This window comes from Flavobacterium sp. LC2016-23 (genome assembly GCF_009674775.1).
Lineage (GTDB): Bacteria > Bacteroidota > Bacteroidia > Flavobacteriales > Flavobacteriaceae > Flavobacterium.
On the sequence record NZ_WKKE01000008.1, the window covers coordinates 1 to 202707 of the forward strand.

Genomic DNA, 202707 nt, shown 5'->3' on the forward strand with positions numbered 1-202707 from the left:
CTTTACCAAAATTTGATTTTATACCTGCAATGGCTTCCCGCATCAGATCATGACCCCACTTTTTATCGCGATAATTGGCATCTACGACCACTCTCCCGATTGACGCATGATCGAAAGTGATACCGGCATCAAACAAACGTGAATACGCAACAATTTTACCGTCAAATTCACCGATCAGGTGTAATGCAAGTTTGTCTTTGCCGTCAAGATCCAAATAAACACAATTTTGCTCTACGACAAAGATCTCACTTCTGACTTTGAGCAAATCATATAACTCATGTACGGTTAAGGCCTCAAAAGACTTTATTTTCCATTTTAATTCCATTTAGCTTTTGTTTGTTGTTTTGGGTTTATTGTTTTGTTGTCTTAATTTGCTTAAAGCAAAATTACACTAAATATTATCAAATAGAAATCCCGATTGCAGTTTGCAACCGGGATTTATTATGAAGCTTGAAAAAAAAATTATCCTACCACTCTTCCTAAAGTAAATTTACAACTTTCAGGATATGCACTTCCATTATCCATCCAGAGCTTAAATTGCATATTGTTGAATAAATCACATGGCGTAATTGTAAAATCTTTGATTTCAATTTCTCGATTTAAAACTTTAGGAACTATCTCATTAATAAACCAAGAGTTATGAGTTATCAAAAGCGATTTTTCTAAACCAGTGACAGCCAGTGGTGACAAAAGCAATTCCATAAGCTCTTTGTCATCTTGATAATTTTCAGCAAATTCCTTAAAATTATATTGAGATGCTCCCGAATTGTCGATACAATTTACAAAGTCAGACAATGTTGGAATAAACCTATTGAGATAATCCGGTAAAATATGATCTTGCTCGCAAAGGTCTTTTACATTTACCACTTTATTATCACTGTTGATTATTGTATGGCCAAAAATGGGGACAATTACTCTTTTAATTCCCCACATCGTATGCAAAATTCTATGTCTGTTATCGCTGCACAGTTCTTTAGTGCTATCCATTAAGTCATGGATTTTAAGATAATCATCGATCACACCACCGCGTTTTCGAACTGATATTTGAGAATGTATAACTGAATTCATCTTTAAAATTCTCCTAATTCTGATTCTTCCAAATTAAAATCATCCGGATTCAATACAACATCATCTTGGTACTCTACAATATCATGAAATGTTATATTTAAAATTTCATAAATCTTTTTAGCTTGTTCGGCTGAAATAACATCAGGAAAATCAAAATAATACTTGTCTTCGATCTTTATATTGAATTCGGAACTAAAAAAGTCTTCAAACTTCTGATATACTTCATCATAATTGTCATTATAAAAAAAGAAATCTACTACGTTCATTCCTCCAAAATTTTGAATTGAAAGAATATCCTGTTTTACTTTTTCATTTTTTGCTTCATCCAAATTATTAAAAGAACCTACTATACTTCCTATTTCCCCTTCTGCTGATTCAAAAGCTTCATCAGTGTAAAAAAAACCTTTTTTATGAATTACAAATTTTGCCATCTCTATTGAACATTTAATATATTATTTTATGTATTTTCCTTATCTGCATTACACCGTAAGGTTTTCTTTTAGAAATACAAAAATAGTAAAAAAGCTACAAATATTAAAAAAAGTAAGAAATTTAGAAAAAATATCGATATCAAGTTGCAACCGGGATTTTTATCAGATCTTAAAAATTATCTTATTTTTTCTTCATGACAATTTCCATGCTTTTTATATGCTAACCCTATCTTTTCTCCACTTTAACCGATTTGATTATCGCTTCCAGTTCTAACATCAGATCCCGTTCCTGGTAGGACGGGGAATAACAGAATCCTTCAATGACCAGAATTCGATTGTAAGCCTCATCAATAATGGCATAATTAATAAAGGGGCCAGTCATAAAATCATTTCTTAATTCCCAGGTTCCCTTGGTTTCGAATGTCTTTTTACCGTCAAGTTCGGTAATTGAAAAATAAGGCGCATACGCTTCTCCGGTAATCATTTGTGTGTTGGGTTCACGGCCTTTTATATAGCGCCCTACAGAATCCCTCATCTGAACGATACTTTCCACCACATTAGATCCCTGTTTTAGCTTTTGCAGCGGTATCTGATAAATAAGCAGACTTGTATTGCCACTGATAATCTCTTTTTTGAGCCAGATAAAGTTCTTTTTATGAAGCATGTATTCATACCCCGACGGAATCTGTAAATTGATATGAAATTTGTTCTTAATGACTGCCGGATTCAGTAATGATTTTCCATTGTCCTGTTGGATTTTCTGAATTTCGGAGTCGCGAATTACCTTAATAATCTGAGCGGAATTAAATTCGATACTGCAGATAATATCATCGATTGATTTGGCATAAATTCGAAATGTATTGTGAGGCAGTGATTTAGAATTGTGTTTGATTTCAAACTTGTCCGCTGCTGTTTTTTTGACCACAATGATACTGCGGCTGTCGGTCACAAATCCCTCCAGGAGTTTGGCGGGATACTGGTTGATGGTAAACAAAGGTTCTTCCTGTGTAAGTCCGAGAACCGGAGAGGCAAATTTATTTCGAATACTGTCGCCTACTTCGCCATACCATAACTGGTCGTCTATGATAATCGATATGGTATTTGTTTTGCCGGATACGGGCTGTTCCTGTTTTTCGCCTTTAAAACAAGAAACAAACAGACACGAAAGTATAAGGCATAAAAAATGGGTTTTATTCATTTTTATAATTTATGAAATAAAACCCAAATTTAGTTAAGATTTTTTATTATCCGTTTATTTTAAGTTTCATTCCCGGTTTTAAATCATCATCTTTAATACCATTCCACTTTTTAATATCTGAAATCGTAACTCCAGGGTATTTTTTGGAAATGCTGTATAATGAATCTCCTTTTTTCACATAATAATCTTCACCAAGCTTTTTAGCTGATACTCCTTTTTTCTTAAATGAATCTATTGAATTTGAAGCAATAGCTGTCGTTTCGGTTGTTGTTTCTTCAACAACAGGAGCGTTTTTAGAAACTATCAATGTTTTTCCTAAACCAATATTGTTTGAAGTCAGATTATTTAACTCTTTCAGGTCAGCAATAGTCGTACCGAATTTTTTAGCAATACTTCCTAAATTATCTCCGGATGCAACCGTATATTCCTGAGAAGGTGCAGCAGTTTTTTCTTTGTTGTCCGCAACTGCAATGGCTTCTTCAGCTGATTTTTTATCGATTAACGGTGCTTTAAGCTCTTTCGGGCCTTTAACAATCGAATCGTTAGACTTAATTTTCAATGTTTTACCAAGAGCAAGTGAGTTGGTTTTAAGATTGTTCCATTTCTTTAAGTCCAGAATAGAAACATCGTACTTATCTGCTATAGTTCCTAAGTTATCCCCTTTACGAACTTTGTAAAACTGAATGTCTTCGGCACTTTTCTCAAGTTTTGCTTTTGCTTTAGGTGAAACCTTCAAAGCCAGTTGTTTAGGAAGTCCTTTAAATTCAGACTGATGTTTTACGTAAGCGTAAATTTTATCTTCATTGGAAACAAATGTGGCGATTTTATCTTTCGGTAAACGCAGGTAGTGTTCTTCGTTTTGATAAAACGGAATTACGTTTAGTTTGTATGAAGGATTTAAAAGTTGAATTTGTGATTGTGGCATGTCTAACAAATCAGCAATTTGTTTGAATGACATTTGAGATTTAACCTGAACAGTGTCGGTCTCGAAATTCTTAAGAACTGCTCTTTCCGGATTGATTCCGTGTTCTTTATGATATTCAAAAAGATACATTGTGGCTAAAAAAGCAGGAACATACCCCTGAGTTTCTTTTGGAAGATGGTTTCGAATGTCCCAGTATTTTGTTTTTCCTCCTGAACGGCGAATGGCTTTGCTTACATTTCCCGGACCTGAGTTATAAGAGGCTAAAACAAGTTCCCAATCTCCAAAAATATTGAACATTTTGGTCATGTATTGTGAACAGGCTGCTGTAGCTTTGAGCGGATCGCTGCGTTCGTCAATGTATGAATCGATTTTAAGAGCGTATTGTTTTCCGGTTCCGTACATAAACTGCCAGAGACCGGTGGCGCCCATTTTAGAAACTGCTTTAGGGTTTAAAGCAGATTCTACAACGGCTAGATATTTAATTTCAAGAGGAACATTCTGTTTTGCAAAAGCATCCTCAAAAATTGGAAAATAATATTCTGATAAAGACATTAAGCGTGAGAACGACTTTTTTCGATTCTTAAGAAACGATTTTATAATGTTCTCAAGGCCCTGATTGTATTCAATTTCAAAAGGTGATTTCTCATTCATGGCCTGAAGTCGCTGTTTGAGCAACTCGGTTGGCAGTTCTTCATCTACAGAAACATCTGAATTGATGGTTTGAATGTCTTTGGTCAAATCATCGTAGATGTCAAGGCTTACGAGTTCGTTCATCCAGAGACTGTCTACACAGGTAGCCATATTGTCTTTTTTGAAAGAATTCTTTACCGAATCCAGGTACGATAGTTTTACTTCAGGTTTAATTTGAACCTCTGAACTTGACACATCTTGTGCAAACGCAGCGATCGAAAAAAAAACGGAAACCACTAAGGAAATTTTTCTTACAATCATATAACATTTTATTAAAATCCTATAATTCAAACAATTACAAGGATTGTATTTTTACAAACTTAAGACCTTTGTGGAAGAAAAATATCAAAAAAAATGTTAATTGTGATATTTAGTCTAAAATCGCAGCGATTCCAGGCAGTACTTTTCCTTCCAGCATTTCAAGCATAGCACCTCCACCTGTGGACACATAACTCATTTTATGTTCGAAGCCAAATTGCTTCACAGCAGCAACAGAATCACCACCACCCACTAATGAGAAAGCCCCGTTTTGTGTGGCCTCAGCGATATAATCACCAAGAGCAATTGTTCCTTTGGCGAAGGACTCCATTTCGAAAACTCCTAATGGACCATTCCATAAAATCGTTTTAGATTCCAAGATTACTTTCTTGAAATTTTCCAAAGATTTAGGACCTGCGTCAAGACCTTGCCATCCGTCAGGAATTTCTCTCACATCAACAATTTTGGTATTGGCTGTATTTGAAAAATCATCTGCTGCCACTACATCAACAGGAATGTGAACCTGTACTCCTTTTTCTTTGGCTAATCTTAAAATTTCAAGTGCCAGTTCCTGTTTATCATCTTCACAGATTGATTCACCAATTTTACCACCCTGTGCTTTAATGAATGTAAAAGTCATACCGCCACCGATGATCATGTGATCTACTTTGTCAAGAATATTTTCGATAACCGTGATTTTAGAAGATACTTTAGATCCTCCTAGAACTGCTGTAACCGGTTTTTCGCTATTTTTAAGTACTTTATTTAAACTTTCTATTTCTTTTGCCAACAAGGTTCCAAAACATTTTTCAGTTGGGAAAAATTGAGCAATAATAGTAGTTGAAGCATGCGCTCTGTGTGCCGTTCCGAAAGCGTCGTTTACGTAGATGTCTCCAAGTGAAGCCAATTCTTTTGCAAAAGCAACATCTCCGGCTTCTTCTTCAGCATGAAAACGTAAATTTTCCAATAATAAAACTTCTCCCGGTTTAAGCTCTTTTGCCGCAGTCTGAGCTGGTTCTCCCACACAATCAGCAGCAAATTTAACTTCTGCTCCTAAAATTTCTGAAGCTGTTTTTAAAATATGTTTTAATGAATATTTTTCTTCAACCCCTTTTGGTCTTCCTAAATGCGACATTAAAATCACGCTTCCTCCTTGTGCCAGAATAGCATCAATAGTCGGTTTAGCGGCTTCGATACGCGTAGCATCCGTTACCTTAAAATTTTCATCCAGCGGTACATTAAAGTCAACACGGATAATTGCTTTTTTATTTTTAAAATCGAAATCGTTTAAAGTTTTCATTTGATAAATTTTTAATTTTTTTGAAAGAATAACAAATATAGAACTTTTAGAGTAGTATTAAATTTGAAAAAAGCAAAAATAACGGATCAATAACAACGAAAACGTTGTAAATTAGGAAAAAAAACAAATTAATGGCAAAAATTGAAAAGGCTTTTGCTCTTTAATAATAAAAGCTTACTGTATCAATCAACCGTAAGCTTTTATTATAAAGGTATTATTAATCATGAACCGGACTTTGCGTACAAGGACAGTTACTGATTGAACCTAAGAAATCGAAACCAATAGTAATTGAGTGTGTACCGGTATTGTAGCTTCCAAGATCGTTGAACATTACCTGATATGAATAGGCGAAGTAAAATTTAGACTTCATAAAACCAAGCATTGGCCCAAGCGATAATGGTTTTGGAAACTGATCATTTAAGAAACGGTAAGAAACACCGACCCAGTAGTAATCTTCGTAACGGTTAAAGCGTCTGTACTTAAAGTTGAAATCGGTTGTAGAACGCTGATCACTTGCAAAATACTGGTAGAATACAGATGGTTCGTATTCGATACGGCTATTTTCACCATCTTTAAAAACATATCCGGTATATACCTGATAATTAGAAAGTAACTCCGGTTCTATTCCTTTAAATTTGTCCACGTTTTTCTTTAAAACGTTATTCGCATTAAAACTGATATAAAAGCTTCTGTTACGATACAATCCACTAATATCGAAGTTATTGTTTGAATTGTTACGATCCCCCAACAAAGCCGGGTTAAGAGTCACAGGCTCATTTGAATTATTCGTGAAATTCTCTGTTAAGATTCGAAACGTATTAAAGTTATACGAAATACCTAATGAAAGATATTGTTTTGAAGTATAATCTAAAATAAGGTGGTGCGCAAAGGAAACTTTAGCACCGGTTTGTCTTGTATTACCATTACTATCGTTGTACAATGATATACCCACACCAGAACGATCCAGCACGCGAAAATCGGCGTACACAGACTGGTTATCAGGAGCATCTTTTATTCCAACCCACTGCGTTAGACCATTGGCTCTAATTCGGAGATTATCACCAATACCAGCATAAGCAGGTGAGAGTATAAAAGGATTATCGGCCAAATATTGTGTAAACACCGGTAGGTTTAGCTCTTGGCTGTAACTTGTTGTTACAGCCATGAGTACTAAGGATAAAATAATTTTTTTCATTGTAATAATTTTTTTAGATAACATCATCGGGGCTATAATTTTGTTATCTGTATAAAGTGAAATGTCCAACAAACTCTCTTGCATCTTTCTCGTCATTTAGTTTAAGAACATACCAGTAATCACCTGTTGGTAATTCGGCACCGTTGTATCTACCATCCCATTTCTGACCTACATGATATTTGGCAATTACTCTTCCATATCTGTCGAAAATATCGAAAGTCAGGTTTTTGTATGCCAGTGCACCACAATCAGGACCAATCTGATCATTACGTCCGTCACCATCCGGTGTAAAGTAATTCGGCAGACAGAAGTCGTAGAATGTACCATGTACTATAGTTCTGTACTCACAACCATTCTGATCTCTTACCACTACGCTATAGTCACCTGTTTTGTAGATTCTGTAAGTATCTGATGATGTAAATCCTTCGTCATTGAAATTGTATTCGTAAGCCGGTACACCACCAGAAGCTTTCACCTGGATAATATTCAGGTCTTTATTAACTGTTGCCGTAACGTCTATTAAATTCAATGGAGCAACAGCATCAATACGAACGGTATTCGTCATTCTTGTACAACCTTCCAGAACTACTTCTACGCTATAATTACCAGTAGGAAGGTTTCTAAATATCGGGTTACCGGTTTGGGTAATTCCTTTAGATACTCCATCTTCGAATAAAGTATAAACGATAGTCGCTTTTCTGGTATCATCGATACTTGAATCAACTTCAACCGTAATGTTATTTACCGGGAGATCATTCTCACAATCGTAATTTGCCTGCGCGATCGGATTTAATTTAACCGGATCCGGTAATTTAAGGAATACCTCATTGGTACATTCGTTAAGATCTTTGACTATTACATGATATTCAATTCCACCAGAAAGACCTTGGAAACTAAATGTATTGGCATCAACATCGGGTGCTCTGAAATCTATTGTAACACCATCTCCAGTTATACTGGCCATATAAGGTCCTACACCACCTGTAACTTCCACAAATGCAACTCCGTCTTTATCGCCGAAACAATATTCCGGAATTTGTGAACTTACAATTTCAGCAACTTCTAATGCGTCCGGTTGCTTCACTTCATCTTCGTAATCACGGAAACATCCGTTTGCATCCTGAACTCTTATGGTATAAATACCAGGTTTTAAGTTATCGAAAACATTTGAATCAAAGAACTGTTCAAGGTTTGGATGCAATGCATATACATATCTGCCTGTTCCTCCTGTTGCATTAACTGTAATTTTACCATTACTGAATCCGTTACACTTGACATTTTCTACAGCTAATGTTGCAGACAATTCAGTATCCGGTTGTGTAATTTCGATTATCTCGAAAGGCTGCTCACAATCCAGGCTTTTTACTGTCACACGGTATTTACCTACAGCAAGTTCTGTAAATTCACCCGGTGTCAATTGTGTCGGAGCCGGAGTAATTGCATTACCATTCACATCTGTTAAAATGTAAACATAATTACCTAAACCTCCTTTTGCAATAGCCGTAATAGATCCGGATACAGATCCTCTACATTGAATATCCTGATGTTCGTATACTTCCAATGTAATTGCAGGAACTGGTGAGAATTCAACAGTAACTTCAGCTGCAGTTTTACAATCATTTGAATCTTTTACAAAATACTTGTACGTTACATTTGCCGTCGTTTTTGGTAAATCAATCTGCACTTGTGATACAAATGATGTTGGGTTATAAGTAGTTCCATCCGTACTATAGAAATAAGGACCTGTTCCACCTGTAGCTTTAAGGATAATTCTTGGCGTAATGGCACAAGTTTCTGTTCTGTCTATAGCTATAGTTGCTTCCACTTCATTCGGTTGGTCAACTTTAACCGTGTTAGAGGTACCCACACACGTCCAGTCATCAGAAACAGTAACAAAATAAGTTCCTGCGCCTAAATCTGCAAATACTTTATCCGGTTGGGCATCTCTGGTCATTACTGTACCGTTTGCCAAAGTTCCGTGTAAGGTATAGGTGTAGTTTCCTGATCCGCCTGTAATTGTGTTTACCGTTAACGTAGCATCTGTGTCATCATAACAAAGCAGTTTTGTTTTATCTAAACCAACTGTTACATCAATTGGTTTTGGAGCATCTAACTGAATTGGTGCTGACACCTCACAACCGTTAATGTCTTTCACAAATACCACATAGGATCCAACTGCTAAATTTTCGAAAACATTTACAGTAGAATATGGTACAGTCTTATCTCCTTCTAATTTATATTGGTATTCACCTGGCCATCCACCGGTTGCTGATACAGAAATAATACCATCATTTCCGCCGTTTGCACAAGTAATTTGTTTTACACTTGGTTCAATTACCAATTGCGTTGTCGGACCTTCAATACTAAATTCAGTCGTAACGGTACAGAATGGTGACTTAATGAGCGTAGCTACTACCGTGTACTTACCTCTAATCAGATTAGAAAGTTTTAGTTCCGGTGATACTGTAGTACCACTTTGTTGTGCACCTGATTCATGCGTGATAACATAACTGAAGATATCTGCTTCATCTGCTGGTACAATTTCATCTACCAATGTTAAAGTAGCGCTTCCGTCTGTATCACTGTAGCAAACAAGATTTTTAACCTCTGAAGCTATAATTCTGAATGTATTAGGCTCATTAACGATATGGAATTTTTCGATGCTACATCCTGTTATAGGATTAGTTACTACAATTTTGTACTGACCTACTTTTAATCCTGTAAACAATCCTGTAGAACTAGCTGTAACCGGATATATTGATCCGTCAGCCAATACGCCTTCAATCGTGTACGTCAAAGTTGGTAAAGAACCTGTTGTGCCAATTGCAGTAACCTGAATGGACTCGTCGTCTTTACAAGTTATTTTAGTAACATCAATTTTTAAATCCTTAATATCTGCATATGGATTAATAATCACACTGTTAGACTGACCCTGACAGCTGTTACTGTCATAAACCGTTACAGTATAGGTTCCGCCTAAATAATCAAATTCAGTATACGTATTTCTATCGTCTTTCTGAACAGATTTACCATCTCTGAAAAATTCATAGATTAAGTAATTCCCTGAACCTCCTGTAACAGAACCCGGAGCAACGGTGATCGTTGCATTGATTGAAGCATTGCTACCTGTATTACAAACATATTGTGTAACATTCGGTAAACCTACCGCTATTACAGCTGGCTCTGCAACAGTAATTGTTGCTGTATCTGAACAACCTCTTCCTGATAATACAGTTACGGTATAAAGTCCGTAAGGTAAATCATAGAAAACAGGTGTGTCCTGAGCTGGTCTCGGCGTAAATCCTGCCGGTCCTGTTAAACTATATTTGTAAACAGGGTTATTGTTTGATGTTGCAATGGCTACAGTGATTGTACCATTAGAACCACCGTTACAAGAAACAGCTGTAGGAGTTAAAATAATTCCGGTTACATCTGTTGGTTTTTCGATTTCGATATCAAACTCTTTTTCACATAATGTAACGACATCTCTTACCTTAAATTTGTATGCAGCCGGAGCAAGGTTTTTAAACACAGGAGTAACCTGGCTTGTAGCCCAATTGTCTTTTGTATATACATAACTGTTAGCTGGTAAAACCGTACCCCCTGCAGCATGTAAAGTAATTTCTCCTGTTGCTGTGTTACAATTTGACATTACCGTTATTTCTCCACTTAATGTAAGCGGTTCTAAAACAGTAACCGGTGCAGCAGCTGTTGTCGTACATTGATTTGCATCTTGTACTGTAACGGTATATTGTCCCGGAGAGTAAACGATAAAGAAATTATCTGTTGTAAACGGTCCGTTGTCTAAACTATATTGTAAAGTTCCAACTCCGGTTGCCGTAACATCAATTCTATATCCTAAAGCGCTGGCACATTGGCTCGCTACTTTTACATCCGTAATGGTTGGTTTAGGATCTAGTGAAACATTTACTGTTACATGATCGTAACAACCGTTCGCATCTTTCACATACACATCCCAGGCATCGAATAATGGGAACACTTGTGTAGTGACAATTGTTTTTGTCGGAGATGGTGTATACACTAAAAGTGCTGTACTTGTTCCCGCAGGAGCAAATGCATACGTATATCCAGGAGTACCACCAACAATTGTTGAAGGATCTACCGTCAATACTGCACCGTCATTGTTACAGTTTTGGTTTACATTGTCCACTTTTAAACCTGCCAGGCTTAATACTGGTGGTTGTGTAATATCGACAGGGTTTGAATCAACTGTACATTCAGGGTAAGCTGTCTGTGTAATTCTAACTGTATAATTACTTCCAAAAGGAAGTCCCGCAATTGTAAACGGATTACCTGTTGTAGCATTTCCTGTTCCAGAAGCACCCGCTACTGCATTGTTTGCAGCATCGTAAACCTGATACGTAAATGCACCCGCGTAATTGGTAATGCTCACTGTGATTTCTGCATCGCTGAAACCATTACAGCTTACCATTTGAGAGGCTGTTGCAATCACTTTCATTGTATTGAATAACGGAACGTTATATACATTAGAAAGGATGAAACAATCTGTCGTTTTATCAGTTACTTTAAACTGATAGAAATGACCTGCATCCGGTGCTGTATAGTTAAATGTATTTCCTGTTACCGGAATAGCTGAAGCGAACAGAATACCATCTTTATAAACATCGTATTCAAAGTTAGCCGGAACAGATCCGCCTGCGATAACGACGTTAATAATTTCTCCTGCATTCTTACAATCTGCTTTAGTATCTAAAGTAGCTGTAGCAGAAATCAATTTAGGGAATGGGTTGATCGGAACCTGAACAGAAGCGATACAGCCATTACCATCTTTAACATAGTAGACTGGATTTTGAACTGATCCGTTATCTATCACATTAAATGTATTTGTGGTTTGCCAGTTTGTTCCGTTGTCACTATAGGTATAATCTGTAACCAGGTTAGTTCCTTTTCCACCTGTACCTGTAACCGTAACAACAGTTGCATTTAGGGTGTTTGTTCCTGAACAAGTATATGGCGAAGCTAAAGCTGCAGCCACAACCGGAGTTGGAGGGTTAATAATAACGGTATCCGTAGCAGGACAATCTCTTCCTGATTTTACAGTAACGGTATACGTACCTGCAATTAAATCTTTGAATAGAGGATTGTTCACCTGACTAACCGGTAATCCGCCAGCCGGAATTGTGCGCTGAATCGTAAAGGTGTAATCCGGATTGTTGTTAGACGCTGGTAAATTAAATAAAATAGAACCATCGCCTATAGTTCCCTGAGTTCCTGAACAACTTGGTGAAGTTGGTGTCGCAGTAAACACAACCGGAGTTGGATCTACCATTACTACAGCAGGAATCGGATATGCACAACCTCTTGAATCGTATACTGTAAATACATAACTACCTGCAGCTGTTACGGTGTAATCAGAGAAAGCAGGGTTGGTAAATGCTACTGGTGCAGAAGCTCCGCCTCCATTTATATTTACTGTATAAGTGTAAGCAGGATATCCGCCAACAGCACTTATTCTAATTGTTCCGTCTGGAGTTGCACCGGCACAATAAAGGTCTTTTTTGTTTTCTGCAGAAGCAAAAAGCTGACCATTGATTTTAGTTGTTATAGCATCTGTACAACCAAATTTATCTCTAACCGTAATGGTATAATCACCAGGTTTCAGATTTGTAAATGAACCTCCAAGCTGCCAGTTTGTACCATCAATACTAAATTCGTATGGTGTTACAGGATGTGGCGTACCTACAGAAGTAGCACTTACATTGATTGTTGTTGTATTATCATTTACATAACAGTAGTTAGAAGCGTCGATTGCGATTGTTGGTTTAACCGGAGCCGTCAAATTAAACGAATCTGTTACTTCACAACCATTACTGTCTTTTACAGAAATGTTGTAGGTACCTACTACAGTAAGACCAGCAAAAATTCCATCTGTATTTGTTTTAACCGTTGCGCCCTGAGTTAAAGTGTACGTATAATCACCCCAACCGTCATGACCCACAACTGTTACCTCTCCAAAAGTAGTACAACCTAGTGGTGTAACCACTTTTGTAACAGATAGTGGTGCAGGTGGTGCAGTAATGTCAAATCCTAATGGCAATGCCATAGAACAGCCTGTTACGTCATCATATACCGTAAGCGTATGGTTACCGCTTGACAATCCTGTTAAATTGATTGTTGACGCTGTTAAATTATTTACAGCTGGATTTGCATCTAATATATAGTGGTATGTTCCCGGAGCAGCTGAGCCAAAACCTGACACGAAGAAAGTAGCTTTCCCGTCTGTAGCCGTAGCACAAGTTATTCCTGTTGTGGATTGCTCCACTACATTGATTTTGATTACATCTTTTATGGTATAAGGTGCCTGATCTTTACAGTTTCTAGAATCCGTTACTTCAAAAATATAGTCACCAGCAGGCAAAGCTGTGAAAAGACCAGAGCTTAAACCTGATATATTTCCTGCCTGTGCAACCGGTGAAATGATTTTATAAGTAGAAGTTCCAATACCCTTGGTACTTACCACCTGAACATCACTTGTCGTTGCCACACATGTAATAGTAGTTTGCGTAAATGCTGGTTCATTAAATACCGGCGGATCTAATTTAAGAATATCCACAGTACCTGATTTAGAACAGCCATTTGCATCTCTCACACTGAATGGAATATTCAGCTGATCGCTTCCTGTATCTATAACATTGTACGTCGTCTTAGTACTGAAATCACTACCATTAAAACTATATTCGATGGTTCCTGTACCTCCACTTGCAGATAAAACAACCTGAGCGTCTACTCCTACATTACCAGGACCACAAGTTAGTGGTGTAATAACCGGAGCAATAAAATTAACCTCTGTTGGTTCCCCTAAAGTTACCGTACTGGATACTTCGCAACCTAAATTATCTTTTACAATAAACGGATAAGCTGTTGCACTTGCAGTAGCTGTATACGTATCATTTGTAGAGAATCCCAGATTATTGAAATTATAAGTATAAGGTCCTTGTCCTCCTGTTGCCGATAATACAATAGTACCTGTACCACCAAAACATAATGGTTGTATCGTTTTTGCATCTGGTACAATTGGTACAATAGGATCAATTGTTACAGGGTTTGTACTAATAGGACAACCGTTTACATCAGTAATTCTGAAGATATAAGTATCTGCAGCTCCCGAAGGCACTGTATAATCGAAAGATGTTACTCCGGCAACAACAGTTGTCGCAGGCGTAAATGTAACGAAACCGGCAATTCCTTTTTTAACTTCATACGTGTAAGCAGGTGTACCGTCTTTAACTTCAACATGAATGACAGCATCTTCCACTACAGTTCCCGTAACCGAACAAGCTAGTACTTTTCCAATAGATGCTATTGCAGATGGCGTTGCATTTATGTTTAGATTAGTCGGAAGTGCCTGAGAACAGTTGTTTTTGTCTATCACTACAAAAGTATGTGGTCCTGAATTAAGACCGGAAGCAGTATAAGTTAGTCCAGTAACCGGAACCGGAGTACCGTTATCAACACTTATTTTATATGGACCCATTGTAGGTACTGGATCTGTGATATCAACAGTAACTTCAAATGCGCCTTCTCCTGCACAAAAAGTAGTAAAGTCTACGTTAAATACCGGAAGAGGATCCTGAATAACTTTAACGGTTGCACTTGTAATACAGTTGTTTGCATCTTTAACCCATACCAAATAATCTCCTGAATTAACAAAGAATGTATTGGTACTATGGATCGGTAAGAATGATGCAGCTGTTGGTTTTGGATCATCAGCGTCACCAATTGCTCCTGTATCTGTAATTATTTGGTATAAATATGAACCTGCACCACCTTTACCCTGAGCGGTAACAATACCGGCGTTTGGATTACAATTGGCATTTCCAAGTGATGATGCCAATAAGGTTAATGGTGTTGTGGATTCTTTTATTTCGAACATTGTTGAAGCAGACTGACATCCGTCAATAGTTCCGCCTCTTTCTGTGAATACAATATAATATCTTCCCGGTACTAAAGTTCCAGGATACGTTATAGTAAATGGCGCCGCTACCGGTGCATTCAATAATGGACTCATCACAGCATTATCCTGATCTCTGAAAATCTGATAATCTACAGAAGTTGTCGTGGCGTGTTGTCCTGTAATAGTAAAGGTTACTTTACCATCACCAAGTCCTTTACAAGTAACATTCTGAGGCGCTGGAGTACCTACCAGCGTAGAAGCTGATGGAATTGGTCCGGCTGCAGATTTTAAGAAGTAACAGTTTGTAGTTAAATCATGTACCACAAATGTATACGTAACACCAGGAATCAGAGGGTTAAATGTTTTAACATTTCCACCTACTACATCCGGTCCTGTATAATTATTTGAATAGGGTGGTGTATTAAATTCTAATATACCAAATTCATAGTTTCCACTACCTACCGATGCAACAGCCGTAACAGTTGCAGTTCCGCCTGTTGTACAGGTAGAAGGCGTAGTTGTAACATCAATCACCAGGTCATTTGGCGGAGAAGCCATAACCTCTTTCTTTTCTACAGAACAGCTATTAACATCCCTAACTTCTACAGTATAGATACCAAAATCAATAATATCAAACTTATGATCTTCTCTTGCAGTTGTTGTATAAGAAGCTGTATAGCCAAAATTATTACTAATATGGTACGTGTATTGTCCTGTTCCACCATTAGCATTTACCACTGTGATTGAACCTAAAGTTGAACCCGGAGGTGTTGAAGACGGATCACATTCAATATTAGCCACAACCGTACCGAAAGTAATAGGATCCGGTGCGATAACAAAAGCCTGAGCAGTTCCTGTTCCTATACAACCTTTCGCATCACGAACCTGATAAGTATATCCTAAACCAGCTCCCGGTGCTCCCGGTAAATCTGTAAAATAACCGGAATCATTGCTCGTTACCCAATTATCAATAGTATACGTAAACGGACCAACTCCACCTGAAGTTACCGTCACTTTTATAGTTCCTTCTTTAGATAAGGTACATAATGTTCCTGTTGCTACAGCACTTACCACTGGTGGTATTGGTGCAGTAACTGTAACCGGAACTGTACTTTCTGCAGAACATCCGTCAGAAGTAACCTGGAAATAATAATTTCCGGCTCCTGCAGCTGACATATTGAATACATTACCCGGTAAGGCAACGTAAGTTCCTCCTGTACCTAATTTATACCAGTAAGTATATGCAGTACCTCCGCCTACGGCTGATAAGGTAACTTGTGCATCTGTAGTGGTAAATGGCGGAACGGCTGTACAGGTAACATCTTTTTCAGATTTCACTGTAAGCTTTAATTGATTGTTAATAGTTAAAGGGAAAACGGCAGATATACATCCGTTGGCATCTTTAACCGTTAAATTATAAATACCCGGACCGGAAATAGTTTTAGTTGGGTTTGAAGAGTAAACTCCATTCACACCATAAGCTATTGTTGAACCTGTGAAAACAGTTCCTGACATCACGATGGTAAGAGAACCTCCTTTGTAACACGTTACCGGTATTGGGTCAACGGTTGGTACTGCATCTCTCACTACTGTAAATGATGTCGTGGCAGGACAACCTTTTGCGTCTCTTACAAATACATTGAAAGTTTCTCCGTCTACAAGAGTATTTCTTGAGAAAACTCCTGTTGTGTTATAATCTGCCGGGTAAACCGGTGCCGGAGTTCCTGCTTTTGCAGAAACAACAGCATAATATAAGGTACCTGTACCACCTGTAGCAGTTACAGTAATCGCTGTATTTGGTTTGTCACAATACACTTTTGTACCTGATGCCGCAGTAATGGTAACTGCACTTGGGTTGGCAAGGTCTACAAAAGCGGTATTATTACATTTTGTTGTTGGGTTTGTAACCGTAATGGTATACGTTGTTCCTCCAGGTAGATTAGTGAACGTAACCACATTACCTGCCTGAGATCCGCCTGTAATAGTGGTTCCAGCTGTATTTTTCAGCACATATGTAAATCCTGCTGAGTTACCTCCAACATTGAATTTAATAGATCCGTCTGAAGCATTATTACAAGATACTGCAGAAACCAAACTACCGCTTACGGTAATTGGAACTACATTATCAATGGTATAATCTCCATCTCTTATACAACCGTTATCATCTGTAATTCTAAAGAAGTACTTCCCTGGAGCTAAATTGGTAAAGGTATAATCCTGAGCATTAATACCTGTTACAACTGGAGTTGCCGGAGCAATTGCAGCCGTTGTACTCGTGATTTCAAATTTAAATGGCGCTACACCGTTAGTAACGGTAACTTTTAAATCTGTATCCAGTTGAGTAGCGTCACAGCTAATAACATTTGCCTGTGCAAAAGCTAAAGCCGTTGGCGGGTTTAATGTATTTATTGTAGCAGATGCTGGTGCCGTACAGCCATTTTTATCTATTACTGTAATACTTACAAGACCCGGAGTGCTTGTTGTAAATGTATTTGAATCTACATAACCGTTCCCGTCTCCGTAATCATATTTATATTTTCCTCCTGTAAACGGAGTTCCATTAATTGCTGTTACTGTAATAGTAGCCGCTTGTGGAGCATTTCCAGTTCCACATTTTACTTTTGTTGCTAAAGCTGAAGCTGTCAATGCAATAGCAGGCTCTGTAATGGTAACCGATACCGGTGCAGAAGTACAACTTTTAGCATCTGTAACTGTAACAGAATAAGTTCCGGCTTTGATACCTGTAAATACATTATTCGTTTGTGTAATTACAGCCCCTGTTGTTGGCGCAGTTGGCGTTAATACATAGGTATACGTTCCTGCAGTCGGGTTTGTTGTTACCGTAACAGTACCTGTAGCATCTCCTTTACATTTTACATGAGCCGGAGTGGCAGCAGTTACTACTGGTTTTACAATAGCATTTATTTTTTGACTTACAACGGTAGTACAATTTTTACTGTCTGTAATTTCAAAATAATAAGTAGCAGCACTAGGAGCCGGATATGTAAACGAAGTCTGTCCGGCTGCAAGTGTTGTATAACCGCCTGTAAATGGCGCACCTGTCGTATTTACTCTGTATTTATAGTCCGGATAACCCGCTGTAATATTATAAACCCTGATGGTCGCACCTGGCGTAGCAAGAGAACAATCTAAATCTTTGTCTAAAGTAATGCTTGCTGCTATTGGCGAAGCAATAGTTGTTGCAGGTAAATTAATAAAACAACCTGTAGAAGTATCTGTAACTTTAATAATATAACTTCCCGGGATTAATCCTGTGAATGTTCCGTTATTCTGGGTTACACTTCCAAGTGTATAAGTATAATTAGGCGCTGCATTAGGCGTTACCTTTATAGTAGCTCCTGAAGCACTTGAACAAAAATCTGATGTAACAGTATCTATACTGGCCACCGGATTAACTTTAGGATTAATCGTGAAATTTTGGGTTTTAGTACAGCCATTTAAGTCTGTTACTACCACTTTATAATCTCCCGCTGCTAATCCAGTAAAAGTATTAGTCGTTTGATTCACAACAGCTCCTGCCGGAGTTACCGGAGTCAATTCGTAATTTTTATATGGTTTCCAGCCACCTACTGCATTTATGACAGCCTGACCTAAACCGTTACAAGTAACATGAGTTAATGTAGGAGCGTTTAAAGCTAAAGCTGCAGCCGGAGCCAAAATCGTTACGGTCTGTTGTGCAGAACACGTAGTAGAAGTATTCGTTACTGTAATCGTGTGTAAACCAGGACTCAATGCTGATACCGGAATATCAAAAGAAGTTCCTGCTGCAGGAGATGTTCCTGTTACAGCCGTTCTTGTATCAACTACATAAGAATAATTAGTACCATTACCCAATCCTGTAACTGTAAATATCGCACTACCGTTGGTATCACCAAAACATACGATATCAATTTGAGATTTAAATGTTACTGCAATAGTTGGTAATGCAGGTATAAATATAGTTTCTTCGAATTTACAATTGTTCGCGTCTTTTACTTCAAATTTATAAGAAACGCCAGCCGCTAAACCTGTAAACGTAGTAGTAGTCTGGTAAGCACCAACCGTTGGTAAAAGCATTCTGTACTGTAAGCCTGCCGTTGGTAAAAGTACACCAGCTGCATTCTTCACATCTGAAATGGTTACAGTAGCCGTATTACTTGGACAGGTTACTTTCGAAGGAGTAAGCGTCATTGCTGCCGGTGGGTTCAATTTAGTAATTGTTCCCGCTGGTATTGTAACAGAACAACTTTTCGAATCTGTAATTGTAACCGTGTAAACACCTTCTGTACTTAAATTATTAAATACAAGTGTTCCTTGTGGTCCGGCATATTTAACACCGTCTTTCAATAAAGTATACTGGTAAGAACCATTTCCTCCACTAACTCCTGAAACTGTAATTGTTGCAGGATTATCACAATTGTATAAAGGCGCCATGGTAGCAGTACCTTTAATTACATCCGGTTGGAAAACTTTAAACGAATAGGATTGCTCACACTTTTGTGCATCCTGAACAATATAAGTATAAGTCGTTCCTGCAATAGAACCGGCTAATGATCCGTAAGTAGTGGTAGAGGTAAAAGCACCTGCACCATTAAACTGATATTTAAACGGAGCTACTCCTGTTAATGGTGTAATCGTAACGGTTCCGTCAGCGGCACCATTACAAGATACATTGGTAACTTGTTCTTTTGCAGTTACGGCAATTTTAGAATTAACGATTGCGTCAACCTTAAATGGACAATTTTTTACATCTGTAATTTCAAAAGTATAGGTTCCTGCAGTGCTTGTTGAATAGGTAAATTTAGGACCTGCAATACTGCCACTGGTAAATAATGTCGTGGCACCTTTTTTAACCACATATTTATATGGCGCATAACCTCCTGAAATAGAAACTTCTATAACTGCATTTGGCGAAGTGGTATCGCAACTTAATGGAGTAGTCGTTAGTGCATTTGCTGTTAATTTACCTTCAATTTTCTGGCTTACAGCTGTAGCATCACATTTGTTGCTGGTATCTGTAATCAAAAAGTCATAGGTTCCTGTTGCAGTTGCCGTATACGTAAATGTAGTTGCTGTAAAAGTAACACTTGGATTACTATATCCGGCTCCGTTTACATTTACCTGATAATAGAATGGACCGGTACCTTTAGTAATATTAACTGTAATCAGAGCACTGGTATCGTCAAAACATAAACCTGTATTAGAAACAATCGTTGCTTCCGGTTTAACAGGGTTATCAATAACTAAATCTATATTTTTGGTACTTGGACATCCATTACCATCAGTTCCTGAAACCGTATAACTTCCTGGTGCAATACCTGTTATCGTTCCACCATTAACAGGGAACGTTTGGGTAAACGGTGAATTTTTGTCCTTAAGTATTAATGTATATGGTCCGGCACCTCCCTGTGCACTTGCTGTAACTGTTGCCGCAGCACCACTTGGTGTACATAAAGCCACACTTGCATTTGCTTGTAAGACAAAAGCAGTAGGTTCTGTAATTTTTGTCGGAATAGGAATAATACATGGAGTTCCTGGTGCTGGTGCAGCCGGATTATCGTATCGAACATTAACATTATAATTCCCCGCTTTGTTTGAAATTGTCACTGGCGAAACTTTTGAGTTTAACCAGTTAGCACCTCCATCTATAGAATAATAGAATCCATTATTAGTATCAAAGTTTTTAACAACAATATCAAAAGAACCGTTACCACCATTACAATTTGCCTGAACAGATTTTTCAACCGTTGCAGAAAAAGCGTTACCAAGTGGCACTGTAAAATCAACGAATATATCTTTCGCACATGTTTTTGGTAATTGATAAACAGTAATATCATCAATAGCCACATCGTTTCCACTTGTTTCTTTTACGTTTGAACGGACAATAAATTTTAAATTAGTATTAGCTCCCGGATCAAGAGTCATAACCGTTTTAGGATAAACTTCCCATTTTTCAGATTTAGGTATTGAACCTGTATTAAACCCTGAAATCTCAACGCCCGCTGCGTTAACCAATGCAACCCTAAGATTTGGGTCCGCTTGGTTATTGTTTTTATTTAGCAGGTTCATTGCAAAAAACTCGAAATTAATCGGCTGGTTCGGAATAATATCCTTAATGTCTTTTTGGTATAAAATCGCCGTCACCGGAATTTGATCTCCAATATTAACCACTAAACATCTTCCCTTAGCAGTCGCCGGAACAGTTGGAGGTGTATGATCACCCGGTTGTATCCATGCTCCGAAAGGCTGTACAATCTTTGCCGTAACAGAATAATCACCGTCATTGATTTCTATAGCTCCTCTACATTGAGTTGCTGCTACTTGTCTTTCAAAACAATAATAGGTACTATTAATTCCGGGAGACTGAACATCATCACCATAACCAAAATCTTCTTTTAATAAAATACTGTATGTAGGAACATTTGTAAGTTTATACTCTACCCTAACTTTATGAGGTCCCGCAGATACATTAGGGAAAACATTTGTAGGATTATTGGTATTTGCAACGGTACTTGGCAATAAATAATAGTTGAAGCTATAATTGGCTGCGCCCGGATTTTTAACCGTTACCGTACTTGTTGCAGACCCGTCACAATTAAATGTTACAGGATTATCAACATCAATAACGGGTGCTACCGGTTGAGGATCCAAAACAATACCTGTCATTGGATAAATACAATCAACAGCATCTTTTATATAAAAAGTATAAGGTGTTACTCTCGGATTTACGTAAGCAAAATTATCTTTAATCCAGGTGGTGCCTCCATCAAAACTGTATCTGTATAAGTCTGGAGCGGCAAAAGGAGTTCCTCCCTGGGGGTTTGTAATTCTAACCAATCCCTGGTTTTCAAAACCAGTAGGTCCACAACCGGACAAAGCTGCAACTCCCGCTGAAGCACTCAATCGGGATTCCGGTCCGGTAATTTCTACTATTTTAACGGCATCGAAACAATCTTCAGTACCATATGTATATTTTACGATTACATTATATTTAGCCGGAGCTAAATTGGTAGTTGGTAACGTTGTATACGCCCCACCATTCACATTATAAGAAACGCTGTAACCTGAATCTGCTGGCGTAACTGTCATCGAAATTTCACCTTTCTCACCATAACATTTACCATTTTTCGGGGTTATTGTTACTGTTGGTCTCGGTGTGTCAACAACTGTTATTGTTGGTATTGTAAATTTACAACCTGCATAATCTGTTACTATAATATCATATTTACCACCATTAGTTAGTGGTCTGACTACAGTAATTACAGGATTAGATCCTGTATCAACTCCATTTACATTATAATTATATTTGGCAGGACTGGAGTTAGGAATTGGAGTTCCACCCGAAGCAGTAATGGTAATTTCACCATTTCCACAAGCTAATGATTTCGTAACTTGTGCGGTAGCCTTTAATGTTTTATCGAATACCTCGACTGTTTTCATTGCGAAACATCCATTATTCGCAGGAAGTACTAAACTATTATTAGCATACACTTCAACATCATATTTTCCGGGAGCTACTGCAAAATCTTTATAATTAGGAGAGGTGATTTTTCCTGAATTTGCTACAATTGTATTTGTTCCGGCATTTTTTATTATAAACTGATAATCTCCGGGAACACCAGCTGCACTAGCTCTGATAGAACCACCAACTGATCCACAAATAGCGTCGGTAGCGACTACCTCAGGATTGAATGTAGCTTGCAAAATTGTTACTTTAATAGTAAAAGGACATGAAGCAGTTTCTGTGGTGGGCGCGGTTTGTTTTACAGTAATTACGTAATCACCAGGATTCAGATTATCAAATACATTTGAAGTTTGAAAATTAGTTCCGTCTTTACTATAGGTATAACCTGTATTGGGTAACGGGTTTGTAACCGTTATTTTTCCGGGTGTTGAACAAATTGCGTCGTCTTTTTTAACCTTTACTTCTAAAGGATTCTGGAAAACACTAAAATAAAACGTGTTCACACAGTTGTTACCATAACTCACAATCACTCTAAAGGCCCCGGATTTATTTGCCGTAAAATTTGGTCCGTCAGGTGCTGCCTGTGCCCAGTTTACAGCATCTTCATACGCACAACTTGCAGGAAACCCTGAAGGAGGTACGTCTGTAGAAACCTGCCATTTAATACTGGTTGCTCCGGCAATATTAGTCTGGATTTCTTTGGTGTCATTTAAACCACATAAGAAAATCTTTGGAAATTCCTTATTATCGTTGGCACATAGATAAGGTCTCTTTGTTGCGGGATCGATATTACTCGCATAAGGACTAACCGGATTATCATTGGCACCTTTTGCGTAATCTTCAACAGTATACGTCTGAAGAATACCTTTACAATCCGGATTACCTCCGGTTTGTACCGTGTAAATTCCTGCTTTTGTAACTGTAATTTGTTGTGTCGTTCCAACTACTTTTCCAGACTCATCTTTCCACTCGTAAGTAGTATACCCATTGGCAGCTTTTAGTATCGCGCTACCACAAAGTGATACTTTTCTTTGAAACAAACAATCATCTATACCAACCAAAAAGTTTGTTGAAGTAGGATCACCAACAATACAACCTGTATTAAAGGAATAACTTCCATCACCATATGGCTGCCCATTGTTTGTTGGATTTTGATCTCCAAAATATTGTGAGGTTGCCGTATTTTTTATTAAATTAGAACAAGCATCAACCAACTCATTACAATCAGAAACTACTCTGACTCTGAATTTTAATGTATATGTTGAACCTGATTTCTTAACTAAATCATCATCAACTTTAAATATAATTGTTCTTGTTGCCGGTGTATAAGAAACAAATGTAATACCAGCATCTTTATAAAGTATATCTGCTGCCGAATTAAAAATTACATTTTGAGGTAATACATCTGTAATAGTAAAATTCTTAGCATTGTCATTTCCCTGATTTCTGAAACCAATTTCATAACGTAATTCCTGACCTAAACTTACTGGTGCGGCTGAAGCATCATATTCTGTTACACCATCAGCGCGCAGCGCTTTTACAACTTTTGTTAATACAATTTTCGGTTCAATAATATCAACCGCAAAAGTCGTCACAAATGCACCATAACCATCGTCGGAAGTTGTTAGTTGAAGAGTAGCCCCGGTCTCGTTATTTGGAATAACAGCATTCTTGTCGTTTTTAACAATAACATTGTCAATATCGAATCCCATTGTGTTCTTACTTTTAGGATTTCGATCCAGAAAATGGGCATCATTATTTGAAATTGTAGCGTTAAAGAAATTTCCAACAGGATTAATATCGTCCCATATTGTTGTAAATCCTGCTACACTATTAGACTTAATTTGAAAATTATCGCCTGTCAACTGATTGTCCCCTTCTAAGGCACCAACCCCAATTTTAGCATTTACCTGAAAACCTACAGGCAATGTCTTAAAACCATTTACAGCATATGAAACTACTTTTAAACCACCCGGATCAACTCCTGCGTAACCATCAAAAACAGAAATAAATTTACTTGGTAAACTTGGACTTTCATAAATTACAACAAGTGTCCATCCACCAGCTCCACCACCGTTACGTTTACCTCTGGCAGCTCTTACATTTGCTACGGTATATTCACCATCGGCATCCAATTGTCCAGCGGTATTTTTTACCCCCTGTAAAAGTGTAGTTACGTCTTTAAAACAAACGTAAGGAGAGTCTTTAAAAGAATCAGAAACGTTTGGTCCATTCTTTTTATAACCATTAAAAATTACTTCTTTTACATCCGTTTTACTTGCTGTTAGCTTCTGATAAGTTCCATTAGGGACTTTAAATAGTACCGTATTCCAATCTTCATATCGAAGAGATCCATCATATTTTGTACCTGTATTAGTACTTCTCTCATACGGATAAATCGCAGACCAATACAATCCGGCAAAAACAATGCTCTTACAGGAATTATTAATAAGCAATTTGGCTGAGGTAGAATTATAAGTATCCGGATCAGAATCTATGTCGGTATATTCTACGTAATAATTATTATTATTACCCGGAGCATCAAAATCTTTATTGGCTTCAGTTGTTAAAGCTGGTAAATTAGTTACATCACCTGTATACAAAACACCATTAACTGGTTTTGCCGGACTAAAATCTGCAGGATTTTCATCTTTTCCAGGCGGAAAAGGTTTTATACGATCATTTACTTTGTTAATAACCGTATTACCAATTAAAATAATATCACCTTTAACTTTTACGCTTCCATTGGCAAGCCTGGATGAAAATGGCGTTCCAATCTGTGCATTGACAGAACCAAAACAGCACAACAATAAGAAAATAAACATGTTCTTATTGTGAATTGCTCTTACAAATAAAGGCTGCAATTGTGCATCAAAAAGTGAAGCATTACGCTTTTCAAACTGATTTTGAATATCAGAAACGATGTTTTTAATAAAAGTAAAAACAGTTTTTACTGATTTAAAAGTAGTAGGTTTTTCCATAGTCATCTTTTTGTTTACTTACACTTCATTGTCTAAGGGGCATTAGAAAATAAAATTATTAGTATTCTAAAATATTTATTATTATGTCCTTCTTAAAAATTAAGAAGGACGAAACTCTTTAATCTTAATTATATTAATTTTCCACTTTTACGATAGCCATTTTTCCGTTGTATGGCTTTTTACCTTTAGCTCCTAATGCTTCCTGAGCCTCAGATAATCCATCAAACTTATCGTAATAGATGTAATACTTACTTGTTGTTACATTATAGAAGAAATTAATATTCGTAACACCCGCAGCAACTGCTTTGGTTAAGAATTCATCTCTCTTTTCAACACTGCTGTGTACAGCAACAATCATATAGTACCCACTTTCAGAATTTTTAATATTCTTGATAATCTGCATATTTGACTGGTCTTCACCAAAATCAAAATCACTTGCTGTTAAAGGCGTGCTGCTCGGTTTGGTAGTTTCCTTAATACGTTTAAGAGCAGCTATATCCTGTGCATATCTTCCCTGATCATTTTCGTATGCCGCCTGCTTGATTCTACGTTTCTTCTCTATTTCAGTTTCTGCTTTAATACGTTCTAAATTGGCAAGTAAAGCTGCACCGTCTTCTTCCATTTTAAGCTGGGCCGCTTTCAACTGATTTATTTTTTCCAGATAAGCCTTGTTTAAAGCATCATTTTTATTTGGTACTTTTTTAAGTCTTTCGTTATATAAATTTGTCAGCTTCGCAATCTCATCTTTTTGAATTTTATTTGCCTCAGCCATCTGCAATTTTAAAGCTTCTATCTGACTGTTTTCAGCAGCTACACTCTTGAACGGTTTTGGTTCTTTGTAAATACCTTTATCACTTAAGTCATTCTCTTCTTTTAAATCATCCAGGTCTTTTTGTTTGTTTGCCACTGTTGCTTTAAACTGTGCCAACAAATCATTTTGAGCTTTAGCTGATGCATCTAATGATTGTGCTAAATTATCGATTGCTTTTGCTGTATCATCTTTAGCTAACGAAGCGGTTTTTGCAAGAGCGTCTGCATCAGCTTTTGCTTTGGCATCGGCTAATAATTTTGCTTCACGTGCTTCTTCTGCTAATCGTAATTGTTCTGTTTCCTGTTCCGCTTTTAATCTTTCATTCGCTTCTGCATCTGCTTTGGCTTTCGCATCAGCCAGTAATTTAGCCTGCTCTGCTTCCATATCTGCTTTGGCTTTGGCATCAGCTGCTAACTTCGCTTGCAACGCTTCTGCGTCGGCTTTTGCTTTGGCATCAGCTGATAATTTTGCTTGTAACGCTTCCGCATCGGCTTTCGCTTTGGCATCAGCTGCTAATTTTGCTTGTAATGCTTCCGCATCGGCTTTCGCTTTGGCATCAGCTGCTAATTTTGCTTGTAATGCTTCTGCGTCAGCTTTCGCTTTGGCATCCGCCGCTAATTTCGCTTGTAACGCTTCTGCATCTGCTTTCGCTTTGGCATCAGCAGCTAATTTTGCTTGTAACGCTTCTGCGTCAGCTTTTGCTTTAGCATCGGCTGCTAGTTTTGCTTGTAAAGCTTCCGCATCTGCTTTCGCTTTGGCATCCGCTGCTAACTTCGCTTGTAATGCTTCTGCATCGGCTTTCGCTTTGGCATCGGCTGCTAGTTTTGCTTGTAAAGCTTCTGCGTCTGCTTTTGCTTTCGCATCCGCTGCTAACTTAGCTTGTAATGCTTCTTCGTCAGCTTTCGCTTTGGCATCGGCGGCTAACTTAGCTTGTAACGCTTCTGCATCTGCTTTCGCTTTGGCATCCGCTGCTAACTTCGCTTGTAACGCCTCTGCGTCAGCTTTCGCTTTGGCATCTGCCGCTAATTTTGCCTGACGCTCTTCCTCCGCTGCCTGTAATTTTTGAGCTTCCGCTTCAGCTTGTCTTCTTGCAGTGGCTTCTGCATCCGCTTTTACTTTTGCATCCGCAAGTAATTTTGCTTGTAGCGCTTCCATATCTGCTTTCGCTTTGGCATCAGCTGCTAACTTCGCTTGTAACGCTTCTGCATCTGCTTTCGCTTTGGCATCCGCTGCTAACTTCGCTTGTAACACCTCTGCGTCAGCTTTCGCTTTGGCATCAGCAGCTAGTTTTGCTTGTAAAGCTTCCGCATCTGCTTTTGCTTTGGCATCAGCAGCTAGTTTTGCTTGTAAAGCTTCCGCATCTGCTTTCGCTTTGGCATCCGCTGCTAACTTCGCTTGTATTGCTTCTGCATCAGCTTTTGCTTTGGCATCCGCCGCTAATTTCGCTTGTAACGCTTCCGCATCAGCTTTTGCTTTAGCATCAGCAGCTAGTTTTGCTTGTAACGCTTCGGCGTCAGCTTTCGCTTTGGCATCCGCCGCTAACTTAGCTTGTACGGCTTCTGCATCAGCTTTTGCTTTGGCATCAGCTGCTAGTTTTGCTTGTAACGCTTCCGCGTCGGCTTTTGCCTTAGCATCAGCGGCTAGTTTTATTTTCAGTGCTTCCGCATCCGCTTTGGCTTTGGCATCTGCTGCAAGCCTTGCTTGTCTTGCTTCTGCGTCTGCTTTAATTTTTGCATCTGCTGCCAGTTTTTCTTTTAGGGCTGCATCTTCTGCAGCTTTCGCTTTCGCATCTGCAGCAAGTTTTGCTTTATTTGCGGCATCAATACTTGTTTTTGTTTTTGTAGCAGCTGCAGCTTTTGCTTTTGCTTCAGCAGCAATTCTCGCCTGAAGCGCATCTGAATCGGCTTTGGCTTTGGCATCTGCAGCTAAAATCGATTGTAAATCTGCTTCTTCTGCTTTCGCTTTTGCATCGGCTTTACGTTTCGCTTCTGCAGCATCGGCTTTCACTTTAGCGTCGGCTGCCAGTTTTATTCTTAGGGCTTCTGCATCCGCTTTGGCTTTATCTGCAGCTAATTGTGCCGGTGTTTTTTGTGGTTCAGCAGTTGTTGCTGTTTTTGGTTTTGCTGTACCTTCTGCATCCGCTTTTGCTTTGGCAGCAGCCAGTCTTGCTCTTGCTGCAGCTTCGGCATCCGCTTTGGCTTTATCTGCAGCTAATTGCGCCGGTGTTTTTTGTGGTTCAGCGGTTGTTGCTGTTTTTGGTTTTGCTGTACCTTCTGCATCCGCTTTTGCTTTGGCAGCAGCCAGTCTTGCTTTTGCAGCAGCTTCGGCATCCGCTTTGGCTTTATCTGCAGCTAATTGCGCCGGTGTTTTTTGAGTTGTTGCAGGTTTGGCTGTCGTTTTGTTTTCGGCCACTTTGGCTCTCGCGGCAGCCTGAGCATCCGCTTTCGCTTTTGCATCTGCAGCCAGTCTTATTTTTAAAGCTTCCGCATCGGCTTTCGCTTTTGTATCTGCCGCTAATCTTGCTCTCGCTGCAGCTTCGGCATCAGCCTTCACTTTTTCAGCAGCTGCAAGTCTTGCCTGTTGTGCTTCTGCATCGGCTTTTGCCTTAGCATCAGCAGCTAACTTTGCTTTTTCAGCTCCACTGACTCTCGTAACCGGAGCAGCAGCTGTAGTTTTTTTTGCTATTACCGGTTTTGCTTTAGCAGGATCCATAAGAGAACCTTCTTCGTCATCTCCATAATAGTAATTTCTATTCTTGAATTTATAAGCAATTGCGAATTCGTGAGAACCTCCTAAATTGGAGAAATTACCCATTCCTCTTTCATAGTTGTATTCGATAGCAATACTTGGTGAGATATTAACACCAAGACCCGCTGAAACTCCGTATAAGGTATTGTATCCTGCCTGTGCCCAAACTCCTTTTGGAATAGCCACCATAGCCAAGCCCGAAATAACGGTTTTGTCTTGTTTGATTTCTGTTTTAACGATTCCGGAGAATTTACTTCTGTCGAAAAAACCGTAAGAATCTATGTATCCAGTGTACATTGCATGCAATTCGATCGCTCTTTCAGGATCTTCTTTTACAACTCCCGAACCGAAATTATAAAGGATTAAATTATTTACAGACAATCCGAAATCAAGGAAAGCAGTACCATAGTTAATACCGGGATTCACGGTAAGTAAAGTGCTTCCGGGATAATCTACAATTAAACTTGTATCATCAGATATGATTTTACCTTTATCCAGACTGCTTTTATAGGCACCTACGTTCAGACCAAAAGTCAAATTACTGTCTTCCTGTAAAACGATATTGTGAGCAAAATTGGCTACTCCTCCAAACACAGTCATTAAACCGTAGTTCTGTTGAAATAGTCCAAAGGCAAAAGCTTCATTTTCTCTGAAACGCCCAGAATAACCAAATAAATAGCTGTTTGGTGCATTTTCAAACTGAGTCCATTGTCTTTTATTATAAAAACTTATGTAAGCATTTTGTTCGCGTACGAAACTAAATGTTGGATTGATTAAATATCTATTAAACTTTAATGAATTTCTGATAGGTAACGAAAACGAAACAACTCCATCCTCAGGAGCTTCCTGCGAATAGAGTACATTTGAAAAACCGTAAAATAAAGTTATGAATAGTAAAATTTTCTTCATATTATTTTATCACAGTGATTGATCCTTTTTTTTCACCTGTGTCAGATTGAATGACATAGTAATATACCGGATTAACATTTTTAAAATCTTTTATAAACGTATTAAGTTCAGGATCGTAATTACTTCCAACATCGTCAAACATCACTTCTCCGTTTGAACTTAATATGATAACTTTTGTACTTGCCGTTTTGTAAATATCCGGGATATTCCAATACGGATTTCTGAGACTTACTATGTTTGGAATTACTGTCGTAACAGCATCCAGCACAGAAGTAATTCTAAATGAAAACTCTTTGGTAGAGGTACAACCCGAAGACACAGAAACTTTTGCTCTGTAGCTTCCTCTTACTGCTACCAGGTAAGTTGCTGATGTCGCACCCTGAATAAGATTGTTATTTAAATACCATTCGTATGTCGGGTTGGTCGCATCTGTTGTAATCGAAACACTCAAGGTTTCGCCTTCTTTAAGTTCATATTGATCTGCAACGTCAATACTAGCCGTAAAACTGGTACTTTGTAAATCTATACTTCCTGTAGCTATACACCCGCCAAAGTCTACAGCAACAGTATAAACTCCGGATTCGTTTGCATTAATACTGCGGGTTGTCGCACCAGGGATAACGACATTATCCTTTTTCCAAACATAACTATTTCCAGCCGTAGCAGTCAATACAGTACCAACTCCATCAGCACAAAAAGGATTGCCTAAACTCGAAGTTACCGTAACAGAAGAACCTGCACCGGAAGAAGTCAGCACAACTCTATTTGAATAAGAAAGAGAAGTACAGCTGCCGTAATTCGTTTCTACATAATAAGTACCTGCTGCAGTAGCTGTATAATTAGGACCCGAATTGCCCGCCATAAGCGTTGGTGGTACTGTAGCACCATTATCCTTATACCAATTATAAGATAATGAAGGATATTTTAAGGGCGAATCATTCTCCGGATTTGTAGAATCAGGATCTATAGACAATACGTAACTACCTCCTGCACAAAAAGTAGCAGAACCATTAAAATTATTAATGGTGTATTGCTTATCGTGGATCTTATAATAAATAGGAAATAACTTTTTTGCTGTTGAAGAGAAAAATGTAGGACTTACATATCCACCTGAACTTTTAACTCTTAACGCATAGGTATCCGATCCCACAATGTTTGGGGGAATCGAAAAAGTGATGGTCTGTTTATCCGGTGCATCATCTACAGCTGTTCCTGTAACAGGAGTTGGTGTCGAAAAACTTCCTGTTTTATCTGAAAGTTCAACCACAAATGTAGTACCTGCGGGGAAGCTGCTATAGGTAAATGTCGCCTTGTACGTCTGACTGGTAATACCTGCACAAATTCTGTCAAAAGCAAGAATTTCAGGTGTTACCTTTTGGGCGTACAAACTAGATCCAGCAAATAAAAAAATGCCAAATAAAAGAATAAATTTGGTAAAAGTTAAAGTAGTTTTTTGAATCATATAGTACGTTTTCGGGCTAAGTCTATATTTTCAAAAAACAAAATATCAATAAATGTCTCTGAAAAATCGTATTTATAGTTCTCAATTATATCTTTTGCAAGAACTGAATAAGAAGCTGTAATTGCAGATTCCTCACATTTAGAAGTGTTCTCACAAGTCAGATCAGTTGCCATAGTAAGGCTATCCTTGGGGATGGATAGCCCTGCTATAAACTGATTAGAATTATCTAATTTGCTGATACGGTCATCAGCTATATCATTCTTTTGGTTAGGGGCACAGGAAGTCGATTTACAAGAAGTTGTAACAGAAAAAACAGGCTTTTCTATTGTACTTTGTGCATATAGACTTAATGTTACCGGCGAAGCCAAAAATATTATACAAATAAAATATTTTTTTATCGTTGGTGTCATTCTGTTTTGATCTTTATTTGTCCGGTTTAAGACGAATACATAAATTGTGTCTGGGGACTTTGTTAATAAAATTTACGCTCTGAAATAAAAATCTAAATCTATCTATCTGTTTCCGCTAGAAGCTGTAATTTTTCCTAATTGTAATCTGAAATCTGGTTTTTTAGGATTGAAAATATCAATGAATGTTTCTTTGTTATCACTTTGAGAATAAACGTTAAAGAAAACGCTATTTCCATACCAGCTCTCTAAATCTTCATTGTTAGAATTGTACTCTGTAAAGATGTTTCCGTTACATAGGTTAAAATACATTTCCTCAAATTTGATTTTTTTAAGGTTGGCATCATTGATTTCTGTTTTGCTGTCCAATAATACAGCAGGATTGAAACCAGAGATAACGCTTCGTTTCATTTCAAGTGAAGCAGTTTCTGCAACGTAAATAGCTTCTTTTACCAAACCTGACTGAATATCAGCTTTAATGTTTTCGCTATCGTTAAGCATTGTAATATTTGAAGCAACAACTAAAGTAGTTTTTTTAGTAAAGTCTGTTTCGTTTTTCTTTTCGTATGTTTTTACTTCCAGACAACGAGATCCGTCTTTGTTACTTGACAAGTAAGAAGATCTTACAGCCAACGAGTTGTATAAACGGCATTGAACTCCCTGAGTAAATTTAAAGTCATCATTGATAGATTTATAAGATACTAATTTAGTAGCATTTAAATCTCCGCCAAAGAAAGCAAATGAGTCACCTCCGGAATAGCTAACCATTACGTTTTCTAATATTGTTTTGTTTCCAACACCAGCAACAGTTAATCCGTTGAAAGAATCCATTCCTTTTACTTTTTTACCAGCAAATTCAATTCTCACGAATCTTAGGATTCCTGAGTTACCGGCAACATTATCACCACCATAAGTAGTTAGTGTAGGATCAAGATCAAGGTTGTAAGAACCAACGTTTCCAAATTTATTGATTGGAGCATCACCAAGAATTACAATTCCTCCCCAGTCTCCAGCTTTTTTCTGGCTGCGGTTTGAAGTGAATACAATCGGGTCAGTCTCTAAACCGTCTGCAACAATTTGTGCACCTTTTGTAACTACCAATGTTCCTTTAGTTTCGAAATCACCAATGATTAGTGTTCCAGGCTCAATTGTTAAAACGGCATTGTTTGTAACATAAACGTTTCCTTGCAAAACATAGATATTCCTTTTCATCAATTTAGTATTAACAGAAATATTCCCTGCTAATATTTGATTGGCTTCTCCATAGTCTACTTTATTAGGCTTAAATTCGGTCCAGTTATTTAACCAATTGTTGTAGCCCATAATTCCTTTCTCTTGTTGAGCACTCATACTGGTTACTGTCAAAAGGATGCAGATGATTTGAGTAATTTTTTTCATGATAAGGTGTTATTAGGTTAATAATAAATTTGGGATGCGTATGCGTAATATTATAAAAACTCATCCCGAATTTTCTGATAGTATTTCAGAACCTTCGAGAACGAGTTGTTATTTTTAGTCTTTTCTAGAATCAAATACACTTACGTAAAGAGTTCAGAAAAGGTTTTAAAATATTTGTTTTAAAATTACATTTCGTTCAATTCGTTGAACTCGTGTAATGATTTCAATGTGCTTTCGTAAAATAAAATAGCTGCGATCAAGTTTCCTTTATCGGAATATGGCATCATTTTTCTTTGGAATTCTACTGTAGTATCCAAAAATGCAGATGTTCCAACTGCCTGAGCATCTAACACTTTTTTGTGCTCACTGTCGTCCGGAATACCTAAATCTGCCATAGTAACGCCTGGTTTAGTCACCAAAGCGATGTAAGGGAGAGTTTTAACTAATACTTTAATACGCTCAATGTACAATTCCAAAAGTTCACCTTTCTGCATACCGCTCAATTCTTTTTGATCGTGGTATTTACGAATAAGTGCTGTTGTACTAATAATACTTCTTGGAGCGTTTTTAGCCTGTGCAGAAGCTGCTGCAGTTGTCAAGATAAAAAATAAACTAAAAAAAATAATTTTCCCTTTCATAAATTCTATTTTAAAAATTGGTTGTTGATGAAAACAAAAATATATAAATTATGTTAAATCGCAACTTTAATGTTTTTTTTTTTGAAAAATAGAGCTTCACATTGTCGTAAAAAAAGGTCGTATATCGAGAAAATATGCCTTTTGCCGAGTTTTTTGTTAATTTTGTTAAAATTTTTTCTTGTAAGAAACGGACTAATTTAACAAGATCTTTACGCATTATTGTAGACAAAAAAAAGACATGTTTTCAATAATTTTGTAAAAACTATTAACAAAAAAGTCTTAATATCTCACCAAAAGGTACTCAGTATTAACTAAACATGACAGAAAAAAAATAAACATTTTGTGAAAAATTTAGTTTTTTGAAATAAAAAATAAGGTCATAATTAATCTTTATTCCGAAAATTTTTGACTATATCATTTTCTTCTATCTTTGCTCCATGCAATTTTCTCAAATTTTAGGTCAGGATTACATCAAAAGTCACTTGATAAAAAGTGCATCTTCCGGAAGGATTCCGCACGCGCAGTTATTTGTCGGACCCGAAGGAAGTGGTACATTATCGACCGCTATAGCCTACGCGCAATATATTTTGTGTAACAATACTGGCGATGAAAACTCAAACGGAAATGATTCCTGTAATATCAAATTCCAAAACATTTCACATCCTGATCTTCATTTTATCTATCCTACGGTAACCACCGAAGATGTTAAAACAAAACCGAAAAGTCTCGATTTTATTCAGGACTGGAGAACATTTATTCAGGAAATGCCTTACGGAGGTTTATTTGACTGGTATAAAGTACTGGGCGTTCAAAACAAACAAGGAGAAATCAGGGTCGAAGACGCGCAGGAAGTTTTAAAATCACTTTCGTTAAAATCATACGAAGGCGGTTACAAAATTATGATTATCTGGATGGCCGATAAAATGAACATTGCCGCATCCAATAAATTATTAAAACTTTTAGAAGAACCTTCAGACAAAACCATTTTTATTCTGATCTCTGAAAATGAAGAAGATATCATTCAGACCATACGTTCGCGCTGCCAGGTGATTCATTTTAATGGCTTACCTGAAAAAGTAATTGCAGGAGCTTTGGTAGCCCAGGAGAATATTGATCAGAACGCCGCTTTAAAGATTGCACATCAGGCGCAGGGAAATTTTAACAAAGCACTTTCTTTATTAAAAGAAGATGATTCCGAATATCCTTTTGAACAATGGTTTGTCAATTGGGTCCGTGCTGCATTTCGCGCCAAAGGCAATGCCGCTGCCATTCAGGATTTAATTTCCTGGAGCGAAGAAATTGCCTCACTTGGCCGCGAAAGCCAGAAAAAATTTATTCAGTTTTGTATTGAAATGTTCCGACAGGCACTTTTATTAAATTACCAGGCACCGGATCTCGTTTACATTGAACCCAAAGTAGATAAATTCAAACTCGAAAATTTTGCGCCGTTTGTAAACGGAAATAACATACACGACATTTTTAAGGAACTATCCGATGCCATGTATCATATTGAAAGAAACGGAAATGCGAAAATAATTTTGACCGATTTATCCATAAAACTCACACGTTTAATTCATAAAAAATAATTAGTAATGAATAATGTTGCTTCAATTTTACTGTTGCTTTTTTTGGCCCTGACTTTTTTACAATCCGGCTATGAGAAAATATTTTACTGGAAAGACAATGTTTCCTGGCTGAAAGAACATTTTGCCAAAACAGCATTAAAAAATCAGGTTCCGCTTGCACTTCTGCATCTTTTAATTTTAGAATTAATTTCGGGAATATTATGTGTTGTTGGTGCTATACAACTGCTTACCGACAGCGGTCGTGAATTTGGCTTTTACGGCGCAATTTTCTCATGTATTTCTTTGTTAATGATGCTTTTCGGTCAGCGATTGGCTAAAGATTATGATGGAGCGAGAACCATTGTTATCTATTTTATCCCGGCCGTAATGGCGGTTTACTGGCTGAATTAAAATAATACGCCACAGATTTCACACATGAAAATGATTAAAAAATCTATTCGAATCTTTGACCCGAGCGATAGCGAATTGGCGAAGCAAATCTGTGGCGGGGAAAAAGTTCGCTCTAGCGAATAGCAAAAAATAAATTTTATATTAAGAAAATGAATCCAAAACATCCTGCAGAGTCCCTTACTATTTTAACAGATTTAGTTTTACCGAGCGAAACAAATCCATTGAATAATCTTTTTGGTGGTGAATTATTAGCAAGAATGGATCGCGCAGCAAGTATCGCGGCCAGAAGACATTCGCGCAGAATTGTAGTGACGGCTTCTGTGAATCACGTAGCTTTCAACAGAGCCATTTCTTTGGGAAGTGTTGTCACCGTTGAAGCAAAAGTATCACGATCTTTCAAAAGTTCTATGGAAGTTTTTATAGATGTCTGGGTAGAAGACCGTGAATCCGGAAACAGAACCAAAGCCAACGAGGCTATTTATACCTTTGTTGCCGTGGATGATACCGGAAGACCTGTTGAAGTTCCCGCAATCGAACCGGAAACGGAACTGGAAAAACAACGTTTTGATGCCGCTTTACGTCGTAAACAACTGAGCTTATTGCTTGCCGGAAAAATAAAACCTTCTGAAGCCACAGAATTAAAGGCTTTGTTTCTATAGCAAAATTGTGACAATTTGGAACAATTTGAGAGAATCAAACTTCAAAAAAAAGAAGTAATTTTACACCATTACATGCCCATACAAATCTAAATCAGGAAGTTATTTGTTTTCCGATTTATATTTAGAAGAGAAAAAGAAAAAATTTTAGATGAAAGAAAAAGAAAAAAAAGAGATGAGTTCAGAGAAAGAGGCCAAATTAAAAGCGTTACAACTTACGCTTGACAAACTAGATAAGACGTACGGAAAAGGAACCGTAATGAAAATGGGAGATAAAGCCATCGTAGAAGTTGAAACAATTTCTTCAGGTTCTCTTGGTGTTGATTTAGCGCTTGGAGTAAATGGTTACCCAAGAGGAAGAATCATTGAAATCTACGGACCTGAATCCTCTGGTAAAACTACCCTGACATTACATGCAATTGCCGAAGCTCAAAAAGCAGGCGGAATTGCTGCTTTTATAGATGCTGAACATGCCTTTGACAGAAATTATGCTGAAAAATTAGGCGTAGACATCGAAAACCTGATCATTTCTCAACCCGATAACGGTGAGCAGGCTTTGGAAATTGCCGAAAACTTAATCCGTTCAGGAGCAATTGATATTGTGGTTATTGACTCGGTAGCAGCCTTAACGCCAAAAAGTGAAATTGAAGGTGAAATGGGAGATTCTAAAATGGGTCTTCACGCACGTTTAATGTCCCAGGCTTTAAGAAAACTGACCGGAACGATCAGTAAAACAAATTGTACCGTTTTCTTCATCAACCAGTTGAGAGAGAAAATCGGTGTGATGTTCGGAAATCCTGAAACAACAACCGGTGGTAACGCTTTAAAATTCTACGCTTCTGTACGTTTAGATATCCGTCGTTCTTCTCAAATTAAAGACGGGGAAAACGTAATTGGAAACAGAACTAAAGTAAAAGTCGTTAAAAATAAAGTTGCTCCGCCTTTTAAAACAGCCGAATTCGACATCATGTACGGAGAAGGAGTTTCTAAAACAGGCGAAATTTTAGATTTAGCTGTTGAATTTGAAATTGTTAAGAAAGCAGGATCCTGGTTCAGCTACGGAGATACCAAATTAGGACAGGGCCGTGATGCCGTAAAAGCTTTAATTAAAGATAATCCGGAATTAGCTGATGAATTAGAAGTTAAAATTAAAGCGTACATCAAAGAATTAGCTAACGCTTAAAAAATAGTATAAATCTGTTTGTTACAGGTTTTATGTTACCAGCCCGACAGGTTTTAAAATCTGTCGGGTTTTTTTATTGCTTAAAATTTAAAAAAACTTTTAAGATTGACGCAACCTTTTTTGGTTTATGCTCTCTATATAAATGTGATGTTGACATTACAACGATCAAAAATCTAAAATATCAATCGTAAATAGTTTTATTACGAAACAAAAAAATAGAATTGTTGTGGCTTAAAAATCGTCAAATAACCAGAAAAAACTACTACGCTTTATAGCAGTTAAAATAATTCATCGTTAGATTTTGAATATAAAAGGGGTTTTAAATTCAAAAGAAAACCCGGCACGATTCATACTCCGTGCCGGGTTTAATATTTATGGCATGTCCTAAATCTTATCTTTCTTTTTAAATTCAAGTAATCCTTTATAAATCAATTGTCTGACCTGATCCCTGAGATCTTTTCTGCTTTCGCTTGTAAGTCCTTTTGTCTCTACAAAAGGTAGTATTTTGCCTCTCATTTTTCCGGGGCTTCCGCTCAAAAAAGTATACGAAAAGCGTTCTTTATTATCCGCAAAAACAATGGGAACAATCGGAATCTGATGGTCAATGGCAAGCCTGAAAGCACCGTCCTTAAATTCATCTAACAAAATTGTTTCATCATCCGGAACTCCTCCTTCCGGAAAAATACAAATACTTAACCCCTGATTCAGACGATTTTGTGCTCTTTTGAACACTTCATTTTTACTTCTGGAGGAATTTCGGTCTACGAGAATACAGGTTCTTTTATAGAAAAAACCAAACAACGGAATCTTTGAAAGCTCCTTTTTGCCAACAAAAACAAACGGATTTTTGATTACTGCAAGCATCAGCATAATGTCTGTCATTGAAGTATGGTTGGCTACAATCATATAACTTTTATGCTTTTCGAGTTTTTGTTCCCGCTTAATTTTATAATAAAATCCCATTCCGAAAAGAATGAATTTTGCCCAAATGCGGGCCATTTTAAAAAAATAGGGATAACCACTTTCGGTTATAATTGATATCAGCAAAAATGGCAGCATTATCAATATCGGAATGGCCATTAAAATATAAAACCAAATACGCCAAATAATCCAAAAAACAATTTTTATTCCTTTCATGGTTTCAAAAGTAAGAAAACAGAAATGAATTTAGAATTTTAGACCATTAGATTTTCAGAATATTCATTTTTCTTATAAACCAGTCGCTAATTTCTAAGCAATTTTTAAAAACTTTATAATATTTACAAAGAAAAAAATAAACCTTGCGAACTTTGCGAAAAACTTTGCGAACTTTGCGGTTAAAGAATACGAAAAAAACTAGAATGGCAAAAATACTTACTGGTGTTCAGAGTACTGGAACGCCACACTTAGGCAACTTATTGGGAGCAATTATTCCTGCAATCGAATTATCAAACAATCCGGCAAACGAATCCTTTTTGTTTATCGCTGATTTACATTCCATTACACAAATAAAAGATGGCCAGACATTAAGAGAAAACACCAACAGTACAGCTGCTGCGTGGCTTGCCTGTGGTTTAAATCCGGAGAAAGTCACTTTTTACAGACAGTCTGATGTCACTCAAACAGCAGAATTAACTTGGTACCTAAGCTGTTTTTTTCCATTTCAGCGTTTGACTTTAGCGCATTCTTTCAAAGATAAGGCAGATCGTCTGGACGATGTTAATGCCGGACTTTTCACTTACCCGATGTTAATGGCTGCTGATATTTTGTTGTATGATGCTGAATTTGTACCGGTTGGAAAAGACCAGTTGCAGCATTTGGAAATTACGCGTGACGTTGCTTCCCGCTTCAACCACCAGATGGGAGAAACATTTGTAATTCCTGAAGCTAAAATTCAGGAAGACAGTATGCTGATTCCCGGAACAAACGGTGGAAAAATGAGTAAATCTGCCAACAATATCATCAATATTTTTCTGGATGACAAAACGCTTCGCAAGCAGGTGATGAGTATTGAAACAGACAGCACCCCTCTTGAAGAACCTAAAAATCCGGATACCTGCAATGCCTTTGCAATTTATTCTTTATTGGCAACAGCAGATCAGATTGCCGAAATGCGAGCCAATTATTTAGGCGGAAATTACGGTTATGGTCACGCCAAACAAGCTTTGTTTGAACTGATCACAGAAAAATTCAAAACGGAAAGAGAAAAATACAATTACTACATCAACAACCTGGATGAAGTAGACGCCTTATTGAAAAAAGGAGCCGAAAAAGCAGCCAGTGTAGCCAATCCTGTTTTACAGAAAGTTCGTGAAAAACTGGGATTTGGGAAATAAAAAAACTAAAATCTAAGCAATAACTAAAAAGCTATAAAAATATTTATAGCTTTTTTCTTTCATAATACTGTATCTTTGTCTTAATTTATTATAAGCAATATGGAGTTAGTAAAAGGATTTAAAACGCATATTACCCGAGATAGTGTATTAAGTCCGGATATATATTACGGTAATGATTCAACCGGAATTTATTTTCAAACCGATGATGATCAATTTGGCAGAATAAAGTTCTACAATATGGACGCTATAAAAATATGCCGTGGAGAAATGATTCCTTATGAATATGATTGGTCACGCGATGAACAGCGTTACTGGGTTTTCCAGATAGAAAATTCAAAATGGCTAGCAGAACGATATAATTACGAAAAGGAAAATTACGGATATTCATATGAATTTGGAGGAAATGTAGATGACATGCTTACAGATTTTAATCATTATTTGTTCTCATTTCACGATCAGTTTGTTGAGGTTATAGCAAAAGGAATTTGGTTTGAAAAAGATAGTAACTCCCTATTAAATAAACCATTACAAGTAGATCATCCCTTTTTAAATATACCGGAGAATGAAATCAAAAAATTCTCTGCTTATGACTTAACCTGCCAAGTAAGAAAAAATTCTAAAACAAGAGAAGAACTTATAGCCGATGCCTTTTATTGTCCCCAAAAACTCCTGCAATTTGCATTAGAAATTGAAGATAGTGTCTTTATAACTAACACCTTAGATTTACAATATCGAAATAAAAAGCTAATCAGTCGTTTCGGCGGGTATTTTGGTAAACAGGTAATTGAATTTCCCGGCATAGCAACATTACAGGATGTTAAACCATACATTGAAAAATATATGAAGGACGTTTATAATAGTAGAAAAGAAATGGGTAAATAATTTTAAATCATGACAATCGAAGAAGCAATAGAAGAATTAATGTACCAAAGCGGTCACCACGAAGATATTAAAAATGATCGTTGGCAAAAGGGTTTTCTAGGTCATTTGCGCCCGTTTCATGGCCAATTGCACTAAGAAAATTATCATTTGATAATGAAGGCTTTGCAAGTACTTGTACCGGAAATAGAAAAAGACTTTGTAGACAAAAGAATAATAAGTTCTGTTTGGGGAATTTGCCATTTAGGAAGAATGTGGGCGCTTTATCCTGAAGGAATGCTGCAAAGAAATAACTTACTTGATGAGCAACAAATAGCTCAAATTGATGACTGGATAACTGATATATCATATGCTGCTTTATGAATTCTGGATGGTAGTGTGCAGAGGAGGCTTTTTGGAGCTATAATGATCAATATCGAAAGGATCTCTAAAACTTCTTTTTAACAAAAATTCATAAAATACTTATAAAAGCGTGTTCTAAACCTAACAGGTTGTAAAAAAACCTGTATAGGATGCTCAACATGTTTATCAGATTGCTTCAAACAGCTTCCCGGGCAATGGCCGCACTACTCCTTTCAACTCCATGTTTATTAAGATTCCTGAAATTTTATAAATTGGAAAATCACAACTGAGTGCAATAGTATCGAGTAATTCCCTACCGTTTTTTAGGAGAAAATCGTAAATTTTTTGTTCTTCAGCTTCCAGTTCTACAAATAACTGTTTCTGAACTGATTTTCCTGTGCTTTGAATATCCCAGTTGAGCATATAAACCAAATCGGCAGCACTGGTCAGCATGTGTGCTTTTTGACTTTTAATCAGGTTATTACAACCTATACTGTAGACATCTGAACTTCGTCCCGGAACGGCAAAAACATCCCGATTATAATCATTCGCTATGTTTGCTGTAATTAGCGAGCCTCCTCTGTCAGCAGATTCAATAACGATTGTCGCTTCAGAAATTCCGGCAACAATACGATTTCTGCGCACAAAATTTTCCCTGTCCGGATTAGAAGAACTCCAAAACTCCGTAATAAAACCGCCATTTTCTTCCATTCTGGCAATATATTTTTTATGTGTTTTAGGATAAATCTGATTTAAGCCGTGCGCTAAGACTCCAATGGTCTGCAGGTTATTTTCCATAGCCAGCTGATGTGCGACAATATCAACACCGTAAGCAAAACCACTCACAATTATGGGATCCAATGGTGCCAAATCTTCAATAAAGGACCTGCAAAATTCTGTTCCGTACGAAGTAATCTGGCGCGTGCCGACAATGCTGATTATTTTCCTGTTCTTTAAATTAATATTTCCGGCAGAAAAAATCAAAACCGGTGCATCAAAACAATGTTTTAGCCGATCCGGATAATCAGCATCCTGGAAAAAAGAAACATTTACAGAACTCATCTTTATGAATTCCAGTTCTTTATTCGCTTTTTCAAAGACTGATTTATCTTTCATGTTCCTCAATAATGCTGAACCTACTCCGTCAACAGCAGCAATCTGATTTATTTTGGTTTTGAAAATCGTCTCCGCATTTCCAAAGTGTATCAATAGTTTTTTAGCCATTACATCTCCAATTCCATCGACTTTAAGTAAGGCTAAAAGGTAAAATAATTCCTGATCTGACATTGTTTAAAAATATTATGTAAAATAGAGCGGGATAAAAATCCGATTCGAAAGCACAAATATCATTAAAATAAAGTAATTTCTTAATAAAAAAAGAGCTTAATCCTCTAAATATACTATTTCATAACAACTACACGCATTTAACTATTTGAAAATTAATTGTCTATAAAATTAAGCGGATTGTTAATAAAAATTGTGAATAAAATTTTGATAACTATATGCATTACCTAACTTTGTTACCATGAAAATCGAAACTTACATCTCGCAATTATTATATCGTTACCAATGCGTAACGGTTCCAGGGTTTGGAGCATTTTTAACCGAAATTCACTCGGCCAGGCTTAATGAAAGCACCAATTCGTTTTTTCCCCCAAAGAAAACTATCGCGTTCAACAGTCTGTTAAAAAACAACGACGGTTTGTTGGCCAATCATATTGCACAGTCAGAAAACACCTCTTATGGTTTTGCTGTAAGTGCCATTGCGCACGAGGTCATGAATTGGAAAAAAGTATTAGAAGAGTATGGTGTTTTGAGTTTTAAAAACATCGGTGATATTCGTCTAAACGCAGACAACAACATGGTTTTTACTCCAAACGATCACACGAACTACCTTTCAACCTCTTTCGGATTAGGTCCGTTTGTTTCTCCTTTGGTTAAGAGAGAAATATTCGAGAAAAAACTGGAAGAAATTCAGGAAAGAGAAACCATAACTTTACACGAAGCTGAAGAACAAGTACGATCTTCAAGACCGTATTTAAGATATGCTGCTATTTTTGTTTTAGGTTTAGGCATCACCGGAAGTATCGGATATCCTTTATACCAAAACCAAATAGCCAGCCAGACACTTGTTGTGGAAGGTGCTGTTCAGAAAAAAGTACAGAACAAAATTCAGGAAGCCACTTTTTTTATTCAAAATCCACTTCCTGCTGTAACCCTTTCTGTAGATTCAGTTAAAACGGAAACTGCAGAAGTAAAAACAATGCCTTACCACATTATGGCAGGTGCATTCAGAAGTGAACAAAATGCCAGAAAAGCTTATAATCAACTGATCAAAGATGGTTATAATGCACGAATGCTGGGTGAAAACAAACACGGTTTATTCCCTGTTTTATACGGAAGTTACCCAACAATGGCTGAAGCTGAAAAAGCGCAGAAAGAAATTCAAAAAGGAGAAAATCCGGATGCCTGGATTTTAGTCGAAGCATTATAAAATTCCCTTTACTACTTACTTATTAAATCCTTTTTTCGAAATGAAAAGAGGATTTTTTTATTTGGTAAAACAGCTTTAAAGTCTGCTAAGAGCTTCCTGGTAATTCTCGTGGAAACAAATTTATAGTAAAAACGCTGTTAAAATTGTATTTTAATTCTCTTTAAAAATAAACTGATTTTAAACATCTTAAAAAAACGTTTTAAGCAGTTATTTTAAGTCGAAACATAGACGAAGTTATTTCTTTTCGAAAAAGAGCTCTAAACGAATAAAAAACAGGTTAAATCACATTTCTTATTTCAAAATCAATTTTGCATTCTGTGTCAGGATTTCTTTTCCATCCTGATAAATGGTCAAACTGGCCGGAGGTGAATCTGATGTACCGATCACGATGATAGCACATTCATAAGTGAAATTTCCTTTTTTGAATTCATAATGGTGGTTTCCACCACTGCCATCAGAAATATCTTTTCCTTTTGTAATCACCAAATCCGGCGCATCACTCATTGCTTTTTTGATTGACCATGATGCATACCTGAAATTATTATTTCCCAAATCGTCAATCCTAATTCTGAATTTGCTGGTTTCTAAAATACAAACCGGTGCTTTAAAAATTGCAATGGCAGGATTTAATTTTCCTTTCTCACTGGCAATCAGTTTCGTCTTTTGGTTTTTTTCATATTGCGACTGATAATTTACAGTGATTACTTTTCCGTCGGTATCCATCCAGATATCGCCCTGTAAAAGCATAATACCACGCCAGCCCATTTCACTCCAGTCTTTTGCGGGATTCGATTTTATAATTTTATTTTTTAATGCCGTATCAAAAATCTGATCGTATCTTTTTATAAAATCAGCTTTGTTCTTAACAGCCGGAATGGGATAATCTCTTCCAAGCGGAAAAGAAATAAAAGCAGCAACACCAGTCTTATTATTGCTTTTCACATTCGCAATAAAACTTTTGACAAACTTTTGATATTCGGGTTTTAAATCCTGACTAAAAATCGTGTGACTGCAAAAAATAAAAAAAACTATATAAATACATCTTCTTTTCATAGCTAAATAATTTGAATCATTATAAATCTGATAGTTAACGCCATATAAAAGTACTTAATTTATACTTGCCTTGAACATCTTAAGTTCATCCCAGGTAAATTCATCCCCGTGTTTTTCTTTCAGACCGTTCAGCGATTCTTCCTGATAAAACTGAAAAGCTTCCCGTAAAGCCAGTATTTTATCATACGGCAGCACATCTGAAATTTCGATTTTTTTAGCCTGAATCAATTTAACCAAATGCATTTCAATAGTTTGGGCCGTCAGCTTTCTAATTCTCGCAATATCCTGAACAGAATTTTTCTCCATCCATAAATCGTAAGTTTCTTCAACGGTAGTCTTTTTTACCGCCTTTGGTTCGTTGTTATCGAGCTTTTTTGTGGTGTAACGCGTAACCGGCTCGTCCAGTTTAAAAATATCGGTATTGCTCATTTGGAATTCCTCACGGATCTTTTCGAGCTTATTCGATTTGAAATTTTTAATTTCAGAGGATGTTAATTTCTCTTTACAAATCGTTTCTCCGGCAACGACAATTTCGATTAATAATTTGGCTTTCATTAAACGTAAAACCGCTTTCGTCTGCAGATCATCCAGAAAAGCGAGTTCTTCGTAAAATTCTTTTACTTTTTTAAACTTTTGAATTTCAGCCATTTTCTGTAAAAGATCTGTCACCAGTTTGTCCATTGGTTTAAAGAAATACGCATAGGCTGCCTCTACCCTTTCCTGAACAAAATACAAATCGACTGTTTCTGTATTAAATATTTTATTGAGCTGATTGATGAATTTTTGTGCCGGATCCGCAAGCTGTTCTATAATTTCCAGGCGTTTGTGGGCCCAAATAGCATGTTTAGCTTTTTCTGAAGCAGCCGCATTTTCATTATAGCTGAAACGGTGATTTCGCCACTCCTGCGTTAAGTCTGTCCAGTTAAAACTGTTAATCAAATAGTTATGAATAAAATTTTTGGTTTCGAAATGAAGGGATTTTTCTAAAATATCATCCGTAGCTTTATTCAAAGCGTAATCCATCACATCCTGGTCATTAGAAATACCATTCATCTGCATCGGAGAAAGCAAAATAAGCCCGTTTAAGGACCTTAAACGCGATAAGGCAACATATGCTTGTCCGGGAAGAAAAACCTGCGATACGTCAAGCGCAGCTTTGTCAAAAGTTAATCCCTGGCTTTTATGAACGGTAATAGCCCATGCCAGTTTAAGCGGATAATGGGCAAAAGTACCCAGAACTTCCTCTTCAATCTCTTTTGTCAGCTCATTTACCTTGTAGCGAATGTTTTTCCACTCATATTTCTCTACTTCGATGGTTTTATTTTCTTCCGGGAAGTGGACAAAAATTTCTTCAGGCGAAAGGGACTTAATAATGCCCATTTTTCCATTAAAATAGCGTTTTTCGAAAGATAAATCGTTTTTAACGAACATCACCTGAGCACCGACCTTCAGTTTCAGATTTTCTTCCACTGGGAAAATTTTTTCCGGAAAATCACTTACGATAAAGGGCTGGTATGAATATTCTCTTCCGGCCAAATCATTAATGGACTGTTCGTTAATAGAATCAGCTTTTGCATTGTGCGTGGTTAAAGTGATATAACCCTCATAATTTTTTAAATCGAAATCCGGCTTTACATATTGATTGAGAAACTGGATATCCTGTGGTGAAATCTGATTATTCCTAAGATTATTCAAAACTGAAATAAAATCATCATCTGTCTGACGATAAATCTTAGATAATTCAATGTACAAGGGTGGATTTTGCTGTATGACATGCGAATGAAAAAAGAATTTTCCTTTATAATAATTTCGAAGGGTTCTCCACTCTTCATCCCGGATTACAGGCGGCAATTGCAATAAATCACCAATAAAAAGGACCTGAACACCACCAAAAGCCTGAGAATTTCTACGAACGGTCTGCATCATAAAGTCAATAGCATCAAGCAAATCCGCCCGAAGCATACTAACTTCATCAATAATCAGCAATTCCATGTTTTTGATTACATTTCGCTTGACATTATTCATTTTAAAGTGCCTGCGAAGTGTTTCCTTATTTTCGAATTTTACGGTTTCTGTAAACTGCGAATTCGCTTCATAAGAGGGAATAAAGGCAGAAAAAGGCAGCTGAAACATGGAGTGAATGGTTACTCCTCCGGCGTTTAGCGCGGCAATTCCCGTAGGGGCCACAACCACAGTATTTTTATGCGTAGTAGCAATAATTTCACGCAAAAGCGTTGTCTTTCCTGTACCTGCTTTACCGGTAAGAAATATAGACTTTTGCGTCTGATTGATGAATTGTAAAGTATAAGCAGCAGCTTCTGTAACGTTTTGCATTTGGGCTTGTATTGAAAAACTAAAAGTATCGTATTTTTATAAAAGAAAAAACCTAAATCTGAGATAGATTTAGGTTTTTAAATTTAGTTAGTCTGGTAGTTTATTTTTTAACTTGTTCACCTTCTTTAACTGGAGCTTTTTCTTCTGTCTTTGGAGCCGCTTTGTACTTATCGTTCAAAGCTTTAATGATATCTTTTGTAATATCATATTTCTCTTCAGCATATAATATTGTAGCAGCATCACCAGTTCCGTAGATATAAGAGTAACCGTTTTTCTTACCGTATTCTTTGATGAATTTTTTAACTCCGCTTACAAGAGAGTCCATTTCAACTCCGCTTTCCTGTTGCAATTGTTGAGATAAAGCTTGTTGCGCGTAACCCAATTGCTGCTCTCTTTTTTGCAATTCAGCACCTCTTTGTTGCGCCCATGCCTGACCGTTTGCTTGTGCCTGACTTTGAAAATTAGCAGCGTCTTGTTTAAAACGAGTAATTTCAGCTTGTAGTTGTCTTCCTTTTTCTTCTGCCTGACCTTTGTATTTTGCTTCCAGATCTTTTGCCTCAGTGTACTCTTTCATTAAAACCGAAGTATCAACGTAAGCCGTTTTTACTTCTTTAACTTCTGCTGTTTTACCACATGAAACAACGAAAATTGAAACCGCGATAATTACTAATGCTTTTTTCATTTTTTTTAATTTCTATTTTTTTAATGTTGAAGACAAAAATATAAAAAAATAAATAGCATCAACATAAAGTTTAAAAAATGCTCTTTTTTTCTTGTATCAGTTTTTGTTATCGGACTTAAAATATTTATAATTTACTGTTATTAATAATGGATTTATTAGCTTAATTTTAAGCGGTTTTCTAAAAAAAGACATATTCAGAGTCCTTTTCGGTGTAAAACTTCGCTTAAACAGGCTAAAAATAAGTTTTAGCTGTTTTTTAGCACATAAATGTGCGAAGAATATTCTAATGTTCGCTTCGCTCTCATATTTGACTTTAAGCCAACAAAAAATGCACGGATATAATTCATTTTTCCCGTTTTGTATTTTTCCGATAACAAGCTCACATAAAAAGAATCAAATTTCATTGGAAGCACTTTTTCCAGCTTCATATCCACTTTTGCAAAAAGAGACTGAATTGCTTTTTTCGAAAAATGCCAAAAGTGAATGGGCACATCATAGGCTGCCCAAAATTCTTTATAATATTTTGCGTCGTACGATTTGAAATTTGGAACCGCAACAATTAATGTTCCAGTTGGTTTTAATAAACGCTTCAATTCCTGGATTTGTAATTCCAAATTTGGGACGTGTTCCAAAACGTGCCACATGGTAATGACGTCGAAAGAATTATTTTCAAGGATACTTATTTCTTCCACAAATGAAATTCCTTTTTTAATCGCAATTTCTTTTGCTCTTTCGCTCGGCTCTACTCCAACTGTTTCCCAACCGTCATTTTTTGCTGTTAATAAAAAATCTCCGGTTCCGGCTCCAATGTCTAAAATTTTACCTTTTTGAGATTGCTCCGAATTAATTAAATCCAGTTTATTTTTCAACGCAATATTTTTTACAAAATGATACGCTTTTTCAAAAACGGAACGTTTGTTGTCTGTGTGCGAAATATAATCTTCGCTTTCGTAATATCTTCCCAAATTTTCTAAATCCGGTTGCGGAGATGTAATGAGCATGTCCAGATCTTCATCATGAAACAATTCGAAAACTTCTTTAGATACCGAGTGATCTTTTACAGTAAGAAAATGTTTTTTATTTAAAACGTTCATTTTTTAATTATAGGTATTTTGGTTTAATTTCACAGCAAACCCTAAAAGTGAAATTTCCACCTTTAGGGTCTTCTTATTTATATTTTTTTATTGTTTCCAATTTATTTTGACAGCAGACATTTTCTCGTTTTCAATTCTTGTTTCAGTACAAATTACAAATCCGTTTTTGACATAAAACAACAGCGGAGATTTATACTGCTCTTTGTTTTGCTTCATATCATTTTCGTGATCAATAACCCAACCATTCAAACTGTCTTTATTTTTTTTCAATTCATTAATTAGAGCCGAGCCTTTTCCGGTTCCCTGAACATCCTGATTTAAAATTATAGCAAACCAGTCTTCATCGTTTCTTAAAAACGTAAATACCCAACCTTTTATTTTATCTTTAGCATCGATTAACAAATAATGATTCTTTTCAGATAATGCGTCCAAATACAAATCAAATTCATCCATAGTCTGATAATTCAATTGCTTCGGATATTCATTATTCCAAAGTTGTAATAACATTTCTTTATCCTGCAATGATAAAACTTCTTTCTCAATTATCTTCATAAGTAGATGATTATTTATATCAGAATTGTTATCAATAGTTTCACGTGGAACAATTTTTAGTCTCAGTAATCAGTCTAAGTACTAAGTCGTCTCCCTTAAACTATAAACTATAAACTGAGACTGCGACTGCAAACTAAAAAACTACCTACCCATGTAAATTAACAATACCGAAATATCACTTGGTGAAACACCGCTGATTCTTGAAGCCTGAGAAATTGTTACAGGACGGATTTTGCTTAGTTTCTGTTTTGCTTCAATAGACATTGATTTGATTTTATTATAATCAAAGTTCTCCGGAATTTTTACTTCCTCGAGTCTTGTCAGCTTGTCTGCATTGTTTCTCTCCTTTTCAATATAACCGGAATATTTTACCTGAATTTCGGCTTGTTCTAAAATTTCCTGATCCAGATTATTTTCTGCTACATATTCAGCTACCTTCCCAAATTTCATGATGTCCTCCAAATCAATCTGAGGACGGGAGAAAACTTTAAACATTTTATCGCCTTGCGTAATCAGGGCTGTTCCTTTAGATTCTAAAATCGGGTTTGCCTCTCCAATTGAAACGCTTGTTTCTTTGAAAAAGGCAACCATCTTTTCAGACTCATTTAATTTATGTTCCATTCTGCGCAGACGTTTTTCAGAAGCCAAACCAATTTCATACGACATTGGCGTTAATCTGAAATCGGCATTATCCTGACGCAACAATGTTCGGTATTCTGCACGAGAGGTAAACATTCGATATGGTTCTTCCGTGCCTTTTGTAATCAGGTCATCAATCAGCACTCCGATATAAGCTTCGTCACGTTTTAAAATCAACGGCGCTTTTTCATGCACTTTTAAATGCGCATTAATTCCAGCCATTAATCCTTGTGAGGCTGCTTCTTCGTATCCGGTCGTTCCGTTTATTTGTCCGGCAAAATATAATCCCTCCACCAACTTTGTTTCCAAAGTGTGCTTTAATTGTGTTGGCGGAAAGTAATCATATTCGATCGCATAACCAGGACGGAAAAATTTGACCTTTTCAAAACCGGCGACAGAACGCAACGCTTTAAACTGAATATCTTCCGGTAGCGAAGTTGAGAATCCGTTTACATACACCTCGCAGGTATTCCACCCTTCAGGTTCGACAAATAACTGGTGACGCTCTTTATCTGCAAAACGATTTATCTTATCTTCTATCGAGGGACAATATCTCGGACCAATACTTTTGATACGGCCGTTAAACATTGGCGAACGATCAAAACCTGATCTCAAAATATCATGAACATCCAATGAAGTATAGGTCATGTGACAAGATCTTTGTTGAACTAAAGGTGATGTCACATCTGAGTACGAAAACTTATCTGGTTTTGCATCTCCCTTTTCTTCGTTCATTTTCGAATAATCCAGAGAACGACCATCAACTCGAGGAGGCGTCCCTGTTTTCATTCTTCCGGATTCAAAACCTGCAGCAACCAAATCTTCCGTGATTCCATACGCTGCACTTTCACCTGCTCTTCCTCCACCGAATTGTTTATCTCCAATATGAATCAAACCATTCAAAAATGTTCCATTTGTCAGGACCACCGATTTCGAACGAATTTCAATTCCAAGTGAAGTTTTGATTCCTTTTATTTTTCCATTCTCAATAATCAAACCTTTAACCATCTCCTGATAAAAATCAAGATTTGGAGTTCCCTCCAGCATCATTCTCCATTCTTCAGCAAAACGCATTCGATCGCTCTGAACTCTTGGTGACCACATAGCAGGTCCTTTTGATTTGTTCAGCATCTTGAACTGGATAGCCGTTTTGTCCGAAACAATTCCGGAGTATCCGCCAAGCGCATCAATTTCACGAACGATCTGTCCTTTTGCAATTCCGCCCATCGCAGGATTACAAGACATCTGTGCAATGTTCTGCAAACTCATTGTAACCAATAAAGTTTTTGATCCTAAATTTGCGGCCGCTGCCGCGGCCTCAGAACCAGCATGGCCAGCACCCACCACAATAACATCGTATTCTTCTAAAAACATTTGTTTTATTATTCTCTGGAAACCGGTTAAGTCGGTTCTCAGAATTAACTTTATAAACTTTTTGTTCCACGTGGAACGGCGCTAAAGCGAAACACAAATTCTGAAACTTCAATTTTTACGTTCCAAATTCCAAACTAAACTACAATCTGTTCCACGTGGAACAGATTAAAAAACATCACTTGTTTTATCAAATCTCGAGAACACAACCTTTCATATTATGTTCCACGTGAAACATATGAAAGGTCGAATTGCAAATTTCGAATGTTTCACGTGGAACGTTTAAAAGGAATTAAACTTATAGTGTTTCACGTGGAACATAATTTCAAAAAACAATTAGTGATTTAAGTTATGGTTCCACGTGGAACATGGTAATTTTTTCATCTTCTTTTGAACGCATTAAATCTGCCTCTGCATCGGTTTTATCTTTATATCCACAGTAATGTAAAATACCGTGGGCTAATACACGCTTTAATTCTTCTTCAAAAGAAACTTTAAAATCTTTAGCATTATCATCTACTCTTTCCACAGAAACAAAAATATCTCCGTTTAGTTCGTTACCCACCGTATAATCAAAACTAATAATATCCGTTAGCGTATCGTGGTTTAAATATTCCATATTGATTTTATGAAGATATTCATCATCACAAAATATATAATTTATCTCTCCTTCGTTTTTATTTTCAGAAACAATAACAGCACTCAACCATTTAGAAAAGGCTTCTTCGTTGTCTAAATTAAAATCTGTTTCGTAATTAAAATTGATCATTTTGTATTAAAATATTCTTGAACCTTTTGGTTAAAATTTGAGCGCAAAGGTAGTGATTGTCTATTTAAAATCTCTACACTGTTTAAATAATCCAATAATGAGCTTGGCAAAGCATTTGAACGATTTGTAAATTCAGCCTTATTCGTTTCAGACTGACGTTTCGTATCCTGTCCTTGTTGCTGAACTGCATTGTTTAATTTTAGTAATTCCTGCTGAATATTTAGGATTCTTTGCAGGTTCTCGTTTTTAAATCCTTTATTCAAAAGTTGTTTTTCTGATTGTTTCATCTGATCGATTACAGATTTTCCCTGAGAATCTAATCCTTGTTTAGCTAATTCTTTTTGTAATGCTTCACGAAGTTTTACCTGCTCCTTATAAATCTCCATTATGGCTTCAGCATCTCCTTCACCATCATCTCCTTCTTTTCCATTCTTTTCCCCTTTCCCATTTTTACCATCCTTTCCCGAAGAACTTTTATCACCGCCTTTACTTCCCTGACCATCTTTTCCATTACCGCTTTTCCCCTGTCCCGGTTTTTCACCCTGGCCCTGTCCTGGTTTGTCTCCGCTTTTGTCTCCGGGTTTATCTCCTTGCTTCATTCCTTCTTTCATCTTATCTGCTAAGCCTTTCTGCTTTTGAATAATATCCGGAAGTTGCATTCCCTGTCCGTCACCTGGTTTCGGTTTTCCTGCGCCCGGCTTCGACATAGACATTTGCATGTTGTTTAGCAAATCACTTAAAAAGTCCGCTAATTTATTAGCAGATGAAACTGCATATTGCTGGTGTGAAACTCCTTTTGGAACCTGAACATCGGTTAACGATTCGATTGCTTTGTCTACATTATATTGTACATTTCCAATTTCCTTCGTCACATCTTCTCCTACTTTTGGGTTACGCAAAGACAACGCAAACAGACTATCATCGATATGTTTGAATTGTTGTTTTAAATTTTGCTGCACTTTTATATTCTTTGTGTAGGCAGAAGATCCTAATCTCATAGTCTTAAATTGTTTCATTACATCTTCCTGTGATAAGGAATAAGCTAAAAGATTATCCAGAACCTGACGAAGCATCGCAACGTCTTCTTCCAACTGCTCCTGTTCTCCACCTTCCATTCCTGCATCCATTTGTTGCGCCATGCTTTTCATTTTTTTGGCTGCACTTTTTTGCTTTGGTTTGGCTGAAGAAGTGTTCTTTTTGTTCAGTTCATCAGAAGCTTTTTTCAAATCATCTTCTACTTCTTTTTCTTTCGAAGCATCTGAAGGAATATCTAAAGGAGCTTTTAATGTTTTATTTTCTTCTTTCAATTCTTTTAAATCTTCCTGAATTTTATCGAAAGCTTTATTAATCTCATCCTGTTTTTCAGAAGTGTTTTCCTTTTCTTTATTAGAAAGCTGTTCCTGCTTCTCTGCAAGTTTCTCTAATTTATCGGCAACCTGTTCTGCTTTCTTGGAAACGTAAAAACGTTTGGTAAGCTCTACCAATTGTTCTAAATTTTTGGATTGGTTTTTACTAATCTGTTTGAACTTTTCCATCTTATCAAACAGGTCTTCACTGTTTAATTTATCATTCAGGTTTTTTAGTTCGTCTAATAATTTCTGGTTTTTCTCCAGATCTTTATCGGCATTCTCCAAACGTTTTTGCAAATCTTCAGCCGTTTTATCCTTTTTATCTTCTTTGAATTTATCCAGATTCTTATTCATTTTCTCTGCAAACTGTTTCATCAATTCGTCCTGTTGTTTCTGACGTTTGATAAAATCATTGATCTTTTGCTGATCTTTAAATTCCAGATTATCTTTTTCCTTTCCTGAATTCTGAATCTTATCCATCTCAGACAATTGTTTCGTCTGGTTCTCCAAGGACTTTTCTAAACTATTTATATTCTGATTTTGTTGTTGCAATTCCAGATCATGAACTTCATCTGTTGTAGAAACCCGGTCTGAAAAAACAGAAGACTTTGTGCTCTTAAAATGGTGCGGTGCATCGTTATCGAAAACCTCAAAATAATATTCATAAGACACTCCTTCTTCCACAGCAAGATTACTTGGAAAAGAAAAAACAAACTGATCAAATACTGTCTGCTTCACCGGAATGGTTCCACGCTTTGCCGTTTGCGGTTTGTTACGTTCATAATAAACAATCTGTAATTTTGATAATCCGTAGTCATCTCCTAATCTTCCCAAAACATAATTTTTATCCAGCTTTAAACTATCCGGCGCAGGCGCAACCGTAATGGTTGGATGCTGATCTTTGATAACGGACAGCTGATAGTCTAGTTTTTCATAGTTTTTGACCTTATTATTCGAAGTAAGAATTTGATATTCTGTATTTTGACCGATGTTTTTACTTAATTTAAACTCATTTTCGGCCTTATTGAACTTAAAAATTGAGTTTTGATCCTTCCAAACAATCTCCTGAGTTGCCTGCGTATTCATTTTCCAGGTTACTAAAGTTCCCTCAGGAACGATAGCATTTCCGGTTCCCTGAATGGTTTCGGATTTCTTTTTTAAGTACGATGGGAAATTCAACACCATTTCGAAGTTCGCAATTGACGGAACGGTGATTACTTTCAATTCATATTCTTCAGATGAAACTGAATTTCCTTCAAAAGTAAAAGAGACATTCTCTGTTGGTTTTTCAATCTTAAATTCAAACTTTCCTGGCTGGGAACTTTCCATAAAATAGCTTTCGTCACCAATATGGATCATAACATTCTCCGGAACAATTTTACCGACTGATTCCATTTTTACAATAAAATCTTTATTCTGTTCTGTTTGCAAATTCTGATTCAGCACTACAAATTTGAAAGGTGCCGGAGGCAAAAATGTAGCATTAAAATGTACTACCCTGTTTAAACTCTGAGAAATTATAGTACTGTTTCCTGAAATATAAAACACTGCAAAAAGCAAAATTGGAATCAATGCCAATGGCAAATACTTTCTGTTTGAATTAAAATTGATCGCATTTCCAAACGGAATTGGTTGCAGCGAATTTGCTTTTTGTTCTATAGAGGCCAACATCAACTCTGAATTTTCAGTTGAATTTTCAGAAGCTGACAATTGCAAAAAGTTGGTCAGCTTATCACTTACTTCCGTAAAATGATTTCCAATAATCGTTGAAGCCTGATTATAATCAATTCCCTTTTGAAGTTTGAACAACTTAAAAATTGGAAACAGAATAAAACGAAACAAAAGGAAAACTTCTACTCCTATAAAAAGCCAGAATAAAAGTGTTCTTCCCATTGGTTTCAACCAAAGGAAATACTCAATAAAAAGCGTAAACAAAAAATACATCAATCCAAAACCGGTAAAAAGCAGCATCCCTTTTATGAGTTCATTGGTATAATATTTTTTAATAAAAGCTTCAAGCTTCAGATATATGGCAGACGTTGTTTTCAAAATGAATCTGTTTGATTTATAACCTATAAAAGTAGTAATTTTAATTCGATAATTCTCAATGAGAAAATTAGTCAATTCAGCCATAAGCAACACATTATCTCCTTAAACTGATTTTCTAATTTTCTAATTAGAATCGTATCTTTGCATCAAAATTTAAACAAATGTCAAAGCAAGTTCGTGTGCGTTTTGCACCTAGTCCAACAGGGCCATTACATATTGGTGGTGTTCGTACTGCCCTATTTAATTATTTATTTGCCAAAAAAAATAATGGTGTTTTCTATCTTAGAATTGAAGATACGGATCAGACCCGTTTTGTTCCGGGAGCTGAAGCCTATATTATGGAAGCATTAGAATGGTTAGGAATTGCTCCGGAAGAAACGGTTGGGAAAAACGAAAAATTTGGTCCGTACAGACAGAGTGACCGTAAAGAAATATATCAGAAATATGCCGATCAGCTGATCAGTTCGGGTTGGGCGTATTATGCTTTTGATACTCCGGAAGCTTTAGATGCACACAGAAAACAACACGAAGCAGAAGGAAAAACCTTTATTTACAATCATCACAATCGTGAAAAGTTAGATACTTCGCTGGTAATTTCTGCTGACGAAGTTGCTAAAAGAATTGCAAATGGAGAACATTATGTAATCCGTTTTAAAACTCCGGTTGACGAAACGCTACATTTAAAAGATATTATTCGCGGTGATGTAAAGTTCGAAACAAATCTTCTTGACGATAAAGTATTATTCAAAAGTGATGGAATGCCAACCTATCACCTGGCCAATATTGTAGATGATCATTTGATGGAAACGTCACATGTAATTCGTGGTGAAGAATGGCTGCCATCGATGCCTCTTCATGTTTTATTGTACAGGGCTTTTGGCTGGGATGCACCGGAATTTGCTCATTTGCCATTGATATTAAAACCAGTTGGAAATGGAAAATTATCCAAAAGAGATGGTGATAAATTAGGATTCCCTGTGTTTCCTTTAGAATGGAAAACCGAAGACGGTATTTCATCCGGTTACAGAGAGAAAGGATTTTTCCCGGAAGCTGTTGTAAACTTCCTTGCTTTGTTAGGCTGGAATGACGGAACGGATAAAGAATTATTTTCATTAGAAGAACTTGTTGAATCTTTTGACTTAAACAGAGTTCATAAATCAGGAGCTAAATTTGATCCTGAAAAAAATAAATGGTTCAATCACCAATACCTGATCAAACAAAATGATGCCGATTTAGCGAAAGACTTCACTCCTATTTTGATAGAAAAAGGTGTCGATATTTCTAAATTTGATATTACAAGAATCGTTTCTTTGATTAAAGAAAGAGCTCATTTCGTTTCTGAATTTTGGGATTTGACGGATTTCTTTTTCCAGGCTCCAACTTCGTATGATGAAAAAGCAAGTAAAAACTGGAAGGAAGAGACTCCAGCTTTAATGCAGGAATTAATTTCAACTCTTGAATATATTGACGGATTTGATTCCGCAAATATTGAAGCAATCGTAAAAGACTGGTTAACGAAAAACGAAATTGGTATGGGTAAAGTAATGCAGCCTTTCCGTTTGAGTTTAGTTGGAACTTTGAAAGGCCCTCACCTATTTGACATTGTAGAGATCATTGGAAAAGAAGAAACTATTTCGAGAATTCAGAAAGCGATTGCAACTTTATAAAAACAAAAAAGCTCCCAAATTGGGAGCTTTTTTTTATTCCTTAAATAAAAGGATTTTATAATTTTCTTTATTATCCGTTTGAACTAACCAAATTCCCTGATCAGAAATTACACTTTCATAATATAGTTTCTTTCCTTCTTTTGATACACTTTTCAAATAACTCATAACGTTTGGATTTAAAATCATAGCGACAAAAGTCATTTGAGAAAAAACCTTATTTTTAAATTCATCGCTTACATAACTATTGTTTACAAAAGCTTTACTTTTTAAATTACTTGTATTGTTATTGTACTCAATAAAATTGATTTTTGAAATAGATCCGGTCGATTTATCGACAATTGTAGAATATGAAAACTCAGTAAAATCATTAACTGAAACTGAAAAACTCAAATTTTTATTATACTCCAATAAATTCACCTGAAGTCTAGAGGTCATATTTATTCTTTCAAAAAATTCTTTTCCGTCAATCTTATTAACAGATTCCCATAGTTTTGTTCCGTTTTTATCAAACTTAAATACATAAAATCCTCTAGGATAAACTCCCCCATTAATTTCTTTTGGTGCTTTTTCACTATAAATTCCATAGACATAAATATCCTCAGTTGTTCTATCTATGAAATAATGATTTACAGACATTGTACCTAGAGTAACTCTAACTATAGAAAAAGGATATCCTGGGTTTGCTGGAGTAGTATTAAAATCTTTCGGTCCTCCATAATTGTCTGAAGTAACAAAAAATTTATCACTAAGCTTTAAAATAAGCGGTAATTCCTTTACTTTTTTTCCTTCAAAATCATAAGTCGTTTTATACAATATTGAAGTTTGAAAATCAGCTGAAACGGATTTTGTAATAATATCAAAATTTTCGTTTCCATTCAGTTTAGCACTAAAAGAAGTTTTAAGATCGGCTTTTGCATACATATCACCTTTTAGTAAAGCTAAATCAGGTTTATCAATCTTAATTCTCTTCCTCAATTTAGTTTTAATTTCTATTGTTTCAAGATATATATCATCTTTTTCGAAGTCAATCTTTTCTTTTTGTTTCTGATTAGTAAATCCAAAATCATAAACATCATTAAATGAAGCGTTAAAAAAATCATTTGGCCATCTATTAGTAACATTATTCAAAACATGGTAATAATCAAAACGCCCAAAGAAATTAGAATTTAAATCTTCAAGTGCATCATGATTAACAGGGAAAACATTTTTATCCTGAAAAAATTTATAATTAGCCTGCATAAATTTTGTAGCATCGTATGCTTTATAAGTGTTCTCAGTTATTGAAAATGTTGGGCTAACTAATTTTTCGTTTTCAAATAAAGTTGTTTTCTTTCCGTCTACATCAAAACTTAAGGCATTTGTAGTGATGTAAGAAAGTGTCATAGTAATTCCAAAACCTTTATACACAACAAATTTCTTTGAATTTGGAAGGTATTCAAAAGTAATAGGTTCATTTTTGTCTTCAAATTTTTCCTCAACTATAACAGTTTGAGCAGATAAATAAACAGAAGAAAATAAGGCAATACTAATTAGTATTCTTTTCATAAATTTTGTTTTTGGTTTAAAATTTGAACCAAATGTAGAATAATTTTTAACAATTAAAATCTTCTAAAGAAATTAATAAGTAACCAATGTCATTATATTATTCGTATTTTTAAAAATTAATAAATCTAAAATTAATATCACCATGAACACAGCATTAATTATCCTTTTAGTCTTTGGATTCTTCATTTTCATGTCTTCCTTTTTTACCGTAAAACAACAATCCTCTGTTGTAATCGAAAGATTTGGTAAATTTTTAAGCGTAAGAAATTCGGGTTTGCAACTTAAAATTCCAATCGTAGACAGAATTGCCGGACGCGTAAATTTAAAAATTCAACAGTTAGATGTTATCATTGAAACCAAAACCAAAGACAACGTTTTTATCAAAATGAAAGTTTCGGTTCAGTTTAAAGTAATTCAGGAAAAAGTATACGATGCTTTTTATAAACTTGAATATCCACACGATCAGATTACGGCTTATGTTTTTGATGTCGTTCGTGCTGAAGTTCCTAAACTAAAACTGGACGATGTTTTTGAAAGAAAAGACGATATTGCTATTGCGGTAAAAAGAGAATTGAATGAAGCAATGACTACTTACGGCTATGATATTATCAATACTTTGGTTACTGATATCGACCCGGACATTCAGGTAAAAAATGCCATGAACAGAATCAATGCTGCCGACAGAGAAAAAACAGCAGCAGAATTTGAAGCGGAAAGTTCAAGAATCAGAATTGTTGCAAAAGCAAAAGCTGAAGCTGAAAGCAAACGTTTACAAGGTCAGGGTATTGCAGATCAGCGTCGTGAAATTGCAAGAGGTTTGGTAGAAAGTGTTGAAGTTTTAAACAATGTTGGAATTAATTCCCAAGAAGCTTCTGCCCTGATTGTGGTTACACAGCATTATGATACATTACAGGCGATTGGAGCTGATGCTAATTCCAATTTAATACTGCTTCCCAATTCCCCACAAGCCGGAAGTGATATGCTGAACAATATGGTTGCCTCCTTTACGGCCTCCAATCAGGTTGGTGAAATGATGAAGAAAAACAATAAAAAAATTGAAAAGCCAAAACCTAAACCAATTGAACCACAATCCGGTTACGAAGATGACATCACTCCGGAAATTAAATAAATATCAAAAACGAAAAAGAGGCTTAACGGCCTCTTTTTTTATTGATAAACCAACTGATTACAGAAGGCAAAATGGATTGCAAAATCTGTGGATAGGAACTTGAGAAATACTCTTTATAAGAAGAAAAAAATCCATTTACGATATATTGTGGTGTAATCGATTCTTTTGTTCTTTGAAAATTTAAAACTAATTTCTGATAGTTAATCTCTTTTTCGAGTTTCAGAATTTCCAAATCTCTTTCGATTTCTGCGTATGATGCGTATTTTTTAGTTTCCATAATTAGTCATTAAAAAAGATTTCTGAAAATTTTTCCAATATCGGACCTTCAACAAATTTGTCTTTCAGGAAGAAAAGTAAAATGGTAAAGGCTAAATAGATCCCTCCTACTGTTAAAAAACCAAGCGCGGTACTTTCGAATAAAGATCCAAAAGCATACGCCGCCGCAAAAGATCCAAAAATCATGACCATACTAAAACAAAGTAAAATCAAGGTAAACTTAAAAATTAAGGTGGTAGATTTCATGGCCACTTTAAAACCCCAGAGCTTATAATACGCTAAGTGACTGTCAAGATAAACTTTAGCCTGATCCTGAATATTTTCAGTGTTTTCTTTTAATTCTTCAAAAGCCATAACTATAATTTAAATTTAAAAAGAAGCACAAAACTCCCGATTCAAAAATTGCATTCTGGTTATCCTAAAATTAAAATAACCGAAACAATCCTAAAATCACAGTGAGCTTTGTGCTACCGGATTATTATTTTTGAAGTTTAGCGTTTTGTGCTTTTAGGTCAGCGAGTTTAGATTCTAAAAAGCTGATTACTTCTTCTGTTTTATAACTCATATTTGAGAGTAACTCACCGTAAGTCCCGTCAAGATTTTCCTTTGCACTTGCAAATTTTTCACGCAGCACTTCAGAACCGGCTGAAATCGAATCCTGCAGATTATGCGTTGCATCATCCAAACCTTCTTTTAGTTTCGCACGGGTTTTTGATCCTTTATCCGGAGCAAACAAAATTCCGATCGCCGCTCCTACTGCAGCTCCAGCTAAAATTGCTGCAACTGTATTTACGTTTTTTGACATAATATTAAAATTTAAATGATTACTAAAGGTAGTCTTTTTTTGAATTATAAATTATTGATTAATTGTAATTTAATAGCTTTTAGTACTAAATTTAATACACATAAGCAACAGCTTCATATTTTCCATCCGCTTTTTGAACAATACTTACAAACGGATATCCTTTGGAAGCTGATTGTGTTTTGATTCTCATAGCCGTGTGATTCTGGTTTGCCATTGGCGGCTCCCCTTTTGTCTTCGTCGAGACTCCTGAAAAATTAGCCGCTTGTTTTAAACCTATTGTCTTGTCCTGAGCCAAAACGGTAACGAATTTATAATCGGATTTTGAATCTACTATAACTTTATCAGATATTTTTTGTGTTTGATTGGATTGTTTGTTGGTAATTTTTGAAACAGCGTATTTGCTAATTTTATGTTCTTCGGAACTTCCGTCGAAAGTATAATAAACTAAATCATTTTCCAGTTTTATGAAATTAACATCAAGTTGTTCACCATTGTGCTTTGTAATTTGGTGTGTTTGAGAAATGGCAATATTGGCAAATAAAACAGATAGCGTAAAAAATAAGATTTTCATAATATTAAAATTTAAGGATTAAAATTGTTTATGTCAAAGCGAAAGACAAAATTTAAAATAACCCGTAAAATTAATTTCATGAAATTTTTAAATTATGAATATGTTTCAAAAAATACTTTTACGCTACTAGTATTATCAAAATACAATCACAATTACAATTGACCATAAAACCAATTTTTGAATTCAGATATAGAATTCCCTCTAAAACCTAAAAAATATTCATTTTTAAAATTTTAGAAAAATCCAGATTCGATTCTAAGTGTATTTTTAGAATTTGACACTTAAGATTTGACGTTGGATAAAAATAGCGACTTTATAAACAATTGTATGTTAATAACCCGTTAAACTAAGAAAAATAACGTCTAAAACTTAAATAAAGCTTAAAAATCAACAATTATTCAAAAGATGATTAATGTGGTGGAAGAAAGAAAAAAAGGCCTTAAAATCAATTTATGAAGGTCGATTTTAATCAAATTAAACTATGTAATTTTAAAAAATAATAGATTTAATAAATAATAAGTAAATACATTTTAAAATTAAAAAACAATAGTTTAAAATGATTCTTATAAAAAACTTTTTTCAAAAAAATCCAGCAATAAAATCAAATATTTGGAATTTACTATCAAATGGATCTATGCTTAAGGTTATAAACAATCTTATGTTAACAACCGAAAAAACAAGGTAAAATGAAGTCTGAAATTAAAATAAAGCTTTCTGTTTAATGATTTTTCAAAAGATGATTAATGAGGTGTAAGAAGTGAAAAATGAGCTTAAAATTCATTTATGAAGGTTACTTTTAATCTAAAAAATCTATAATATTTATATTTTTAATAGAAAATATATATAATAAAAAAAGCGCTTACCAGAAGCGCTTTTTAATAGATTATAGTGATATTATTTTTTAACCATCTCCGCAAGAATTTCAATTTCTCTTTCAGAAGCATTTTTCGGAGGATTAGAATATAATTTCAAAATTTCATCATCAAACTGATTTTTTAAAGTATTATTTTCAAGATCCCTTAAATTTAAAAGCGCTTTTGAACGAACGTAAGTTGATTCACTTCTAAGCGACATGGTATACAATTTTTTGATATCATCTTCTTCAAAGTCGGCTGATTTCAAAATGGAGTATTTCAAAATAAACTGAGCGAATAACAAAGAACCTTTATTATTGTTAATATTCTTCTTTAATGAATTTTGCAATAATGAAAAACTGGAAATAGTTGCGATGCTCTCCCCTATTGCACTTTCAATTGCAATACGCTCCGGCTTCGTCTCCACTTTAAAATATTTGTTGATTTCTTTTAAAGAATTATTGATACTGTTTTCTTCTTTTTTACCTTTTTCTTCCCAAGCATCTTTTAGTCCGACAGTTTTGTTAAATACTAATTTTGAAGAAGTTGAGTCTTTATCAACCGTAAAATAACCCAAACGCTGAAACTGGAATTTATCTTCATTTTGAGCGGTTGCCAGACTTGGTTCTACAAACCCGGTAATCACTTCCAATGAATTTGGATTCACAAAATCAAGGAAATTTTTCTCTTTATAACTGTCCGGTGCTTCATCTGTAAACAAACGGTCGTACATACGAACTTCGGCTTGAAGAGCATGTGAAATAGAAACCCAATGCAATGTACCGGATACTTTTCTCTGACTTGCTTCTGTCCCGCTTCCACTTAAAGAATCGGTATCATAAGTGACATGAATTTCTGTAATATTTCCTTCAGCATCTTTTATAACACTTTCACCTTTAATGATATAAGCATTTTTAAGACGTACTTCTTTTCCTAAAGTCAGACGGAAATATTTCGCAGGAGCTTCTTCTAAGAAGTCTTCTCTTTCGATATATAATTCACGCGAAAAAGGCACTTTTCTAAAACCAGCATTCTCATCTTCCTGGTTGTTTTCGGCTTCCAGCCACTCTTCTTTTCCTTCCGGATAATTGGTAATAATCAATTTTACAGGATCTAAAACCGCCATGACACGAGGTGCGATTTTGTTCAGATCTTCGCGAATACAGAATTCTAAAACCGATACATTTATTAAATTATCGCGCTTTGCAATTCCAATTGTATTCGCAAAATTACGTAAGGAAGCAGCAGTATAACCGCGTCTTCTCAATCCTGAAATCGTTGACATTCTTGGATCATCCCAACCGTTAACATGCTTTTCCTTAACCAGTTGCTGTAATTTTCTTTTACTAACAACAGTATGTGAAAGGTTACGTCTGGCAAATTCTCTTTGCTTTGGACGCAATTTATCTTCTTCTAAAATCTGATCTAAAAACCAATCGTATAATTCACGATGCGGCAGGAATTCAAGTGTACAAAAGGAGTGCGAAATTTGCTCCAAATAATCACTTTGCCCATGTGCCCAGTCGTACATTGGATAGATTTTCCAGGTATCGCCGGTTCTATGGTGATGCTTATGTAAAATCCTGTACATAATTGGATCACGCATCAGCATATTGGTAGATTTCATGTCTATTTTTGCACGAAGAATATGAGTACCAGCCTCAAATTCACCATTTTTCATTCTTTCGAATAAATCTAAATTTTCTTCAACAGAACGGTTTCTGTACGGACTGTCCACACCTTCCGTAGACGGCGTTCCTTTTTGAATTGCCATATCTTCAGAAGACTGACTATCCACATAGGCTTTATCTTTTTTAATTAATAAAACAGCCCAGTCATATAACTGTTGAAAATAATCGGAAGCATATCGCTCTTCTGACCAGGTATACCCCAACCATTCTACATCTTTTTTAATGGCGTCTACAAATTCCTGTTCTTCTTTTTCAGGATTAGTATCATCAAAACGTAAATTCACAGGAGACTGATAATCAATTCCTAAACCAAAATTTAACGCAATAGAACTTGCATGTCCAATGTGTAAATAACCGTTTGGTTCCGGTGGAAAACGAAAATGAAGTTTGTTATTTGACAGACCTGATTTTAGATCTTCTTCTATGATTTGTTCAATAAAATTGAGTGATTTCTCTTCTGATGCCATTATTTTATAGTAATTTTAGCAAAGATAAAAAAGTTTACAGTTTTCGGTTTACAGTTTACAGTTTTCTTTAGAAACTTCTCAGTAAACCTGAAACTTAGGACTTGAAACTAATTTAAAATGGGAGTTATAAAACTAAAAAACATTCGTACTTTTTCATATCACGGCTGTTTAATCGAAGAAGGAAAAATAGGATCTGACTATACAGTAGATTTAAAAATTAAAACCAATTTGCAGCAATCCGCACAAACAGATCATCTGGCTGACACGGTTGATTACGTGCATTTGAATAAAATTGTTACCGAAGAAATGGCGATTCGTTCGCATTTATTGGAACATGTGGCCAAAAGAATCAATATTCGTGTATTGGCAGAGATCAGTTCAATAGAAAAAACTACAGTTTGGGTTTCTAAAATAAATCCTCCTATTGGTGGTGATGTTGAATCAGTTACTATAAAAATGACGGAAAACAGACAGTAATTCTATGTTGTAAAAAACTAATTTTTTAAAATAGTTACTTTTAAAGTTTTGAATTTTAAAGATTTTAGTTACTTTTGCCATCCGTTCAACTACGGCGTCGTGGCCGAGCGGCTAGGCTGGGCTCTGCAAAAGCTCCTACTCCGGTTCGAATCCGGACGATGCCTCTAAAACCTTCAGGGAAACCTGGAGGTTTTTTTGTGGTTAATTTTTAGAAAAAATTAGATAAAGAAGTACGTTCGAATCCCGACAATACTTCTAAAGCCTTCAGGGAAACCTGGAGGTTTTTTTGTGGTTAATTTTTAGAAAAAATTAGATAAAGAATTACGTTCGAATCCGGACAATACCTCTAAAACCTCCAGGTTTCCCTGAAGGTTTTTTTTGTGGTTAATTTTTTTCGCATTTTCTGTCATTTCGACGAAGGAGAAATCACATTCAGAAAGCAACGAACCGTAATTCCGTTATGTGATTTCTCCTTCGTCGAAATGACAAACTGTTATGAATCCGAGCGTGATCATATTATTTGCAGCAAACATAATCTTTACCTATTAAACATAAAAAAACCTCTGAAGTTCAGAGGTTTTAAATTATATCTTGAGTTATTAACAACTACTTCTTGTCAATCTTCTCAAAGGCATTCCTTACCATTTCTTTTTCTTTTGGAAACCATCCCTGAGTGATTAGCACTACTCCAAAAACCATTAAAACAATACTAATTGCTTTTTTTATTTTCAGAATATTAGTCGGTGTCATTTTTGATTTTAACTGTTTGGCTAACATTATCTTAATACAATCAACAAGTAAATATGTAATAATAACTGATGCAAAAAAAGTAATCATTCTGCTATTTTGCATTTCTAATTTTGGTCCTACTGAAATGATCACTGCCAGCCAGAAACCAAGTACACCAATGTTAATAACGTTGAGTAAAAATCCTTTTATAAACAAACTGCCATAGTTTCTTTTTATAATATCACGATCTATTTCTTCGTCGTTTATTTTTTCCTCATTTTTTAATTTTACAAAAGAAATTATACCGTAAGCCAGCATAATAATACCACCAAAAATAAAAAGCGCAGGTTTATCTTTCAGGCTCTGAATTAATCTGTAACTTCCTAAGTAGGCAATTGCTATAAAAAAAATATCACCTAATACTACACCAAGATCAAAAACTATAGCAGCCCTGAATCCTTTTGTAATACTGGTTTCCAGTAGTATAAAAAATACCGGACCTACCATAAAGCTCAGGAAAAGTCCCCATGGCAGTCCAGCTAAAATATCATTTATCATTCAAATATAATTTCTTATTTTACTTCTTCTATTTTACCTCCAAAAACCGTTTTCTGATTAATTTGTTTTGGTTTTCCATAAATGTAAATAGAGCCTCCTGCGCTCACTTTTGCATCAACTAATGTAGAAGCATTCACATCTGCTTTTCCTCCCGCAGAAACGCTTACTGTTGTTTGTGCAGTATTTAGTTTGCTTGCCAGAAGATATCCTCCAGCTCCCAAACTTGCATCCTGATTATCGGCTTTTCCGTTTAAAGTAATTTCTCCTCCCGAAACAGAACTTACTTTTAGTTTATTAACATCTAATTCAACATTTATTTTACCACCTTCCTGGGCACTCACTTTAAAAGCAGTTGCTTTAATAGCTTCATTACTCGAAACAGAAGCACCTTCGTTTACATCAATAAGCTCTATATGTTTGTAATAGACCGTAATATCTAAATCATCTCCCGATAATAATTTAGGAAAAGGCATTCTTAGTTTTAATAATCCTTTTTTGTTAACCACTTCAACTTCTGACTCACGTGCGCCTTTGATTACAATCTTATTTTCTGAAGACTGTACTAATTTTACACTTAGCTTATCGAAAACCTTTACCGAATCAAAATCACCTAAATCTTTGGTAACCTGACCAAAAGACATCTGAACAAATAAAATTGCAGCTCCTATAATTAACTTTTTCATACTTTTATTTTTTAAATTAAACTTCTATTCTGCTCTTCTTAAAAAATTAAAATCCAATTGTTTTTTAACCAAATCAGCATTTTTAACTTTTACATAAATTTCATCTCCCAGTTGTAAAATACTATTTGAAGTTGCACCAACCAGGGCATATTGTTTTTCATCGAAAGTATAATAATCATCTTTTATCTCTCTGATTCTTACCATTCCCTCACATTTATTAGAAACAATTTCAACATAAATTCCCCACTCGGTAACACCCGAAATAACTCCAAGAAATTCTTCGTCCTGATGGTCCTGCATGTATTTAACCTGCATGTATTTGATGCTATCCCTTTCTGCATTAGTAGCTAAACTTTCCATATTCGAACAGTGTAAACATTTTGTTTCGTACACTTCTTCGTCTACGGAGGCTCCTTTATCTAAATAATACTGCAACAATCTGTGTACCATCACGTCAGGATAACGACGAATTGGTGAAGTAAAATGACTGTAATAATCAAAAGCTAAACCGTAATGACCAATGTTTTCTGTCGAATATTTGGCTTTACTCATACTTCTGATGGCAAGCGTATCAATTAAGTTTTGTTCTTTTTTACCATTGACCTCTTCCATCAGTGCATTCAATGACTTCGAAATATCGCCTTTGTTACGGAAATCTATTTTATATCCAAATTTAGCAATTACGGTTTGCATCGCAATTAATTTGTCTTCATTGGGTTCATCGTGAATCCTGTAAATAAATGTTTTCTTTTGTTTGCCAATGTATTCCGCCACTTTTCTGTTGGCTAAAAGCATAAATTCCTCAATCAGATGATTGGCATCTTTTGAAACTTTAAAATAAACGCCTTCCGGTTCCCCTTCAGCATCTAAGTTGAATTTCACTTCGACTTTATCAAAAGAAATAGCTCCGTTTGCCATTCTTTTCTTTCTCAAAATTTTAGCTAATTCATCTAATTTTAAAGTCGCATCTCTTATTTCATCTGAAACCACATAAGCTTGTCCAGTGATCGAAATATCAACCGGAATCGTATTGTCTTTTGTTTCAATGATATATTGTGCTTCTTCATAGGCAAATCGCTGATCGGAATAAATTACAGTTCTTCCAAACCACTGGTTGATCACCTGTGCATTTTCTGCCACTTCAAAAATAGCAGAGAACGTATATTTTTCTTCATTCGGACGTAACGAACACGCAAAATTAGATAAAACTTCCGGAAGCATTGGCACTACTCTATCCACTAAATAAACCGAAGTGGCACGTTGATAGGCTTCATCATCCAGGATAGTTCCTTCTTCGAGATAATATGAAACATCGGCAATGTGAATTCCGATTTCGTAATTTCCATTCTCCAACTTTTTGAAAGACAAGGCATCATCAAAATCTTTTGCATCTTTTGGATCTATCGTAAACGTAAGTGTATCACGCATATCACGACGTTTTGCAATCTCAGCCTCCTGAATCGAAGTGTCAATTTTCTGAGCAAAGACCTCTACTTCTACCGGAAAATCTGCCGGTAATCCGTATTCTGCCAGAATAGCATGGATTTCTGTATTGTGTTCTCCCGGTTTTCCTAAAACTTTAACGACAGATCCAAACGGACTGTCTGCTCTTTTTGGCCAGTCTTCTATGGTAACCAAAACAACATCCCCATTTTCTGCTTCTCCAATTTTATCTTTTGGGATAAAAATATCGGTATACATCTTAGGATTTGCTGTAGACACAAAAGCAAAATTGGCCTGAATATCTATTACTCCAACAAAGTCGGTTTTATTTCTTTCTACAACTTCAATTACTTCACCTTCAGGTCTTTTCCCTTTTCTTCTGTTATAAACATAGACTTTAACTTTGTCCTTATCCAGCGCACGGTTCAGATTATTGGTCGGGATAAAAACATCTTCTGTAAAATCCGGACAAATAAAATAAGCTGTTTTACGGCTTGTCATATCAATTGTTCCTTCGTAATAATCCTGGCTTTCGGCTTTTACCAAAAATTTACCGGGTTCAGACTCTATAATTTTCTTTGAAGCAGCCAGAATTTTTAAATCTTTTATAATCTGGTTTCTGCTTTTTGTATCATCAAGTTCAAGTTTTGCTCCTATCTGTTTGTAATTAAATGCTTTATTAGGGCTTTGCGATAAAATTTTAAATATTTTACTAGAGAAATCATTCTCATTTTTTATCGGCTTTCTAATTTTCTTACTCATATATCTTTTCTTATAAAGTTTAAAATTACAAATAAGATATCAGATAACAGATTTTAACAAATAGAATTATTAAAATTATAACTTTCAAAGGTCATTTATAATTCGCCAGTTTAAATTAGTGTCAACGATAAATTTTAGTAATCCTCATTTCGTATCTTTACAAAAAGACCTTTTATGGAAAGCTTTAAAACGATTGCCATATTCAATTATGACCACGAAACGGTTATTCTGAAACATTTATTAGAGCAGGAAGGAATACCTTATTTTTTTGAAAATGAAATGACACTTTCTGTCGTTCCCATGTATTCTGCAGCGCTTGGCGGAATCAAACTAAAAATCCATCCCAACGATTTCGAACAGGTTCAGGAAATTCTGGACAATCTAAACAATCCTCTTAAAATCGTTTAAACAGTTCTTTTTTTCATTCTCAAAAAAATTTTTTCTCTTTTAAACTTTCAAAGTTGTCAACATATATTAAATACAACAAAAAGAAAATTTTAAATTAAATTAATTTTTGATGGTTATTATAGCGTGTTAATATGTCGTATAAATTTATTTTTAAATGTATTGAAATGAAGTTTTGCTTACTTATATAGAGTTATCAACATAGTTATATTTAGTTAAAGGATTAATTTTTAGGCCTTTTTCATTTTTAATTAACATTGGTTAACAACCGAAAAAGGATTCATTTTGTAGATAACTTCATAACCTGAATTTTGTTGAAAATGGCATTTTCGATATTGATAACTTTTCTAAAAATTCATCAAACTTTATTAGGTTTTTTCATTGCAGTTTTGGATTAGGTTTTTTTTCGACACGACCAAAAAAAACTTCTAATTTTCTATCCGAACTTATTAACAAATAATGTTAATTTAAAGTTAACTGAATATCAACGAATTACGTTTTGGTATTAACATTCTAAAATTTTAACAAAAAAGTTATTTATTTCTAATTGATTATCAGATTATTACAGAGATGTTAAGATTGTTGATAAGTGATAAGGTTTTGATATAAAGTGAGTTATACAGCAACTTATTTTAACCACAAATGTTACAATCTCTTGCGTAAAGTTAAGAAAGCTAAACCCGTTTAAGTCTATGGCATTCTAATACCAAAAATAGATTAAAGCAGATACAGTTTTTGCCACGGATTGCAGTAATTTCCACGAATTTGAATTGGAGATTAAGAAGAAAAAATAATTCGTTAAGATTCATATAATTCGTGGCTAACTTTTCTTTTCAAATAGATTTACTTCAGAATTCTTTAGTTAAATTTGCAAGACACAACTTAATAGTACTTACAATGAAAATTTCAATAGGAAACGACCACGCAGGACCAGATTATAAAAAAGCAATTGTGGCGATGCTGAAAGCAAAAGGGTATGAGGTAACCAATTACGGAACAGATTCGGAAGATTCTGTGGATTATCCTGATTATGGACATCCGGTTGCCAATGATATTTCTGAAGGAAAAGCTGATTTTGGAATTGTGATCTGCGGAAGCGGAAACGGAATTGCCATGACGGTTAACAAACACCCAAAAGTAAGAGCCGGTTTGTGCTGGACCAAGGAAATTGCGTATTTAACCCGTTTGCATAATGATGCTAACATTGTTAGTATTCCGGCGCGTTTTACATCGATCCCGCAGGCGGTAGAAATAGTGGAAACGTTTTTAAATACGGCATTTGAAGGAGGAAGACACCAAAACAGAGTAAATAAAATCCCCTGTCAGTAAAAAGTCAAAAAAAATCGGGTGCTTCGCACCAAATAAAATAACACACCGGGCGGATTTTTTAAATTCATCCGGTTTTTTTATATAAAAACCTTAAATACAGTTGATTAGATTTATTTTTTGAGTTATTAACATTGTTAACAACTAGATTTTATGATCTAATTTCAGGTAAATCAGGACCATCTGAGCTAAAAGAATGATCGTAAATTTTATAATAAAAGAAGATTTACGCGTTTTATGTCTAAAAAGCAACATGGCCAATAACAGTCCGATGGAGCCGCCAAAAAAAGCGACTATAAAAAGTATCTTTTCTGAAATTCTGGATTTATGTCTGACAGCCAAATATTTATCATAACCCGCTAAACCAAATGCAATAGCATTTACAACAAAAAAAAACAGTAATAAAACTTCCATTGGCTTAAAATTAAAAACAAAGATATTATTTTAGCCGGGTGATTAATTAATCTGTCGATTGTTTTAAGAAGCAGATTATCTTATTTTATAATCAAGAAATTATTTCATTAAAAGTATGACTAATATTCAATTCATTGCCAGGACTGTCCAAACAGCGGCGGTTAACATTCAAAATACGGTAAAATTATTAGAGGAAGACTGTACGATTCCGTTTATTTCACGTTACCGAAAAGATACTACCGGAAACCTTGATGAAGTTCAGATCGAGCAGATTGCGAAGCTTCAGAAAGACTATGAAGCGATTGTAAAACGTAAGGAAGCCGTTCTGAAATCAATTGAAGAACAGAAAGCACTTACACCTGAATTAAAACAAAAAATTGAGCAAAGTTTTGATTTACAGGAAATAGAAGATTTTTATCTTCCTTATAAAAAGAAGAAAAAAACAAAAGCCGATGTTGCCCGCGAATTTGGTTTAGAACCATTGGCTAAAATCATTATGTCTGAAAATGATGTTGATATTGATTTTATTTCAACACAATATATTAATGACAATGTGATTAATGAAGAAGCGGCCATGCAGGGTGCCCGTGATATTGTTGCGGAATGGATCAATGAGAATATTTATGTTCGTAAACAATTACGAAGATTGTTCCAGCGAAAAGCAACTATCGGAACCAAAGTCGTAAAAAAGAAAAGTGAAGAAGAGGGAGCGCAAAAATTCAGTCAGTATTTTGATTGGGAAGAACCTTTAACAAAAGCGCCTTCACACCGATTATTAGCCATGCTTCGTGCAGAAAATGAAGGTTATGTTAAGATGAAAGTGGACGTAGATATTGATGAAGCCTATGATGTTATTGATGAAATAATCATTAAAAAACAAAACAGCACTACCGCACATTTGCAGTTAGCCATTGAAGACAGTTACAAAAGGTTGCTGAATCCGGCGATTGGAAACGAAACCTTGCAGGAAGCCAAAGCGAAGGCAGATGCTAATTCGATTCAGGTTTTTGCGAACAATTTAGGGCAGTTATTATTGGCACCGCCTTTGGGTGAAAAACGTATTCTGGCTATTGACCCGGGTTTCAGAAGCGGCTGTAAAGTAGTTTGTCTGGATGAAAAAGGAGATCTGTTATACAACGAAACCATTTATCCGCATGCCCCTCAAAATGAGGAAGCCATGGCGATTAAAAAAATTCGTTCGATGGTAAATGCGTATCAGATTGATGCTATTTCTATCGGAAACGGAACAGCTTCGCGTGAAACGGAATTTTTCATCAAAAAAATCCCATTCGACAAACCGCTGCAGGTTTTCATTGTTTCTGAGGCAGGAGCTTCGGTATATTCGGCATCAAAAATTGCGCGTGAAGAATTTCCAAATTATGATGTAACGGTTCGTGGTTCGGTTTCTATCGGAAGAAGACTTTCCGATCCTCTGGCCGAATTGGTGAAAATTGACCCAAAAGCAATTGGGGTGGGACAGTACCAGCATGATGTCGATCAGACTAAACTAAAAGAAGAATTAGATAACACCGTAATTCGTTGCGTGAACTCGGTGGGTATTAATATCAATACGGCAAGTAAACATTTACTAAGTTATGTGAGTGGAATAGGAGAGAAGCTGGCCGAAAACATTGTACAGTATCGTTCTGAAAATGGCCCTTTCGAGGATAGGAAACAATTGAAAAAAGTACCCCGTTTAGGCGATAAAGCGTATCAGCAGGGAGCAGCTTTTATTCGAATTTCAAACGCGAAAAATCCATTAGACAATTCTGCGGTGCATCCGGAAGCGTATCCTGTTGTAGAGAAAATGGCAAAAGACCTGAAAATTTCGGTAAACGACCTAATTGCCAACAAAGAGAAAACAGCCCTGATTAAGCCCGAAAACTATATTACACCTGAAATTGGTTTACTGACCTTAAAAGACATCATTAAAGAGCTTGAAAAGCCCGGACTGGACCCAAGAAAGTCGGCCAAGGTTTTTGAATTTGATGCGAATGTAAAATCGATCAAGGATTTGAGAACCGGCATGATTTTACCGGGAATTGTCAATAACATTACCAATTTTGGCTGTTTTGTTGATATCGGAATCAAAGAAAGCGGACTGGTTCATATTTCACAGCTCAAAGCCGGTTTTGTAAGCGACGTAAATGAAGTAGTAAAATTACACCAGCACGTTGATGTTAAGGTTACAGAAGTGGATGAGGACAGAAAGAGAATTCAGTTGACGATGGTATTGTAAAATTAAATTCCAAAGTAAAAAATCCAAATTCCAAACAGGAGAATTTATTAAAAAGAAATCCCAAATTACAACTGGTAATTTGGGATTCTTCATTTTTATGAATTACTTTAAAATAACCTTTTTAGTAACACTTTTATTTCCAGCCGTAATTTTGATTAAATATAAGCCCGCGGAATAATTAGCTAAATTTATCTCCGTGTTTTCAGAAGCTGTTTTTTGTTCTGAAATAATTTTTCCTTGTGGAGAAATTACTGATATTGTTGATTCTTCGGGTGCAAAAACCGTAAACCGGCCGGCACTTGGATTCGGATATAAAGTTACTGTTGCTTTTTCTAACTCGAAATCATTGTTAGCCAAAGTAGCATTTTGAGGTAAATAAAAATTACCTGTCAAAAGGAACATGTAGAGCGTTTTTAACGTTTGGTTAAAATAACTCTTAGGCTCGTCTAATGCATTTAAGTCGTTGTAAGAAGCGTCTAAATGTACCTGATTTTCCCCCGCCATTGCAGCGCAGGCAAAAGCACCGACAAAAGTAGCATTATGCCATTGCCCGATTAAACTTCCATCCTGATTATAGCCATCTTTTATATTTGCAGAACCTCCAAGATTTACCCGCACAAAATCGGATGATTTTTTGGCATACAATTTCGCATCGGCATTGCCATACCAGACATAATCAACCGCAATACGCCAGGGAGTTCTGGCAGCATCGTAAGTATACGTTTTCCCCGCTCTGTTATATCCGCTTGCTTCAGAAGAATAGGCTCCAGAGGCCTGACACCAGTCTGACACCAGACCGCCAACGGCATTGTTCTGGGTTAAATTATTATTGATCACCGTGTATGATTTTGCTGCAACGGCATTCCAAAAAGTGCTGTCATTCGTAAAGTTTCCAAAAGCTCTGTAATAGGCAGGTGAGAAATAAGAAGGGTTGGTGATCTGGCTTCCGCCGAACTGATCTCCGGGTTTTAGTACAAAAGTATTCGCTTCCACTTCATGAGCTTTAATAGCGGCAATTAGCGTTTTGGTATCATTTTTATAATTAATAGTTCCCGTATTTCCCCACTGGTAGTCTGCTACAATAAGGGCAAAAGCAACATCCAGTTCGGCGTCGGTTGCGCCATTGGCACCATTAATTCCGGAACAGCCGTTGATTTTCCAGTTCATCACGCCATTCGAATTAACATTGTCTTTATAATAAAGCCAAAGACCATCAAATAGTGTTTTGTCAGCTGCATAGGCAGAAAGCAGCATTCCGTATCCAATACCTTCGGAGACGGTTTCAGAAGGATTGTCAAATTTTATTCTGTATCGCCCATTTGAGCAGTCTTCAACAAAATTGGTTTTCCAGATGTTATAATTGTTTAAGGCGTCCTGGCTGTTTTTAGACGAAGCCATAAGGCCATTGCTGAATACAACATTGGCGGGAAAAGATTGCTTTTGTGAATAACTTTTGAGACACAAGAAAGCAATACTAATCAGAAGTAGATTTTTCATAATTATTATTGATTAAATTTGGGACTCTAAAAGTAAGAATTTTTAGATATAAAAAAAATCCCAAACTACAATTGCAGCTTGGGATTTTTGATAAACGTTAAAAAAATTATTTTTTGATGATAAACTTCTCCGCTTTTATTTTGGAATTGCCGGTATTTTTAATAAAATAAATCCCTTCTGATATATCCTCCAGATTAATGGTGTTAATTGCATTTTCATTTAGATGAACCAATTTAATACTCTTTCCGGTCTGATCTATTATGCTATAATTTCCTCCATTTGCTGTAACAATATTTAGTATTCCATTGCTAGGATTTGGATAAAGTTTAAATTCACTTGGTTTGAATTGACCAACTGCCAAACTTGTTACAGTAACACAATCAGAAGCAATTGTACATTCGCCTACTGTAATTTCAACCTTATAGTCTCCAGAAGTTAAAGGAGTGTAAGACTGATTTGTTTCGTTTGAAAGCAAAGTATTTGGACATTTGTACCATTGATAAGTGGCTCCTAAATGATTTGATGTCAGTGTTCCGGAATTTAAACTTACGGTATTACTAATAGCTGATGAATTATTTATTGTTAATTCTAAAGTTTTAGTATCACAACCATTCGTGTAAGAATACGTTCCTGAACTTGTATACTGAATACCATTTTCAGCCCATGTATAACTGTCACAGGCAGCTATCGTTTCCGTAGAAGCCGTTGAATTGGTGATGGTCAATACCAATGTTTTGGTATCACAGCCTACGTTATTCACATACGTTCCTGAGCTTGTATACTTAGTACCATTTTCAGCCCATGTATAACTGTCACAGGCAGCTATCGTTTCCGTAGAAGCCGTTGAATTGGTGATGGTCAATACCAATGTTTTGGTATCACAGCCTACGTTATTCACATACGTTCCTGAGCTTGTATACTTAGTACCATTTTCAGCCCATGTGTAACTGTCACAGGCAGCTATCGTTTCCGTAGAAGCCGTTGAATTTGTAATGGTCAACACCAATGTTTTAGTATCACAGCCTACATTATTCACATAAGTTCCGGAGCTTGTATATTTAGTACCATTTTCAGCCCAGGTGTAACTGTCACAGGCAGCTATCGTTTCCGTAGAAGCTGTTGAATTGGTAATGGTCAATACTAATGTCTTGGTATCACAACCTACGTTATTTACATAAGTTCCTGAGCTTGTGTACTGAGTACCATTTTCAGCCCAGGTGTAACTGTCACAAGCAGCTATAGTTTCTGTAGAAGCCGTTGAATTGGTAATGGTTAATACCAATGTTTTGGTGTCACAGCCTACATTATTCACATACGTTCCGGAGGTTGTATATTTAGTACCATTTTCAGCCCAGGTGTAACTATCACAAGCGGTTACAGTTTCCGTAGAAGCCGTTGAATTGGTAATGGTCAATACCAATGTTTTAGTATCACAGCCTACATTATTCACATAAGTTCCTGAGCTTGTATACTTAGTACCATTTTCAGCCCAGGTGTAACTGTCACAAGCGGTTACAGTTTCCGTTGAAGCTGTTGAATTGGTAATGGTCAATACCAATGTTTTGGTATCACAACCATTCGTATGAGAGTACGTTCCTGAACTTGTATATTTAGTACCATTTACGGGCCACGTATAACTGTCACATGCCGATTCTGTTTCCGGAGTTGAGCTTGTCGATGGCGTAATGGTAAGGTTTAAGGTTTTAGTATCACAACCTACGACAGCGGTATACGTTCCGGAGCTTGTATATTTAGTACCATTTGCCGCCCAGGTATAAGAATCACAAGCGGTTATAACTTCTGGAGTTGAGCTTGTCGATGGCGTAATAGTAAGGTTTAAGGTTTTTGTATCACATCCCACAACAGCGGTATAAGTTCCGGAAGCGGTATAATTAGTACCATTTACGGGCCATGTATAAGAATCACATACACTTATATTTTCGGGAGCAGATGTTGTTGATGGCGTTCCGGTAACTGTTTTTACCAGTAATCTGTCGCTTGCACAATATGCAGCCTCACAAGCAACACAATAAGTGGTGTTATTTGCTGTAGGGGTTGCTGTTGCTGATGCTCCTGTTGCAAAACTACTACCACCTGTTAATGCAGTATACCAGGTAGCGGTTGTTCCTAGTGGACAAGTCGCATTTAAAGTTACGGCAGTACTTCCTAAACACGGAATGTTTTCTGTAGAATTGGTAAAGGTTGCATTGCCAGGTTTTATTGATGTTGTTGTAATATTTGAGTTTACAGACGCAAAATTAGTTCCGCTTACAGACGCCTGATTCGTAACAGCACAGGTATTTGCCGGTAATGAACCTACAGCATTTATTGTGGCACTAAAAGTTATGACAGTACTTTTTCCGCCGGCCAAAGTAAATGGTCCAACAGAAATTGTTTCTCCTGATGTTGTTTTTGCAGTACTGTTTACGCCCGAAGATTTGTTTGTAATTTGGTTATTATTTTGACTTTCTGCAATGGGTGTGGTTTTTTCAGTTTCTTTTGGAGTTACCATTTTTGAAGCTGATGCATTAGAAGGAGTTGCAGCTGTTCCGGAAATGATTGTTCCACCGCCCAGTTCATCTTTAGCAGTTCTTGTTGCTGCCGTATTGTTGGCGTTCCAAAAAGTGGTAAGATCTGCAGATCTGTCTCCCGATCCCGTTGCAAGAGCAGTTGCACCTTGCAGTATTACTTTATTTCCTGCACCGTAAGACAAAACGTCAAAAGTTGCCGCACCAAGATTAGCCGGAGCATTCGTTGTATTATTACCAATGTTTGCAGCACTTATCAGGGTGCTTGTAGCTGTTCCCACAGAAATTACCGAAACATGTGCATACGAATCTGCAACTAAACTAATGTTATTGTTTTTTATCGTAGCATCCATTCTGGCGCTTGCAGTATTACTACCATTATCATTAGCTTCAGATACTATACCGTAGTTATTGGCATTGGTAATCGTATTGTTTACTATTTCAGTAATATGTTTCGCGTTTCCATAAGCTGCAACAGAAATACCATTGGCCACAGATCCTGCTCCGCCACCGTCTATAATATTAAAATTTATTCTTCCATTCATAGTTCCTGTATCCTGATTTCCAACATTACAGGTAAATGAACCACCGAAGCTTGATTTTATAGTATTGTTTATTATATTATAATTTACCGTTGCTGCCGTGTTTGCCTGAAGCGATAAACCATTACTGCCGGGACTTGATGCAGCGGCGTTTATAACATTTCCGTCAGCGGGATTGTTTCCTCCAACCTGAATCGTATTTGTCGAGGTACCGCCAAAATTTAATGTTAAACCGTAATTTTTTGCATTAGAAAAGTCATTTGATTTTAAAACTAAAGTGTTATTTGAAGTTCCATAGCCTTCAAATATAAAATTACTGTCACCGTTAGCTTTATTAAAAGCATTTTTAAACTGAGATCCTGTTATTGTCAGGTTAGAAAATCCGCTGTCATTATAGGCATAAAAACCACGTCCCCATGAATCATTAACATTTGTATTGGTTATTGTGTTAGTTCCTTTTAGGTTTGTTGCATATATACCGCCGGTCTCAGAACCTGAAATATTATTTCCGCAGTTACTTAAAACACTATTGGCTAATTCAAAATTAGTAACGTTGTTTATTTTAATACCAAAAAGCCCCGCGCTTGTAAAATTCATATTTTTTAAGGAAATGTTGGTGCAGGAAGTAAATTGTGCACCAATCGATCCGTTAGTAATATTCTGAATTGTTCCTCCGGATCCTGCGGTAGAACCTGTTCCGGTAATCTGAAAAGAACCTGAAGCATTACTTATAACTATTCCGCCTGCACCACCATTTGCAGAAACGGATTGAAAAATACAGTCTAAAGTGCCTCCACCATTTATATTTACTGCAACAGCACTTCCTCCGGTTATAGAAGCATTTCTTACTTTTAAATTTCCAACACTTGTCCCGGTCATATCTGAAGATAATATAACAGCCTGAATATCATTATTTGCTTTAAGGGAAATCGAGGAAAAAGTTGGATTTGTACCGCCAGTGGTTGGTAAAGCATTACTGTAAGATGGAACAATAAGACCCAATATAGTTGCCAGGCCAGCTGTTGCTCCCTGACCTATCACTTTTTGATTGTCTGATAAGGTTAATGTTGTACCACTTGTAGCAGCTCCTGTGTAAATAAAAATAGGATTTGAACCTGTACCGGTTGCATTTTGTACCAGTTTGAAAGGGCTTAATAAAGTTCCGGTTCCATTTGTTGCAACCGAACTGTTTACAAAGTAGATGGGTGCCGAAATTGTAATGGTGACTGTTGCAGTATCTGTTTTCCCGTTGGCACTTGTTAGCGTATACGTAAAACTATCTGTACCGGAATAACCCGCTGCCGGATTGTAGGTAAAAGATCCGTTAGCAGCTATAGCGGCAACTCCATGACTTCCATTGGCTAAAATAGCGGCAGTCAGTGCAGTACCATCAGGGCTAACATCATTTGCCAAAATACCCTGGGCCGCGTTTAATGTTATTCCAACATTTCCGATACAATTATAGGCATCATTTACAGCAATTGGAGTAGCCTTAAGAGAGCCCGCTACTAAAGTTAGATTAGTATCTAAAATATCCTGAAAGGTAGTTCCGGCAGCATCAGTTCCTGTATTGTTTATAGTAATAGTAAAGTCAAGTTGTGAACCTGGTTTAGCATTTCCTCCTCCGTTTACCACAACAGCATTGGTAACAGTAACAGCTGGCGCTGCTGCTGCAGCATTAACACTTGTTTCTTCTTTTGCAGGAGCAGTATTCTTTTTAGCAGGAGCTATTACAGCAACAATTTGTTTCTCAACTTTTGCTACCTGTTTTATAAATGGAGTAACAACATTTTCCTTAATAACATTGTTATATGACATTCCGAATGTTAGGAATCCCATTAAGATTATAACAAGTAAGAGTTTGTTTTTTTTCATTTTTTTTACTTTAATGAGTTAGCATTATTAAGAAAATATAGCCTCGTATTTCATTCCCACACTATCAAAACCTAATGGAGAAAGAAACAAATCTAAATTGCCCTTTTGAGGATGTACAATGGTAAAAATGCCTTGTTGGTAATATTCGGTTTTTTGTTCCGTTCGAAAAACTATCGAAAAAGGTTCTCTTTCCAGAGAAGAATAATTATTCAGCTGTGTTAATTCAACCAACTCCGCGTTAAGTTGAATTTCATCAGAAATCTGAATCGTGAATATTTTATTTAAGAATGCATTAAAATCATTTAAAGTAAGTAAAGCTATATCCATACATTATATTTTGTTTTTAATTTCTTTGTGGACTCCATTCCATGAGATGATAAACACCGTTTGTCTCGCTAATTTTCTTAAAGCCTAATCTTTTATATAATTCCATAGCAGGATTAAAACTTTCAACATGAATAGTGACATTCCTGTTTGCCAGTGCTGCTTTTTGTATTATTTCTTTCAAAATCGAACTCCCGATATTTTTCCCGCGCCAGTGCGGTAATAGCGTAATATCAATAATTCGCACTCCTTTTTGTTCAAAAAAGAAATCAATATATAATCTTCCCAAAGTGGTATTCTCTTTTTCAATTATATAAAACTTTGCGCCTAAATAATTTTTTTGATAATATTCATGCTGAGCCGAAAACTGATACTCAATAAATATATTTTTTTGTTCGTCGCTCCAGTCAGTTCCGTTTTCTAATTCTTCGGTACGTGTACTACCGTATATTTTGCACAGAATAGACAAATCGCTTTCCTGTATATCACGAAGCGTAATATTTTCTATATCTAAATTCAAAAGCAATTTTTATTAAGTTCTTGGAGGAAAAACTCCCTGAAGTGCAATACAAAAATACATAGTCAGATAAGGCATCATATTATTATGAGGCTGATCTCCTCCTGCAGGAGCGATCGAATTCGCATCCATAAGTGTTCCCGGTGTACCTGCGGCATAAACTTTTACAGGATTACCCCGGCCTAAACTATTATTTGTTGGGGTAGTGGATTGTGAATTTAACGTGGCAGCCACTAGTGTATGAGTATGAGAAGGTATCTCTGAGTCGAGTAAAGTAACCGTATCAGAACCGCCTGTTTCACCTAAATCATGCAATGATAATCCTGGCCCCTGACCCGGATGCATTGGTGTTCTTCCCTGCAAATCCGGTAAAGCAAAATTAGATTTTCCATTACCACCATACGTTGTACCTAATAATGAAAAAAGAGCGGTATTTTGAGATAAAGGTAAAAGTTGTCCATCGCAAAATGCCCATCCTTTAGGAGCAAAGTTGAATGGGAATATGCGTATTTCGGCCACAAATGGATCCATATATTTTGTTTTATTTCTTATTAAAAATCTAAATAACTCTGCATTTAATTTTATGTTGGTGTTGGATATATCCCGAATAAGGATATTATAAAATTCACACACAAATAAGGCTGAAAATTAGTATGTGGCTGACTTCCGCCGTCCGGTGCAATTGTACTATAATTTAGTGGTGTAGTTGGCGTAATAGAAGAATATACTTTGCTGCCAGTTGCAGTAGTACTTAATAAAGCATCAGCAGGGTTTCCTGTATTGGCAATATTTGTTGTTGCTAATAAAGGATGTGAATGAGAGGGAATCTGATTAACGGTTAAAGTTACTTCTTCAACACCACCGGTTTCAGCCAAAGCAAATCCGTTACCATTATGTAAGGGAATACGTCCTCGCATATCAGGTACTGCAAAAGTGCTTTCTCCGTCGCCGCCGTAAGTAGTTCCAATTAAATTAAATAATGTTTCATTTTCCGAAATAGGCATTAATTGCCCTTCACAGAATGCCCATCCAGCGGGAGCAAAATTTCCGGCAAACATTCTGATTTCACCAATGTAAGGTTGTGCCATAATTGTAGCGTTTTATATTATTAAGTAGCTGAAGGAAATATCCCTTGCAGAGCAATACAAAAATTCAGGGACAAGTAAGGCTGCATATTCAAATGTGCCTGACTACCGCCAATGTTTGTAATTGATCCGGAATTCATTGCTGTAAGGTTGTTGCCAGAGTTACTGTACACCTGATTTGGAGCGGTATTCGCTAATGCGGTTGAATTAGTTACAGGAATGTTTGTAGTTACTGCCTGAGTAGCACTTTTTAATCCGTGTGTATGGGTTGGCAATTCAGCTATAGATAATGTGTGGGCTTGTTCACCACCTCTTTCACCAAGATTATGGCTATTTCCAACATGTATAGGAATTCTTCCGCGTAAATCAGGAAGCCCAAAATTTACTCTTCCGTCTCCTCCAAAAGTGGTTCCTAATAATGAAAATAAAGCCTGGTTTTGGTTTATAGGTAATAATTGTCCGTTGCACATTGCCCAGCCTTTTGGCGCAAAAGTAAACGACATAATTCTGGTTTCAGCTAAAAATGGTTCTGCCATAATGAGACTATTTTATAGTTTTATTTTTTGAAGGTGGTTTGTTAAACTAAAACAGAAGTAACATTTAAACTGTGTTTAGAAATTAGTTCTTTCTGATATACTACAGTAGTTCCTTCCTTTATAATAATTGTTATTGCCGTATTTTCAGGAGACAGTATTGTTTTTAAGTAAACGCTGCCCTTTTGTGTCATAAAGCCATACGGTTCTACTTGTGTGACAGCAGCAGGAAATAGATAGTGTGATAAATTTACATTGCTATTATGCATTTGTAATTCTTCCATTGCTACAGTAATTGCTTCTAAATCAAATCCTGACAATGATTTTAATGATTTCCATTCTCCGTTATCATTTTTTCCAAAACATAACAATACGTCATCTAACTTTCCGGCGCTATCAACATGAAGATGCATTGGAAACATTTTCAGTCTATTGTCATCAGAACTATAACAGAAATTGCCGGAAGACTGATAACCCATTTTTTGCCAGCTTACAATTGCTGTAGTGTAGCAATGAAAAAGAGCCTGGTCTAAAAGAAAAGCATTCGAAATATTTGATTTAGAAAAATTCGATAAAATATTTTTTTCTTCTTTATCTAAATCCGAAAAATTAGTGAAAGCATTTTGACCCAAAAGAGATCCACAAAAGAGCGTTGTGGCACCTACAAATCCAACATTTTTAATAAAACTTCTGCGAGTTAAATCTGTCATATTTAAAGCTTTTTTGATAAAAATTTAAGTAAATGTATTAAAAACAATTTTCTACGATCAAAAAATGATAATTTTTTGTTAAAACGTACAATAATATTTACTTTTTAGAGTTGTTATTGATTTTTTCTAAGAAAAGGCATACAAGAAATTTTTACCAAATTTAAAATTTGAGCATAAAAAAAACCATACAACAATCGTACGATTGTTGTATGGTTTTTTAGATAAGTTGAAGGATATTATTTTATTTCTTCCTCTTCTTTTTTTACAGCAGGAGCTGATTGATCATCTTTGGCAGCGTTTTTAAATTCCTTAATTCCGCTTCCTAAACCTTTCATTAATTCCGGAATTTTTTTACCTCCAAAAAGTAATAAAACGATACCTACTATTACGAGGATTTCTGTAAGACCTAATCTTCCCATGGTTTGTATATTTAATGCCTAAGCAAATTATTTTCTAATTGTACCGCAAATGTATACAGAATATACGAACAAGAAGAGTATTTAGATTAAAATATTTGTTTTTGGTAGCGTTAAATATTCTTTAAAATTATAATTTAGGAACATTCCCTTAATTTTGATACGCAACAACACACTGATTAATTCTTATATTTGCTCGTGTAAACAACCTAAAATGGCTAAGAAGAAATTTAATTTCAGGAAAAAATTATTCGTCAAAAACCGATTGGTAATTTTGAATGTAGATACCTTTGAAGAGATTTTTTCGTTCAAACTGACCCTGATGAACGTCTTTGTCGTTTTTTCACTTGGCGGAATATTTTTAATTTTAATCACCACTTTCATCATTGCTTTTACCTCTTTACGAGAATTTATTCCCGGATATTCTTCTTCTCAACTGAAGAAAAATGCAACAGAATTAGCTATAAAATCGGATTCACTGGAAAGGGCTTTAAAGAAAAATGAACTTTATATAAAAGGAATACAGAAAGTTTTAAGAGGTGAACTGGAGTATGCCAGGTTTAATAAAGATTCTATTCTTTCTGAAACAGAAGAAACACCTGATCTTAATATGAAAGCTTCAGACGAAGAAATTAAATTAAGAGAAGAAGTAGCAAAAGTGGAGAAAGAGTCGGGAGAAAAGAGCCAAAATAAAAACAAAAGTGACAAAAAATAAGATCCAGAAAAATGTCAATTAAAGCAATAGCGGCAAAATTATTTGCACGCAAAATATATTATAAAACTCAGGCCTGGGCCAAAAAACCGGTTGAAACCCAGCATGCCGTATTTAAAAGTTTGATAAATGGTGCAAGAGGCACTGCTTTTGGTGCGGATCATCATTTTGATACCATAAAAACGGTTCACGATTTTATAAAACAAGTTCCTGTACGGGATTATGAAGACCTGAAACCTTATATAGACAAGGTGAGAACGGGAGAAAAAGATATTCTATGGAAAGGCAAACCACTGTATTTTGCCAAAACATCCGGAACCACTTCCGGGGCAAAATATATTCCGCTGACCAAAGAGTCAATGCCGTATCATATTGAAGCTTCCAGAAATGCCATTTTGCATTATATACATGAAACCGGAAATGCTGATTTTGTAGACGGGAAAATGATTTTCCTGCAGGGAAGCCCCATTTTAACTGAAAAATATGGAATTAAATTTGGAAGATTATCCGGTATAGCAGCGCATTTTGTTCCGAAGTATTTGCAAAAAAACCGAATGCCGTCTTTAGAAACCAATTGCATTGAAGACTGGGATACTAAAGTCAATGCTATTGTCGGGGAAACAATCGACCAAAACATGACCATTATTTCGGGAATCCCTTCCTGGGTACAAATGTATTTTGAACGTTTGCAGGAAAAAAGCGGTGGCAAAAAAATAGGGGAGCTATTCAAAAATTTTAATCTGTTTATTTACGGAGGCGTTAATTATGAACCTTACCGCGCGAAGTTCGAAAGCATGATTGGCAGAAAAGTAGACAGCATTGAGTTGTTTCCGGCTTCAGAAGGGTTTTTTGCGTATCAGGATTCTCAAAAATCAAAAGGCATGCTGTTGTTATTGAATTCCGGAATTTTTTATGAGTTCATTAAAGCAGACGAATTTTTTACGGAAAACCCAAAAAGCTATACGATTGGGGAAGTAGAAACGGGTGTTAATTATGCATTAATCATTTCCACAAATGCAGGGCTTTGGCGTTATAATATTGGTGATACGGTTCAGTTTACTTCGTTATTTCCGCATCGTGTGATTGTTTCAGGACGAATCAAACATTATATTTCCGCTTTCGGAGAGCATGTTATAGCAAGTGAAGTAGAAAATGCCATGAAAGAAGCAACGCAGGGCAGCGAAATTGTAATTAACGAATTTACCGTGGCACCTCAGATTACGCCATCGACCGGGTTGCCGTATCACGAATGGCTGGTAGAATTTGAAAAAGAACCTGAAGACATGGACGTTTTTGCTGAAGCAATTGACAGCGCCATGCGAAAACAGAATATTTATTATGACGATTTAATAACAGGAAACGTTTTGCGAAAAGTGGTGGTTACCAAAGTTTCCAAAAACGGATTTCAGGAATACATGAAATCGCAGGGGAAACTGGGCGGCCAGAATAAAATTCCCAGATTGTCGAATAATAGGGATATTGCAGATAATTTAAAATAGAAACAACTTACATTTGTAAGTTCGAAAATAACAAAGCATGAAAGAAACCAAACATATATCAAGATCAAGAGCGCAGGAATCCTCTGCGGCGATTGAAAAAATGTACATTACAATGCGCCACTTATTCAACCGTGGTTTTTACAAACCAATGGGGGTTTCAGGCGATAGTTTACGTGAATCTTTATTGGCATTACGCCCTGAAATCTACGGAAACATAGGGGAAGAAAAAGTAGAACTGAACGGACTTTTGTACGTTATAGAACGTTTACCGATAGGAATTGAGCAATGCCGATTTATAAACCTGACTTCAGACGAAGGGTATTCCAAATCACACTTTGAGGCGATCGTTCCTCCAAAAAGACGAAGAAATTGTTATCGAATCGATGAGGAGCAAATGAATGTTGAAATCACCAGAGGCCGATCCGACATTTATGATATTCTGACGCATTTGACTTTCATTTTCATAGAATCCCACAAAATAAAAAACAGGGTTTTATTAGATGACGGTGGAGAAGTTTCGCGTGACTGGATGAAGCTGGAGCAGGCTGTCATGCAAACCAAAAAATTGTCTTTAATCGAAAAAGAAAAAGCGATTTCTCACGTGGCGAATATTCTGGCAAGAACGTTCGAAGAAGTTTTAGACATTTATGACACCTTCGGTTCTGATGATGCACCGGACCGTTTTCTGCATGTAATTTACTGGTTGGGAAAATTAGCCATCGAAGAAGTAATTGACAATAATAAACGAACCATTACTTTTAGTCCGGTTCTGAGAGAACGCTTAGGGCACCATATTCACGGAGAAATCTGGGCTACAAACATTAAGGAAGTTTTAAAGGCGAACAATCTTTTAAAAAGACCAATTCATGTGATCAGTGCCAATATGCACAGTGTAATGAATTCAATTTTTGCGACGCCGCTGCTGAAAACAAAATTCAAAGACAAGTCTGATTTTTTCATTTATGAGGAATTAAGTAAGTCAGGCGCAAAAGAAACCAGAAATCTGGTTGAAGAACTTGCCCTGAAAAACGGAATGATTTCGTTACCGGATACATCAGGAACAAATATTGACGTTCAGATTTTTGATACAGCTAAAATTGACTGGGCAAAAACAGCTTTCCCTAAAGCAAAATTAGACGAACAGAAACCGGTTATTATTGTTATGGATTATGCTTTTGGAGAACAGGCATATGAAACCATTGATGAACTTCTGAAACCGTATAAAAAAGATACGTTATTAGAAGTAAAATCAGTATCGATCATGGGTAAAGCCGGAATTTTAGAGGGAGGAAAAGGAGATATCATGATCCCGACCGCCCATATAAATGAAGGAACAGCCGATAATTATTTCTTCGAAAATGAACTGACAGGAGCCATGTTTGAAGGAAATGACATTGCCGTTTTTGAAGGCGCCATGGTAACCGTTTTAGGAACATCATTGCAAAACAGGGATTTACTAAAGTTCTTTCACGAATCGACCTGGGGTGTAATTGGTCTTGAAATGGAAGGTTCGTATTATCAGAAAGCGATACAGTCGGCATCAAAAATCAGGAAAAGTGTGCCGAATGATGTTAAGGTTCGATATGCCTACTATGCATCAGATAATCCATTGGAAACGGGAAGCACACTCGCCTCAGGCGGATTGGGTACAACAGGCGTAAAACCAACGTATTTGATTACCATCAAAATTTTAGAACAAATATTCAACCTAAAATAAATCCATAAATGAGTACAAAAGTACCTCAAAATCAAGAAGATCAGGAAATTGATTTAGCGGTGATTTCTAAAAAAATCGGCAGCTTTTTTGAATCGGTTAATGCTTCTATTTTTAACGGGATTCAGTTTTTTGTCCGAAACTGGGTTATTGTTTTAATTTTAATAGTGGCCGGGTTTGGTATTGGGTTGTATTTTGATACTAAAAAAACGTATAGTAATGAAATCATCGTAACGCCAAATTTCGGAAGTGTTGATTATTTATATTCGAAAATTGATTTATTAGAATCAAAAATTATATCCGGAGATACTGCTTTCCTTAAAGAAATTGTAGGCATTAAAGAGCCTAAAAACCTGAATGAAATTAAAATAAAACCAATTACCGATGTCTATAATTTTGTTAAGAATAAACCTGAAAACTTCGAGCTCCTTAAGTTATTAGCAGAAGACGGAGATGTCAACAAAGTTATTGAAGAGAGTACAACAAGTAAAAACTACCCTTTTCAAAAAATAATTATTGATACAAAGAAAAAAGCATCTGAAGAAAAACTTATAGCACCATTGTTCGCCTATTTGAATAAATCGGATTATTTCAAAAAAATTCAAAAACAGGTTTGTACCAATACAATATCAAAAATAAGACAAAACGATTCCATAATTAAACAGATTGATGGTGTTTTGAGTAATTTCTCAAGTGCAACTAAATATTCGAACAGAAGTGATAAATTATTGTATAATAACGAGAATACACAGCTAAACGATATAATAAAAACGAAGGATCTGCTATTAAGTGAGCAGGGAACTCATAGAATCGGGTTAATTGGATTTGATAAAATTATCAAGGAAAGCAGTGTAACCATGAATATTGAGGCACCTAAGTTTATCAATGGAAATTTAAAACTTTTACTACCGCTGGTATTTGTTTTGCTATTTGTATTTTTGAATGCTTTTAATTCTTTTTATAAAGGACAACAGCGTAAAAAAGTTTCAGGTACTTTAAATTAATAACAAAGTATAACTAATTGAAAAACAGTAAATTATTTAATAAAAGAAACAATTGTCTTTTTTAGAATTTACTAACAATGAATTATATAAACATTTTTATAATTTAATATTAAAAAAAATATATTTTTGCCAAAAAAATTACAAATGAAAACAAAATTAATTCTTTTAAATTTATTAGTTATAGTTTCTTTAATTTCCTGTAAAAACAAAGAGGAAGAGAAACCTGTAGAAGAAGTTAAAGCAAATACATTCAATGTAATTGTAGATTTAGACATCAAAAAAGATGATGAATTAATCCTTTTTTATAAAGACCCTTCAATTTCTTTTTTTGATGATAAAAATACCGTTTATTACGGAGTAAAGGGAAAAAATGAGCCGCAAACGGTAACATTTAGTGTTCCTGAGGGAATTCTACCTAATGATATTCGTTTTGACATAAGTTCAAAAAAAGATCAGGAGCCAATTAAAATTAACTCTGTTACATTAAGTTTTGAAGGAAGAAATTTTAAAATAGAGCAAAAAGATTTATCAAAATATTTTACACCAAATGAATTTATAAAGTTTGATGAAGCATCAGGAACTGCAACTTTTGTTAGTGAAGGTGAAAAGTACGATCCGTTTTTCTTAACGAAGCCGGCAATTTATCCTGAACTGGAAAAAGTCAGAGGCGCTAAAATGTAAATTCTTCCTATAATTCTTAAGGCTATTTCATCTGATCATAGCCTTTTTTTATAACCTAAATTAAAATTTTGAAGCTAAAACTTTTTGATATATTTCAACAATATAAAAAACACAAAATTTTAGCTTCAAATTTTGTCTATCTCTCCATACTGCAAGGTCTGAATTTAATTCTGCCATTACTTACACTCCCTTATTTGATAAGGGTTTTGGGAGTTGAATATTTTGGTTTATTATCTTTTTCATTCGCTTTTATCACCTATTTTCAAATTATTACCGACTATGGCTTTAATGCTACAGGCACAAGAGATATATCAATGGTACTTGATAATGTGGAAAAACAAAACGAAATTTTCAACCAGATTATGTCAGCCAAATTGCTTTTGGTAGTATTGAGTTTTATACTAATGACGGGAATTGTTTTTGCTTTTGAAATTTTCAGAACCTATTGGACCGTCTATTTATTTTCATTTGGATCTATTCTTGGCCAGGCGATTTTTCCGGTTTGGTATTTTCAGGGAATTCAAAAAATGAAATACATTACCTATTTGAATTTAGTAACGAAGATCATTTTTACAATTGCGCTTTTTATTTTTATAAAACAAAAATCCGATTATTATCTCGTTCCTGTTTTTAATGCATTGGGTTTTATTTCTGCGGGAATTTTTTCTTTGTTTTACATTCGAAAAGATTTCAATATCAGTTTTCAGCTTCAATCTTTCCAAAAAATAAGAGAACAATTAAATAAGGGTAAATATGTTTTTTTATCAGAATTAAAAATTTCTTTATTTACCAATACGAACACTTTAATTTTAGGCATTATTGCAGGAAATCAGGCTGTAGGATTTTTTTCAGCAGCAGAAAAATTGGCCAGGGCAATAGGAAATTTGCAGACACCCATTTCAAATACACTTTTCCCATACCTCTCCAAAGAGATGAGCCTGGATAAATATAATACGATTCAAAAAATAAAAAAAATCACGAGGTATGGTGCTTTTTTATTTTTTGTCCTGATTGTCATATGTTTCTGTTTTGCAGCACAAATTATAAAAATAATCTACGGAGCTGAAATGCTTCCCGCTGTAATTCTCTTTAAAATTTTAATACTCATACCTCTACTTTCCTTTTTAGACTCCATGTACGGAAAACAAATCCTTTTAAATTTAGGAAAAGATAATTTATATTTCCGGGTGATATTGTACGCTACAATTCTAAATTTGAGCATTAATGTATTGCTTACGTATTTTTATAAAGAGCTAGGAACAGCCATTACACTCATTATCACTCAGATTATAATAGTTTTAGGGATGTGGTATTTTGCAAAAAGAGAGATTGATATAATAGCTCAAAAGAGAAACAAAAATGAATTCAATTAAAGTTAGTGTAATCATTCCAGTTTATAATGGGGAAGCGTTTTTGCAGGACTGCATAAAATCGCTGATAAATCAGACGTTAATCGCATGCGAATTTATTTTTGTCAACGATGGTTCTACAGATAATGGTATGGGCATTATTGAGGAATACCAAAAAAAAGACAATAGAATTATAGTAATCAACCAGGTTAATAAAGGCATAAGCGAGGCAAGAAATACCGGAATTGCAACTGCAAAAGGAGAATATATCGGGTTTTTAGACAATGATGATTTTGTAAAAAACGATATGTTTGAGCGTTTGTATGAAACAGCCCAAAAAGATGATTTGGACATTGTAGTTTCCAAAACCATCTTAGGAAGAGACGGAAAATATATTATTAAAGATCCGGTTTTTGAGGCATGTATTCTTTACGGGCAGCCATTTATTCAAGCTGAAATAATTCCTAATCTATTACAGAAAGAAGATTTATTTGCCGTTTGGAATAAAATTTATAAAAGAAGTTTTGTGGAGTTGAATAACATACATTTTCCTAAAAACAGAGTTATTGAGGAAGATAATATGTTTAATATACAAGCCTTTAATAAAGCAGAAAATGTTTTATTTATGGATTATGCGGGGTATTATTACCGGGAAGTTGCTACCAGTAAATCAAGATTAACAATAGAAAATGATTATTTTTCTAAAGCGCTTGAAAAATATTATTTCGATTATAAAAAGGAATACGACCTTACTCTTGCAGATATTGAAATAGAGAAATTAAAAGCGGTACGATTTATTCAGAGAGTCTTTTATCTGGTCTATAAATGTGGGGTAACCAAAACTTCGTTTAAACCAAAATTTAATTATGTAAAGCGAATGGTATTTCATACCAAAGTTTATGAAATAGCAAAAAAATACCATCAGGAAGTAATCGCTGATAAAGGAATATATGAGAAAATAGTTTTAAAAGTAATAATTAAAAAATCTTCGATACTGCTGTTTTTTTTAATGTTGAGTATTCAGGTGGGTTATCATCCAACGATTTCTGAAACGATTAGAAAGTTAAATAAATTAACCAAAAACAATTAAGTGCTTCAAAAAATTTATACAGTTTTATTTTTTTTAGGTTTGTTCTTCTTTCCTTTTAATGAATACGAGGGTATTTCTGCCCTGGGTGAATTTAAAAGCGAAGCAGGAGCTCTCTTTTTGTTTGGGGGATTTTTATTTTTAGTAGCTGATACCGTTTATTCTAAAAAAATTATGATCCCTTATAAAAACATACTTTTTCAGTGTGTGATATTGTTTTTGGTGTGGTGCATCATAACATTTTTAGTAAACCTGGATACAATTAGTTCTAATTATTTTAAACACACTACTGGAATAAACCGCTTTATAAGACAGTATTTTGCATTAATTATTTCAAGTTTCATATTCCTGATTTTATATATAAATGTTTTAGCAAAAATGGAAGTAAAGGAAATGCTTTTTAAAATCAGGAAAGTTTTTTTATACTCTTTAATTATTGCTTCAATATATGGTTTCCTCGAAACTTTGGTAATTGTTTTTGGGTTTAGAATAATTTATCCTGTCTTAAATCTGTTTGATTATTTTCCATTCTTAGAAGTCCATCTTCATCCTGAAGGAAGGATTTCTTCTATTTCCTATGAGCCTCCATTTTTTGCAATTTACTTAATAAGTATTGCCGGCTGGATGTTTAGCTATATTTTGACAAACAAAAAACCAATCAAATTTTTACCTACGATTGCAGTATTAGTCCTGACGTACTTTTCGGGATCAAGGACAGGATTAATTGTGATATTTTTTCAGTTGCTGATTTTTTCAATTTTTTTATACAAAGACATTCGATTTAAGACATACATAAAAAAAGCATTAATTGGTTTTACTGTAATTTTTGCTGTTCTGTTAGCTTTTAACGGGGAAAAAGTAATAAAGTCCGTTACGGCTAAAATGGAATCATTAGACTTTAAAAACAATTTGACCAAAAGCGTTTCTAACCAGTCTAGATTTGGAATCCAATATGCGTCGATACAGGTTTTTAAGGAAAACCCAATAGCGGGAGTTGGATTTGGGCAACAAGCCTATCATAACAGAACCCATTATCCGGGTTGGGCAACAAAAAACAATTACGAGTTTACATTGTATTACAAAAACAAGAAAGAAAAAACGTTTCCTCCGGGATATAATTTATACACAAGATTACTGGCAGAAACAGGATTCATTGGTTTTATTGTGTTTGTTGTATTGCTATATTTTTCTTTAAGAGAAACTATAAGCATAATGAAAAACACGCAGAATGAAGCAAAAATTCTAACTGTAATTATTCTGATTACACTGATAGGATTATACATAAACTGGCTTCAGATTGATACTTTCCGAATGTACGTGGTTTGGTTAAGCCTTGCTATTTTAATTCAATTAAGGTATAAACTAAAAGCATTGAAAAATGAACAATAGCATTGTCCTTCTAATCCCTTATTATAATAATTCTGAAGGATTACTCCAATCATTGCGTTCTATTGATCCGGATGAAGAACTTGACGTCATAATTGTTGATGATGGAAGTGTTGTGGATAAATTTGACGAAGATATCGTGCGGTCAAATTTTAAAGCGAAAGGAACCGTACTATTCGAATACTTAAAAAGTAATAAAGGAATTGAAACGGCTTTAAATTCAGGGTTAAAAATTAGTATTGAAAAAAAATACAAATACATAGCAAGATTAGATTGTGGAGATAGCTGTCTTGGAAAAAGGTTCGCTGTTCAAAAAGCATTCCTCGAAGAAAATCCGGAAATAAAAATTGTGGGATCAAATGTGTTGGCTGTCGACACAAAGGGTCATTTTCTATATTCCATCAATTTACCTCTGGATGACAGCAATATAAAAAAGAAAATGTATTTGAATTCCATGCTGATTCATCCTGCCGTGATGTTTTGTTCTGAAATTTTGGATAGTGTTGGTTTATACCCTTTAAACCATAAATTCGCAGAAGATTATGCTTTTTTCTTTATGATTTCCCAGAAATACAAAATGGCAAATATTGAAGAATATCTAACACAAATTGAAATCAATGCAAACGGTATTTCACTAAAAAAAAGAAAACAGCAGGTAAGAAGCAGAATTACAATTATAAAAAAATATTTCTATTTTGGTTTTTATCCAATTTACGGATTGGTTAGAAATTATGTACTCTTGTTCCTTCCTTATAATTTGATTTTGGCTGTAAAAAAAATTAGAAAATGAAGAATTTAATTAAACAGAATGCTTTTGACTATCTTATCTATTTATTGATTCTGACGCTTTTTTTTTCAAAAGCACTGCCCAATATCCTATTGGTGCTTTTATCGCTTTTATATCTGAAAGATCTCAACCTAAAAGACTATAAAAAGACGTTTTCAGCAGGAACTATTTTATTTGTATTATTGTTATATCTCTTTTTTAAGTCTCTAATTTATGGCGGTATCGTATACGATTTGAAAGTTTATAAAGGTATTCTGTTGCTTTTTTGGTTCTCCCTTATCTTACGTAAAATTACAGATATTGAAAGGTTTAAACTTTTCATCCTTTTGGGAATAAACGCCTGCATCGTGAGCTCCTTGTTTTTAATTGGGGTGTTTTTTTATAAAAACCATACATTACCGTTTGCAAATACCGCTGAGGTTAATAATTTATTACTCCTTGAGCGCCCTTATATTGGTTTTGTTGCTGTTTTAGGATTTTTATTATCCGTAGAAAAAGCAGTAATGGTAATAAAACAAAAATGGATTTATATAGTAAACTCGATAGCATTATTGTTGTTCATTATATTAATTTCTGCCAGAATTTCCATTATCACAATATTTTGCATCGCTGTAGTTTATTTTATTTTTTACTACAAAGTTCAATGGTATAAAAAGATACTAATTACAACATCGATCATTGTTTTATTTGGCATGATTGTGATGACGAACAAAAACATATCCGAAAGATTTTTCATAAAAAGCAATATAGAAGAATCTCTAAAAGTAGCCTCAGATTACGAACCAAGAATTGTGATTTGGAATTGCGCCAATAATATGACAGCAAAAAAGGACTTTCTTGTATTATCCGGATTCAGCGGATATGAGACAATCACAAATAATTTCCTGGATTGTTATGCCACCACTATAGAAAACCAATCGAAAAAAGAATATTTTCTTTCCGAGAAATTTAACTCACACAATCAGTTTATAGATTTTTATTTAATTGGTGGTATTTTGGGCCTTCTACTGTTTATAAGCTTTTTTATAAAATTGTTTTACGAGGCAAAATCAAACTTTTTTGCAATAGCAATTGCTATATCATTTTTATTATTCTTTTTTGTAGAAAACATCTTTTATAGACAGTTTGGATGTTATTTGTTCGCGATATTTATTCTAAATTTGGTTCCCCAAAAGAAAGTTAGTAATGAATAAAATTAAAGTTGCGCATATTCTTCATTCCGTAGGTGGTGTTGATGTTTCATTACGACAAATACTTCAAAATCTTGACCCTTCACATTTTGAATGTTTTGTGATTCATGGAGATGCGGACATTAAAGAACAATTCAGAGATAAAAACGCTAAAAATATTGTCGATTATAAGCTTCCGATATACAGATCAATATCATTGAAAAATGATTATCTCTCTATTGTAAGAACTTTAAGAATCATTAGAAAAGAAAAACCGGATCTTATACATTCTCATAGTACAAAAGGAGGAGTAATCGGAAGAGTTGTTGGATTTTTAACCGGTATAAAAGTACTTCATACGCCACAGGCATTTTCTTACCTAAGTGCGGACAACAAATTAAAAAGATTTGTTTTTCTAATCGTAGAAAAAATTCTCTCAAAAGGAAATTCAGTTTTACTGGCCTCTTCGGAGTCAGAATTAAACAGAGCGACAGAAGATGTTGGTTTTCCCGTAGCAAAAACGCTGCTTTTTAATAATGCAATTGAACCAATTAAGAATATATCAGAACTTTCGATACCAAAAATATGGCCCAACGATTATCTTTGTACAGTTGGCAGACCCTGTTATCAAAAAAACATAGAGGAGTTAATTCGTGTTTTATATGAAATTAATAAGACACAAAAAATGCATTTGGTATTATTGGGAGTCGGACACCATGCAGATCAGCTAGAAGAAGTTCAGGAATTAATTTCCAAGTTAGGTTTAACAGAGGACATAACACTTTTGAACTGGACTTCACGTGAAGATGTTTTAAATATAATTAGTAAATCAAAATTATATTTGTCTGCAGCCCGATATGAAGGATTGCCTTATGCTATAATTGAAAGTTTAGCTTTATCGATACCTGCTGTAGTTTCGAACTGCGATGGAAACAAAGATTTAATTAAAGATGATTTTAATGGGTATACTGTAAAAGATAATAACACAATTAAATTTTGTGAAAAAATCATTACTTTACTAAATGATGAAAAGAAATACAATGAATTTTCAAAAAATGCAAAAATTACATTTGAGATGAATCATAATATTTTAGAAAAAATAAATGATTTAGAATTTATTTATAGAGGCCAATTAAAGAGATAGTATTGAACAAAATAAAAAAATAGATTTATTGGAAGCTAAAATAAATGCTAGATAAGATGATGAGAAATTTTATATCTAAAGCAATATGTTTATCTTGTTTATTAGGCAGTCTCCATTTTTATTCCCAAAATAAGACGAATGACTGCAAAGAAATTTACGGAAAATGGAAGACATATTATATGCAACTTCCTTTCGGAATCGACTCAAAAGATAAATCTGAAACTTGGGTTTTCAATGAAAATGGAACGCTTACAGTTGATGAAAAAATGAGTAGATATACTTTAGATGAAGACTGTTCAAAATTTACTATTGAAGGGAATTTAAATTTCTTTTCAATAGAAATAACTGGAGATACTTTGTTTATGTCTAAAAGAGTTTTACCCCATAATCATATATTTTTCGCTTAAAAAGAAATTGAATATGAAAAGGATTTTAATTATTAGTTTTTTTATAACTCATTATTCCGTGAATAAAGCATAATATGATAGCACTTTTCAAATCTGGATGTAGTATCATTAATTAATTTCACACAGTTTTTTTTAAGAATAGTTTTTATAATTTTCAAATCAGTTACATTTGCGAAGTATAAATAATTACTATGAAAAGAATACTTATTACCGGAGCAGCAGGATTTTTGGGATCGCATTTGTGTGACCGCTTCATCAAAGAAGGCTATTATGTTATTGGGATGGATAATCTGATTACGGGAGATCTTAAAAATATTGAGCATTTATTCAAATTGGAAAATTTCGAATTTTACCACCACGATATTACCAAGTTTGTACATGTCCCTGGTGATTTAGATTATATTCTACATTTTGCTTCACCGGCAAGCCCTATTGATTATCTGAAGATACCAATTCAGACTTTAAAGGTGGGATCATTAGGAACACACAACTTGTTAGGTTTGGCACGTGTTAAAAATGCCCGAATTCTGATTGCATCTACCTCTGAAGTGTACGGAGATCCGTTGGTGCATCCTCAAACCGAGGAATATTACGGAAATGTAAATACAATCGGCCCACGTGGGGTTTATGACGAAGCAAAACGCTTTCAGGAATCGATCACGATGGCGTATCATACTTTTCACGGAGTAGAAACCAGGATTGTTCGTATTTTTAATACCTACGGCCCAAGAATGCGATTAAACGACGGCCGTGTTATTCCGGCATTTATCGGCCAGGCATTGCGTGGTGAAGATTTGACCATTTTTGGTGACGGAATGCAGACACGTTCCTTTTGTTATGTCGATGATCAGGTAGAAGGTATTTTCAGATTGTTGCATTCCGACTATGTGTATCCGGTAAATATTGGAAACCCGGACGAAATCACCATTAAAGATTTTGCGGAAGAAATCATAAAACTCACCGGAACAAACCAGAAAGTAGTCTATCATCCCTTACCGGTAAACGATCCTTTACAGCGTCAGCCGGACACCACAAAAGCAAAAGAATTATTAGGCTGGGAAGCAAAAGTAAATCGTGCCGAAGGAATGAAAATCACGTACGATTATTTCAGATCACTTTCAAAAGAAGAACTTTCAAAAGAAGAACACAAAGATTTTTCAAGTTATATAAAATAATAACCTTCCTACAGCTCGGATTTCGCAATAGAATCCGGGCTGATTATTTTTAAGTTAAAGCAGAAATTTTCAAAGCAATTTTCCCAAATGAACGAATTAGTTTCAATTATCATCCCAACCTATAATACGGAAAAGTTCATCGAATCGACTTTACAATCGGTTCAGGAACAAACCTATAAAAACTGGGAAATGATTCTGGTAGATGATGCTTCAACAGATCAGACCGTTGCAATAATTGAGAGATATGCCAGAGAAGACGAGAGAATAAAACTGTTTAAATTATCGAAAAATTCAGGAAATGGTTTTGCCAGAAACGTAGCTTTAGAAAAAGCAACAGGAAAATACATTGCCTATCTCGATGCCGACGATCTGTGGTTTCCTGAAAAACTGGAAAAACAATTACAGTTTCTAAAAGCAAATAATTTACCGTTTACGTTTAGTTTTTATGACTGCATTGATGAGGAAGGGAACAACCTAAACAGAAGCGTAGAAGCACCATTGAATCTGACGTACAAACAACTGTTTTTTTGTAATTACGTAGGGAATCTAACCGCAATTTACGATGCCAAATATTTCGGTAAAATTATTTTACCTGCATCTCAAAAAAGACAGGACTGGCGATTGTGGCTTACGATTTTAAAAGAAATTAAAACAACTAAACCCGTTCCCGAGCCTCTAGCCTTTTACCGAATCAGAAAAGATTCCATTTCGTCTTCAAAATTCAAATTAATCAAACATAACTTTGGCGTTTATCGGGATTTCCATGGTTATAATTTTGTATCTGCTGTTTTGCTGATGATTCGTTTTTTAATCACGCAGTTGTTTATAAAACCCAGATATATAAAAAAGATTTAAATCTATTTCTTATATCCGATTTTGACTCTTTTACTTTCGTTTTCCTTTTTATCGGTCAGCTCATCTAAATAAGAAAAAACCAATTCAATATTTTTATCATGATTTTCCAGTTTCTTTTGAATCTGGAGAATGTCAACTTTGATTTCCGTCGTATCCAAAAGCATTTGTCTCACTTTCGTGAAAATCCGCATAATCTGAATATTCGTCTGAATGGCTTTGTCGCTTTTCAAAACACTAGAAAGCATTAAAATTCCATGTTCCGTAAATGCAAAAGGAAGATATTTTAAGTTTGATCCCCTTCCATTCTTCAAGGTCGCAATTTGCGACCTTGAAGAATTATATTCATTTTCAGTGAGTTGAAACATGAAATCTGAGGGAAATCGTAGTAAATTTCTTTTGACTTGCTCGTTTAATCTTTTAGTTTCAACCCCATATAGCATTGCCAGATCACTATCAAGCATTACTTTTTGATTGCGGATAAAGTATATTTTATCAGATATATTTTCTTCGGTAAGTAAAATTTGATCGTCCATAAGTTTTAAATAAAAAAACAAATGTAAGATTTTATTTATATTATAAATAAGATTTAAATTGCTTTAACTTTCCCCGATTGCTTCTTTCTAAAACCATTTTTCTGGTAAAAGTAAAGTTTAAATCAGGTTCAAGATACAAGGAAATTGCTTCGTTTATTTTTTGAATTTGATTTGAATCTAATTCTTTTGTACTCACATATTCAATTTCAAATGTATCTGATTTGGTTTGTTTGATGATAAATTCTTTTACATTTCCATCATCTTCAATAATGCTTTTGGTAACGTAATAAAAAGTCAGTCCGGGTGATTTTTTTCCGCTTGGTAAAAGGGCAATATCATTGGTTCTTCCGGTAAGTTTTTTCAGAATTGGTTTCTGAAGCGTACTTTTTTCATCTAAAATTCCAATGTCGCCAATGTCATACCTGATAAAAGGATTTGCTTTGTTGAATAAAGAAGTAATCACAATCCGGCCTTCTTTTCCGTACGGCAGCACCCGATCGTTTTCATCTAAAATTTCAACAAAAAGGGTTTCTGAATTGACCTGCCATTCGCCTTCAGGGTTTTCGAAAGCAATTAAATCCAGCTCCGAAGCACCGTATTCATTGATAATCGGAATTCCGAATTGTTTTTCCAGGAGTTTTTTATCCGATGCAAAAAGCATTTCCGAAGTAACAAAACAAGCTTTCAGGCTCGGACAAATTTCTTTCAGAACCACATTTTTTTGTTCTAAAAACTTAGCAAATAAAACGATCGAACTCGTATATCCGTTGAGGTAATCAAATTTTTTTGTTTTGAATTTCTGCAGAAACTTTTCCAGAACTTCGTCTGATAAATCAAAAACCGGGAATCGAAAACGGCGACTCAAAAAATCCTTAAAACGCTCTTTTTGATAGCCAACAAAATCCATTGGAATACCATAAAATCGTGCCTGATACGAATGGTTGAAATCAATTCCAAACCAACCAAAGCGCATAATATTGGAAGCCCAGGTTAAGGCGTGGGAATATTTATCCTTCGCAAAAACAAAAGGAGTTCCGCTTGATCCGGAAGTTTTGTTGATGTAGACATTTTTTGGGGTATATCCTTTTGAAAGTCTTTCCTGCAATGGCTTTTGAAGGTTTTGTTTGTTTAAAACAGGCAGGTCTTCCCATTGCGGAACAATTTTAGTTCCCGTTAATTCGTTATAAAAGGGATTGTTGTGCAAATGAAAATGAACAATTTCGTGCTTTTGTCTTTCAAGAAATTCTAAAAAATCTTTCTCCGAAAGACGCGTAATGGCATCCAGATCGGCTTTTGCTTTCTGTATTGGAAAACCATTTAGTTGAAGCGAAATGTCGAAAAGAGAAATCATTTGAGGGATAATTTTCATCAAAAATAATATTCTACAATTACTATCGGTGCAGAATCGAGAACTTTTTAAGATTTAATTATTTTTTACGTACAAAAGCAATTATTTTTGCACCACAACTAAATACAACAACACATGACAATTTTATTATTGGGATCAGGCGGAAGAGAGCATGCATTTGCATGGAAAATGATTCAGAGTCCGCTTTGCGAAAAACTTTTTGTTGCACCAGGAAATGCAGGAACTGCCGGTATTGCTACCAATGTTGCAATGTCTCCAACCGATTTTGATGCGATAAAAGCATTTGTATTAAAAGAAAATGTAAAAATGGTTGTCGTAGGACCCGAAGATCCATTGGTAAAAGGTATTTACGATTATTTTAAAAACGACGAAAGTTTAAAACATATTCCTGTTATTGGACCGTCTAAATTAGGGGCACAATTAGAAGGAAGCAAAGAATTCGCAAAAGAATTCCTGATGAAACATAACATTCCAACTGCTGCTTATGACAGTTTTACTGCTGAAACAGTTGAAAAAGGATGTGACTTTTTAGAAACGCTGCAGCCTCCGTATGTTTTAAAAGCAGATGGTTTGGCGGCCGGAAAAGGAGTACTGATTATTCAGGACCTTGAAGAAGCCAAAACAGAATTACGAAATATGCTGGTACACCAAAAGTTTGGTGCAGCGAGTTCAAAAGTAGTAATCGAAGAGTTTCTGGATGGAATCGAATTAAGCTGTTTCGTGCTGACGGATGGGAAAAGCTATAAGATTTTGCCAACCGCCAAAGATTACAAAAGAATAGGAGAAGGTGACACAGGGTTGAATACAGGCGGAATGGGAGCTGTTTCCCCGGTTCCTTATGTTGACGCTGTTTTAATGGAAAAAATCGAAACACGCATCGTAAAACCAACAATCGAAGGTTTTCAGAAAGACGGCATCGAATATAAAGGATTTGTATTTATTGGTCTGATTAATGTAAAAAATGAGCCAATCGTTATTGAATACAATGTAAGAATGGGTGATCCGGAAACCGAAGTGGTAGTGCCGAGGTTAAAATCTGATTTGGTAGAATTGTTTTTGGCCGTTGCAGATCAGAAATTAGATACTTTCGAATTAGAAGTTGATCCAAGAAGTGCGACCACAATTATGGTGGTTTCAGGTGGCTATCCGGAAGATTTCGAAAAAGGAAAAGTAATTTCAGGGTTAGAAAACATTACAGATTCTATTGTTTTCCACGCAGGTACAAAATTAGAAGACGGAAATGTTTTAAGTAACGGAGGCCGTGTATTAACCATAACATCGTATGGAGACGACTTTCAACAAGCCATAAAAAAATCTTACCAAAATATAGATAAACTAAATTTTGATAAGATGTATTTTAGAAAAGATATTGGCTTCGACTTACTTTAAAAAAGAGTGAGCCGTAGTATCTTGGTTTTCTGTTCCTGCAGCATCAAAAATGCGTAATTGCTTAATCCAATATACGATTGCTGCAGAACAAATAATCATGAAAATCCAGTTAATTGTGTTTGCACCAAACCAGGTAACCGGTTCTAAACGACGTAAAAAGTCAAGTGGAGCAAATAAAATGTTAACGAATAAGTATTGTATTCCTTCAAAAAAAGCTGTCATAATTTATAAAATTATATGTTATTTATTGTTTTGTAACGCCTTGAAGACAAAATCCATTTAATAGAATCTTTTTTCAACTTGTTGGTTTTACTTTTTAAACAAGTATTATATTTACAATCACAAAAGTATAAAATATCCTTATGATAACAAGTGTTTTTAGAAAATCTACACCATTAAATTATTCCCTGGTCGTAATTTTAATACTGGTTTTCTTTTTTCTCTTTCAAATTCAGGAACCATCATGGATGAGTTCTTCATTTTTGGCGTTTCAGAAAATGAGTCTTTTGTGTTTTGTTTTCGCTTCTTTTTTCCTGATTAATTTCATTGTAAAAAAGAACGGGCTCAGTAAAGACAATGGTTATTCGATCTTTTTCTACTTATTGTTTTTATTGTTTTTCCCTACCATATTCAATGATCCGAATGTAATATATGCGAACTTTTTTCTTTTACTGGCCCTTAGAAGACTGATTTCTTTACAGTCTCTGAAAGCCTCAAAAGAAAAAATATTCGACGCTTCTTTTTGGATTTTAGTAGCTTCTTTATTTCAATTTTGGTGTATTCTTTTCCTGATATTGGTTTTTATATCCATTATTTTTCACGTTTCCCGTGATTACAGGAACTGGGTATTACCGTTTATCGCTCTTTTGGCTGTTGCTGTGATTTTTTTACTGATATCCTTAATTTTCCATATTGATGCCATTGAATTTTTTGAAAAACGTGCAGTAGTGGATTTTAGGCTGGATTATTTTAAGAACAATTACGAAAACGGGGCCCTTTCCATATACACGGCAGTAGCTTTGTTTTTCGTGTTTTCAATCTTAAGCACCTTTTCAAACAGGCCGCAAATTGTACATTCATCCTACAAAAAAATCATTGCCTGTTTTTTTATAGCGGTTATTGTTTTTATAGTTTCCCCTAATAAAAGCAATGATTTATTGTTGTTTAGTATTGCACCATTAACCATGATGGCATCAAGTCATGTTGAATATATGCAGCAAAAACTAAACAACGAAATTGTATTTTATGTACTCATTGCATGTAGTTTGTTTACCTTTTTTTCACAGCTATAATTTACTTCCGTAAGCAAGATCGCCTGCATCTCCAAGTCCGGGAACTATATAATTTTTTTCATTAAGCTTTTCGTCTAAAGAAGCAACCCATAAATGACAATTTTCGGGAAGGTTCTTCTCGAGGTACGCAACTCCTTCCGGTGCCGCAATAACGACCACAATGTGAATTTCATTTGGCGTTGCATTCTCAATCAGTTTTTCGTGAACAGCAACAATAGACTGACCCGTTGCCAGCATGGGATCCAGAAGTAAAACCGTTTTATTGTTCAGGTTCGAAAGCGCCTGATATTCCACTAAAATTTCAAAAGCGTCATCATTATTCGGATGATGCCTGCAGGCCGAAACAAAGCTGTTTTCAGCATGATCAAAATAATTTAAAAACCCATTGTGCAGCGGTAAGCCAGCGCGCAGAATAGAACATAAAACCAAATCTTCACTTATTTCGGTTGTTTTCTTGATACCCAGCGGCGTCTGAATGGCAACATCTTTATATGACAAAGTTTTGCTCAGTTCATACGCCATTATTTCGCCGATCCGCTCTATATTTTTTCGGAAACGCATACTGTCGTTCTGAACATTTATATTTCGAATCTGACCTAAAAAATGGTTCAGCACACTGTTGTCTTCAGAGATATAATGAATTTTCATATTGAATTTTTACAATTGTTAGGGAGTAATCTTTATTAATAACGAAAAATTAAACGTTTTTTTCGCACTATAAAAGTATAAAAAGTATCTTTGTATCTCTAAAAAATAAAGACATGTTTTCAAAATTAGCATATTCGGTTTTCGAACAAAGCATCAAAGATTATCACCAGTTTGATAATGTTGATCAACCTATAAACAATCCTTTTCCAAAAGATAAATTTGAACATTTATTGTATTTAAAAAACTGGATTGACACTGTTCAATGGCATTTTGAAGATATTATCCGTGATCCGCAGATTGATCCGGTAGCCGCTTTAACACTTAAAAGAAGAATTGATGCTTCTAATCAGGAACGTACCGATATGGTAGAATATATTGACAGTTACTTTCTGCAAAAATACAGTGATGTAAAAGTAAAAGATGGTGCAAAAATCAATTCCGAGAGTCCGGCCTGGGCTTTTGACAGATTGTCTATTCTGGCATTAAAAATTTATCATATGCACGAAGAAGCTACTCGTGCAGAGGCTTCACAAGAACATAGAGATAAATGTCAGGAAAAATTAAACATCCTTTTAGAGCAAAGAAGCGATTTGTCTACCGCAATTGATGACTTACTTGCCGACATTGAAAATGGAGATAAATTCATGAAAGTGTACAAACAAATGAAAATGTACAATGACGATGAATTAAATCCTGTTTTATACCAAAACAAAAAATAGTTTGACAGCAAAATTGCCTAAGACGATTCAACATATATCCGTCATGAGACTTTCCGCAATGGGAGATGTCGCCATGACGGTTCCTGTTTTACGCGCTTTTGTAAAACAATATCCAACGGTAAAACTTACCGTAATTTCGCGTCCCTTTTTTAAACCTTTTTTTGAAGGAATACCAAATCTCGAATTTTTTGCTTTTGATGAAAAAGGGCGTCACAAAGGCTTTGCCGGACTTTTGAGATTATTTAAAGACATAAAAAAACTCAAAGTTGATGCTTTTGCGGATTTACACAATGTGCTGAGATCTAAGGTAGTGAGTTTGCTTTTCGCCTTAAACGGAAAAAAACGGGCCACAGTTGATAAAGGCCGTGAAGGAAAAAAAGAATTAACGCGTCCGGAAAATAAAATTTTCAGACAATTGCCAACCATGTTCGAAAGACATGCAAGAGTGTTTGAAGAAATTGGTTTTCCTGTAAATCTATCCCAGCCTGAATTTCCAAAAAAGGCAGTTTTAAGTGCAGAAATAACGGATGTAGTTGGAGAAAACTATCAAAAACTAATCGGAATTGCACCCTTTGCACAATATGATTCCAAAGTCTATCCTTTAGATTTAATGCAGGAAGTAATTGCAAAATTAGCCGAAAATAAAGATCAGACTATTTTGCTTTTCGGAGGAGGGAAAAAAGAAATTGAAATTCTGGATTCGCTTTCGGAGCCTTTTAAAAATGTAATAAATGTGGCAGGGAAAATTAAATTCCAACAGGAATTAAAATTGATCAGCAATCTCGATGTCATGCTTTCCATGGATTCCGGAAATGCGCACATTGCTGCAATGTTGGGTGTTAAAGTAATTACACTTTGGGGTGCCACGCATCCTTACGCCGGATTTTTACCCTTTAATCAAAGTCCTGAAAATGCTTTGGTTTCAGATAGAAGTGTGTATCCAAAACTACCAACCTCTGTTTATGGAAATAAAATAGTGGAAGGTTATGAAGAAGCAATGAGAACGATTTCTCCTAAGAAAATAGTAAAGAAGATTCAAAATTTACTTTAAATTCCAATAAAAAAAATCCAAATCCCAATCTAAGTTGGAATTTGGATTTTTTTTATTTTGGAATTTCAACAATTAAACATCATCAAAGTCTACATAAATAGTATCCGATGTCGGATGCGCCTGGCAGGTTAAAACTAATCCCGAAGCAATTTCTTTATCGGTTAAGATGGAATTTTTGCTCATTTCAGCAGTTCCTGTTGTGATGCGGGCCAGACAGCTGCTGCAAATTCCGCCCTGGCAGGAATACGGAGCATCAATTCCTTGTTTTAAGGCAGCGTCAAGAATCGTTTGTTTTTGAGACATCTCGAAAGTAACTTCATCATCATCCACTAAAACGGTAATTTTTGTATGGCCTTCTAACGACGTGCTGATTTTATTTTCCTGAGAAGAAGACGTAAAAAGTTCAAATTTAATAGCTGATTCTTTTATGTTTTTTTCTTTAAGAATTCCGGACACGGTATCAATCATTTCTTCCGGACCACATAAGAAGAATTTGTCAAACTGTAATTCTTTGTGTTTGTTATTCAATACAAAATTTACAGCCGATTTATCGATTCTGCCAAACAAAGCATTTTCGGCTTTCGCCTGACTGAAGACATAATGTACAAATAAACGCCCTACGTATTGCAATTGCAGATCGTGTAATTCCTGATGAAAAATCGTTTCTTCCGGAGTTCTGTTTCCATAAACCAATACGAATGAACTTTTTGGTTCACTTTTCAAAACTGATTTTATTATAGAAAGAACAGGAGTAATTCCGCTTCCTGCTACAAAAGCAGCATAGTTTTTTTGTCTTTCAGCATCTGGTTCGAAGGTAAATTTTCCTTCAGGATGACCCACTTCAAGAACATCTCCGGCTTTTAATTTGGTGTTTGCAAATTGCGAGAACAAGCCATTTTTAACGGCCTTTACCGCAATTCTTAATTCGCCGCTTTCAGGTGCGGAACAAATAGAGTAAGCGCGTCTAATTTCCTGATTGTCAAGAGTTAGTTTTAAGTTTATATACTGTCCGGCAATAAATTTATAATCCGTTTTTAGTTCTTCGGGAACATTAAAAAGTACAGAAACCGCATCGGCAGTTTCACGTTTAACCTCTTTAATGATGAGTTTTAAGAATGAAGGCATGATGTTATATTTTCTGCAAAAGTAGCAAAGAACAGCTAATTGACGGTTACTTAATTATTTTTTTTAATTTTTTTGTAACGTTTACTTACATTTGATCTCTTACTATAAAACTGAAAACCAAAGAACCATGATTAAAAAATTTATTTACCTCGAATGGAAAGCCTTTACCAGATCTGCCTCGTTTGGCACAAATCTGGCAATGAAAATTCTGATAGGGTTTTTGATGATTTATTTTTCTATTATTTTTATCGGAATGGGTGTGGGAGCATTTTATATCCTGAAAAAAATGAACCTTGAACCGTTACTAACGGTCAATAAATTTCTGATTTATTATTTTCTGTTCGATCTGGTCATACGCTTATTGATGCAGGCTATTCCGGTACTTAACATAAAACCGTTATTGGTTCTGCCCTTCAAAAAACCAACAATTGTACATTTTTCACTAGGCAAAACAGCCTTATCTTTTTTCAATTGGGTGCATGCTTTTTTCTTTCTCCCTTTCTCGATCGTATTAGCTATTGAAGGATATGATATTGTGGGAATTATTGTCTGGCACTTAGCTATTTTATCATTGGTTTACATCAATAATTTTCTAAACATTATTTTGAGTAACATCGATAAGTTATTTGTTGTTTTTGTCGCAATCATTCTGGCTTTGGGAGCAGCACAATATTATAAGATATTTGACATAACCACTTTTACAACGCCCTTCTTTCAAGGATTTTACAACACCAAATGGCTTGTTCTTATACCTGTTTTAGTCTTAATCGGATTGTATGCCTTTACTTTTAAATATTTTAAAAACAATTTATATTTAGATGCCGGGCTTTCTAAAAAAGAAGATATCGCGACAACTGAAAACCTTTCGTGGCTTAACCAATTCGGAACTCTAGGAACCTTTCTTAAAAATGACATTAAACTGATTAAAAGAAACAAAAGATCGAAAACAACCATTCTAATGAGTGTTCTGTTTTTGTTTTATGGTCTTATCTTTTTCGGAAACTCACATCAGCCTGAAGTGATGCATATTTTTGCCGGAATATTTGTATCAGGTGGATTTCTGTTTGTTTTCGGACAATTTGTACCAAGCTGGGACAGTTCGTATTATCAATTGATGATGACTCAGAACATACCGTATCGCGGGTACATTACTTCAAAATGGTGGCTGGTTGTTATCGCTACTTTTATTTCGACAATTTTAGCCTCCTTTTATCTTTTTTACGGATGGGAAATATACTTAACTATTGTTGTAGGAGCGATTTACAATATTGGAGTTAACTCGCATCTGGTACTTTTAGGAGGAGCATTTACCAAAACACCGATTGATTTAAGTAATGCAGGAGGAGCGTTTGGTGATAAAAAAGCCTTTAACGTTAATGCCATGTTACTGACTTTACCAAAATTATTACTACCTGTGGCATTGTATGGTTTAGGACTTTATCTGGGAGATAAAACACTCGGATTGTTGTTAGTGGCCGGAGCCGGATTCTTAGGTTTTATTTTAAGGAACAAGGTCTTTTCATTAATCGAGAAAAGATACAAAATGGAGAAATACAGTACGATAAGTGCCTACAAACAAAAAAGTTAAAATTAGAGAATTTGCCAATTTGATAATGAGATAATTTTTTACCAAAAACAGAACAAACAACAGATTTTTTAATCTAAAATCAACAATCTAAAATCTAAAATTACCATGATACAAGTAAGTCAACTTTCAAAAAAATATAACGGAACAACAGTCTTAAATATTGATCATCTTGAAATCCCAAAAGGACAAAGTTTCGGATTAGTAGGGAATAACGGAGCCGGGAAAACAACTTTTTTCAGTTTATTATTAGACCTGATCCAGCCTTCAACAGGACATATTAAAAGCAATTACATTCAGGTCAATACAAATGAAAACTGGAAATCTTTTACAGGTTCTTTTTTAGATGAAAGTTTCCTGATTGGCTATTTAACGCCCGAAGAATATTTCTATTTCATTGGTGATTTACGTCATCAGAACAAAGCAGACGTTGATGCCTTATTGACCAGACACGAAGAGTTTTTTAATGGAGAAATCCTGAAAAACAAAAAATACCTGCGTGATTTGTCAAAAGGAAATCAAAAGAAAGTCGGTATAATTGCAACTCTTATTGGTCATCCTGAAGTAATTATTCTCGACGAACCTTTTGCTAATTTAGACCCGACAACCGTAAGCAGATTAAAAAAAATCATCAAAGAACTGGCAGAAGATCCAAACGTAACCGTTTTGGTTTCAAGTCATGATTTACAGCATACTGTAGAAGTTTGTGACCGAATTGTAGCACTGAATAAAGGAGAAATTGTAAAAGATATTCAAACCTCAAAAGAAACCTTACAGGAACTGGAATTGTTTTTTGCAGTATAAGTTTCCATATTACAAAAAGAAGCGTATTTTTACAAGTCATTATACTAAAAATCGTTTTTAGAAGTTAAATGATTTAAACTCTTTTCTATTGAAAAAGAATACTCTTACATATAGTTTTTACCTGGTGTTTTTCTTCTTTTTGATAGCGTGTTCTACCAAAAAAAACACTTTTTTATCGCGGAATTCACATGCTTTAAGTACAAAATATAACATTTTGTACAATGGAGGCATTGGTCTCGACAAGGGTTTAAAATCTATTCAGGGCAATAATCAGGATAATTTCTGGAAAATGCTGCCGATTGAAAAAATGCAGGTTGATGAGAATTTTTCGGATGAAAACAAAGCAAAAAATGCCGATTTTGAAAAAGCGGAAACAAAAGCCACAAAAGCCATTCAGAAACATTCCATGAACATTGGAGGAAGAGAGAAAAATTCACAAATAGACGAAGCTTATCTGATGCTGGGAAAAGCCAGATACTATGATCAGCGCTTTATTCCGGCTTTGGAAGCTTTCAATTATATTTTATACAAATATCCAAACAGCAGTAATATTTACACCGCAAAAATCTGGCGGGAGAAAACCAATATGCGTCTGGGAAATGATGGAATTGTAATTAAAAACATCAAGTTATTATTAAAAAACACAGACTTAGACAAGCAGACTTTTTCAGATGCGAATGCTTTGCTGGCGGAAGCTTTCCTGAATTTAGAAGAAAAGGACAGTGCTGTTACCAAACTTAAAATCGCGGAAGAATTTAGCCGGATAAACGAAGACAAAGCCCGTTACCGTTTCATTTTGGGGCAAATGTATCAGGAAGAAGGAAAAAAAGACAGTGCCATTTACTATTACGACGGCGTTATTGATATGAATCGAAAAGCAGATCGTAAATACATGATGCATGCTTACGCGAAAAAAGCCCAGTTGTATGATTATGAAAATGGCAATGACACCATATTCCTGAAAATCTACAACAAACTCACAGCAGACCGTGAGAACAGACCGTATTATGATGTCCTGTTTTATGAAATGGGTGTTTTTTATGATAAAAAGAAAGAAAAGGAAAATGCCCTTAAATTCTATAATAAATCCTTAGCGAGAAAATCTAAAGATTCCTATTTAGTAGCTTCCGCTTATCGAAATATTGGAAACATGTATTTTAAAAATACAGACTACACGATGGCTGCCAAATACTACGACAGCACATTGGTAAAATTAGATCCGAAAAGCAGGGAGTTTACCTTTATAGAAAAAAACAGAAAAAACCTGGACGATGTTATTAAATACGAAGGAATTGCAAAACGCAATGACAGTATTATAATGGTGTATGGTTTGTCTGCACCCGACAGAAAAATTTATTTCGAAAATTATATTGCAGAGCTTAAGAAAAAAGACGAAGCCAAACGCATTCTCGAAGAAAAGGAAAAAGAAAAGCTGGCCAATATCGAACGAAATACCAAAGCAGATAGTGGTCCGGTGGCTGTAAACCCTCAATCCCAACCCGGGGTTACGCCACCCGGAGTCGGAGCTTTTAACCCGCCATCAGGAAACGAGACGGCAAGCAGTACCTTTTATTTTTATAACCCAACAACAGTGGCCTACGGTAAACTGCAATTTAAAAAAACGTGGGGAAACAGAATTTTAGGAGGTTATTGGAGAATGGCTTCGGCAAAAGCGGCAAATGATGATGCACTGTTAAAAGAAGCCGCAGAGATGAATAATGATTCTGTAAATGCGGTGAAAGACTCTATAGTCATAGAAAAATATACAACAGCATTTTATGAAAAACAACTTCCAACCACACAACCTGCAATGGACAGTATTGGCAAGGAACGCAATTTTGCCTACTATCAGTTAGGACTTATTTATAAAGAAAAATTTAAAGAAAATAAATTAGCGAGCGACAAGCTGGAGCAATTATTAAAAAACAATCCTGAAGAAAAATTAATTTTACCGGCGATGTATAATCTGTATAAGATCTATGAAATTACAGATCCGGCAAAAGCGCAGGCCATAAAAGCAAATATTACAGCTACCTATCCGAATTCGAGATACGCCCAAATTTTAAACAATACAAATGGGGAAGATTTAGCATCACCAGAAAAAGAATATAAGAAATGGTATAAACTCTATCAGGAAGAACAATTTGATGTCGTGCTGGATAATATCGATAATTTAATCAATCAATATTCCGGAGATGAAATTGTTTCTAAATTTGAATTATTGAAAGCAAGTGCTCTAGGAAAAGTAAATGGTTTGGCAGTCTATAAAAAAGCTTTGGAAACAGTGGCAGATAATTATCCGAACAGTGTTGAAGGCAAAAATGCGCGTGAAATTTTAGAGAAACAGATTCCAGGTTTAGAAAAACTTGATTTTACAGCAGTTGATGGTAAAAATTGGAAAATTATATATCTAATTTCGAATAATGATGCCAAATCGCTTGAAAAAATTCAGGAAGCACTAAAGGTATTTTTGTTAGTTGAAAATTATGAGAGACTTACCACTTCTGTGGACAAATACAATAAAACTCAAAAATTTGTAGTTATTCATGGTATGAAGTCGGAAGCTTACGCTAATGATCTTGCAGGTGTGTTTAAAGATGATAAAAAGTACAAAATCGCAACTCCGGCCATTATTATTTCAAGTGACAATTACAAAATAATTCAAATTAAAAAGAATCTTGAAGCTTATTTAGCTCCGAAAAATCCATAATACAATGTTTGATAAAGCCAAAAAAAACGGAACCGAACTTTTAGGAAAAACCAATAGAATTGTAGAAGGCACATCGATTATTGGCGATATAGTTTCAAAAGCCGATTTTAGATTAGACGGGGAACTGATAGGAAATTTTACGTCGCAGGGAAAACTGGTTATTGGAATGTCGGGCGTTATAAAAGGCGAGATCGTTTGTAATAATGCTGACATTGAAGGTGTTTTTCAGGGGAAAATAAAAGTTTTGGAAGTCCTTAATATAAAAGCGACAGCACATATTCATGGAGAGGTGGCTGTTGGAAAATTATCTATTGAACCAGGAGCCGATTTTACAGCTACTTGTACCATGCTAACAAATACTAAAGAAGTTACCGTAAAAGATGGAAAATGAGCCAAACAAAAACAGAAGGAATAAGTGGTTACCGCTTATTAATATTCCAGTTCAAATGGGACTTATTATTTTTTTGTTTGCCTACTTTGGTACCTGGTTAGATGAAAATCACCCAAGTCCTAAAGTCTATTATAATACCATTTTTGTTATGGCTGGTGTGGGTCTAGCTTTATATAATGTAATTCGTCAGGTTAATGATATTAACAAAACAAAGTAATTTATCTTTTAAAAGAGCTTTAAATAAATGTTGCATCTTTGCGTAAAAATTATTTCAAATGCTTTTAAAAAATTACAAACCAATTTTACAATTATTCTTATTTGCCTTATTTGTTTATGTTTTACATAAACTTGCTTTTTTAATCCTCAAAGTAAATTTTCAAAATTTCTATTATAGTATAGAATTTTTGTATCTGATTTTTTTTGGAATATCTGCCTTATTATACCTTATATTATTAGTAGTAAAAAAGAAGAATTTTCAAATTATTGGAATGGCTTTTTTATTTGGTACATTTACACAAATGTTAATAGGATATTTAATTTTAAGACCAGTTTTAGAAAACAAAACGGAAGTAGCTATAGTTGAAAAAAGCAATTTTTTTATAACATTTATTTTGTTTTTGTTATTTGAGACGCTTTTAACTATCCGATTATTAAATGAAAAGCATTAAAATAAGGATTCTGTAAAACAAGGTTCAAAAATAATTTTTCATATCCTTTTGAATATTAATAAAAAATGTACCTTTGCACCAAATTTTAGAAACGTAAAAAAATAAGATTTTTAACAGATATGGTGATTTCCAACAAACCGCTCAAATTTATTCTTGCAGCTTTAGTAGCTTTTTCTCCAGTAATGAGTTTTGCAAATTCAGAGAATGATTCTACGCATGTACAGACTGAGACCGCTCATGAAGAGAAAGTAATTTCACACAATGCTCCCGTGGAAGCTGAGCATGTAGCTCTGGATCCAAAAGCAAAAGTGGATGCCTTTATTGACCATCACTTACAAGATTCTCATGACTTTGTTTTCTTTTCAGATGAAAAAGAAAACAAACATTATGGTTTCCCATTACCAGTTATTCTTATTGATGGAGGTTTGAAAATTTTCTCATCCTCAAAATTACACCACGGCGAAGAAGTTGCAGAAGTTGATGGAAACTTCTACAAATTAGTTCACGGTAAAATTTACAAAACAGATGCAGCCGGAACAATTACTTTTAATGAGCACGGGCATCCTGAAAATGAAAAGCCATTAGATTTTTCTATTACAAAAAATGTAGTGTCAATGCTTTTTGTTTCAGTTCTATTATTTTTAATGTTTACCGGATTAGCTAAATCTTATAAAAAAGGACCAATCCCAACTGGATTTGGTAGAGTTTTAGAGCCGCTAATTATTTTTATCAGAGACGAAATCGCCGTACCAAATATTGGAGAGAAAAAATACAGAAAATATATGGGTTACTTGTTAACGGTATTTTTCTTTGTGTGGTTGTTAAACTTATTAGGTATGACTCCACTAGGAATTAACGTTACAGGAAATATTGCAATAACAGTTTGTTTAGCAGCTTTCACTTTTATCATTACACAATTTAGTGCTAATAAAGAATATTGGGGACACATTTTCTGGATGCCAGGAGTTCCTGTTCCGATGAAAATTATTTTAGCTCCAATTGAAATCTTAGGAACATTAACAAAACCATTTGCATTATTAATTCGTTTGTATGCAAACATTACTGCTGGTCACGTAGTAATTATGAGTTTGATTGCAATGATCTTTGTTGGTAAAAATTTAGCTGCAGATTTGCCAATCTCTATGGGATTAACATTATTTATTTCGGTTATTGAAGTTTTAGTTGCATTTTTGCAGGCTTTCATTTTCACAATGTTATCATCATTGTTTATTGGTATGGCAGTTCAGGATCATGATCACGATCATGGGCATGAAGAAAATGTTATCATTTAATTTAGAAGTTTAATTTTATATATATAAATAGTTATGGGAACAATTCCAACTTTAGTAGGTGCTGGATTAGTAGTAATCGGAGCAGGTTTAGGTTTAGGTAAAATCGGTGGATCTGCTATGGACGCTATTGCTCGTCAGCCAGAAGCTGCTGGTAAAATTCAAACTGCGATGATTATTATCGCGGCTTTATTAGAAGGTTTAGCATTTGCTGCTTTGATCTTAGGAAAATAATAAAGAAGAAAATAACAACATCTTTAACGGTTGGTTAAAGGTGTTGTTACCTTTTAAAAGAAATTAAATATTTAATATAGTTATAAAATGGATAAGTTAATTAACGATTTTTCATTCGGTTTATTCTTTTGGCAAGCTTTAATCTTGTTGGTTTTAATTTTACTTTTAGTAAAATTTGCATGGAAACCAATTATGGAATCTATCACAGCTAGAGAGCAAGGTATTAAGGATGCATTACTTTCTGCTGAAAATGCAAAAAGAGATATGGAAAACTTGCAAGCTGACAATCAAAGAATTTTGAATGAAGCTCGTGCTGAACGTGACGCGATGCTAAAAGAAGCTCGTGAAATGAAAGAGAAAATGATAGCTGATTCTAAAAACGAAGCACAAGAGCAAGGTCTAAAAATGATCGAACAGGCTAAAGCGGCTATCGAAAGTGAAAAAAATGCTGCAATGGCTGAATTGAAATTACAAGTTTCAACGTTATCATTAAGCATTGCTGAAAAATTGTTGAAAGAAGAATTATCTAACAAAGAATCTCAAACTAAATTAATTGAGAAAATGTTAGGTGACGTAAAGTTAAACTAAGATTATGGCAAGTACAAGAGCAGCAATTCGTTATGCAAAAGCAATTCTAGACTTAGCAAACTCTAAAGGTGTTGCCGAAGCTGTCAATAACGACATGAAATCAATTGCGTCTGCAATTGATACCAATATAGAATTGAGTACCTTTATTCAAAATCCAACTACAAAAGTTGAAGTGAAAGAAAGTGCTCTTTTAGAAGTTTTTGCAGATGTAAATGGTGTAACCAAGGGGTTGTTTCATTTATTGTTTGAAAACAAAAGATTCGAAATTCTGGAAGCAATTGCTTTAGAATACAAAAAATTATTTGATGAAAGTAATGGTGTTGAAGTAGCAACAGTTACGACCGCTATTCCTATGGATGCCACTTTGGAAGCTAAAGTTTTAGCAAAAGTAGCTACATTATCAGATAAGAAAATAACAATAGAAAATATAGTTGATCCTGCAATTATTGGAGGATTTATTTTAAGAATAGGGGATCAGCAATACAATGCTTCTGTTGCAAACAGATTACAAGTATTAAAAAGAGAGTTAAGTAATTAGTTTTATCACACATAAAAGTGTCTAAATTATAAATTAAGATGGCGGAAATCAAACCTGCTGAAATTTCAGCAATATTAAGAAAGCAAGTAGAAGGTTTTGAATCTGGTGCTACGCTGGAGGAAGTAGGAACAGTACTTCAAGTTGGAGATGGTATTGCTCGTATTTACGGGCTATCGAATGTACAATATGGTGAGTTAGTTGAATTTGATAACGGACTTGAAGCTATTGTATTGAACCTTGAAGAAGACAATGTTGGTGTGGTACTTTTAGGACCATCAACAGGAATCAAAGAAGGATCAACAGCAAAAAGAACACAACGTATTGCTTCTCTTAAAGTAGGTGAGCAAATGGTAGGACGTGTAGTAAACACTCTTGGTTTTCCAATTGACGGAAAAGGACCAATTGGCGGAGACTTATACGAAATGCCTTTAGAAAGAAAAGCTCCTGGAGTTATCTTCCGTCAGCCAGTTACTGAGCCATTACAAACAGGAGTAAAAGCAGTTGATGCTATGATTCCGGTTGGTCGTGGACAACGTGAGCTTGTAATTGGTGACCGTCAGACAGGTAAATCAACGGTTTGTCTTGATACTATCTTAAATCAAAAAGAATTTTACGATGCAGGAAAACCTGTATTCTGTATATATGTTGCAATTGGACAAAAAGCTTCAACTGTAGCAGGAATCGCTAAAATGTTAGAAGAAAAAGGTGCAATGGCTTATACGGTTATTGTTGCGGCTAATGCTTCTGATCCGGCTCCAATGCAAGTTTACGCTCCTTTCGCAGGTGCTGCAATTGGAGAATACTTTAGAGATTCAGGTCGTCCTGCACTTATCGTGTATGATGATTTATCTAAACAAGCTGTTGCTTACCGTGAGGTTTCTCTTTTATTAAGAAGACCACCGGGACGTGAGGCGTATCCTGGAGACGTTTTCTACTTACACTCTCGTTTATTAGAGCGTGCCTGTAAAGTAATTGCTGATGACGGAATTGCTAAAAATATGAACGATTTGCCAGATTCTATCAAGTCTATCGTAAAAGGTGGCGGTTCATTAACTGCTTTGCCAATTATCGAAACTCAGGCTGGTGACGTTTCTGCCTATATCCCAACAAACGTAATTTCGATTACAGATGGTCAGATTTTCCTTGATGGAGATTTGTTCAACTCCGGAGTTCGTCCTGCGATTAACGTAGGTATCTCTGTATCTCGTGTTGGAGGTAATGCTCAGATTAAATCAATGAAAAAAGTTTCCGGAACTTTAAAATTAGACCAGGCTCAATTCCGTGAATTGGAAGCTTTCGCTAAATTTGGTTCTGACCTGGATTCAGTTACTTTAAACGTAATTGAAAAAGGTAAAAGAAACGTTGAAATCTTAAAGCAAGGTTTGAATGACCCTTACACAGTAGAAAATCAGGTAGCTATTATTTACGCAGGTTCTAAAAACTTATTAAGAAACGTTCCGGTAAATAAAGTAAAAGAATTCGAAGCTGATTTCTTAGCTTACTTAAACAGCAAACATAAAGATACACTTAACGCGTTGAAAGCTGGTAAGTTAGATGACAACATTACTGATGTTATTGAAAAAGCAGCAAAAGAAATTTCAGCAAAATATATCTAATTAGATAATTCGTTAATTAGATGATTAGAAAATATCTTAAGAGACTTTCTAATCATCTAATTTTCAAATTGTCACATTTTTTAATTAACAAATGGCAAATTTAAAGGAAATCCGTAATAGAATTACTTCCGTTTCATCGACGATGCAGATTACATCGGCTATGAAAATGGTTTCTGCTGCAAAGCTTAAGAAAGCACAAGATGCAATCACTGCAATGCGCCCTTATGCCGAGAAATTAACAGAGTTGTTACAAAATCTTTCTGCTACACTTGATGGTGAAGTAGGAGGAGATTATACCACTCAGCGTGAAGTAAAAAAGGTATTACTTGTTGCTATAACTTCAAACAGAGGTTTATGCGGAGCATTTAATACTAATATTATTAAAGAAGCTAAAGTTCGTACGCAGTTTTACGCAGGAAAGCAAGTTGATATTTTTCCAATAGGTAAAAAAGGAAACGACGTTCTGGCGAAAACACATACAGTTCACGGTCATCATAATGCAATTTTTGATCATTTGACTTTTGATAATGTAGCTTCAATTGCAGAAAAATTAACTGAAAAATTCCTTTCCGGAGAGTATGATAGAATTGAATTGATTTATAATCAGTTTAAAAATGCTGCTACTCAAATCGTTCAGGTAGAGCAGTTTTTGCCATTGGCTCCAATTAAAACGGAAGTTCCGGTTGCTGCAGCCGATTATATTTTTGAGCCTTCAAAAGAAGAAATTGTATTGACTTTGATTCCTAAATCATTGAAAACACAATTATATAAAGGAATTCGCGATTCATTTGCTTCAGAACACGGAGCGCGTATGACAGCAATGCATAAGGCAACTGACAATGCAACTGAATTAAGAAACCAATTAAAATTGACTTACAATAAAGCACGTCAGGCAGCTATTACTAACGAAATCTTAGAGATTGTTGGTGGAGCAGAAGCTTTGAACGGATAATTTATTTCAAAAGCATAAAAAAAGGGTCAACAATCGTTGACCCTTTTTTACGTATAATAGTTTTTTAGATTTTTTAGATTTTCAAAATGGTAATTCCCGATTCAATCACAAACCGAGAATCAATACCATTTTAAAACTTATGGGCAGACTATAGACATCTGCAACGCTTTGTCTTTCATGGGAACAAACTAGCTTTATCAATCCCAATGCTCTGTTTTTTTAGGGTTACATTTCAGCAGAATCAATCCCTTGTGCTTTGTCTTTTATGGGAACAAACTAGCTTTATTAGTCCCAATGCTCTGTTTTTTTTAGGGTTACATTTCAGCAGAATCAATCCCTTGTGCTTTGTCTTTTATGGGAACAAACAAGCTTTATTAGTCCCAGTGCTTTGTTTTTTTAAGGGTTACAAATCAGCTCTTCTCAATCCCTGTTTAGCAAATTTAAGGCAGAAACAATCAAAAGTACTTATATAATTTTTGAGACTAATTTATATATTTCACATATTCAGTTATGAGTTATATAAGGGGCAACGGAAAAAATTAAGTATTTTTGACTATTTATTTTTAAAATCATGAACTTACAAATACAAGAATTAGTTACTATTCCTGAAATGCTGCTCCAGATTGAAACGATGAGATTTCTTTATCCTAACCTTTCTGTTGAAAAATACGAAGCCTATCTTTCTGAGATGGTACCGCATAATTATATGCAGATTGGAGTTTTTGAAGGTGAAATCTGTGTAGGAATAACAGGTTGCTGGTCGGCTACTAAATTATGGACCGGTAAATATCTCGAAATTGATAATTTTGTTGTAAATCCAAGTCATCGCTCTAAGGGGATAGGAAAACTGTTAACCGATTTTATAGAACAAAAAGCAATAGCTTTAGAATGCAGCAGCATTGTTTTAGATGCTTTTACAGGAAATTTTGGGGCACATCGATTTTATTACAACCAGGGATATGGTCCAAAAGGATTTCATTTTGTCAAAATCTTAGATGAAAAAAAATTAACAATGTAAAATTTATATTGAAGTTTTTTTATTGAATCAACAAAAGCAATAATTAACCAAAGAAATGGTTATTTTTGTTTCACGAACTTTATTACAAACATATTTTGGGATTATATAAGAATCTATTCAAACAAACTGCTATTTACGGGCTAGCAACGGTTTTGCCGCGAATGCTAAGTTTTTTATTAGTGAGATTGTACACCGGTATTTTACCAACATCAGAATACGGGGAAGTTTCCATCGTTTTGTCCTGGATGGTATTTTTTAACGTGGTACTTTCTTATGGAATGGAAACTGCTTTTTTTAGGTTTTACAGTGCTGAAGAGGATAAGAAAAATGTCATCGCCACTTCTACGATCTCAATCTTCTGGTCTTCAATAGTATTTTTGTTTGCAGCTTTAATTTTTAGAAATACGCTCGCCAACTGGGCCGAAGTAGATACCCAATATATCACCTACTCTGTGTGGATTTTAGTTTTGGATGCATTGGTTTTAGTGCCATTTTCTAAGTTAAGGGCGAATCAGCGACCAATGGTTTATGCGGCCATAAAAATTGGAAATGTGGTAATTAATATGGTACTGAATTTCTTCTTTTTAATATACCTGCCAAAACTTGCAGCCTCGCATCCTAATTCTGTTTGGGATAACTTATATGTCGAGAACTTTCAGATTGCTTATATTTTCATTGCTAATTTGTTGGCCAGTTTAGCCACTTTCGTGGTTTTATCGCCAAATTATCTTTCGCTTGGACGAAAATTCGATCCTGTGCTTTGGAAAAAAATGATGAAATACGGTTTGCCGATTCTTGTCGCAGGACTAGCCTTTGCCGTGAACGAACATTTTGATAAAATTTTACTGGGTTATTTGTTGCCGGAAAACTTAGCTAAATCAGAAGTTGGGGCTTATTCGGCCTGTTATAAATTAGGTTTGTTTATGGTTTTGTTTGCAACGGCTTTTAGGCTGGGTATTGAACCTTTCTTTTTTAGTCACGCGAAAAATGCAAACGCACCTCAGACCTATGCTGTTATCACGAAATACTTTGTCATTTTTGGTTCCCTGATTTTATTGGGAGTTATTGTATTTGCTGACTTTTTAAAATTTCTTTTACTTGATAATAAATCGTACTGGGAGGCTATGAAAGTGGTTCCCCTAATCATACTGGCCAATTTCTTTTTGGGAATTTACAACAACTTATCAGTCTGGTATAAACTTACAGACCAGACTAAAATCGGCGCTTACATATCTATCGTCGGAGCAATCGTGACCTTGGTTTTGAATTACTTCCTGATTCCAAAATACAGTTATTACGGATCTGCAATTGCGACTATTTCTGCCTACGGTTCCATGATGCTGATATCCTATGTTTTAGGAAACAAGTATTATCCAATACCGTATGATATGAAAAAGATAGGAGCCTATTTAGGGATTTCCATTTTATTCTCCGCCATTTCTTTTTACGGATTCAGGGAAAAATATTATGTTGGCATCCCGCTGCTTTTAGTCTTTATTTACTTTGTGTATCACAACGAAAAAGACACCATCAAAGGAATTATGAATAGGAAATAAGATGGGTTTAAAAGCCAATTTTGTTTTTAAGATTTTAAATAAAAATGAAAATACAAATAATCAATAAATCACAGCACGATCTTCCGAACTACGAAACTATTGCTTCGGCAGGAATGGATTTGCGTGCTAATCTGAGTGAATCAATAACCTTAAAACCATTAGAAAGAACCATTGTAAAAACGGGACTTTTTATTGAATTACCTATAGGATATGAAGCACAGGTGAGACCAAGAAGCGGTCTTGCGGCCAAAAAAGGGATTACGGTTTTAAATTCACCCGGAACAGTAGATGCTGATTACAGAGGCGAGATAGGTGTAATTTTAGTAAATTTGTCAAATGAAGTTTTCGTAATTGAAAACGGAGAAAGAATTGCACAATTGATTATAGCCAGACATGAAAGAGCGGAGTGGATTGAAGTGGAAGAACTTTCAGTAACTTCGAGAGGCGAAGGCGGTTTTGGAAGTACAGGGGTAAAATAGTTTACAGTCTAAGCTTTCAGTCACAAACTTTACAACAGACCAAACCAATTGAAGATTTTTAAATCTTCACCTAAAAAATAAAAAGACAAATGAAAATAATCGTTCCAATGGCGGGCCGCGGATCGCGGCTTAGACCACATACTTTAACTGTTCCCAAACCATTAATTCCGGTTGCGGGAAAATCAATTGTACATCGTTTGGTGGAAGATATTGCTGAAATATTAAAAGAACCAATTGAAGAAGTTGCATTCATACTTGGAGATCCTGCTTTTTTCGGAGATGATCTTGTTGCCAGTTTAGAAGAACTAGCCGGAAGCTTAGGAGCAAAAGCATCTATCTACCGTCAGGATTTACCTTTAGGAACCGGACACGCTATTATGTGTGCCAAAGAATCGCTGTCAGGACCGGCCGTAATTGCATATGCAGATACTTTAATCAGGGCAGATTTTGAATTAGACCCGCAGGCAGATGCTGTAATTTGGGTAAAACAAGTAGAACAGCCGGAAGCTTTTGGAGTTGTAAAACTGAATACAAATAATGAGATTATAGAGTTGGTTGAAAAACCAAAAGAGTTTGTAAGCGATTTAGCAGTTATTGGTATTTACTATTTTAAAGAAGTTGGTGATTTGAAAAAAGAACTTCAGAATGTTTTGGACAATAACATCCAGAATGGAGGGGAGTATCAGATTAATGACGGAATTAAGGCCATGATGGCCAACGGAAAAGTTTTTAAAACCGGAAGTGTTGATGAGTGGATGGACTGTGGAAACAAAGATGTAACCGTTGAAACCAATACAAGAATGCTGGGCTTTTTACATAATGATGGCGAGCATTTAGTAGATTATAATGTAGTATTAGAAAACGCTACAATTATTCCGCCTTGTTATATCGGGGAAAATGTAGTGTTGAAAAATGCAACCGTAGGCCCAAATGTTTCTTTAGGCAAAGGATGTCATGTTATTGACAGTACTGTTAAAAATAGCTTAGTACAGACCTATTCCCAAATTAAAAACGCTAACTTAGACAATGCGATGATAGGAAATCACGTGATTTATGATGGTAAGTTTACCAGTATTAGCATTGGTGATTATTCTGTTTTGGAATAGTTCAGGGATTTTTTTAATTAGAAATAGGATTATAAAAAAGGATGAAAAAAGGGTTTTTGGTAATTTTATTTTTGGCTTTGTTTGGTAACACAGCTTCAGTTCTGGCTCAGATTGAACCGGAAGATATTGCTATGGCTACCGATCAGTATCAGGATTCTTTTTATGAATCCTTAAAGCAAAAAGGAATTGAAAATTACGATAAAGCCATTGTTTCATTGGAGAAGTGCATTAAACTAAAACCGAATGATGCTGTTGCTTATTTCGAATTGGGCAAAAATTATCTGGCTTTAAAACAGTACAGAAACGCACAGGATTCCTTCGAAAAAGCCACTCAGCTGGACCCCAAAAACAAATGGTTCTGGTTGGGAATTTATGACGTAAGTTTTGAAACCAAAAACTATCCTCTGGCCATTGAAACCATTCAGAGAATTATTCTTTTTGATGAAGAGTACAAAGACGATTTGATTTCGTTATACATGATCACCAACCAATACGACAAAGCGCTGGTTGCTATCAACGAAATGAATGATAAGTTTGGAAAATCATCAGATCGTGAAATTTATAAAAACCAGATTTTATCTCAGGGGAAATATCAGAATGCCGAAATTGGCAATCTGATCAGTGAGATTAAGAAAAATCCAAAAGAAGAATCAAATTATGTAAACCTGATTTTTCTATATTCAAAAGGAGAAGAAACCGATAAAGCTTTAGACGTTGCGAAGCAGCTGGCCAAAGAAATTCCAACTTCTGAATGGGCACAGGTAAGTTTGTTCAAAGGATATTTAGATGCTAATCAGGCCGATAAAGCAATTAAGGCGATGAATGTAATTTTATCAAGCTCCAAAATAGATTCGAAAATAAAACATCGTACCTTAAATGAGTTTTTGATTTATGTGAATAAAAATCCGCAGTACGCTCCGGATCTGGAAAAAGCCATTTCTTATTTTGACAACGATAAAGAAATCGACGTTGCAAGAGAAATCGGTAAATTTTATCACAGTAAAAATCAATTTGAAAACGCGATTAAGTATTACGAGAAAGAGCTGAAATCAAATTCAGATACAGATCGGGAGACCAATTTACTTTTGCTTGAAGCGTACACGCAGGCAAAACAATTTGAACCTTTAACAAAAAGAGCGATGTACATGATTGAAGTTTATCCGAGTCAGCCTCAGTTTTATTACTATGCCGGTTTAGGTAACAATCAGTTGAAACAATTTAAGAATGCAAAAACCGTTTTAGAAATGGGACTGGATTATGTCGTTGACGATATAAAGCTGGAAGCAAATTTTAATATTCAGTTAGGAGAGGCTTATAATGGGCTGGGAGATGCTAAGAAAAAAGAGGAATACTTTTTGAAGGCAAATGAAGTATTAAAGAAAAAAAAATAAAAGACGAAGAGTAGATGAAAAAATATATAGCGATACTACTGGTATCCGTTTTTCTGGTTTCCTGTAAATCTAAAGCGGTTGCCGTACAGAACAAGACTGCCGAAGTTGCTGAGACAAAAACAGACAAAAAAGCAATTGAAAAGCATTATGACAACAAATTAGATTTTAAGACATTATACATAAAATCGAGTGCGAGATATGTTGATGAGAAACAAAGTCAAAATGTTTCTGCCGAAATTAAAATTGAAAAAGACAAGCAGATTTTGGTAAGTGTCCGTTTTCTTGGCATTACAATGGCAAAAGCGTTGATTACACCAACCACTGTAAGTTATTATGAAAAAATAAACAGTACGTATTACGAAGGTGATTTTACAAGCCTGAGCAAATGGCTGGGAACTGAATTAGATTACAGCAAAGTGCAAAATTTACTGATTGGAGAAGCTTTAGACGATCTGAGAAAGGGGAAATATACACAGGAAATTGTAGAGAATCTTTTCCGCCTGGATGATGAGAAAGAAACAAATATTAAAAAAACGTTCTTTTTGGAACCTGAAAAATATTTGCTGCAAAAAGAACAAATTTCGCAGCCTTCGGAAAACAGAATGCTAGAGATTAGATATTCTGATACTAAAACTTTTGACCAGGGAACAATTCCAACCGCAATCGAAATTAATGCGGTTCAGCCGAAAGGAAAAACAGACATTAATTTAAATTACAACAATATTACATTCAACGAAGAACTTTCTTTTCCTTATAGTGTACCAAGTGGCTATAAAAAGGTTATAATTAAGTAAATTTGCAAAAAGAAAACAGAAACATGCCAAAATTTCTCCTAAGCCTAATTTTTATATGCGCCACTACATTCATGTGGGCACAAGATTCGCAACAAGAAAAACTTGAACAGCGAAAAGCTCAGATTCAGCAGGAAATTAGAGACAACGAAAAAATGTTGCAATCCGTAAAGAAAAAAGAAAAATCAGCGGTAAATGTATTTTTAATTCAGGCAAATAAAATCAAGCTGAAAGAAAAACTGATCAATACAACAGCAAAGCAGGAAAGACTGCTGAGCAATGACATGTATATTAATCAGGTTAAGGTTAATAAGTTAAAAAAAGAACTGACGGTTTTAAAAGAAGATTATGCTAAAATGATCCTTAAATCTTATAAAAGCCGTTCCGAGCAAAGCAGGGCTATGTTTATTTTATCATCGGAAAGTTTTTTGCAGGCCTATAAAAGAGCACAATATTTAAAACAATATACGAATTTCAGAAAAAACCAGGGATTGGAAATTCAGTCTAAAACGGCACAGTTAGTCGATTTCAATGCAAAGCTGAATGGTCAGAGACAAGATAAGAAGAAAATTATTGCTGAAAATCAGAAAGAGAGACTGGCTTTGGAAGCTGAGAAAAGAGAACAGCAAAAACTGGTGAACGCCATTAAAAAAGATAAAAATAAGATTATTGCAGATACAAGAAGCAAACAGCAGGAAGCGAAAAGAATTGACAGACAAATTGATCGTTTAATTCGTGAGGCCATTGCTGAAGCCAATAGAAAAGCAGCTCTTGAAAGAGCAAAAGACAATCCGGGATCTGCACCTTCAAATGCGCCTGTTTCCTCTTCTAAAATTGCGTTAACGCCGGAAGGAAAAATTTTAGCAGCAGATTTTAAAGCAAACCGTGGAAAATTACCATGGCCGGTAGAAAAAGGATTTATTTCGCTGGGTTACGGAGATCAGCCTCACCCGCTTTATCCTTCACTAACGGTTCATAATTCGGGAGTAGAGATCACGACCGAACAAGGTGCAAATGCCCGTGCTGTATTTGAAGGAGAGGTTTCCAGTATTATGGTTTTATCTCCAATAAACAGGGCAGTTATGATACAGCATGGAGATTATTTTACAGTATATCAAAACCTGAGTCAGGTATTTGTAAATAAAGGAGATAAAGTAAATATTAAACAAAGTATCGGAAAAGTAAGAACCAGTGGAGATACGGGTAAAACGATTATCAAGTTTTTGATTCTTCAAAATACATCCAATAATAATCCGGAAGGATGGTTACAAAACAGATAAAGAAAAGGAGCTCAGTGAAGCTCCTTTTTTTTGTCAATATTTTAAATATCGTATCAAATATTTTGTCGTAAAAATGCTATTTTGTATTTCCTTATCCCGGCAATTTGGAATTCATCTTTTATAAAAAACAGCCCGATGACTAATACTGCTTTCAGGAGAACCTAATCAAAAAGAGCAAAAAATGAAACTAAAAATAGAGAAGAATGTAAAAATCATTCTATTGTTTATTTGAAATTGTATTGATTGAAATTTAAAATAGTATTTTTGCAGTATGGAAACAAATAGACAGAAAAAAATAGGCGGTGTCATCCAAAAAGATTTGGTTGATATTTTGCAAGGTGAAGTGCGAAAAAACGGAATTAATAATTTAGTAATTTCAGTATCCAAAGTTAGTGTTACTTCAGATTTATCAGTAGCAACCGTATATTTAAGCATCTTTCCTCAGGAGAAAGCCAAAGAAACTTTAGAAGGAATTAAATCGAATACCACTTTAATCAAACACGATTTGTCTCAGCGCGTACGTTTGCAATTGCGTCGTGTACCAAATCTGGTATTCTTTATCGATGACTCTTTAGATTATATCGAGAAAATTGATAATGCATTATCCAACAGAGAAAACCCAATCGAAAATCGTGATCTTTTAGACAAAAGAAGAAAGTCATAAATTGAATTTTCCGCTTTACATAGCCAAACGTTACATTTTTAGCAGAAGTAAAAACAATGCTATAAATATTATCAATCGTATTGCCAGCATGGGAATTATTGTTGGTACAATGGCTTTGTTTGTGGTATTGTCTGTTTTTAGCGGACTAAAAGTGTTTAGCCTTTCGTTTACAAATGAAATCGATCCGGATTTAAAAATGACCAGTACGTACGGAAAATCATTTTTACTGACGCCCGGTCAGGAAAGCCAGATTAAGAAAATTAACGGTGTAGCTTCATATACTAAAATTATCGAGGAACGTGTTTTGTTTATTTTTAAAGACAAGCAACAGGTAACTTATATCAAAGGGGTTGACAGTAATTATGTAGTGGTAAACGACATCAAAAAAAAACTGTTTAACGGACAATGGCTGAAACCGGACAGTTATCAGGTTGTTGTTGGTTATGGAATCGCCAGGGATTTTTCCATGGGATTGCTCGATTTCGAAAACCCATTGCAGGTCCTTGCTCCTAAACCCGGAAAGGGAGCCTTTGAAAATCCCGAAGAAGCATTTAATAAAACGGATGTTTTACCGGTCGGAATTTATTCGATCAGTGAAGACCTGGATTCAAAATACGTATTTACCGATTTGCGACTGGCACAGGAATTATTGCTCTACAAACCCAATCAGATTTCCGGAATTGAATTTAATTTGAAAGACAATGCAGATGAAGCTGTGGTCAATTCTAAATTAGAAAAGATTTTTCAAAATAAAATCACTTTAAAAAACAGGGCACAACTCAACGAGTCTTTGTATAAAATGCTCAACACTGAAAATATTGCCGTTTATCTGATTTTTACCTTAGTCATTATTGTCGCGCTTTTTAATCTGATCGGTGCTTTGATCATGATGATTTTAGATAAAAAAGCAAATCTCAAAACCCTTTTTAACTTGGGAACCGAAATCAATAATCTGAGAAAGATCTTTTTGCTTCAGGGAACTCTGCTAAGTGTTTTCGGAGGTAGTATTGGTCTTGTTCTGGGGATTATTTTAGTACTGCTACAGCAGCAATACGAGCTCATTATGATTACGCCGACTTTGGCATATCCTGTAGTTTTTACGTTAGAAAATGTACTTATTGTGATGGGAACTATTGTTTCGCTTGGCTTTGTGGCTTCTTTAATTGCCAGCAGCCGTGTGAGTAAAAAGCTGCTGGATTAGTACTCGTCCATATAAAATAATTAGCTATATTTATCCTCTTAAAAATTCATGTCTATGATTGTTTCTGCCTAATCCTATTTTATTTTTAGAATAATTAGGATACTTACGTTTTTTTTCTTCAGTTCAGATGTATTACATCCGGGCTAATTTTATCATTTATCCTATTATATCATGACAGAAACAACAATACAAAAGAGTTTATTTTCTAAAATTTTTACCACTTTAAAATCAGCGATCAAAGGAGACGAATCTTTTGATTATACGGCCGGAAGCATTAAAAAAGCAGTCATTCTTTTAGCCATTCCTATGGTTTTGGAAATGATGATGGAATCGGTGTTTGCACTTGTCGATTTATATTTTGTCGGGCACTTAGAGCATAGCAGTTTTGCAATACAGACAGTGGGCTTAACAGAATCTGTAATTACAATCGTCTATTCAGTTGCTATTGGTATTAGTATGGCAGCAACAGCCGTTGTAGCAAGGCGAATCGGGGAGAAAGATCCGATTGCCGCCGCAAAAGCAGGCATGCAGGCCATCATTATAGCTGTTGTAGTCAATAGCGCAATGAGTATACTGGGGTTTATTTATGCCAAGGATATTCTGATACTCATGGGCGCATCTGCTGATGCCGCAGAACACGGTTACCGATTTACACAAATTATGATTGGCGGAAGTTTGTGTATCATGCTTTTATTTCTGATTAACGGAATTTTTCGTGGCGCCGGAAATGCTGCCATTGCCATGAAAAGTCTGTGGTTAGCCAATATTTGCAATATTATTTTATGTCCGGTATTAATTAACGGTTTTGGTCCTGTCCCGGCTTTCGGACTGACGGGTGCTGCGATTGCGACTACCTTAGGACGAAGCATTGGGGTTCTGTACCAATTGTACCATTTGTTTTTTGGGAAAGGTGTTTTAAAGATTATTGCATCGTATTTTATTCCTGATTTTAAACAAATAAAAGCACTGATAAAAATTGCTGCTCCTGGAGTGTTACAATTTGTAATCGCATCCTGCAGCTGGATTTTTCTGGCACAACTGGTGGCAACAACCGGAGGTGATCATGGATCTGCCGGATACCAGACGGCACTACGAATTATGATGTTTTTTATACTTCCGGCCTGGGGATTAAGCAATGCAGCCGCAACTTTAGTAGGACAAAATTTAGGTGCGAAAAGAATCGATCGTGCCGAAAAATCAGTTTATACCACAGCCAGATACAATGTGATTTTTATGGCTGCCATTATGGTCATCACCTTATGTTTTGGAAAGTATATTATTTCCTTTTTCACCAATGATGAAATGGTGAAAACCATTGCTGTTGAAGCCTTACAGATTATGAGCATCGGTTTTATTTTCTACGGAATCGGAATGGTACTGATTAATACTTTCAACGGGGCAGGAGATACCTGGACACCAACGGGAATTAATTTCTTCGGCTTTTGGTTGTTTCAGATTCCTTTGGCTTTTATATTGGCCAAACATTTTCAGATGGGACCCACAGGTGTTTTTATCGCGATTCCGGTTGCTGAAACGGCCATAACATTAGCGGGTATTTTCTTTTACAAAAGAGGGAAATGGAAACGCACTCAGGTGTAAAGTAAATGGCAGAAATATTTTAGAATTTAACCGCAAGGAACGCAAAGGTTTTTTATTTATCGGATTCTATATAAGCGCAAAGTTCGCAAAGCTATAATTGATATAGCCTTGCGAACTTTGCAATTTTTTCATATAGCGCAAGGAAAAAATTTAGCGTCCCTTGCGTTTAAAATTATTTTTTACACAAACTCATATCCGGCGTAAACCTCTTTTATTTCATCCATAATCGCGAATAAAATTTCAGGCTCATCAGTCGTTACCAATTTTTGTTTGTATTCTTTAAAAGAATGAATTCCTTTGAAATAGTTGGTGTAATGACGGCGCATTTCCACAATTCCCAAGCGTTCGCCTTTCCAGTCCATAGACCATTGCAGATGATTTCTGGAGGCTTCAACACGATCACCAACTGTCGGAGCAGCTAAATGCTCGCCAGTCTTAAAATAGTGTTTAATTTCGTTAAAAATCCAAGGATACCCAATGGCAGCACGTCCAATCATGATTCCGTCGATACCGTATTCGTTTTTATATTTTAATGCTTTTTCAGGGCTGTCGATATCGCCATTTCCAAAAATAGGCATTGTAATTCTTGGGTTGTTTTTTACTCTTGCAATGTGCGACCAATCGGCGTGGCCTTTGTACATCTGAGCGCGCGTTCTGGCATGAATCGTTAAAGCCTGAACACCAATATCCTGTAACCTTTCGGCAACTTCATCAATATTAATAGAATTATCATCCCAGCCGAGGCGTGTTTTTACCGTAACCGGTAAATCAGTACTTCTGATCACCGCTTTTGTTAAACGAACCATCAAATCTACATCTTTCAAAACTCCTGCACCGGCACCTTTACAAACCACTTTTTTTACCGGACATCCAAAATTGATATCTACTAAATCAGGTTTTACGGTTGTCACAATTTTAGACGAAAGTGCCATCGCTTCTTCATCACCGCCAAAAATCTGGATTCCAACCGGGCGTTCGTAATCAAAAATATCCAGCTTCATTCTGCTTTTGATCGCATCACGAATCAATCCTTCCGACGAAATAAATTCAGAATACATCATGTCAGCACCATGTGTTTTGCATAACCTGCGAAACGGCGGATCGCTCACATCTTCCATCGGTGCGAGTAGTAAAGGAAATTCGGGTAATTCTATGTTGCCAATCTTGACCATCTTCAATATTTTGTGCAAAATTACAACTTTTTAGTTCAATTTGTACCAAATTGAGGTTCAAAGGTTCAGAGTGACAAAGCGACAAAGGTTTAGCTAAGTGGGAAAAAATCAAAAGAACAAAGTTTTATTATTCCATAAAACGAATACTGTAGTATTTCTCTTAAAAACACATATATTTGATTTACTAAATTATAAATCCAAATACGAATCAAAATCTATGAAAAACGTAAAATTTATTTTCATGTCATTTATTGCTTTAGCAGTGCTTTCGTGCTCTGAAGAAACCATCAGGCAAAATGATGAAACCTCAGTCATTAAAAGTACAGGAAGTACAAAAAAACCAGCAGGAGAAGATTGTTCAACCAAAGCATTGCTAGTATCAGAGGATAATCTCTACAACTGTTTTGGACTTGCATTTTCATTAAGTGAGACAGAGGACAAAAAAAAATTGGAGAATTACGAAATTTATGATCAGTTTATAACTACCGGTATTTTTGTAGAGGATAACAGTAGTAATGCATCAAAAGTTTTATATTGGAATAATGAACCAGATTTTATTGCTAAAAGAGTACAGGGGATTACTCATGCAGCAATTCTTACTGATGGTGCAGGAAGTACGGTTTATTCCAAAGAAGGTTCAATAGGATTATATAAAAACTGTATCGAATATTATTATTTATGGGAAGATAAAACGACAAATACACCACCTCCGCCTAACCATTTTTATAGAAAATATGCTTTAAATCTGGAGTTAAATCCGTACACTAGTCCAGTAAGAACCGTTCCATTTACCCTTTCTGTTGCACATGATGCATCAGCTCTTTTGGAGGCATCATACAGTTGGGAAATTGCGGCAGCTGATGCTAATTATTTGCAGATTGCCGGCAGTGGCGGCAGCTGTACTTTAAAATTTAGTGAATTTGCACCGAAAAAAAATTATACCATTACTTTAAAAGCAAAACATCAAAGAGGAAGAATTTATAACGGAATTTCAGTTCCGAAAGAGTTATCCAAAAGCGTCACAATTAATTTACAAGGAGATCCTACTCCATTGCCAGTTGCTCTTACAGCCAGTTTTACGGGTTCAAATTATGTAACTCAATCTTCAGTGGGATCCTGGACTGCGACAATTTCCGGAGGAGCTCTTCCTTATCAGCATTTCAGCTGGTGGATTAAGCGTCACCAGGATCCAAATTCGTTTTATACGCAGATCGCTACAGGAAATCCAATACATTTATATACCACGACATCTTCAAAACCTACTTATTTTGACTTGTATTTCAGAGTTGTCGATGCCAATAACCAGATTTTTATAACGGCTCCACAGTTAATTCAGTCAACAGGGCCATTAGAACTCATTGATCTTTAAAAACATATAACGAAAAAGCCTCGTGAAAACCAGGCTTTTTTTATTCGAATTGGTAAAAGACCTTTGTCCCTCTGAACCTTTGTAACTTTGCCCCTTCTATTGAACTCTATAATCAAAAAACCGAATTGGTTTTCGACTCATTGGATTAAAAACCAAAGGATTTAATGTTTCTTTTGAAGCGAATTCTATCTTTGGCGTTACTCGTAATTTGGCTCTGAAGTGATCTTTGATTTCCTGTAAAAATTCAGGGCTTTGATTTTTCACGGCAATTTTTATAACAATTTCATCCGTTCCTAAGTCATTGGTTGAAATTTCAATAATATGATTTTCAATATTGTCGAAATCACTTAAAACATCGTTCATGGCAGGCGGATAAAGCGTCGTGCCTTTGTATTTAATCATTTGCTTTTTGCGCCCGACAACCGGACCAACACGCAGCGTATTTCTTCCGCAGGCACAAGGGCTGTTATGTAATTGCACAATATCACCGGTTTTAAAACGCAGTAAAGGCATGGCTTCAATACCTAAAGTAGTAAAAGTCAATTCACCAATTTCTCCCTCTTTTACAGGAACATTATTTTCATCCAGCACTTCAACAATAATCAATTCCGGATGATGATGACCGCCAACGCCATGTTCGCACTCGGTAAAAGCGGTACTCATTTCTGTAGAAGCATAGGTCGAAAACAACTTAATATTCCATTTTTCAATGATTTTATTAGATAAAATATTCATCGAAAAATCCTGATTTCTCAACGATTCCCCAATGCAGATGGCCCCTTTTATACTTGAATTATTATAGTCAATTCCATGTGCTTCGGCATATTCGATTAACTTCAGTAAAAAGGAAGGAACCGTAATTAAATAGGAAGGTTTGTATTTCAAAATTGAGTCCCATTGCAATTCCGGAATTCCGGCCCCAACGCGGATCACACCCACTTTTAATTTTCGCAGACCTAAAAAATAAGCCAGTCCCGCCATAAATTTTCGGTCAATTGTGGTCATTAACTGCACCACATCACCTTCTTCGATTCCGGCGCAGGCAAACGAAATAGCTTCATTATAAGCCAGTCGGTCTAAGTCTGCATCGGTTAAACCGAAAGTAACAGGATCTCCCAAAGTCCCTGAAGTAGAGGCATAATCAATAATTTTATGCTGCGGAACGCATAAAAAATCATCATTGTACTGTTGTAAGTCTTCTTTTGTTGTGACAGGTAAATGCTGTAAATCTTCCAAAGTTTTTATTTTTGAAATATCAATATTCTGTCCTGCGAAAAGTCTTTTGTAAAAAGGGGAATTCTGACTGATATAGGCCAAAAGTTCTGCTAATTTCTGCTCCTGAAAATTTTTAATCTGTTCTAAAGAATCCTTCTCTATTGCTGGAATCATTTTCATTTTCTTTTGATTTTTTTTAAATATTTTTCAATTGCTTCTTTATCAGGAACAGTTGTGATTTCTTTGGTTAGTGCTTTTTCAAAATTATGCTGAGCCAGCTGAAAGTATTTCTTTTGGTAAAAATACAATCCTGCTTTATAATATACAACCCAATAATCAGGGTTTAAAGATTGGTAGTTTCGGATAAAATCAAAGGAGACTTCTGTTTTATTTCTCAGGTAAGAATCTATTTTATGATCTTCAATTCTGAATTTCTGATAGTTTTTAAAAGCGGCGGTTTTCAAAAAAGGATCTTTGGCAATGTTCCGGTTTTCTTCTTCAAATGAAAGAATAGTTCCGCCTTTTCTTTCGTTAAAAACGGAGTCCAGATTGTAACAGACAAATTCGCCCATCTGATACGGATTTGCAGAAACCCAGACCATTTTTTCTTTGGGTTTAAATATAATTCCGTGATGCGCCATCAGTTGATTTAGTGCTTTTTCATTGCCGTAACCCAAAGCCATATTTTGTAAACCCTCTTTATTTCTCAGAATTTGTGATGCTATTTCGGGATTAATTTTTGGGCTTTCCGCAAAAAGTTCCTGCATTCTGTCAAAGCGATATTTCGAATGACTATTTGCAATTTGCAATTGGTTTCTTTCGTCATTTTTAAAAGCATCACTCTGAAAATGGTTCGAACAAATTAACTGATTGGTGTTGGGAACATCATACACATCCATTTTTTTTGGTGATACTTCAATCAAAACCGCTTTATTGTCCTGGGCACTCCCTATCATTATAGATTCTGAAACAAATACTTTTCTTTTTTTTGCAATCGCAATCGCTTCATCAATATTTTGGGCATGCTGTAAAATCTCCCTTGTCAGGATAGAGATTGGTGTTTTGGCTGTCATTGGAATTTTGGATTTCCCGGCATTTATGGTCACGGTAAGGCCTTCTTTATTCATTCCGGAAACAGCACCGATCATACCTGCCCAGGTTACCATCATAAAAGGATGGCCTTCTTTCGGATTTATGAAAGCCACGATTTTATTTTCCGCGAAAGCATCATTCACATAAAAATCAAAATTACGGCCCAGAATTAAATTCCCATCTTCCGATTTTTCACCCCAGGCAGCAAATGAGGAGCAGCCTACCAAAGCCAGATCCTGTAAAGCATGACCAATATCGTGTGCGGCATGCAAATATAAGTTGCGCTGGTATTGTGGGGCTAAATTGTCGAAATCATGTGATGCATATTGCGAAACGCCATAAATCTCTGTTTGATATTCATCGGGCACATTCTGATATAATTTTCTGTTGTACCATTTTAGGAAATTGCGAAGCAGCCTTTGCTGGAATTTCGAAGGTACAAAATCTTCAATTCGGGAGAAAAAAATCTGTTCCTGCTTTTTTAAAAGCGAATCGGAAAGAGCCCCGGTTACAAGACCAATTTCGAGCGGATTCCCTTCAACATATAATTCCCAAAGACCTTGTTTGTTTTTTAAAAGTGAATTTTTACCGGAAAGAAAAATGCTGTCGGACAGTTTAGTAACAATTGGGTTTGCCGCTTCGTAATGCGCAATATCGGGCAAATGTGTTTTTGATTTCGAGATACCACAGGAAACGAATACTCCTAATAAACCAATAAAGAAAAGTAGATGGATCCGGGTCTTCATGGTGCTAATTATTCAGATGCCTGATTGATTTTGTTGACAAGATATTCTTTTCCAATAATTTCGGAGCAGGTTACCACAGCTCCGATGGTTACGCCCAAAACGCCATGCATATTGATACTCTGTCCGGTAAGGTAAAGGTTATCTAATTTGGTTTTGGAGGCAATCAGGGTTTTCATCGGATTGTTGGAATCTTTTACATAGCCATACATATTACCTTTGTCGCCACCAATATAATCTCTGTAAGAAAGCGGTGTTGAAGTATGTATTGATCGGATACAATTTCTGATTCCCGGGAATTTTATTTCAATTTCATCTAAAAACTTAGCTGCTTTTCGGGACTTAAATTCCTCGTAACTTTCTCCCCTGTCGTTTTTTTCAGCCGCCGTATTGTAAGTTTCACTCCACGTCAGAACATCGTCGAACTTCATGTAGGTAATAAAAGTCATTCCTTCTGCCCATTCTTCCTCTTTTTTAGAAGCATTCATCGACGCCATATAGGCTTTTGGCCAGGTCTCTTCATCATATTCATGAGAGGTCCAGACTTCCGTACTCTTTTTAAAATGATAATAATTATGGTTGATGTATCTGAAGGTTTTAGGTTTGAAAACAATATAAAGGCTAAAAGCAGAAATTACGCCTTCCAGACTCTGGATCCGGCTATAGAATGATTTCCTGAAATTTTCTTCGCCAACCATTCTTAAGGTCGTTTTCGGTTCGATATTCGAAATAAAGTAAGTGCCGGAAACCTCGGTTCCGTCTTTCATTTTTACAGCAGTTACTTTGTTGTTTTCAGATGGAAAGTGCGTTACTTCTTTACGTTTGTAAAATTCCCCTCCGTGTTTTTTGAGTTGTTTCAGGAGTTGCTTGGTAATCTGACTTCCACCATTGATACAACGCCATGAACTCTGAATATAGGAGTTGACAGAAAGCGCATGAACATAAAAAGGAGATTTGTCTGCAATTCCGGCATACAAAAAATTGGAGCCGCCAAGAACCGCCCTTAGTTTTTTGTTTTCTGTAAATTCGTCAATAGTGGCCTTGGCATTTAATTCTAAAATGGCATTGTCATATTTGCCTTCCCATTCTAAATTATACAGTGGAAACGAGTCGCAGATGGTTCTTATTTTCCGGCAGTACGCTTCAAGATTTGATTTTTCTTCAGGGAAATAATTTTGCAGTTGTTTGACAAAATTATCATACCCCTGTGCATGGGGATATTCGGTTTTATCATCTTCAAAAGAGATGATATCGAACCCATTTTCATCTAATCTTTTTAAATTCAAATGATCGATTATTCCGAGATATTTGAAATATTTGTACAGGTTTTGTCCTTCATTCAATCCTCCGATGTAATGAATTCCGGTATCAAAAATGGTTTTGTCGCGTACAAAAGTCTGCAGGTTTCCGCCATATTGATTGTTTTTTTCAAGCACACAAACGCTATAGCCTTCTTTAGCCAGAATTATAGACGACACTAATCCGCCTAAACCGCTACCAACTATCACTACATCGTAATGTTCTTTCATTCTAGTTTTTCTTTAATATAATTAGAGCACCTTCATCCAAAACAGCATGAAAACCAAAGTTAGTGAAAGTGTCTTTTAAACGGGAACTATCAATTAAAATTACCGTTGAAGTAAGGGCAATAATTTTGTCTGCTTCATTTTTATAATTTTCATCAGAAATTAAAACAGCATCATACTGATTTTCGAATGCGGTTGCTATATTTTCCAGATAAGAAATCTTTCTTTTTGTAACGATATAATTGGTTTTGGCCACCGCTGATTTTTCTTCATCATAATGAAAAGAATCTATTTTTCGTTGTGGTTCCTGCAAAGCCAATAAAGCATCCAATTGCCCGTAATCACCCGACAAATGTAATATTCCGGCTTTCGCCGAAAGATGCCTGTTGAGTTGATGATACGTTTCAAAACGAGCTTTCAGATTGCTTTTGACACTGTTTATGATTTCAATTTCTTTATAATCATAACTGTGAAGAAGCATTTTCTTCCAATATTCAGGACCTTCTAATTCCTGACGGAGGAGACTAAACTGATCCCTGAAAAAAGCCCCTATTTGTTTCGTTCTTTCGGCATAATTTTTTCCAAAAGAAAGATTTTCGGGCGTAATTCTTTCTAAAATGGAAACCGTAAGATAACTGTGATGAATGACAAAATCGCCTTTCGGAATGGCCTCTGAAGCACCATGAATCAGTACGGGAAGAATGTCTAAATTAAATGCTTCGGCCAGATAAAACGCACCTTTATGAAAACGCTTGATCTGGTTGCTTTCCGAACGCGTTCCTTCCGGGAAAATCATTAAGGAATACCCTTCGTTTACTTTTTGGCGCAAATGTTCAACGCCGCCTTCAAGTCCTTCTGAAACCGGATAAAAACCTGCTTTTCTAACGGTGCCGCCAAAAATAGGAGAGTTGTATACCCAGTCATTGACTAAAAATATAATCTTCGGACTCAGCATTCCCATCGCCAGAATGTCGATAAAGGACGAATGGTTGGCGATAATAATGGCCGGTTTTTCGAAATTTTCATTATACTGGTTAATGATCTTCTTGTGTAAAAACGGACTAGAATACAAGACCGATTTCATGAATTTTGAAATCGCATATCGAAATGCTTTCATTTTTGGTTTTTCCCTAACCGGAAGAATCGGCATAATAGTCATGCTGAAAACAGACATTACAATGCCGCCAAGTCCATAATAGGCAAATGATACTATTCCATGAAGCAAACTTCGCAATTCAAAAGGGGCATTCCCTTTTTTGGAACGGTTTGATATAAATAATTTGAATAGAATCGGATAGAAAATAAATGTAATGATGAGCGCTGCAAAAACCCCGATTAATGAAACCGAAGAAATAGATCTTAACGCAGGATGCTGTGCAAAAATCATGGCACCAATTCCTAAAATAGTGGTAATTACGGCCAGAATAATAGACGTTCTGTAAATTGCAATTTCGTTTTTTCCGTTGGTATATTCTTTCTGAAGGGCGCTTGTCATAAAAATACTGAAATCGACACCGTGGCCAAAAATAAGCGTGCAGACAATCATGCTGAAAATATTCATCTGAATGCCAAAAATGCCCATAATTCCTGCCGTTACAATTCCCGTTAAAGCAATCGGAATACAGCTTACAATGACGAGTTCGATTCTTCTGAAAAAGAAAAACAAAATCAGGATGACAGCCACAAAAGAGTAATTGACAAGCGAATTAAAATCTGTTTTTAAAGTGCTGAAAAAAGTTTCATTCATCTGCTGACGGTCAATGGCAATCAGATTTTTTTTGGTTTCAGCCGATTTTACAAAAGCATCACGTTGTCCGGGTGCTACTTTTACTAATGTTGAAATCGTAAAAAAACCTTTTTTTTCAGTGACGAATTCATGCAATTGCAAAGCCCGGACTTTTAGATATTCATTGGCTGAAATAGGTTTGAAATCTGCATCCAAATGATCAAAAAAGCTGGAATAAGTCGTGGGTTTGAAACCTAATTTCAGGCCTTCAGAAATCAGTTGGGATTTTAAAAGCTGTTTTTTATTCGAATCCCAAAAGGAATTCCACTGGTCAATTTTCTGCTGTTGTTCTTTTTGCGAAAGCATGATTCCGCCAACGGAGCTGAAATTTAATATTTTGTGTTGTTGTTTTTCTTTAGACAAATCAGCAAAAAGGCGGCTGTTGTTCTGCAGCACTTCTTCCATCGTTTTTCCGTACGAAGCCACATAAATTGTTTTGGACGTTAAGCTTGTACTCTCTTCAAGATCTTTTTCGGCAGCTTTTATTTCTTTCGGAACAAAATTCAGTTGTGACAAATCATTGTTGAAGCCGACCTTATTATAGGTAAAACAACAAACAATCGTGATTAGCACACAAAACCCGATCAGGATTTTATTGTTATGGAAAGAAAAATGCGCCAGTTTATCGATCACGTTTTTCTTGTGGTCGAAATTATTTTCTTTTGGTTTGTATAAATGAGGCACAATCAAAAGGGAGAAAAAAGCAGAAGCCATAACGATTACGGCTGCAAAAATCCCTAAGTCGTTTAGTGCATCCGATTTTACAAAAAGCAGGCATAAAAAGGCAACAGCGGTCGTAGAACTGCTCATGATCACCGGCATGGTAATGTCTTTGTACAACGTTTTTACATCGCTGTTGTGTTTGTAATGCGTCAGGATATGAATGGAATAATCAATCGTAATTCCCAATAAAATAGACCCGATTCCGAGAGAAATAGCAGAGATTTGTTCTTTTACAAAGTATAAAAAAGCCACGGCAAACAAAGCACCAAAAACGGTTGGCAGAAAAATGATTAACGGGATTAATACTTTTCTGTAGAATAAAATCAAAATCAGCATCAGCGTAAACATTGCGATGGATGTTGTTAAGATAATATCGCTTTTAATCTGATTCGCGTTGGCAACCGCAATCAGGGCGGAACCAAAATAACTGATGGACGTTTTGGTTTTGAATTTCTGATTCAGATTCTCCTGAATTGACTGAAGCTTAGCCGCAAAAAGACTATTTTTTTCCGTTTCGCTTGACGGAAGATTCGATGTAATAAAAAGCAATAATTTCTTTTTGTCTTTGGTCATTACAAAACCATTATCGAGCGTAAAATCATCACCAACATTGAGCTGTTGTAATTTTTTTAAAGCAATAAAAGAAATCCCCAGAGGATCCTGCAGGATAAAATCTTTGGTTACAAATCCCGACGGCGAAATAATCGATTTGTAATTTCCCTGAACCGTTGCCGCAATACTGTCTTTTTGCAGTTTATCCTGAATAGCGGCATAATCTTTATTTTCGAGAAACAACGGTAGGTTGCCGTAAACAAAATCAATCGTTTCCTGAATGTTTTCTTCGTCTATTTTTCCCTGAATTCCTGTTATATAAGGTTTGCACGATACAGCAACACTGTCTGAAAAAGCAGTGGCCATTTCTTTTAAATCTTCTTCCGTTCCGTTTTTATCCAGTTTGAAAATAACAGTAATCTTATCCGCAAAATTAAGCTGTTTCAGCACTTTTGCTGTTACATCAGATTTGTCGTTTGTTGGAATAAGTTTGGTAATGTCTTCTTCAAATTTTATCCGGGAAGCAAAAAAGCCAAATAAGAAAAGCATCGCCACTGCCAACAGAACCGACAGCGATTTTCTTCGATTTACAAATAAATGAATAGCGTAGAAATAATGATGCATGTTTATTTTTTGTTTTTTCTGGAACTAAAAAAGGTTAAAAGCAAATAACTTAAAAGTCCTGCAATCAACGCAGAAACGGATGCTAAAATAAGACTTCCTACGATATATTGCGTTGCATTTTTCTGAATATCGTCCAGTGTAAGTGAACTGTCTAACACCAAAGAAGTTTCACCCGATACAAAATAGCTTCCCATCTTGAGGGAACCGTAAATAATGAAGGGAATAAAAGGAGGAAAGCTTACATTGGATGACAAGTAAGCAATGACTTTATTGAGCCTGAATAAAGTAGCAAAAGATAAAAGCAATATCGTCTGGAAGCCCCAAAAAGGAGACATTCCAATAAAAATTCCCAATGCAATTGCAGCGGCTTTTTTGAAATCAGAATCACTGCTTTCTAAAATATCTTCGAGAAAAAATTTCTTAAAGCCTTTTTTTTTTGCTTTTCTGAAAAAATCCCTGGGTTTAATGTACAGCAGTGTATTGATTACCAAAACAGTATTCAGAATACTGATTCGCGTAAAATCCTTGAACGGACGAAAATGTGAAACCCTTTCTACAGGATCATATAAAATCTGAATCGGAATATTTTTTACCACAATTCCTTTCCAGGCGGAACGGACAATAACCTCAATTTCAAATTCAAATTTATTGGTATAGTATTTTTTCGGGATCAGCTGCAACGGATACAACCGGAAACCCGATTGTGTGTCGTCAAGTCTAATTCCCGTTTCAAACCAAAACCAGAAATTCGAAAATTTATTACCAAAACTGCTTTTTTTAGGCACATTTTCCTGTGTCATGTTTCGGCTTCCGATCAATAAAGAATTCGGCTGAGTTTGAATTTCAGTAATAAAACCCGGAATATCGGAGGCAAAATGCTGTCCGTCTGAATCGATTGTAATGGCATATTCAAAATTCATTTGAATTGCTTTTTTGAAACCATTCCGCAACGCCATTCCTTTTCCGGAATTTTTGGCGTGATGAATTTGAGTCAACTGCGCGTATTGTTTTAAAATTTCGCTTGTTTCATCAGTCGAGCCATCATTGACTATAATGACATTTGATGTAAAATCTAAAATAGAATCCAGCACTTTTTTTAATGTTTTGTGATTATTGTACGTCGGTACAATTACACAAAAATTAATGGTTGGAAGGAGTTCTTGTTGTGGTATTACAGGTTTCATTGCAGTTGGTTTCTTCGTCTACTGCACAAATTGCTTCTCTTTTTTAGAGAAACTTTTAGATTGCAGGACAAAGTCTTTTAGATATCCTTTTAAAGCAGCATTCTGCTCGCTATAATGTGCTGTGATGTATTTTATGTCTTCCTTGATGTTTTTCCTGTAACCGGTAATTCCGGGTACATTTTCCTGAATACTCAGGCGGATCATTCTGATTTCGATATTGTTTGGTTCACTTGCAATAGTCGATTCCAATAATTTTGCACCTTCTTTAAAACGCTCCATTTTTTGGCTTAATTTCTTCTCGAATTTAGAATCCAGTAAAATCGAAGCTGCTTTGTAGGCGACTAATATTTTTTCATCAGAGGCAGAAATGTCCGAAAGTTTTGCTGCAAAATCTTTGGCAGAAGCCTCTGATTTCGGAGCAGTAGTATACATTTTACGAATGCTTGCCAAATCCGGGGTCCCCGTAAAATTTATCCATAGCAGTAATGACAGTAATAATTTCATAATTATATTTTTTTATACACATTGCTCAATTTTAAAGCAACCGTATCGTTAAAACAGGTGGTGTTTTTCACCTTTACCAAATCATCATCTGTGGTTGTGATATCCAGTTCTAAAAGTAATTCCGGATTCGTTTCAGGATTGATCAATGCCATGAATTTTACATTTGTCAGTGTTTGAATCATCAGAGTACTTTTAGTAATTGATTCTGTCAGTTCTTTAATAATCTGAATCATGCAAACACCCGGCATAATTGGGTTTCCGGGAAAATGACCTTTGAAAACATCATGACTGGCATTAACCAATATACGAATATTATATCTAGTATCTCCTGTTTTTTCTTCTGAAAGAACTTTATAGAAGTCTTTTAAAACCATAATTTTATTTTTTTCCGAATGTATATGCGGCACTTATTTTTATTTTTTTTCTCCAAAAGAATAGGAAATTCCTAACTGAAAATTGACATTGGTGTTGTAATCTCCAAAAAAATAATAATCATTACGGTCATTATGGTAATAATTACTGTCTAATACGTCAAGCACTCCTTTTTTAACTCTGGCTTCAATGGTAAAATCTGAAGACAATTTATAAGCAACACCGGTAATAAAGGCTAAATCATTATTTGTTTTTCTGCGGGCTAAATTATCATTTACTAAGACATCCACAGCGGGTCCGAATTGTATTTGAATTCCGGGTCCGAATGTAAATTTATTAATAAGCGCAAATGACAAATAGTGGAGTTGTAAATCACGGCGTTCTGTTCTTTCTATCCCTGTATTATCGTCAGTATAATTTCTTGTTACATTATTAGATCCTTGTCTGGAATAGGTGATTTCAGGTTGCAGGGCATAATGTTTTTTTATATTTATTTCTCCAAATCCACCAATATAAAAATCGGTTTTATAATCAGCATGCGTTTCTGAAATAGTAGAAAACGTAAAGCCTCCTCTCAAACCTGGTTTAAAAGTAATTTGAGCTTGTGTTTGCTGTATTGCAAAAAAAGCAACTATGGCGATGCATATTTTTTTTAGACTCAAAATATTTTATTTTACTTTAAACGTATAACTAATACCAATCTGGAATACCTGATTTAAGATGACATCATTATAATAATAATCTCCGTTATTATCGTAATTAAGACCATCATACCCATAAATATCAATTAATCCTTGTTTAAATCGGGCTTCAAAAGTTAATCCGTTTGGTAAGGTATACCCTAATCCGGCAACTACAGAAAAATCAAAATCAATCGGGTCAAAACCGTATTGGCCAAAATTATCACTTATTTTAAAATCAGCTGATGGTCCCGCCAAAATGTGAAAGCCTTTTCCGCCGAAGTGAAATTTTGCAACAGCACCGGCCGTAAGATAATTTAATTCATATTTTGCAGGTGTCCCAAAATCCGGGTTTTGATTATCAAAATATCTTCCTTCAGAACCTTGTCTTGAATAAGTCAATTCAGGCTGAAGGCTAAAAAACTTATTGAATTTTATATCGACTAAACCACCAACATAAAAATCGGATTTAAAACCATTATCATCAATATTGGATAAGTTTGAAAGGTTTAAACCTCCGCGAAGTCCCGGGCTTACAGTTACCTGCGCATTTGATGTTACAAGACCTGTAAATAAAATAAAAGCAATTACGGTTAATTTTTTCATTTTGGTTTGATTTAAAGTTTATGATTCGTTTAAATTTTCTATTCTGACTTAAAATAATTTAATACAATCTTTAATTTAATGTTATGATGAATAATCTCAATTTTCTCGGCAAAAATATTGTTTTCTGAACTAAATGTGAGGGTTATTTTTTCTTTTGTTTGGGAGGCATGAACCACTTTCTCTAATTTCTGGTCTTTTTTGGAAAGAAACAGATAATTATCGCTCTTGCCATCAGCCGATTTATAGATGTTATCTGATTCGTTTTCAAATTGTTCCTGAATTAAATATTCCTTTTTCAGCAACAATCGAAAGTCTTCTCTCAAAGTATTAATCAGGATTTTACGGTCTAATTCTGAAACAATCGAATTAACTTTAAAACTCTTTTCGGAAATTTCAAAGTCTAACAATTTGTTGCCAAATTCAGTAGTAAAAACGATTCGGTGTACCGTATCATTTATTTTTTTGGCAATGAAAATGCCGCTGATTTCATTTCCGTAAACCGTGATATTGGTTTTATACACATAATCTGTTTTGGGATTTGAAAAATACGGAGCTTCGTAAGACGTTTTGTCTAATTTTTTTTTGGAATAATTTTTTGTGACCGAGCCACAGGAAATTAAAACAATTCCGAGTACGCAATTAATTAGTAAATACTGAATCGTCGATTTTTGCATTGATCACTTTGTTTTTAAGTACAATTCGGGTATAGTCTTCAGAGGATTCCAATAGTTTTACCTGCACTACCGTTGCTTCTTCTTTATCGAAAGTCAGTTCAATCTGTTTGATGTATTTTTTCAGCGTGGCATCTTTCGGAATGAATTTGGCAAGGTTTTGTCCTTTTGATTTGAAATAAGAAATCGTAAACTCTTTATCATCAAACATATTGCCGCTTACGCTCCCTACAATTAATTTATTGATGCGGCCAAAAATTTTGCTGTTTCCAACATCTACGGCACTTTTCTTTCCTTCGTCGTTAATCAGGATTTTTCCGTTTTTAAAAACAATACTGTAATTGTAGGGCTTTTTGTATTGCCACTGCAGCATATTCGGTTCCTTAAAAATCATTTTTCCGGAAGTTTCAATGTCCTTCGATAAAAAATCCAAATGTTTGTATTGTACAAAATCGGTACTCAGGGTTTTAATTTTTTTGGATACTACATTTACGTCTTGTTTAAAAGCGGCAATTTCGGCATCAGACATTTTTTGTTCCTGGGCAAAGGCGAAGTTGCCAATGTTCAATAATAAAAGAAAGAGATATATTTTAGTTTTCATGTGTGTTTATATTTGTAAAAGAACAAGGAATCGGCATTCTGCCTTATTTTTGATCAATAGGATTTATGTCGATTTCATACGCTTTAAGATTCAAAAGTTCTTCTGTTGAAATTACTTTGTAATTGTTTTGCTGTAAAAATTGCAAAAACCGTTCCAGTACCAAAACAGAGTGTGCCGCCGTATCATGCAAAAGTACGATTCCCCCGGGAGAAATACGTTTTATAATACGATTGAAAATTAAATTCTGATCTTTTGTTCCGCCATCAAGTGATCTGATATTCCAGCCAATAACCTGATGCCCGGTAATTTTTAAGGCCCTTCGGATGGAAGGTGTAGTGACACCATAAGGAGGGCGAAAGAAATTTATTTTTCCGGGAGTAAATTTTTCTAAAAGAGAATCTGTTTTTTGAAGTTCTTCGGCAATTGCTGCAGCATTGTAGAAATCAAAAAAAGGCGAGTGGCTGTAAGAATGATTTCCAACCAAATGACCTTCGGCTATAATTTGTTTTACGATTTCAGGATGGTTTTCAATGTTTTTCCCGATACAGAAAAAAGTAGCTTTTGCATTGTATTTTTTTAGCAGTTCTAAAACTTCCAAAGTAAAAGGACCAGGTCCGTCATCAAAAGTTAAAGCTATTTTTTTTTCCTTTTCAGATGGATTATTGCAGAATGCCTTTACATGATAACCTGATGAAATTCGAGAAGAACCAAAAGCATTAATTCCCAGCCAGATCAAAACAATTGCGATAAACCATGCCCCGTCAATTGCAGTATAAAAGTTCACAAGAACCAGTGATAGCAATAAAAAGATAAAAAATATCGAAATGTTTTTATGCGTTATCATTTTGACAGTAACGTAAAACTATGATTTTTTCCGCTCAGCTGATTGTATAATAAGACCGTCTTGTAAGCGGGTCTTTGAACTGAATTTACTTTTACAATTTCCGGAATTTCCTGCAGTTTTATAACTTTTGACGCCATCCATAATCCAAAAGCAGAAGCCGTATCGTACTCGCCGCACAAATGTTTGTAATACAACTGAGGGGTATCTGAAAAAGCATTTTCGGTCAGTGTTCTGTAATAAGAATCGAATTTTACATCGCCGTTAAAACCTAAAACGATGGCATCAATGTCTGAAACTTCAAGGTTATTAGATTTTAGGAAAGCAGTGATGTGCGTTTCAATTTCGTTTTCTTCTAAAGTGTTTATGATTTCAATATCCATAATTTCGGCGTAAGTAGTGTCTTTTTTTTCATTTTCCAAAACAAAAAAAGCGGCGCCTTCACCATGAACGGATCCAATTGTTTTTGGACTTAAAAGCATAAACGGCTGTTCATTTTCCTGTTTAACGCGTCCGGCCAATTTAAAAAGTTCCATGGTATAATCACCATTCTCATCTACGCCACCCACTAAAATCGAATTGGCTTCGTTTTCTTCCAGTTGCATTTTAGCATCCAGAAGGGCAGACTCAAAAGAAACCGCACCATTAACATAGGTAAAATTATACCCTTTACACTGCATGGTCAGCGCAATCTGAGCGCCAACAGTATTATGGGTGGATTGAATAAATGCGGTTGGTGTTAAAAACTCTTCATTATTGTCAAGAATGTTTCTCAGGAATTTTTCAGAATCCTCAATACAGCCTAATCCTGTTCCGGTAATAATAGCGTCTACAGTTTCAGCATGCGCATCTTTCAGGGCCAGTGCCGAAGCTACGATTCCGTTTTTGACCCCTTTTGCCATTCTTCTGGCAGCTGCGGGGGAAATAAAATCTTTGTAAACAGGTGAAACAATGCTAAGAATGTTGTTATTTTGATTGTATACGGCCTCTTCTAAAAAAACAGTATCAAATGTTTTTTGAGTCGAAATACAGCCTACTCCATTTATATATGTTTTTTTCATTCGCTTTTTGAAAATATAAGGGTAGAACAGTTTCCTCCGAATCCGAAAGAATTGGATAAAACGTGATTGATAGTTGCATTTTTTGCAACAGTTTGTGGATGCAAATCAAATTCTTCCATCGGAGTTTCGAAATTCATATTTGGATACACGACATTATTCTGAATGGCGAGAACACTGTAAACCGCTTCAATTGCTGCTGCTGCTGCCAGTGTGTGCCCTGTAAAAGGTTTTGTCGAACTAAAATCAGGGACTTTTTCATCTCCGTAAATGCGTAGAATCGCCCTGCCTTCAGACAAATCGTTATTGGGAGTCGCCGTGCCGTGTACGTTGATGTAATCTATTTCAGAAGGTTTCAAACCCGAAACTTCAAATGCTTTTTTCATCGCTAAGTACGCACCGTCCCCGTTTTCCGAAGAAGCAGTCTGATGAAAAGCATCGTTTGCATTCCCGTAACCGGAAACCCGGGCAAGGACTTTTTTGTTTTGTTTTTTTACAACTTCATCGGATTCCAAAACCAGATAAGCTGCGGCTTCTCCCAGATTCAAACCTTTACGGTTGTTATCAAAAGGTTTGTTATAATCGTCTGATAAAATCATTAAAGTCTTAAATCCGTTGATGGTAAATTTTGCCAAAGCATCGGTTCCGCCCACAATAACACGGTCCAGTTTTCCGTTTTTAATCAGTCGCGCTCCCAGCATAATGGAGTTCGCCGCCGATGAACAGGCGGTACTAATTGTGGTTACCATTCCTTTTAATCCTAACTCTGCAGCGATTTTATCTGCAACATCACCGCCGTCATGACAGCTAATATATTTTACAAGTTCCGGTTTTTCGAAATAATCGTAATAATATTTTTCAGTAATGTCCATTCCGCCAACACTTGTAGCCGAAATAAGTCCGGTTCTGAATTCGTTTATGGCTGTAATTCCGGCATTTTCAACAGCCTGTCTGGCTGCAAAAGTACCAATCATAGCCGTTCTCGAGAAATTATTATCGCTGGGAAGATTCAATTCCGCAATTAGTTCCGTATTGGTTTTTTTGATTTCGCCTACCTTATTAATGTCGGCATGAATCGTTGTAATATTCTCGACACGGGTAATGGCAGGATTTTCATGTAATAATGAATCTAAATTTTCCTCAACTGAATTTCCAATCGAAGAGATAATTCCCATTCCTGTTATTGCAACACCTTTCATTATTAGACTTCTTAGATTGTTAGAATTTTAGACTTCTTAGATTTTTGGATTTTTAGATTATTCTTTCTGTTTCGCTAAAGTTTAAAAAAACTATTTTAAAATTAGATTTTTGAATATTCTTATCTAAGAAATCTAAAAATCTAATAAGTCCAACGATCTGAAAATCTATTTTGTTCTGTTAGCGCTAATTTAGATTATAAGACTTCTTAGATTGCCCGATTTTTAGACTATTCTTTTTATTTCGCCAAAGTTTAAAAAAACTATTTTAAAATTAGATTTTTGGATATGCTTATCTAAGAAATCTAAAAATCTAAGAAGTCTAACGATCTGAAAATCTATTTTGTTCTGTTAGCGCTAATGTAAGCCGCCATAGATTCGATCGACTGGAAAATGGTTTTCCCTTCTTTCGGATCTACCAGTTTAATTCCGTAATCTTTATCTAAAATCACGATTAATTCAAGGGCATCAATCGAGTCCAAACCTAAACCATCTCCAAATAAAGCGTCAGTATCTGCAATATCTTCAACAGCGATATCTTCAAGGTTTAACGTTGTAATGATTTTATTTTTTAATTCCAGTTTTAATGCTTCCATGATTATTGATTGTATAATGTATTGATAGTTTCGTTTGTATATTTTGTGTTTTCTTCTTTACTGATGGTGCAAAGAAACGCTTTGTAATCGTCATTAAAAAATTCTACCCAGCCACAAAGAACCACGTCTGCTTTATTCGTATTCAGAAGAATATTGGAATAATTCGACATAAATTCAGTGTTAAAGGCATCAAATATAAAGAAAGAATTTTCACTTTTCAGCTGATGGCGGATACTTATTTCGCCCAGACAAATATTTGGCAGCGTGTAAACGAAAACCGCCGGACTCGGAAAGTAGTTTTCTTTGTCTGAAATAGATTCCTGGTACTTTACATCGGTATCTAAACTGGAGGATTTATTGGCTAAAACCAAAGCAATATTGTTTTCCTGTTCCCCAGAAGTTATGGGACTCAAAAGCAATTCAGATCCAAGAAATGCCAGTTTGCTCAAAGCATCCATTTTGAAAAACTTCGTGTATTGCAGGTCAAAATTACGATAGGCTTGCTTCGAGAAATCCGCAAAATCGGTGGGTTCAATTTTGAATACCGAAGTGCCGTTCAAAACAATTTCGTTGTTTTGGATGGTGATATAGGATTGTATGTTGGTTTTTTGAGTCATTGTTTTTGTTTAACACTAATTCCACTAATTAGCACATATTGGTTTTATGATTTTAAATTACACTACTATCATCTGTGAAAATTAGTGTAATTGGTTTATGTTTATGAAACCCAGGTATGAATGATTTTCTTAATTTTCCATTTTCCAGATTTGTTTTCAATCATAATTAAAAATCCTCTTCCACATTTTCCGCCTCCACAAGCGGCAGTCGCTGATAAAATCCCTCGAGTTTTTATTTTATTAAACTGAATTCTTGAAATCCAAATTGCCCCAACTGGCATAGAACTTTTTTTGTCATCTAAATCCCAGAGATTTACAGCAGGGAATTTTGAGAGATATTGAAAATTAAACTTTTTATTTTTTTTAAAAAAAGCTAGGTCAAGTTTAAAATTTTCTACTTCTTTTGACTTATCATAAATGCATTCAAATTTTTGACAATTTTCGATGAATTGTTCTTTATCAAAGCCACCTATTTTTTCAACTAAATCATCTACACCAAGCAGTATTTTAGTTTTATCTTTTTTAATACTGTCTTGTTCACGATTGTATTTTTTCAATTCATCGTTATAACCAATAGTATCTTTTTTATTTGTATTAAAGTCAATTCCAGGCATTGGAGGAGGAAGAATAGTTCTTCTGTCCATATATATAGAATCCACAATTTCAACAAAGACATTATTGATCACCTCTTTTTCAAATTGTAGTTTGTCAACTACCTTCTTTTTACATTCAAAAAAACAAAGCAGAAGAAGAATTATAAATATGAATCTTGATAATTTCATCAACTTTGTTGGCATAATTTTTTAATATCTTTTCTTAAACTTATTTGCGAAAAAAGTACAGGGATATTCATTTTTTGATTTTCCTTAATCATTGTAAGGTAAATTTCATTTTTGTATAAAATAAATATCCGACTTGTTTGAAAAATTGGATTAATAGCCAGATAATTAAGACTATTATAAATTATTACATTTCCAGAATTTCTTTGTTTTTCAAAACCTTTTTTTTCGCAATATTGATTAATAAGTAATTTATTTTCCTCTGCATTGTATTTACTGACAATTTTAGTTAGTCGTTTTTCAGTTGCTTTTCTATAAATTGTGAATGCACAAAATAAACTAAAAATAAAAAGAAGATAAAACTCAATTCCGGTTTTTGAATAATCACGATAAGGATCGAAATAAACTAAAAAAGGTATTATAAATCCCGAGCTAAAAAACAGATATATAGTAACAGTATCGAATTTATCAAACCAATTTTCTGAATAAACTAATTTATTCAGTTCAATACTTTTTTTAATATTTAAGTTTTTTAAACTTCTCATTTTATCTTCTCAAAAATAACAGCCGTATTACAGCCCCCAAATCCCGAAGCTGTTTTTAGGAAATAATCTATATTTCTTTCTTCATTCTTCTCAATCACATTTATAGTTTCACTTAAACCGATTTCATCAAAGCCTTTCGATTCAAAAAGCACATTCTGGTTGGCAGATTCAATGGCGATTATGGTTTCTAATAATCCTGAAGCCCCTAAGGTATGGCCATAAAATCCTTTTAAACTATTTATCGGTACATTTTGTAAACCTAAACGATTTAGGGCAATGGCTTCCATTTCGTCGTTAAACGGAGTGGCGGTTCCGTGTGCTGAAATATAATCTAATTTGTCGGCTTCAATTTGGGCTTCTTTCAACGCATTCTGAATGCTTCGGTACAAACCTTCACCGGTTCTTGACGGTCCTGAAATATGATTGGCATCGTTTATCGAACTGTCTCCGATAACTTTTACTCTGGCATTTTTCGGATTATTTGAAACTAAAACTGCGGCCGTTGCTTCGCCCAAACTTACACCGGTTCTGTTTTTAGAATACGGTTTGCAGGGCAGATCACTCATGGCCTGAAAGGCATTAAATCCGGATAAAACAAACTCCGAAACTTCATCGCCGGCAATGATAAAAACATTGTCATACAACTCCGACTGAATTAATCTTTTGGCTACGGAAACCGCTAAAATTCCGGAAACACAGGCATTAGAAACCACGATGGGCTGCGTTTGAAATCCGAAGAAATCGGCAATATTCTTTGCCAGAACATCTAAATGAGCATTTTGAAAACTCTCTTCCGAATCCGTTTTCAGGGCCGTAACATTTCCTTTTGTGGTGGAAAGCAGAAATGCTGTTTTGGAATTTAATTCAATTCCTGAATTTTTGATAATCGGTTCTAAAGCCAGGATCATCATTTTCTCCAGACGGGAATGGGTTGTCTCAGTACTGATTTTCTCAAAAGCACTGTTTAGTTTTTCATTGTTTATAACGGAAGCATAAAACGGCACCGGCATCAAAGACGCCTCTTCATGCAGCTGAATACCGGAATCACCACTAAGAATTGCCTCGACATTCGATTGAACATCAAATCCTAGAGGTGTTATGCAATTGGTTTCGGTGATAAATACTTCTTTCATTTCTAATTTTTGTAATGTAAAACTGCAGACGGATTTTGCAGATTAAGCGGATTTACACCGATTATTTTATTTTTTTAATTGGTGCTAATTCGTGAAATTCGTGTTTTACTTCAATAATCCTACTTTTCTTTTCCACTCTTCGTAAAAAGGAGGATTGGTGAGCATTAAATTTCCGTCGCCGTCTAAAAATACCTGCACGGTTTCGCCGGTACAGGCTACTTCGCCTTTTGCATCTATGATTTTAAAACGGTATATCATTTTGGCTGCAGGAGTATCTACTACTGTCGTTTCTATCGTGACCACATCGCCGTAACGGAGTGATAATTTATGTTCGCATTTTGATTTTACAATCGGAGTTGTGTAACCCGTGTTGCCAATATCCAGATAGGTAAGTCCGTGTTGTCGGCCAAAGGCTTCCCGTCCATCCTCAAAATAGGTAATGTAATTTCCATGCCAGACAATCCCAAGCGGATCAGTTTCGTTAAAACGAATTCTGATTTCGTGCTTTACCGTCAGGTCAGTGGCTTCGTCAAACTGTTCTTTTCTTTTTGTCATAAAATAATGCGATGGAGGTTGTGATGATAAAAAACAAAAACAATAAACTTATTTTTGGAATGATTTCTAATAATGTGACGTTGCGCAACAGCACATCGTAAAACGCTTCGAGTCCCCAGTTCATGGGTGACGATTTGGCTATAACCTGCATGATTTTCGGCATGGCAAAAACCGGAACCCAAACCCCGCCAATTGCCGCTAAAATGAGCACACTCGTGGCACCAAACGGCGCAGATTGTTCCTGCGTGCTGGCGACAGTTCCTAATAAAATTCCGAATCCGATTGCGGCAAATCCTGAAAACAGCGCCACGACACTCATTAAAAACAAATGTCCTTCGATATTTAAAGGAGGCAGGCCAATATGCGGAAACAGAAAAATCGCAACCGCCACCATCATATAAAACTGAATCATACAAATCGCAGAATACGTAATGGTTTTGCCGATGATAACAATCAGATTAGAGACCGGATTGGTTAACAACCGTACAAATGTTCCTTGTGATTTTTCTTTTACGATATTGATAGACAACGGAATTACAATAAAAAATATGGCAAAAAGCGTCCAGGCCGGAACGTTATGCTGTACCGAATTGGGACGAATTTCTTTGTTGTTTATTCTCGGAATGATTTCTTTGAACGTAATAAAACTCTTTTGTTCGAATGAGGTTGTACCTTCTCCCAACTGATTCTGAAAAGTGGTATAAATTGATTTGGTTTCGATTTGCGAAATCATTTTGTCAATAGAACTCATGACCGCATTTTTGAAACTCATCTGAACCGCCGGATCAAAATACAATTTCACTTCTTTTTCTTTGATTATTTTCGAAGGCGCTGCCGTTGCCGTGCTGTCAGTTAAACCCATACTGCTGACAATTTTGGCGACGTTCTGATCAATTTTGGTCTGTAAATCGACACTCAGGTTTTTCGGAATTACAATTGCCAATTGAAATTTTCCTTTGTAAACCGCTTCTTTGGCAACTTCTTCTGTAATGGGTTTATTGTCAATCTGAGTAACTACGCGAAACAAATTGCTTTTTTCCAGATTATCAAAAACAGTTTTAGAAACGGAACCTTTATCATTATCGACGAGTAAAATCGGAATTTTAGTATCGCTAATGGTTTTAAAAGTACTGTCCTGTATTAAAGTTACCGTGATTACAAGTATCAGCGGCATGATAAACAAAATAATCAAACCGCCTAAATCGCGTTTAAGCAGTAAAAATTCTTTTACAACCGACATCCAGATTTTATATATCATCTCTCAAGTTTTTACCGGTTAATGAAATAAAAACGTCTTCGAGATTTCTGGCTTCAGCAGTAGAAGCAATCAGGCCCGAAGGTGTGCCCTGCGCATAAATACTGCCCTGATCGAGAATGGCAATGTTGGTACAGAAATCTTCGGCTTCGGCCAAATGGTGCGAAGTATATATAATAGTAGTGCCGTTTTGGTTTAATAATTTCAAATAATCTATAATCGCATTTTTCGAATGAACATCAACCCCTACCGTTGGTTCATCCAGAAACAAAACTTTCGGATTGTGCAGAATTCCGGCAATCAGATTGACTCTTCGTTTCATTCCGCCCGAAAAGGTTTCAATACGTTTGTCCGCGAATTTCAAAAGCCCTAGAAGATCAAGAGTTTCGACAACTTTATCTTTCAGATACGAGCCTTTCAATCCGTACATGCTTCCAAAATAATGCAGGTTTTCCCTGGCGGTTAAGGTTGGATATAAAGCATATTCCTGTGGTACAACACCTATTATTTTTTTAATTTTTGAAGCATGATTGGTGTAGTTCAGCTCATTAATGGAAAAATGCCCTGAGGTTGGTTTTACCAATCCGCAAAGCATGGAAATCAAAGTAGTTTTTCCGGCACCGTTCGGGCCTAATAACCCGAAGATCTGACCTTCGTATATGTTCAGCGAAAAGTCGTTCAAAGAATACAGTTCTGCATCTTTGTACTTTTTCGAGAGGGATTCTATTTTTATAATCGGATGCAAAATATATTTAGCTGATTGCTTTTTTAAGTTTTTTGAAAAAGAGTTCTTCTCTGTTGGCAATGTCCAGAAGTTCATCGGCAATAGCATTGTAGGCATCTTCTTTGGCACTTCTGTTTTTATAAATACGGGAAGCTTCTACGGCAAAATCGCGCCATGAATCGCCAATTTGGGTCATTTCCTTAGAAAGCACTTTCAGTTCTTCATTGTTCAGAATAACCGAAGCTTCCTGTAAAAAAGCAGCATAAATAAAACGGAAACCACCGCCTCCGGTTCCAATTTCTTCCTGCATTCGTACCATTTGCGCCAGGTAATGATTGGCTTTTTTAGTGCCGTGCTTTACAGGCCATTTTCTGATTTGTTTCGATACAAATTTAATTCCGCGTACGCCCACAATTGGTATTGGAGCCAGCATATCGCGGCATGTATTTTTGATGCCTTTGATGATGGCACTCTTCAAATCTACCTCTTTTGGAATCTGAACCGGATAATACATTTGTCCGCGTGGCGCAAAGGCACCTTTGGCAAAACGTACTTTCTCCAGTTCGTCATGTGTTAAAGTCGTAACATTTTCCATTACAGGATCGCTTACTAAATAATCGGTATCGGTTTTGCCATAAACGACTAAATTGTGAGCGTTAAAATGAAAGCGGTATTCATCAGGAAAATAACTCAGATGATACACACCAACTTGTAATCCGGTTGGAATATTGTTTTTTAAATTCGCATCTAATGCCGCATTTGCGTTAGCTACAGAAGAGAATTTTTGTCTTTTTATTTTTAAATTTAAACGGCTGGCCAGTTTGTTAAAAATCTGTCCGGGAAGCGTTCTGTAACTAATTGCAGGGGCATGATTTACTTTTATAAAAGGCAGATACACAAAAAGAAGTCCGGAGCCAATTCCAAAAACCATCGGTTCACTGATGTTCAGTCCATTGTTCTTCAACAAATTCGAAGCTACTCCATTCTCACAATGGGCAGATTGATGATGCGTAAAATTAGTTTGCATTAGTCTTTTTTAATATTTTTTAGTTCGGCTATTGATATTTCAAAAGCGTCGGCATATTTCTGTAAAATAGTAGTATTTAATTTGGCAAAAACGGCGGGTTTAAAATGTCTTTTTACACGCCATTTCCACATTCCGACATAACTGGCCAAAATGGTCAGATCCATTTTATTGCGTTCCATGTAATAACAAATCGGACTTGCTTCTCCGGTTTCAACCTGCCTTTTTGCTTCGGCAATCCGTTCATTAATATCATCAATAGAATTGGAAAGTGCGATTGTCTTTGGTTCCCAACCGGTACTTAATGTTGTGGTATAATCGCCGTTTTCATCGGTAGCATACAAGAGCTCTTTAACGTTGTTTTTAGTTAAGTTGCTTGTGTCTTGTGGTACTTTTTCTTTTTCCATGACAGTTTTATTTACGATTGAAATTAGGATGCTACAGGTGCAATTGTCTTTTGAATGAACAAATTAATTTCGCATTCTAAAAGTATTTTGTCTTCTACCAGGCTTTCGCAGCTCATGGTACATAAAGTATAATCGTCGCCTTCAAATTTTGAAACCAGGTTTGCTTTGGTTACAATGGTCTCGCCGGTTTTTGGCAGCACATGTATTTTCAGGTTTTTTATGGCACTGATAAAACCAATAACATGTATATTTTCATTTTCGGAACCGTTCTCGTCAAAAAAATATTTTTTCCCGACTATAGCAGAACAGGTCTGTGCCGTATTTTCGATTAAACCGGCTTCGGTAAAAGTATTGTTTTCGACAAAAATATTGTCTTCTTTTATCAAAAATATGGTTTCTACGTAGCTGGCATCCACATTCAGGATTAAATCGACCATGAGCATAGGTGCCCGGTGCGGTAAATAATTCTGGATGTCAACAGCAGTTCTCATACAAACATTATTTGGCTAAAACGGTTTTCATCTGTCCGTTAGCAATTTCTTCATTGTTCAGAGTCGTTACGATATCGACCAAAGTGATTCCGGCAAATTCCTGTATAATGGTTACCGTAGACTGAATCGTATCGTTGATTTTAGGCAGCTTCTTAATTTGAATTTCTTTTATAGATCCAATGTAACCTGTTGGTGCTTTTTCATTTTTCAGAAAGAAGTCATATCCGGTATGTAAGGCTACAGACTGGGCCATGTGTTCAATTAAGCCTGCTTCCAGAAAAAAATTATGGTCAGCAAATATATTATCCTCCTTAATCTTCAGTCCGGAAACCAGTGAGTTTTCGGTAAACGAATACATTTTATCTACCATTACAAAAGGAAACTTTTGTGGCAGTAAATTCTCTACAGCTTCTTTTTCTAAAAGTAAAGTAGTTTCCATTAGCAAACGGTTAAATACGCATAGGCAAAAGAAAATCTTCCGCTTTCCGGAACGGATAGAAGAATACGATCTCCTTTTTTCAGATTGCCGGAATTCATTAATTCTTCCAAAGCTAAATAAATAGAGGCAGAACCTACATTTCCAACTCTCGAAAGATTCATGAACCATTTTTCGTCAGCCATTCCGATTCCTTTCTCCATCAGTCCTTTTTTTAATCCTTCCACAAAAAAGTTAGAAGAAACGTGAGGGATAAAATAATCTACCTGATCGGCTGTAATATTGTTTTTAACCATCGCATCCTTCATGCTTTCGGCACCTTTGGAAAGAATGAATTCGTCCAGTAATTTCACATCCTGTTTGATGGCAAAAACAGATTCGTTCAGCCATTCTTCCGGGGCATAATCGCTCCATGCTTTGATTTCACCATTTTCTAATTTATCACCTCCGGCATACATGCAGGTTTCTAATTCGTACGCATACGAAAAAGCTTCCATCCATTCGATTTTTAGGGAAACAGGTCCTTTTGGCTTGTTTTCAAGTAAAAAAGCGCCGGCTCCGTCAGATAACATCCAGCGTAAAAAGTCTTTTTTGAACGCAATAATAGGCTGTTCTTCCAGGCTTTTTAAATTAGCGGCTTCATGATTGTACATTTGGGCATTCAGCCAGGTTGAAACTCTTTCGGATCCTGTACAAATTGCATTTTTGGAATTTCCTGATCGTACGGAAAGGAAACCGAATTTTAAGGAGTTCATTCCGGCACAGCAAACACCGGTGGATGAATTTAATTCTACCGATTTATTTTTTAATAATCCATGAACCATAGCAGCATGTGAAGGCAGGAAAACATCAGGTGTTGAGGTTCCGCAGGAAAGTACTTCAAGATCTTGTGCAGTAAAGTTTTCATCAAACAATTGCACAACAGCATTTCGGGTTAACTCGGCATTGTTATGTGTACTTTTTCCCGTTTTATCTATGGCGTAATAACGACTTGTAATTTTATTATTGCGCAAAATAATGCGTCTTGCTTTTGAAGCGGCATCATTGATGAGCCCTAAATAATCTTCCATTTCTTCATTAGAAACAGCTTCATTTGGCAAATATTTTGCAGCTTTGGTAATATATACTTCAAACATAATCTAATTTCGTCTACTGAACTCCCTGATAATATTGAGTTTCTTTTTTTATTTTTTTTAACTTAATGGGATAGGTAATAAGGTGCAATATATATACTATTGGTGAGATTAACCATATCGCGAGGAATAAATAAACATAAAATAGTTTCAACAGCTTTTTTCTGTTTTTTTGATTTTTATAAATCAGGTTTGACCATTTATTGAAAATTTTGTTGGCCGTTTTATCTACTGTTACCAGATAAGGGCTAATTTTTACTCCTCCAATGGCGACTAATTTTGGCTGTAATTCGTCTAGCGTATCCTGATTAAAATAAGAAAGTATCACTTCTCCAAACTTATCTGATTCCTGAATATCTTTGTCTGAAACTCCCGGTAACGGAAAAATACCCAAATATTTTTTCTTTACTCCCGAGAACATCCATTCTACAATAGTAATCACACTTATTAGATTTCCAACTCGGTCTACCAGGGCTACATTTCCAACTAATTTAGCATTGGCTTCCTGCAGCAAAACCTTGATTTTTTCCTGTGCCATAATCCACATGTTTCGGGAACCACTAATGGTGATGACCGGCGTATTATTCAGAATTTTTTTGGCGGAATCACTTTTCAGAAATGAATTGATTGGAATAGAAGGGGACAGGTACCAAACCTGATAATGAAACAGTATTAAATCATATTTTGTATTTAAAATTTCTTCCGGAACCGGTTTTAATTCGGCTGGTATCTGAAGAAAAGTTTCCGGGAAAGCATCAAAAAAAGACGTTTTATCCCATGGAAAAGGAAATGGTTTTTCCAATTGTATTTCATGAAAAGTTACCTTGATTTCTTCTGAATTCAGGAAGGGTTTTGCAATATTCTGCGCAATCGATTCCAGTTGTCCGGATTGGGTATAATAAATGACAAGAACATTTTTCATTTCGGTATTTGGCTTTGGTTATCGCAAAAGTAGTTATTTTTTTGGAATGAATTTTCGGATTTTGTCCGACCGTTTGGTACGCACCCATTGCGGCCATGTCGAAGCATCTTCGGCATCATAAATTCGTATTTTCTGATCGGCATCTTCAATCAACAAATCATCCGGGCTACAGTCTAAAATTAATGCTGCCGCAGCAATACCGGAATATGTGGCTCCGGTTACACCGTGTGAAAGTGTACAGGCCCCGCAAAGAAATAAGTTATCGATCTCGGTTTTGTTTTTATAAGCAAAAGGACCTACCTGATTCAGTGTTTTTTCGGTTCCATATACATTTCCTTTGGTCGAATTAATATAAAATTCGTTGGTTTTTGGCGTTCCCAATTCGGCCTGAATAATATGTTGTTTCGCATTCGGGATTATTTTTTCGACATTATTCATCAGTTTGTTCGTGACTTTTTCCTTGAAGCTTTTGTACGCGTCATTGTGGTAATCGTCTAAACCGTTAAAATCATCCAAATGCTCATAATTGACATAGGTGACAATTTCGAAATTATGGTATCTTCCATTAAAACTGGCAGGGTCTTTAAGTGTGGTGCAGCTTATAAAGACAGCGGGAAAAGAATCGCCTTCCGCAATATTATTAGTCATTAAATCTTCAAAATTGTCATCGTCATTTTCATCTTTCATCATCCAGATGTTTCCGGAATCAATTTTAAATTGGGTAACATCGATGTCTAAGGTCAGAAATAAAATCAATGAAGTAACCGAGTATTTTGTTTTTTGAAGTTTCTTAATCAGGGAGATGCTAAGGTGTTCTTTTCCAATAAGGTTTAAATACGTAATGGAAGGATCGGCATTGGAAACAATATTTTTGGCCCATATTTTTTCGCCATTTTCAAATTCGATACCAACGGCTTTTTTATTTTCGATGATAATTTTATGCACGTTTTGCTGCACGCGAACTTCGCCTCCATGTCTTTTTATTCCGTTGGTCATCGCTTTTACGATACCGCCGCCGCCACCCATCGGATAATAACCGCCATCAAAATAATGACTCATTACCGAACAATGTACCGGGAAGCAGGCTCTGCTGGGCGGGAGTCCGTGGTCACCGCACTGAATATTAAGAACGGCTTTCAGCATCGGATCCTTAACATGCCATCCTACGACTTTTTTTAAGGGGAACAAGGCAAATTTTCCAAAATGTTTGGTTCGGAACGGCACTGTTATTTTTTGCCACCAGCCTTTTAATTTTGGAATTAGCTGAAGTTCATAACTTACTTTTTCGACTAAGGAAAGATATTCGTGAATGTTTTTTTCTTCAGCAGGGAAATGAGCGGAGAGTGTTTCTTTAAGGTTATCAATTCCGGCGGGCAGGTCAAAAGCCTGATCGCCAATTAAGCAATGTTCGTAGGCTTTTTTATTCATTCGGAAAAAAACCAGATCATTGGCAATTCCTAAACCACGATAAAGCTGATTGGTAGAGGAACCTTCTTCAAGAAGTCCTACATAGTGTACGCCGGGGCTAAAACGCTGTCCGTTTAGGGTAAAACTGTGACTCCAGCCTCCGGGAACATAATGCTTCTCCAGGATTAAAACTTTTTGTCCTGCTCTTGCGAGACAAATACCTGTTGCTAAACCTCCAACTCCGGAACCAATGATAATCGTGTCGTATTCTTTCATGCCTTGTTTTAAGATTTTCTAAAAGTATAAAAGAATGCTTATCAAAAACAGCACGATGTTTTATTTTATTTTTATTTTTTCAGCTGATTCCAAAAATCAAAATAATTGAACCATTGCAATGGGTATTTCTGCAGAATGCTTTCAACACTTTGTACATATTCTTTCAACAGACCCTTTTCGTCGCGATGTTTTACAGTAGCTTCCCTTGCGTATAAATGATAATGTAAGTTGGGCTCTTTCATGACATAAACGAAAACAACAGGGACTTTTAACCGGGAAGCGATTAAAAAAGGACCTGCCGGGAAATGGGCTTCCTGACCCAGCATTTTTTCGGAAAGGGATTTTGTTCCTTCAAAATAACGATCGCCCGTAAAACAAACCAATTCATTATTTGTTAAGGCAGCGTTGATCTCAAAAATATGAGACAAATCGTCTTTGATGATAATAAATTTTACGCTAGGTTTCTGAGCAAGACTTTCAAGGTAATTTTTAATGGCAGAATGTTCTAAATCTGTAGTAACAAGATTAATACTGAAATCAATATTAATATCGCCCAGGAAATGCTCGGCAATTTCAAAATTCCCAACATGGGCACTAATCAAAACGCCTCCTTTTTTCTCTGCTAAAAGTTTTTTAAGTACATCGATACCATCAAATTCGTAAGTGAATTTATTTCGCATTCCTGCCGAAATAGAAATTTTATCAATGATGGTCTGTCCAAAAGTATAATAACTTCTGAAAACCATTTTTCTCGATTTAAACCGGGAATATTTTAATCTTTCGTTAAAATAGTAGAAGATAGCACGATTGCTTTTTTTCAGGAAAAGGAAATAATAAGATGCTACAAAGTATAAAAGGCCGTAAGCAGAACGAATACCTATTTTTTGTATTAAAAAAACAAATATTCTATATCCTAAAACGGTTCCTTTTGATTTACCATCCCATTTGCTCATTAAACAGCTTTGGCTTTTAGTTTCGTTTCAATCAGGTCATAAAAATTCTGGAAAGAAGCAATTCCAACGAAATCAACTTCTACCAGTTTTACTCCAAAGTTCGATTCAATAGAAACGACTAAGTCTACATAATCTAAACTATCTAAACCTAATGTGTCTTTTAAATTAGCGTTTGGTTCAATATCTTCTCCGTCAACTTCAAATTCTTCAACCAAAAAACTATTAATTCTTTCTATTATTTCTTCTTTATTCATCACTCAATTAAACTTTTTAACTACCAACGCCGAGTTGGTTCCTCCAAACCCGAAGGAATTGGACAAAAATATGTCAAATTTTTTGTTTAACGTAGTTTTAACTAAATTTAATTTTGAAGCATCTTCATCCGGATTTTCCAAATTGATGTTTGGCGCAATAAAATCGTGCTGCATCATTATTATAGAGTAGATTACTTCACTTGCTCCGGCCATCCAGCATTCGTGGCCTGTCATTGATTTTGTAGAACTTACGTAAGGATTTTTCTCACCAAAAACTTCAAAGATGGCTTTGGCTTCATTACCATCTCCAACGGGAGTGGAAGTCGCATGCGCGTTTATGTAGTCAATATCTGACGCTTTCAATTTAGCATCGTCAAGTGCTCGCTGCATCGCTGTTGCCGGTCCTTCTACATTTGGAGTTGAAATATGACCTCCGTTGGAAGAAAATCCGTAACCCGCTACTTCTGCAATAATGGTTGCGCCGCGGGCTATCGCAGATTCGTAACTTTCTAAAATTAAAGTTGCACCTCCGCCACTCGGAATTAATCCGTCGCGGTCCGAATCAAAAGGTCTTGACGCTTTTTCAGGTTCATTTTCCCTTGAAGAAAAAACACCTAAACCATCAAAACTGCTCATTGCATATTTGTTGATTTCCTGAGCGCCACCACAAATAATAATATCCTGAAAACCGCTTTTGATTAAAAAATAAGCCAGTCCAATCGAGTGTGAACCACTGGCACAGGCTGCACTTATCGTAAGATTGATTCCTCTAAGTTTGAAAATCGTGGATAAATTCATGGTTACCGTAGAATTCATCGATTTAAAAATGGCTCCGGAGCCAATCAGGGCGGTGTCTTTTTTCTCGCGAACAATGTCTGTAGCGTCAATAATCGCTTTAGAGACACTATCATTTCCGTACATAATACCTACTTCGCGGGTGTCAAAAAAGGCATCGTCGATATTGGCATTTTTCAGGGCTTCTACAGTGGCCATATACGCATATTCGGTTTCTTCACCAATGCTCATACGTTGTCTGCGGGACAGTAAATTTTTCAGATCCGTTTTAGGAACCATACCTGTTAAGGCAGACTGAAAGCCAAATTCTTTTCTTTCAGGGTCAAACTGAATACCGGATTTTCCGTTGTATAAGGACTCCTTTACTTCGTCTAAAGAAGTTCCGATACAGGAATAAATTCCCATTCCAGTAATTACAACTCTCTTATTCATCGTCTTTCAAAATAATTTTTTATCCGTTACGTGTAATTTTTAAGATACAACCAAAATCGTGTATTCCTTGTTTTTTTAATCTCGTAAAGATGCAAAGTAGTCAGGTTTTTTTAATAAGACTTTGCGACTTTGCGTGCAATTTTCAACATTAGAAAAAACTTAAAAAACGACCTCGCAAACATAGGTATTGTTATGAATATATTCCTCCGTTTATATTGATAATTTCTCCTGTAATGTAGCTTGCTTTTTTTGAAATCAGGAAACTTACCAAATCGGCCACTTCTTCGGCTTCACCGAAACGATTTACCGGAATTAGTTTTAGTAACTCTTTTTCATCTAAGGCACTGGTCATATCGGTTCTGATAAAACCGGGTGCTACTGCATTTACAGTAATGTTTCTTTTGGCAACTTCCTGGGCCAGTGCTTTGGTAGCTGCTACAATTGCTCCTTTTGCAGCCGAATAATTGGTTTGTCCTGCTGTTCCTTTTACTCCGGAAACAGAAACCATATTGACGATTCGGCCATATTTGTTGCGCAGCATTTTCTGAATGAAGAACTGCGTTACATTAAAAAATCCGTTTAGGCTGGTATTGACCACTCCGTTCCAGTCTTCGGGAGTCATCCACATAAAAAGACCGTCTTTTGTAATTCCGGCATTGTTGACAATGGCTTCTACGATGGCTTCAGGATTTGCCTCCTGCCATTTGGTTAAAGTGTTTTGTACTTCTTCAAAATTAGAAACGTCGAAACCTAAGATTTCTCCGGTTGCTCCTAATTTTTGTATTTCCTGAAGTGTTTCTTCGGCAGCAGTTTTGTTAGAATGATAATTAATCAAAATATGGTAATTGGCTTCAACGGCCAGTTTTTTACAAACTGCACTCCCAATTCCTCTCGAACCGCCTGTTACTAATACACATTTCATTTATGTAGATTTTATTTTTTATAGGTCATAAATGGTATCGCTTTTTATTGGTTTTGCTTACGCAATTTTTTTAGTGGCGATTTCATTTATGTAGATTTTATTTTTTCTTTTTGGTTACTGGTTTTGTCGCGGCTTTTGTTTCTGCTTTTGGCTTCTCGGCAGCAACTTCACTGGTGTTGATTTTTTCTGTTGTTTTTGAAAATAGTTCAGCATTTTCAAACCATTGATTGCCTAATACGGTTCCGTCCGGTTTAAGAAACCCCCATTTTCCTTCATTTTTTACTCGTGCTAGACCATCGATAAATCCTTTGTCCTGTTGTACAAATAAAGCGATAATGAACCCGTTTGAAGTGATGCCGTATTGGGTTGGGATTACTAATTTTCCGGTTTCATTGATAAATCCCCAGTTTTTTTCTTTTACAGGAGCCAGTCCGTTTGAACTGAAAACTTCTGCATCACTATACGTTGGCGGAATAATGAATTCTGCTTTCGGGTTAATGTAGCCCCACTTTGATCCCACACAAACTGGAGCTAAGTTTTTGGAGAATGCTCTTGCTTTATCATAAATAGGCAGAATTGCCCAATTTCCTTTTAAGTCAATGAATCCGATTTTTCCGTTCTTTTTCGCATACGTTAAATCCTGTGTTTCAAAATCCCAGATTTTCTCAGCGCCGTCTACCGGAATAAAATTTCCGCCACTTACAATTCCAAAAGTTTTATCTTTTCGGGCCCAGGTGGTATTTTTAAAATAATTGCCTATTTCATCATAAACAGGTTCTACAACTTCTTTACCATTGGAACTTATAATTCCCCATTTTTTGTTGCTTTCGACTCTGGCAAAACCATTTTCAAAAGGTTTGATCTGATTGTATTTGGGTTCTAAAACAACAGTCATTTTGGAGTTGATTAACCCCACTTTATCGCCTTGTCTTATAAAAGCAATCCCATTATTAAAATCAAATAGTTTTTCTGTTGCAGGTGCTTTTTGAATTTCACCTTTTGTATTGATATATACCCAATCCTTACCTTTTTTTACAATTGCAATTCCGCTGTTAAAATCTTTTGCATCATCAAAAGTTGCAGGAATTACCCAGCTTCCTTTTGCATCAATAAAACCCCATTTTTCATTGTCTTCCACAGCAGCCAAACCTTCAGAAAAACTTTTGGCAGCTTTGTACTGAGGCTCGATTTTAAAGCTCCCGTCTTTGGAAAGATATCCAATTTTAGCATTTTTTTTGACCAAAGCCAATTCCTGACTATTAACAAACTGAATAAATACTAACAATAAAAAAAGAAAACATTTTTTCATGGGTTTAAGATTCAAGATTAATAATTATGTATGGTTTAACTGTTTATAAGGTAGTCTTTTACATTTTGAACAAAAGGATACATCACCTGGTCTTCTGTAAAGGTTGGAATTATATTTCGAACATCATCGTACCATTTTTTGGTTACGGATGAAATTTTATCTTTCTGACCTAAATAATCAATGGCCTGAACAATTGTAATCATTTCGATTGCCAATACTTCAAAAGAGTTTTCGATAACTTTTGAGGTAATCACGGCGGCATTTGTTCCCATGCTTACAATATCCTGATTGTCATTGTTGTTTGGAATACTGTGTACATACATTGGGTTGGACAACATCTGGCTTTCGGCAGTGGTTGAGGTAGCGGTAAACTGAACGCCCTGCATTCCGAAATTAAATCCTAATGTTCCCAAATTTACAAATGGAGGAAGGATTTCGTTGATTTTTGAATTCAGTAAATAATTCAATTGGCGTTCTGCCAGCATCGTTAATTTCGTAATAACGATTTTTAATTTATCCATTTCAAGCGAAATATAATCGCCATGGAAATTACCTCCGTGATACACATGTTTGTTTTTGACGTCGATAATCGGATTGTCGTTTGCGGAGTTAAATTCATCCTCCAGAATAGAAGCGACGTTATTGATGGTTTCTAAAACCGGACCTAAAATCTGAGGTACGCAACGAAGGGAATAATATTCCTGTACTTTTTCCTTAAAAATTTCTTCTGTATTTTCTCCGGAATACAAGTGATCTTCTCTTTTACGGATCAAAGTACTGTCCGAAAGATTTTGTCTCATTCTTTCGGCCACTTCCTGTTGTCCTTTATGACGTTTGGTTTGGTTTAATTCTTCCGAAAAGTGATCGTCATACGCCTGAACCAATTCGTTTATGGCGCAGGAACATTTTAACGACCAGTCTAATAATTTATTGGCATGATGCACATTTACAACTCCAATTCCGGTCATTACCGAAGTTCCGTTGATCAGGGCCAGGCCTTCTCTGATTTCTACCTGAATGGGTTTTAAGCCTTCGATTTCAAAAACTTCAGGAGTTGGTCTTCGGTCTCCTTTATAAAAAACTTCACCTTCTCCGATTAAAACCAGGGCAAGATGTGACAATTGTACTAAGTCTCCGCTGGCACCAACACCACCGTGTTCAAAAATTAAAGGGGTAATGTCTCTGTTGATCAGTTCGGCCATTAAGTGAATGACTGACGGGTGAACGCCCGAATTTCCCAAAGAAAGCGTGTTTAGTCGTGCCAGGATGGCTGCTTTGGCACACACAGGGCTCAAAGGTTTTCCGGTTCCGGAAGAGTGACTTCTGATTAAATTATATTGCAGCTGAATCTGGTCAGATTCTTTAATCCGGTATTGGGCCATTGGGCCAAAGCCCGTATTTACACCGTATATTACTTTGTTTCCGGAAAATTCTTTCAGGAAATTAAAGCTTTCGTTTACCCGGTTTAAAACAGCATCGCTTATGGTAACTTTGTTATTTCCAAAGATAATAGACTCGAATTCTGTTAAACTTAAATATTCATTAATTGTATTCATTAAATTGTTTTTGGTTGTGCTAATTTAATTTTATTTATCAAAATAAATGTAGTTATTTTGATGATGGCAAATGTAGGCTAATAATTGATAATATTTTTAATATGATAAAGGAGTTTGTTGATGTTTTAGTGATTGGTGCAGGACCTTCGGGATGTGTGTCAGCGTCTTATCTTCATAAAAACGATGTTAAGGTAAAAGTTGTAGAAAAAACAAAATTTCCAAGACTTGTTGTCGGTGAAAGCCTTATACCAAGAGTTATGGATCATTTTGCGGAGGCCGGGCTTTTTGAGAGTCTTGATGCCATGAATTTTGAAAAGAAATTAGGAGCCCGTTTTATAAGAGGAGAAGAGATTTGTGTTTTTGATTTCAGTAAAAAATTCGGTGAAGGCTGGGATTGGACCTGGCAGGTGCCAAGAGCTGATTTTGACCACACCATGGCGCAGGAAGTAGTAAGAAAAGGAATTGATCTCGAATTTGAATCGGAAGTACTTGAAGTTTCTTTTGAAGGCAAAAATTCTAAAACGGTTGTAAAAGACAAAGACGGAAATCTAAAAGAAATTCATGCTAAATTTATTGTCGATTCGAGTGGATATGGCCGTGTTTTGCCAAGACTTCTGGATCTTGATACACCATCGCAGCTGGATCCCCATTCTTCGATATTTACACACGTAAAAGATATAAACAGACCGGAAGGCGAGGAAGGAACCCAGATTTCGTTTGATATTCTGGAAACTGAAGTCTGGTTGTGGGTCATTCCGTTTTCTAACGGAAATACGAGTTTGGGCGTTGTGGGTCCGACCGACTTTATCAATTCGCTTTCAGAAAATAAAGACAATGCCGAGGCTTTGAAAAATGCCATTCAGAAATCAGATTATTATATCAAGAGATTTAAGGGAACCGAGTTTTTATTTGAGCCGGTGAAGCTGGAAAATTATTCCAGAGCTGTAAAAAGAATGTATGGGGATGGTTTTGCACTGACAGGAAACAGTTCTGAATTTTTAGATCCCGTTTTTTCATCGGGAGTTGCTTTTGCAACCGAATCCGGAATGCTGGCAGCAAAATTATACCTGAAAGAATCAAAAGGGATTGCAGTAGACTGGGAAGCGGAGTTTACCGCCTACATGAAACGCGGGATTGCCGTTTTTACCACTTACGTGAAAGAATGGTACACCGGAAACCTGCAAACGCTATTTTTTCACCAGCCGGAAAACCCGGACGTGAAACAAAAAATATGTTCGGTTTTGGCAGGTTATGTTTGGGATGAAGAAAATCCTTTTGTAAAGAAACACGATAATGTGATTAAAAATATGGCCTATATGCTTAATATGCAAAAGCAAGAAAAGGAAAACCCTAGTGTAAGCTAGGGTTTTTTGATTCTTATTTGTATGCTTTTTTAATGATCATTTTCGAAAGTGATTTGGCCGTTTTTGCATAACCTTCTCCAATTCTGGATTCATTACTGTAATTATTTCCCCATTGATCTCCAGGAGCCTCTTCGCTTGTTATTTCCAGTAAGATCTTTGATTTATTTGCTGTTTCAACAAACTTTAAATTTGTAGTAACTTTTGCCGGCTGTTTCATAATTCCGGCATCCCAACCCGGGTAAAGCCATACGGTTTGAACAATTAAAGTGTAAGGCGTATTTAATCCTTCCTGAAAATTAAGATCTTTACCTGCTTTAGATAAAACAATGTTTCCGATTTCCAGAAATTTTGGAGTCCAGATTTGTTGTTTTGCTGCAACCCATCTTTTTTCCCAAAGATTTCCGTTTCCTTTTGCTTTTTGATCTAAATCGGCTTTGTGTTCTTCAACATATTGCGCTTCTGATTTTTTTTCTTTCATCATAGTAAAATTACTATAATCAAATTCGGTGTTGATTTCCTTTTGATCTTTTAAAAAATCAAAGTTTCCCTGAACAACTTTCATGTCTTGCGCAAAAATAACTCCTGAAATAAAGAAGCATGTAATGATTAATTTTTTCATTTTTACTGGTTAATTATTAAGGGTTTAAATCTAAGTAAAATCATTGTAAATAAAAAAAGGATATCAAAAAATGATATCCTTTTTTTTCTTCAAAAATAATAATAGTAAAAAATTATACTACCAGAATTTAACGTATAAAGCCACGATAACCAATAATGTAATTACGATTAAAACCGTAGTTTGTGGTTTCACTTTAAACATTTCAGAGTCTATTTCAAACGCTTTAGGATTTACTTTTGGTCCTGCAAAACTGATTCCAATCATAGCTAACATCGTAAAGAAGAATGATAATCCCATACAGATATGGAAAGGGATTTCGAAAGCCCCTTTTCCGTTAGGATAAGCAGTGTATAATAATGTTTCGTTTCCAAACAGCATTGGCGCATATTCGTTGAATAATACAGACAATACAAAGCCTAAAATTACACCCACAATGGCTGCAGTTCCGGTAGTTCTTTTCCAGAACATACCAAGGAAGAACATGGCAAAAACTCCCGGGCTAATAAATCCGGTATATTTTTGGATGTAGGTAAAACCGCCCACTCCGCCAATTCCTAAGATGTCATTCCATGTAAATAAAACAGCCAATAGCATGGCAGCAAAAACGGCAATTCTACCAATATTTACCTGTTGTTTTTCGCCAGCTTCTTTCTGAATGTATTTTTTATGAATATCTAAAGTATAGATTGTCGAGATACTGTTTACTTTTCCGGCTAATGATGCTACAATTGCAGCAGTCAGCGCCGCTACCGAAAGTCCTTTTAATCCTGTTGGAAGGAAAGTTAATACAGCAGAATAAGCACCGTCTTTTCCTCCTACTAATTGTGGTAAATGTCCGTTTTGATATAAAACATAAGCAGCAATACCAGGCAGCATTACGATTAAAGGCATTAATAATTTTAACATTCCGGCAAATAAAATACCGGTACGGGCCGTTTGTAAATCAGCACCCAAAGCTCGTTGTGTAATGTATTGATTACATCCCCAATAGTTTAAGTTGATAATCCAGATACCGGCAAGGTAAGACATCAGACCCGGGAACGTCAAATATTTATCAATATCAAGTTGAGAAGAAGTTGCTGTTGGTTTTGGAATAATCATTTTGAAATGCTCCGGGGCTTCTCTCATTAAAACTTTAAAACCGGCAATAGCATTTTCGCCAACGCCAAAATATTGTCCAACGGTTGTTAATGCAATATAAGAGGTTACTAAACCACCAATAATTAAAACGGCTACCTGAATAACGTCTGTATAGGCTACCACTTTCATACCTCCCAAAGAGATGAATAAAGCAAATACCGCCAGACCAACCATGATTACATGCAGATATTCTCCGCCTGCAAGTCCGTTAATAGCAACTGCTCCTAAATATAAAATAGAAGTCAAGTTTACAAAAACATATAAAAACAACCAGAAAACGGCCATGATCAATGCAGTCGATTCGTTATAACGGGTTTTTAAGAATTGTGGCATCGTGTAAATCTTATTTTTAAGATATACCGGAATAAACCAAACCGCTACAATAATTAAAGCAACAGCAGCTAACCATTCGTAAGCAGCAACGGCAATTCCTAAAAAGAAACCTTCACCACTCATTCCGATGAATTGCTCAGCAGAAATATTAGAAGCAATTAAAGACGCTCCAATCGCCCACCAGGTTAAATTCCCTTCAGCCAAAAAGTAAGCTTTTGCATCTTGTTCGTCTTTTTTACGTTTGTGGTAAATAGTAAAACCGTAGGATGCCACTACGATAAAATAGATAATAAAAACCGCATAATCTGCGAAAGCAAGGTTCTGGTTCATTGTTAGTAATAGTTTAAAATTAGTAAAGGTGATTGTTTGTTTTATCGTTTAATACGGTTTAAAATAAATTATGTGTTTTTATTCCGTTATTTTTTTGTGAAAAAATGATCCAAAGCCAAAAATAGGATAAAAATCCATTTCAACATCAAAAACAAATGTATTTTTAACATTTATAACTGCATTATTACATTAAATGCAATTTTAGTCCGCTTTTAATTTCGTTTTATAGTGAACATCTGACAATTGTCTTAAAACTTCTGCACTTTTTTCAGGAGTAATATCTCTTTGGGATTCTCCTAACATTTCGTAGCCCACCATGAACTTCTTAACCGTTGCAGATCGCAATAAAGGAGGGTAAAAGTGCATGTGAAAATGCCATTCCGCATGTTCAAGACCATCTGTTGGAGACTGGTGAATTCCCGATGAATAAGGAAAAGAAGTGTTGAATAAGTTATCGTACTTTGATGTAAGCTGTTTTAGTATTGTGGCAAAAGAAGTCGTTTCATCACCCGTAAAATCGGTAATTTTCCCAAAAGTTCTTTTGCTGATAATCATTGTTTCATACGGCCACGTTGCCCAAAACGGAACCAATGCCACAAAATGATCGTTTTCGATTACAATGCGTTCCCCCGATCTTAGCTCGGCCTGAAGATAATCTGCCAGCATCGTCCTGCCGTTTTTGTCAAAATAAGTCTTCAGGTTTTTTTGTGTTTTTTCTACCTGGGTCGGTAAGGATGATTGTGCCCAGATTTGCCCGTGAGGATGTGGGTTGCTGCAGCCCATTACACTTCCTTTGTTTTCGAAAATCTGAACGTGATTGATGTATTTGATGTTGCCTAAATCAGTGTATTCTTTTTGCCAGGTTTTAATGATAGTTTCAATGCCGTCAATATTCATTTCCGGTAAGGTGAGATCATGTCTTGGAGAAAAACAAACCACTCGCGAGATGCCGCGTTCGGGTTGTGCTTTAAAAAAAGTATGTTTGATATCTTCTTCAAACATAATTTCATCCTGCTTCATGGCAGCGAAATCATTTTCAAACACAAAACTGCTTTCGTATTTCGGATTGCTGACCCCATTGGCACGAACATTCCCCGGACAGAGGTAGCAAGTGGAATCATAATTGGGCAAAGCTTCGGTTGAAATAGTTTCGTTTTGTCCTTGCCATGGACGTTTTGCACGATGAGGGGATACTAAAACCCATTCGTTGATTAGCGGGTTGAAACGTCTGTGCGGATCTTCGGTAATGTCAAAATTTTTCATTGTAATTCTTGTGGTATTAAAGTAGTGTTGTTCCGTTTGAGATTTTTACATCATAAAATTTTAATTCAATCCCAAATGTATCTAAATAAAGATTTGAAAACTTACTTTTTACCTCATTTTCGTGACCTTTTTTAATCAAATTGATGGTACACCCGCCAAAACCACCACCCATCAATCGCGAACCAACAATTGAATCATCAGATTTTGCAGTATCTACAAGCATATCCAGCTCGGCACAACTTACTGCATATTCCTGTGATAACCCGTAGTGAGTTTCAAAAAGCAATGCTCCCAAAAGCTCAATATTTCCGTTGTCTAAAGCCTCACAAGCTTTTATGACACGATTAATTTCTTTTATAACAAAATGAACTCTTTTAAAAACAGTCGGATTCATTTTATCCTCAATTCTTAAAAGCTGTTCTTCGGTACAATTTCTAAAACTTTTTATTTCCGGAAAATAATTTTTTAGGATTAATAAACCTTCTTCACATTCCAGTCTTCTAGTGTTGTATTCTGAGGTGAAAAGCGAATGTTTTACATTACTGTCCATTAAGATTAACGAATAATCTTTGAAATTAGCATCGTGGTATTCAAATTCTAACGTATTGCAATCCAGTTTAATCACTTTGTCTTCAATTCCGTGCACGCTTGAAAACTGATCCATAATGCCACAATTGATACCCACCCAGTGTTCCGCTTTTTGTCCCATTAAGGCAATGTCAGCTTTTGCAATCGTAAGATCAAAAAGGGCCGCAATACCAAAAAGCATCCCGCATTCTAAAGCGGCAGACGAGGACAATCCCGAACCAACCGGAATATTACTGCTGAAAACACAGTTGAAACCTTCAAAAGAAAATCCATTATCCTGCAGCTGTTTGATCACGCCAAGAATATAATTCGTCCAGACCACATCACTTAACTTGATTTCCTGCGTGAGATCAACCTCGAATTCTTCCTTTAAGTCAATGGCGATTATTTTAGACTTTTTACTGTTGTTTTTCTCAAAAGCAAAGCAGATTACTTTATCAATTGCTGCCGGTAAAACATAGCCGTCATTGTAATCAATATGTTCTCCGATAATGTTTATTCTGCCTGGAGAAAGCACGGTTTTTTGAGGAGAAGAACCAAATGATTGCTCAAAAAATGCCGTTGTATCCTGTATTAAAATGTCATTCATTGTTTCGAAATTGTAAGTGTTGTCTGGTAGTTATAGGCTAAAAATCCTAGTTTATATTTTCAAATCGGTAAACCGTTTTATGCGTGTATTCTTCTCCTTTTTTCAGGATCGAATTGGGAAAATTTTTGTGATTGGGTGCGTCCGGAAAATTTTGTGTTTCAAAACAAATTCCACTTGACGAATGATAAGCGGCATCCTGCTTTCCTTTTAGTTGGCCAAAACAATTTCCGCCCACATAAATATGAACACTCGGCTGATCGGTATAAACACTCATTTGTAAATTGTTTTCGGAGCTGATTAATTTTGCAATAACTTCTATTTTAGAATTCACGACAAAAGAATGATCAATCGGGAAAGGACATTTTTTGGGTGTTCTGAAGTCAAATGCATGGCCTGTGAGATCCGTTAAATTTCCTGTCGGAATATTGTTTTCATCTGTTTCCAGCATTTTAACCGATTTGATAAATATTTCCTGATCTAAAACGCTCTTATCATGACCGTTGAGGTTGAAATAACTGTGATGTGTCAGGTTAATAACCGTATCTTCGGTTGAGGTCGCTTTAAATTCTAATTTTAATTCGTTTTCTTCTGTTAATGTATACGTGATGTAGACATGCATTTCTCCGGGGAAATTTTCGTCAGCGTCTTCACTTAAAAGACCAAAGGTAATCGCAGGATTTTCGCCGGAAGTCATATTGGTTACATTCCAGACTTTTCTTCCAAAACCAAAATTACCGCCATGCAGCGTATTGCCATTATTATTGGCCGGCAGTTGAAAAGCAGTACCATTGATCACGAAAGAAGCATTTTTGATTCTTCCTGCATAACGGCCCACAGTAGTTCCGAAATAAGGCGCACTTGGTAAATTATAGGATTCCAGATAAGACTCCAGATTGTCAAAACCTAAAACAACATCTTTCAGCGTACCATTTGAAAGCGGAACCTGCAAAGAAGTTACCGTTGCTCCATAATTGATAAGCTGCGCTTTCATTCCGTTTTTATTTGTCAATTCAAAAGAATAGATTTCTTCGCTGTCAGGCATTAAACCAAACAATTTGTAATCGGATAGATTGTTAAAATGAGATATCTGTTTTATTTTCATGTAATTTTTACCAAAAATGAAATCCAAAAATAGAAACATTTCAAAAATACACATACCAGTACCTACCAGTTTTTGTATCTTGCACTCAAAAACTATTTTTTATGAATGTAATTTCTGTACAAAACAATTTAGGTCTTCCGAAATATAAGCAGATAATTCTTTCAATTGAGAAGGCTATTGAAGAAGAAAAATTAAAAAAAGGAGACCGCCTGCCCTCCGTCAATAAAGTTTGTCTGGCCTTTTCATTGTCTCGGGATACGGTTTTACAAGCGTACGACGAACTTAAAAAAAGAGGGATTATTTACGCCATTCCGGGCAAAGGTTACTATGTGAAAAGCGTTGAAACTACGCTAAAACACAGGATTTTTTTACTTTTTGACGAATTGAATATTTTCAAGGAAGACATTTACAATTCGTTCCTGAAAAACATTGGAAAGAATGTTCAGGTCGATATTTTTTTTCATCATTTTAATGTCAAAGTATTTCAAAAGCTAATAAATGACAGCAACGGAAATTACACCAAATACATTATTATGCCAACGAACTTAAACGATATAGTAGATTCTGTAAAAACCCTACCAGTAAATGAAGTAATCATACTGGATCAGACCAATCAGAATTTAAAAGTATATCCGGCCATTTATCAAAATCATCAAAAAGATATTTTTGAAGGATTGTTTAAAGCAAAAGCAAGATTGAATAAATACAAAAAACTCATTTTGATTTTCCCGGGATTCAGGGAACCGCTTGGAATGAAACTGGGTTTTGAGGATTTTTGTGCCGCCTATCATTTTGAATACGAAATCATCACTGAATTTACCGGAAGAGAAATCACAACAGGAGATCTTTACATCATTCCGAATGACCGGGATCTGGTAAAAGTGATCGAAAGTGCCGGAAAGCAAAGTTTAAAATTAGGCAGCGATTTTGGTATTATTTCTTATAATGAAACACCGCTGAAAAAAATTGTCGCAAATGGAATTACTACAATTTCAACCCATTTTGAAGCCATGGGAAAAATTTTGGCCGAAATGGTTCTGAAAGGAAACAAAGAACAAATCGAGAATAAATCCTCTTTGATTATGCGGAATTCGTTGTAGCTCTTGAAGCTGTCTTTTGTTCGTTGATAAAAAAAAATCCTGAGAGCGGAACTTTCAGGATTTGTTTTTGGCTTTTATGTTTAGAATTTACAAATTCAGCACAAAGTCATTCAATAGTTTTTCTTCATATTTTTCTTTATTGAAAGTATACAAATAAGAACCTTTACGGGAAGAGCCCATATCTTTTTCATCTAATTTATTTAAGATTTCAAGAGAATTAATTTTGCTGATAAAGTTTCTTTTATCCAGTTCTTTGCTTAGGATGGCTTCATAAAGTTCCAATAACTGACGCATGGTAAACTTTTCAGGCAGTAACTCAAAACCAATTGGTTTTATGGAGGTTCTGTATCGCAGTCTGCTTATGGCATGCTGCACCATTTCGTCGTGGTCAAAAATTAACTTTGGCATATCATTTATGCTAAACCATTTCGCATGATAATTCTGAATCAGTTCCGCATTATGGTTTTCAATATTAATCAGTGCATAATAAGAAACAGAAATAGTTCGCTCCACAGGATCGCGGTCAATCTCGCTGTAGGCATAAAGCTGTTCCATATAAATATCATTAAGACCGGTGTAGGTATTTAATATTCGGATAGCAGCATTGTCCAGTATCTCATCGCGCTTTAAAAAACCGCCAATAAGAGACCATTTCCCCTTCTCAGGCTCAAAGTCTCTTTTGATTAAAAGTATTTTCAACCCCTCATGGTCGAATCCAAAAATGATACAATCTACTGCTAATAAAGCTTTATCGGCAGAGCTATAAGTGTTTAGCATATTCTGTTATTTATTGGTAAATATATAAACTTCCGCATATGTTTTATAATCTATTAATGTTGATTTTACACTTAACGGAATTAAGGTAAAAAATAATGCCTTTATTTTTTAATTATTTAGGATCAAAATCAGACAGCAATCTTCGCTGATCGCCTTCAAATTTAGTGCAAAGTTATCTATTTGAATAAGATTTAAGCAAAAACCATTTTTAAATATTTTCAGCCAATATTTTATGAAATATGTTTTTATTAATAGTTAAACTGACCATTAGTTATTTTTTTAACTATATTTACAAATGTCAAATCAACACTTAAATGTTTTTCAATGATTTTTCAGGTTTAAACAATTCAATATAAATTCCTTTTTTTCAGAGCATATAATCGTCAAGTTAGAAGATACAAAAAACCTTATTTTAAAATAATCAATATGAAAAAGTCTTTTTTAATCTCATGCATTTTTACTTTTTGCAGTCAGATTACTTTTGCGCAAAAAGAAACTACGGTAATTTCGATAAAAACCATTTCGGATGCGCCAACTATAAATAAAAACATTTACGGTCATTTTGCAGAGCATCTGGGACGTTCTGTTTACGGCGGATTTTTTGTGGGGGATACGTCGAAAATCCCAAATACAAAAGGAGTTAGAAATGATATTATTAAAGCCTTAAAAGATCTGAAGATCCCAAATTTGCGATGGCCCGGAGGCTGTTTTGCCGATACGTATCACTGGAAAGACGGGATTGGTCCAAAAGAGCAAAGACCGACAATTGTCAACCAGTGGTGGGGCGGAGTAACAGAAGACAATAGCTTTGGGACCCATGATTTTTTAAACATGTGCGAATTACTGGGAGCCGAACCGTATTTGTCGGGAAATGTGGGAAGCGGAACTGTTCAGGAATTGTCAGACTGGATCCAGTATACCAATTTTGCAGGTAAAAGTCCGATGAGTGATTTGCGTAAAAAAAACGGAAGAACAGAGCCGTGGAAAGTTACCTATTGGGGAATTGGAAATGAAGCCTGGGGCTGCGGAGGAAATATGACAGCCGATTACTATGCCGGAGAATACCGCAAATATGCCACTTTTATGTCTGATTGGGGCAATAAAGAAGGGCTGATACGCATTGCGTCAGGATCGAATAGTGCAGATTACAACTGGACAGAAACTTTAATGAAAAGCATTCCCCTGAATCTTCTGGGCGGAATTGGAGTGCATCATTACTCTGTAATCAACTGGGATAAAAAAGGTGATGCTGTAGATTATACCGAGGAACAATATTTCAAAACGATGAAAGAAGCTTTGAAAATGGAAGAACTGGTCACCAAACATGCTGCCATAATGGATAAATACGATCCGAAGAAAAAAGTGGCGATGATTGTAGATGAATGGGGAGGCTGGTACGATGTTGAAAAAGGAACAAACCCGGGCTTTTTATATCAGCAAAACACCTTAAGAGATGCCGTTCTGGCCGGTGCAACACTAAATATTTTTAACAATCATGCTGACAGGGTACGTATGGCTAACTTAGCACAATGTGTCAATGTACTGCAGGCTGTAATTCTAACCGATAAAGCCAAAATGATCTTAACACCAACCTATCATGTAATGCAACTCTACAGCGTGCATCAGGATGCGACATTATTACCGATCAGTTTCAATTCGCCTTTGTATGCCTATAACGGAGAAACACTTCCTGCTATTTCAGTTTCAGCCTCCAAAGATAAAAACGGGCTGGTTCATATTTCACTGGTAAATATCGATTCAAAAAACAGCAATAAAGTTGAAATTGACACAAAAGACCTGGGGGTTAAAAACTTTTCAGGAAAGATTATAACGGCTAAAAAATTACAGGACCATAATTCATTTGAACAGCCGGATAAAATTATACCCATTGCCTTTAAAGACTTTGAAAATAAAAAAGGCAAACTCGAAATTACAATTCCGCCTTTTTCTGTAATAGTTCTGGAAGGAAAATAAAGATGAAATAATGGCAACACAACAAATGTAAAACTAATTTTTATTTTTTGTTTAGAGCCTAAATCCCTGTTTTGATGCATTATTTGTAAAAAAGTAAGAGGCTGGTTTTTATTAAGTGTTTTTAATACACTTATAAATTAATTATTTTTATATTTGTCAATCTTTAAAATAAATTCAGAATGAAAAATTACGTAATAGGATTGGACTACGGAACAGATTCTGTTCGGGCGGTGCTCATAGACACTGAAAATGGACAGGAGCTGGCATCGAATGTTTCTCATTATAAAAGATGGAAAAACAAACAATATTGTGACGCCGCTATTAATCAGTTTCGTCAGCATCCTCTGGATCATATTGAAGGGCTGGAAAGTACTATTCAAACTGTTGTAAAAGAAAGCAAAGTAGATCCTTTGTTAGTACGGGGTATCTGTATTGATACAACAGGATCTTCTCCTGTACCGGTTACCAAAGAAGGAATTCCGTTAGCCCTGACAAAGGGTTTTGAGGAAAACCCTAATGCGATGATGGTACTATGGAAAGATCATACCGCAATAAATGAAGCCAACGAAATCAACGAACTTGCCGTAAGCTGGGAAGGAGAAGACGTTACCAAATATGTGGGAGGAATTTATTCATCGGAGTGGTTTTGGGCAAAAATCCTGCACATCGCCAGAAAAGATGAAGCCGTTAGAAATGCTGCATACACCTGGATGGAGCACTGTGATTTAATGACCTACTTATTAATTGAGGATAAAGATTTAAAATCATTCAGAAGAAGCCGTTGTGCGGCAGGTCATAAAGCCATGTGGCACACCGACTGGAATGGCTTGCCTCCGGTAGAATTTTTAGAAAAATTACATCCGTACCTGTCAACACTTCGGGGCAATTTATATGATGAGACATATACTTCTGATTTAGTTGCCGGTAAATTAAGCAAAGAATGGGCAGATCGTTTAGGGCTTTCGACAGAAACAGTTGTCGCTGTGGGAACATTCGATGCGCACTCCGGAGCAGTTGGTGCAAAAATCGGAGAAAACACTTTAGTTCGTGTTATGGGAACTTCAACCTGTGATATTTTGGTTGGCTCTTATGATGAAGTAGGAACTAAAACCGTTCGCGGAATCTGCGGTCAGGTTGACGGATCTGTAATTCCCGGGTTTATTGGTTTAGAAGCAGGACAATCTGCTTTTGGCGATTTACTGGCCTGGTACAAAGAATTATTGCTTTGGCCAACAGATCATTTACTGATGGCTTCAACAGTTTTAAATGACGGACAAAAAGAACAATTAAGAGAAGAATTCAGTGATAAATTGATTGTGGAACTGACCAAAGAGGCGGAGAAAGTTCCGGTCTCAGAGAGTCTTCCCATTGCCTTAGACTGGATCAACGGAAGAAGAACACCAGATGCTAATCAGGAACTGAAAAGCGCCATTTCAAATTTGTCATTAGGAACAAAAGCGCCGCATATTTTTAAAGCCTTAGTAAACGCCATTTGTTTCGGAGCGAAAAAAATCGTCGATCGTTTTGAAGAAGAAGGCGTAAAAATCGACAGCGTTATCGGAATTGGCGGTGTTGCGCGAAAATCTCCTTTTATCATGCAGACTTTGGCCAATGTTTTAAATAAACCAATCAAAATTGCAGCATCCGACCAGACTCCGGCTTTAGGCGCTGCGATTTATGCAGCAGTGGCAGCCGGAATTTATCCAAACGTAATTGAAGCCAGTCAAAAAATCGGAAGTGATTTTGACGGGGAATATTTCCCTCAGTTAGACCAGGTAGCAGCCTACCACAAATTGCTGATTGGTTACGACCAATTAAGCGCTTTTGAAGATCCAACGATAAAATTGTCCCAACATGAGTTCTCGATATAAAGATTTAAAACAGGAATGTTACGAAGCCAACATGCAGTTAAATGCATTGAATCTGGTAGTATATACCTTCGGAAATGTTAGTGCGGTGGATAGGGAAAATGGCGTTTTTGCGATTAAACCGAGCGGTGTTCCTTACGAAGATTTAAAACCGGAAGATATTGTGATTGTCGATTTTGACAATAACATTATTGAAGGAACGATGCGTCCGTCATCAGACACCAAAACCCATGCATATTTATACAAAAACTGGCCAAATATTGGTGGCGTGGCTCATACCCATGCAACCTATTCGGTAGCCTGGGCACAATCGCAACGTGATATTCCGATTTTCGGAACCACACATGCCGATCATTTAACTTCAGATATTCCATGTGCACCGCCAATGTCAGATTCACTTATTGAAGGAAATTACGAACACAATACCGGGATTCAGATTCTGGACTGTTTCAAAGAAAAAAATCTTTCCTACGAAGAAGTAGAAATGATTCTGATCGGAAATCATGGTCCGTTTGCCTGGGGTAAAAATGCTGCAAAAGCAGTGTACAACAGCAAGGTTTTAGAAGTAGTTGCCGAAATGGCGTACCTCACTTTACAGATCAATCCAAATGCACCCAGACTGAAAGATTCACTGATAAAAAAACATTACAACCGTAAACACGGAAAAGATTCGTATTACGGACAGTAAATTAGATAAAAGAAAATAGAGTAAAGAATAGAGATTTTCGACGGTTTCAAAACCTGAAACAAAGAAAACCTGAAACAAAATAAACAAAAGAATATGATTGATATTTCTGAAAAAGAAGTCTGGTTTGTAGTAGGAAGCCAGGAATTATACGGTGAAGAAACACTAAGAAAAGTAGCAGAGCATTCGCAGATAATCGCAAAAGGATTAGACGGATCTTCTCATATTCCCGTAAAAGTGGTTTATAAAGAAGTTGTAAAATCTCCCGCTCAAATTTTAGATTTATGTTTAGAGGCCAATTCGACTAAAAACTGTATCGGAATTATTGCCTGGATGCACACTTTCTCTCCGGCCAAAATGTGGATCGGCGGGTTGAATATCCTTAAAAAACCATTGTGCCATTTACACACACAATACAACGCTGAAATTCCGTGGGGAAGTATCGACATGGATTTTATGAACCTGAACCAATCGGCACACGGAGATCGTGAATTTGGTTTTATCATGTCCAGAATGCGTAAAAAGCGCAAAGTAGTTGTGGGACATTGGGAAGATAACCGCGTTTTAAACAAATTAGGGGTGTGGACAAGAGTAGCTTTAGGATGGGATGAACTTCAAAACCTGAAAGTAGCCCGTATTGGAGACAATATGCGTGAAGTTGCCGTTACGGAAGGGGATAAAGTTGAAGCTCAGATTCGTTTCGGTCTGTCGGTTAACGGATATGATTCTTCAGATGTGACGAAACATATTGAGAAAGTTACGGATCAGCAATTAAACGATTTATTAGCAGTTTATGAATCTTCATACACTTTAACAGATTCTTTAAAACAAGGCGGAGCACAAAGAAGTTCTCTGGCTGAAGCAGCAAGAATAGAATTAGGTTTAAGGGCTTTCCTTGAAGAAGGAGGTTTTGGAGCCTTTACAGATACATTTGAAAATCTGGGCGCCTGGAAACAATTACCCGGAATTGCAACACAAAGATTAATGGCAGACGGCTACGGTTTTGGTGGCGAAGGCGACTGGAAAACCGCTGCGATGGTGAGAGCTTTGAAAGTGATGAATGTGGGTCTTGAAGGCGGAACTTCTTTCATGGAAGATTATACCTATCATTTTACACCACAAAAATCATATGTTTTAGGATCTCATATGTTGGAAATATGTCCGTCAATTGCAGAGGCAAAACCTTCTTGCGAAGTACACCCGTTAGGGATTGGAGGAAAAGAAGATCCGGCTCGTCTGGTGTTTAATTCACCTGCCGGGGAAGCTATCAATGTTTCATTAGTAGATATGGGAAATCGTTTCCGTCTGATTGTAAATGAAGTGACAGCCGTAAAACCAATGGCGGAATTGCCAAAATTACCGGTTGCCAGAGTTTTGTGGGATTGTAAACCAAACCTGGACATTGCAGCAACAGCCTGGATCCTGGCGGGGGGAGCACATCATACTGTTTACAGCCAGGCAATCACCACAGAATACATGGAAGATTTTGCAGATATAGCCGGAATCGAATTATTAGTTATTGACGAAAAAACGACCGTAAGGGAATTTAAAGATAAAATCAATGCCAACGAAGCATATTATCATTTGTTTCAGCACGGATTGTGATTTGAGGCATAAGGGTTCAGAGTGACATTGGTTCAGAGGTTTTTTATTTTGATTTAGAATTTGTTACTTTTAACTTTATACATCTAACAGCTCACTTTTTACAATACTTAAAAAACAATATTTATGAATGTATTAAAACGTTGTATTTATGGAATTAGCCTGTTTAGTCTGGCTGCAATTTCTGTTCAATGCAAAAACGATAAAAAAATGGATAAAACCACAATTTCTTCAGATAAAAAAGCAACAGTTACAATTGAAAAATCTTCTTATGGAACTACTTCAAAAGGGGAAAAAATAGATAGTTATAAGCTAAAAAACCAAAATGGGATGGAAGTAGATATCATCACTTTTGGCGGAATTATTACCGATTTGAAAGTACCCAACAAAGAAGGGGTTTCTGAAAATGTAGTGACCGGATTTACTTCTTTACAGCAATACGAGAAAGAAAATCCATTTTTCGGTGCTTTAATCGGCAGATTCGGAAACCGAATTGCAAAAGGAAAATTTACTTTAGATGGAAAAGAGTATCAATTGGCAATCAATAATACGCCAAATGCTTTGCACGGAGGGCCTAAAGGTTTTTTTAAAGTAGTCTGGAAAGCAGATGAGGTTAAATCCGGAGACACGGCATCTTTGAAATTATCCTATTTAAGCAAAGATATGGAAGAAGGTTATCCCGGAAACTTACAGGTTTATGTAACGTATACACTAACAAATGATAATCAGCTGGAAGTCCTTTACGAAGCAACAACCGATAAAAAAACGGTTGTAAACCTTACACAACATACGTATTTCAATTTATCTGCAGACTTTTCCAAAACGATTCTGGATCACGAATTAACGTTAAATGCAGATAAAATAGTTCCGGTTGATGCCACTTTGATTCCGACAGGAAAACTAGAAGATGTTTCCCATACACCTTTCGATTTCAGAACGCCAAAATTAATTGGAAAAGATATCGAAGTTAAAAATGAACAGCTGGAAAGAGGAAAAGGTTACGATCACTGCTGGGTATTGAACAATCCTGAAAAAGGCAAAACCATTATCGCAAAAGTATATCATGCCCCAAGCGGAAGAATTCTGGAAGTCACTACCGACGAACCTGGAATTCAGTTTTACTCCGGAAATTTCCTTGACGGAACTTTACCAACAAGAACCGGCGGTACATACGCACACAGAACCGGACTTTGTTTAGAAACAGAACATTATCCGGATTCTCCAAACCAGAAAGATTTCCCGACTACAGTTTTAAATCCCGGGGAAAATTATAAAACTAAAACTACTTTTAAATTCTCAGTGAAAAAATAGTTTTAGAATTTGTTTATTAGTTTAGTAATTCTCTAAGAAACCTTGAAAGTTATGCTTTCGAGGTTTTTTTATAGAAATTAAAGTGATAAAAAAGTTGCCACGAATTTCACGAATTAGCACAAATCAGGACGATTAATTTTAATTAGTGAAATTCGTGGCAGAAAACTTTGCGACTCTGCTCCCGATAGCTATCGGGATTGCGCGATTAATTTATTGAAGCCATATAAAAATAGTAACTTAGCAATAGTAAACGAAAACAAAATGCAACACCTATTTAAAGCAGAATTAGAATGGACTTCAAAACAAAATCAGGAAGATTCGGCAAAGCGATTTTACAGCAAAAGCCATCAAATTAAAATAGAACGAAAACCTGTTTTAAATGTCTCAGCAGCAAAAACCTTCAAAGGCGATCCGGAATTATACAATCCCGAAGATTTGCTTTTGAGCAGTTTGGTTTCCTGTCATATGATGTCGTATTTATATGTCTGCTCCCAAAACGGAATAGAAGTTCTCGAATATGCAGACCACGCCGAAGCGACGCTCGAAGTTTCTGAAGATGGCAGCGGACGTTTTGTTGAAGTTAGACTTAAGCCTGTAGTAAAAATTTCAAATCCGGAGCAAATTCAGCTGGCTTTAAGTTTACATGAAAAAGCAAATCAATTATGTTTTATTGCTAACTCGTGTAATTTTCCTGTTTTGCATGAGGCGTGTTGTGAGGTCTGAAACATGTTTTTGCTAAAAAGCGAGGTTTATAGACATAGCCAACGGTTTCAACCGTTGGAAGCAATGTCAGGAATAATATCTACATTTCAAATTTGCACAATCTGAACCCCAAGGTTGAAACCTTGGGCTATAGCGGAATAGCATAAAACCAAAAAAACCTCTTCCGTTAAGAAGAGGTTTTTTGTACCCGGAGCCGGAGTCGAACCGGCACGGTTTCCCACAGGTGTTTGAGACCAGCGCGTCTACCAATTCCGCCATCCGGGCTTAGCAGACGAAAAAACAATCAAAATTGATCATTTTAACGCAATAGAATGAAGTCATAAATGGCGTCATTCCTTTAACACGGTGCAAATGTAAAAAATAAAATTAAATGTGCTACTAAAAATACTTAAAATTTTCCTTTCAGTGTCCAATAAATTTTATAAATTTGCACCTCGTTAAAACGACGCACACACAACTAACTACACCCGAGGCATTTATATTTATTTTGTTTTACCCAAAATGGTAAAGCCAAATTGTACGGAGCGCAGCGGAGCAAAAACAACAAATTATAATGTCGCACCTAGAACCAGAAGCTAAAATTTTTGCTTGTTCACAAAGTGTTTATCTTGCAGAAAAAATTGCAGAACAATACGGGATTCCGTTAGGAAAAGTAACGATGTCAACGTACAGTGATGGTGAATTTCAGCCGTCTTACGAAGAGTCAATCAGAGGATTACGTGTTTTTATCGTGTGCTCCACATTTCCAACAGCCGATAATTTGATGGAATTGTTATTAATGATTGATGCTGCAAAACGCGCATCAGCAAGACATATTACAGCTGTTATGCCATACTTCGGTTGGGCAAGACAGGACAGAAAAGACAAACCCAGAGTTCCGATTGGAGCAAAATTAGTAGCTAATTTATTAGATGCTGCCGGAGCGACAAGAGTAATGACAATGGATTTGCACGCAGATCAGATTCAGGGGTTTTTCGAAAAACCGGTAGATCATTTATTTGCCTCTACAATCTTTTTACCATATGTAGAAAGTTTAGGATTAGAAAATCTGACAATTGCATCTCCGGATATGGGAGGTTCAAAAAGAGCATATGCTTATTCTAAGTTCCTTGAATCAGATGTAGTAATCTGTTACAAACAAAGAAAAGCAGCCAACGTTATCGACACTATGGAGCTTATAGGTGAAGTAAAAGGCCGTAACGTAATATTGGTAGACGACATGATTGATACGGGAGGAACATTAGCGAAAGCAGCCGACTTAATGATCGAAAAAGGAGCATTAAGTGTCAGAGCAATTTGTACACACGCTATTTTATCCGGTGATGCCTACGATAAAATTGAAAATTCGAAATTAAGCGAGTTAATCGTTACCGATTCAATTCCATTAAAGAGAGAGTCAAAAAAAATAAGAGTAGTGAGTTGTGCACCTCTTTTTGCTGAAGTTATGCACATGGTGCACCACAACAATTCCATAAGTGGAAAATTTATAATGTAATAAATGGCAATATGCTATAGGCTTTAAGCTTTAAGCATTAAAAAATGTCAATAAATTTATTACGAAAGAAAGCCTAAAGCGTATCGCCTAAAGCTTAAAGCAACAAGAATATTTATTAATAACTATATTTTTTTACAATGAAATCGATTACAATTAAAGGATCAGAAAGAGAAAGCGTGGGCAAAGTGTCAACTAAAGCCTTACGTAATGCTGGAGCGGTTCCTTGCGTGTTATACGGAGGAAATCAGGCAGTACACTTCTCAGCAGACGCTGCAGCGTTCAAAAACTTGGTTTACACTCCAAATGCACACACAGTTGTGATTGAGCTTGGAAAAGGAAAATCATTCAATGCAATTTTACAAGATATCCAGGTTCACCCTGTATCTGACAGAATTTTACACATTGACTTCTTTCAGTTATTTGATGACAAAGAAATCACTATGGAAGTTCCTGTAAAAGTGGTTGGTACATCTAAAGGTGTTCTTGCAGGTGGTGTTTTACGTTTGAACACTCGTAAATTAAAAGTAAAAGCTTTACCTAAAAATCTTCCTGATTTTGTTGAAGCTGACATTACTCCACTTGAAATGGGTAACAAATTATACGTTACTAAAGTTGGTGCTCCGGAATACAAAGTAATGCACCCGGACAACACAGTTGTAGCTCAGGTAAGAATCTCTCGTGCTGCTATGAAAGCTGCTCAGGAGGCTGCAAAAGCTGCAAAAGCTCCTGCAAAAGGAAAGAAAAAATAATTTTTTTCAAATCATACAAAAAGCATCAATCGAAAGATTGGTGCTTTTTTTTTGTTCCAAAGGTTCAAAGTTGCAAAGGTTCAAAGGAGGATAAGTTTACAGTATGTCAGGCTGAGCGAAGTCGAAGCCCCGTAAGTAACTCTGCAATCTAAAGGGAATATTTAGTAGCGTAGACTTCGACTACGCTAAGTTTGACAAAAATGCGAAATAAAAATCTGCTCCATTAGCCAAATCTGCGAGAAGATTTTAATCAATCTTTCAGGGGCAAACAAATTATATGAAACATTTTTAATTGTCAAATTTTTCAGAAGCAGAAACTGTCGTTTTTTCAAGACGAGACTTTCCTGCCATCCGCTATATCTTTTCCCTGCTAAAGAAGCAGGAAAAAGGATACCGCTTCTGTCAGGGCTAGCGAGAAGTTTAGTTTTTATAAGTTAAAGAGGTTCAAAGGGACAAAAGATGATAAGTTTGCAGTGTTTCCGACTTAAGCAAAAATGGAGCGATAAAAAATCTGCTCCATCAGCCAAATCTGCGGAAAACCTTTTTTCTTTGCGAGCCTTGCGTAAACCTTTGCGCTCTTCGCGGTTAATGACACAAATTTTCTAATTCACACATTTTCTAATTGACATTTTTTTAAGCAGAAACGTCAAAATGTTTAAAGCCCCAGGATTTATGAGTTTAAGATAAGTCTACAATATGTCAGGCTGAGCGAAGTCGAAGCCCCGCAAAATGTTTCACTTTAGATTGTCGGGTCAACTGTGCGACTTCGACCGCTCAGTCTGAAAAAAATTGAGGGATAAAAAATCGGCTCCATCAGCCAGATCTGCGGGAAAACTTTTTTAAACGACCTTTACGGAAAGCCTTCATAAAATAAATTATCTAATTAACCAATTGCCACATTCTCTAATTAATCTTACTTTTGCAGACATGATAAAATGGATAGCAAAACTGTTTTCATCAACACCAAAAGAAGAGAACACAGACAATATGAAGAAATATTTAATAGTAGGCCTTGGTAATATTGGAGCCGAATACGTAAATACACGACATAACATAGGATTTAAAGTCCTGGATTTTTTAGCCAGAAAAGAAAGTCTTTCTTTCGAAACCGTAAAATTGGGTGCTTTGGCTGAATATAAATTTAAAGGAAGAACCTTTTTCCTGCTTAAACCAAACACCTACATGAATTTAAGCGGTAAAGCCGTTAAATACTGGATGGATAAGGAAAACATTCCATTAGAGAATATTCTGGTCATTACAGACGATTTAAACCTGTCTTTCGGAAGCATCCGAATCCGGCCAAAAGGCAGTGACGGAGGTCATAACGGATTGAAAAATATAAATCTGGTTCTGAATACTCAAAATTACACCCGTTTCAGATTTGGGATCAGCGATCAGTTTAAAAAAGGACAACAGGTCGATTATGTTTTGGGAGATTGGGACGAAGAAGAAAAAGCAAAACTTCCGGAACGTTTAGAAGTTGCTTCAGAAATTATCAGGTCATTCGGAACTGCCGGATTAGAAAACACAATGACCACTTTTAATGGAAAATAAAGATTTACAGCTATTTAAGGCTTAAAAAATCAGATTATCAATTAATTAAATCAAATTATAACGAAATAGTATTTTCTATTCCAAAGTTAAATGTTTAAATTTGGGATAAATTATTATAAACCATAAAATCATAATATCATGGCTTTTGAATTACCACAATTACCTTATGCATATGATGCATTAGAACCACATATTGATGCCCGTACAATGGAAATTCACCATTCAAAACATCATAATGCATACACAACAAATCTTAATGCTGCAATTGCAGGAACAGATTTAGAGGGAAAAACAATCGAAAACATCTTAATCAATCTAGATAAATCAAACGCTGCAGTTCGTAACAATGGTGGAGGTTTTTACAATCACAATTTATTCTGGACTGTAATGAGCCCGGACGGTGGCGGATTACCAACAGGTGATTTGTTAGCTGCAATTGAGTCTTCTTTTGGAACTTTTGAAGAGTTTAAAGCAAAATTTGCTAAAGCCGGTGCGACACAATTCGGTTCAGGATGGGCTTGGTTAACAGTACACAAAGGAGGAAAATTAGAAGTTTCAGGAACTCCGAATCAGGATAATCCATTAATGCCGGAAGTAGGTAATGGCGGAACTCCGATTTTAGGAATGGATGTTTGGGAGCACGCTTACTACTTAAACTACCAAAACAGAAGACCGGATTATATTGAAGCTTTCTTCAGTGTGATCAACTGGACAGAAGTAGCAAGAAGATTTGCTTTAGATAAATAGTAGAGAACAGAGTATAGAATAAAGAAAATAGACGGATGACCTGAAGGTTATCCGTCTATTTTTTTTTATGCTTATTTTGGAAAGATTAACTGTAAAGGGCGCAAAGGTTTAGGCAGTGTTCGCAAGAAGATTATTAAGTTTAGCGAACCTTGCGTAAAACTTTGCGCTCCTTGCGGTAAAAGACCAGACTTTACACCAATAAAAAAGGCGGAATTTCTTCCACCTTTTTTGCCCCAAATCTACCATATACTTAACCTACTAATGTTATGGTGTAGTAAATGTAGAATAGCTATACTGTAATGCCAAATATTTTAGACGAAATGCAAATAAACCCGATGAAATACGTAATTTCTTACTTTGAATAATTTCTTGACTTTATTCCAATAAAAAAGGTGGAATTGCTTCCACCCTTTTTGCCCCAAATCTACCATAAACTTAACCTACTAATGTTATGGTTTCCCAAAAGTATTGTAGCTTTTCTATTTTGCCAAACATTTAGGATTAACGGCAAAAAAAACCGATGAAATGCACAAATTAACCTTTTGTTAATAATTTTCTAATACGCGCGGGCATCTTTTCCCTCATAAAAATTCATGAAAGCTCTGTTTACTACGCGATTTCCACCCGGTGTAGGATAATCTCCCGTGAAATACCAATCTCCCAAATTCTTCGGACATGCGATATGCAAATCTTCTACTTTTTGGAAAATGATTTTTACTTCAGCATTGATTTCCGGAGAACTTAGCATTTCGGCAATTTTATCTGAAATCTCTTCCGGTGTAAACTGATCATAAATAGCCGTTACATAATTAATAACATCTGTATCAGCAAAGTTTTCCTGTGCTTTACATTTGGCGTAAACTTCGTCTACTATATGGTATAAGTTTCTTTCTTTTAATAAAGCCAGTGCTGCTCTGAAAGCAACAAGACCTTCCAGTTTCGCCATATCAATTCCGTAACAGTCCGGATAACGGATTTGCGGAGCTGAAGAAACAATTACGATACGTTTTGGTTTTAGACGATCCATCATTTTAATGATACTCATTTTAAGAGTCGTACCGCGAACAATACTATCATCAATAATAACCAGATTGTCTGTCGGCTTGATTACGCCGTAGGTCACATCATAAACGTGTGCTACCAAATCATCACGGCTGCTGTCTTCGGTTATAAAAGTTCTTAGTTTGGCATCTTTAATCGCTACTTTCTCTGTACGGATTTTTACCGCTAATAATTCCTGTAAGGTTTCGGCAGTAAGCGTATTTCTGTTTTCTAAGATATAATTGTTTTTACGCTGATTCAGGAAATCCTGGGCAGCTTCAACTAAACCGTAAAAAGAAGTTTCAGCGGTATTCGGAATGTATGAAAAAACAGTATTATCGGTATCGCTGTCAATAGATTCAAGAACAGCAGGCAAAATTAATTTACCTAAGTTTTTACGTTCCTGATAAATTTCAGCATCGCTGCCTCTTGAAAAATAAATTCGTTCAAAAGAACAGGCTTTTTTAACAGTTGGTTCCAGAATTTGTTCCATCGAAACTTTTCCGCTTTTTTTGATAATTAAAGCATTTCCCGGTTCAATTTCCTGAACACTTTCAAAAGGTACATTAAATACAGTTTGAATAACTGGTCGTTCAGAAGCGACTACCACAACTTCATCATCCTGATAAAAGTACGCCGGACGGATTCCTGCAGGATCCCTAAAAACGAAAGCATCACCATGACCTAATAAACCGGCCATTGCATAACCTCCATCTAAATTTTTAGCCGAACGGGCTAATATTTTTGCGATATCCAGGCGTTCTGCAATAACAGGAGAGGCTTCTCTTTTAGAATAGCCTTCTTGTTTGCAGTCCTGATACAACTGCATTACCTCTTTGTCAAGGAAATGACCTATCTTTTCCATTACAGTAACGGTATCGGCCATTTCTTTCGGATGTTGTCCAAGCTCGACTAAGTTTTCGAAAAGTTCTTTAACATTTGTCATGTTAAAGTTACCTGCCAAAATAAGATTGCGGTGCATCCAGTTACTCTGACGTAAAAAAGGATGAACGCTTTCGATACTGTTTTTACCGAAGGTTCCGTAACGAACGTGACCTAAAAATAACTCTCCTATATAAGGTATGTTTGCTTTTTGTTTTTCAACATCATTTGCATATTCAGGATGCGCAGTCATTTCCTCGTTGATACGGTCATTGATCTGTGCAAAAACATCCTGGATAGGTTGCGAATGATTCGATCGAACCCTGCTGATGTAACGCTGCCCTGGTTCGACATCAAGTTTGATGCTGGCAAAACCGGCACCATCCTGACCACGGTTGTGCTGCTTTTCCATCATCAGGTACATTTTTTGTATCCCGTAAAAAGCCGTCCCGTATTTTTCTTTGTAATATTCAAGCGGTTTAAGAAGTCTGACTAAGGCTATACCACATTCGTGTTTTAACGCGTCGCTCATTTTTTTTGTATTTGTGTTGTTGTTGTAAGTTGTGTGTATTAACGTAATAAAAAAAGCCCCGTTTTATCGAGGCTCTCAGGCATTATATTTCTATGTCAAACTGAGTTAACGATTTAAATTGCTGTAATCGAATCGCTACTTCAGCTTTGCTTAATGTTTGCATCCTTTCGGTTCCAAATTTCTCTACGCAGAACGACGCCAGATTTGAACCATAAATAATTGCGTTTTTCATGTTCCCGAACGAGATGTTTTCGCTTTGCGCAATAAACCCTGAAAAACCTCCTGCGAAAGTGTCTCCTGCTCCTGTCGGATCAAAAACATCTTCTAAAGGCAATGCCGGTGCAAAAAATACTTCTCTGTTGTGGAATAAAAGTGCGCCGTGTTCTCCTTTTTTGATCACCACATATTTTGGTCCCAATTCCTGGATTTTGTTCGCTGCTTTTACTAGTGAATATTCTCCTGAAAGCTGTCTGGCTTCTTCATCGTTGATTGTGATAACGTCTACACGTTTAATTACCTCAAGCAATTCCGGTAAAGCACAGTCCATCCAGAAATTCATAGTGTCTAAAACTACTAATTTTGGTTTTTTCTCCATTTGGTCCAAAACACTGCTTTGTACTAACGGATGTAAGTTTCCTAACATCACAACATCAGCATCTTTATAGTTTTGAGGAACTTTTGGCTGAAAATCAGCTAAAACGTTTAGTTCTGTTACCAGAGTGTCTCTTGAGTTTAAATCGTTGTGGTATAAACCGCTCCAGAAAAAGGTCTTTCCGCCTTTTACAATTTCGATACCGGAGATATCAATATTTTTTGAAGTCAGTAAATCTAAATGTTCTTGAGGAAAATCGTCACCAACTACAGAAACAATGGCCGATTGCAGGTTGAAAAAAGATGCTGATAAACCAATGTACGTTGCAGCACCACCTAAAATTTTATCTGTTTTTCCGAAAGGAGTTTCAATCGCGTCGAAAGCAACTGTTCCAACAATCAATAATTTATTCATTTTATGAATTTCGAATTAGGGTGCAAAGATACTTCATAAGTTGCAATATTGCAACGGTTTACACTCTCAAAATTTTCATAAAAAAACAATATCGTTTTCGGGTCTAAAACTATTGTAAATGAGTAAATTATATTGGAATCAACGGAATGCTTAAAATAGGATTTCCGGATTTAAATCGCAAGTTTTATTTTTGAAAAAATTGCGTTTTTTTACTCATAGTATACCTTATCTACAACTCATACTTCTTATCAAAATAATTCTTCAAAACCCCAATCTGAATTAAAATCATAATGGGTACTATTAAAACCGCATACAATATGTTTTTAGAAAAATGAATTCCGGAAAACAATCTAGCCGGTTTGTCCAGATTTAAATACAATTGTGGTGTCTCTAAAGTAGAAATGTTGTTATTTGCATAAAGACAATAAACAATCAAAGCGGTTAAGCCTGCACCTATAAGAATCCAGGTTGTTTTAGAAATCAAAGGTTTGTAAACTTTGGTTTTGCTTTTTTCAGCCGCTAAAATCTGATCCATTATTTTTGAAGTGAAGTCAATAGATGGTGATTCCAAAGTACTTTCGGCCATCATTTTATCAATAAGATTCTCTATATTTTTATCGCTCTCTTTCATAATACTCCAGTATTTCGGGTTCTAATTGCTTTTTAAGGATAACAGCTAATTTTTGTCTGCTTCTGAATAATTTTACCTTGGCATTGTTGGCTGAAACATTCATGATTTTTCCAATTTCTTCTAAGCTCTGATCGTCAAAATAAAACAAGGTAAGTATAATATTGTCTTCTCCGGGCAGCAAATTTAAACAATTCTGAATGGTCTGCTTTCGTTCTTTGTCTTCTAAAGCACTCAGCGCATTGTCCATTGTTTTTATCAAATGTGCCGAAAACTCATCGATCGAAATATTGTTTTCTTCTTTTTTGCTTTTCTTCAGACGATCTAAGCAGGTATTGTAAGCGATTTTATAACTCCAGGTTGAGAATTTCGAATCGCCTTTAAACTTGCCCAAAGAATTGTAAATCTTAATAAAAGTATCCTGTGCCACTTCCTCGGCTTCTTCGCGGTTTTTAACCATTTTGAGTGCCAGACTAAAGATCATATCCTTATAACGATTCACTAGCACGGCAAACGCATTGTGGTCGCCTTGCAGAATTAAATCGATATAATGTTGATCATCTAATGTACTCATATTATATAGGACGACCGTTTGTTTGATTAGGTTACAGTGAATGTGAAAAAAAAATCAATATTTTTAAAAATCCAAATCCCAATATTGAAATTCCAAATTCCAATTAGTACACATGAAAATCAGGACTAAGATTATAGCGCTATACAATAAACTCAAAGTTAAGGGTAATTTCGTTGGAATTTGGATTTTAAAAAATTGAAATTTTCACCAAAACCTGTAACCTAAATGAAACACCCCTCGTCCTATGGGTATATCAATCAATTAAAAATAAAATATTATGTTACCAGGAATTTTAATACCACTTAGTTTTTTTCTAATGATCTTCGGGATTGTTTATCTTATTTATTCCACCAGAAACCGCGAACGACTGGCACTTATAGAAAAAGGTGTCGATGCCAGTATTTTTTTACAAGGCAGGGAAAAAGGGGTTTCGGCCTGGAAAATCTTAGTTGTTAATTTGGCTTTTTTATTAATTGGCAGCGGCGTTGGGATTTTTCTTGCCTTGCTGATTACAACTTACACCTCTTTAGAAGATGGTGCTGTTTATCCATCCATTATCTTTATCATGGCAGGAATCGGACTTTTGACCGGATTTAAAACCGCAAAAGACCTGGACAAAGAATAAGTTAAGAATTTAAGTTAGTACAAAAAATGCATCCGCCGCGGATGCATTTTTTTATTCTTTAGATCCGATGGTTTCGTAATAAACATCTACAGAAAGTTTGGGCTGCATGGATGCCATAACTGCCAATTGGTCGCATCGTTCGTTTTGCGGATGATTGTTGTGGCCTTTGATCCATTTGAAATCGACCTGATGTTTGCGGTAGACCACTAAAAAACGTTTCCATAAATCCGGATTTTTTCTGCCGGCAAATTTCTTTTTTTCCCAGCCTAAAACCCATTTTTTCTCAACGGAATCCACGACGTATTTAGAATCAGAAATCACCAAAACTTTCATATTCGGGTTTTTTAATTTCTCTAAACCAACGATTACCGCCAAAAGTTCCATTCTGTTGTTTGTGGTAAGACGAAAGCCTTCGTAAAATTCCTTTTTATGCGGTGTTCCAACCAATTCCATGACTACGCCATAACCCCCGTTTCCCGGATTTCCTTTCGCAGCGCCATCAGTATATATATGTACTTCGTGATTCATTTTTTTTTTTAGACTTCTTAGATCGTTAGATATTTAGACTTCTTAGATTTTTGGATCGTTAGAATTTGGATTTTTGGATTGCTGGATCTTTAGACGGATTAGAATGTAGGATTTTAGACGTCCTGGATTTTTATTAGAAATGCTTAAATACTTCCAATGTCTAACTAATGTAAATAATCCAATAATCTAACAATCTAAAGATCCAACAATCTAAGAAGTCCAACATTCTAAGAAGTCTAATCTTCTAACAATCTGGAAATAATTTCCGGAAAATACTTTTGTTCCAATTCATGAATCTTTTCGGCTACAGTTTCCGGTGTATCTTCTTCGGTTAGCAACACATTTTTCTGAAAGATGATACCGCCTTCGTCATAATGTTCATTTACATAATGAATGGAGATTCCGGTTTCTTTTTCCTTATTATTTACTATTGCCCTGTGAATGTGCATTCCATACATTCCTTTTCCGCCGTAATTTGGTAAAAGGGCAGGATGAATGTTGATAATTTTATGCGGATACTGTTCAATTATGTGATCCGGAAATTTCAAAAGGAAACCGGCAAGGACAATCAGATCCGGGTCGATTTCCTGTATTTTTTGCAGTAAATTTCTTTCTAAAAGTTCATTTTTAGAGAAGATTTCGACAGGAATATGATGATTTTTGGCTCTTTCGATAACTTTTGCCGAAGCATTATTGGTAAAAACCGAAACGACTTTTGCGATTTTGGTTTTTGCAAAATGTTTTATAATATTTTCGGCATTACTTCCTGATCCTGAGGCAAAAACAATAATTTTTTTCATAATCCAATTTATTTTGAGAATGCAAAAAACGGAATAAAAAACGAAAATAAATAGTATTAAAAGGGCTTTCTTGAAATTAATTTTATAAATTAGTGTCACATTTATAAACTAAATAGTTGTTTTAAAATAAAGTTTTTTATTTTTGCCAACAAATTAAATTCTAAAATTAAAGATTATGTCAGACATTGCATCAAGAGTAAAAGCGATTATCGTAGACAAATTAGGCGTTGACGAAAACGAAGTTGTAACAGAAGCAAGCTTCACTAATGATTTAGGGGCTGACTCATTAGACACTGTTGAGCTTATTATGGAATTCGAAAAAGAATTTGATATCCAAATTCCAGACGATCAAGCAGAAAACATTGCTACTGTTGGTCAAGCTATTTCTTATATCGAGGAAGCTAAAAAATAATAATACCACACCCGATTTCTAAAAAATCCCAATTTTTGAAATTCCAAACTCCAATTTTGGAATTTGACTTTTGAAATTTGAAATTTGTTAAAAATCGGGTGTTATTATTTTTTTAAAATTTAAAATTCGATTGGTTTTCAATCAAAAAGATATATTTATATTGTAATACCCATAGCTCTTAAAGTAACACTACAGTTAAGAAAGCATGGGTTTTATTTGTTTAAAGTACAAAATACATATTTATGACGTTAAAGCGAGTTGTTGTAACAGGATTAGGTGCTCTTACTCCTATCGGGAATAATATCCAGGATTATTGGGAGGCACTTTTGAATGGAGTTAGCGGAGCCGCTCCTATCACGTATTATGATACAGAAAAGCATAAAACGAAATTTGCCTGCGAAGTAAAAAACTTCAATATTGAAGATTACATGGATCGCAAGGAATCCCGAAGATTAGATAAATTTGCGCAATATGCTGTTGCTGCCAGTGATGAAGCCATTAAAGATGCCGGACTTACGAATGATAATATCGACAAAACAAGAGTAGGTGTGATCTGGGGAGCAGGAATTGGTGGTTTGGAAACGTTCCAGGAAGAAGTAATTTATTACGCCAAAGGTGACGGAACTCCAAAATTCAATCCGTTTTTTATTCCAAAAATGATTGCTGATATTGCTCCTGCGCACATTTCAATGCGTAATGGGTATATGGGGCCAAATTATACTACGGTTTCTGCATGTGCCTCTTCTGCAAATGCATTAATAGATGCTTTCAACTACATTCGTTTAGGAATGTGTGATGTTATTGTATCAGGTGGTTCAGAAGCTGCGATTACTATTGCAGGTATGGGAGGTTTTAACTCTATGCACGCTTTATCTACCAGAAATGAAAGCCCTGAAACAGCTTCAAGACCTTTTGATGCCACCAGAGATGGTTTCGTTTTAGGAGAAGGAGCAGGAGCTTTGGTTCTTGAAGAATACGAACATGCAAAAGCCAGAGGCGCAAAAATTTACTGCGAAGTTGGCGGTGGCGGAATGTCGTCTGATGCTTACCACCTAACAGCACCACATCCGGAAGGAATTGGAGTGATTGCGGTAATGAAAAATACATTGAGAGATGCCGGAATGAACCCTGAAGATGTAGATCATATCAACACGCACGGAACTTCTACTCCATTAGGAGATGTAGCCGAACTAAAAGCCATTAGTGCTGTTTTCGGAAGTCATGCAAAAAATATCAATATTAACTCCACAAAATCTATGACAGGACATTTACTGGGTGCTGCCGGAGCTATTGAAGCAATTGCTTCTATCCTGGCAATGAAACACGGAATTGTTCCTCCAACGATTAACCATACGGTTGTAGACGAAAACATTGATCCTGCACTAAATCTTACTTTAAACAAACCTCAAAAAAGAGAGGTAAATGTTGCCATGAGTAACACTTTTGGTTTTGGTGGACACAATGCTTGTGTATTGTTTAAAAAATTAGCTGACTAGTTTTGTCTATGAATATTATCAAAAAAATATTTTCAAAATCCCGTTCTCAAGAAGACGGGATTTTTTTTGACACTATTCAGAAAATACTTGGTTTTCAGCCCGCTTCAATAGATTTTTATAAGAAAGCTTTTACGCACAGGTCTTCTAATAAGCTGGATGAATCCGGGCACCCAATTAATTATGAACGTTTGGAATTTTTAGGAGATGCGATGTTAAGTGCTGTCATTGCAGCACACTTGTTTAACAAAGCCCCTAATGGAGATGAAGGGTATCTCACCAAGATGCGCTCGAAGATTGTAAGCCGTGAACACCTGAATGAACTGGGGAAAGACTTAAACTTAGTTCGCTTTGTAGAAAGCAAAGTGCCCATTCATCATTTTGGAGAAAATATCCATGGAAATATCTTTGAATCCCTTATTGGCGCTATTTATCTGGACAGAGGATATTCTTTTTGTGAAAAGTTTATTCAAAAAAGAGTCATTATACCTTACGTTGATATCGCCCGCCTTGAAGGGAAAGTGATCAGTTATAAAAGTCTGGTGATCGAATGGTGTCAGAAAGAAAAGAGAATCTTTCATTATGATATTTTTGAAGATAACGGAATTGACGGACAACGTTTGTTTGGCGTAAAATTAAGTATAGACGATAAAGTAATTGCAAGAGCAAGAGCCACTTCAAAAAAGAAGGCAGAAGAAAAAGCATCGCAAAGGGCTTATTTTGCATTTCAGGAAAAAATAGATAAGAAATAACTACATAAATAGCATGGCTTTGTTAAAGCTACAACGTTTTCGTTTATAAATTAACAAAAACAAGCTAATCTTAACTATTGATGGTCCGTTAGAAATAGTATATTTACAACTTGATTTTTCATGATATGGCAATTCATAGATTGGATTTGGACGAATTTGACGAAATTGATTATTATTTAATGGCAATTCATACTTCATTAGAAGATTACCGACTGGCCTATTTTATCAATAAAAAACTTCCGATAAAATTAAGTAAGAGCAAGAACGAGATCCACGCTCAGACTAAGGAAGGTGAAGCAAATTTTTCCAGATTTTACTATTATGATTCTGAAAAGGCCGTTTCGTGGAATCTGATTCAGAATAAAAATGAAATCATTTCTGTGAGTAAAAATGATTTCCAGAATTTGTTTTCCAATGAAACGAGTGAGGTTTCTACAACAATTCATTTACTTCCTGAATTCAAAAAAGTAGATTTTTTCCTGAAAATCGATATCAGCGATGAGGCTGTTGATTATTCAGAAATCCAACAACAGTTAAATGCAATAGAGAGTATCGCAGCTATATATGTTGTGGATACAAACAAAATAAAGTCAAAAAACAATTTAATTTTTTAAAAAAAATGCTTACAAACAAAAAAACCAAAATTGTAGCCACACTTGGACCTGCATGTGGAACTAGAGAGATTATCAAGGATATGATCGACGCAGGTGTAAATGTGTTTAGAGTTAACTTTTCGCATGCTGATTACGAAGGAGTAAAAGAAAAAATTGGAATTATCAGAAGCCTGAACGAAGAATTTGGTTACACTACTGCGATCCTTGGAGATTTGCAGGGACCAAAACTTAGAGTTGGGGTAATGGAAGAAGGAACCGTAGTAAATGATGGTGACATTATTACTTTTACTACTGCTGAAGATGTAATCGGAACCGCTTCAAAAGTATTCATGAAATATCAGAATTTCCCAAATGATGTGAACCCGGGTGAGCGTATTTTGCTTGATGACGGTAAACTGATTTTTGAAATTATTTCAACAGATAAAAAAACAGAAGTTGTTGCCAAAGTAATTCAGGGTGGAGAATTAAAATCCAAAAAAGGGGTTAATCTTCCAAACACTAAAATTTCTTTACCGGCATTAACTGAAAAAGATATTGCAGATGCTATTTTTGCTATCGAGCAAAAAGTAGACTGGATTGCACTTTCATTCGTAAAAACACCTCGTGACTTACAGGATTTACAGGAATTGATTGCGAAACATTCAGATGTTAAAATTCCAATTGTTGCTAAAATTGAAATGCCGGAAGCTCTTGAGAACATGGATAAAATTGTAGCCTATTGTGACGCCTTAATGGTCGCCCGTGGAGATTTAGGAGTTGAACTTCCTGCACACGAAGTACCATTGGTACAAAAAGATTTGATCAGAAGAGCAAAAACAGCAAGAATCCCGGTTATTGTTGCGACTCAGATGATGGAAACCATGATTACAAGTTTAACACCAACAAGAGCAGAAGTAAATGACGTTGCCAACTCGGTAATGGATGGTGCTGATGCCGTAATGTTGTCAGGAGAAACTGCTACAGGAAATTATCCGGTACAGGTAATTCAGAAAATGACTCAGATTTGTGAAGCAGTTGAAAACTCTCCGCTTATCAATGTCCCTCAAAATACGCCACAAATCAAAACAAAACGTTTTATTACTAAAACAGTTTGTCACCAGGCTGCTTTATTGGCGAATGAAATTAATGCAAAAGCAATTTGTACGTTAACAAACAGTGGGTATACCGCTTTCCAGATTTCTGCGTGGAGACCTTCTTCAGCGCACATTTTGGTATTTACTTCAAACAGAAGAATCTTAACACAATTGAATTTATTATGGGGAGTAAAATCATACTTCTATGATAAAGACGAGAGTACAGATGATACCGTAACTGACGTTAACAGAATAGCAGTTGAAAAAGGATACGCTGTAAAAGGAGATTACTTAATCAACCTTGCGGCAATGCCAATTAAAGATAAAGGAATGGTAAATACGATGAGAGTTTCTGAAATAGAATAGTCCTCTCGTTTTACGATAACAACCTATCAAAAAAGGGTTTATGAAAATTTCATAAACCCTTTTTTATTGGTGATTGGTGTAGTTTATTTTTTCCAGTAAGGCGCCATGATTTTATTTTCTTTATGGCTTAGCGCCAATAAGACTATTGCTGCGATAAGACAAAACAAGGTGGCCTGAATACTGCCTTCCGGCCCAAATTCTCCTCCGGTTAACAGGATTGATCCCTGTATTTTGCTTTCCAGTAAACTTTTAGTTTTTTCGTTTCCGGAAGTGATCGCGCCAAAAATACCCGATTGGGTAAAATTCCACGCAAAATGCAGCGCAATCGGAAACCATAAATTTCGGCTATAAACAAAAGCGGCACCCAATAAGAATCCGGCAAACGTGATACACAATCCCGAAAGCAAAGTGCTGTTTGGATTGGCCATGTGCAGTGCTCCAAATAAAACAGCCGAAATACTGAGGGCAATATAAGTCCCCAGTTTTTCCTCAATAATCCTGAACACAATACCGCGAACCAATATTTCTTCAATAATGGCAATTGTAAAAGCCACCGTAAGCGGAATCAGAATAAACGAAACCGGATTTACGGCAACTACATTAAATCCTCCGCTGATATAAATCACCAGAATCGTTAAGGCCTGAAGTCCAAAACCGATTAAAGTTCCTATAATCAGATTTTGAGCCAGTCTTTTTGACGATAATTCGGTTACGGCTCTTTTTTCATAATAGGTAAAGAAAAGAATATAACTCGTAACGGCTAAGGCCGAAACAAAAATTCCTTTAAAAAGATTTCTGAAGTCTTTATCCAGGGCAGTCATGCCAAGTAATTTGGCGGCAATTTGCTGTCCGATAATAACGAAAGCCATAAAGGTAAGTAAGGCCAGAATGATTTTGGTAACGGGAAAATTAAATATTTTTTGTTTGGCAGTAAGCGTTTCCATCTGAGTTTGATTTAATGATTAACATAAGACAAATGTAGACTGCATTAAAACCAAAAAATAGAACGAAATTTGCCTCCCTTATAATTTTTGAAATTGTTTCGGAAGAAATCCGGTCTGGTTTTTAAACGTCCGGATAAAATGGCTCTGATCGGCAAAGCCGCATTGAAAACTAATTTCGGTCAGATTGTTTTCTTTCGAATCGATCAGCGAAAGCGAACGGTTTATTTTAATCCGGCGCATGTATTCGCCAAGCGTACAGCCAAAATATTTGGGGAAATGTTTTGAAATGGTAATGGGATTTAGATTTAAAACCTGTGCCAGATCCTGCAGATTTGGATTTTCGTTCCAGCAATCGTTGAGCAATTCCTTTAGGCTTTTGACCCAAAACGGACTTTTTTCGAATTGGTCCAAATGGGCGTTCGGGTTCGACAATTGCGCAAACAGCATGTTGATCGTATCGCCCGAAAAAGTATCGGCCACCAGCGATTCCTTAAAAATCTTAAGAATTAAAAATTTAGTAAGCGTGGTATTCCGCACCGATTTTTCGATAATGGCTTCGTTGATCTGAAGTTCTCTGAGTAGGTTTTCTTCAATTTCGAGATTAATGTTTTTAGAAGGGAAAAGCGTATTATGGTTCAGGTGCAATTCATCGCTATGGTAAAACAACAGCGAGCCGGGACCAACATCAAGACTGGAATTTTTTCGTTTTTCCGAAGTGCCTCCTCTCAGGAAAAGCGTAATGTGCGCGTTGTTGTGCGAGTGCCAGCCTTCAAAAACTTTCTGCTGATACTCGGTTTCTACAACTGCAATTCCCTGACTGTTGTTGTAAATGTTTTTGGTATTGCCTAAGTATTTCTCTTTTTCGAGTTCGTACATTATTGTTGGGAATTACAGCAACCAAATTACCACTATTTTAGAAACAATAAGACGTTATTTTTTCCCGATTCTAAAAACGTTGATTGGTTTTACATATTTTGTACTATTTTACTCCTTAATAAAAAGATTATGAAAAAATTAACCGCAGAAGGGCAATAAATTACATAAAATTTAATTGTTTTGTAACAAATTAGAAACATCACAGACTAATTTATTCAAACCTTAAACATTAATTTATGAATACATTTTCATTCAAATCGTTACTTGCCGCTTCGGTATTTTTTGTTGGAGCAACCACTTGTTTTGCACAGGACGTTTTGGTAAACTCCTTAAAACTAAATGCGAGTGATAAAAGTAAAGAGAACTTTAAATTCACAGAACAAATCAATTTAGGAACCACCTCTGTAAAAACACAAGGGTCGTCAGGAACCTGCTGGAGTTATTCTACTAACTCTTTTTTAGAGTCAGAAATGATTCGTTTAGGAAAACAGCCGGTTGAATTGTCTCAGATTTATTCGGCAAGAAATGTTTATGTTGAAAAAGGAATCAATTATGTTCGTATGCACGGAGCAGTTACTTTGGGTGACGGTGGTGCCTTGCACGATGTAATTAATATGTACAGAAAATACGGAACCGTTCCGAGAGAAGTCTACACGGGATTAAACTACGGAACCGATAAAAATAAATTTGGAGAAATGGCGGCACTTATCGAAGGTGTTTTGGCCGCTGTGGTAAAAAATCCAAACGGAGAATTAACACCCAACTGGCAAAAAGCGTATGCAGCGGTTATTGATTCGTATTTAGGAAAAGTGCCGGATAATTTTACATACAAAGGAAAAAATTACACGCCACAATCTTTTGCGAAAGAAGTAGTAGGAATCAATCCGGATGATTATATCGAAATGTCATCGTTTACAACAGCGCCGTATTACCAAAAAACAACCATGATGGTGCCGGACAACTGGTCTTTTGATCAGGTGTACAATGTAAAAGTAAACGACATGACAGACGTTATCGACAATGCTTTGAAAAAAGGATACACCGTAGCCTGGGCAACTGACGTAAGTGAAAAAAGCTTTAGCTGGAAAAATGGTGTGGCGTATGTGCCGACCAAAAAATTCGATGATATGACTGCCGAAGAAAAAGCAGACATGTTTAACGGACCAAAACCGGAACCGGAAATCACACCTGAAATGCGTCAGGCTGCGTTTGACAATTACACCACTACAGACGATCACGGAATGCACATTATTGGTCTTGCCAAAGATCAGACCGGAAGAGAATATTACATCGTAAAAAATTCCTGGGGAGAAACAAACGACTATAAAGGGTTCTTGTTTGTAACCAAAAATTTCGTAAAATACAAAACAACTGCTCTATTAGTAAACAAAGGCGGAGTTCCTGCTGAGATTGCTAAGAAATTAGGAGTGTA

The 202707-nt window shown here is 35.7% G+C and carries 172 protein-coding genes and 2 tRNA genes; 76 read left to right on the top strand and 98 right to left on the bottom strand.

Annotation, left to right across the window (positions count from 1 at the left end; genetic code table 11):
- The 13 genes from GJU43_RS08125 to GJU43_RS08185 form a co-directional block, all read right to left on the bottom strand.
- Positions 1-325, bottom strand: a 325-nt coding sequence (locus tag GJU43_RS08125) for a GNAT family N-acetyltransferase (protein WP_154340276.1), incomplete at its 3' end; no start/stop codon positions are given.
- A gap of 137 nt (positions 326-462) precedes the next feature.
- Positions 463-1068, bottom strand: a complete 606-nt coding sequence (locus GJU43_RS08130; protein WP_154340277.1) for a hypothetical protein — start codon at positions 1066-1068, stop codon at positions 463-465.
- 2 nt (positions 1069-1070) lie between these two features.
- A complete protein-coding gene (locus GJU43_RS08135) occupies positions 1071-1499 on the bottom strand; it encodes a hypothetical protein (RefSeq protein ID WP_154340278.1) in 429 nt (142 codons plus the stop codon).
- A 226-nt stretch (positions 1500-1725) separates the two neighbouring features.
- Positions 1726-2697: a DUF4837 family protein gene (locus GJU43_RS08140; protein WP_154340279.1), complete on the bottom strand. Its 972-nt coding sequence runs from the start codon at positions 2695-2697 to the stop codon at positions 1726-1728.
- Positions 2698-2743: 46 nt separating this feature from the next.
- The gene (locus tag GJU43_RS08145) at positions 2744-4573 is read right to left on the bottom strand and encodes a LysM peptidoglycan-binding domain-containing protein (protein WP_154340280.1); all 1830 of its coding nucleotides are present in this window, start codon (positions 4571-4573) and stop codon (positions 2744-2746) included.
- Between the two features lie 109 nt (positions 4574-4682).
- Complete coding sequence (gene pgk, locus GJU43_RS08150; RefSeq protein WP_154340281.1) at positions 4683-5870, bottom strand: phosphoglycerate kinase; 1188 nt, start codon at positions 5868-5870, stop codon at positions 4683-4685.
- A 217-nt stretch (positions 5871-6087) separates the two neighbouring features.
- Positions 6088-7065 (bottom strand): type IX secretion system membrane protein PorP/SprF, encoded by a 978-nt coding sequence (locus tag GJU43_RS08155; protein ID WP_229655024.1) that lies wholly within the window; start codon positions 7063-7065, stop codon positions 6088-6090.
- 43 nt (positions 7066-7108) lie between these two features.
- Positions 7109-25447 (bottom strand): T9SS type B sorting domain-containing protein, encoded by an 18339-nt coding sequence (locus GJU43_RS08160; RefSeq protein WP_195760029.1) that lies wholly within the window; start codon positions 25445-25447, stop codon positions 7109-7111.
- 133 nt (positions 25448-25580) lie between these two features.
- Positions 25581-29915 carry a type IX secretion system membrane protein PorP/SprF gene (locus tag GJU43_RS08165; RefSeq protein WP_154340283.1) on the bottom strand — a complete coding sequence of 1445 codons (4335 nt, stop codon included), beginning with the start codon at positions 29913-29915 and terminating at the stop codon, positions 25581-25583.
- A 1-nt stretch (position 29916) separates the two neighbouring features.
- A complete protein-coding gene (gene sprC / locus GJU43_RS08170) occupies positions 29917-31377 on the bottom strand; it encodes a gliding motility protein SprC (RefSeq protein ID WP_154340284.1) in 1461 nt (486 codons plus the stop codon).
- Positions 31374-31787 (bottom strand): hypothetical protein, encoded by a 414-nt coding sequence (locus GJU43_RS08175; RefSeq protein WP_154340285.1) that lies wholly within the window; start codon positions 31785-31787, stop codon positions 31374-31376. The genes sprC and GJU43_RS08175 overlap by 4 nt, the downstream gene beginning before the upstream one ends.
- A gap of 102 nt (positions 31788-31889) precedes the next feature.
- Complete coding sequence (locus GJU43_RS08180) at positions 31890-33182, bottom strand: hypothetical protein (RefSeq protein WP_154340286.1); 1293 nt, start codon at positions 33180-33182, stop codon at positions 31890-31892.
- Between the two features lie 185 nt (positions 33183-33367).
- The gene (locus tag GJU43_RS08185) at positions 33368-33820 is read right to left on the bottom strand and encodes a hypothetical protein (protein ID WP_154340287.1); all 453 of its coding nucleotides are present in this window, start codon (positions 33818-33820) and stop codon (positions 33368-33370) included.
- Positions 33821-34257: 437 nt separating this feature from the next.
- Here GJU43_RS08185 and GJU43_RS08190 point away from each other — a divergent pair, with 437 nt between their 5' ends.
- The 4 genes from GJU43_RS08190 to recA all read left to right on the top strand — a co-directional run bounded on the left by GJU43_RS08190 (position 34258) and on the right by recA (position 37635).
- The gene (locus tag GJU43_RS08190) at positions 34258-35406 is read left to right on the top strand and encodes a DNA polymerase III subunit delta' (RefSeq protein ID WP_154340288.1); all 1149 of its coding nucleotides are present in this window, start codon (positions 34258-34260) and stop codon (positions 35404-35406) included.
- 6 nt (positions 35407-35412) lie between these two features.
- Positions 35413-35796, top strand: a complete 384-nt coding sequence (locus tag GJU43_RS08195; protein ID WP_154340289.1) for a DoxX family protein — start codon at positions 35413-35415, stop codon at positions 35794-35796.
- A gap of 149 nt (positions 35797-35945) precedes the next feature.
- On the top strand, positions 35946-36455 hold the full coding sequence (locus tag GJU43_RS08200) for an acyl-CoA thioesterase (protein WP_127338285.1): 510 nt from the start codon (positions 35946-35948) through the stop codon (positions 36453-36455).
- Between the two features lie 172 nt (positions 36456-36627).
- Positions 36628-37635, top strand: a complete 1008-nt coding sequence (gene recA / locus GJU43_RS08205; protein WP_154340433.1) for a recombinase RecA — start codon at positions 36628-36630, stop codon at positions 37633-37635.
- A gap of 384 nt (positions 37636-38019) precedes the next feature.
- Here recA and GJU43_RS08210 read toward each other — a convergent pair whose 3' ends face one another.
- Positions 38020-38772, bottom strand: a complete 753-nt coding sequence (locus GJU43_RS08210) for a 1-acyl-sn-glycerol-3-phosphate acyltransferase (protein ID WP_154340290.1) — start codon at positions 38770-38772, stop codon at positions 38020-38022.
- Between the two features lie 203 nt (positions 38773-38975).
- Between GJU43_RS08210 and trpS the strand changes: the two genes are divergently transcribed.
- From trpS to GJU43_RS08225, 4 genes are all read left to right on the top strand, one after another.
- Entirely contained in the window at positions 38976-39950 is a 975-nt protein-coding gene (gene trpS / locus GJU43_RS08215; protein WP_154340291.1) for a tryptophan--tRNA ligase, read from the top strand.
- Between the two features lie 99 nt (positions 39951-40049).
- Entirely contained in the window at positions 40050-40832 is a 783-nt protein-coding gene (locus tag GJU43_RS08220; protein WP_154340292.1) for a hypothetical protein, read from the top strand.
- 9 nt (positions 40833-40841) lie between these two features.
- Positions 40842-40967, top strand: coding sequence for a hypothetical protein (locus GJU43_RS23170; protein WP_255473788.1), 126 nt, complete (start codon positions 40842-40844; stop codon positions 40965-40967).
- A gap of 27 nt (positions 40968-40994) precedes the next feature.
- On the top strand, positions 40995-41192 hold the full coding sequence (locus GJU43_RS08225) for a hypothetical protein (RefSeq protein WP_154340293.1): 198 nt from the start codon (positions 40995-40997) through the stop codon (positions 41190-41192).
- A gap of 165 nt (positions 41193-41357) precedes the next feature.
- Here GJU43_RS08225 and dprA read toward each other — a convergent pair whose 3' ends face one another.
- Positions 41358-42458, bottom strand: coding sequence for a DNA-processing protein DprA (dprA, locus tag GJU43_RS08230; RefSeq protein ID WP_154340294.1), 1101 nt, complete (start codon positions 42456-42458; stop codon positions 41358-41360).
- A 238-nt stretch (positions 42459-42696) separates the two neighbouring features.
- Here dprA and GJU43_RS08235 point away from each other — a divergent pair, with 238 nt between their 5' ends.
- Positions 42697-43665 (top strand): SPOR domain-containing protein, encoded by a 969-nt coding sequence (locus GJU43_RS08235; protein WP_154340295.1) that lies wholly within the window; start codon positions 42697-42699, stop codon positions 43663-43665.
- A 291-nt stretch (positions 43666-43956) separates the two neighbouring features.
- Here the strand turns inward: GJU43_RS08235 and GJU43_RS08240 are convergent, their stop codons facing one another.
- From GJU43_RS08240 to GJU43_RS08275, 8 genes are all read right to left on the bottom strand, one after another.
- On the bottom strand, positions 43957-44718 hold the full coding sequence (locus GJU43_RS08240) for a hypothetical protein (protein ID WP_154340296.1): 762 nt from the start codon (positions 44716-44718) through the stop codon (positions 43957-43959).
- Positions 44719-44772: 54 nt separating this feature from the next.
- The gene (locus GJU43_RS08245; protein WP_154340297.1) at positions 44773-47052 is read right to left on the bottom strand and encodes a helix-turn-helix domain-containing protein; all 2280 of its coding nucleotides are present in this window, start codon (positions 47050-47052) and stop codon (positions 44773-44775) included.
- Between the two features lie 100 nt (positions 47053-47152).
- Positions 47153-47734, bottom strand: a complete 582-nt coding sequence (locus GJU43_RS08250) for an OmpH family outer membrane protein (protein WP_154340298.1) — start codon at positions 47732-47734, stop codon at positions 47153-47155.
- Between the two features lie 245 nt (positions 47735-47979).
- The gene (locus GJU43_RS08255; protein WP_154340299.1) at positions 47980-48828 is read right to left on the bottom strand and encodes a bifunctional 2-polyprenyl-6-hydroxyphenol methylase/3-demethylubiquinol 3-O-methyltransferase UbiG; all 849 of its coding nucleotides are present in this window, start codon (positions 48826-48828) and stop codon (positions 47980-47982) included.
- Positions 48829-48915: 87 nt separating this feature from the next.
- On the bottom strand, positions 48916-49380 hold the full coding sequence (locus GJU43_RS08260; protein WP_154340300.1) for a GNAT family N-acetyltransferase: 465 nt from the start codon (positions 49378-49380) through the stop codon (positions 48916-48918).
- Between the two features lie 141 nt (positions 49381-49521).
- Entirely contained in the window at positions 49522-51393 is a 1872-nt protein-coding gene (gene mnmG / locus GJU43_RS08265) for a tRNA uridine-5-carboxymethylaminomethyl(34) synthesis enzyme MnmG (protein ID WP_154340301.1), read from the bottom strand.
- Positions 51394-51739: 346 nt separating this feature from the next.
- Positions 51740-52159 (bottom strand): rRNA maturation RNase YbeY, encoded by a 420-nt coding sequence (gene ybeY / locus GJU43_RS08270; protein ID WP_154340302.1) that lies wholly within the window; start codon positions 52157-52159, stop codon positions 51740-51742.
- The gene (locus GJU43_RS08275; protein WP_154340303.1) at positions 52156-55557 is read right to left on the bottom strand and encodes a DUF4175 family protein; all 3402 of its coding nucleotides are present in this window, start codon (positions 55555-55557) and stop codon (positions 52156-52158) included. The genes ybeY and GJU43_RS08275 overlap by 4 nt, the downstream gene beginning before the upstream one ends.
- Positions 55558-55718: 161 nt before the next feature.
- Between GJU43_RS08275 and gltX the strand changes: the two genes are divergently transcribed.
- Positions 55719-57224 carry a glutamate--tRNA ligase gene (gene gltX, locus GJU43_RS08280; protein ID WP_154340304.1) on the top strand — a complete coding sequence of 502 codons (1506 nt, stop codon included), beginning with the start codon at positions 55719-55721 and terminating at the stop codon, positions 57222-57224.
- Positions 57225-57257: 33 nt separating this feature from the next.
- Here gltX and GJU43_RS08285 read toward each other — a convergent pair whose 3' ends face one another.
- Positions 57258-58769 carry a hypothetical protein gene (locus GJU43_RS08285; RefSeq protein WP_154340305.1) on the bottom strand — a complete coding sequence of 504 codons (1512 nt, stop codon included), beginning with the start codon at positions 58767-58769 and terminating at the stop codon, positions 57258-57260.
- 142 nt (positions 58770-58911) lie between these two features.
- Between GJU43_RS08285 and GJU43_RS08290 the strand changes: the two genes are divergently transcribed.
- Positions 58912-59898 carry an SPFH domain-containing protein gene (locus GJU43_RS08290; protein ID WP_154340306.1) on the top strand — a complete coding sequence of 329 codons (987 nt, stop codon included), beginning with the start codon at positions 58912-58914 and terminating at the stop codon, positions 59896-59898.
- Positions 59899-59920: 22 nt separating this feature from the next.
- On the opposite strand, the gene GJU43_RS08295 is transcribed toward GJU43_RS08290, so the two are convergent.
- From GJU43_RS08295 to GJU43_RS08315, 5 genes are all read right to left on the bottom strand, one after another.
- Complete coding sequence (locus GJU43_RS08295) at positions 59921-60175, bottom strand: DUF6327 family protein (protein ID WP_154340307.1); 255 nt, start codon at positions 60173-60175, stop codon at positions 59921-59923.
- Positions 60176-60177: 2 nt separating this feature from the next.
- Complete coding sequence (locus GJU43_RS08300; protein ID WP_154340308.1) at positions 60178-60528, bottom strand: competence protein; 351 nt, start codon at positions 60526-60528, stop codon at positions 60178-60180.
- Positions 60529-60652: 124 nt separating this feature from the next.
- Entirely contained in the window at positions 60653-60979 is a 327-nt protein-coding gene (locus GJU43_RS08305; protein ID WP_154340309.1) for a YtxH domain-containing protein, read from the bottom strand.
- Positions 60980-61070: 91 nt separating this feature from the next.
- Positions 61071-61550, bottom strand: a complete 480-nt coding sequence (locus tag GJU43_RS08310) for a hypothetical protein (RefSeq protein ID WP_154340310.1) — start codon at positions 61548-61550, stop codon at positions 61071-61073.
- 894 nt (positions 61551-62444) lie between these two features.
- The gene (locus tag GJU43_RS08315) at positions 62445-64562 is read right to left on the bottom strand and encodes a glutamine--tRNA ligase/YqeY domain fusion protein (protein ID WP_154340311.1); all 2118 of its coding nucleotides are present in this window, start codon (positions 64560-64562) and stop codon (positions 62445-62447) included.
- 117 nt (positions 64563-64679) lie between these two features.
- Between GJU43_RS08315 and folB the strand changes: the two genes are divergently transcribed.
- Together folB and GJU43_RS08325 are read left to right on the top strand one after the other, a co-directional pair.
- The gene (folB, locus tag GJU43_RS08320) at positions 64680-65039 is read left to right on the top strand and encodes a dihydroneopterin aldolase (protein WP_154340312.1); all 360 of its coding nucleotides are present in this window, start codon (positions 64680-64682) and stop codon (positions 65037-65039) included.
- Between the two features lie 93 nt (positions 65040-65132).
- A tRNA-Cys gene (locus GJU43_RS08325) sits at positions 65133-65203 on the top strand.
- Positions 65204-65645: 442 nt separating this feature from the next.
- Here the strand turns inward: GJU43_RS08325 and GJU43_RS08330 are convergent.
- The 3 genes from GJU43_RS08330 to rnr are packed head-to-tail and all read right to left on the bottom strand — an operon-like array spanning position 65646 to position 69214.
- A complete protein-coding gene (locus GJU43_RS08330) occupies positions 65646-66326 on the bottom strand; it encodes a LysE family translocator (protein ID WP_154340313.1) in 681 nt (226 codons plus the stop codon).
- Positions 66327-66340: 14 nt separating this feature from the next.
- Positions 66341-67009 (bottom strand): head GIN domain-containing protein, encoded by a 669-nt coding sequence (locus GJU43_RS08335; protein WP_154340314.1) that lies wholly within the window; start codon positions 67007-67009, stop codon positions 66341-66343.
- Between the two features lie 24 nt (positions 67010-67033).
- Complete coding sequence (gene rnr / locus GJU43_RS08340; RefSeq protein ID WP_154340315.1) at positions 67034-69214, bottom strand: ribonuclease R; 2181 nt, start codon at positions 69212-69214, stop codon at positions 67034-67036.
- Positions 69215-69388: 174 nt separating this feature from the next.
- On the opposite strand from rnr, the gene GJU43_RS08345 reads away from it, so the two are divergent.
- Together GJU43_RS08345 and rpiB are read left to right on the top strand one after the other, a co-directional pair.
- Complete coding sequence (locus GJU43_RS08345) at positions 69389-69622, top strand: DUF2007 domain-containing protein (protein ID WP_127338066.1); 234 nt, start codon at positions 69389-69391, stop codon at positions 69620-69622.
- A gap of 894 nt (positions 69623-70516) precedes the next feature.
- Complete coding sequence (rpiB, locus tag GJU43_RS08350; protein ID WP_154340316.1) at positions 70517-70948, top strand: ribose 5-phosphate isomerase B; 432 nt, start codon at positions 70517-70519, stop codon at positions 70946-70948.
- Between the two features lie 141 nt (positions 70949-71089).
- Here rpiB and GJU43_RS08355 read toward each other — a convergent pair whose 3' ends face one another.
- Positions 71090-71359: a DUF1294 domain-containing protein gene (locus GJU43_RS08355; RefSeq protein WP_154340317.1), complete on the bottom strand. Its 270-nt coding sequence runs from the start codon at positions 71357-71359 to the stop codon at positions 71090-71092.
- Positions 71360-71474: 115 nt separating this feature from the next.
- Between GJU43_RS08355 and GJU43_RS08360 the strand changes: the two genes are divergently transcribed.
- A complete protein-coding gene (locus tag GJU43_RS08360; protein ID WP_154340318.1) occupies positions 71475-73598 on the top strand; it encodes a Tex family protein in 2124 nt (707 codons plus the stop codon).
- A 102-nt stretch (positions 73599-73700) separates the two neighbouring features.
- On the opposite strand, the gene GJU43_RS08365 is transcribed toward GJU43_RS08360, so the two are convergent.
- The 9 genes from GJU43_RS08365 to GJU43_RS08405 form a co-directional block, all read right to left on the bottom strand.
- Positions 73701-75095 carry a glycosyl hydrolase family 8 gene (locus GJU43_RS08365; RefSeq protein ID WP_154340319.1) on the bottom strand — a complete coding sequence of 465 codons (1395 nt, stop codon included), beginning with the start codon at positions 75093-75095 and terminating at the stop codon, positions 73701-73703.
- A 106-nt stretch (positions 75096-75201) separates the two neighbouring features.
- On the bottom strand, positions 75202-80040 hold the full coding sequence (locus tag GJU43_RS08370; protein ID WP_154340320.1) for an Ig-like domain-containing protein: 4839 nt from the start codon (positions 80038-80040) through the stop codon (positions 75202-75204).
- Between the two features lie 27 nt (positions 80041-80067).
- Positions 80068-80367: a hypothetical protein gene (locus tag GJU43_RS08375; RefSeq protein ID WP_154340321.1), complete on the bottom strand. Its 300-nt coding sequence runs from the start codon at positions 80365-80367 to the stop codon at positions 80068-80070.
- 16 nt (positions 80368-80383) lie between these two features.
- On the bottom strand, positions 80384-80884 hold the full coding sequence (locus GJU43_RS08380; RefSeq protein ID WP_154340322.1) for a GNAT family N-acetyltransferase: 501 nt from the start codon (positions 80882-80884) through the stop codon (positions 80384-80386).
- Between the two features lie 12 nt (positions 80885-80896).
- On the bottom strand, positions 80897-81412 hold the full coding sequence (locus tag GJU43_RS08385) for a phage tail protein (RefSeq protein WP_154340323.1): 516 nt from the start codon (positions 81410-81412) through the stop codon (positions 80897-80899).
- 50 nt (positions 81413-81462) lie between these two features.
- Positions 81463-81969, bottom strand: a complete 507-nt coding sequence (locus tag GJU43_RS08390; RefSeq protein WP_154340324.1) for a phage tail protein — start codon at positions 81967-81969, stop codon at positions 81463-81465.
- Positions 81970-81989: 20 nt separating this feature from the next.
- Positions 81990-82502 carry a phage tail protein gene (locus tag GJU43_RS08395; protein ID WP_154340325.1) on the bottom strand — a complete coding sequence of 171 codons (513 nt, stop codon included), beginning with the start codon at positions 82500-82502 and terminating at the stop codon, positions 81990-81992.
- A 41-nt stretch (positions 82503-82543) separates the two neighbouring features.
- Positions 82544-83209, bottom strand: a complete 666-nt coding sequence (locus tag GJU43_RS08400; protein ID WP_154340326.1) for a hypothetical protein — start codon at positions 83207-83209, stop codon at positions 82544-82546.
- A 236-nt stretch (positions 83210-83445) separates the two neighbouring features.
- On the bottom strand, positions 83446-83628 hold the full coding sequence (locus GJU43_RS08405; protein ID WP_154340327.1) for a twin-arginine translocase TatA/TatE family subunit: 183 nt from the start codon (positions 83626-83628) through the stop codon (positions 83446-83448).
- A gap of 211 nt (positions 83629-83839) precedes the next feature.
- On the opposite strand from GJU43_RS08405, the gene GJU43_RS08410 reads away from it, so the two are divergent.
- From GJU43_RS08410 to GJU43_RS08475, 14 genes are all read left to right on the top strand, one after another.
- Complete coding sequence (locus GJU43_RS08410) at positions 83840-84340, top strand: peptidase (protein ID WP_154340328.1); 501 nt, start codon at positions 83840-83842, stop codon at positions 84338-84340.
- Positions 84341-84351: 11 nt separating this feature from the next.
- On the top strand, positions 84352-85836 hold the full coding sequence (locus GJU43_RS08415; protein ID WP_154340329.1) for a GH3 auxin-responsive promoter family protein: 1485 nt from the start codon (positions 84352-84354) through the stop codon (positions 85834-85836).
- Between the two features lie 37 nt (positions 85837-85873).
- Positions 85874-87553 carry a hypothetical protein gene (locus GJU43_RS08420; protein WP_154340330.1) on the top strand — a complete coding sequence of 560 codons (1680 nt, stop codon included), beginning with the start codon at positions 85874-85876 and terminating at the stop codon, positions 87551-87553.
- Between the two features lie 8 nt (positions 87554-87561).
- A complete protein-coding gene (locus tag GJU43_RS08425; protein ID WP_154340331.1) occupies positions 87562-88554 on the top strand; it encodes a hypothetical protein in 993 nt (330 codons plus the stop codon).
- A 144-nt stretch (positions 88555-88698) separates the two neighbouring features.
- Positions 88699-89235: a hypothetical protein gene (locus GJU43_RS08430; protein ID WP_154340332.1), complete on the top strand. Its 537-nt coding sequence runs from the start codon at positions 88699-88701 to the stop codon at positions 89233-89235.
- 68 nt (positions 89236-89303) lie between these two features.
- The gene (locus GJU43_RS08435) at positions 89304-90608 is read left to right on the top strand and encodes a flippase (protein WP_154340333.1); all 1305 of its coding nucleotides are present in this window, start codon (positions 89304-89306) and stop codon (positions 90606-90608) included.
- Positions 90595-91674, top strand: coding sequence for a glycosyltransferase (locus GJU43_RS08440; RefSeq protein WP_154340334.1), 1080 nt, complete (start codon positions 90595-90597; stop codon positions 91672-91674). The genes GJU43_RS08435 and GJU43_RS08440 overlap by 14 nt, the downstream gene beginning before the upstream one ends.
- Positions 91675-92049: 375 nt before the next feature.
- Positions 92050-93060, top strand: coding sequence for an O-antigen ligase (locus GJU43_RS08445; RefSeq protein WP_195760030.1), 1011 nt, complete (start codon positions 92050-92052; stop codon positions 93058-93060).
- Positions 93050-93847: a glycosyltransferase gene (locus GJU43_RS08450; protein WP_154340336.1), complete on the top strand. Its 798-nt coding sequence runs from the start codon at positions 93050-93052 to the stop codon at positions 93845-93847. Before GJU43_RS08445 ends, GJU43_RS08450 begins: the two co-directional genes overlap by 11 nt.
- Complete coding sequence (locus tag GJU43_RS08455; protein ID WP_154340337.1) at positions 93844-95037, top strand: O-antigen ligase family protein; 1194 nt, start codon at positions 93844-93846, stop codon at positions 95035-95037. The genes GJU43_RS08450 and GJU43_RS08455 overlap by 4 nt, the downstream gene beginning before the upstream one ends.
- Positions 95030-96157, top strand: coding sequence for a glycosyltransferase (locus tag GJU43_RS08460; protein ID WP_154340338.1), 1128 nt, complete (start codon positions 95030-95032; stop codon positions 96155-96157). The genes GJU43_RS08455 and GJU43_RS08460 overlap by 8 nt, the downstream gene beginning before the upstream one ends.
- Positions 96158-96201: 44 nt before the next feature.
- On the top strand, positions 96202-96564 hold the full coding sequence (locus GJU43_RS08465; protein ID WP_154340339.1) for a hypothetical protein: 363 nt from the start codon (positions 96202-96204) through the stop codon (positions 96562-96564).
- A 191-nt stretch (positions 96565-96755) separates the two neighbouring features.
- Positions 96756-97739 carry a UDP-glucuronic acid decarboxylase family protein gene (locus tag GJU43_RS08470; protein ID WP_154340340.1) on the top strand — a complete coding sequence of 328 codons (984 nt, stop codon included), beginning with the start codon at positions 96756-96758 and terminating at the stop codon, positions 97737-97739.
- Positions 97740-97826: 87 nt separating this feature from the next.
- A complete protein-coding gene (locus tag GJU43_RS08475) occupies positions 97827-98594 on the top strand; it encodes a glycosyltransferase family 2 protein (RefSeq protein ID WP_154340341.1) in 768 nt (255 codons plus the stop codon).
- Positions 98595-98596: 2 nt separating this feature from the next.
- On the opposite strand, the gene GJU43_RS08480 is transcribed toward GJU43_RS08475, so the two are convergent.
- Together GJU43_RS08480 and GJU43_RS08485 are read right to left on the bottom strand one after the other, a co-directional pair.
- Positions 98597-99127: an ORF6N domain-containing protein gene (locus tag GJU43_RS08480; RefSeq protein WP_154340342.1), complete on the bottom strand. Its 531-nt coding sequence runs from the start codon at positions 99125-99127 to the stop codon at positions 98597-98599.
- Between the two features lie 40 nt (positions 99128-99167).
- Positions 99168-100478, bottom strand: a complete 1311-nt coding sequence (locus GJU43_RS08485; protein WP_154340434.1) for a phenylacetate--CoA ligase family protein — start codon at positions 100476-100478, stop codon at positions 99168-99170.
- 132 nt (positions 100479-100610) lie between these two features.
- On the opposite strand from GJU43_RS08485, the gene purD reads away from it, so the two are divergent.
- A complete protein-coding gene (gene purD / locus GJU43_RS08490) occupies positions 100611-101885 on the top strand; it encodes a phosphoribosylamine--glycine ligase (protein ID WP_154340343.1) in 1275 nt (424 codons plus the stop codon).
- On the opposite strand, the gene GJU43_RS08495 is transcribed toward purD, so the two are convergent.
- Positions 101877-102107 carry a uracil phosphoribosyltransferase gene (locus tag GJU43_RS08495; RefSeq protein ID WP_154340344.1) on the bottom strand — a complete coding sequence of 77 codons (231 nt, stop codon included), beginning with the start codon at positions 102105-102107 and terminating at the stop codon, positions 101877-101879. The two genes, purD and GJU43_RS08495, sit on opposite strands and share 9 nt — an antisense overlap.
- Before the next feature lie 140 nt (positions 102108-102247).
- Between GJU43_RS08495 and GJU43_RS08500 the strand changes: the two genes are divergently transcribed.
- A complete protein-coding gene (locus tag GJU43_RS08500; RefSeq protein WP_154340345.1) occupies positions 102248-103177 on the top strand; it encodes a DUF6427 family protein in 930 nt (309 codons plus the stop codon).
- Here the strand turns inward: GJU43_RS08500 and upp are convergent.
- A complete protein-coding gene (upp, locus tag GJU43_RS08505; RefSeq protein ID WP_154340346.1) occupies positions 103172-103825 on the bottom strand; it encodes a uracil phosphoribosyltransferase in 654 nt (217 codons plus the stop codon). The two genes, GJU43_RS08500 and upp, sit on opposite strands and share 6 nt — an antisense overlap.
- Positions 103826-103938: 113 nt before the next feature.
- Between upp and GJU43_RS08510 the strand changes: the two genes are divergently transcribed.
- Both GJU43_RS08510 and GJU43_RS08515 read left to right on the top strand, forming a co-directional pair.
- The gene (locus GJU43_RS08510; RefSeq protein ID WP_154340347.1) at positions 103939-104544 is read left to right on the top strand and encodes a DUF4254 domain-containing protein; all 606 of its coding nucleotides are present in this window, start codon (positions 103939-103941) and stop codon (positions 104542-104544) included.
- Between the two features lie 43 nt (positions 104545-104587).
- Positions 104588-105595: a glycosyltransferase family 9 protein gene (locus GJU43_RS08515; protein ID WP_154340348.1), complete on the top strand. Its 1008-nt coding sequence runs from the start codon at positions 104588-104590 to the stop codon at positions 105593-105595.
- A gap of 72 nt (positions 105596-105667) precedes the next feature.
- On the opposite strand, the gene GJU43_RS08520 is transcribed toward GJU43_RS08515, so the two are convergent.
- Positions 105668-106720 carry a ferredoxin--NADP reductase gene (locus GJU43_RS08520; RefSeq protein ID WP_154340349.1) on the bottom strand — a complete coding sequence of 351 codons (1053 nt, stop codon included), beginning with the start codon at positions 106718-106720 and terminating at the stop codon, positions 105668-105670.
- A gap of 127 nt (positions 106721-106847) precedes the next feature.
- On the opposite strand from GJU43_RS08520, the gene GJU43_RS08525 reads away from it, so the two are divergent.
- The 22 genes from GJU43_RS08525 to GJU43_RS08630 all read left to right on the top strand — a co-directional run bounded on the left by GJU43_RS08525 (position 106848) and on the right by GJU43_RS08630 (position 129180).
- Positions 106848-108308 (top strand): DUF5687 family protein, encoded by a 1461-nt coding sequence (locus tag GJU43_RS08525; protein ID WP_154340350.1) that lies wholly within the window; start codon positions 106848-106850, stop codon positions 108306-108308.
- A gap of 105 nt (positions 108309-108413) precedes the next feature.
- Positions 108414-109109, top strand: a complete 696-nt coding sequence (locus tag GJU43_RS08530) for an ABC transporter ATP-binding protein (protein WP_154340351.1) — start codon at positions 108414-108416, stop codon at positions 109107-109109.
- Between the two features lie 88 nt (positions 109110-109197).
- Positions 109198-111819 (top strand): tetratricopeptide repeat protein, encoded by a 2622-nt coding sequence (locus GJU43_RS08535; RefSeq protein WP_154340352.1) that lies wholly within the window; start codon positions 109198-109200, stop codon positions 111817-111819.
- 4 nt (positions 111820-111823) lie between these two features.
- The gene (locus GJU43_RS08540; RefSeq protein ID WP_154340353.1) at positions 111824-112210 is read left to right on the top strand and encodes a polymer-forming cytoskeletal protein; all 387 of its coding nucleotides are present in this window, start codon (positions 111824-111826) and stop codon (positions 112208-112210) included.
- The gene (locus GJU43_RS08545; protein ID WP_154340354.1) at positions 112200-112427 is read left to right on the top strand and encodes an AtpZ/AtpI family protein; all 228 of its coding nucleotides are present in this window, start codon (positions 112200-112202) and stop codon (positions 112425-112427) included. The genes GJU43_RS08540 and GJU43_RS08545 overlap by 11 nt, the downstream gene beginning before the upstream one ends.
- A gap of 58 nt (positions 112428-112485) precedes the next feature.
- Positions 112486-112878, top strand: a complete 393-nt coding sequence (locus GJU43_RS08550; protein WP_154340355.1) for a hypothetical protein — start codon at positions 112486-112488, stop codon at positions 112876-112878.
- Between the two features lie 119 nt (positions 112879-112997).
- Complete coding sequence (gene atpB, locus GJU43_RS08555; protein WP_154340356.1) at positions 112998-114170, top strand: F0F1 ATP synthase subunit A; 1173 nt, start codon at positions 112998-113000, stop codon at positions 114168-114170.
- A gap of 33 nt (positions 114171-114203) precedes the next feature.
- Positions 114204-114401: an ATP synthase F0 subunit C gene (gene atpE, locus GJU43_RS08560; protein ID WP_008465835.1), complete on the top strand. Its 198-nt coding sequence runs from the start codon at positions 114204-114206 to the stop codon at positions 114399-114401.
- Between the two features lie 87 nt (positions 114402-114488).
- A complete protein-coding gene (locus tag GJU43_RS08565) occupies positions 114489-114989 on the top strand; it encodes a F0F1 ATP synthase subunit B (protein ID WP_154340357.1) in 501 nt (166 codons plus the stop codon).
- A gap of 4 nt (positions 114990-114993) precedes the next feature.
- Entirely contained in the window at positions 114994-115527 is a 534-nt protein-coding gene (atpH, locus tag GJU43_RS08570) for an ATP synthase F1 subunit delta (protein ID WP_154340358.1), read from the top strand.
- A gap of 38 nt (positions 115528-115565) precedes the next feature.
- Positions 115566-117143 carry a F0F1 ATP synthase subunit alpha gene (gene atpA / locus GJU43_RS08575; RefSeq protein ID WP_127338104.1) on the top strand — a complete coding sequence of 526 codons (1578 nt, stop codon included), beginning with the start codon at positions 115566-115568 and terminating at the stop codon, positions 117141-117143.
- 91 nt (positions 117144-117234) lie between these two features.
- Positions 117235-118095: an ATP synthase F1 subunit gamma gene (gene atpG / locus GJU43_RS08580; RefSeq protein WP_154340359.1), complete on the top strand. Its 861-nt coding sequence runs from the start codon at positions 117235-117237 to the stop codon at positions 118093-118095.
- A 571-nt stretch (positions 118096-118666) separates the two neighbouring features.
- A complete protein-coding gene (locus tag GJU43_RS08585) occupies positions 118667-119113 on the top strand; it encodes a GNAT family N-acetyltransferase (protein ID WP_154340360.1) in 447 nt (148 codons plus the stop codon).
- A gap of 95 nt (positions 119114-119208) precedes the next feature.
- Positions 119209-120669 (top strand): lipopolysaccharide biosynthesis protein, encoded by a 1461-nt coding sequence (locus GJU43_RS08590; protein ID WP_154340435.1) that lies wholly within the window; start codon positions 119209-119211, stop codon positions 120667-120669.
- A 44-nt stretch (positions 120670-120713) separates the two neighbouring features.
- On the top strand, positions 120714-121148 hold the full coding sequence (gene dut / locus GJU43_RS08595; protein ID WP_154340361.1) for a dUTP diphosphatase: 435 nt from the start codon (positions 120714-120716) through the stop codon (positions 121146-121148).
- Positions 121149-121237: 89 nt separating this feature from the next.
- Positions 121238-122254 (top strand): sugar phosphate nucleotidyltransferase, encoded by a 1017-nt coding sequence (locus GJU43_RS08600; protein WP_154340362.1) that lies wholly within the window; start codon positions 121238-121240, stop codon positions 122252-122254.
- Between the two features lie 41 nt (positions 122255-122295).
- Positions 122296-123645, top strand: coding sequence for a lipopolysaccharide assembly protein LapB (locus tag GJU43_RS08605; protein WP_154340363.1), 1350 nt, complete (start codon positions 122296-122298; stop codon positions 123643-123645).
- 14 nt (positions 123646-123659) lie between these two features.
- Positions 123660-124439, top strand: a complete 780-nt coding sequence (locus GJU43_RS08610; RefSeq protein WP_154340364.1) for a DUF4292 domain-containing protein — start codon at positions 123660-123662, stop codon at positions 124437-124439.
- Between the two features lie 23 nt (positions 124440-124462).
- Complete coding sequence (locus GJU43_RS08615) at positions 124463-125716, top strand: murein hydrolase activator EnvC (RefSeq protein ID WP_154340365.1); 1254 nt, start codon at positions 124463-124465, stop codon at positions 125714-125716.
- A gap of 271 nt (positions 125717-125987) precedes the next feature.
- Positions 125988-126380: a 30S ribosome-binding factor RbfA gene (gene rbfA / locus GJU43_RS08620; RefSeq protein ID WP_127338119.1), complete on the top strand. Its 393-nt coding sequence runs from the start codon at positions 125988-125990 to the stop codon at positions 126378-126380.
- Between the two features lies 1 nt (position 126381).
- Positions 126382-127581, top strand: coding sequence for an FtsX-like permease family protein (locus GJU43_RS08625; protein WP_154340366.1), 1200 nt, complete (start codon positions 126382-126384; stop codon positions 127579-127581).
- Between the two features lie 171 nt (positions 127582-127752).
- On the top strand, positions 127753-129180 hold the full coding sequence (locus GJU43_RS08630; RefSeq protein ID WP_154340367.1) for an MATE family efflux transporter: 1428 nt from the start codon (positions 127753-127755) through the stop codon (positions 129178-129180).
- 179 nt (positions 129181-129359) lie between these two features.
- Here the strand turns inward: GJU43_RS08630 and dusB are convergent, their stop codons facing one another.
- On the bottom strand, positions 129360-130352 hold the full coding sequence (gene dusB / locus GJU43_RS08635) for a tRNA dihydrouridine synthase DusB (protein ID WP_154340368.1): 993 nt from the start codon (positions 130350-130352) through the stop codon (positions 129360-129362).
- A 217-nt stretch (positions 130353-130569) separates the two neighbouring features.
- Here dusB and GJU43_RS08640 point away from each other — a divergent pair, with 217 nt between their 5' ends.
- Positions 130570-131721: a hypothetical protein gene (locus GJU43_RS08640; protein WP_154340369.1), complete on the top strand. Its 1152-nt coding sequence runs from the start codon at positions 130570-130572 to the stop codon at positions 131719-131721.
- A gap of 96 nt (positions 131722-131817) precedes the next feature.
- On the opposite strand, the gene GJU43_RS08645 is transcribed toward GJU43_RS08640, so the two are convergent.
- The 35 genes from GJU43_RS08645 to hutH all read right to left on the bottom strand — a co-directional run bounded on the left by GJU43_RS08645 (position 131818) and on the right by hutH (position 166216).
- Positions 131818-133110 carry a phenylacetate--CoA ligase family protein gene (locus GJU43_RS08645; protein WP_154340370.1) on the bottom strand — a complete coding sequence of 431 codons (1293 nt, stop codon included), beginning with the start codon at positions 133108-133110 and terminating at the stop codon, positions 131818-131820.
- Positions 133111-133112: 2 nt separating this feature from the next.
- Positions 133113-134774, bottom strand: a complete 1662-nt coding sequence (locus tag GJU43_RS08650) for a C45 family peptidase (RefSeq protein WP_154340371.1) — start codon at positions 134772-134774, stop codon at positions 133113-133115.
- Between the two features lie 8 nt (positions 134775-134782).
- Positions 134783-136300 (bottom strand): NAD(P)/FAD-dependent oxidoreductase, encoded by a 1518-nt coding sequence (locus GJU43_RS08655; protein WP_154340372.1) that lies wholly within the window; start codon positions 136298-136300, stop codon positions 134783-134785.
- A 1-nt stretch (position 136301) separates the two neighbouring features.
- Complete coding sequence (locus tag GJU43_RS08660; RefSeq protein ID WP_154340373.1) at positions 136302-139982, bottom strand: 1-acyl-sn-glycerol-3-phosphate acyltransferase; 3681 nt, start codon at positions 139980-139982, stop codon at positions 136302-136304.
- Between the two features lie 2 nt (positions 139983-139984).
- The gene (locus GJU43_RS08665) at positions 139985-141166 is read right to left on the bottom strand and encodes a DUF2062 domain-containing protein (RefSeq protein WP_154340374.1); all 1182 of its coding nucleotides are present in this window, start codon (positions 141164-141166) and stop codon (positions 139985-139987) included.
- A gap of 18 nt (positions 141167-141184) precedes the next feature.
- Entirely contained in the window at positions 141185-141670 is a 486-nt protein-coding gene (locus GJU43_RS08670; RefSeq protein ID WP_154340375.1) for a hypothetical protein, read from the bottom strand.
- Between the two features lie 2 nt (positions 141671-141672).
- Positions 141673-142044, bottom strand: a complete 372-nt coding sequence (locus GJU43_RS08675) for a 3-hydroxyacyl-ACP dehydratase (protein WP_154340376.1) — start codon at positions 142042-142044, stop codon at positions 141673-141675.
- A gap of 39 nt (positions 142045-142083) precedes the next feature.
- Positions 142084-142704, bottom strand: a complete 621-nt coding sequence (locus tag GJU43_RS08680; RefSeq protein ID WP_154340377.1) for an outer membrane beta-barrel protein — start codon at positions 142702-142704, stop codon at positions 142084-142086.
- Positions 142705-142710: 6 nt separating this feature from the next.
- Positions 142711-143328, bottom strand: coding sequence for a porin family protein (locus GJU43_RS08685; RefSeq protein ID WP_154340378.1), 618 nt, complete (start codon positions 143326-143328; stop codon positions 142711-142713).
- Positions 143329-143366: 38 nt separating this feature from the next.
- Complete coding sequence (locus tag GJU43_RS08690) at positions 143367-144002, bottom strand: hypothetical protein (RefSeq protein ID WP_154340379.1); 636 nt, start codon at positions 144000-144002, stop codon at positions 143367-143369.
- Entirely contained in the window at positions 143968-144600 is a 633-nt protein-coding gene (locus GJU43_RS08695; protein ID WP_154340380.1) for an outer membrane lipoprotein carrier protein LolA, read from the bottom strand. Before GJU43_RS08695 ends, GJU43_RS08690 begins: the two co-directional genes overlap by 35 nt.
- Before the next feature lie 43 nt (positions 144601-144643).
- Entirely contained in the window at positions 144644-145384 is a 741-nt protein-coding gene (locus GJU43_RS08700) for a polysaccharide deacetylase family protein (RefSeq protein WP_370455557.1), read from the bottom strand.
- 56 nt (positions 145385-145440) lie between these two features.
- Entirely contained in the window at positions 145441-146502 is a 1062-nt protein-coding gene (locus tag GJU43_RS08705; RefSeq protein ID WP_154340382.1) for a beta-ketoacyl synthase N-terminal-like domain-containing protein, read from the bottom strand.
- A complete protein-coding gene (locus GJU43_RS08710; protein WP_154340383.1) occupies positions 146499-147698 on the bottom strand; it encodes a beta-ketoacyl-[acyl-carrier-protein] synthase family protein in 1200 nt (399 codons plus the stop codon). The genes GJU43_RS08705 and GJU43_RS08710 overlap by 4 nt, the downstream gene beginning before the upstream one ends.
- Positions 147699-148033: 335 nt before the next feature.
- Positions 148034-148291 (bottom strand): phosphopantetheine-binding protein, encoded by a 258-nt coding sequence (locus tag GJU43_RS08715; RefSeq protein WP_127338137.1) that lies wholly within the window; start codon positions 148289-148291, stop codon positions 148034-148036.
- A gap of 2 nt (positions 148292-148293) precedes the next feature.
- On the bottom strand, positions 148294-148908 hold the full coding sequence (locus GJU43_RS08720; protein ID WP_154340384.1) for a 3-oxoacyl-ACP synthase: 615 nt from the start codon (positions 148906-148908) through the stop codon (positions 148294-148296).
- Between the two features lie 101 nt (positions 148909-149009).
- Entirely contained in the window at positions 149010-149705 is a 696-nt protein-coding gene (locus GJU43_RS08725; RefSeq protein ID WP_154340385.1) for a hypothetical protein, read from the bottom strand.
- A complete protein-coding gene (locus GJU43_RS08730) occupies positions 149690-150232 on the bottom strand; it encodes a hypothetical protein (protein WP_154340386.1) in 543 nt (180 codons plus the stop codon). The genes GJU43_RS08725 and GJU43_RS08730 overlap by 16 nt, the downstream gene beginning before the upstream one ends.
- Entirely contained in the window at positions 150229-151365 is a 1137-nt protein-coding gene (locus GJU43_RS08735) for a beta-ketoacyl synthase (protein WP_154340387.1), read from the bottom strand. Before GJU43_RS08735 ends, GJU43_RS08730 begins: the two co-directional genes overlap by 4 nt.
- Positions 151366-151470: 105 nt before the next feature.
- The gene (locus GJU43_RS08740) at positions 151471-151920 is read right to left on the bottom strand and encodes a thioesterase family protein (protein ID WP_154340388.1); all 450 of its coding nucleotides are present in this window, start codon (positions 151918-151920) and stop codon (positions 151471-151473) included.
- Complete coding sequence (locus GJU43_RS08745; RefSeq protein WP_195760031.1) at positions 151895-153178, bottom strand: ABC transporter permease; 1284 nt, start codon at positions 153176-153178, stop codon at positions 151895-151897. Before GJU43_RS08745 ends, GJU43_RS08740 begins: the two co-directional genes overlap by 26 nt.
- Positions 153168-153920, bottom strand: coding sequence for an ABC transporter ATP-binding protein (locus GJU43_RS08750; protein WP_154340437.1), 753 nt, complete (start codon positions 153918-153920; stop codon positions 153168-153170). The genes GJU43_RS08745 and GJU43_RS08750 overlap by 11 nt, the downstream gene beginning before the upstream one ends.
- A gap of 7 nt (positions 153921-153927) precedes the next feature.
- Positions 153928-154926 carry a BtrH N-terminal domain-containing protein gene (locus GJU43_RS08755; RefSeq protein WP_154340389.1) on the bottom strand — a complete coding sequence of 333 codons (999 nt, stop codon included), beginning with the start codon at positions 154924-154926 and terminating at the stop codon, positions 153928-153930.
- Positions 154926-155330, bottom strand: coding sequence for a hypothetical protein (locus GJU43_RS08760; RefSeq protein WP_154340390.1), 405 nt, complete (start codon positions 155328-155330; stop codon positions 154926-154928). The genes GJU43_RS08755 and GJU43_RS08760 overlap by 1 nt, the downstream gene beginning before the upstream one ends.
- 23 nt (positions 155331-155353) lie before the next feature.
- Positions 155354-155821, bottom strand: coding sequence for an ABC transporter permease (locus tag GJU43_RS08765; RefSeq protein WP_154340391.1), 468 nt, complete (start codon positions 155819-155821; stop codon positions 155354-155356).
- Positions 155822-155828: 7 nt separating this feature from the next.
- Entirely contained in the window at positions 155829-156260 is a 432-nt protein-coding gene (locus tag GJU43_RS08770; RefSeq protein WP_154340392.1) for a hypothetical protein, read from the bottom strand.
- The gene (locus GJU43_RS08775) at positions 156260-157393 is read right to left on the bottom strand and encodes a beta-ketoacyl-ACP synthase III (RefSeq protein ID WP_154340393.1); all 1134 of its coding nucleotides are present in this window, start codon (positions 157391-157393) and stop codon (positions 156260-156262) included. Before GJU43_RS08775 ends, GJU43_RS08770 begins: the two co-directional genes overlap by 1 nt.
- 13 nt (positions 157394-157406) lie before the next feature.
- Positions 157407-158312, bottom strand: coding sequence for a dialkylrecorsinol condensing enzyme DarA (locus GJU43_RS08780; protein WP_154340394.1), 906 nt, complete (start codon positions 158310-158312; stop codon positions 157407-157409).
- A 33-nt stretch (positions 158313-158345) separates the two neighbouring features.
- Positions 158346-159995 carry an NAD(P)/FAD-dependent oxidoreductase gene (locus GJU43_RS08785; protein WP_154340395.1) on the bottom strand — a complete coding sequence of 550 codons (1650 nt, stop codon included), beginning with the start codon at positions 159993-159995 and terminating at the stop codon, positions 158346-158348.
- 71 nt (positions 159996-160066) lie between these two features.
- The gene (locus tag GJU43_RS08790) at positions 160067-160948 is read right to left on the bottom strand and encodes a lipid A biosynthesis acyltransferase (protein WP_154340396.1); all 882 of its coding nucleotides are present in this window, start codon (positions 160946-160948) and stop codon (positions 160067-160069) included.
- Positions 160948-161202: an acyl carrier protein gene (locus GJU43_RS08795; protein WP_154340397.1), complete on the bottom strand. Its 255-nt coding sequence runs from the start codon at positions 161200-161202 to the stop codon at positions 160948-160950. The genes GJU43_RS08790 and GJU43_RS08795 overlap by 1 nt, the downstream gene beginning before the upstream one ends.
- A 3-nt stretch (positions 161203-161205) precedes the next feature.
- Positions 161206-162429: a beta-ketoacyl synthase gene (locus tag GJU43_RS08800; protein WP_154340398.1), complete on the bottom strand. Its 1224-nt coding sequence runs from the start codon at positions 162427-162429 to the stop codon at positions 161206-161208.
- Positions 162430-162619: 190 nt separating this feature from the next.
- Positions 162620-163351 (bottom strand): 3-oxoacyl-ACP reductase FabG, encoded by a 732-nt coding sequence (gene fabG / locus GJU43_RS08805; RefSeq protein ID WP_154340399.1) that lies wholly within the window; start codon positions 163349-163351, stop codon positions 162620-162622.
- Positions 163352-163448: 97 nt separating this feature from the next.
- Positions 163449-164660 (bottom strand): WG repeat-containing protein, encoded by a 1212-nt coding sequence (locus tag GJU43_RS08810; protein ID WP_154340400.1) that lies wholly within the window; start codon positions 164658-164660, stop codon positions 163449-163451.
- 35 nt (positions 164661-164695) lie between these two features.
- On the bottom strand, positions 164696-166216 hold the full coding sequence (gene hutH, locus GJU43_RS08815; RefSeq protein WP_154340401.1) for a histidine ammonia-lyase: 1521 nt from the start codon (positions 166214-166216) through the stop codon (positions 164696-164698).
- A gap of 101 nt (positions 166217-166317) precedes the next feature.
- Between hutH and GJU43_RS08820 the strand changes: the two genes are divergently transcribed.
- Positions 166318-167580: an NAD(P)/FAD-dependent oxidoreductase gene (locus GJU43_RS08820; RefSeq protein ID WP_154340402.1), complete on the top strand. Its 1263-nt coding sequence runs from the start codon at positions 166318-166320 to the stop codon at positions 167578-167580.
- A gap of 13 nt (positions 167581-167593) precedes the next feature.
- Here the strand turns inward: GJU43_RS08820 and GJU43_RS08825 are convergent, their stop codons facing one another.
- The 5 genes from GJU43_RS08825 to GJU43_RS08845 form a co-directional block, all read right to left on the bottom strand.
- Positions 167594-168199 carry a hypothetical protein gene (locus GJU43_RS08825; RefSeq protein WP_154340403.1) on the bottom strand — a complete coding sequence of 202 codons (606 nt, stop codon included), beginning with the start codon at positions 168197-168199 and terminating at the stop codon, positions 167594-167596.
- Between the two features lie 117 nt (positions 168200-168316).
- On the bottom strand, positions 168317-170002 hold the full coding sequence (locus tag GJU43_RS08830; protein ID WP_154340404.1) for a sodium/sugar symporter: 1686 nt from the start codon (positions 170000-170002) through the stop codon (positions 168317-168319).
- 201 nt (positions 170003-170203) lie between these two features.
- Positions 170204-171265 (bottom strand): UDP-glucose--hexose-1-phosphate uridylyltransferase, encoded by a 1062-nt coding sequence (locus GJU43_RS08835; protein WP_154340405.1) that lies wholly within the window; start codon positions 171263-171265, stop codon positions 170204-170206.
- A gap of 16 nt (positions 171266-171281) precedes the next feature.
- Entirely contained in the window at positions 171282-172442 is a 1161-nt protein-coding gene (galK, locus tag GJU43_RS08840) for a galactokinase (protein ID WP_154340406.1), read from the bottom strand.
- Between the two features lie 46 nt (positions 172443-172488).
- Positions 172489-173544, bottom strand: coding sequence for an aldose epimerase family protein (locus GJU43_RS08845; protein WP_154340407.1), 1056 nt, complete (start codon positions 173542-173544; stop codon positions 172489-172491).
- 101 nt (positions 173545-173645) lie between these two features.
- Here GJU43_RS08845 and GJU43_RS08850 point away from each other — a divergent pair, with 101 nt between their 5' ends.
- The gene (locus GJU43_RS08850; RefSeq protein WP_154340408.1) at positions 173646-174644 is read left to right on the top strand and encodes a GntR family transcriptional regulator; all 999 of its coding nucleotides are present in this window, start codon (positions 173646-173648) and stop codon (positions 174642-174644) included.
- Between the two features lie 87 nt (positions 174645-174731).
- On the opposite strand, the gene GJU43_RS08855 is transcribed toward GJU43_RS08850, so the two are convergent.
- Positions 174732-175421, bottom strand: a complete 690-nt coding sequence (locus GJU43_RS08855; protein ID WP_154340409.1) for an NUDIX domain-containing protein — start codon at positions 175419-175421, stop codon at positions 174732-174734.
- Between the two features lie 426 nt (positions 175422-175847).
- Between GJU43_RS08855 and GJU43_RS08860 the strand changes: the two genes are divergently transcribed.
- From GJU43_RS08860 to GJU43_RS08885, 6 genes are all read left to right on the top strand, one after another.
- Positions 175848-177395 (top strand): alpha-N-arabinofuranosidase, encoded by a 1548-nt coding sequence (locus GJU43_RS08860; RefSeq protein ID WP_154340410.1) that lies wholly within the window; start codon positions 175848-175850, stop codon positions 177393-177395.
- A gap of 179 nt (positions 177396-177574) precedes the next feature.
- Entirely contained in the window at positions 177575-179266 is a 1692-nt protein-coding gene (locus GJU43_RS08865) for a ribulokinase (protein WP_154340411.1), read from the top strand.
- Entirely contained in the window at positions 179250-179951 is a 702-nt protein-coding gene (locus GJU43_RS08870; RefSeq protein WP_154340412.1) for an L-ribulose-5-phosphate 4-epimerase, read from the top strand. The genes GJU43_RS08865 and GJU43_RS08870 overlap by 17 nt, the downstream gene beginning before the upstream one ends.
- Before the next feature lie 93 nt (positions 179952-180044).
- Complete coding sequence (gene araA / locus GJU43_RS08875) at positions 180045-181553, top strand: L-arabinose isomerase (protein WP_154340413.1); 1509 nt, start codon at positions 180045-180047, stop codon at positions 181551-181553.
- A gap of 123 nt (positions 181554-181676) precedes the next feature.
- Positions 181677-182861 carry an aldose epimerase family protein gene (locus tag GJU43_RS08880; protein WP_154340414.1) on the top strand — a complete coding sequence of 395 codons (1185 nt, stop codon included), beginning with the start codon at positions 181677-181679 and terminating at the stop codon, positions 182859-182861.
- 261 nt (positions 182862-183122) lie between these two features.
- Entirely contained in the window at positions 183123-183584 is a 462-nt protein-coding gene (locus GJU43_RS08885) for an OsmC family protein (protein WP_154340415.1), read from the top strand.
- Positions 183585-183768: 184 nt separating this feature from the next.
- Here the strand turns inward: GJU43_RS08885 and GJU43_RS08890 are convergent.
- Positions 183769-183848, bottom strand: a tRNA-Leu gene (locus tag GJU43_RS08890).
- Between the two features lie 289 nt (positions 183849-184137).
- Between GJU43_RS08890 and GJU43_RS08895 the strand changes: the two genes are divergently transcribed.
- From GJU43_RS08895 to GJU43_RS08910, 4 genes are all read left to right on the top strand, one after another.
- Positions 184138-185079, top strand: coding sequence for a ribose-phosphate pyrophosphokinase (locus tag GJU43_RS08895; RefSeq protein ID WP_127338170.1), 942 nt, complete (start codon positions 184138-184140; stop codon positions 185077-185079).
- A 137-nt stretch (positions 185080-185216) separates the two neighbouring features.
- Complete coding sequence (locus GJU43_RS08900) at positions 185217-185828, top strand: 50S ribosomal protein L25/general stress protein Ctc (protein WP_154340416.1); 612 nt, start codon at positions 185217-185219, stop codon at positions 185826-185828.
- Positions 185829-186755: 927 nt separating this feature from the next.
- The gene (gene pth / locus GJU43_RS08905) at positions 186756-187382 is read left to right on the top strand and encodes an aminoacyl-tRNA hydrolase (RefSeq protein WP_154340417.1); all 627 of its coding nucleotides are present in this window, start codon (positions 186756-186758) and stop codon (positions 187380-187382) included.
- Positions 187383-187520: 138 nt separating this feature from the next.
- On the top strand, positions 187521-188129 hold the full coding sequence (locus GJU43_RS08910; RefSeq protein WP_154340418.1) for a superoxide dismutase: 609 nt from the start codon (positions 187521-187523) through the stop codon (positions 188127-188129).
- Positions 188130-188685: 556 nt separating this feature from the next.
- On the opposite strand, the gene GJU43_RS08915 is transcribed toward GJU43_RS08910, so the two are convergent.
- The 4 genes from GJU43_RS08915 to GJU43_RS08930 form a co-directional block, all read right to left on the bottom strand.
- Positions 188686-190584, bottom strand: coding sequence for an amidophosphoribosyltransferase (locus GJU43_RS08915; protein WP_154340419.1), 1899 nt, complete (start codon positions 190582-190584; stop codon positions 188686-188688).
- An 82-nt stretch (positions 190585-190666) separates the two neighbouring features.
- Positions 190667-191590 (bottom strand): PfkB family carbohydrate kinase, encoded by a 924-nt coding sequence (locus GJU43_RS08920; RefSeq protein WP_154340420.1) that lies wholly within the window; start codon positions 191588-191590, stop codon positions 190667-190669.
- Between the two features lie 229 nt (positions 191591-191819).
- Entirely contained in the window at positions 191820-192221 is a 402-nt protein-coding gene (locus tag GJU43_RS08925) for a hypothetical protein (protein ID WP_154340421.1), read from the bottom strand.
- Positions 192205-192792 (bottom strand): RNA polymerase sigma factor, encoded by a 588-nt coding sequence (locus tag GJU43_RS08930; RefSeq protein WP_154340422.1) that lies wholly within the window; start codon positions 192790-192792, stop codon positions 192205-192207. The genes GJU43_RS08925 and GJU43_RS08930 overlap by 17 nt, the downstream gene beginning before the upstream one ends.
- A gap of 277 nt (positions 192793-193069) precedes the next feature.
- On the opposite strand from GJU43_RS08930, the gene GJU43_RS08935 reads away from it, so the two are divergent.
- Positions 193070-193417, top strand: coding sequence for a DUF6249 domain-containing protein (locus GJU43_RS08935; RefSeq protein WP_127338179.1), 348 nt, complete (start codon positions 193070-193072; stop codon positions 193415-193417).
- Positions 193418-193468: 51 nt separating this feature from the next.
- Here the strand turns inward: GJU43_RS08935 and rnhA are convergent, their stop codons facing one another.
- Positions 193469-193945 (bottom strand): ribonuclease HI, encoded by a 477-nt coding sequence (gene rnhA, locus GJU43_RS08940; protein WP_154340423.1) that lies wholly within the window; start codon positions 193943-193945, stop codon positions 193469-193471.
- A 236-nt stretch (positions 193946-194181) separates the two neighbouring features.
- Entirely contained in the window at positions 194182-194745 is a 564-nt protein-coding gene (purN, locus tag GJU43_RS08945) for a phosphoribosylglycinamide formyltransferase (protein WP_154340424.1), read from the bottom strand.
- Between the two features lie 175 nt (positions 194746-194920).
- On the opposite strand from purN, the gene GJU43_RS08950 reads away from it, so the two are divergent.
- The 5 genes from GJU43_RS08950 to pyk all read left to right on the top strand — a co-directional run bounded on the left by GJU43_RS08950 (position 194921) and on the right by pyk (position 199455).
- Positions 194921-195157: an acyl carrier protein gene (locus GJU43_RS08950; RefSeq protein WP_007137004.1), complete on the top strand. Its 237-nt coding sequence runs from the start codon at positions 194921-194923 to the stop codon at positions 195155-195157.
- A 242-nt stretch (positions 195158-195399) separates the two neighbouring features.
- The gene (gene fabF, locus GJU43_RS08955) at positions 195400-196653 is read left to right on the top strand and encodes a beta-ketoacyl-ACP synthase II (RefSeq protein WP_154340425.1); all 1254 of its coding nucleotides are present in this window, start codon (positions 195400-195402) and stop codon (positions 196651-196653) included.
- Positions 196654-196661: 8 nt separating this feature from the next.
- Positions 196662-197402: a ribonuclease III gene (gene rnc / locus GJU43_RS08960; RefSeq protein WP_154340426.1), complete on the top strand. Its 741-nt coding sequence runs from the start codon at positions 196662-196664 to the stop codon at positions 197400-197402.
- Positions 197403-197527: 125 nt separating this feature from the next.
- Positions 197528-198016 carry an IPExxxVDY family protein gene (locus GJU43_RS08965; protein WP_154340427.1) on the top strand — a complete coding sequence of 163 codons (489 nt, stop codon included), beginning with the start codon at positions 197528-197530 and terminating at the stop codon, positions 198014-198016.
- Positions 198017-198021: 5 nt separating this feature from the next.
- Positions 198022-199455 carry a pyruvate kinase gene (gene pyk, locus GJU43_RS08970; protein ID WP_154340428.1) on the top strand — a complete coding sequence of 478 codons (1434 nt, stop codon included), beginning with the start codon at positions 198022-198024 and terminating at the stop codon, positions 199453-199455.
- Between the two features lie 83 nt (positions 199456-199538).
- Here pyk and GJU43_RS08975 read toward each other — a convergent pair whose 3' ends face one another.
- Complete coding sequence (locus tag GJU43_RS08975; protein ID WP_154340429.1) at positions 199539-200399, bottom strand: CPBP family intramembrane glutamic endopeptidase; 861 nt, start codon at positions 200397-200399, stop codon at positions 199539-199541.
- A gap of 78 nt (positions 200400-200477) precedes the next feature.
- Positions 200478-201275, bottom strand: coding sequence for an AraC family transcriptional regulator (locus GJU43_RS08980; protein ID WP_154340430.1), 798 nt, complete (start codon positions 201273-201275; stop codon positions 200478-200480).
- Between the two features lie 236 nt (positions 201276-201511).
- On the opposite strand from GJU43_RS08980, the gene GJU43_RS08985 reads away from it, so the two are divergent.
- Positions 201512-202707: aminopeptidase C (locus tag GJU43_RS08985; protein ID WP_154340431.1), on the top strand; the 1196-nt coding region annotated here is incomplete at its 3' end.

What these genes read in the sequence shown, in the direction of transcription:
- GJU43_RS08130 (WP_154340277.1), bottom strand. Translation starts at nt 1,068, where the DNA reads ATGAATTCAGTTATACATTCTCAAATATCAGTTCGAAAACGCGGTGGT.
- GJU43_RS08135 (WP_154340278.1), bottom strand. Translation starts at nt 1,499, where the DNA reads ATGGCAAAATTTGTAATTCATAAAAAAGGTTTTTTTTACACTGATGAA.
- GJU43_RS08140 (WP_154340279.1), bottom strand. Translation starts at nt 2,697, where the DNA reads ATGAATAAAACCCATTTTTTATGCCTTATACTTTCGTGTCTGTTTGTT.
- GJU43_RS08145 (WP_154340280.1), bottom strand. Translation starts at nt 4,573, where the DNA reads ATGATTGTAAGAAAAATTTCCTTAGTGGTTTCCGTTTTTTTTTCGATC.
- pgk (WP_154340281.1), bottom strand. Translation starts at nt 5,870, where the DNA reads ATGAAAACTTTAAACGATTTCGATTTTAAAAATAAAAAAGCAATTATC.
- GJU43_RS08155 (WP_229655024.1), bottom strand. Translation starts at nt 7,065, where the DNA reads ATGAAAAAAATTATTTTATCCTTAGTACTCATGGCTGTAACAACAAGT.
- GJU43_RS08160 (WP_195760029.1), bottom strand. Translation starts at nt 25,447, where the DNA reads ATGGAAAAACCTACTACTTTTAAATCAGTAAAAACTGTTTTTACTTTT.
- GJU43_RS08165 (WP_154340283.1), bottom strand. Translation starts at nt 29,915, where the DNA reads ATGAAGAAAATTTTACTATTCATAACTTTATTTTACGGTTTTTCAAAT.
- sprC (WP_154340284.1), bottom strand. Translation starts at nt 31,377, where the DNA reads ATGATTCAAAAAACTACTTTAACTTTTACCAAATTTATTCTTTTATTT.
- GJU43_RS08175 (WP_154340285.1), bottom strand. Translation starts at nt 31,787, where the DNA reads ATGACACCAACGATAAAAAAATATTTTATTTGTATAATATTTTTGGCT.
- GJU43_RS08180 (WP_154340286.1), bottom strand. Translation starts at nt 33,182, where the DNA reads ATGAAAAAAATTACTCAAATCATCTGCATCCTTTTGACAGTAACCAGT.
- GJU43_RS08185 (WP_154340287.1), bottom strand. Translation starts at nt 33,820, where the DNA reads ATGAAAGGGAAAATTATTTTTTTTAGTTTATTTTTTATCTTGACAACT.
- GJU43_RS08190 (WP_154340288.1), top strand. Translation starts at nt 34,258, where the DNA reads ATGCAATTTTCTCAAATTTTAGGTCAGGATTACATCAAAAGTCACTTG.
- GJU43_RS08195 (WP_154340289.1), top strand. Translation starts at nt 35,413, where the DNA reads ATGAATAATGTTGCTTCAATTTTACTGTTGCTTTTTTTGGCCCTGACT.
- GJU43_RS08200 (WP_127338285.1), top strand. Translation starts at nt 35,946, where the DNA reads ATGAATCCAAAACATCCTGCAGAGTCCCTTACTATTTTAACAGATTTA.
- recA (WP_154340433.1), top strand. Translation starts at nt 36,628, where the DNA reads ATGAGTTCAGAGAAAGAGGCCAAATTAAAAGCGTTACAACTTACGCTT.
- GJU43_RS08210 (WP_154340290.1), bottom strand. Translation starts at nt 38,772, where the DNA reads ATGAAAGGAATAAAAATTGTTTTTTGGATTATTTGGCGTATTTGGTTT.
- trpS (WP_154340291.1), top strand. Translation starts at nt 38,976, where the DNA reads ATGGCAAAAATACTTACTGGTGTTCAGAGTACTGGAACGCCACACTTA.
- GJU43_RS08220 (WP_154340292.1), top strand. Translation starts at nt 40,050, where the DNA reads ATGGAGTTAGTAAAAGGATTTAAAACGCATATTACCCGAGATAGTGTA.
- GJU43_RS23170 (WP_255473788.1), top strand. Translation starts at nt 40,842, where the DNA reads ATGACAATCGAAGAAGCAATAGAAGAATTAATGTACCAAAGCGGTCAC.
- dprA (WP_154340294.1), bottom strand. Translation starts at nt 42,458, where the DNA reads ATGTCAGATCAGGAATTATTTTACCTTTTAGCCTTACTTAAAGTCGAT.
- GJU43_RS08235 (WP_154340295.1), top strand. Translation starts at nt 42,697, where the DNA reads ATGAAAATCGAAACTTACATCTCGCAATTATTATATCGTTACCAATGC.
- GJU43_RS08240 (WP_154340296.1), bottom strand. Translation starts at nt 44,718, where the DNA reads ATGAAAAGAAGATGTATTTATATAGTTTTTTTTATTTTTTGCAGTCAC.
- GJU43_RS08245 (WP_154340297.1), bottom strand. Translation starts at nt 47,052, where the DNA reads ATGCAAAACGTTACAGAAGCTGCTGCTTATACTTTACAATTCATCAAT.
- GJU43_RS08250 (WP_154340298.1), bottom strand. Translation starts at nt 47,734, where the DNA reads ATGAAAAAAGCATTAGTAATTATCGCGGTTTCAATTTTCGTTGTTTCA.
- GJU43_RS08255 (WP_154340299.1), bottom strand. Translation starts at nt 48,828, where the DNA reads ATGAACGTTTTAAATAAAAAACATTTTCTTACTGTAAAAGATCACTCG.
- GJU43_RS08260 (WP_154340300.1), bottom strand. Translation starts at nt 49,380, where the DNA reads ATGAAGATAATTGAGAAAGAAGTTTTATCATTGCAGGATAAAGAAATG.
- mnmG (WP_154340301.1), bottom strand. Translation starts at nt 51,393, where the DNA reads ATGTTTTTAGAAGAATACGATGTTATTGTGGTGGGTGCTGGCCATGCT.
- ybeY (WP_154340302.1), bottom strand. Translation starts at nt 52,159, where the DNA reads ATGATCAATTTTAATTACGAAACAGATTTTAATTTAGACAACGAAGAA.
- gltX (WP_154340304.1), top strand. Translation starts at nt 55,719, where the DNA reads ATGTCAAAGCAAGTTCGTGTGCGTTTTGCACCTAGTCCAACAGGGCCA.
- GJU43_RS08285 (WP_154340305.1), bottom strand. Translation starts at nt 58,769, where the DNA reads ATGAAAAGAATACTAATTAGTATTGCCTTATTTTCTTCTGTTTATTTA.
- GJU43_RS08290 (WP_154340306.1), top strand. Translation starts at nt 58,912, where the DNA reads ATGAACACAGCATTAATTATCCTTTTAGTCTTTGGATTCTTCATTTTC.
- GJU43_RS08295 (WP_154340307.1), bottom strand. Translation starts at nt 60,175, where the DNA reads ATGGAAACTAAAAAATACGCATCATACGCAGAAATCGAAAGAGATTTG.
- GJU43_RS08300 (WP_154340308.1), bottom strand. Translation starts at nt 60,528, where the DNA reads ATGGCTTTTGAAGAATTAAAAGAAAACACTGAAAATATTCAGGATCAG.
- GJU43_RS08305 (WP_154340309.1), bottom strand. Translation starts at nt 60,979, where the DNA reads ATGTCAAAAAACGTAAATACAGTTGCAGCAATTTTAGCTGGAGCTGCA.
- GJU43_RS08310 (WP_154340310.1), bottom strand. Translation starts at nt 61,550, where the DNA reads ATGAAAATCTTATTTTTTACGCTATCTGTTTTATTTGCCAATATTGCC.
- GJU43_RS08315 (WP_154340311.1), bottom strand. Translation starts at nt 64,562, where the DNA reads ATGGCATCAGAAGAGAAATCACTCAATTTTATTGAACAAATCATAGAA.
- folB (WP_154340312.1), top strand. Translation starts at nt 64,680, where the DNA reads ATGGGAGTTATAAAACTAAAAAACATTCGTACTTTTTCATATCACGGC.
- GJU43_RS08330 (WP_154340313.1), bottom strand. Translation starts at nt 66,326, where the DNA reads ATGATAAATGATATTTTAGCTGGACTGCCATGGGGACTTTTCCTGAGC.
- GJU43_RS08335 (WP_154340314.1), bottom strand. Translation starts at nt 67,009, where the DNA reads ATGAAAAAGTTAATTATAGGAGCTGCAATTTTATTTGTTCAGATGTCT.
- rnr (WP_154340315.1), bottom strand. Translation starts at nt 69,214, where the DNA reads ATGAGTAAGAAAATTAGAAAGCCGATAAAAAATGAGAATGATTTCTCT.
- GJU43_RS08345 (WP_127338066.1), top strand. Translation starts at nt 69,389, where the DNA reads ATGGAAAGCTTTAAAACGATTGCCATATTCAATTATGACCACGAAACG.
- rpiB (WP_154340316.1), top strand. Translation starts at nt 70,517, where the DNA reads ATGAAAATTTCAATAGGAAACGACCACGCAGGACCAGATTATAAAAAA.
- GJU43_RS08355 (WP_154340317.1), bottom strand. Translation starts at nt 71,359, where the DNA reads ATGGAAGTTTTATTACTGTTTTTTTTTGTTGTAAATGCTATTGCATTT.
- GJU43_RS08360 (WP_154340318.1), top strand. Translation starts at nt 71,475, where the DNA reads ATGACTAATATTCAATTCATTGCCAGGACTGTCCAAACAGCGGCGGTT.
- GJU43_RS08365 (WP_154340319.1), bottom strand. Translation starts at nt 75,095, where the DNA reads ATGAAAAATCTACTTCTGATTAGTATTGCTTTCTTGTGTCTCAAAAGT.
- GJU43_RS08370 (WP_154340320.1), bottom strand. Translation starts at nt 80,040, where the DNA reads ATGAAAAAAAACAAACTCTTACTTGTTATAATCTTAATGGGATTCCTA.
- GJU43_RS08375 (WP_154340321.1), bottom strand. Translation starts at nt 80,367, where the DNA reads ATGGATATAGCTTTACTTACTTTAAATGATTTTAATGCATTCTTAAAT.
- GJU43_RS08385 (WP_154340323.1), bottom strand. Translation starts at nt 81,412, where the DNA reads ATGGATCCATTTGTGGCCGAAATACGCATATTCCCATTCAACTTTGCT.
- GJU43_RS08390 (WP_154340324.1), bottom strand. Translation starts at nt 81,969, where the DNA reads ATGGCACAACCTTACATTGGTGAAATCAGAATGTTTGCCGGAAATTTT.
- GJU43_RS08395 (WP_154340325.1), bottom strand. Translation starts at nt 82,502, where the DNA reads ATGGCAGAACCATTTTTAGCTGAAACCAGAATTATGTCGTTTACTTTT.
- GJU43_RS08400 (WP_154340326.1), bottom strand. Translation starts at nt 83,209, where the DNA reads ATGACAGATTTAACTCGCAGAAGTTTTATTAAAAATGTTGGATTTGTA.
- GJU43_RS08405 (WP_154340327.1), bottom strand. Translation starts at nt 83,628, where the DNA reads ATGGGAAGATTAGGTCTTACAGAAATCCTCGTAATAGTAGGTATCGTT.
- GJU43_RS08410 (WP_154340328.1), top strand. Translation starts at nt 83,840, where the DNA reads ATGGCTAAGAAGAAATTTAATTTCAGGAAAAAATTATTCGTCAAAAAC.
- GJU43_RS08415 (WP_154340329.1), top strand. Translation starts at nt 84,352, where the DNA reads ATGTCAATTAAAGCAATAGCGGCAAAATTATTTGCACGCAAAATATAT.
- GJU43_RS08420 (WP_154340330.1), top strand. Translation starts at nt 85,874, where the DNA reads ATGAAAGAAACCAAACATATATCAAGATCAAGAGCGCAGGAATCCTCT.
- GJU43_RS08425 (WP_154340331.1), top strand. Translation starts at nt 87,562, where the DNA reads ATGAGTACAAAAGTACCTCAAAATCAAGAAGATCAGGAAATTGATTTA.
- GJU43_RS08430 (WP_154340332.1), top strand. Translation starts at nt 88,699, where the DNA reads ATGAAAACAAAATTAATTCTTTTAAATTTATTAGTTATAGTTTCTTTA.
- GJU43_RS08440 (WP_154340334.1), top strand. Translation starts at nt 90,595, where the DNA reads ATGAATTCAATTAAAGTTAGTGTAATCATTCCAGTTTATAATGGGGAA.
- GJU43_RS08445 (WP_195760030.1), top strand. Translation starts at nt 92,050, where the DNA reads ATGGAAGTAAAGGAAATGCTTTTTAAAATCAGGAAAGTTTTTTTATAC.
- GJU43_RS08450 (WP_154340336.1), top strand. Translation starts at nt 93,050, where the DNA reads ATGAACAATAGCATTGTCCTTCTAATCCCTTATTATAATAATTCTGAA.
- GJU43_RS08455 (WP_154340337.1), top strand. Translation starts at nt 93,844, where the DNA reads ATGAAGAATTTAATTAAACAGAATGCTTTTGACTATCTTATCTATTTA.
- GJU43_RS08460 (WP_154340338.1), top strand. Translation starts at nt 95,030, where the DNA reads ATGAATAAAATTAAAGTTGCGCATATTCTTCATTCCGTAGGTGGTGTT.
- GJU43_RS08465 (WP_154340339.1), top strand. Translation starts at nt 96,202, where the DNA reads ATGCTAGATAAGATGATGAGAAATTTTATATCTAAAGCAATATGTTTA.
- GJU43_RS08470 (WP_154340340.1), top strand. Translation starts at nt 96,756, where the DNA reads ATGAAAAGAATACTTATTACCGGAGCAGCAGGATTTTTGGGATCGCAT.
- GJU43_RS08475 (WP_154340341.1), top strand. Translation starts at nt 97,827, where the DNA reads ATGAACGAATTAGTTTCAATTATCATCCCAACCTATAATACGGAAAAG.
- GJU43_RS08480 (WP_154340342.1), bottom strand. Translation starts at nt 99,127, where the DNA reads ATGGACGATCAAATTTTACTTACCGAAGAAAATATATCTGATAAAATA.
- GJU43_RS08485 (WP_154340434.1), bottom strand. Translation starts at nt 100,478, where the DNA reads ATGATTTCTCTTTTCGACATTTCGCTTCAACTAAATGGTTTTCCAATA.
- purD (WP_154340343.1), top strand. Translation starts at nt 100,611, where the DNA reads ATGACAATTTTATTATTGGGATCAGGCGGAAGAGAGCATGCATTTGCA.
- GJU43_RS08495 (WP_154340344.1), bottom strand. Translation starts at nt 102,107, where the DNA reads ATGACAGCTTTTTTTGAAGGAATACAATACTTATTCGTTAACATTTTA.
- GJU43_RS08500 (WP_154340345.1), top strand. Translation starts at nt 102,248, where the DNA reads ATGATAACAAGTGTTTTTAGAAAATCTACACCATTAAATTATTCCCTG.
- upp (WP_154340346.1), bottom strand. Translation starts at nt 103,825, where the DNA reads ATGAAAATTCATTATATCTCTGAAGACAACAGTGTGCTGAACCATTTT.
- GJU43_RS08510 (WP_154340347.1), top strand. Translation starts at nt 103,939, where the DNA reads ATGTTTTCAAAATTAGCATATTCGGTTTTCGAACAAAGCATCAAAGAT.
- GJU43_RS08515 (WP_154340348.1), top strand. Translation starts at nt 104,588, where the DNA reads ATGAGACTTTCCGCAATGGGAGATGTCGCCATGACGGTTCCTGTTTTA.
- GJU43_RS08520 (WP_154340349.1), bottom strand. Translation starts at nt 106,720, where the DNA reads ATGCCTTCATTCTTAAAACTCATCATTAAAGAGGTTAAACGTGAAACT.
- GJU43_RS08525 (WP_154340350.1), top strand. Translation starts at nt 106,848, where the DNA reads ATGATTAAAAAATTTATTTACCTCGAATGGAAAGCCTTTACCAGATCT.
- GJU43_RS08530 (WP_154340351.1), top strand. Translation starts at nt 108,414, where the DNA reads ATGATACAAGTAAGTCAACTTTCAAAAAAATATAACGGAACAACAGTC.
- GJU43_RS08540 (WP_154340353.1), top strand. Translation starts at nt 111,824, where the DNA reads ATGTTTGATAAAGCCAAAAAAAACGGAACCGAACTTTTAGGAAAAACC.
- GJU43_RS08545 (WP_154340354.1), top strand. Translation starts at nt 112,200, where the DNA reads ATGGAAAATGAGCCAAACAAAAACAGAAGGAATAAGTGGTTACCGCTT.
- GJU43_RS08550 (WP_154340355.1), top strand. Translation starts at nt 112,486, where the DNA reads ATGCTTTTAAAAAATTACAAACCAATTTTACAATTATTCTTATTTGCC.
- atpB (WP_154340356.1), top strand. Translation starts at nt 112,998, where the DNA reads ATGGTGATTTCCAACAAACCGCTCAAATTTATTCTTGCAGCTTTAGTA.
- atpE (WP_008465835.1), top strand. Translation starts at nt 114,204, where the DNA reads ATGGGAACAATTCCAACTTTAGTAGGTGCTGGATTAGTAGTAATCGGA.
- GJU43_RS08565 (WP_154340357.1), top strand. Translation starts at nt 114,489, where the DNA reads ATGGATAAGTTAATTAACGATTTTTCATTCGGTTTATTCTTTTGGCAA.
- atpH (WP_154340358.1), top strand. Translation starts at nt 114,994, where the DNA reads ATGGCAAGTACAAGAGCAGCAATTCGTTATGCAAAAGCAATTCTAGAC.
- atpA (WP_127338104.1), top strand. Translation starts at nt 115,566, where the DNA reads ATGGCGGAAATCAAACCTGCTGAAATTTCAGCAATATTAAGAAAGCAA.
- atpG (WP_154340359.1), top strand. Translation starts at nt 117,235, where the DNA reads ATGGCAAATTTAAAGGAAATCCGTAATAGAATTACTTCCGTTTCATCG.
- GJU43_RS08585 (WP_154340360.1), top strand. Translation starts at nt 118,667, where the DNA reads ATGAACTTACAAATACAAGAATTAGTTACTATTCCTGAAATGCTGCTC.
- dut (WP_154340361.1), top strand. Translation starts at nt 120,714, where the DNA reads ATGAAAATACAAATAATCAATAAATCACAGCACGATCTTCCGAACTAC.
- GJU43_RS08600 (WP_154340362.1), top strand. Translation starts at nt 121,238, where the DNA reads ATGAAAATAATCGTTCCAATGGCGGGCCGCGGATCGCGGCTTAGACCA.
- GJU43_RS08605 (WP_154340363.1), top strand. Translation starts at nt 122,296, where the DNA reads ATGAAAAAAGGGTTTTTGGTAATTTTATTTTTGGCTTTGTTTGGTAAC.
- GJU43_RS08610 (WP_154340364.1), top strand. Translation starts at nt 123,660, where the DNA reads ATGAAAAAATATATAGCGATACTACTGGTATCCGTTTTTCTGGTTTCC.
- GJU43_RS08615 (WP_154340365.1), top strand. Translation starts at nt 124,463, where the DNA reads ATGCCAAAATTTCTCCTAAGCCTAATTTTTATATGCGCCACTACATTC.
- rbfA (WP_127338119.1), top strand. Translation starts at nt 125,988, where the DNA reads ATGGAAACAAATAGACAGAAAAAAATAGGCGGTGTCATCCAAAAAGAT.
- GJU43_RS08630 (WP_154340367.1), top strand. Translation starts at nt 127,753, where the DNA reads ATGACAGAAACAACAATACAAAAGAGTTTATTTTCTAAAATTTTTACC.
- dusB (WP_154340368.1), bottom strand. Translation starts at nt 130,352, where the DNA reads ATGGTCAAGATTGGCAACATAGAATTACCCGAATTTCCTTTACTACTC.
- GJU43_RS08640 (WP_154340369.1), top strand. Translation starts at nt 130,570, where the DNA reads ATGAAAAACGTAAAATTTATTTTCATGTCATTTATTGCTTTAGCAGTG.
- GJU43_RS08645 (WP_154340370.1), bottom strand. Translation starts at nt 133,110, where the DNA reads ATGATTCCAGCAATAGAGAAGGATTCTTTAGAACAGATTAAAAATTTT.
- GJU43_RS08650 (WP_154340371.1), bottom strand. Translation starts at nt 134,774, where the DNA reads ATGAAGACCCGGATCCATCTACTTTTCTTTATTGGTTTATTAGGAGTA.
- GJU43_RS08655 (WP_154340372.1), bottom strand. Translation starts at nt 136,300, where the DNA reads ATGAAAGAACATTACGATGTAGTGATAGTTGGTAGCGGTTTAGGCGGA.
- GJU43_RS08660 (WP_154340373.1), bottom strand. Translation starts at nt 139,982, where the DNA reads ATGCATCATTATTTCTACGCTATTCATTTATTTGTAAATCGAAGAAAA.
- GJU43_RS08665 (WP_154340374.1), bottom strand. Translation starts at nt 141,166, where the DNA reads ATGAAACCTGTAATACCACAACAAGAACTCCTTCCAACCATTAATTTT.
- GJU43_RS08670 (WP_154340375.1), bottom strand. Translation starts at nt 141,670, where the DNA reads ATGAAATTATTACTGTCATTACTGCTATGGATAAATTTTACGGGGACC.
- GJU43_RS08675 (WP_154340376.1), bottom strand. Translation starts at nt 142,044, where the DNA reads ATGGTTTTAAAAGACTTCTATAAAGTTCTTTCAGAAGAAAAAACAGGA.
- GJU43_RS08685 (WP_154340378.1), bottom strand. Translation starts at nt 143,328, where the DNA reads ATGAAAAAATTAACCGTAATTGCTTTTATTTTATTTACAGGTCTTGTA.
- GJU43_RS08690 (WP_154340379.1), bottom strand. Translation starts at nt 144,002, where the DNA reads ATGCAAAAATCGACGATTCAGTATTTACTAATTAATTGCGTACTCGGA.
- GJU43_RS08695 (WP_154340380.1), bottom strand. Translation starts at nt 144,600, where the DNA reads ATGAAAACTAAAATATATCTCTTTCTTTTATTATTGAACATTGGCAAC.
- GJU43_RS08705 (WP_154340382.1), bottom strand. Translation starts at nt 146,502, where the DNA reads ATGAAAAAAACATATATAAATGGAGTAGGCTGTATTTCGACTCAAAAA.
- GJU43_RS08710 (WP_154340383.1), bottom strand. Translation starts at nt 147,698, where the DNA reads ATGAAAGGTGTTGCAATAACAGGAATGGGAATTATCTCTTCGATTGGA.
- GJU43_RS08715 (WP_127338137.1), bottom strand. Translation starts at nt 148,291, where the DNA reads ATGGAAGCATTAAAACTGGAATTAAAAAATAAAATCATTACAACGTTA.
- GJU43_RS08720 (WP_154340384.1), bottom strand. Translation starts at nt 148,908, where the DNA reads ATGACTCAAAAAACCAACATACAATCCTATATCACCATCCAAAACAAC.
- GJU43_RS08725 (WP_154340385.1), bottom strand. Translation starts at nt 149,705, where the DNA reads ATGCCAACAAAGTTGATGAAATTATCAAGATTCATATTTATAATTCTT.
- GJU43_RS08730 (WP_154340386.1), bottom strand. Translation starts at nt 150,232, where the DNA reads ATGAGAAGTTTAAAAAACTTAAATATTAAAAAAAGTATTGAACTGAAT.
- GJU43_RS08735 (WP_154340387.1), bottom strand. Translation starts at nt 151,365, where the DNA reads ATGAAAGAAGTATTTATCACCGAAACCAATTGCATAACACCTCTAGGA.
- GJU43_RS08740 (WP_154340388.1), bottom strand. Translation starts at nt 151,920, where the DNA reads ATGACAAAAAGAAAAGAACAGTTTGACGAAGCCACTGACCTGACGGTA.
- GJU43_RS08745 (WP_195760031.1), bottom strand. Translation starts at nt 153,178, where the DNA reads ATGATATATAAAATCTGGATGTCGGTTGTAAAAGAATTTTTACTGCTT.
- GJU43_RS08755 (WP_154340389.1), bottom strand. Translation starts at nt 154,926, where the DNA reads ATGCAAACTAATTTTACGCATCATCAATCTGCCCATTGTGAGAATGGA.
- GJU43_RS08760 (WP_154340390.1), bottom strand. Translation starts at nt 155,330, where the DNA reads ATGGAAAAAGAAAAAGTACCACAAGACACAAGCAACTTAACTAAAAAC.
- GJU43_RS08765 (WP_154340391.1), bottom strand. Translation starts at nt 155,821, where the DNA reads ATGAGAACTGCTGTTGACATCCAGAATTATTTACCGCACCGGGCACCT.
- GJU43_RS08770 (WP_154340392.1), bottom strand. Translation starts at nt 156,260, where the DNA reads ATGGAAACTACTTTACTTTTAGAAAAAGAAGCTGTAGAGAATTTACTG.
- GJU43_RS08775 (WP_154340393.1), bottom strand. Translation starts at nt 157,393, where the DNA reads ATGTTTGAAGTATATATTACCAAAGCTGCAAAATATTTGCCAAATGAA.
- GJU43_RS08780 (WP_154340394.1), bottom strand. Translation starts at nt 158,312, where the DNA reads ATGAAAAATGTTCTTGTCATTTATTATACCCAATCCGGACAACTGGAA.
- GJU43_RS08785 (WP_154340395.1), bottom strand. Translation starts at nt 159,995, where the DNA reads ATGAAAGAATACGACACGATTATCATTGGTTCCGGAGTTGGAGGTTTA.
- GJU43_RS08790 (WP_154340396.1), bottom strand. Translation starts at nt 160,948, where the DNA reads ATGAGCAAATGGGATGGTAAATCAAAAGGAACCGTTTTAGGATATAGA.
- GJU43_RS08795 (WP_154340397.1), bottom strand. Translation starts at nt 161,202, where the DNA reads ATGAATAAAGAAGAAATAATAGAAAGAATTAATAGTTTTTTGGTTGAA.
- GJU43_RS08800 (WP_154340398.1), bottom strand. Translation starts at nt 162,429, where the DNA reads ATGAATAAGAGAGTTGTAATTACTGGAATGGGAATTTATTCCTGTATC.
- fabG (WP_154340399.1), bottom strand. Translation starts at nt 163,351, where the DNA reads ATGAAATGTGTATTAGTAACAGGCGGTTCGAGAGGAATTGGGAGTGCA.
- GJU43_RS08810 (WP_154340400.1), bottom strand. Translation starts at nt 164,660, where the DNA reads ATGAAAAAATGTTTTCTTTTTTTATTGTTAGTATTTATTCAGTTTGTT.
- hutH (WP_154340401.1), bottom strand. Translation starts at nt 166,216, where the DNA reads ATGAATACAATTAATGAATATTTAAGTTTAACAGAATTCGAGTCTATT.
- GJU43_RS08820 (WP_154340402.1), top strand. Translation starts at nt 166,318, where the DNA reads ATGATAAAGGAGTTTGTTGATGTTTTAGTGATTGGTGCAGGACCTTCG.
- GJU43_RS08825 (WP_154340403.1), bottom strand. Translation starts at nt 168,199, where the DNA reads ATGAAAAAATTAATCATTACATGCTTCTTTATTTCAGGAGTTATTTTT.
- GJU43_RS08830 (WP_154340404.1), bottom strand. Translation starts at nt 170,002, where the DNA reads ATGAACCAGAACCTTGCTTTCGCAGATTATGCGGTTTTTATTATCTAT.
- GJU43_RS08835 (WP_154340405.1), bottom strand. Translation starts at nt 171,265, where the DNA reads ATGAAAAATTTTGACATTACCGAAGATCCGCACAGACGTTTCAACCCG.
- galK (WP_154340406.1), bottom strand. Translation starts at nt 172,442, where the DNA reads ATGAATGACATTTTAATACAGGATACAACGGCATTTTTTGAGCAATCA.
- GJU43_RS08845 (WP_154340407.1), bottom strand. Translation starts at nt 173,544, where the DNA reads ATGAAAATAAAACAGATATCTCATTTTAACAATCTATCCGATTACAAA.
- GJU43_RS08850 (WP_154340408.1), top strand. Translation starts at nt 173,646, where the DNA reads ATGAATGTAATTTCTGTACAAAACAATTTAGGTCTTCCGAAATATAAG.
- GJU43_RS08855 (WP_154340409.1), bottom strand. Translation starts at nt 175,421, where the DNA reads ATGCTAAACACTTATAGCTCTGCCGATAAAGCTTTATTAGCAGTAGAT.
- GJU43_RS08860 (WP_154340410.1), top strand. Translation starts at nt 175,848, where the DNA reads ATGAAAAAGTCTTTTTTAATCTCATGCATTTTTACTTTTTGCAGTCAG.
- GJU43_RS08865 (WP_154340411.1), top strand. Translation starts at nt 177,575, where the DNA reads ATGAAAAATTACGTAATAGGATTGGACTACGGAACAGATTCTGTTCGG.
- GJU43_RS08870 (WP_154340412.1), top strand. Translation starts at nt 179,250, where the DNA reads ATGAGTTCTCGATATAAAGATTTAAAACAGGAATGTTACGAAGCCAAC.
- araA (WP_154340413.1), top strand. Translation starts at nt 180,045, where the DNA reads ATGATTGATATTTCTGAAAAAGAAGTCTGGTTTGTAGTAGGAAGCCAG.
- GJU43_RS08880 (WP_154340414.1), top strand. Translation starts at nt 181,677, where the DNA reads ATGAATGTATTAAAACGTTGTATTTATGGAATTAGCCTGTTTAGTCTG.
- GJU43_RS08885 (WP_154340415.1), top strand. Translation starts at nt 183,123, where the DNA reads ATGCAACACCTATTTAAAGCAGAATTAGAATGGACTTCAAAACAAAAT.
- GJU43_RS08895 (WP_127338170.1), top strand. Translation starts at nt 184,138, where the DNA reads ATGTCGCACCTAGAACCAGAAGCTAAAATTTTTGCTTGTTCACAAAGT.
- GJU43_RS08900 (WP_154340416.1), top strand. Translation starts at nt 185,217, where the DNA reads ATGAAATCGATTACAATTAAAGGATCAGAAAGAGAAAGCGTGGGCAAA.
- pth (WP_154340417.1), top strand. Translation starts at nt 186,756, where the DNA reads ATGATAAAATGGATAGCAAAACTGTTTTCATCAACACCAAAAGAAGAG.
- GJU43_RS08910 (WP_154340418.1), top strand. Translation starts at nt 187,521, where the DNA reads ATGGCTTTTGAATTACCACAATTACCTTATGCATATGATGCATTAGAA.
- GJU43_RS08915 (WP_154340419.1), bottom strand. Translation starts at nt 190,584, where the DNA reads ATGAGCGACGCGTTAAAACACGAATGTGGTATAGCCTTAGTCAGACTT.
- GJU43_RS08920 (WP_154340420.1), bottom strand. Translation starts at nt 191,590, where the DNA reads ATGAATAAATTATTGATTGTTGGAACAGTTGCTTTCGACGCGATTGAA.
- GJU43_RS08925 (WP_154340421.1), bottom strand. Translation starts at nt 192,221, where the DNA reads ATGAAAGAGAGCGATAAAAATATAGAGAATCTTATTGATAAAATGATG.
- GJU43_RS08930 (WP_154340422.1), bottom strand. Translation starts at nt 192,792, where the DNA reads ATGAGTACATTAGATGATCAACATTATATCGATTTAATTCTGCAAGGC.
- GJU43_RS08935 (WP_127338179.1), top strand. Translation starts at nt 193,070, where the DNA reads ATGTTACCAGGAATTTTAATACCACTTAGTTTTTTTCTAATGATCTTC.
- rnhA (WP_154340423.1), bottom strand. Translation starts at nt 193,945, where the DNA reads ATGAATCACGAAGTACATATATATACTGATGGCGCTGCGAAAGGAAAT.
- purN (WP_154340424.1), bottom strand. Translation starts at nt 194,745, where the DNA reads ATGAAAAAAATTATTGTTTTTGCCTCAGGATCAGGAAGTAATGCCGAA.
- GJU43_RS08950 (WP_007137004.1), top strand. Translation starts at nt 194,921, where the DNA reads ATGTCAGACATTGCATCAAGAGTAAAAGCGATTATCGTAGACAAATTA.
- fabF (WP_154340425.1), top strand. Translation starts at nt 195,400, where the DNA reads ATGACGTTAAAGCGAGTTGTTGTAACAGGATTAGGTGCTCTTACTCCT.
- rnc (WP_154340426.1), top strand. Translation starts at nt 196,662, where the DNA reads ATGAATATTATCAAAAAAATATTTTCAAAATCCCGTTCTCAAGAAGAC.
- GJU43_RS08965 (WP_154340427.1), top strand. Translation starts at nt 197,528, where the DNA reads ATGGCAATTCATAGATTGGATTTGGACGAATTTGACGAAATTGATTAT.
- pyk (WP_154340428.1), top strand. Translation starts at nt 198,022, where the DNA reads ATGCTTACAAACAAAAAAACCAAAATTGTAGCCACACTTGGACCTGCA.
- GJU43_RS08975 (WP_154340429.1), bottom strand. Translation starts at nt 200,399, where the DNA reads ATGGAAACGCTTACTGCCAAACAAAAAATATTTAATTTTCCCGTTACC.
- GJU43_RS08980 (WP_154340430.1), bottom strand. Translation starts at nt 201,275, where the DNA reads ATGTACGAACTCGAAAAAGAGAAATACTTAGGCAATACCAAAAACATT.